We start from the raw sequence: 184551 nt of genomic DNA, 5'->3' as shown, positions 1-184551 counted from the left end.
AACACCGTTTGAGTGGGGTGGCAAGCGAGCGGCACGACGACAACGAGCGCGATCTAAACGACCTAAGCATCGATTAGGAGGGTCTGGGGCTGTAACCCAGTCCTTGGTGGCCTGAAATGCTCCACCTGAAATGGCAATACTCACGCCAGATGACCCACTAGGCAGTGAATTTTTGAGAGGCCATACTCCGCGCGGCCTCTCAAAAATTCACTGCCCCAACCAGCACGCGCCCCATCCTATGCAGCATCAATAGTTCCGCTGCGGATTAACCAGCCTTCAAACCCATCACTTGCCGATAATGAGACTCCATACTGGCCCGGTAAGCGGATGGGCCCGTTTCCCACTGACTCTGTTGCCAAAGCTCCTGACGCAGTTGAGCCATATCAACCGTCGTAACCTGACCGTCTTCTACTACGGGTTTGCCCTGTACCCACACCCGCTCCACCGCTTGAGTCGGACGCCCCAACACCAGGAGGCCAATCGGGTCAGTGCGGGGAAGCAGCGAGAGGCGAGTCAAATCATAGAGCACCAAATCTGCCTTTTTCCCCACTTCCAGCGTTCCTAGCTGGTCAGCCAACCCCAGACCTATCGCCCCTCCCAGGGATGCCATTTGAATAGCCTCGCGAGGGCTGATCCAGTGCCGATAGTCGAACTCGGTAATAGTGTGCAGCGTTGAGCCGATTTTGATGACCTCTAGCATATCCTGAGCATCGTTGCTGGCTGAGCCATCGCAGCCGAAGCTAACATTGGCTCCCGCCTGCCGCAGCTTTAACACAGGAGCAATTCCACTACCCAGGCGCAGGTTACTGAGGGGGTTATGAACCGCAGTGGACTGAGTTGCGGCCATTAACGCGATGTCGTCATCGGTGAGCCAGACGCAGTGAGCCAGAGATGTACGCGGCCCCAGGAAGCCGAGGTGTTTCAAGTGCTCTACAGCTGAGTACCCATACTTCTCCTGGGCTAGCATTTGTTGGGCTTTGGTTTCAAGCAGGTGAGTATGACGGCAGAGTTGGTGGCGATCGCTCAATTCCACACAGTTCTCGATCAACGCATCCGAACAGAGTTGCAAGCCCGTTGGCGCGACCATGATATGAATCCCTTCTTCAGGCCGGTGGAACTGCTCAACGAGCTGCTCCATTAAGGCCACAATTGATTCTGTCGTTCGGTGATAGGGAGCGATAGTACGAGGAATTCCGCCAGACGGGACACTGGCCGGCAGATCGGAGTCTTGAATCAGCGGCCCTACAAAGGCTCGCATACCCACTTCACGGTAGGCCCGCACAGCTGCTGCCACCGATTCCACTTCTTGCCCCGGCGGAATCGCAAGGTGATCGACGACTGTTGTGCCTCCCGATAGGAGGGTTTCCACCGCTGTGCCTAAGGCACTCAGGTAAATATGTTCTGGGGTTATTCCGGCACAGGCGTCATAAAGTTCTGCTAACCACAATTCCAGCGGTAGGGGAGCGATTAGCCCCCGTTGCCACATCTCCGAAGAATGGGTATGGGCATTGATAAAGCCAGGTAACAGAAGCTTTTGGGAACCGTCTACCAGGGTTCCAAGCGGGGGGAGGTGGGGAGCGATCGCAACAATTGAGTCCCCCTCAATCTGCACATCGACTGTTTGATACCCATCGCTATCCGGAACCAGCACCTGCTGAATTGTCGTACTCACAGAATAATTCCTACCGGTTTGTAAAGCTTCTGTAACGTTGGATTGTACTCCTGTGGACTGTCCTCCATACTCAACTCGACTATGAATTGACTGTGGATCGTTTTAGGAGACGTTTGTGCTGCAATACATTACCCTTCCGGATAGCGTACTGCCTACGGTTGCGCCCTACTGTCATGCTGTCAGGGCTGGTGACCTGCTATTCGTAACCGGACAACTGGCAGAAGATCCTGCTACAGGTCAGGTCGTCCGGGGGCCCATTGATGAGCAAACAACTCGTGTGATGGAGAATCTCAAGTTGGTGTTAGAACACAGTGGCAGCAGCTTCAACCAAATTGTAATGGCGCGGATTTTTGTCACCGACTTCCGTTTTTTTGACACGGTTAATGCCATCTATCGCTCCTATTTCGACCCAGGGCGTCTGCCCGGTCGCACGACGGTTGGGGTCACAGCTCTGGCTGGATTTGGGGATGTGGAAATTGACTTGATCGCCTACTGCGGTGATGAATCGGGTGTGAGTAACCCATAAATCGATCCGCTTCCTGGCTTTGTGATAAAGCCGGGAAGCGATCCACTTGCCGGATCACCCGTGCTTTTGCATACGGAATTCAAGCCCGCTTTGACTTAATAGTACCCGTGTTGCTGTGTTGTATGACTACTGATATGAATGCTCCCTTACGGACGCTGGGCGTGCCTCCTACAGCCTGGTATGTCGATGCCAAAACTGCTGATTTAACACGACCCGGTTTGGAGCCGCACATTGTCACCCTGGCGACCGATACCAAAACGTTACGGCTTGACCTGGCCAAAGCGGCTGTGGTCGTCATTGACATGCAAAACGATTTTTGCCATCCCGATGGTTGGTTATCGCACATCGGAGTCGATGTCAGCCCTGCTCGCAACCCCATCGGGCCATTGCAGGCATTGTTGCCAGTGATGCGATCGCTCCAGGTTCCCATCATCTGGGTCAACTGGGGAAACCGCCCCGACCTGATGAACCTCAGCGCGGCCACTCGTCACGTTTATAACCCCACCGGGGATGGGGTCGGCTTGGGAGACCCGCTACCGAAAAACCAGGCTCCGGTTTTACAAAAAGACAGCTGGGCCGCGGCTGTAGTTGATGAGTTAGAGCAGAAACCTGAAGATGTTCGGGTCGATAAATACCGGATGAGCGGTTTCTGGGATACTCCGCTCGACAGCATTCTCAAAACTTTAGGCCGCACCACTTTATTCTTTACTGGGGTAAATGTCGACCAGTGTGTGATGGCCACTCTGCAGGATGCTAATTTTCTAGGCTACGATTGCATTCTTATCTCCGATTGCACGGCTACGACCTCCCCAAGCTTTTGCTGGGACGCCACCATCTACAACGTGAATCAGTGCTTCGGATTCGTCACACGCTCTTCCCTGATTTTTGATGCGGTGAAAGGCTAGATTCCCTTCATCCCTCTGCTCGGTCTACAGATTCGGTACCACCTACTACTTCACCGGGAGGACTCCTATCATGAGCGCGACCGAAAGCCTACACCAGGAAAGCTGTGTTATCCCAATTATTAAAACGCCGCAAGACTATCAGGCATTCCGCATCAGCCCCCAAGATACGAATCGGTTGGCGATCGTCTTTGATCCCACCTCTGCGAATATGTCACTCACCTACTGTGTCGAAATTTTCGACGTGGGTGGCAAAACACCCCCCAACCGCCATCAATGGGCAGTAGAAATGTTCTTTGTGCTCAAGGGCGAAGGCGTTGCTCGCTGCGATGGCCGCGTCGTCAACATCCGGGCGGGAGACAGCATCCTGGTCCCCCCTACTGGAATTCACGAGATCGAGAACACAGGCTCTGATCGGCTCTACGCACTGTGCATCATGGTGCCCAACGAAGATTTTGCCGAACTGATCCGTAGCGGCATTCCCGTTGAATTGGATGAGGGGGATCTGGCTGTGTTGCGGCGAGTGGATAGTTTGGGGTAATAGAGCAAGGAGGAATTAGAAGGCAATTTTTGCCTTCTAATTCCTCCTTGCTGTCTTCGTTGCTCTGCCCTATGCCCAAACAAACCCTCTCGATGGAGACGCGCGATCGCACTCGTCTCGATGCCGATGTGTATTACCCCGATGTGCCGGGGGAGTACCCGGTGTTGTTGATGCGACAGCCCTATGGGCGGGCGATCGCCTCCACTGTCGTCTACGCCCATCCCTCCTGGTACGCAGCTCAGGGCTATATTGTGGTGATTCAAGATGTGCGGGGGCGGGGAAGCTCAGCAGGCGAGTTTCGGCTGTTTGCCGATGAGGTTGCAGATGGGTACGATGCGGTGCAATGGGCAGCCCACTTACCAGGCAGCACAGGCGAAGTTGGCATGTATGGGTTTTCCTACCAGGGTATGACCCAACTGTATGCGGCTGCGTCTAAGCCTCCCGCTCTGAAAACCATTTGTCCGGCTATGGTGGCTTATGACCTGTATGCCGATTGGGCTTATGAAGGAGGTGCGTTTTGCTATCAACTCAACCTGGGCTGGGCCATTCAGCTAGCTGCTGAAACGGCTCGTCGGGCTGGAGATGCCGACACTTACAAAACTCTCTATGCAGCCGCCCGCAATCCTGACTTGCGTGATCCCGTGTGCCCACGCTCCGAGTTGCTGGAGCGCTTAGAGCCGCATTCTTTTTACCACGACTGGTTACATAACCCAGACCCCCAGGCCGAGTATTGGAAAACCCTATCCCCCACATACATCCTGAAGGATGTAGATTTGCCGATGCTGCACATCGGTGGCTGGTTCGATACCTATTTGAGGGGAACGATGAGGCTATATCGGGCGATCGACTCCCGCAGTCAGTATCCTCAACACCTCTGGGTGGGGCCATGGGCGCATTTACCTTGGGGCCGTCGAGCCGGAGTTATGGATTATGGCCCCGAAGCCAGTTCCCCGATTGATGAGCTGCAAATTCGCTGGTTCGATCATTTCCTGAAGGGGAAAAATACTGGGATTGGAAATGCAAATCCCGTTTGTTTCTTTGATTTGGGAAGTTATCAGTGGCGTAATTTTTCAGCTTATCCCGAGGGAAGCATTCAGGAATTTTGGTTGGGGAGCGATGGGTTAGCAGCCATGGGCGATCGCCACGGCATATTGATTCCCACCAACACAGCCCAGGAGATACCTGCGGCGATCGATACTCTGGTGCATGATCCCTGGCGACCAGTTCCCGTGTTGGGAGGTCATGCTACAGTACCGGCGGGAGTGGGCGATCGGGCCTCCTTAGACACTCGTACGGATGTGCTCACTTACACCACTCCATGCCTCGAAGCTCCGCTGACTCTGGCTGGCGATCTGTCTGTTGAACTGATGTGCGCCACTGATGCCTCGAGTTTCGACCTGTGCGCGGTACTCTCTGAGGTCAAGCCCGACGGCCGAGTTTTGGCCTTTTCCCAGGGATACATCCGAATAGAAACTGCTACCCCTCACGCCATCATCCCTATCCAGATTTCTCTGCAATCAACTTGCATGAGCCTTCCAGTCGGTAGTGCTCTGCGCCTGAGCGTGAGTGCGGCCTGCTCCCCTGCCTATGCGGTTAACCCAGGAACGGGCACCCCGCCTGCGGACAGTTCCCTGATGCAAGCTCAGGTTATTACCATTCAACTGCACACAGGGCAGGGAGCAGTCTCGAAGGTGAATTTAAGCTCGTAAATAGCCCGACAGGATCAGGGCTTACGCATTTGTGCTGTGGGTGGGGTGCTTCGCACCCCACCCACAGCACAAATGCGCTACGGATAGCGGGCTTGCGTAAGTCCTGAGGATATTAGAGTATTGCACAAACACTTTTACAGTAAAAAATTCAACGTACTTTAGGAGATTTCCAGATAAGAACTTCCCCATTATTTGGAAAAAAGGCGCGGCTTCGCCGCGCCTTTTTTCCAAATAATGGGGATATTGTTTCTCAGAAATCTCCTTAGCTGGAATAGTTTGGTTGAGAAGAGAGAAGCAGCATCAATTCATCCAGCAAGGGTACTTGCCCCTTAACAATCCGACGGCGGGCCTCATCCAGGTCGAACCAGGCAGCCCGATCCACCTCAGGAAAAGTTTGCAATTTTCCTGAATGAGGAGGATATTCAATAGTGAAGGTATTGCTGTGCAGTTGAGATGGATCCCAATTTCCTTCAAACGCCCAGGCTTTGACCCGTTTACCACTGGCCTGTTTTACTTCGGTTAATTCTAAAAACTGACCTGTAGCGACAAATCCGGTCTCCTCGCGAAATTCCCGTTGAGCCGCATCAAAGGGAGTCTCATCATCCAGGTACTCGCCTTTGGGAATGGACCAGGCAGCCAGTTCTTTTTTGACCCAAAAAGGACCACCGTGATGAACCAACAGAACCTGTATGTCTCCCTCGTACCAGCGGTACATCAGTAATCCTGCACTTTTTCTTACCATGTACTGCCTGATGTAGCGATCGCCCTTGACAAATCTGTCCTCTATTGAATCAGGTTTTATCCCGATTTGTCTCTACAGCTTGCTCTTCATCCTCATATACTCGCACCTTGCACCTCTCTTACACCAAAATCAGGTCATGTTCTGACATGTAGATGAGATGTGTGAAAGAGGCGCTTCATACCCCTTTCACACATCTCATCTACTATTTGACCTCCTATTGGGTGAACGAGCTGATTAGGCTCACATTCACTGGAACTGCGAGGAGAGCCTGAAACTAACTTAAGGCTCGCCTCAGTTATAGACGTGTGGGTGGTGGTTGTGAGAGGGGTGCTAAGCACTTCTCTCACAACCACCACCCACACACTTGAGACGAGACTTGAGTACGAGGGCTCGTCGGGTGCATCCCAGTTTTGTTAATGTGGCGGGCGAAGCCCGCCACATTAACAAAACTGGGTTTTCAATCTGCAAAAGTGGGATGTACCCGTCTCGTCTCCCAGTTTGTTGAACCGCTATAGGACGCTGACGTTTGTCTCAGTATCTTGTGCCTGATACATTTTGCGCCTGCGAGGGATAATTTGTTCAGGGTTCACTTCGACACACGCTTCGGACAGAGGCAGAACCCGTACGGTATTTTTGGCAAAAACGTTTACCTGGTAGACCTTCTGGTTGGTCATATCGAGAGCAGTGAGCCAGCCACTGCGGGGATGGTAAACCCCCGTATCAATGCCAAGCCAGCCATGTCCTTTCGCGATCGCCCCGGGTGGCACGTCGGGCAGCGTAAACGTAATCGTGTGCCCCGTAATAATCACTTTGTCTTTGAAATAAGGCTGTTTCATACTGTGAAATTCATCCCGAATCCAGCAGTATTCATGGGGGGTTTGCTTCTCAATCGGGATATCGGGATGTACACCGGCATGAGCCAGCCAAATGTCACCCAAATCCATATGAGTCGGCAAAGAACGCATCCACTCCAGGTGTTCTAATAGAAGCTGGTTGGCTTTGTCGTAGCTCATAACAGTGGTTTGGCCACCACTGTAGAGCCAGGCTTGCAGGGCAGAGTGGTCGATGGCGTCACCCGGAAAAGCTTCAATCAGCATTTGCTCGTGGTTACCCAGCAAGCAAGGAAACCCATTGCTGTAAACAAAGTTAACCACCGCCGCACTCTCTGGGCCGCGATCAATCAGATCGCCCAGGAAGTAGAGCTGGTCATCGGGAGAAAGGGCGATCGAATCTAGCAGGGCCATCAAGCCACTATGGTGCCCATGCACATCTCCGATAAAAATGCGACGACTTCCGATCACGACGATTCCTCGAACTCAGGTAACAGATTGCGATTCAAGAACATGCCGAACTCTTCGAAGTCTGTAAGGCGGTAATCCTAAGACACGCCGGCAGCCACAATGAAGAAGTAACGAAAGCCCTGATAGGCGGCGGCCAACGAAATCAAAAATAAGAGGCACGACCGGGTAGAGTGACAAGATCCGGCATAAGATTAACTGTTTTTATTATGCCCTTTGATCCCCTAGCGAAGATGCATAGTTTATATGAAAGGCTCCTCAAGAAACCGTAAAGTTTGACATGAGCTAGCATTTATTTTTTTGTAGAATTACCACAATATTGCCCCTATGTTAAGTCCCACCAGGGAAGCAAGAGATCGACGGGGATACCTCCTGCGTCCTGCGTTCCCAGTGGCACTTCAGCTGAGCAGTCAGAATAAACTCATCACCAGGCAGCCTGTACGCAAAGGAGAGAGGCGGGACGACGTCCCGCCTCTCTCCTTTGCGTACAGGCTACTTGAAGCAATCGGGTTATTCCGAGCCCAAAACCTATTGATTTAAAGCCCGTAAGAATCCTTTCAAATTGGAGAAAAATCCACGGCGCGGAGCTACTACAGCGGCCTCTGGAGGAGCCTGACCACTGGCCTTCAGGAAAATGGCCTCGATTTGCTCCCCATTAGGCCGTTGGGCTTGCTCTGCAACCAGTTTGTAATCACCATCCTGCTCCATCCAAACCTGCCAAAGGCCAGGGTAGCAGCGGTATACAGCACCTCCTTGAAGGGGGCGCAGATGATAGCAAGATTCTAGAGTGTTGAGGAAGCGATCGCGCAATTGCCGCCCCGCATAACCAATTCCTAAGGTAGCAACATCCTCTAATTTGGGGTTCAGAAACACGACAGGCCGCTCTCCTGCCTGATTGCAGAGTGCTTCCACCTGGTTAACCTCCACCGAGGATGGCTCAATAAACAAAAAGAGCTGCTCTTCCGGTTGAATCTCCGCCTTTAACTCGCCAATGCCCCGGATTGGGAAAGGCTTCTCACCCCAATCTCTCCGGGCCAGAGCCGCCGACCCTGGATCGCTGAAAAACACTCGAAACGCTGGCCCCAGGGATTCAAACTCCTGTACAAACTGCTCTGCCAGAAGCATAATCTTGAGTTCTGAAAACGCCAATTCTACCTGGAGCCGAGTCAAGCCATCATCCAGAGCCGCCTGGGTAGCTTTACGGGCCTGGGCGATCGCGTCATCGAGGGATTGAGGAAGGGTAGACATGGTGGGATCTCCGTAGGGAAAGGGAAGAGGGAAAAACAGCCAAGCATCATTTGAGCTCCTCATTAGATGGAACCGTTTCACGATTCCATCCAGTGAAATATGAAAGAAACAGGTGTGTTTCTTGAAAGGAGACAAAGCCTCCTCAACCGATGCTTGACCGGCCACTACGCTGTCGGATCGACATAATTCTGAATTGTTTCGGGCTTCAAGGGCTTCAGCAGGCGGTTCGCCCGGTTCGTGAAATTGGGTGCCCCTTTAACCACGAGAATATATTTGCCTTCATTCAGGCGCTTGCGGATAGGCAAAGACTCATTATCGTCATTGTTGCCAAACAATAAGCCCGTCCCGCCGCCGATAAAGAAACTACCCATGGCTCCGGCAACGGCCCCAAGCAATGCACCAATCAGGTGATTGCCGATCATACCGGCCCAGGGAAACAGGATGAATTGGGTAGACGCATTGAAAGCAAAGCCTCCAATAAATCCAAAGGGCACCAGCCAGAAGCTCATGAATTTTGCTTGTTTACGGGCAGTTTCTTGAGGATCTAAAAAGCCAAATTCATCCGCAGACTTGTAGCCGTTGCCCAAGATACTGACACCGTCCATGGGAAATTGGTCAGCTTCAAGGGCTGAATATGCCGCTTCGGCCTGCGTGCGGTCGGGCAACACAGCAATCAGATAGTTCATAGGGTCTCTTCGATTCCGGGGCAACCTGCCATTGGCGTTTTCCATTATCCGTGAAAGCGTCTCCCACCGACTTATGGCTTCGCCAGTTGAGTTTCGGTTCAGGTCGTTTTTGAGGACCACACTAGTAGGCTACGGCCTAAGTCCGTAACCTATTTTTCTGTGGGGGTGCTTCGCACCCCCACAGAAAAATAGGTTATATATTTACGCCTCAGCGTACTAGTGCTCTGTCAAAAGGGTGCATCCCACTTTTGTAACCTGAGTTCGGGTTAAGGGCGTTTTCAAGTGCCGCGCGTTGCGCGGCACTTGAAAACGCCCATTTTGGCGTGCGCTTCGCGCACGCCAAAATGAGCACTTCAGCTTATCCCGAACTGAGGTTTTGTAAGTGAAGCGGGCGAAGCCCGCTTCACTTACAAAAGTGGGTTTCCAAATTGCAAAAGTGGAATGCACCCCCTCAAAAACTCCTCAAATCTCATGTTCAAGTGTGGGGTAACCCCATACTTGAACATTGACAGACCACTAGATAGGAAATTGCTTAAACCGGAAACAACCAGACCCAGACAGGCAAGGTGATCAGGAGCGCAACAGAGCCCAAAGCCAGGGCAGTAACCGTTGTCTCCCGATCCAGTTCAAAGTTTTCCGCCAGAACGAGAGTTGAAAAAGCTGGGGGCATAGCTGCCTGGAGAACCATTACTAATCGTGGTGCACCATCGAACCCCAGCAGAGACAACAGTATCCCCATGGTCAAGGGCAACAGCAAGAGCTTGATCCCCAGGCTTACAGAAACCAGTCGGACATGATTCCAGGTGGCTAACTGGCTAAGGCGCATGCCAATGAGAAGCAGGGCTAAGACAACGCTACTCCAGGCGATCGCCTGGAGTATGGAGACGAGAGCGGAGGGAAGGGTGAGCGATCGCAACGCCATCCCTACAAAACAGCTCCAGAGGGTTGGATTGATGACGATGGCCTGTACGGCTTGCGCCAAGGTACGGTGTGCTTGCCCTAGCCGAGAGGCCAACAATACCCCTATGCCATAGGCTCCAACTACAATCGTGGCCATGTCATAAAAAATCGCCCACCCAAAATAAGGAGCGCCTACCAAAGCCAGAATGACGGGATAGCCCAGGTAACCAGTATTGCCCAGCGTGGCTACCAGCAATAGACTGGCCTGGGTTTTGGGTTGCTGAAGTCGTTGCAACGGAGGTGATAAAGACCCACGATGTATTTGCCACTGAATCCATGACCACATCAGCGGCAAGCCTGTTGAAATACCTCCCCAGGCCACCAGAGACGCCAGCCATACCGGTCCCGACAAATCTGCCTGGTATAAAAAGCCAATGACGCTAAGGGGCACCCCGCACCAGAACAAATACTTGCCCAGCAGATACGGAATTTGAAGGGGCAGCAAACGCCCACACATCCACCCAAGGCCAACCCATCCTACCAGTGGCATGTAGAGGTGTAGCAGAGACATTCCCAGGGAGTTGACCATAGGGTGAAGTTTAGTACCTGCTCAGCTTCATCAGGGCGGAGGGAAAACTTGGGGTAAAGCTTGACAATTTTCTTTTGCCACTAAACGGAAGATTTTGTGCAGAGCAAATTTTACCTGCCACACACAATCACTAATCCTGCAGAAATTAGGAGAAGGTTATAGTCGGAGTCGGCCAGGCACAGTTTACAATCGCATGTAGATTGTTGCCGAGAAATTATAGAAGCTCGGCTATTTTGTGGGTTTTGACATAGGATCTTGGGTGCCTGATACCGTTGCATGGATATGTTTCACGCCTGTGGTTGGTTATTGTGGATGGGAGGCGGAACATCCTATCTAGAACAACCAGCCACAAGTTAAGAACAGAACCCATGGTATGAGTGGCGAACCAGATACATGGCAGAGAGGAATTGCGTGTGGTAAACCAAGCCGGACTCCCCGAAGAACAGACCCCGCCAGGAATACCTCTGGATGACATTCCGATGGCTCAGAGAGATGGGTTGTCTGTTGCGTCATCTCCAGAAGCCGCTTCTAGCTGGGCTATCTTCCCGACTCGCCGGAGCTGGAAATTTTTAGGCGGGGTTGCGATCGGCATGGCCATTGCCCTGGGGCTAGCGTCATTGCTAGCCTGGCGCTCTGGGCAACCAGCCACCTCAGTAGCGACCCCTTCACCCAGTCCCGTTGTAGCGGCTGACCTGACACCACCGCCCATGACAGATGGTCTGTTGGGTCACCTGCCCTACGCCGAGGCCCCCGCTAACAGTCTCAAAGCCATCACTCAGGATGGTGAAGTTAAGCTGCGTACTGCCGCTGCTGATCGCTTTACCGCCATGATTCAGGCCGCTCGGGCAGAGCGGGTGATTCTGGTGCCTCTTTCGGGGTTTCGCTCTCTGGACGATCAAACTGAAATATTCTTTGAACGCAAAGCGGAAATGGGTCAGCGCCCTGTGGAGCGAGCTTCCGTGAGTGCTCCGCCTGGATATAGCGAACACCACACGGGCTATGCCATAGATATTGGGGATGGAACGCGCTCTGAAACTAATCTGGAGCTGACCTTTGAATCGACTCCAGCATTCCGTTGGCTCGAAGCCAACGCGGCCCGTTACAGTTTTGAGTTATCGTTTCCCCGCGATAACTCTCAGGGGGTTAGTTATGAACCCTGGCATTGGCGTTTTGTAGGCGATCGCAACAGCCTCGAAACCTTCTACAAAGCTCACCAAATTCGCCCATCTGCCCCTGCGCCCCAACCGTCGCCTGCCGCACCATGAATCAACTCTCCTTCAATCTGATTGCCATTGGGGTGTTTGTCGTGGTGATGACAAGCTTACTGGGGCCATTGATTCATCTGTCTCCCGTCGTTCCGGCAGTCACCGTTGCCGGCATCATGGGCCTGGCGGCCCTCGACACCCTGGGCTGGCAAAACCGGGGTAGCACCCTGCTATTGGACTGGATCGCCCAGTTTTCGGCAGAGCATCGCGATCGCATCCTCCACCACGAAGCTGGCCACCTGCTGGTCGCCCAAAAAGTGGGTATTCCCGTCACAGGCTATACCCTTACGGCCTGGGAAGCCTTCCGGTTAGGGCAACCAGGCAACGGCGGCGTCCAATTCGACACAACGGAACTGGATGCAGAACTGAACCAAGGCAAGCTTTCCAGCACCTTAATCGATCGCTACTGCATTGTTTGGATGGCGGGAATCGCCGCGGAAACTCTCACCTACGGCAGTGCTGAGGGAGGAGCAGGCGATCGCGAACAAATCCAACTTCTCTTCAATGTGTTGAAGCGGCCAGCCAGCGAAGCCACTCAGAAGGAGCGATGGGCCATCCTACAAGCCAAAACGCTCTTACAGGAGGCGCAGGATGTGTATGAACCCTTGGTGGAGGCGATGCGATCGCGCCAACCTGTGAGTATCTGTCAGCAATTGGTGAGCGAGAAGAATTAACCCGATAAAAGAAGAGGACGGTGTTTCCTACCGTCCTCTTCTTTTATGGAGTTTTGAATTGGAAGGCCGTTTTTTCGTGAGCAAAACTCGCAAAAAACGACTTTATAAAGCGGGCTCTAGATGAAAGAATCCAGATCCAGAGCTTTAGAACCACCCTTTTCTAATTGCTTCAGAACTTGACCCAGTTGATACCACACCAGCACACCAATAAATAGGGTCATGGGTACCGCCATCGCATAGGCAATCGTGCTATTAAAGCCAAAGATTTGCATTCCCGCTGACAGGAAAAAACAAATACCCCCGCAAATACCAAAAAACGGCGTGAACAGTTGTAGCCCCTGAAGGTTTGCCAGGGTACGGGTGGATCTGTTCTTCGACCAATCATGTACTGCTTGCTTCAGGGTTGCTTCAAACGCCACACCCGATGTTATGCCCGCAAACAACCCGGCTAGAAGGAGAAAGTAAGGAGGGGAATAGTAGTAATACACGGTGCTGCCTCAGTGGAATGGATGGGGTCACAGTTACAGATCTTCACCATTCTCTCCTGAGATGTACCACGGCGCTAGGCTTAGCAGAAATCCTGTGGGCACAAAGGCCCATAACCCACCTGGCTCATCGGTTGCAAGGCTGATGTTATAAAGCCCTCTATTTGGTGTACAAAACTTCTTTAACTGAGTTGTACGACAGCTTGATCCTCCATCAAGGTTTCCCCTGTGAACAAATCCTCGACCGTGAGGCGGAGAAAGCGATCGCCATCCACAACAAACTGTACTTTGATGCGATCGCTTCCCGGTTTACCCGGAGGGTTTAGTTGGGCAATGCTACGAGCTTCGGGGGTGTCGTTCAGGGGCTTGACGACAGGAGTGCCCCCATCAAGCGTGCGGGTGACCAGGCGATCGCCCTCAAAATACACCTCTGTCGCCGTCGCTTCACGTCCCAATTCCCCCAGCACTAACTCGATGCTGGGCTGGTTCTCTAGAGAAGCACCCAGATACAACTCCACAGGCTTTTCCATCGGGTAGGGTTGGCCTTCGTTGATGATGGGGTGCCAACTGTGGCGGTTGTTGCGACGATCCCAGTAGCGGATGCCGTAGCTGTGGTAGAGGAAATCTTTTACTTCCGCACCTTGATGCAGTTGGAGGGCACCCTGAGCGATCGCCTCAAAGGGCCGCTCTGCTCGAATTTTTTCAGTCGGAAAATGCTGCTTGATCCATTCCTGCACAGCAGGAATTTGGGATGTCCCACCAACCATCAGCACAGCATCAATGTCTTCCGGTTCAAGCCCTTGCTGTCGCCCCTGACGCAGCACATTTGCGAGCGTCGTGTCGAGTCGTTGGAAGAAGCCCCTTTCCTGGAGTAGGGTTTGGAAGCGATCGCGCCCCATCTGCAATTCGTACGTCTCCAGAGTCTCGTCATTGAAGTAAGCTTCTGTCGCCGCCGTCTGCTCTGAAAGCGCAATCTTCAATCGTTCTGCCAACCGCAAGGTCAATGGCGAGACAGGCACGCCCTGTTCCTTCGCAAAATAATCGAGCAGCCAGTTGTCGATGTCGGCTCCTCCCAAATTCTGCCCGGCTTTGCCCAATACTCGCGCGGTTTTCAGCTTCTGCCCCGACTCTTGCAGCGTCTTCTGGCCCCATTTCAACAAAAAACCCATCGGCTTCACCCCCGACGGGCTCTTCTCTAATTGCACAAGAGACAAATCCAGGGTGCCGCCACCAAAATCGACAACCAGCAATGTACTGCCTGCTTCCAGACCATAACCCAGTGCTGCGGCCGTAGGTTCGTCTAGCATGCGCACCTGCTCGACCTGGAGCGTTTCGCACACCTGAGCCAACCACAGGCGATAGGCCTCGAAGCTATCCACGGGCACAGTGATCACCAGAGAATCCAGTCCTTCCCGTTGTTGAATGTCGCGGATAATCCGTTCCAGAAACCACTGGCCTGCCAGCTCAAAGGTAACGGTACGCCCATCCAGCTCAGGCAGAAAACCGCGAATGTCGGTGCCAATGCCCCGCTTGAAGTTACGGAAAAAGCGGGGGTCGGTGCTGAGATCAAGGCCGCGATCGCGCACCTGTTGGCCTGCCAGCACTTGCACAGAAGCGGCATCTTCCACATAGAGCAGGCTCGGCACCAGGGGTGGATTCGCCGCTAATTTCAACGAGAGGTCATTAAGAGAAAGAGTTTCAGCGGTTTGAGTAGCAGCATTCCACCGACAGATGACGGTGTTGCTTGTGCCAAAATCGATCGCGTACATGAAGGCAACCCGACAGAGGACACCACAAAACGGTCAATCGCCAAAATCGAGAATTCTCGATTGCTGATTGTGAACCTAGATTCAGTAAAGCAGATGAGCGCAGCGTTTCACATCTGCCACTGCTCCTATAAGACTTAAGACTGAGACCTGCAGGTTGAGGCCTGAGATTGGGCGCACTACATGAGGTTGGTTGTTGTGAGCTGAGCACTGAACACTTTACTCACAACAACCAACCTCGCATTTAAAGCGCTGTGCGGGTTAACTCAGTACGGTGGCGTGGGGCACGAAGTGCTCCACACCACCGTTTCTGTACTTAACGCACTTGCACATTGCTATAAAGTACGACCTATGCGGCAAAAGAAATTTATGAGAATTTGTTGCAGTGTTTTTTAAGGAAGGTTTTGGGGATGTTTTATCATCTCCGAGAAAACATGGTTCTTTATCGAAAAGAGTTGGAGGAAACCGTGGAAATACGAGTTTAAATCTAATTCATTGCGATCGCCTACAAACCTTACCTAACAAAGCTTTCCAAGCATCTTCTTTTCATTCTTAAAATGGATTCAAAAGCAACATGCAACACATTGTTTCATACGGCTCATTTATGATGAAAACTAGCCCACTTGGGTGAGCCTGTAAGGTGATCGTTTTTGTCATAAAAGTAGGTACCATAGAAGTAAATCAAGAAGGAAATAGATTCTTCTCTCTGATCTAGAAAGCTCACAAAAACATCCAGCAAATGACGCTACAGAATCATTTTCAATATCTGGAATGGGCTTCTCTCCATCAGAGTTAGAAAGAATCTTAGGAGGTTTGAATATGAAAGGAAGACTCGTTGGGAAGGCAATCAATCAAGCATGGCATCGGTTCACTGAGACTCTCACACTCGACACCGAACCCCATGTTTGGAAAACCATAGATCATGGCCATTCGCGTTGGCACACCTATGACCCCAACACCGGAAGAAGCTCGGATTTTGCCTCTGAAGGTGAAGTGCGGGTTTGGTTAGAAGAACGCTATTACAGCCACTAATATGCTGACCACTGGCTCATACTCTGTAGCTATGAGCCAATCATGTGGATGCTAGTTAATGTCTGAAATTGTGATGAATAAGGATAGCAAGGGTGATAGTTATTCACCCTGACTAAACTTTCAAAACTGGCAAAAAAAGGGCAAACCTTCGGGTTTGTCCTTTTTTATATCTAACCCATTGGCATCGTGTGAAATGAGTAGAAACTGAATCATAACTCCCGACCCACATCATGCTATGGATCAATGAGTGCCTTATATAGGCCTAAATGCCAAATCTCCAACACTTGAAAAATTAAGCACAGCACAATGGGCCAATCTCTCATTCAGGTTGATGCATTTACGTTCTGGAGTTGACGAAGACCCCGTAACGGGCTCAGCTCACTGCACTCTGGCTCCTTTTTGGGGCGATCGCCTGCACAAAAATCACTTTTTGGCCTATCAAGCTTCTCCTCGGGGCGGCGAAATTCGGGTGACCTGGGAGGGCGATCGTGTTCTCTTGGCAGGGCAGGCGGTGACCGTCATGCGCGCTGAATTAGCCGTGTAAGAAGAATAGGACTTACGCATTCCTGTTGTGCGGTGTGCTTCGCACACCATACAACAGCCACACGTTGGAAGTCAGACTTTTGCCCCCCAGTAAGCGCGCCAACCGCCCCACTCGGTAATCTCAAGCTGGCCTTCACAGAGGTAAGGTTCCCCCAATACCCCCAGCACCTCCTGTCCATCTGACAGACGCACCCGGCCAATGCTAAGACCGGGGGGTTCTTGCTGCAAAATTTGCACCAGTCCAGCCGGGGGAACAGCCCACACCTCCAGGGCGATCGCAGCCCCTCCCTCAGAAACGCGAAGCATAGCGGGATGGCGATCGCCAATCGACCATAGCCGGTAGCAGGCATCGGTTGTTGCGTCCCGTAAAAAAGTTGCTCCTACCGCCAGCATATTCTTGTTGAGTTCTAACCCCCGCATCAACGTACCGTTGACCGCCAGTTCCAGGGTATCGGGTCGCATCTTCACGCCTCCAGACATAACGTTCATCTTCGCTATCGTCCCACCAAACCAAAGTCAGGCTTAATTTTAAGACTTAACGAAAACAGGACTTATGCAAGTCCGCTATCCGTAGTGCAGTTGTGTTGTGGGTGAGGTGCTTCGCACCCCACCCACAACACAACTGCGTAAGCCCTGGAAAAATAAGGTTGCTGGCGTCACGCAAATTTTGTAACGACCAATACTACTTGGAAACCCCCTGCTGAGTAGGTTAATCCCAAAGCTTCGAACGATGTCTCCCGTTTTCTATTCATTCTCTTTGCGGAGTCACCACCGTGAGTAGTCCCAGAATTTTGGGGTTATCCCATCGCTACGGAGGGCGATCAGCAGAATTTAAGCCGTGCTGAGAGGGGGGTGGCGCGCTCAACCTATCCTCTCAGCCTTCATGATTTGGTTTGAATTTTTGGTTTGGATTTTATTTATGCTGAATCGGCAAAATTGGCGACGGCCATTAGAGTCTATTGTTCTCTCTGGAGGGGCGATTCTGGTGGGTCTGCTCTTGTTTGGTGTGTTCTGTGCTTTGGTAGGGGCAAACCCGATCGCGGTGTTTGGATCTATCTGGAAAGCAGCCTTTGGGAAATGGAGCACCTTCCAAAACACCCTGATTCGAGCAGCTCCGCTGATGCTGTCGTCCCTGTGTACAGCGCTACCCGCTCGTCTGGGTTTAGTCATCATTGGCAACGAAGGAGCACTGGTGATGGGTGGCCTGGGTGCCATCTTTGCCGGGTTGTTTCTCTCCTATGGCAGTATCATTCCCAGCACCGAGCAGTTGGCAGCTCCCCTGGGGATTGCCCCCCTCTGGGTTCATATTGGCATGGCTCTGGCCGGGCTTCTCGTAGGTGGCATCTGGATCATGGTTGCGGGGGCTTTGCGTCACTACCGAGCGGTCAACGAAACCATCAGTAGTTTGCTGTTGAACTATATTGCGATCGCCCTCCTCAACCACTTAGTGGGCGATCCCATCAAGGATCCCAGCTCCCTCAACAAACCTTCCAGTTTCCCCCTTCCCGAAGTCAACATGTTAGGGAATATCCCCGACACGCGAGTTCACTGGGGCCTCGTGTATGGTTTGGTGGCCTGCGTCATCGCCTATATCCTGATTCAGCGCACCACCTTTGGCTTTGCCGCTCGGGTTGCCGGGGGAAACATTCGTGCGGCTCGCATTGCCGGGTTACCCGTCGGTAAGTTGACCCTAATGATCACCTTCCTGGCTGGTTCCTGTGCGGGCTTAGCTGGAATGGTGGAAGTAGCCGCAGTGCAGGGAGCGGCAAACGAATCTCTGAATGTTGGCTACGGCTACGGTGGTATTCTGGTCGCGTTTGCCGCTCGCCATAATCCTCTCGCCGCAATCTTCATTTCGTTACTGGTCGGCGGCATTCTCGCCAGCGGCGGCATCTTGCAGCGTGCGCACAACCTCCCCGATGCCACAGTCCTGATCTTTGAAGGTCTGGTCTTCCTTTGCGTGCTGTACAGCGACTCTCTCTACGGTCGATTTGGCATTTTCAAAGACAAGCCCGTTACGGTTGAGCCGCCCGCTCCCCCCAGCAGCCCAGGGCAGGAACCTGTGGTTGTGTCTTAACCCATTCCTGTTGTCGGTGCAAAGCACCGACAACAGGAATTTCTTGTGAACATTCTTAGCTCTGGAGTAACTATGACAGCCGAAGCAACCGAAGCCCTGGGTTGGTGGGGGGTTCCCCTGGCCATCATTGCGGGGACCATGCGGGGGGGTACCCCATTCTTGTTTGTCAGCCTGGGGGAATGCCTCACGGAGAAAAGCGGCAAGATCAACCTGGGGCTGGAAGGCACACTCTTAACAGGAGCAATGGCGGCCTACGGCGTTTCCTACCTTACGGGTTCCCCCTGGCTGGGTGTACTGGCGGCAGGGATTGCCGGCTGTTTCCTGGGCGCAATCCACGGATGGCTGTCTCAGCAACCTCGGGTGAATGATGTGGCCGTAGGCATTGCCATGATTATTGTCGGAAGCGGTATTGCCTTTTTCTTTGGAAAACCCTTTATTCAGCCTTCGGCTCCACAATTGCCCACGATTAATCTGGCTGCGGGAAGTGTGCCTCCTGCATTGGAAGCGGCCTTGCAGATCAGCCCACTGTTTTTGTTGGGGTTGGCGATCGCCCCCCTGATGCAGTGGTTCTTCCGCTCCACCCGCTGGGGTCTGTTTATCCGCGCGGTGGGCGACAGCCCCGAAGCAGCCCGTGCCATGGGCGTTTCCATCTTTAAGGTTCGTATGCTCAGCGTCGTCGCTGGCAGCTTCCTGGCTGGAATTGGTGGGGCGTCGCTTTCCCTCTATTACCCCGGTCTTTGGACGGAACGCATCTCTAGCGGTCAGGGTTTGATGGCAGTAGCCCTCGTCATCTTTGCTCGCTGGAACCCCATCGCCTGCCTCTGGGCATCGTTGCTCTTTGGTGGTGCGCAAGCCCTGGGACCAGCGCTGCAATCGGTCGGTATTCGTGAAGGGTATTACCTATTCAACGCCGCACCTTACATCTTGACGCTGGTGATCATGGTGTTTACCTGTTCACCGCAGCGATCGCTCATTGGGGCTCCCGGAGCCTTAGGCAAGGACAATTAGCCACTCTACCCCGATCTGCGGATTCTTCAGAAACTTGCAGATCTTCGCCTTCTCAGCAAAAAGTCATCCAGGAGCCAAACACTGTGGGCCGTTACGTCGAAGCCAACCCCTATCCCTATCCCTACAACGGCGATCTGCGTCCCGATAACACGGCGCTGATCATCATCGACATGCAAACCGACTTTTGTGGTGTTGGGGGTTATGTCGACACGATGGGCTATGACTTATCTCTTACCCGTGCCCCCATTGAGCCAATTAAGGCACTTTTAGCAGTGATGCGGAATTTGGGATACTTCATCATTCACACGCGGGAAGGGCATCGGCCTGATCTGGCGGATTTGCCGGAGAACAAGCGGTGGCGATCGCAACGCATCGGTGCAGGCATCGGCGATCCTGGCCCTTGCGGCAAGATTCTGGTACGCGGTGAACCCGGTTGGGAAATCATCCCCGATTTGGCTCCCCTTCCGGGCGAAGTGATCATCGACAAACCCGGCAAAGGCTCCTTCTACGCCACAGATTTAGACTTAATCCTTAAACGTCAAAGTATTCAAAACATCATCCTCACCGGCATCACCACCGATGTGTGCGTCCATACAACGATGCGCGATGCCAACGATCGCGGCTACGAATGCCTGATCCTCTCTGACTGCACCGGAGCCACTGACTACGGCAACCACGAAGCCGCTCTCAAAATGGTCACCATGCAAGGCGGCGTCTTCGGGGCTGTCTCTGACTCCCACGCCCTTATCACCGCCCTCAAAAGCTAACGCCTGGCTCACTCATCCACCCCCTCACCCATCCACGCTCTATGACACCCTCAACCCTGACCCAAAGCACCTCCACCCACGCGGTCCCACCCGATATTCAGGTGGTCAACATGAGCAAGCACTTTGGCCGTCTGATTGCCCTTGATCGAGTCTCCTTGCACTTGAAACCCGGCACATTCCACGCCCTTCTAGGGGAAAACGGAGCGGGAAAAAGCACGTTAGTCAAGTGCTTGATGGGATTCTATACCCCGACCTTTGGCGAAGTGCAGATTGACGGTACCGCGGTCCCCATTCACAGCCCCCGCGATGCTCACCACTATGGCATCGGGATGGTGTACCAGCACTTCACCTCCGTACCCGCCATGACAGTGGCGGAGAATTTAGTTCTGTCTCGCTTCGACAGCCCGTTTCTGGTGAACTGGAAAGCTGAAATGGTCGGCCTTCAGGCCTTTATGGAGTCCTCACCGTTTCGGATTCCGCTGGATGTGCCGATTGCCCAGTTAGCCGCCGGACAGAAGCAAAAGCTAGAAATTCTCAAACAGCTTTATCTCCAAAGCAAAGTTCTGATTCTGGATGAGCCGACCTCTGTATTGACGCCCGGGGAGGCCGACGAAATTCTGGGCCTGCTGCGAGAGCAAGTTACGGCCGGGAATTTGAGCGTCCTCATCATTTCCCACAAATTCCGCGAGGTCATGGCGTTTGCGGACGAAATTACGGTGCTACGGAAAGGCAAGTTTGCCGGTAGCGGCCGGGTGAAAGACCTGACCGTGGCCGATATGGCCGAAATGATGATGGGGGAGAAGAAAGACCCAACGCCCGTCAATAAAACCAATGGGGTGGAGCAGGTTCCTGTCCTAGAAGTCCATGACCTGCGAGCCAATAAAGACAATGGCATCGAAGCTGTAGCAGGCATCAACCTGGCCGTTCACTCTGGCGAAATTGTTGGGATTGCCGGGGTATCGGGTAATGGCCAGCGCGAACTGGTGGAAGTGCTGGCTGGTCAGCGGGAAGCCACCGCAGGCTACATCAAGGTGAACAGTGAGCCCTACAGTGCTACCCGTGCCGAAATGAAGAAGCACCGAGTGTTCGCCCTTCCAGAAGAGCCCCTGCGAAATGCTTGCGTTCCCCACATGAGCGTGGCTGAAAACATGGCCCTCCGGACCTTCGATCATCCGCCCCAATCCAGGAAAGGCTGGCTGATTTTGGGAGCCATTCGGGAGATGGCTGTGGGGCTAATTCAGCAGTTCTCGGTAAAAACTCCCTCGCCCGATACCCCGGTGGGTGACTTGTCAGGAGGAAATGTACAGCGGGCCGTTCTGGCACGGGAATTATCCGCCGATCACATCCGTCTGTTGATTGCTGCCAATCCCTGTTTTGGGCTTGATTTCAATGCGGTGGATTTCATTCACACTCAAATTCTCGAAGCCCGTAATCGGGGTGTAGCGGTGCTGCTGGTGAGCGAGGATTTAGACGAACTGCTGAAGTTGAGCGATCGCATCATCGTCATTAGCGGCGGTGAGTTCGTCTATGAGAGTGCGATCGCCGATGCCAGCTACACCGAAATCGGCCACAAAATGGCTGGGCACTAGTAGGCTGCGGCCTAAGTTCGCAACCTATGTTTTTGTGTAGGGTGCGAAGCACCCTACACAAAAACATAGGTGATGGATTTCCGCCTCAGCGTACTAGTTTATTTTTCGTGCACTCAACGCATAAGCAATAAACCGTTTAGTCAGCGAAAGCACGCATCCATGCCTATCCCCGACTCCGACAAGCTACTGATTTTTATGCTGGCCTCCCTCAGCCTGGCGGTATTACCTGGACCTGTGGTGATGTACATCATTGCCCGCAGTATCAGCCAGGGGAGGAGGGCTGGGGTAGTGTCAGCGATGGGAGCGGCAGTCGGAAGCCTAGCTCATGTTGCGGCAGCAGCCCTGGGAATATCCGCACTGATGGTTTCCTCAGCACTGGCGTTTCAGGCCGTGAAATACCTGGGGGCCATCTACCTGATTTATCTCGGCATTCGCAAGCTGTTAGATAAAACCTCCGATCATCAAGCCCTCACTCTCACCTCCGAATCCCTGCGACGAATCTTTCTGCAAGCCCTACTAGTCAATGTTTTTAATCCCAAATTAGCGCTGTTTTTCCTGGCATTTCTGCCGCAATTTGTAGAACTGGAGAAGGGTGGAGCGATCGCCCAGGTGCTCATCCTCGGTTGCATTTTTATCCTGATCGCTAGCATGAGCGACACCCTCTATGGCTTAGTTGCTGGCAGCATTGGCAGTTACCTTAAGGGCAACCAAAAGTTTTGGAGGTTGCAACGTTACTTTGCCGGGGGCACCTTCATCAGCCTGGGTTTGGTAACTGCTGGCATGGATGTGCATCCCGAGTAAGTTTGGGCCTTTGATTTTCGGTGCATGTCGTGCACAGAACGTTCAAGCCTTGTTATCTGAGCAAGCTTGCGTTGACGGTTGTGCGCTGCAAACGTGAAACATCAGCGCTCGTGATCCATCTTCCCTGGAGACTTCTGCCATGAATTACGTTGATGCCAAGCCCTATGCCTACCCCTTACCCGAAAACCTGAATCAATTGGCTCTGGTCATTATCGATATGCAGCGCGACTTTATGGAGCCCGGTGGCTTTGGCGATGCCCTGGGGAATGACGTGCTGCGGTTACAGGCGATCGTCCCCACCCTCAAAGATTTGCTAAGCACCTTTCGACAACTCCAGTTGCCCGTCGTGCATACTCTGGAATGCCATGCCCCTGACCTCTCCGACTGCCCGCCCTCCAAGCAGGAGCGGGGCAAAGGGAGCCTCAAAATTGGTGATGAAGGCCCGATGGGGCGGATCTTAGTGAAAGGGGAACCGGGAAATGGCATCATCCCCGAATTAGAGCCCATTGCAGGCGAAATCGTGATTTATAAGCCCGGTAAAGGAGCCTTCTACAACACACCGTTATCAGAGCTTTTGCAGGAAAAAGGCATTACCCATCTACTATTAACAGGTGTGACCACAGAGGTCTGTGTGCAGACCACTATGCGCGAAGCCAACGATCGCGGTTACGAATGCTTGATGGTAGAAGACTGCACCGAAAGCTACTTCCCCGAGTTCAAGCAAGCCACCCTGGAGATGGTTACGGCTCAGGGGGGTATTGTGGGATGGACAGCTCCAGCCGCAGCGATCAAAGCCGCGTTGGTTTAGAGCCCCTGGGCTGATGCTGAAATCCTGAATTGGGATTTTAATTTTGAGGTGTCGAGTATCCGGTACCTGAATCGGAATGTGAGGCTCCATGTTGAAATCCTGGATGGTGATTGGGGTAATCACCTTTGGGTTGGCGATCGCTCTCGGTAGCCTGGTTTCCCCAAGAGGCACCCAATGGTTTCGTCGCCTGCGTCGTCCCGACTGGCTCACCTTTGAATGGGCCATTCCTTTGATTTGGACGACGATCTTTACCTGCGGGGCCATTTCTGCCAGTCAGGTGTGGGACACAGAGCCTGGCTCCTCTCGCACTTGGGGCTTGATGGCACTGTATTTGGTTCTGGAACTCGTAACCCTGGCCTATACCCCTGTCATGCTCTGGTTACGGCGATTGCGTGTGGGGGTCTGGATTGGAGCTACAGGGTTTGTGGTGGCGATCGTCCTCACTCTCATCGTCCTTCCCATTGCCAGTTCTGCCGCCTATCTCCTCGTGCCCTACCTGCTCTGGAGCCCTATTGGCACCTACGTCACCTGGGACATGATGCGCCTCAATCCGGGTGATGGCTAACCCAAATTACAGGACGGCTGCCATCTGAAGGCAATTTGTTTTTTCAGAAGTCGCGCTCCGTACGGCTTCTAAACGCCCTGCTTCTGAGCGCGTAGTGCTATGGACCTAAAACAAGGTCTACTATGAAAATGCAGTACTTGAGATAGATGCGTCATGAATCGTCGAGAGTTTTTGGGTTGGATTGGTGTCGGAACCCTTGCTAGCTCGCTGCCTGTGGCGATCGTTGCCTGCACCCCTAGCGGAAAGTCTGACATCTCTGGCCCCCTGACCGTAGGAACCCTGGGAGATCTCGATCAAAAAGGTCAACTTGTCACAGGTGAAGGAGCGGGCAAAGTTTTAGTCATTCGTGACCCAGCCAAATCGGATCAGTTGCTAGCCGTCAACCCCATCTGTACTCACAAAGGCTGTGATGTTGAATGGAAAGCTGACCAAACCGCCTTTGTCTGCCCCTGCCACGGTGCAAAATTTGGTGCTGATGGAACCGTTCAGGCAGGCCCTGCACGAGAATCACTCCCAACCTTTACCGTCAAGGTTGATGGTAGCAACATTGTCGTAGAAGGCTAAGCACTCTGCATTCTGGAATTAAGAGGGTTAGAGCTGCCTCATCCCTCTTAAATTAGGCATTTGTATGGTGTGCAGAGCACACCATACAAATGCCTAAGTCCTGATAGCTATATGCGGTTTAATCTGAGCGTGGGTCAGGTGCATTTTTGAGTGCTGCGCAGCACTCAAAAATGCACCTGACCCAATTGAGGTTAGCTTGCTAAATTCTGATTAGGACTGAGCGTAAGCGACGGTGGAATCCGAATTTTGCTGTCAAAATAATCAGCAGAGTGAGTATTGGAGAAAGCACCATGCGAATGCTACACACCATGCTGCGGGTTGGCAATTTAGACGAATCCCTCAAGTTCTACTGCGATGTACTGGGCATGAAGCTGCTGCGGAAAAAGGATTACCCTGGTGGCGAATTTACCCTGGCGTTTGTGGGGTACGGTGACGAGTCCGACCATACTGTGCTGGAGCTGACCTACAACTGGGGCGTAGAAAAGTACGACCTGGGTAGTGGCTATGGTCATATTGCTTTGGGCGTAGACGATATTTATGGGGCCTGTGAGGCCATTCGGGCGCAGGGCGGCAAGGTCACCCGCGAGCCCGGTCCCATGAAGCATGGCACCACTGTCATTGCCTTTGTCGAAGATCCTGACGGCTACAAAGTGGAGTTAATTCAACTGGGAACCCAGGGTTCGGAGGCTACCAAAGAGGCCGCTGCCACAGTGTAGTGTTCGGTCGTACCAAAGTGTAGAAATCACCCGGCACTTTGGTACTTCTACAAACCATTCCTGGTAGATGGCACAGAAGACCTCAGCCGTTGGTTTTGGAGATTAATTGCCCCTACAAAAACCAGAGGGTTCAAATATCAACTTTTAAGACAACCGACAAAACTGGTATCAGGGGTAACCGATTCATCCCTGGCCTTTGCCCATAGTGATTACGTTAAGCCCCAGCTATCCGTAACCAGACTGTGCAGATTCAGGACTACGACCCCGGAGATTTCTACGACGAGCTGTTTCTCGGAGCCAGGAAGCCTCGCCCCGAGGCAGCGACCCTCTACGACAAACTGTGTGAGCTATCCGTCGAAGAATTATGCCAGCGACAGCAAATTGCGCAACAAGCACTGTTTAAGCTTGGCGCAACGTTCAACGTTTATAGCGACAATGAGGGCACTGAGCGAATTTTGCCCTTTGATATTATTCCCCGCATTGTCTCTGCTTCAGATTGGGCCTGGTTAGATCGGGGTTTAAAGCAGCGCATCCATGCTCTCAACCTGTTTCTGTCGGATATTTACGGTGAGCAGAAAATCATTAAAGATGGGGTGATTCCTGAGGATGTGATCACCTCCTCAAAGGGATTTCTGAAAGCCTGCATGGGGTTGCAGCCGCCCAAGGGGATTTGGTGCCATGTAACCGGGACGGATCTGGTGCGCGATCGCGACGGCCAATGGTACGTGCTGGAAGACAATCTCCGCTGTCCCTCCGGTATTTCCTACGTGTTAGAAAACCGCCGGGTCATGAAGACTACCTTTCCCATTGTCTTCAACCGGATGGCAATCCTACCCGTGGATGATTACCCCGGCCGGCTTCTAGATACACTTCTAAACCTGGCTCCCGAAGCGATTCCACGGCCCGTTGTGGCGGTCTTGACCCCCGGAATTTACAACTCGGCTTATTTTGAGCATTCCTTCTTAGCCCAACAAATGGGGGTTGAGCTGGTAGAAGGAAGTGATTTAGTCGTCTCTGATGGCTATCTCAACATGCGCACCACGAAAGGGCTTAAGCAGGTGGACGTGCTCTATCGCCGCATGGATGACGACTTTCTCGACCCGCTCGCCTTCCGCCCCGACTCTCTGCTTGGTATTCCTGGAATTATGGATGTTTACCGCAAGGGACGGGTTGCCCTGGCAAATGCACCGGGCACCGGAGTAGCGGATGACAAGGTGATTTACGCCTACGTGCCGCAGATGATTCGCTATTATCTGGGCGAGGATGCCATCATCCCCAATGTGCCGACTTACCTCTGCTGGCAACCCAAGGATCAGGGGCATGTGCTGGATAACCTGGATACATTGGTGGTCAAGGCCGCGAATGAGTCGGGCGGCTATGGGATGTTAATTGGCCCCCATGCCACCCCTGAGCAGCGTGAAGAGTTTGCCCAAAAGATTCAGGCTAATCCACGGAACTATATTGCACAGCCAACACTGACCTTGTCGCGAGTGCCCGCCTTAATGGGCGATCGCTTCGAAGGCTGCCACGTCGACCTGCGCCCCTATATCCTCTACGGCGAAGACATCTACATTAGCCCTGGGGGCTTCACCCGTGTTGCATTACGCAAGGGTTCCCTCGTGGTGAACTCTTCGCAAGGCGGTGGCGGAAAAGACACCTGGGTTCTGGCCGATCCCGTGACCTGAAACCTGTGCTGAACGGAATTGCTAACCCAAATTAATCGCCTTCAGGCATCCCCCAATTACTCTTCCCATTACCCATTTCCCTCTTTATGCTCAGCCGCGTTGCCGATTCCATCTACTGGCTCACCCGGTATGTCGAACGGGCCGAAAACATTGCCCGTTTTGTGGATGTGAACCTAAACCTGCTGCTAGATACACCCTTGGGGCTGGCTCAGCAATGGGAGCCGCTGATCTTCACCACTGGAGATCTCGATCTGTTTCGGGAACGCTACGGTGATACCACAGCCGAGAGTGTCATTCACTTTCTCACCTTCGACACCCAGTATCCCAACTCCATCATTTCCTGCCTGCGGGCTGCTCGGGAAAATGCTCGTACGGTGCGTGAAGCCATCTCCTCTGAGATGTGGGAACAGGTGAATGACTTTTACTTTATGGTGCAAGATGCCGCCAAGTCTCCCCTACGAGAGTTCTCCAGCTTCTTTGCAGAGGTAAAAATGGCGAGCCATTTGTTCGCAGGCATTATGGATGGCACCATGGCCCATAACGAAGGCTGGCAATTCGGGCAAATGGGACGAATGCTCGAGCGCGCTGACAAAACAGCTCGAATTTTAGATGTGAAATATTTCATCCTGCTCCCTTCGGTCAAGGATGTGGGTAGTTCTCTGGATGAACTTCAGTGGATTGCACTGCTGAAATCTACCTCTGGCTATGAGATGTATCGTAAGTGTCAGCAGCGCATTTCACCGGAAGGAATTGTCAGTTTTCTGGTTTTGGATCGTGAGTTTCCCCGCTCCATTCAGTTTTGCTTGCTCCATGCAGAGCGATCGCTCCACCGCATTACAGGCGGCACACCTGGCACCTGGCATAACTCCGCTGAGAGAGCTCTGGGCAAGCTGCGGTCGGAACTGGATTTCATCACCGTGGAAGAAATCATCAAGCAGGGCTTGCATGAATTTCTTGATCAGCTTGAAATTAGCCTTAATAACGTCGGCAATCAGGTCTACGACACCTTTATCGCTCTGCATCCTGCTTCATAGCGTGCGATCGTCGCCCCTACCGTAAGGCCAGAGTTGCACGATAGGGGCGCTGCTATCCGTCAGCCATATCTCCACCTACCTCCCCATGCCTTGTGCGCTATTTTGTTTCCCACACGACCCTCTATCAATACGATCGCCCGGTTAGCCTTTCACCCCACGTTATCCGCCTGCGCCCTCGAGCTGACCTGACCCAAACCCTGGTCAATTTCACCCTCGACATCTCTCCTGCTCCTATTCAGATCATCGAAAACGTTGATCTGGACGGCAACGATATTCTGATTGCCCACTTTGACTCCAATCCCTTAATGACCCTGCAAATTGCCACATCCTTTGAGATAGAGACCCATCGGAGTAACCCCTTCGCCTATCTGCTCGAACCCTGGGTCAATCGTTTGCCGTTGGATTACCCCACCACTCTACAGGCCCAACTTCACCCCTATCTCACATCCGCCGCCGCTAACTTCCCGGCTCTAGACCCAGTGGCTGTTGAGCTAGCAGGTACCATTTGGGAGAAAACAGACGGCAACCCAGTGATGTTCCTGTGGGAGCTGAACCAGCAGATTTTTAACACGTGCCAGCACATTGTGCGAGAACAGGGCGACCCCTTTCCACCTGGCCTGACCTGGAAAACAAAAACCGCTTCTTGTCGGGATATGACGGTGCTCTTCATCGAAGCGTGCCGAGCCATGGGTTTAGCAGCCCGCTTTGTCAGCGGCTACCATGAAGGCGATCCGGACTGGAAGCAGCGTCACCTCCACGCCTGGGCTGAGGTCTATCTGCCAGGGGCAGGATGGCGGGGATATGACCCAACTCAGGGGTTGGCCGTGGGCGATCGCCATATTGCCTTAGTCGCCGCGCCCAATTCCCGTACAACAGTCCCCATCTCCGGTAGCCTCAAAAGCGGTATTGGGGTCACTACCGAGATGCAATACGCCCTCACCATCAAAGCTTTGATGTAGAGCATTTGATTGTGATAATGCGGAGTACGCCCTCCTAAGTAACGGGGCGGTTATCCCTGCTGGTTCCTCCGTATTAGCTCCCAAGTGGCTATGGGGACAGGTGTTAGACTAATGGGGATTGTTTAACGATCGAGGTGGATGCGTTGAAGCTGGATTCACTGGCAGGGCGGCCTTGGCTTCCCGTCTGGTATCTAGAAATGAAATTGCAGCGCAGACGGCTCTCCGACCCTGCCCTCTCCTGGGCCGATCGGTGCGAAGGGCCCAGTCCAGGCTGATCGACCTGTAACCGAGGTTTGTGAAGGCTGCCGGTTCAGACAGTCATGCCGAGTCCCTTCTAGCGCAAACTGGGTCGATCGCAGATATAACTTGCACCACTCGATGGCAGTGTTGGAACGAGTTCCGAATTAAACGCAATAGGTGTGTTAATCCTGTCACGTGCAGGATTGGATTCAGAGATGGTTTGAAACGTTGATAGTTCGTGTGTTCCGCACGAAACGTGTTCCCGTTGCGAGACGTTTAATCTTCTCTAACCATGAGCTGTAACAGGATGCAGCCCAAATGCTGATGTTTTGAGGGCAAGCGCTCCCTGGCTCAGTGTTGAATAGCTAAATTTTCCTATGCCTCGGAGGCTCTGAGCCTATTGCTGGAGATCCACACTGCGATCGCATGGGAATTTTGTCATTTTTAGCCATTTCACAACAAAGGAATCCATCATGTCGAATCGTCTTAGCCGCAAAATTGCTCCTGCTCCAGTCTCTGCGAACGTAGGGGTTGTCGAGTTGATTGATCAGTATTTCACCGCCTATAACTCGGCGCGCCTGCGGGAAATTTGCCATCTGCTCACCCGCGACGTGTTCCAAGAGGGCGTTACCGTTGGCCTCAGTCTCTCCGGTGCCTTGACCCCGGCTGGCTTTGGCGTGTCGGTGCTGGCTCCCTTAATGCGGAACGGCTTTATTGATTGGATCATCAGCACAGGGGCTAACCTTTACCACGATCTCCATTACGGCCTGGGTTTTGACCTCTACGCCAGCAATCCTTTTGTGGATGATGTCAAACTGCGTCAGGAAAACCGTATCCGGATTTATGACATCGTGTTTGGTTACGATGTGCTGTTGGAAACGGACGCTTTTATTCGTGAACTGCTACGCGCCGAGCCCTTCCAAAAGCGCATGGGTACGGCCGAATTTCACTACCTACTGGGTAAGTACATCAACGCTATCGAGAAGCAGTTGGGGGTCACACATTCGTGTTTGCTGTCTACAGCCTATGAGTGTGGCGTACCCATCTATACCTCCTCACCGGGAGACAGTTCTATCGGTATGAATGTGGCGGCCCTAGCTCTGGAAGGCTCCAAACTCGTACTGGATCCCTCGCTGGATGTGAATGAGACGGCGGCGATCGCCTACGGTGCCCGCAACACTGGCAACTCTGACCAGGAAGGCAAGAGTGCTGCCATCATTCTTGGCGGTGGTAGCCCGAAAAACTTCCTGCTACAAACTCAACCCCAAATCCACGAGGTACTGGGCTTAGAAGAACGGGGACACGACTTCTTTGTGCAAATTACTGATGCTCGTCCCGATACAGGCGGGCTGTCAGGAGCAACCCCCAGTGAAGCCGTAAGCTGGGGCAAAGTAGATCCCGATGAGTTACCCAACACCATCGTCTGCTATACCGACAGCACCATTGCCCTACCGTTGATTGGTGCTTACACCGTCAATCAGTGTGAGCCCCGCCCGTTAAAGCGTTTGTACGATCGCCGAGAAGAACTGCTGAATACCCTCCGTACAGACTATTTGGCGGCGCTGGAAAAAGGCGGCGAGCACAAGCCCCGCATCCAACCTGTCACGCCCGAGGGTCAGCCCACAATTGCGACTTACCCCTGTGGCACGCCGATTAAGCGTTAATTCCATACCAAAGTGCTTGGTAAGTTAGAAAGCCATCTTGCAACTTAGGCTTTCTACTAAGGAGATTTCTGAGAAACAATATCCCCATTATTTGAAAAAAAGGCGCGGCGAAGCCGCGCCTTTTTTTCAAATAATGGGGAAGTTCTTATCTGGAAATCTCCTAAGCTAACCTTAGTTCGGGTTAAGGGCTTTTTCGAGTGCCGCGCGTCGTGCGGCACTCGAAAAAGCTCATTGTTGCGTGCGCTTCGCGCACGCAACAATGAGCTTTTGGGCTTATCCCGAATTGAGGTTAGCTAATGGCCTGTCCAGATTTTGATAATGTCCCGACTGTTCCAGGTTTGAAACACAATCAGGTATCTAAGGAGCAGCTGTTTCTGCTTCTACTAGAATTCGCCAGGGAATGCTGGGATCAGTCGCGAGATACTCGGCCACGGCTCGTGCCCCATTTCGATTCAGGTGGCTGGGATCTTGGAAGTAGCGAGGTTGAGTATCCCACTGACGGCTCAAATCTCGATAGACAAAGCCGCCCTGAGTCGCCAACTGTTGCATGTGCTGACGAAATTGTTGCTCGCGCGTCAGGCGAAAGTTGTCAAAATGATCTCGGTGGAGGGGCAGGCTGACAAAGACCAGAGGGATCCGCTGACGGCTGAGATAGCGAGCGAGTGCCAGAGTTGCGTCTGTTTGTACCCCTGCCAATTGGAAGGGTGAATAGTTGTTGTCGTACTGTCCTGCCACCCGAGGGAAGCGCTGAAAATAAGTAGCCGGATTATACTCATCTGGGACAGCGTTAAAACCTTTGTCCGTTAACTCCAGAACAGTCGGTTGAGACAGAGTGGCAGTGAGCGTTCGGGTGACCGGAAAATCCTTCCCTTGAAGCAAGCCGGGTAATACGCAGGGCAAAGGCAAAGCAGCTTCACTGGTCATCGCCATGGGAGCCGTCTCAACACAGCGATTATCCTGATTCTCATGAACTGCCACGGGGGGTAGCACGGGGATAGGGCGATCGCCTGCCATCACCTGTCGGTAACCAGGAGACGTTGCAATCCCGTTAAAGGTTAGATCTTCTCGGGCACTGTTAAAGGCGCGGGAGCCGTCGGCCCAAATTATCAGGCGGGGTAACTGCTCAGGGGCCAGCAACTGGCGCACCATAAAATCGACAGCCTGAGCCGTGGCACCATTGATGCTGAAATTGTACACATCAACGTGCGTGAGCCCCTGTGCCACCAGCGCTTGTTGTAAAACAGCTGGATCTACACCCTGCAATGCCCGTGAACTGCCAACAACCAGCACATCTGGCGGCCCATTGGAGAGCACATAATTGCCATAGAGATAAAGCTGCTGGTCTAACAACTCACTATTAAATGTAGGAAAGTCGGGCAAAAAAACACCGGGGCCAGCGGGCAGAATTTGAGTTTCAGCCGTGGCTACCTGGCCGTAATGTCCAGCGCTCAAGTTCATCAGCATGTTGGGCAGTAGGGCAATGGCGATCGCCCCCGGCAAGAGCGACCCCAAATACCAGGGATTGAGATGAGCCGCCTGTTTTGCCTGTTTGTGGGGGGCTGACTTGCTGCGCTTCTTTCTTGTCCAACCCTGCATCATCTGTCAACGTCCATTTAGCTGGCTGTACCGTTAATAGGATATAGCAAGGGTCTGAGATCAAATCCGCCATGTTTTGAGACCAATTAGAACTTCCAGAGGCCCACCATATTTAGAGCATCTATTACTGCGTAGTGCGCTTTGCACACCACGCCATAATAAATGCGTCAGTCTGAACGAATATTGAATACCAGCAGTTCTCATTATGACCTTCAAAGCCAAGATTGCGCGCCCGTCGGGCGCGCAATCTTGGCTTTGAAGGCCGAACGCTTGCCTTCGGCAAGCGGTTTTCGGGCCTAATTCCATACTGAGAATTGCTGATTGAATACATGTGGCATTAGCATAAAGGCCCCGCATCCGTAAAACGAAGCAGAGCCTATAAACAGCCCTTTACTGTTAAAACAAAATGGCAGGTCAGCCCCAAGGCGTCAGGCTAAACGATACCCGGCTCGTCATCCTTAGGCCCAACGGCCATTTGAACAACAAAGGTTGTGGTATCGCCGCCTGTCTGATGGTAGCGATCGGCCCATTGCCGCAGCACCTCATCCAGTTCTTCTAAGGCCTGATCGACCCGCTCTGGTGGAATGTCTAACGTTTCTAACATTCGTACCACTTGAGGTTGGCGATCAGCCCAGTCCTTCATCAAGCGGAAGTAGCGGGCTGTATCTTCCACCATGATGTAGGTGCGTTCTTCATCATCCTGGGGAGAATAAGACGCACGGGTGAGCGCATAGAACGGCATTCCCCATGGCGAATCGATTCGCATGATGGTGCCGGAGTAAAGCAAGCGCCGCTTAATGTGTTCCGCCAGCGCCTCACTCATGGGCAAACGCCGCTCCTCAGGCAGGTCCTCCTGAGAACGTGCATGCAGAAACTCAATAATGTCCATTAACTGGAAGGACGTGATGAGCTGCGCATCGGGAATAATTGGCGGCAACTTCGATTCCAGTTGACGTTTTTCATCCGAGGTCAGACTCGTCCCTGCAATCCGCGATCGCCCCGGTTGCCAGGGATATTGCTGTGTCCAAATATAAGGCAACTGAATGAGATAACCCGGTTCTTGAGAACCCAGCATCTTCAGCAGTTTGCCCTCGGTCAGTGCCTGCCGCACCTCTTCTACAATAACCTTCACCCGCTTTGGCTCAATATGATGCAGGTGGCCTGTCATTCGCAGGTTTTGCTCCTGCTCCAGATAGGTCATGTAGATGGCGCACTTGGCAGCAGTCGCAGCAGCATCTAGAAAAGCTCCATGGCGATGGCCGCTGGTTCGCATCGCGCTAAACGCCAGATAGAGCATGATCTGATCCATTGCACTGGGACCAAGCCGCTTGATCAGATCCAAATCTCTGGTCATTTCAACAAACTCAATCTACGTCGAAGTGTGCAAAACCGTCAGAACTCTGCCATTAGCACCCAAATAGGCAGGTAGCATGAAAATAATGCTAGTTTAGACTATTTTGGAAGCTTCACAACCATTTCTCAGGTATCAGCTCAAGTCTCTGGGTTTGATAGAAGCGGCTGAGGGCTAGATTGACGAATTGTTCTTAGAATGCCCTCTTTACTTGGAAAAACATCGAGCCAGGGGAAAAACCTGTGCATCTAAAGGGGTTGGAAACTGCGCTGCTTCCTCTCCATCAGGCTTCAAACGAAACGCATCCGATATCCGTCAAGTTCGCAATTTACTTAAGCGCTGCAGTTGGGCAGTTCACACCGTCCGCTGCCCCGATGGAAGAATTGCACATGCAACGGGATGGTTGTGGAATGCTGCTTTTCATAGGTCGGATAGGATGGTACACTTGCGCTGGGGCTAGTCATAGCAGGAGCAATCTGGCCAGTAAAAGGCAGCAGAGAAGCTGTCGCAAGCGTAAGAATTGAGATAAGCATGGAAGGGAATCCGTGTTGGGTTTTCTATTCCCTGTTACATGCGTTATGAAATCGAATCAGGACGTTACGTTTAATTTATTGAGATATTCCACTCGAATCCAATTACCATAGAGGTTTGCTTTTCCGTAGACGGTGATGAGCTGCTCGTCTTGTAGCTGACGCAGTTGTTGCTCAACGTCAGGAAACAGAGTCACCAAAGCTGGAGGCTCCGTATTTTTGCCGAGAAGATTGCCTCGTAAACGGTAGCTTTCCTCTGAATGACGCGAAAAATGACCTGTCATTTTCCATGCTTCTGGTGGAGCGGTAGCAGATTCTATTGAGCAGGCTGCGATTCCATTCGTTGGGTATTTTTCTGGATAGTTGAGAAAAAGTTCTTGCTGCGATCGCCACTCCTCATGCCCCAATGTGGGATGCAGGAGGGGAATCACTGCCGCCGGAGCGGTGGGCTCTGCCAGGAGAGCCCGCTGCAACAAAGATACAGGGAGATCGCGGGGCTGGCACTGTTGCTCAATACAAAGAGCGGCTGCCATACCAGCTGCCTGACCAATCCCTAACACTAGCGGTTGTAAACGGGTTGCCCCATTCGCCATGTGGGAAACCGAAATGTTTTTATCGCAGACTAATAACCCATTAAGTGTCAGCGGAACCAGGCTGCGGTAGGGAATGGCAAAGGGTGTCCCCGTCCAGCGACCACCCCAGCGCATTGATTTGGGGTGGAAGGGAATAGCATGGTTCGGGTAGTGGTGGTCATTGGGGTAGTTACCGACGGCGATCGCCTCAACGATTCCCTCAGGAGTCAGCGGCAGCGGGGCAACATTTCCTCCAGAAATCGGCAGAATATCTTGCTCCCGTACCGTCGTTAGCCCAACCAGTCGTCGGCTTTCCCGGAAGTAGGGATGGAGAGCAAAGGCACCACCGCCAGGAGTTCCAGGGATTTGTGGAAATGTATCGGATGCCAGGCCATAGCGATCGCCCAAATTTTGCTGAATGAAGCGAGCAAATTGCTGGCTGTACTGCTGAGCATCCTGAAAAAATTCTTGCCGAGCAGAGGCAGAGGTGACGAGACGATCGCAACCCTCGCCGTAGTCATTGCCTTTCTGGGGCCAGTTGATCATGAAGCGATCGCCTGGCAAACGGCCATAATTCAAAAATGTCTCAGCCCCATATCCATCCCAGGCTCCCTGAAAATCATCCATGACGTCTCCCGGTAAACCAGGGAGAATGTCAGGAGCTCCATGGGAGCCAAAATCCCGTAAAACCACAACCCATGTAGGAGCTTGCACCGGATAGCGAACCATCCAATCTTCTAGCACTGGAGGAGCACTGGGCTCACCCAACTCTGACTGCAACTCCCAGCCCCAGCGGTAAGGTATCTCTGCCAGGGCAAGCAGATCCCCTAACTCGGTGCCATCCAAAATGATGTCGGCTTCAATGAAGTAGTCTTCAAAACGAACAGCGGAAAGGCGATCGCCCGTCCGCTGTACGTCAAGAGGCACCTGCCCCTGAATCCAATGTAAGTTGGGCAGTGCTACTACCCAATTGGCAAAGATTGCGGCTCCAAGACGCGGCTCATAGGTAAAGAAGCTAACCCAGCCATTGTCTAAACCACCTGGCTGTCGCCGTTCTAATTCCTGGACAAAGGTTCCCCAAATGCCGGTCTGCAAAGCTTGTAGCTCATTGCCATCCGGAGCACTCACCCCTGCTGATGTCAGCATCCCCCCTAGCCAGGAAAACTCACTGACTAGAATTGTTTGTGCGCCTCGGCGGGCGGCTTGGAGAGCAGCTGCTGTACCCCCCGTGCCGCCGCCGACAACCAGTACCTCTGTCTTGAGCCGTTCCATGGAAAGACGTTATTCTTCGTCTTCCAGCATATCCTCGTCGTCGCCATCATCAGCGCTTGCCCCGACTGACATGGCCGAAACGACCGCGCCCATCGCCAGCTTCTCACGCACCTTGTTGGCAACTTCTTCTGCCACTTCAGGTTTCTCTTTCATGTACTTGATGGCGTTATCACGACCCTGGCTGATGTTTTCGCCGTTATAGCTATACCAGGCACCTTTACGCACCAGTACGCCCGTCTCTTCAGCCAGGTCTACGATACAACCGAGGGTGGAAATACCTTCCCCAAAGATCACATCAAACTCGGCAATCCGGAAGGGAGGAGCCACTTTGTTCTTGGCAACTTTGACCTTTGCCCGAATTCCGAACTCTTCGTTGCCCTTTTTGAGGGTTTGAATCCGGCGGATATCCAGACGAACGGAGGCGTAGAACTTGAGGGCATTACCACCCGTTGTGGTTTCAGGGTTACCGTAGGTCACCCCAATTTTTAGACGGAGCTGGTTCAGGAAGATAACGCTACAGCCAGTCTTACCGATGTTGCCGGTAATTTTCCGAAGGGCCTGGCTCATCAGACGGGCCTGCAGACCCACGTGAGAGTCGCCCATTTCCCCTTCGATTTCAGCGCGGGGAACCAGTGCAGCGACGGAGTCTACAACCACAATGTCTACTGCGGTCGATCGCACCAGTTGATCCACAATCTCCAGCGCGGCTTCCCCTGTATCAGGTTGGGAAACGAGAAGATTGGCGATATCAACTCCCAGAGCTGCAGCGTAGGCGGGGTCGAGGGCATGCTCTGCGTCTACGAAAGCAGCAATACCACCAGTCTTTTGGACTTCGGCGATCGCATGCAATGCCAGGGTTGTCTTACCCGAACTCTCTGGGCCATAAATCTCAATTACTCGCCCCTTCGGCAACCCACCGCCCAGGGCAAGATCTAACGTAAGAGCACCCGTAGGCACAGTTTCCACCTTCATTCGGGTGGCATCGCCCAGGCGCATGATAGTGCCTTTGCCAAAATTACGCTCAATCTGGTTCATGACCATATTGAGCGCCTTTTCCTTTTCCGAAGTTGCGTCAGTCGCTTTTGCCATGGGTGCCTCAAAACAGGACTAGTGCGGTGAGATGCGGACAGGGTGCAGCCAAAATTAAGGGAAGTCTGGAGGGCAATCAGGCAAGCCTGCTGCTGTGTTTTATCACTCTATAGAAATCCCACCAGAATACAAGGTAACTTTTTCGGACGTTGCTGGCTCTCTCTGAAGATATTGGCGGTTGCCCAACTGTTTGACTAGCTTACAGAACTCCATTATAAAATACAACTGTACTATTCGACCAACTTCAGATCATTCTTCTTGAGTTCTCGCAGAATTTTAGATTTTACGCCCGGTTTCTGGCCTTGAAGATGAAGTAGATTTGGTATCTCGGAAGATGGGGAAGCCAGCAATACTAAAATTCTGATTGGTACATCTTTAGGTTTTATTCACACTCCTCCCTTTAATGTTTCAGGATTCTTCTGATCTGCTCACCGTGGATTCTGTGCTGTCGGTCGCTGGGCTGACGGCCTATCTGCAAATGCTTCTAGAAGAAGATCCGCACTTGCAGCAGGTGTGGGTTACGGGTGAGGTGTCGAGCACGAATGCTCATCGGAGCGGACTTTTCTTTACCCTGCAAGATCCGGACAGCGGCGCATCTATCAATTGTGTCGTTTGGAAAAGTGGGCTCGATCGCCTGGTTTGCCGACCTGAGCCAGGAACCAGCCTGGTTGTGTTAGGACGAATTGCCCTTTATCCTCAGCGGGGCTCGTATCAACTCACCGTATGGCAGGCACTCCCAGCTGGGGAGGGGTTGCGAGCACTGCGCTATCGGCAATTGCGCAGTCGGCTGGAGGCAGAAGGATTATTTGATGTGGAGCGGAAGCGATCGCTTCCCCCACACCCCCATACGTTAGCTGTTGTCACGTCGCCTCAGGCGGCTGCCTGGGGTGATATTCAACGTACACTAAACCATCGTTATCCCGGTTTGACCGTACTGCTGTCTCCTGCCATTGTGCAGGGAGAGCAAGCTCCAGCGTCGATTGTGCGAGCCATTCAGCGAGTCGAGCAGGACGGGCGAGCCCAGGTGCTTATCTTGTCGCGCGGCGGGGGTGCCGTTGAGGATCTGGCCTGCTTTAATGACGAGCGAGTGGTACGTGCGGTGGCAGAATGTTCTATTCCAGTCGTGGCAGGAATTGGGCACCAGCGGGATGAATCGCTGGCCGATCTGGCAGCTGACGTGTGCGCCCATACTCCTACAGCCGCCGCAGAGTTGACCGTTCCCCGTTGGATTGATGTGTATGAAGCCCATCAGGAAAGAATTGTGGCGCTGCAACAAGCGACAGAGCAATATTTTGACTATCAGGCTGACCGGTTGGATGGGTTGCGCGATCGCCTGGAACGGCTACGTCTGGATCATCGGCTGCATCAGCAACAACAGACGCTAGCGTGGTTACGCCAGCGTCTGCTCCATAGCACTCGCCATCTGTTGCATCAGGAAGTACAACGTTGTCAGCTGTTGCGGCAAACTTTGCAAACCCTTGATCCTGCAGCCGTTTTGCAGCGCGGGTATGCGGTGGTGCGCCAGGAGAATAGAGCGATCGTGCGATCGGTTCAAGATGTGGCAGTGGATGAAGTTTTGGAGATTCAACTGGGGGATGGTACGGTTCGGGTTCAGGCGATCGAAAAGTTGCCAGGCTCTGTTTGATGGGGATGAAAGCTTGAATGTGATGATGGTTTGCGGATAGGTTTTGCCGGAAGAGTTTAGTATCGGGGGATGGGATTAGACGGGGCTGGAGGAGCGCTCGGCTCAGTGTTGAACCCCAAGAGGTCTGTGGTTTTGCGCTCAATTGCAATGTTGATTCGGATGGAAAGAACTTATGGCAAGGCGTTCTAAATCTTCAGAAACAGCAACCGATCTGAATTGGCGATATGAGGCATCTATCAGTGAGGTAGAGCGAATTATTCAGGCGATCGAAGGTGGCGATCTGGATTTGGCCGAGGTGTTTGAGCAATTTGCCACAGCAGTCCAGCACTTGAACCAATGCGAAACCTTTTTGGGCCAACAGCAGCAGCAAATGGCGGTACTGATTGAGACGTTGCAGGACGGAGCGGAGGATTTCTGAGGTGATTCACACCTAAATCCAAAGTTCGTCGCCGCTTCTGAGTGACAAACTTTGAGTTCGGGTGGGATGGACATTTCCCCAGGTCTGGCGTCAGAATAAGGGCTGCCCTTCGCAGCACAACGGGAGTTCTACTGTGCCCTCCGAAGTTGTTGAAATCCTCTCGGCTGATGAAGTTCGCCGTACTGTGACCCGATTGGCGTCGCAAATTATTGAACGGGCTGGGGATAACCTATCCCAGGTCACTTTGATGGGGATTTTTACCCGGGGCGTTCCCCTGGCAGAAGTGCTGGCGCGACAGATTGAAGCGTTGGAAGGGGTGAGCCTTCCCGTAGGGCATCTGGATATTACCTTTTACCGGGATGACCTGGATCAGATTGATGTACGAACGCCAGAGAAGACGGAGATTTTATTCGATTTGTCTGGCAAAACTGTCGTGCTGGTCGACGATGTGATCTACAAAGGGCGTACCATTCGGGCTGCGCTGAATGCTGTGAATGACTACGGGCGACCCGCAACCATCTGGCTGGCAGTGTTGGTGGATCGAGGGCATCGGGAAGTGCCCATTCACCCAGATTTTGTCGGCAAGAAGCTGCCGACGGCCCGGGACGAAATCGTCAAAGTGTTTTTGCAAGAGACTGATGGGCGGGACGGGGTTGAATTGCTAACGCGCTCCTGATTTGCTCGCCTTCGATTAATCATTCGTTGTTGAGGAAGGGTTATAGAGCGCTTCCTCTAAATTAATGGAGACTGTCATGAATCCTTCGGACGCGGATGTTCCGCTACCTCAAGCGATCGCCCAATCGTCTGCTGTCGATACTCTCCTCAATGCATTCACGCATTTTGGCGTGGAATTAGGCCTGGAGCGGATTGAACGCTTACTGACCGCCCTTGGAAATCCTCAACGTCGGGTTCCAGTGATCCATGTAGCGGGAAGCAATGGAAAAGGCTCCGTATGCGCATATCTATCAGCTGTGTTGACCCATGCAGGCTATCGGGTAGGCCGTTATACGTCACCGCATCTGGTGGATTGGACAGAGCGCATTTGCTTAAACGAGCGGGCGATCGCTCCCGAAACCCTGACCACTCTTTTAGAACAGGTGATCGCGGCAATTGATCCAGCCCATTCTTCCCCAACCCAATTCGAGATCATTACGGCTGCGGCCTGGCTCTACTTCGCCCAAGAGCAGGTGGATGTAGCGGTGATGGAAGTGGGCCTGGGAGGGCGTCTGGATGCAACTAACGTGTGCGATCGCCCCCTGGTCAGCGTTATCACCTCCCTCAGCCGAGAACACTGGCAACGCCTGGGGCCAACCCTGGCAGATATTACCCGTGAAAAGGCCGGCATCCTGAAGGCAGGCTGCCCGGCAGTTATTGCCCCTCAACCCGAGGAGGCGATGGCGGTGTTAAGGTCGCGCTCAGCAGAGTTGGCCTGTTCAGTCACGTGGGTGGAGCCTTCTATCGCGATCGGTGAAGGATGGGCACTTTGGAACGGTGCCGGGGATGCTAGCCCGGAGGGATTACCAGGGTTAAAGTATCAAGTGCCGCTGGGAGGTGGGCACCAATTGATCAATTCGGCGGTGGCGATCGCCGCTCTCCGGCTCCTACAGAAACAGGGCTGGGCATTGGATGACCTGCACATTTTAGAAGGGCTGGCGAAAACTCGCTGGCCCGGACGGATGCAGTGGATACAGTGGAGCGCTGATGGTTCCTTGAAGAATCAGCGTCCGTTGCTCATAGATGGTGCGCATAATCCGGCAGGAGCCGAGATGTTGCGGCGGTATGTGGATGGAGCGGCCCTTTCGCGCCCCCTATCCTGGGTCATGGGGATGATTGCCAACAAGGATCATGGGGATGTGTTTCGGGCATTGTTGCGGGAAAACGATTCTTGTTCTGAAACGATGGGCGATCGCCTACATCTTGTTCCCGTTCCCGATCACATTACGGCTGATGTTGGGGAACTGACGGCGCTGGCTAAACAAATTTGCCCAGACGTAGACTGCACCGCCCATCCGGATGTATTTTCGGGTCTGGAAGCTGCCTATGCTAACAACCCAGATGGGACGGTTATCTTGTGTGGCTCGTTGTACTTGATTGGGGATTTTTTCAAGCGCGCAGGTATTCATTAGACGTCCTACGTAAACCGTTGCGTGGCGAAGCCACGCAACGGTTTACGCCCTGAAAAATCGATTCATGCCGGAAGCCTTGTCAAAACAGGCCCTAGGGAGGCGGTGCCCATTGCCCCTGGTTGACTAACCGCACATCGGTGCCCGTCAGGTTGGTATGGAATGTCCAGAGAGGCTCCCCCCAATCCGTACTATTCGTCTGGGGTCCTAAAAACTGCACCGCCCAGCCGGGGCGAATATCTGTGCCACAACTAATGGCATCCTCTGCCGTATTCAAGCAGCGGTCGAATAACCGTGCATCAACCCAATGCAAGTGAAGGGAGGAAGCAGACACCCCAGTTTGCTGAGCAGCCGCAGCGAGAATGCGTTGTTGCACCGCTTCCGGAATGCTTTGCTGCCCATCGGGTTGCACTGCCCAGCTTTGCGGGTCGGTTCCCTGAAGGATGTAGTAAACCAGGCGAAATGGATTTTGCGCTGTACCCCCTGCCACTACCATGCGCCAACCTGAACGGGTTATGTTTGGGCAAATCCCTCGAAACGGCCGGGTTGGACCAGAACCTCCCTGGCATTCATTCCAGGTGACAGGTTCAATAGAGTCAACCCCAAAGTCTAATTCTCCAGTAGTTTCGGAATTAGAGTCAGAGACAAGTTCTGTTGTCGTCAGCCGTTCCCAGGCATCTCGCACAACTGCATTGGCAAGGGGAACGGGCAAAGTACCCAGGGCGGCGCGATCGCCCTCACCAAAATAGGCAAACGCATCCTCAACATCAATCGGTTGGCCCAGGGTGGAAATGGGAATAATCCGTTCGCCCCTATTTCCAGCTACCAACACCCGCCAGGCCAAAGCTAGAGGCGGAGAGGGACAAAATCCTTCATCAGGGCATGCGGTAGCAGGGAGTAAGGAGACTTCCTGCACAGCGGAGACTTGCACTTGGGACAGTGGAATTTGGAGCGCTGTAGCGAGTTGCGATCGCTCCGAATCCGTCAAACTAGCCGCCGCATTCATCACTGCCCACCGTTGCCGATCGGCGTAGTAAACCCGTGTGATGCGTTGTTGAATACTGGGAAATTCTCCACTGACCTCAACCCGCCATCCCTCATGCGACTGCGGTTCACAGGGGCCATAGGAGAAGCGCCCCTGGGGTAAGTCGGGCAGGCAATCCTTCCAGGCCACGCGTGCAGAACGGACGATGCGAATATTGGCGAGACGGTTCTGATAATCACGCTGAAAGCTCCGTCGAACCGAGTTCGCAACAGGGCGGGGAAGCGATCGTCGTCGGGGGCGTGTCGTTGTAGTCCCCTCTACCTCCTGAGGCGGCTCCACCGGTTGTTGCGCTTGAGTAGAAATGTTTTCATAGAGCTGTTCTAGCTGCTGCACGAGAGGATTAGAAACATCAATTTGCGTGTTACAACCCCGCAATTCCTCAACAAGCCCATGGACATGTAGAGTATAAATGGCCTCTCGTCCATCCACAGCCACCTGGCAAAGCGGATAAACAGCCCCATTTACGGGTGTTCCGGCGTTGCGAATCGCCCTTATATCGGACTGAGCTATGCGTTCCCGCAGAGATTCTAGTTCGGCTTCGGTCAGATGGCCCGTCACGGGAGTCGTCTGGTGGGTGGTGTAGCGGTAGGTGCCATCCACAAAAATTACGACCTCTGAGAAGCAGCCCGGTTGGATGCATCGCCCCCCTTCCCGACGAATAGAGACCAGCGTTGCGGGAGCATCGCTGCTGGCCAAGGCAGGAGAGGGCGTAATCGACAGACCCAGGAAAGACTCGATCAGGTGGGCACTCTTAGTAGAGGCGATCGGCTGTACCGTTCCAATGGAAATTGCCACCCATATCCCTAATACTCCATAAATCAGTCGTCGAAGCCGCATGGCCGTGCATCCTTCTAGAAAATAGCGAACCTACTGCTAAGGTACTCACTGACGATAGATCAGCGATAGGAGTTTCATTTTTTGCAACCCCTTTAACCCCCTTAGTTCTATGCAATTGAAAAGTAGATTTTTCATGCTTGAACAGCATGAAAAATCTACTTTTTCTACCCCTTATCAAATAGCTTCCAATATGGATTATGAGAGACATTTGCATCTGCCATAATCCCCACAAGCTACCTGATACTATCAGGACATTATTGAATTTAGTTCAAGGGCCCATGTCAGCAGCAATTATCATTATGAGCTTCAAATCAAACAGGACTTACGCAAGCCCGCTATCTGTAGTGCATTTGTGTTGTGAGTGGGGTGCTTCGCACCCCACTCACAACACAAATGCGTAAGTCCTATCAAAATGAGAAGCTAATCAAGATAGTTAATGTAAAAGAGGGTTTGAAATGTTTATTATGGTCTTTCAAGAGATAAGTATTTCAAACACCTCTTTAAGTTGTTTGGGCTTTTTTGCGAACTTTTGAGGCCGTTGATTGTGACGACTGAATTGGCTGTTGAATAGGCAGGGAAACGACAAATCGAGTTCCTTCCCCAATAACAGAATGGCACTCAATCCTACCGTGGTGTTTGGTCTCGATGATGTCTTTGGTAATCGAAAGCCCTAATCCGGTGCCGACCCCTACAGGCTTAGATGTATAGAAGGCATCAAAGATCCGAGATAGCCGCTCAGTGGGTATACCACAGCCATTGTCAGATATCGTTACCTGTATCTCCTCCAGGCTGGAACGGGTTAAATGAATACGAACCGTTGGTGCCCAGGCAGACAGCGCGGTGCCTCCTCTTTCCGTCTCAACGGGCTGTTTTTCCTCCAGAGCATCTAGAGCGTTCACCATGAGGTTCATAAAGACCTGGTACAGGAGCCCGCTATAACCCTGCACCAGAGGCACCTCGTCATATTGGCGCTCAATTGTAATTCCCCGCTTGATACGATTGTTCAGGATTAGCAGTGTACTATCCAGACACTCGGGCAAATTTACTGGATGGGTTCCTTCCTCATCCATCCGGGAAAAGTTTTTGAGGCTCAAGACGATCTGTCGAGTGCGATCGGCCCCAATTTGCATGGAAGTGAGGAGTTTGGGTAAATCCTGAGACAAGAATTCCAAATCAATAGCCTCGGCCAATTCCACCACCTTAGGATCCGGATTAGGAACTGTAGCTTCATAGGTCTTCACCAGCTTCATCAAATCGTTGATGTACTCACTGGCATGAATCAAATTCCCATACATAAAATTGACCGGGTTGTTAATTTCATGGGCAACCCCGGCCAGCATACGGCCCAAACTGGACATCTTCTCGGCTTGCAACAACTGCTCCTGCTGAAGACGTCGCTGCTCTTCGGCAGCAGCCTTTTGATCTTTCAGTAAGTCTTTGACCCGCTGAATTAATTTATTCAGAGAATGCGCTAAAACACCCACTTCGTCCGTAGCGGTAACGGGTGCTCGCAAATCAAAGTCAGCGTCTTCAGTAACCCGACGGGCCACGTTAGTTACGGCACGGAGAGGACTGGCGATCGCCCGGCTCGTATAGGTGGCAAAAAAGATTGCCAGTAACCCCGACAATGCCATGCTGACAAACAAAATTTGCTGCCGCAGTTGCTCAGCCCGTAATACATCCTCCTCAGCCTGTTGTTCCAGACGCTGGGTAATCGTGACCAACTCATTCAATTGAGACGAGAACTCATCTAAACGTTGCGCCGATGAGCTTTGGGTGAAAGCGTCTAGTTCTGCCTCAATCGTTGCCGACGTGGCCTCGGAGGAGGGAGAGAACCGTTGGTTCATCAACTCATTGAGGTGATTCAGGTAGTCAGATGCGATGGGAAGCTTTGTAATCAAATACTCAGCGACTTCCGCTCCCCGCCCCCAAAACTCTGGATTTTTTTGGATATCCTCCATGGTTTTGCGAAAATCTGCCAGAAGAATTTCGGCCCGATCCAGCCGCATATTCGCCATGGAATATTGAAAGGGGAGTTCTTGAGGATCCTGCACCAATCGCATGAGCCGCTGCTCATTGGTACGAACCTCTAGCAAAGCAATTTGGAGATCGTCGATGAGTTTTTCTGCTTGATGAAAGGTCTCTCGGTGTTCAGTGGCTCGATGCTGAATTTGATTTCCGACAATAGAACCAAGGACGGTTCCTAACGTAGCAATGCCCAGGGCGATCGCATAGCCAATCCCAATTTTGGTTCCGATATTGAGGCGACTAATGAGGGGACGAGATTGGGCGATCGCTGTTTTGAGAGAGCTAATACTGGTTGCAGGCTCTCCAGCCTTTGGAGTCGATGGGTTAGACATAATCGCAGGACGTCAGGAAGAAAGTGTGGATAAACCCAACAACAACCCAGAATTTAGTGAGGTTATAGCTTTATAAATTGCTACAACCCATAACATACCCAGGCAACAACCGAAAGTATCGATAACTCTTTACACCCCAATCACTTCATTTTCAGCGATCTTTCACGTTCTTGCCGTAGGAGTAGGCGCCCAAGTGCTCTGTCACTTCTTGAAGGATAAGCAGCCCACGACTTCACGCACAAAAACACTTAGTTTTGTCGGGCCCTGTGGCAAAGTCATGTAGCACGACGAGATGGCTCAGACTCCGTGTATTGAACAACCTGTACTTCTTTTTGTGAGAGTGATAGCTTAGCCGCCACTCTCACAAAAAGAAGTACAGGTTAGTTTATGGATGCCCTTTCAAACTCCAGCGATCGCAGCAGCTCAGATCTGATGTGACTGTTGATCCCCTCAGTCTGGTAAACTTTTAGACTGAACCGATGTCTGTGGAATGACGCAAAATCAGCCGTTTTGGGAGGGTATCTCAGGTGGAAGCAACACTGGGTTTAGAAATCATTGAAGTCGTTGAGCAGGCTGCGATTGCCTCAGCCCGTTGGATGGGTAAGGGCGACAAAAACACCGCAGACCAGGTCGCCGTGGAAGCCATGCGGAAGCGCATGAACCAGATTCACATGCGGGGTCGCATCGTAATCGGGGAAGGGGAGCGCGATGAAGCCCCCATGCTCTACATCGGTGAAGAAGTGGGTATTTGCACCCGCGAAGATGCTAAAGATTACTGCAACCCCGATGAGTTACTGGAAATCGACATCGCCGTAGACCCTTGCGAAGGCACCAACCTTTGCGCTTACGGTCAACCCGGTTCGATGGCCGTACTGGCAATTTCTGAGAAGGGTGGTTTGTTCAACGCTCCCGACTTTTACATGAACAAGCTGGCAGCTCCCCCTGCCGCTAAGGGTAAAGTCGACATTCGCAAGAGCGCCACTGAAAACCTGAAGATTTTGTCCGAGTGCCTAGACCGCTCCATTGATGAGCTAGTTGTAGTGGTAATGAAGCGCGATCGCCATGACGAGCTGATCAAAGAAATTCGGGAAGCGGGTGCTCGTGTTCGTCTGATCACCGACGGTGACGTATCTGCGGCCATCTCCTGCGGCTTCGCTGGTACCAACATCCATGCTCTGATGGGTATCGGTGCGGCTCCCGAGGGCGTCATTTCTGCAGCAGCTATGCGCTGTCTCGGTGGCCACTTCCAGGGTCAATTGGTGAGCGACCCAGCTGTTGTGAAAACTAAGGAATGGGCGAACAAAACCAAAGAAGAAAACGTCGCCCGTCTGAAGGAAATGAACATCACCGATCCTGACAAGGTTTACGAGTGCGAAGAACTCGCCTCCGGCCAAACGGTGCTGTTTGCGGCTTGCGGTATCACCTCTGGCACCCTGATGGAAGGAGTTCGCTTCTTCCACGGTGGCTCTCGGACCCAGAGCCTGGTTATTTCCAGCCAGTCTAAGACCGCTCGGTTCGTTGACACCATTCACCTGAATGAAGCTCCCAAGTACATTCAGCTGAAGTAAACGTTCCTGAGATGTGTGCGGCACTTTTCGCCGCGCATCCTTCAAAGAGGGAGTGGGGCCTATGCATCCCACTCCCTCTTTCTATAGCAATGTGCAAGTGCGTTAAGTGCAGAAACGGTGGTGTAGGGCACTTCGTGCCCTACACCACCGTACTTAATCAACGTGCACAGCGCTATATAGCTGAGCGTATGATTCATACAGCAATCGCTTGCCCTTGCTTTAAAGCATCAGCCCGATGCTTTAATAGTGTGGTCTTCGGCAGTGGCCCACGCAGATGATCCCAGGGGAGAACTTGATCAAGTACCCAGGACTCGTGGACATAGTACTCAAGGGGCGGTAATTGCCCTCGCATTTCCTTGAACGCTCGGCGATAACTGCCCAGGGTATCCCCGTAGTGGCGCACCTTCTCCAGAAGAGGTGCTAGACGGCGATCGCCCCGCGAAATCAAAGCCTGGATCACGGACCAGTTGTAACTCTCCGGTCGAAAATCAACTCCGATGGGGCGCAGATGCTTTTGCAGATACTTCAGCCGTTTCTCGGCCTCTGGATTCACCCCAAACCATTGAAATGGAGTGTGGGCTTTGGGCACGAAAGTACTACATCCCAATGAGAGACGTAGACCTGGTGCCGCTTTTTTGAGATCCTGCATCATCTGCACAGTAGCCTCCATGTCCTCTGGCGTTTCATCGGGAATTCCAGCCATACCATAGAGCTTCATAGCACTTAGCCCGCCAGCCTTTGCCTGTACCGCTGCCTCAATGACCTCCGCTGTGGTGAGCTTTTTATTGATCACTCGACGGAGGCGATCGCTCCCACTCTCGACAGCGATCGTGATGGAACGGGTATCATGCTTCACCAGAGTACGAGCCAGCTTTTCCGTCACCGTGTTGGTTCGCACAGAGGCAATGCTAAGGCGAACATCGTCATATTTCGGTTGATCTAAATAATTCAACAGGGTTTCAAATTCAGGGTGTTGCGTCACCGAAGCCCCAAGCAATCCTAAGCGACGAGTCACCGTCAAACCTTTTTCAATCGCTGGAATGAGAGATTGCTCAAGACTGGCTGTGCGAAAAGGAAGGGTCAGGTAACTGGCTAAACAAAAGCGGCACATCTCTGGGCAACTGCGCACCACTTCCACCATGAAAATGTTTTCCCAGGCCGCATGTTCTGTCACCACGGTAGAAGCCGACAGCACATTCCCCCGATAGGTTTGCTTCTCGACTTGAGTGGGGATGCTGGCATCAATAGGCTCGATGATGGCGATCGCCCCGTCCGGCACATCGTAGCTCACGTGATACAAGCTCGGTACATAAATTCCAGGCACTTGAGCCAGATGCCGCAGTTTTTCTATCCGGGATGCCCCCCGAACCGCCTGGTAGGCCGTTATCAATTCTGGCAGCAGTAACTCGCCATCTCCCAGCAACACAATGTCAAAGAAATCAGCGAAGGGCTCGGGGTTGGCCGTTAGTACGGGTCCACCGCCGAAAATAAGGGGATGAGAATCCTGGCGATCGCTCGCACGTAATGGAATTTCAAAGCGCTCCAGCAGGCCCAGAATATTGACATAGTCAAGCTCCCACGACACTGAAAAACCAAAAAGCTCAGGATGAGCCGGTAATGGCTCTGATTGGTCAGTGAACAATCGGCTAACATTCAGAGCCGGATGGCTGGCCAGAGTTGCCCAAACCACCTGATATCCCAGGCTAGTGATGCCGACACTGTACTCATTTGGGAACGCAAAAATAACCGGAATTGCGTTCGCAGCCGGGATGACAGGTTGAAATAACAATCGTTCAGCAGAAAACACAGAACTCACAAAAGTACCAGCAGGGGATGGAGATTCTTCTTCAGGCTACCACTGCGACTTGATTGTTGGGTTCTGCCCCTCTTGTGCACGAAGGGAGTGTACGTATAATTGCGGGAGAAAACTGGGCTATCTACAGCTCTTCTTCTCAAGATTGGAAACTTGATTTTTGAGCAGCATTCTTCCGTACATTTTCCCTCAATTATCCCTATTAAATTAAGAGATTCCGTGAAATTCGGTAGGCATCCAAAACTGCTATGGGTTAGACCCCTCATTATTTTATCCGCATAAGGAGTATTGTAGAGATAGGTTGCTACTTCACCTAGATCGGGATTAAAGAGGACAGGTTAACAGGTATATGCCTTGCTGTATAGAGGTTTGAGACCGAGAAAGGGTGAACAATATTAGCCCTAAATTACCGTGGATGCGATGAGCTCCTCAGTGGGTTACCAGCAACCGGGTAATGGCTACATCAGCACAAACGAAAGCAATTCAAGGTATGGCCTGAAGACATTACGAGATTTCTCGGATGATCTTCTCTGTACTTTATGAATTTACAAAAGACGATTTCAGAACATATACCGTATGAATTCACTGAATCTTTATGTAAACCTAAAGGAGTTAAAAAAGCTCGTTACCGTTATTCCATACTTCATCCCTTGGGTTTGACCTGAATCACCATTCTCTGAACTATTGGAAGGGAGGGTAGTCCAACAAAGGTGGATCACAAATTATTTCTAAGAAAATACTTTCAAAGTTTGGTACTGATTGTCCCTAGTTTCCCCGCTCAAAGCAGCGTTGGTTCATTTATCCTCTACTGATGTGAAATTTTAGAGTTCGTAGTAAATACTATCGGACAGCTATTACTAAACAGCTCATTTGAAGTAGGTACGATGCTGGGTGGTCGAAGCCAGCCCAGACGGAAAGGTTCCATCCATATCTCAGAAACCGCACAACCGTTATTCAACTCTTCATCTCAGCTATGGGGAGTGAGGTGAATCAATGAAAGAAGCCCACGAACTAAACCACGGAACCTTTGTTCCTGCACTCGAGCGGATGCGGGAGCCCTACGTGGAAACGCAGCAGCAAACCTCCACCGTTGCAGAGCCAGCCCTGGATGAGTTGCTCGAAAAGGCAATTGAGCAATACCAAATTCGTGATCTGGAGTCCTCTCTCTATAACTTTCAGCAGGTGCTGAGAGGATATCGGCAGCACCACGACCTGCAAGGGGAAGGCATGGCGTTAAGCGGTATGGGGCTGACGTTCTATGCCATGGGTCAGTATGCCGAAGCGATCGCCCACTCCTATCAAGCTTTAGCGATCGCCCGCCAGGTGATGGATCGGCGCACGGAGCGCCAAGCACTGGGCAACCTGGGCAATGCTTATCGCCACCTGAACGACTATCCCAAAGCCATTGAATATAAAGTTCAGAGCCTCAACGTCGCACGCGAAATTTGTGACCTGCGGGGTGAAATGGCCGCTTTGAATAACCTGGGTATGGCTTACAAGGCCATGGGAGACCATGCGGCTGCCATTCAATATTACGAGCAGAGTTTGCGGTTAGCTCAGGGATTAAAAGACGTCCAGGTTGAAAGCCAGATTTGGCGTAACCTGGGCAATGCCTACCACTCGCAAGCTAACTACAACAAAACCATTGAGTGCTATGAAGAATTGATGAAGCTAGCCCAGAGCATTAGCGATCGCCAGATGGAGGGCCAGGTACTCAAGAATCTGGCCAGCGCATGCTATAGCCTGGGCAACTACGAAAAAGCGGTGACCTACCACCGCAAGCGCATGGAAATTGCCCGCGCTCTCAATGACTATCGCAACGAAGAACAAGCCCTGGAAAGCCTGGGGGTGATTTACGATTCGATGGGTAACTATACCCTGGCGCTGGAATGCTACGAACAACGCCTGGCTGTAGCCCGCTTGATGGATGATGACCGATTGGAGGAGCAGGCGATCGCCAGCCTCAAATCACTTTGCTATCTCATCGGCGACTACGCCCGTGCCAGCCGTTATTAAATGCAAGCCCACCACAAATGCGTACAGTGCTTTTCAAGCGCTTAAAATTTGGTTGTTTTTGTGAGAGCCGCGCGGAGTGCGGCTCTCACAAAAACAACCGTGGTTGATTCAAGCACAAAGCGCTGTAAGTCCTGTAGCTTGGATGCCGTATTGGGCGTCGTGTGCCTCGCCTGCACCCAATACCCAAGCATCAGAGTCAGAGATCGTAGGTTTGCATCAGTGTTTGGTACACAAGCCTAAGCAACAAGGGCTTCTGGCTCTAACCAGCGACTTAAAAAGCCGTCTAACCATCGCTCTACCTCAGCACCGTAAAGGGTATGGGCTTGGAATTGAGCATCCCGAGACTGGGCTTCAGGACGCTGTAAATGGTCAGGTGGAGCCGCTGTTGTCCAACGATCGATCAGAGTTTGGGTGATTTCTGGGTGAAATTGAAGCCCAACGGCCATATCACCATAGCGAAATGCCTGGTTGGGGAAATCCTGATTACCCAGAGCCAGTAGGGTAGCCCCTCGGGGCAAATCAAACCCTTCGCGATGCCATTGAAAGACATGGCGTAGATTACCCAAATCACTCTGGCCTGCTGGGGTTGGAGCGATCGTGTTGTAACCGATTTCCATACGCCCTTCTGGGTGGGGTGCCACTTCAGCCCCCAACACTCGAGCAAGCAGTTGAGCACCCAGGCATATTCCTAAATAGGGTTTGCCTGCTTCAAGTAGGGTGGCGATCCAATCTAATTCTGTGCGAATGAAGGGTAGAGCCGTGTCATCGTTGGCACTCATGGGGCCACCAAACACGATCGCCGCGTCATAAGGATCAAAAGACGTAGGTAAATCATGGCCAATTGCCGGGCATCGCACGTCCAGATGGTACCCAGCCCGGTGGAGCAACTCGCCGACCAGGCCAGGACTGGAGGTTTCTTGATGTACCACCACTAAAACGCACCGAGCACAAGAGGAGTTTTGAGGGATTCCACCTAGCTTTGGGGAGGGAATATAGGGACTAGCCATCAGCAATTTATCGGAGGAGATCAGACAGGCCTGTGAACTATTTTAGGGTTACCGAGTACAGGCAAGTTGTACCGTTCGTGACGGTTAGTCTAGCGTATGAACGGGCCTGCCGCAGATATCACTCACAATCAGGGTTCTACGCAATGACGACGATGTCAGAACAGTTGACTTACACGTTGGTACAAAATTGCCTTAAGGAAGCAGTCTACGCAAGCCTGCGACGAGATCAGCAGCAACGCAGCCAGTATTTAAGCCTGGTAGCGGCTCGTCTACGGGAATTGCGCCAGGAGCATCGGATGGTCTTCCTGGGAAATCAGAGCAATGATCAGCGATCGCGCTATTTTGCCACTCGCGGACTCGCCCCCCTCTTTCAAAGCATCTCCCAGTACGCTCGCATCTCGCACCAGGTTCACTAATATCTGAGCCGGAGCGTAGAGAAGTGTCGCTACAATTCACGCTCCAAAAAATCGATTCATACAGGAAGTCTACTGATTCCTAAAGAGGGGTGGGAGCTGTATACCTACCCATCTCTCCAGGGAAACAGAAAACCTTTAATTTGTTTTTCAGAAGACACCAATCTCAAGATAGTCGCGGCAACCTGATTATTTAAGGATAATAGCCTCACCCTAGGTTAGCAGGCTGTTTCATCCCTCTTTAAAGTTCCTCATAATAGGTTGCTTTTGACTATGGAGTATACCTTTGACTTTGTGGGAATTACCCCAGTCCTCTCCTTTTTTAACCATCAACTCAATACCAGTACCCCTAAGAAGCGGCAAGGTGCAGCTTATTTAGCAAGCGATCGCTGTACCCTGGATGCCTTTCTAGAATCCATCGAAACCGTTCCACAAGAGCGGGGATGGAATTTGGATCGCGTGGTAGATAGCGTTATTGCTTTCTGGCTCCGCAATGGTGAGCAAGTACAACACTGGAAACGTCGCTTAGAAGATGCAGGTTCCGAAAACCTTCTGGTAGCAAGAGTTGCTGACTTCAGTGCCCTTAAAGCCGAGTTTGAGTCTCTGCTGGGCGAAAGTTGAAGCCCGGTAGGCAACAGGCAGAATTCTCCTAGCTGCTCCTTCTGCATCATGTCTAGCTTTTGCCACCCTGTATACAGTGGCAAAAGCGGGTTGCGGACTCTTACCAGCCCTCAGTGTTAAAAATCAACCTATGTTTAGAGGTGAGGATGCCAAGCACTCGCATCTCTAAACGTAGGCCGACTATCTAGTAAGCTGCGGCCTAAGTTCGCGACCTATGTTTTTGTGTGGGGTGCTTCGCACCTCACACAAAAACATAAGTGATGGATTTCCGCCTCAGCGTACTAGTGGGCCATTTGGCATGAACCTTACTATTGGCGAGCATTGTCCGCAACGCGTATAGGGTGAGCATTGTGCCCGCTCAGTTTCCCGGTAGGCAAGATGCGCACCCCATACGACTCAACCAAATTTGGTATTAGAGCACTTTTGCCACTGTCCCAGCGATTGCTTCCGTGAAGAGATGCCGAAGTGTACAATCAGGCTTTATTTGTAGGGATGTGGCCTGTGAAAGCGCTGCATCCGATTTCTTTTGGGGAGTGGGTTCAATGGGTACGAGCATAGTTACGGGGGCCGCTGGTTTCATTGGATCGCATCTGGTCGAAGCCCTGTTGGAGCAAGGGGAGCGAGTGATCGGGATTGACCATTTCAACGATTACTACGACCCTGCTCTGAAGCGAAAAAATATTATGGCAGCGGAAGCCCATCCTGACTTTCAACTCATCGAAGCCAGCATGGAACTCCTGAATTGGTCTGTTTTGCTGGAGGACGTTGATGTTGTCTACCACCAGGCCGCTCAAGCGGGAGTACGAGCCAGTTGGGGCGAAGGCTTCCGACTTTACACCGAGCGCAATGTGAATGCGACTCAAATTCTCCTGGAAGCAGCAAAAGAGGCTCCAAACCTGAAGCGCATTGTGTTTGCATCGTCGTCCTCTGTATACGGTGATGCTGAAACCCTTCCCACTCGTGAAGATCTGTGCCCTCGCCCGGTTTCTCCCTACGGCATTACGAAACTAGCCGCCGAGCATCTCTGCCGTCTATATGCCCATAACTTTGGGGTACCGGTGGTGTCCCTCCGCTACTTCACGGTCTATGGCCCTCGCCAACGCTCCGACATGGCTTTTCATCTGTTTATGAAAGCCATTCTCGAAAACCGTCCTATTCGGATTTATGGCGATGGTCAGCAAACACGGGACTATACCTTTGTCAAAGATGCGATCGCCGCTAATCTAGCCGCAGCCAGTTCTCCTGATGTTGCAGGAGAAGTTTTCAACATTGGGGGTGGCAGCCGAGTTGCTTTGATGGATGTCATTGACACCCTGGAGCAAATTACCGGTATTCCAATTCAGCGGGAGCATATTGAGCAGGCTCGGGGGGACGCGCGCCACACCGCCGCCGATACGTCAAAAGCAGCCCGCATGTTAGAATACAAGCCCCAAGTAACACTGGCAGAAGGGCTGGCCCAGGAATGGCAATGGATTCAAGCGTTGTATCGGTAAAGCTCACGTTGTAGTGAAGTAACGCTATCAATCCAAAGGCACCCCTTTATAGCGCTTTGCGCGTTACTTCAGTACGGTGGTGTAGGTCGCTAAGCGACCTACACCACCGTACTGAAGTAACGCAGTTGCACACTGCTCTATACAAGTCTGGTTCAAGAAGTATCCTATGCAGTAGTGCGCTGCACTACTGCATAGGATACTTCTTGAACCAGAGATCGTATTTGTCAGGCAAAGCCGAGAGTATTGAGCTTGGTTCGATGCTCTCGGTTGGTTAGGTGGGCGAACAATAAAGTTGGGATTGTGCCTCACCAAGCTATCGGTTTGATACCCAGTTTGTCGCAGGGTGAACATTCCATATAATCCTTTCCAACCGAGTGAGGTACGAGAGATGGATGTAGAACTTCGCCCACATCCATCTCTCGTACCTCACTCGGTCGGGAAATACTATAGATGTTCTTATAGGAACTAATTAGCTGTCAGATTTCTATCTTCAAATGCTGATATAGAAAAGTGTCTTAGAGGTGGTTTAGTTCTTAACTGGTTGTTAACCCCAGTTTTTAGAGACGCTACTGTTAGAGCTTTGCACCTAAATTTTTTGTTAAAAACGCTATATGGCTCATGCCTATATTGAACCCCTATAGAAATTGATAAATAACCTGAATTATTTTTAGGTAAATTGGCGCGATGTTTATTAACAGAATACTGCCATTTTTTAATGGATCAGCTATGATGTCAGCGAATGAAAAGTTCGGTTTGCGTTAAAGCAGTATAACCATATACATTTCTGCCAGTTCATTCCGAGCTGTTTCTTGTATCGAGGTTTGGAGAGCGCCGTGACTATTTACGTTGGAAACCTGTCTTTTCAGGCAACTGAGGAGGACCTGCGCGAAGTTTTCTCTGAATATGGAGAAGTCGTTCGAGTCAGCCTTCCGACCGATCGCGAGACGGGAAAAAAGCGTGGCTTTGCCTTCGTTGAAATGAAGGAAGATGCTAACGAAGATCAAGCGATCGAAGAATTAGATGGTGCTCAGTGGCTAGGGCGTGAAATTAAGGTCAATAAGGCTAAGCCACGTGAATTGAACAATCGTCCTGTGCGAAAGGTTGAAAACCTCTCGTAGAATTTAGGGCGATCGCCAACCTCCCATAAATGCCATCGTCAAAATCGACGATGGTCGCTGTACAGCGCCATTGTCCTCCGGCGGAGCGTTGTGCAAAGGGTAGGCTGCGCGATAATCTGAGCAGGTCCTGGTGTGGATAGCTGATTTCCGCATCCCATCCAGTTATTGGACTGGAACGGGATCTTAAGTGGCTCCAGGTTACCTGTTCGTGTTTATTCCATGCCATGTCGCGTTCACGGCTGCTGCAAATTATTGTAGGTTTACTCGTCATGCTGGGGCTTCTGCTCTGGCTGATTAGTACTCTGGCAAGCCTTCATGCGGGTCTGGCAGGGCTTTCACCTGTCCTGGCGGATCTGGCACTATGGGTTATTCTGGGCCTGATTGCCATTTTGCTGGCAGCTCTCGGCTATTATGCGTACCTGTTTTTTCGGCCCCAACGCCCTCGGGAACGGCCTCAAGTGCCTGAGGTAAAAGCCGAGGCAGCGGCAGAAAACCTGCGGGCTGTGCGGCAGCAAGTCGATCAAATTCAAGACGAAGTAGCCCGTCAGGCTTTTGAGGAGCGCAGTCGCGAAATTGAAGCCTACTTGGCTCGTGGGGAAATTCGGGTCGTGGTATTTGGCACGGGTTCCGCAGGTAAAACCTCCCTGGTCAATGCCATTTTGGGGCAGATGGTCGGGCAGGTCGGTGCGGCCATGGGAACAACTACTCAACCCCAAACCTACAAATTTCGCTTGCCTCACGTGGAACGCGAAATTTGGCTGACCGATACACCTGGCATCCTGGAAGCAGGAGTGGCAGGTACCGGGCGAGAGGTACAGGCTCGGGAGATGGCTTCCAACGCAGATCTGCTGTTGTTTGTGATCGATAACGACCTGCGGAAGTCGGAGTACGATCCCCTACGATCGCTCGCCGTTATGGGAAAACGCTCCATCCTGGTATTTAACAAAACAGACCTGTTTACGACCGAGGAACTGGAGGCCATTCGGCTGCACTTGCAACAACGGGTGCAGGGATTCATTGCTCCGGTGGACGTCATTGCTGTGGCTGCCAACCCGCCAGAGGTGCGGTTGGAGAGCGGCGATCGCTTCCAATCCGCTCCCGAAATTCTCCCCCTCTTGCGCCGCATGGCCGCCATCCTGCGGGACGAAGGGGAAGATTTGATTGCCGACAACATCTTGCTACAGTCACAGCGGCTAGGTGAAGAGGCGCGACAAATTTTGGACGCCCAGCGGCGGCGACAGGCTGAAGCCATTGTCGATCGCTACCAATGGATTGGAGCTGGGGTAGTTTCGGTGATGCCCCTGCCCATGGTGGATTTACTCGCCGCCGCCGCAGTCAATGCCCAGATGGTCGTGGAAATTGGCGAGGTGTACGGCTGCCAGATGAATTTGGAGCGCGGCAAAGAACTGGCCGTCTCACTGGCTCGCACGCTGGTAAGCCTGGGAGTTGTTCGAGGGGCGATGGAATTGCTATCCCTTGCCCTTCAGACAAATGTAGCGACATTCCTCGTAGGCCGTGCCATTCAAGGGGCCACGGCCGCCTACTTGATTCGCATTGCAGGCAAGAGCTTTATTGAATATTTCCGGCGGGATCAGGACTGGGGCGATGGCGGGATGAGCGAGGTGGTCGAACAGCAGTTTCAGCTAAACCGCCGAGATGAGTTTATTAAACTGTTTGTTCAGGAAGCGATCGCTCACGTCGTTACTCCCATTCGCGATCGTCTGGACAATAAGCAATAGGGGCAAAGCATAAATCTTACCCGTATCAAAACTCCTCACACCTATTTCACCTGAGCCGGGTTCAGTTTTTTGGAGGGGCGCAAAGCACGCCCCTCCAAAAAATTGAATGAGGTTATTGCTGTTAGGACTTACGCCAGTCCATATTTAACGCATTCTTGTTATGTGTGGTGTGCAAAGCACACCACACATAACAAGAATGCGTCAGCCCTGTCTGCAATAAGTCCTCTAACGCAGCAACTCTCGGCTTTAAAGCCCGAAAACCGCTCGCGTTAGGCGAGCGGTTTTCGGGCCGGATTCCAAAATGAGAGTTACTAGCTCTAACGCAGACTGGTGGAAGAACCGGAAGAACTACGGCTCAAGACAAAGTCCTCCTCTAGCCGCAAATCCAGGTCCGTGTCGGGTTCGATGACGTAAACATCGACCTCTTCGTTACGCCGAATCAGAACTTCTCCTAAGACCCCAACACCAGCTCCTGCCAGCACCTCTAAAAAATCGATGCTGCCAAAAATTTCGGACAATACAGCCGCAGCCGCAGCCCCAATAGCGGCACCGCGCAAAATATCGGGGTTGGTGCGACGGTCAATAGTTTGAGTTTCGGTAATGGCATCGGAGTACGCGACCAGGGGAATGGCGCGATCGGTGCCATCAGGCACCACCTCTGAGGCCACAAAGTATGTGCCTTCGTCCTCGTTGTCCTCATCCACTGGGCGCAATTCCCCACGGATAATACTGCCTTCGCGCAGTACGACAGTCCCCCGAGAAGAGCGCAGATCCTCTGCCAGCGTTAGCTCTAACTCTACCGTTTCTCCAGGCGCCACAATGACACGCTCAGCAGCATCATAGCGAACCGGGATCTCAGTCCCCGCAGGCAATCCAACCTGGCGACTGGGATTTTGAAATAGCTGAGCAACTTGATACGATTCGCGGGCCGCAGCGGGTAGACTGGCCACCAGGGGCAGTGAAGCGGAAGCGGAAACCCCAAGGGCCATAAACAGAGCAGCGGTCGGCTGCCAGATGCGTGTCGTCTGCATAATCCTGCTCTCAATGCATAGATCAGGAGACGTGGGGCGATCGCATAGGTTCCCCGGCGATCGCCCCTTTGGCTCTGAGAGCAGTTAGTTACAGCCCAGGTGCGGGTTGGGTAGTGTCAGAAGATGCCGTCCGAGACTGGAGTTCTTCGACCAGCCCTTGAGGAATCAGCACTCGGTTGATTGCGTGGATCACTCCATTGCTAGCGGGAACATCCGCCGTTACGACGCTGGCATCATTCACAATCACCTGATTGGGTTCAACCCGAACCGCCAGGCCACCATTCAACGTTTCAACCCCACCGGTTGTCAGCTCATCCGAGGTGACTGCCCCGGGCACAACGTGATAGGACAGAACTTGCGTGAGCAAATCCTGGTTTTCGGGTAACAACAATGCATTCAGAATATTGGGAGGCAATGCAGCAAAGGCTTCATCGGTAGGAGCAAACACAGTAAAAGGCCCGCTGCCTTCTAACGACTCTGCTAAACCTGCGGCTTGAATCGCAGAAACCAGGGTTTTAAACGAACCATTGGTACCTGCAACCTCGATCAGGTTACCCGGCTCCTGCGACACAGGGGGAGTTTGGGCTCCGGGGGTTTGCTCAGATGCAGGCTGTTGAACAGTGCCGGGTTGAACCCCACTTGGAGTTTGGCCACTACTGGGCTGCTGAACAGTACCCGGCTGTTGAACGGTACCCGGCTGCTGAACAGTACCCGGCTGAATCACACTCGGAGTTTGGCCAGTACTGGGTTGCTGAATGGCACCCGGTTGTTGAACAGTGCCAAGTTGATCAACACTTGGCTGCTGGACAGTATTGGGCTGATCAACGGTACCCCGTTGCTGAACGGTGCTGGGTTGATCAACGCTTGGCTGCTGAATTACATCAGGCTGCTGTACAGTACCCGGTTGGGTTGTAGTGGGTTGCTGTATAGTACCCGGCTGCTCGATTGCACTTGGTTGTTCGACAGTACCAGGTGCTTGAATGGGCATGGAATCCTGAGTAATGGGAGTAGATTCCGTAGATTGGGCAGACGAGGGAGCGGGAGTTGCAACGGCCGAGACTGTTGCCAGACCGAAACCACATAAACCCGCTAGAGCAAGCTGTTTGAGGGTTAAACGTTGGTGGGCCATAGTACCTCCGTAATTCTGTAAAGGTTCGTAATGCACCTGTAAAGGTTCGTGAAGTACATCACGCCCTTATGGTAAGCAGAATTACTTTTTTGTGAAGAGGATAAACCTGAATATCCCCTTAGCGGAGGAGTTTCGCCTCTGCCTCTGGAGCGAAAAAATTCTCGGCCTTGAGAATTTGGGCCAGGCAAATGTCTGTTTCTAGAAGACAAGCATGACCGCTGTGAGGTAGGACAACTTTGTGGGCATTCGGCAGGCGATCGATCAGACGATTCGCTTCATCAACAGAGGGGAGGAGGCGATCGCGAGCCGCTGCAATAACCAGGGTCCGTTGCCGTAATCGGTGCAGAGGCAACGCATCCAAATCAAAATCGGTCACGAGCGAGAGCCGCCAGGCAGCACTGGCTTGAGTGACCGAGTGCATAGCATCATAAAGTGCCTGACGATTTTCTGGAGATACCCGGTCAATGGAAATTAACCAGGGCACCAAACCATAACCTGACAGGTTAAACAAGGGGGGCGGAATTAAGCGAGCCAGATCCGAGCCATAACGCATCCAAAACTGGCGGCTAAAGGATGATGCTGGATTGACCAAAATCAAATAGTCAAAACTATCCGGCACATAGCGCGCCAATTTGAGAGCCAGACACCCGCCAAAAGACTCACCACACAGGTAAACCGGACGGCCAGGATTGGCTTCCTTCTCCTGCTTGATAAGTCGGGCCGTTTGCAGGGCCAGCCCTTCCCAACTCGACACATCATCGGGCGGAATGGATAGACACCGAACATCAAAATCTGCTTGTAGTCCCAACTGGTTCCGGTAGAGCTTCCCAGTCCCATCCATCCCAGGTAAAAAAACAAACAGTGGGACGTCCGAACGAGGAGGTGTCAGTTGCAGAAATCGAGAGGAAGTCAGCGCAGTCATTCAGGATACGGAGAAATGGGTTAGCGGAAGTAACGGCTCTTGCGTAATAGGTCGGCTATTTCATCGTTACATGCCCGGGTCAGTTCTTTAGCAAGACGCCCAGCCTGTTTACCGTTGTATTGCTGATGTTGTTCTTCAGAAATCCAAATGGGATTGCCAATGAAAACCTGTACTTTTTGGTACAGCACGAGGGGATGCCAACCTGGCTGCTGAAACATCGGTTCCGATGGGTCAAACCATTGGAAGAGTTGCAATGGGGCCATCGGATTCTGGCTTTCCTGGGAGGGGGAGATCGCAATGGGTAGCACCGCCAGATCCGACACTTCAGCCCGCAGGGCCAGGTGGGCAAACCCCCGATGAAATTCGTTGAAGGAATCTCGCGGAGGAACCTGAATCATGGGTTTAGCTCCTTCAGGAAAGATACCCACGGCTTGTTGCGATCGCAACAGATCCTCGGCTCGTTGAAAGAAACTTTTCTGCTGCCCGGGCTCATCCAGGGGTACGCAGCCCAGCGCCGTTACAATCTCGCGCAAACCGGGTACCTGGCTCATGTAGTGATGACAGGCAAATCGCACAGGCCGCCCCAGTGCTTTCATAAGCAAAGGCGCATCCATAATGCTGCGATGATTGCTGACCACTAACACGCGCTTGGTGCGGGGCAACCGTTCCCGGTGATACACCGATACCTCAACGCCCGAGGCAGAGAGAATCCAGTTTGAACAGGAAAGCGGATCAATGGGAATGGATAGCAGGGGAGACAGCAACATAGAGGAATGACCACCAGTCATAACACGTCCAGAGCACCCCAAGAGGGATCGTTTTGATCAAACCACATTCAACCAGGGGTTATGGTGCATCCAAAGTATAAAAGGCTCCAAATAGCAAGGAAGATTTACAGAGCGTTAAATGTCCTACCTGGCATTAGTTTTAGGACTGACGCATTTTTATAGTGGGCGAAGCTCACCATAAAAATACGCCAGTCCTAACTTTGTTAGATGCCTGCACACCTAACATCAATGCTCTACACTTGCTCCGTTGCGGCAGCAATTTGGGCGACCTCGTCGGAAGATAGAGACCACCCTAGAGCCCCTGCATTCTGCTCAGCCTGGGCGATCGTTTTAGCTCCCGGAATGGGAATCACATTCCCTTGAGCAATGAGCCAGTTCAGAGAGACTTGGGCAGGGGTTTTGCCACGCTGATCAGCAATTTGCTTCAGGGTATCGATGAGCGGAGCCAACTTACGTAAACCATCCGGACTAAAGCGAGGATCAAGACGACGGGCACCCATCGGTGGAGTGTAGGTTTCGGCTGTGTATTTGCCGGTGAGCAAACCCTGGGCCAGGGGGCTGTAAGCCAGAATGGTGATTTGGCGATCGCGCGCCGCCTGCATCACCCCATTGCGCTCAATCTGCCGCGCCAGCAGCGAGTATTGCATCTGATTGACGGCCAAAGGCACTCCTCGTTTCGCAAGCGCGTCATGCGCCCGTTGCATTTGTTCCGATGAATAATTGCTCACCCCGATGGATTGGATGCGCCCTTGCTTAACCTCATCCGCCAGAGCATCCATCAAGGTCTGTTGCCCCATAAAAAAGTCAAAGGGCCAGTGGACCTGATACAACGCCACGCTCGCCACCTGTAACCGCTTCAAACTAGCGGTCAGGGCGTCCGCCACAGCACCTCCCACAAACCGCCAAGGCAGCGGGAAATACTTGGTCGCAATTTGTACAGGTTGATCCGTTTCCTGCATGAATTGCCCCAGTAACCGCTCTGATTCACCCAGACCATAAATTTCGGCGGTATCGAAAAAAGTTACTCCAGCGGCGATCGCTCCCCGAAAAGCCTGCCTCAGGCTCTCGGTGTCGTAATCCTTGCCGTAACTCCAGAAAAACTTGTCACCCCAGGCCCAGGTTCCAATTCCCAGAGCCGGAACGGTGGGGCCACCCGTTAGCGTGATAGTCTGCACAGAGCTTCGTAATATTGCTTTACGTTTTTCAGTGTAGCGGGAAGAGCCGAGATAGGTATCTATCCATTTGTTCAGTCCGGATGGAGTGTGCAGGACAGACGCGATACGAACGAACTAAGCCTATGAAACTCATCAATAAATGAAGAGCCTTCGAGCAGCACGCGTAACGGCAACATAGAGTAACTGATTGCGCTCGCGGATATTCTGGTTGATCAATGCGTTGGGCACATCGACAAAGACATTTTGAAACGTAGAGCCCTGAGATTTGTGGATGGTCAGGCAGTAGGCATAATTTAAGTCCGCAAAAAGGCCTTTCAGGTCCCAAAATTCGCCCCAACGTTTTTCCTGAGCATAGAGGCCGAGAAGCCGCTGAAACTCGCCCAGGCTACTTTCATGGAGGGTATTGACGGTGCGGCGTTTACCTTCATCTGTCAGCACCTGGAGCACCCAGACCTGCCAGGGGCCATGCTGGGCAGTGGTGACCTCCAGCACTTCACATTCGCTAGAAGTTTGCAGAATGACGCTCTCACCCCACAAATAGGGGGTGTTGGCAACCAGACGTTCGCCCTCTACAAAGCGAGGGGTTCCTGCACCGTAGATCGCACGCCGAATTTGCTGATTGAGGTAATCAACGCGGCGGTTGGTGTAAGCCAGAGCACGAACATGATCCGGATCGGCTTTGCACGCATCGCTTTGAAAAGCACGGATCATCAACTTTTCCCAGGCGTAGCGTTGGCAAACGATGACACCCTCGGTGCGATCGCCATTCACATCCGTCTCAAACTGGGGCAAATCCCGTTGCAGCAGGTTATTACGGATAGATTCAGCCAGCAGGGCGATCGCACCTCCATACCGCACGACCTCCGTTAGATCAACCCGCTCATGAATCTCATTGAAGACCGGAGATTCGGGCTCCCCAATAGGAGGCAACTGGGCGATATCTCCGACAAAGAGTAATTGAGTTTTACTGAGAAGATCCATCACGGCCAGGTTTAGCAGTTGCCACAGTTCGGCGTTGATCATCGAGGCTTCGTCCACTACCACCAGTTGGTAGGACTCGATCAGGTTCTCGCTGTCTCGATCTGGCTGAAAGACCTGCTTGCCGGTAGTTTGGTCAATGTCAGGCCGCAAACCCAACAACTTGCAACAGGTCATGCAGTCGATGCTGAGTTCCCAAGACTCGGCCATGTTCTGCAACACTTTGGTCGCTTTGTTACTGAAGGCCGTGAAAACAATGCGGCGGCGATCGCCCTGCTTCCGCATCTTTTTGATGAGGGCTTGCAGCAGCGTAGTTTTGCCCGTCCCTGCATAACCCGTCAGCAAAAACAGCTTTTCTCGGCTCTGAACGAACCCCTCCATTGCCTTCAACGCCTTTTTCTGCTGCCGATTCAAGCGAATACCGGGCAGCACATCAGCCGTGGAACGAGTTGCAGAAACCTGGGTCTTAGAATCCACGGGATAGATCGAAGGGGTGAAAGAACGAGCCAATAGATCAGCACGAAAGCACTTAGAACATTTGTCCTACTTCGGCAGGGTACGTGTCAACTGGTCGGCTTCAATTTTTGGCCAGAGAACAGGCAAACTATGACGGCGATAGTGGCGGAGAATGCGGAATCCAGCGACACCTCCATCTGTGAGGAAAAAAGCGATCGCCGGAGCCACCACGGGAACCCAGCCACCATGGGTAAACAGCACAAACCCACCGCCAACAATCACCAGGAGCCAGAGGCCTGTATTACCCGCTAACAGCAAGGGGTTGCGAACAAACCAACCCAGCACGCCACCGACCACGGCCCAACCCACGATCCAGAGCCCCTCTGCCCAGTCCGGGAAATACCAGAATAGAGGCTGCTCCCCCAAAGCCGCACTGAGCAATTGGCTCGTCATCTGAGCGTGGACAACCACCCCGGCCATCTGGTGTTCTTCCTGCTCCCCCGCGCTGTAGGGCGTGTAGAACAAATCTTTAGCACTAGGGGCGGTAGTACCGATGAGTACAATCTTGCCCTGTACCCAATCGGGTTGAACTTTGCCATCCAAGACATCCGTCAGCCTCACCATACGAGCCGGGCTGCCAGCCTGACGATAGCGCAGCAAAATTTGATAACCGCGATCGTCTAAATTCTGATAACCCCCGGAGGTGGAGTTCAAGGGCGTTAACTGAGCTTGCCCCAGTTTAATTTGATAAGGATCTTCTGAGCTAAGCGGCTGTGGCTCAATGCCTTGGGCCGCTAGGTATTTCAGAGCCAATCGGGTAGCAAACGAAAAATAGTTTTGATCAGCCGTTGAGGCAAAAAGTAGGTTACGTCGAATGACCTTGTCAGCATCGATGGGAAAGTCGTTGAACCCGACCTGCTCAGGTGGAGTTTGAGGGGGCGGTGGAATTTGATCCGCTTCGGTATCGCCCAGTTTGGTAATAGCAATGACGTTATTCGCCTTCAGCTGTTTTAATAGCTCAGCCTGACCCGGTTCTTGAGGGAGATCCCGCAACAAATCTAACCCGATGACTTGGGGCTTTGAAGCCTGGAGCGTCTTAATGGTATTGGCTAGAGTCTGATCAGATGGCGTTGCCCGTTTCAGGGCCCGTAGATCTTCCTCGGTAATTTCGACAACCAATAGGCGTGGATCAGGCTCGGGCGTGGGTTGGAACCGGGTCATTTGATCAAATACGCCGACTTCTAACGGCTCCATCCAACCCAGTTGGCGCATACCCAGTAGCAGACCACTGACCGAAACGGCCGCGATCGCGATCGCCTTAGCCCCGGCCACAACCATCTGCCGCCAACTTTCAGGCGGCAATGGCATGGTGTAGTCGCGACCCCGCAAAGACTCTGGCAGCAGCAGATCTCGGGGCACTTCCGTCAGATTCGTAGGCAATTCAGCCAGTTTATCCAGCGCATTCAGAACATCATCCACATTGGGATAACGCTGGGTGTGGTCATAGCGCACCATGCGATCGAGGACAAACTCGAAACTAGGGCTGATGAGGGCCTTATCTTTCCATTGAATTTCTAATGTATCGGGGTCATCAGGCAGTTGGGATGGGGAAAGCCCAGTCACGGCCTGTACCGCTGTCATGCCCAGGGCGTAAATATCACTGGAGAACCGGGGCCGCCCCATCAACTGTTCGCTGGGAGTATAGCCCTGGGTACCAATACCCACGGTAAAGCTGGTCATCCCGCCCATACTGGTAGACAGTTGCGTGCCGATTTCCTTAACAGCACCAAAATCAATGAGGACAATTTTGCCGTCATGCTCCCGCCGAATCAGGTTGCCCGGTTTGATATCTCGGTGGATGACCTGGTGCTGATGGACGAATTGCAGAACCTCTAGCACGTCACGGAGGAGAGCGATCGCCCCATTTTCTGGCAGCCGGTGCTGTCGCGACAGCTCACTCGCTAGAGAGTGCCCTGCAATATATTCCTGCACCAGGTAAAACTCTTCATTCTCTTCGAAGAAATCATAGAGTTCGGGAATCTGATCATGTTTGCCCAGGCGCTTGAGGGTCTGAGCCTCTGTATGGAACAGCCGCCGGGCTACGTCCAGAAATTGATTATCGTGAAGGGCAGGTTGAAATTGTTTGACAACACAACGTCGGGATTCCTGAGTGTCTTCGGCCAAATAGGTCTGCCCGAAGCCTCCGGCCCCCAGAATAGTAATAATTTTGTAGCGCCCGGCCAGCAGAGTTCCCAGCATGGCTACTCAATCGTGCGTGCTGTAATGATTCTGACACACAACTTTAGACAGAGCTTTAGTTGTTTATAGAAGAAAATTTTCATGAAAGAAAACAGGTAGACGTACGGCTTCTTGTATCGATTCCCCGATGGTTTGTGTCGTCGTCTGCACCCTTGTTGCTGAAAGCAATGACGCTTTCATCCGAAGCGCCAACTACCATCCTAATTTTCAGCTATATAAACTTAAATTAAGGACGGAGGCTCCTTGGAGGAGTCTACCCGCTTTCGCATCAATTCTGCCTTCTTTTTGAGGGATTGGAAAAAGTCGCTTTCTGTAATTTCGGCCACCTGGCGATCGCGCTTGGCCTGGTCAATCTCAATGCGCAATTCCTGAAGCTTCTCCTGCAGCTCAGCCTCCCGCTTGCGAGCCGCTTCCATTTCTTGCTGGAGAAAAAGAGCACTTTCCAGTGCAGGAGCAGCTTGAAGGGCGATCGCCGTCAACAGTTTTAGCTCCTCTGCTCGATAGTTACCCAGCTCATCATTGTAAATACTGATCAGGCCAATCACTTTTTCTTGAGCCTGCATGGGCGCACAGAGCAGGGCACGGATACCCGTCTCTTTTGCCTCAAAGCGGGGATCAGCCAGTACATCATTCACAATTTCAGGCTTTTTAGAAGCAGCAACGTAACCCGTAATTCCTTGACCGGGTTTTAGCACAGGCTCCACAACGTCTGATTGACCCGAAACGGAGATCAGCTTCAGGGTCTGGGTTTTGGCATCTAGTAGGAACAGGGCTGCACTGCTACCCCGGATCAGACGATGCGCTTCTGCCAGAGCCAGCTTCACCACTTCGTCTACTTCACGGCAACTGGTGAGTTTCTCAGCAATGCTATAGAGCAGGTTGATTTCTCGGTACTTCTCCAGGGCTTCAGTGGCAAGCGATCGCCGCTCCACGGCTTGGATCGCCAAGGCCGTCAGCAGTTGAGCCACCTGCTTCGCAGCAGGAGACCCGCTGACCCACCCCAACACCTCATCCTGCACCTCAACGGGAAACCGCTCCCCCTCGGACTCTCGAGCTCCACTCAGCCAGTTACCCTCCTGGTCATAAATCCCGATCGGTGCATCAGCTAATTGCAATACCGGATTTAACAGAGCCGAGAGGTCCCTTTGAATCAGTCGCTTGAGCGTAATTTTTGCCATAGTGCTCAATTCTTATCAGGTGAGACCCAGTACGGCCTGAGACTTCTCCAAAATTTCATCAGGGTCAAAGGGCTTGGTCATATAGACATTGGCTCCTACGACATCACCTTTCTGACGGTCAATTTCCTGCCCTTTCGCCGTCAGCATGACAATGTAAATATTTTGAAGCTCTGCATCATTTTTGACAGCTTTGCACACATCGTATCCATTCATTTTGGGCATCATCACATCTAAAAAGACCAGTTCGGGCCGTTCTTCTTGAATAATGGCCAGAGCTTCTTCTCCATTGGATGCCGTTAATAATTCGATACCTTCATCTTCCAATTCCTCTAGAGTTTGCTCCAGGAGAAGGCGAATATGAGGTTCGTCATCAACAATCAAAATCTTTTGAGCCATAGAAATCCTTTACTCAGTAGCAGAAATCGAAACGGATGCGTCCTGTTGATCGGCCAGGAGAAAAAAGCAAACATCCTCCAAGCCTTCCTCAAAACGCAGGGTCTTAAATACCTCCTGGCGGTTGGCATAGCTGGCATTAGCTAACACCATGTCAGGTTTCATCGCCCGAGCTCGTTCTGTAAATTCGGGCAGACTGTAAGTTTCAGTGACATCGAAGCTGCGCGTTCGCATCAGGTCAGCTAGCCGCTTTACCGTTGCCGCATCGTCATCGATGATCAGTACCGTTTTGCGAGTTGCGGCCCGGGTTATTAACTGACCGACTGCATCTAGCACCGCTTCACTGTCGATTGGCTTGGTGAAGTAGCGATCCACCCCAATTCGAAAACCCTGTTCCTGGTCCTCCGCAATAGACACAATGATGATGGGGATATCCATCGTTTTGGTATCCCTCTTAATCAGGCTAGCCATGTCCAAGCCGTTCAGTTCCGGCATGAGTACATCTGTGATGATCAGATCAGGAGAGACTTGCTTGATCTGGGCGATCGCCTCCACTCCATTCGTAGCCTCCGTCACCAGATAGCCCTGGGCCTCCAACTCCTGCCGCAGCAGCCTACGGATATTGGCGTCATCATCCACCACCAGAACATGCTTCTGGTCTGGGGAAATGGGAGCAGGGGTCACGATACCAACGTGTTGGGTCACCCGCTTTAGCAAGGCATCCATATCCATCGGATGGGATGGCTCCTCGACGGAAACCGAAATCGGCAAGGTAAAGGAGAAGGTGCTACCGTGGCCCAATTCGCTTTCTACCCAGATGGTGCCCCCGTGGTGTTCCACAATTTGTTTACAAATGGGTAGCCCCAACCCGGTGCCCTTTGGCTTATCCGTCAGGGTATCGCCCACCTGCTTGAACTTCTCGAAGACCTTGGGGTGGTCATCCTCCGCAATGCCGATGCCGTTATCGACAATGCTGACGGTCACGAACTGCTGATCAGCACGGGTTCGGCAGATAACGGAACCCTCATCCGTAAACTTGACGGCGTTGGAGAGCAAGTTGATCACGACCTGGAGGAGGCGATCGCGATCGCCCTCCACCACTGGCAAATCAGGCTCCAGATCCTGCTCCAGGGTCAATTGCTTCTGCTCAAACAAAGAGGATGTCGCAGTCACGGCCCGAGCAATCAGCTCATTCACCTGCATCGGCTGCATGTTCCAATCCACCCGGCCCGCTTCCATTTTGGCGATATCAAGCAGGTCGTTAATTAGGTTGGTGAGCCGTTCCCCTTCGGACACGATGATGTCGATATTTTCGTTAACCTGGCGTACTGTGCGTTGCACCTTTTTATCATCAGTTTGCACCAGGGGTAAGACACTCTCCTGAAGCTTTTTCTTGATAACTTTGGCAAAGCCGAGTACCGAGGTCAACGGTGTACGCAACTCGTGGGACACCGTGGAAATAAAGTCGGTCTTCATCTGATCGACTTCTTTTTCCTTTGTAATGTCCTGCAGCAGAATCACGGTGCCAATATAGTCTGCCCCAGCCTCATCGGTTGAAGGATCGCCATCGTCGGCTGCATCCTTCAAAATCGCCGTTGCAGATGCTTTCGCAACTCGCCCGTCTGCAAGAGGCACTTCCACCGTTAAAACATGATTGTGTTGACTATGAGATTTGGCAATGAGCTGAGTTAACGCTGGGCTCAAAACCTTCTCTGGGTTCTGAATTTGCATATCAGCCGCTTTCAAATCAAACATTTTGAGCAGGGCTGAGTTGTACTCGGTAATCTTCCCGTCTACGTCGGTTACTAACAAGCCATCGGCCATGTTGTTAATGACCGAGGCTAAATAAGCCAACGTGTCTTGCAGATCAGCCGTAGCAGCCGTGACGCGGGCTTCCAAGTTGCGATTGGCATCAGACAATTGCTCGTTGGAGTGCTTCAGGTATTCCGTCATCTTGTTGAACGCCTGAGACAGAATCCCAATTTCATCCCCTGTCAACACGGGAACACGAATATCCAGGTTACCATCGGCAATTTTGATGGCAGAATCGGCGATCGCCAACACCGGCTGCGTAATCCGCCGGGAGAGCAAGTAAACCCCGACCAGCAGCAAACCTGACAAGCTCAGCCCAATTTGTAGAATTTCACGAGCCAATCGACGGGCCGGGAGGAAGGCTTCCTGCTGCTCAATCTCAACGACGATCGCCAGATTCGCCTTTGCTAACCAGCGATAGACCCCCAACACTGGGGTGTTTTCATAGTTTTGCGTAATCCCGGCTAAGCCCTGAGCATTTTTGGTGTCAACAATGGTCTTCACCCCGGGGCTGTCAACGGTTTCGTTATCCTGGGCTGAAGCATTGGGAGACGGTGTCTGACTCGCATCTGTCTGCTCGTTCTGATCAACCTGTTTCTCACTGCGTGAAATAAAGACGTTATTGGTTCCTGACTTGCCCACTAGATAGGTTTCTGCCGTTCGCCCTAACCCGGTATTTTCCCGAATTAGCGTGTCAATAGCATCCAGATCCAAATCAATGGTGATGGCCCCCATAGGAACATTGTTCAAATCCCGCAGGTTTGTCCCAAAGGTAATGGCCGATTCTCCAGACTTCAAATAGAAGTTCGGAACCGTCAGAGCAGCACTTTCCCGAGTGAAATATGTAGTGGGTTCGCCCAGGGGCCGATAGCGCCCCACAATGGATTGATCCTGGGATGTCGTAAAAATTACGAAGCCACCGTTGGAGGTGATCACCACATTCCGCAGGCTAGGTTTAATGCTTCTCAGGTTTTTGAAATAGTCGTCCAGCTGTTGGTAGGCTTGCTTGTATCGCGGATCTGTCGGGGGCGTTGTCAACAGAACAGCAACGCGAGAACGTACCTCCGGAAGCTGGCTGATCAGCAGAGTATCTTTGCGCTGACTATCGATCCATTCGTTGAGCTGGAGTTCTTTCAGCGAAGCGGCCACCAACAAGCGATCGACAACGGTCTGTTGCAGAGAGTCGCGGGCACGGATATAGGTAGCGATCGCCACGACACTCATGGTGGCAATCGACAGCAACGAGAAGTACCCCACCAACTGAACCAGTAGACTCGCTTTCCAAAATTTCATCGGAACTCCGCAAAAATCTGTTTAGCTTGTTCAATCACATCGTCGATGGCTTGCTCGGCTGACATCCCGTTAATCACCTTCAAAACCGCGCTCGCAAGAACCTTTTGACTGAGCATCTGACTAAATGCTGGGGTGTAGACCTGGTACCCTGGTTCCACACCTTGCTTCAACAGTGCCAGCCCGGCCGCCAAGTGCGGGTCATTTTGTGCCCAGAACGGATCTTGCAGAAGTTGGGGCATCACCGGAAAGAAACGCCCCTTCTGATTGCTGAGCCAGGAATTCACCACTTCAGGGCGAGTCAGATACTCTAGAAACTTTGCAGCCGCTTCAGGATGGGCTGCTTCCTTGAAGGCAACGACTTGTTTAATCCCCACGGTGGAACGATGGGGGCTACCATCCGGATTGCGGGGCCATTTTGCCAGGGTGCGAACCTCGTTGAGATAGCGATCGTTCGATACCTTGTTGTACTGGTTCACACTTTGCTTCTGCGTCAGGGGTACCGACAGTGTCCCGTTGGCTGTCAAAACCGATCGCCCCTCCAAAAAATTGATGTTATTACCGGCATCTGTCCAGGTATTCGCATCAGAAGGCACATATTTGTCGCGGTATAAATCAACAAACTGTGTAAGAGCCTGCACAGCCCTACCCCTCTGCTCAGGTTCACCCAGGCGAAGCTTTCCAGTTTTGTCTACCATCTCAACCCCGTAGGCGTTGAGAAATTCAAGAAAGATTTGGTTCGTATCTTGCCCTTTATCAGACATGCATAGGGCCAGGGCAAAAATGTCCTGTTTGCCCTGCTTGCGCATCCGATCCTGCGCTTCCTTCCAGAAGTTCCAGAAGCCGTTCCAATCTGAGGGAATGTTCTCCTCTCGCAGGTTCACCGACTCAAGGAGGCTCTTCCAATAGTGGATATTGGTTGCTTGCTGAGCCAGGGGAATGGCGTAATAGTGGGGCTCGTTTGTAACGTGGTTGGGATAAAAACTCGCCTCCAGGGCGGCCTCTGTGTAGTTGGCTTTGATGGGTTCAATAATTTTCGAGACATCTGCCAGTTGATCTTCCCAAGCTTGCAGAGGAATCAGATCGGTGTCCCCTGCCACGATAAAGAGGACATCAGGCGGGTTCCCTGCATCGACTGCTTTGTTCGTTTCTTGAATAATGTCCCGCTGGGAAAAGAGAGTGAGATCGGCTTTCAGCCCCGACTCCTTTTCCCAATCGGCCACCAGGGAAACAACAGCCGCATTCTCTTCGGGTAAGAAGCCCTGCGTCCAAACGATACGGATGTCAGTAGCCGTGTCTTCGACAGCAGCCTTATCCGCATTGACGGAATAGGCGATCGGTTCCAGGGAGGTCGAAGCCGAGCAGGTCACCAGCCCCAGCGAAAGGCATAGTAATGCGAGAAACCTGACATGCTGCCGTTTAACCCACTTCAACCATTGCATAACGAGTACCTGCACAAAAATGAGAAGCGATTTCAGAGCCTACGCCGCCGTGTCTGGTAGAGCGCTGCCCAAGGGCTCTGGCTAGCGCAGAGATATCTCCTAGGTCACCGAGCCGAATAGCCATATCCACAGGGGTAGAAGCAGCAGTAAAACAAAAAAGCCGCACACGACATTCGTCACAGCCAGTTCTCGATCGAGGCCGTAGTTTTCTGCAAAGACAACAGTTGCGAACGCAGGGGGCATTCCCATTTGAAGCACCAGGGCCAGCCGCTGGTCAAAGTTGATACCAAAAAACATCAGTCCAGTACCGACAACCAGCGGAATGAGGATCATCTTAATTCCTAAACAGGGAACCGCCTGTTTAATCTTGTTGAGAGATTTAAGCTGGCTGATTTGCATGCCAATCAGCACGAGAGCCAGGTTCACCGAGGTCCAGGCCATGCCTCGAAGCCCATCCTGAACCATGTGAGGCAATATCAGCAGCTTCCATTCCGCCAGCAACCGTAAAAGTAAGCCGGCTCCCATCCCCCACAAAGCCGGATTCTTCAAAACTTTTTGTAACAGTTCTACTTTTTTCAATCGATGAGCCGTTCCATATTTGGCCGCGATCGCCACTCCCAACACGTACGTCCCAAAAAATGAGCCCAACAGGTCATAGAACAGTGCCCAGGCAAAATACTTTTCGCCCACTAGATTTAGCACCACCGGGAAGCCCATATAGCCCGTGTTGCCAATCATCATGGCCAGGAAAAAACTCCCCTGAACGGGAGAGGACCATTGGCTAACCAAAGGCTGATCAGTCGTCTGCTCGCCCCCCAAACCTATCGCCAGGGATTTCAATCGCTCGTCCCCCAGCCCCAGTTCAATCCAGAGCCAGGCGAACATTGCCCCCGAGAGCATGGCAACCCATGCCGTTGCAGGCCCTACCAGGATCAAACCGCTCAAATCTGTGCGGTACAAGAATGAAATCACACTGATGGGAATCCCCACCCGCAGTAGGAGCTGCCCCAACCGTACCGGCACCCGCTTTGGCAAAAGTCGACCCAAAACCCAGCCCACCAGAATCCAGCCAATCAGAGGGGCATAAAGTTTACTCAGGGTCTGAACAAGGTCTGGCATAGACGGGGTTACAGGGCGAGGTTACGAATGGTTGAACTGGAGGTCGGATCTTGAAGGAGCGACTTCAGAGGTTGCATACAGCAAGCGACTGTTGGAACCGAGCAGTGAAGTGAAGACCTATGAGTTGAGGAGAATTACAGGACTAGCGGTTCTAACTCCTGAAGACTCTGAACACAGGCATCAGGGGTGGCGATCGCAGCGTGCACTGCGGCTCGGCTAAGATCAGAAATCCAAACACTGGCAACCCGGGCACGATTGGCCATCAAAACATCAGAGCTAAGACTATCGCCCACCACCAAACAGTCCTCAGGCTTGACCTGTAACCGCTGGGCGATCAGCTCAAACATGATGGTGTTAGGCTTGCCGACCTCAAAATCTGCCGTTCGCTCAGAGCTAGCCTCGATCGCCCCAACCATGGCTCCGCACCCTGGCATTGGCACTCCATTACGCCCTGGATAAGACGCATCTCGATTGCAAATGATGAAGGGAATGGAGCGCTTGAGAGCAATGAGTGCTTGGGCGATAACCGAGTAGTGAAAGTTGGGATCCAGTCCTACTAATAGTGCCCCGCAGGTATCTGGTTGAGAACAAGCCAAACCTTGATTGAGCAGTTCTTGCCGTAGAGCATCCGTCCCCACAACAAACACCCCTTTACCCGAATCAAGATGGTGTTCTCGGATAAAAATTGCAGCCGCCTGACCTGCGGTAATTAAATCACTTTCGTGACAGGAAACTCCCAATCTACATAATTTTTCGACAACCTTTGAGGCCGCAGAAGCCGAATTATTTGTTAAGAAAGCTATCTTTTTACCAGCCCTTCGAAAGTGGGCGATCGCTTCAGGAGCTCCGGCGATCACATCCTCGCCCCTATACACCACCCCATCCAAATCTAAAACCAGGCAGGGTAAAGAACGAAAATCCATAAGACAGACAATATGTAGACAGTTGTTCGACTCGAAGAACAGGAGCTAATCATTAGCGGGTATTACATCAAACGCTTTTCTAGCATTTGAATTCTAAATAAATCTTCCTGAGCCATGATGTTGTAGTAATTTGCTTTATTTTTAAGCCAGAGCAACTCAAACGCTACAGCTTTCTGAATGGCTACTTCAGCATTCTCGATAGCTTCAGGTTTAAAAACGACTTTTCGGGTTTCAAATTTGTCAATTAAATTTTCCTGGTGCAAAGCTTTAATAAAAGAACGGCTTTGAGTCGATATTGCACCACCTAAAGCTGTTTTCAATCCTTGCTTCTTAATTGCCCGGAATGTTTTCTGGCAAACTTCTAAAATTTCATCCCCATCGGCATAGGCACGGGAATAGCCCATAGAACCCGTGAAATCAACCCGTCCAAAAGTCACTCCAGAAAGCAGGTGAAGATTAGGCAAACTTAGAAATTCATCAAGATTTTGGTAGGCTGTAATCGTTTCCAGATTGAACGCGAACTCCATATCCTCCAACACATCAGGAGGAACAAAACTCTCAATGACTCCAAGGAATTTAGAAAGGGCATAGCTACTCTCAACCATGGGTGCCACAATGCCTTTCACCCCAACAGTCAGCCCATGATGAATATCGGTAATAGCCTCCACTCCACCAATTTTAAGGATAATGGGCAAACCTGCTGTAGCAGTTACATCCCGAAGGCGTAGCAATTCCTCTAATCGAGTTCCTTCTGCTTCAAATTCAGCTTTGATTTCGAAAACCCCAAAGTACTCTTTTAATTCTTGCAAACTACTAACAATTTGCCTTTCTAACTTATTCATAAATTGAACTTTGCCCTCTAAGGGCAGTTACGACAATTTTCAGAAGAAGTAACCACGCCATCATGGAATACCAAACCCCAAGGAAACTCCAAACTCAAATATTCATTCTTGAAGGTATCTTTGAAGGTTTGATGAAAATGAAATGTCTTGAGTTATAAAGGAACGAATTATCTGAATAAAATCTCTTGTGTGTTTGTCACGTTTAATACACTCTCAAAGAGATTACTATTTACTCAAATTTAATTACGAACTCTGGCTATCTGTCAAACCCTTGAATGAGTTATAGGTCTTTAAGAAATTGTTGGAAAAGTTGACTTTTTAAAAGTAAGACTCATCAAAAATCAATTTTTCAAACACTTCATAGCCATTTTTCCAGAAAATTCTTTACAGGGACGTTAGGTAAATCAATAAAGTGATCGTTTAGGGTGTTTTTTTGAGAAAATGCTGGCACAGGGTTTCAAATAAACTCACAAGTTCCGAGCATTTTTGAGGACGTTTTAGTCAAACTTAATGGCAGCTTAAAGCTTTTATGATCGACGGTAAAACTGGTCTTTTAGGTGTTATTGGCTATCCGGTCAAACACTCCTTGTCACCTACGATGCACAATGCGGCGATCGCTCACTTAAATGTCAACTACGTCTACCTCCCCCTGCCTGTGCATCCTGATGCGCTGGAGGCAGCGATCGCCGGTTTTAAGGCAATCGGGCTTGAGGGCTTTAACGTTACCATTCCCCACAAGCAGGCGATTCTCCCATACCTGATGGATGTCTCTGACCTGGCGCGGGCCGTCGGTGCCGTCAACACGGTCTATCGCACCGACCAGGGATGGATGGGAACCAACACCGATGTAGAAGGATTTTTAGCGCCTTTGCGATCGCAAGCATCAACCCTGGCTGGGAGCACAGCGCTGGTACTGGGAAATGGGGGTGCAGCGCGGGCTGTCGTCGCCGGATGCACTCAATTGGGTGTGGGAACCATCCAGGTGGTAGGACGCGATCCTCAGAAACTCGAACAGTTTCAGGCAAGTTGGGCTGACTCGCCCCTGGCTAAGGGTCTGGAGGTTCACCCCTGGGAGGATATGTCAAAACTGCTACCTCAAGCGCGGTTGATCGTGAATACCACTCCCATTGGCATGCACACCGATGCAACAGCATCCCCCCTGTCTTTGCAAGACTGGGAGCTGATGCCAGGGGGGGCGATCGCCTATGACCTAATTTATATTCCCCGCCCCACTCGCTTCTTGCAGGATGCTGCTGCCCATGGGCTAACCACCATTGATGGGACTGAAATGCTGGTTAATCAGGGAGCCGCCGCCCTCGAACTGTGGCTTGGGCAAGCTGCCCCTGTGGATGTCATGCGGCATGCTTTGTTGAGTGCCCTGGCATAGCATTAATTCTTGAAGTGGGCAGGTTAGCCTGTCCACTTCAAGAGTGTTTAGCTTCACATTTCGTTGGCTGCTCGTCAGCACATCTCTAATTTGCATTGGTAGAATGCGATCAGCTGTTTTCGAGGGTAGCAGGTCAACCGAGTTTGACAATCGAAACGATTCACGGCAATCCCCAAGGGCTCAAGCCCAGCCAAATCAAGCAAATTCAGAAGCTTTACCATCAGCGCTTACCGGGCGATCGCTTCACAACGGCAGAGTTTGCCCAACGGATAGCGGCCATCAGTAGCGACATTGAGCAACCCCTCTGCGTCTACATCAATCGACGTGGGCAGGTAATTCGGGTGGGAGTTGGAACCTTACGCCAAACTCAGATTCCCCCTCTAGAATTGCCACGCTACGGGGCCGAGCGACTTTCTGGCATTCGCTGTATTGCCACCCAGATGGATACAGAGGCTCCCAGCAGTGGAACTCTGACCGCCATGGCCCTACAACGGCTGGATGCCTTAGTCTCTCTCGTCGTTTCAAAGGAAGGTTTTGAGCGACGGGGGGGCGGTGCGACGGGGTACGTACAATCGGTTTATCTGGCTCACCTGGTGCCGCACCCTGAGGCCACCTGGACGGTGCTCCCTCCGTTCAACTTGGAGGATCTGGCCCAGGAAGATTTTCTCGACCTGGTGGAAGGGTTAGAGGAGGAATTTCGGCGGCAGTATGTAGCCCGCCAAATTCATCCCAGCCAGGATCGCGTGGTGCTGGTGGGGTTGATCGGCGATCGCCAATCCTCTACTGAATTTCACAACACATTAATGGAACTGGGTCGACTGGTGGAAACCGCCGGGGGCGAGGTGTTACAAACCTTGCACCAGAAGCGATCGCACCCCCACCCCCAAACTGTCGTCGGTGAAGGAAAGGTCGAAGAAATCGCTCTGACAGCCCAAACCCTGGGGGCAACTCTGGTTGTCTTTGATCGAGACCTCTCCCCAGCTCAGGTGCGCAACCTGGAGTCCCGGATTGGTGTGCGTGTAGTCGATCGCACCGAGGTCATTTTAGATATTTTTGCTCAGCGGGCCCAGACGGGAGCCGGGAAGCTTCAGGTGGAGCTGGCCCAGCTGGAATATATGATGCCACGTTTGACAGGACGAGGACGGGCCATGTCTCGACTGGGGGGCGGTATTGGTACCCGAGGCCCAGGAGAAACAAAACTGGAAACCGAACGGCGAGCCATCCAAAAGCGGATTGCCCGGTTGCAGCAGGAAGTCAATCACCTGCAAGCCCACCGCTCGCGGTTGCGGCAACGCCGACAACATCGAGAAGTACCCTCCGTGGCTCTCGTGGGGTATACCAACGCAGGGAAATCCACGCTTCTGAATGCCCTCACCAATGCTGAGGTTTACACGGCTGACCAGCTCTTTGCCACCCTGGATCCAACCAGCCGTCGATTGGTCATCACCGAAGCAGACACCCATGAGTCGATGGCGATCGTCGTCACTGACACGGTAGGGTTCATTCACGAACTCCCTGCGTCGTTGATGGATGCTTTCCGCGCCACCCTGGAAGAGGTAACCGAGGCAGATGGCCTGCTGCATGTGGTGGATCTGTCGCATCCAGCCTGGCAGAGCCAAATTCGCTCTGTCATGCAGATTCTCTCGGAGATGCCCATCACGCCGGGGCCTGCTCTACTGGCCTTTAATAAGATCGATCAGGTGGATAGTGAGACGTTGGCGATCGCCCAGGAGGAGTTCCCCCATGCGGTGTTTATCTCAGCGGGCGATCGCCTGGGACTGGAGACTCTGCGCCAACGGCTGGCCCAGTTAATCCATTACGTCCAGGTGTAACGGCTGATTTGGGGCTTTAGATAACCCTAAAACCACCTCTCGAATAAACTTCTGGCGTGAATTGTTGCGCGGCTTCGCCACGCAACAATTCACGCCCTTAAAAACCGATCCATGCAGGAGATTCAATGACGTGCTGTTTCCAGAACAGGGGTGGGAATTCTAGTACCTAGCCCCCTCACTTCTATCGCACAGATCGTGGATCGCGAAATCGAAACTTTACAAACCCGAAGATTTCAGCAAAATCTATCCCGTGTTGATGGATCTGAAGCGGCTAACCGCTAAACATAGGGATGAGGGAAAAATTGCTTCTTGAATAAAAATTCAAAGTGATGCCTTCAAACTTCCCCAGCTTAATCATCGAGGATTTTTTCCATGGCACAAAGCAAACCGACCATTCTCGTTACCGGGGGCGCAGGCTATATCGGCTCCCATGCCGTATTGGCCTTGCAGGAAGCAGGTTACGAGGTCGTGGTGCTCGATAACCTGGTGTACGGCCATCGGGAGTTGGTAGAGGACGTTTTGAAGGTGGAACTGGTTGTGGGGGACACAAGCGATCGCGCCCTCCTGGAGCAACTCTTTGCCAGCCGTGACATTGCCGCTGTGATGCACTTCGCAGCCTATGCCTATGTGGGCGAATCGGTTACCGACCCAGCCAAGTACTACCGCAACAACGTTGTAGGTACCCTGGTGCTGCTGGAGGCGATGGAAGCAGCAGGCATTCAAAACTTTGTCTTCTCGTCTACCTGTGCCAGCTATGGGATACCGACCGCCGTACCGATTCCCGAAGATCACCCTCAGGCCCCCATCAACCCTTACGGCATGAGCAAGCTGATGGTTGAGAAAATTTTGGCAGACTTTGGAGTGGCGTATGGCATGAAGTCTGTCATCTTCCGCTACTTCAATGCAGCGGGAGCTGACCCCAACGGTCGCTTGGGTGAGGACCACAACCCTGAGACTCACCTGATTCCGCTCGTTCTACAAACGGCCTTGGGAACGCGTGATTCTATCAAGGTATTTGGTTCCGATTACGCCACCCCCGATGGCACCTGTATTCGCGATTACATTCATGTCTCAGATTTGGCGGATGCCCATGTACTGGGGCTGAATTATTTGCTTAATGGAGGGGACAGTACAGTGTTTAATCTGGGTAATGGCAATGGATTCTCGGTACTGGAAGTGATTGACGCGGCCAAGCAGATTAGCGGTCGAGAGATTGCGGTCGAGATGTGCGATCGCCGCCCTGGAGATCCCCCGGCCCTCGTAGGTAGCAGTGAGAAAGCACGCTCGGTGCTGGGCTGGCAACCTCGTTACGCCGATCTTCCCTCTATCCTGACTCATGCCTGGAACTGGCACCAGAAGCGACACGGAGACGCATGAAGTATTTTTTTCTGTCTGATGGTTGGACAATAGGCCGTGTGTGGGAGTTTGGGGGCCTCTGGAATGAGGTGGCCTGGCGACGTAAGCCAGACATTACCCGACTTGCCATTGCCATGGAGGAAAAGGGCGAGAAGCTCTGGTTATACCGGGTGGAGGAGGCCGTCATCATGGTCGAAGTGAAACCTCAGCCCAACACCGTTGAGGCTCCAGCCGCCATTGGACAGGTAGTACTGAAGCGTTTGATCACAGCAGACCAGGCCATTGACCTGCTATGCAGCTCCGGTGGAATTGCCGAGTCACTACTCTCAGCGTCCACAGCCCTTTAATATCCAATCCCATGAAGAAGTAGCGCGGCGCGCTACTTCTTCATGAAGCTTTTACTGCCCGGAAGGGTTATTTTGCATGTGTAAAACACACCAAAAATAACTTCTAAAGCAGGCTCTAGCCTTGAGTCCAGACCCGAACTGTATTGTCAGAGCCACCACTTACCAGAACTTTACCGTCATTGCTGAGGGCGATCGCATTCACACTATCTGTGTGTCCCATGAGGGTGTCGATTACCTTGCCGGTATTCACATCCCAAATCTTGATAGTGCTGTCACTACTGCCACTGTAGAGCGTCTTACCATCAGGGGCAAACGCAAGCGCATTCACATCGCGGGTGTGGTCTGCAAAATTTTGTACCAGACTCCCGGTGCTGAGATTCCACAGTTTCACCGTCTTATCGCGGCTAGCACTGGCCAGAAACTGAGCATCAGGGCTATAGGCCAAGGCATTAATCGCCTGAATATGACCCGACAGCAATCGCTGCTGCTCAACGGTTTGCAAACTCCAGAGCCGGACTTTGTTGTCTAACCCTCCGCTGGCAAACGAGCGACCGTCAGGGCTGGTGGCAATAGTCTTGATCATGCTTAACACCCCCGGCAGAATCCGCAGGGGTGCTCCATTGGCCAACTGCCAGAGCCGAATCGTGCGATCCTCACCGCCACTAATCAGCAGCTTGCCATCCGGGCTAATGGCGACAGCATTGACATCACGGGCATGACCGGTGCAGGTGCGTTGTAACGCCCCCGTCGGCAAATACCACACTTTAACGGTGCAATCATCACTGCCACTCACCAGAGTTTTACCGTCGGGGCTGATCGCAACCGTATTCACATCTCGGGTATGCCCCGTCAGATTAAAAATTAGCTCCCCTTTCAGGGGGTTCCAGACCTTTACACTATCATCCAGGCTACTGGAGGCTACCAGCGACGCTGAGCCTGCCATGGCTACACTGGTCACCCAGGAGGAGTGATCGACCAGGGTATGCAGGCAGCGCCATCCAGACGCCTGTACCACCGTAGCCCACATATTTGGAGGCCGGGAGGTCGGCGGTGCTGACGCGGGGGAGCGGGAGGGACGAGCGGCCGGAGGTGCCGAGGGCGATCGCATCGCGGGAGGTGGGGGTGCCATCCGAGGAGCGGGACGCTGCGTTTGCTGGGTACGAGTCCGAGACAAATCGGGTGGTCGAAATTTGGGAATGCCGGATGGAGCTCCGGGAGCGGAGGGAATGAAATAATCGGCGTTCAGGTCCCGCATTACTTCATCGGATGACTGGTAACGTTCGCTGACCAGATCTTTCAGCATCGAATCCATAATGTGGGCAAACTGGTCACTGACCGTCGTGCCCCGATCCATCAAATACTCGCGCCAGATCCAGCGACCCTCCAAGGGGTCGTACAGATTGTCTGGACGGTTTTCAGTCATCAAATGCAGGCAGGTCGCCCCCAGGCTGTAAAGGTCGCTAGCAGGATATGCCCGCCCACCGCGAAACTGCTCAATGGGAGCATAACCTTCCGTCCCAATCCGAGTGCCCGTCTCTGCCGGAGAACTTTCGCCAATCTGCTTAGCAACACCAAAGTCAATCAATACCAGACGGTCATCTGACTTACGTCGAAGGATGTTGGAAGGGGTAATGTCTCGGTGGATCACCTGGTGCCCGTGAATAAACCGTAGCACGGGTAGCAAATCGGCCAGAACATCGCGGATTTGGCGCTCGTTGAAAGCACCATTCTGGCGCATCTCCTGAAGCAGGCTCTGCCCTTCAATAAACTGCTGCACCAGGTAGAGGTAGTTGTCCTGCTCGAAATAGGCCAACAACCGGGGAATCTGAGGATGCTCCCCCAGTTCATCCAGACGAACCGCTTCCTGGTTGAACAAGCGAACGGCCTTTTCTAAAGATTTGGTGCCCTGCACCTGAGGCGAAAACTGCTTAACCACGCACTGAGTTCCCAGGCGGTCTTCATCGAGCGCCAGGTAAGTACGGCCAAAGCCCCCCTGTCCGATCGGCTGTACAGGACGGTACCGCCCCCGCAGCAATGGTGTCAGAGGTGAGGCACAGTTCTCACAGACCGTCGCTCCGTCAGGGTTCTGTGGCTTCTTACACTTTGGGTTAAGACAACAGATCATGGTGGTAGCGCACTCGGGCTGTTTTTCCTATTTTCCCCTTTGAGTGGGCGATCGCAACGCCCGGATCGGTGATCCGACAAAAATGGAGTGGCGCGGGGAAGATGCAGCCTCCAGTGCCGACATTACACAAATTGGCAAAATCCCGTTTGGGCGTGTTGAGTAAGCCGTTTTAAGGTTGACGCAACCTGTCAATAAATAGGACACCAAACAGGGGTTAGACCACTCATGTTACCTTAGGTTCCCGCTGTAGTGTTAGCAATCCGACGGTTTTCCTGAAGGCAGGAAAGTGGGGGTGACAGGGGAGGCTAGAAGGTACATTTGGGTGCATCCCAGTTTTGTTAATGTGGCGAGCGAGGCCTGCCACATTAACAAAACTGGGTTTTCAATCTGCAAAAGTGGGATGTACCCGTACATTTTTTAGCTTAGGCCTGAGTTCTAAGCAGTACCCTCCGGCCTCTACCGTTGCTCCGACTCTTGCGCGAACGGCCCCGGTGCCGTGTCCATCGCCAGGAGAGCTGAGCCAAACGCCGCTTCTCGCTGAGTTGAGGCGAGGACGGGAACGCCGAGTTGGCGCGATCGCATCTTGACCCACACAGCATTCTGGGCACCACCCCCAGCGGTGTAAACGCGGCGGGTGGGGGTTGCACCGAGAGCCGCCAAGCGCTCATAGCCCAAAGCTTCGATACGACTGATTCCAGCCAGTAGGCCGTGTAGAAATTGCACGGGATCGGTGGGACGGGGTTCTAGCTGAGGTGGTAGGTCAGGATCGTTGATCGGGAAGCGCTCTCCAGCTTTGAGGAGGGGATAGTAGGTGAGTGAAGTTGGAACATCCAAATTGATGTGCTGGCTGTAGGTTTGTAGTTCAACATCGCTAAAAAATTGTCTCAGCACTGCGCCTCCCGTGTTGGAGGCACCGCCTACTAGCCATAGATCTCCCAAACGATGGCTATAAATGCCTGAGGCTGACTCATCAATGCGGGTGGTGCTGAGCAGTTTTAACACGAGCGTAGAGCCCAGAGAGGTTACAGCATCACCCGGGATATGAGCTCCGCTCGCAAGAAACGCAGCAATGCTGTCTGTTGTACCCGCGCATACCTGACAGGTTGAGGGGATACCAAGACGGGCCGCAACGGCAGGAGTTATAGGGGCGATCGCCGTCCCCGGTGCAACAACTTCCGGCACCTGGAACGGAAGCGGAAGCGCTGTGAACCAGTCTGGGTAACACAACTCACCCACGTCGTAACCCAGCTTGAGGGCGTTGTGATAGTCGCTAATTCCCAAAGTGCCGTGCAGGAGAAAGGCTAGCCAGTCGGCCTGATGGAGAAAGTAAAGGGGATGCGTAGGGGTAGCTTGGGGGAGCCAGTGCTGCTCCCACCAAAATAGTTTGGCAAGGCTGGAGGTAGCACTGAGAACGGTATGTTCAGGTGGCGCGATCGCCCGTAATCGCGCCACCTGATCGCGACCGCGATCGTCGTTATAAAGCAATGGCTCGGTCAGGGGAGCGCCCTCAGAGTCACACAACAGGACAGTGCTGGAGGTGCCGTTAAGGGCGATCGCCTGTAATCCCTGCCGGATGTCAGAAGGCAGGGCCAGAATCAGGCCATCCAAAGCGGATTGCCAAATTGCTGGCTGTTGCACCGTAAAGGATTGCTGGTGCTGGGCAACAATGTGCTGTTGCGCGTTGATGGCGACAGCCCGTGCTCCAGACGTTCCAAAGTCGATTCCCAACCAGTAGGGTTCTGGCATTGGCCTTGAGATAATTACAAAAATTACTTAACCAGAACTTACGCAAGTCCTTTTAAATACACTATTTCCCAATTGGGTGAGGTACGAGAAATGAATGTGGAACTTCTTCCATTTCTCGTACCTCATCCGATTGGCTAGAGTTAAGAATCGCCACAGAACCTCTCTGAGAGTGGACAAACCGTTCTGCCAAAAGGCGAATACCTCTGCATGATGTAATCCTTAAAATTTATTTTTGGTGGGCTATAGAACTCTCCATTGCAGCTAAATCTGTTTAAGATTGCGGATGGATTATTGGTTTTTAGGCACGATGCCGCTGTAAGGACAGCCAGCGCTACAAGGAGGACACCAACATGACCGACCAGAACCGGAGTTTAACAAAAGGAAGCAACGCTAATAGTCTAGTTTCCGTTTGGATTGCAGGTGCATTGATTTTAGGTTCGATCGCCGGGTTGATTTTTTGGGCTTTGCAAGCCGCTTATACCTTCGGCTAATCAACCCGTCGGATCGAACGATTCAAAACAGGTTTGGCCTTCCCCATTGGAGTAACGCGATCGCGTTACTCTTTTTTTGCCGTTGTTGTACCCCTGAGTAACCTCAGTTCAGGTTAAATATAAACCCCAAGTGCTGTGCCGCCCGCTTGACGGGCGATACAGCATTTGGAGAAAGCAAACTTACAAGTCTCACACTACATTTGCACTACATCGCGTATGTTGTAGCGGCCTTGGAGTGGGCAGCCTGTGCACATCCCAGGCTTAAGCATTCATTAATATTTCTGCAACTACCCCTTGTGGAGGGAATAATTATGACATCATTCCAAAACATCGTTGGGTATCTCAGGCGCTACCGCACGGCTGCTTTTTCAGCATTGCTTGTAGTAGAACCCTTGAACTGCTCGATCGGGTGACTCCTTAAGGAGATTTCCACATAAGAACTTCCCCATTATTTGGAGAAAAGGCGCGGCTTCGCCGCGCCTTTTCTCCAAATAATGGGGAAATTGTTTCTCAGAAATCTCCTAACCTGGGTTAGCCATGATGATGACAATCAAACAATGGATGAGGAAGCACTGTTTTTTTCTTGCCCTGTTAGTATCTACGTTTCTTGTTCTAATCGCTTGTCTACCTCAGGAGCCAGCAACACAACCGCCTGAGCTCAGGAGCGATCGCCCCCGCGTTCTCATCACCACCGACATCAACATTGGGCAGGGAGATCCCGACGATCGCCAATCCATGGCTCACCTACTGATGTATGCCGATGAGGTGAACATTCGAGGCATTATTCCCCATCGCTTTTTGGCGGGGGGTGTGAAGGCAACGATGCTAGCGATCGACGCCTACGAGCAGGATTACAACGACACCAACACCCGGTACAAGTCCCTGGGCTATCCTGCACCCGATGCTCTGCGTGCAACCGTCGCCCGTCACCCACGTGCCGCCCGTCGTCTGCTGATTCGAGAAGCGCAACAGGCTACAGCAGACGATCCGCTGTATGTCCTGGTTTGGGGCAATATGCGAACGCTGCGAGATGCATTATTGAAAAAGCCAGCGATCGCCGACCGCCTGCGGGTACTTTCCATCGGCACCCATCTCAGGAGCCCCTGGGATAATGCCTGCCATGAGCAAAACTGGAATGGCTCCGGCCGGGAGGAAATTTACAGCGACCCGCGATTCAATCACCTGTGGTGGATCGAGAACGATTGGACGTTTGAGGGTATGTTTCAGGGCGATGCCCCCCAGGAGTTATTGGAGCAGCTGAAGGGCTACGGAGCATTAGGCCGCAACATCTGGGACGTCGTGCAGCCATTTGAATGGGCTCGTTATTTTCGGGCTGGAGATACCCCCTCCCTGCTCTATGTTCTCGACCCCAACCATTCTCGGGATAAGCCAACACAAGGGAGTTGGGCTGGCCAGTTCTACCAACCCTTCCCAGAAACGCGCCCCAACTACTACACCGACATACATGGTGGGAACGCGTGGGATTACCAGGACCCCTGTCGAACCTGGACTCTTGCTCAGACCGTTTACAAGGCTCGCGTTCAGACCCTGCTGGATCGCCGTCCCATGATGTATGAGGCGTTGATCACAAAACTCAATCGTTTATACAACCAGACGTCTGCGGATGAAAGGTTTTCACCTGGAGCGGAAGCCTTTCATCCGTAGCTCTAGGCTTGCTGGCGGAGCACAGCAAGAATGGTGTCAATGAGCTGGTTGGGCATGATAGGTTTTGCCACGTGAACTTGGAACCCAGCTTCCTGAGTTTGTTGACGATCTTGCTCACCCGCAAAGGCCGTGAGGGCGATCGCAGGAATTTTCCCTCCCGTTTCGGGCGATCGCGACCGGATCTGGCGAATCAACATGTAGCCGTCCATGTCAGGCATGCCGATATCACTGATGAGCAAATCAAAGGATTGCTGATCGAGCAAGGCGAGTCCTTCTTGGGCGGACGGGGCAGCCGTTGCTACGGCTCCACTCTGCTCCAGCAAGAATGCCAGAAAATCGCGAGTGTCGTTGTTGTCTTCGACCACCAAAATCCGCAGCCCCTGTAAACCTGTGGAAGCGCTCAGCGGTTGAGGAGGCTCATCTGGCTCTGCCTCGGTCTGCTGCAACCGAGGCAGTAGCACCGTGAAGGTTGCCCCCTGTTCTTCTCCAGGGCTATCCGCGGTTACGCTACCCCCATGCATTTCGGTAATGTAGCGAACGATCGCCAGACCCAGACCCAACCCTCCAAATTGACGGGTCGTGGTGCTGTCTTGCTGCCGGAAATGCTCAAAAATGTGAGGCAGAAAGTCTGGACTGATGCCTTTGCCCGTATCGTGAATTTGCACCTGCACCTGTGTGTCGGTTTGGGCCAGTTGGATGGTGACATGGCCCCCGTTCGGGCTGAACTTGATGGCATTAGAGAGCAGGTTCCAAATGACCTGCTGAAGACGGCTGGCATCCCCCAATACCATCATCTTGGTATCAATGGGTTTCATTTCAATGGAAATGGATTTGGCATTCGCAGCCAACTGCACCGTTTCAATGGCCGCGTTAACAATGCTGACCATATCGATGGGAATCTCAGTCAACGCCAATTTGCCCCGCAAAATGCGCGACACATCTAGCAAATCATCCACCAACTGCACTTGCAGCCGCACGTTTCGCTCGATCGCCTGCAAAGCTTGGCTCAGCGTTTCCTCACTCACCTTCCGGGTTTGCAACAAGCTTGCCCAGCCCAAGATCGGATTAAGGGGCGATCGCAATTCATGGGAGAGGATCGCCAAAAACTCATCTTTAATTCGGTTAGCCCGCTCGGCCTCGGCACGGGCTAACCTTTCCCGTTCTAAAATTTGCTCCCGCTCGCGCTCAGCCTGCTTGCGAGCTGTCACGTCCGTAATCATCGCCAGCGCCCCAATAAACTCTCTTCTATCGTTCATCAGAAGGTTGGTTGAAATCATCGTCCAGATGTAAGAGCCGCCCTTACACCGAAAGCGGAAGTCTTGCTGCTCCTTAATTCCCTGCTCCTGTTCCTGAAAGTTTGCGGTGGCGATCGCGATCGCCTCATCGTCCATAAACTCGTACATCTTGCGGCCCAGCATCTCGTTTGGGGTGTATCCCAAAAGATGAGCCATCTTTTGATTCACAAATGTCGTACGAGCATTAGCATCGACCATCCAGATGCCTTCATCGGCTGTTTCGACAATTTGGCGATAACGTTCTTCACTCGCCCGTAAGGCCTGTTCAGCCTGCCGCCGCTCAGTGATGTCACGACAAATAGACTGCACTGTCAACTGCCCATCCAGCGTGAAAACAGTCGCACTGACCTCGCAAGGAATCATGTGACCATCCCGATGGCGGTGCACAGACTCGAACATCATTCGCCTATTTTCCAGCAGGGTTTTCAGACTGTAAGCCAAATCGACAAAAGCAGAAACGATAATGTCGCTCACAGCCATAGAGAGTAGTTCTTCGCGGCTGTACCCCAATTTCTTACAGGCTTGATCGTTCACCTCAATGAGCCGACCCGGACGGCCATCGGGTGACAGATGGTACACCAGGCCCCAGTCTTCCATACCATTGAATAGCGTACTGAACCGCTGTTCTCGCTCCCGCAGAATACGCTCGGTACGCTTGTGCTCACTCATGTCAGTGAAGGTGCCAATTACGCCTCGCACCTGCCCCTGCTCATTCCACAAAGGCACCGATCGCCCCCACAGCGTGCGTACACGGCCATCAGCAAACACTACATCAAACTCGTCCTGAGTCTCCTCTCCCAAACGGCCGGCCCGCTGCATCGGCAGATCGGTGAGGGCCAGGGGTTGGCCGTCCTTTTCAAAGTGAAAGGGGAATGGGTAGATACCATTCGCTGGGGTGGCGGTAACCGTGCTACCCGGAGGACAATCTAGAAGTTGATGCGCCGCAGGGTTGGCCGTGACGTGGTGACACTCAGGGTCGTGAGCAATCCATACCCCTGCCGGGACGGCTTCCATAAAGGCTTCGAGTTCCTGGGCGCGGGCACGGGCGATCGCCTCACTCTCGCGCAGAGCCGCCTGGGTTTCCTTCAGGGTATGAATATCTGTAGCAGTTCCCAACCATTGCACCGTCTGTCCTTGCTCATTCTTAACCGGCACAATCCGGGCCAGATGCCAGCGATAAGTTCCATCAAACCGTTTGAGCCGACATTCCACTTCATAGGCTCGACCCGCTTGAATCGCTTGAGAACGAATCTGATAGATTGACTCAAAATCGTCGGGGTGAATCACTGAACGCCACAAACCTTCCCCCAACTGTAGTGCTTGCCCGGTGTACTCCAACCATTGCTGGTTGTAAAACACGATGTTACCTACGGCATCGTTCACCCATAGCAGTTGAGGAACAACGTTGGCCAGCATGCGGTAGCGGCTTTCACTCCGGCGCAAAGCTTCTTCCACCCATTGCTGGTCGCTCTCACTGCAAGAAGGGCGATCGCCCTTCCCAGGACTCGCTGGCCATTCACCTGTTTGTAGCTGGGGCCCCCGTTGCAGATGAAGGTGAAGCCGCGTCAGCAATTCCTGCTGGGAGCAGGGCACGGTTAAATAATCATCGGCCTCTGGCAGAGGTGTATCGCTCCAATCCGAGTGGTGGGATTGTGATAACAACAGGATGAGCGGTATCGATTTGAGTTGAGGAGTTTCCCGAAGAAGCAGCTGTATTTTGATGTCACGGTCAGCCAGGATAATGCGGGGAGGATAGGTTTGGGCGATCGCCACAGCCCTTGCCTCATCATCAGCAATGACTACGTCAAAATAAGGCTCTAATCGTTGCTGTAGAGCCCGTCGCTGCCCTTCATCCTGATTGATGAGCAATATTCGAGAGGGAGGTGACATTGAACTGTCTAGATCGCCAAAATCTTCTACACTGGCCATGCTGTATTGTTTGAATGCGGGCCCAGTCCCAATCTAAGCCTCTCGTCAAATTCTGTTTTCCCTCAGCTTCGGAAAAGCCAACCGCTTAGCAACGATGGTCGTAAATCCCATTGTCTTGAGGACACTATCAAATAGCTTCTATCCTAGGGCGCAATTCTCTACCCTTAGACGTATAGCAAAGTGCTACTTCTTGAAGGGTATCTTTAGTGTAAACATTTACATACTGCTTGTATAAATCTGTATGTTCCAGGTAGATGGTCTTACGTTTAGTTAGTATCTGTTTTAGAGATTATTTTTCGTGCGCGAAACACACGAAAAATAATCTCTAAAACAGATACTGGATCGAGCTACTTACACTTTGGGCTGCGTGTTTGGGTTAGCAGTTGTCAGCACAATAATGTTCTCTGGCTCAACGGTTTGGAGAGATGGATTGGAATTAGGAGCCTTCCAGTTGTTCAGAATATCGTGAATAACGACTTCCTTAATCCATACTTGAGCAACCACAACAATCGGCAGAGCTAGAAATAATCCTAAGAACCCAAAGAAACTTGCAAAGATTAGCTGGGATACCAGAGTCACCGCAGGTAATAGAGACACCTGTTTTTCCATTACCAGAGGTGTCAGGATGTTGGTTTCAACTTGCTGAATCACAATATAGAGAACAATCACCGCCCCAACTTTCCAGGGAGCATCCAGCAAGCCCAAAATAGCAGGTGGAACGACACTTAAAGTTGGTCCTAAATTGGGAATAAAGGTCAACAAGCCGGCCAGAATTGCATTACCAAACACGAGGGGGATATTCAGGATCCATAATCCAATACCACTCATGATAGTAATCACTGTCATATTGAATAAAATGCCTGTTACCCATCCCCCCAAAGCCTTTTCACATTGCTGTAGAATCTCACCTACTCGCCGCCGATAGAAAGATGGAAACAGTAATGTGAAACCTTCACGATAGGGCCGTGGCTGGGCTAAAAGCATAATAATTAAAACCAGCACCAGCAGGGTCCGCAACAAAATACCCAGGGAGTTTGAAAACAGGCTCAAGAAATTATTAAAAACCCGTGGAGTATAAGCTTGTAGCTGTCGTACCAAACCATCTAAACTTCCGAAATCTTCGGTTAACCCTAGAGGAATCCAACGCTGCACTACCTCTGCCCACTGCTCCAAACGTTCTAAACCTGGGGGAATTAGATCTGCTAATTGCTCAAGCTGGTTAATAAAGGGCGGTAAAACGAGGGCAAATAAACCAATCACCAGCGCCAGTAGACCAACAATTGAAAGGGCGATCGCTGGCCCCCGTTTTACATTGAACCGTTGTAGAAGTCGTACCAACCGATTAATGGCCGTGGCAAAGACAACTGCCGCAAAAACCAGAAGCAAAATCTCCCGAATCTTCCAAAGAACGATTAAGGAAGCAACAATAACAACTAAGCCAATTCCACTACCTAAACGCAAGGTAAGACTCCCCTCTTCAAGCGGAATGAATGCCAGATGGTTTTCTATAAAGCAATTCGTCCACTATGGAAAAGGAAGAAAGGAGTTCAATCTTGTAGAAAGGACGGACTCTCAAGCTCCTTTTTCATAGGGTGCGGACGATCGCTTAAAAGCTATGTTTTTGATTCAGAAATCTTGCATGTAGCCTAAAGGCCACACACGTTTTCTCTGTTGTTAGTAATAACTGAACATTGCGAGATACTGTTATTAGCGTAGAAAGAAAGCCTGCACTTCCCATCCACCCTACGCCTTAAATTGCAGAACAACTTGGACGAATTAGTATCCGCTTCTACAGCGACAGAATTAAGACCTTCGGCTATAGGAAAATAGCAGACATCGAGTTTTAATTTCTAATGTTGAGCATGCTTAGCGTGCTCAACATTAGAAATTGAAGTTGCTTTTGCAAGGCTCCTAACTTGATTTACGCCGTTTCGAAGCGCGTGTTGTTGACTTAGCCGCCGTAACCGCTTCTGGCACTTCCCCTCGGGTTTGAGCCGCCTGCGTCAGGAGAGATTCTGCAAAGGCGATCGCCTCCTGATCTGTTCCTCCCACAAGGGCTGCAATCTCCTGTTTACGCTCCGCAGAATCCAATGGAGTGACCCGGACAACGGTACGAACCTCCTCGGTTTTACCATTGTGACCATTGCCATTGCTATCGCCCTTTTTGGCCGTCTTGCTGCCGTTCTGTTGCACGGTACCTGTGGGCAGATCAATGACATGTTTACCAACCCGGAAATGGGCGGTTGCCATCGCTGCAATGAGCGGTTGGTGAGTTACACAGAGCACCTGATGACGTTGGCCGAGCTGATGTAGCTTTTCAGCAATCGCCTGGGCCACCCGTCCCGATACCCCTGTGTCGATTTCATCGAACACCATCGTACCGATAGGGTCTACCTGGGAGAAGCAAGCCTTAAGGGCCAGCAGAAAACGGCTCATTTCCCCACCCGAAGCGATTTCTGAGAGAGGTTGCAGGGGCTCACCAGGGTTGGGGCTAAACAGGAAGGTGATGCGATCGGCACCGCTGGCACTGGGTGTCATGGGAGCCACATTGACCTGGAACTGGACTTTGTCCATCGCCAGGGGTTTGAGCTCCTCCACCAGTTGCGCTTGTAGTTTGTGGGCAGCAGCCTTACGCAAGTCCGTCAGGGCAGCGCAAAGACTGACGAGGGTTGCGAGGCGCTCTTCCACCTGTTTTTCCAGGGTTTCTAGAGATTGTCCACCATCGGTCAGGCTTTCCAGGTCTGCCTGAAGCTGGTTGTGGAGTGCGATCGCATCCGCCAGCGTCGGACCATACTTCTTACAAATCTGTCGCAGTTGCAGGATTCGCTGCTCCACCTCCTCCAGCCGTTCAGGGTCTGTTTCCAGATCCTCACCGTAGGAGTTGATCTGCCGTCCAGCCTCTTCCACCTGAGCCATCGCCTCAATCACCATATCCAGAATGGGCTGGATCTGGGAATCGTAGCGCAGCATGTCTGTCAGGGTATTCTCAGCCCGCCCCAGTAAGTCAGCACAGGCTTCGCCACCGCTATCGTTCTGATAGAGCGCCTGGTAAACCTCATAGCTCTGCTGCTTCAAATCGACGGCATGGGCCAATCGTTGCCGTTCTTGCTCCAGGTCAGTCAGCTCGTCGGGGTCACCCAAGTTAGCCGCGGCCAAATCCCGCGCTTGATATTCAAATAAATCGAGTTGCTGGAGGCGCTGCTGTTCTATTTGGCGGCGCTTTTCTAGCGCTGTGGCCGCTTGCTGATAAGCAGCGTGGGCAGCAGCAACCTTCTCGCGCTGTTCCACCAGAGCAGGCCCACCAAAGCCATCCAACCAGGCTCGTTGCAGACCGGGTTGACCTAGCTGCACTGTTTGACCCTGAGCCGTGATTTCTACCAGGCGATCGCGCAACTCTTCCAACTGCTGCTTATTGACGACCACCCCATTGACTCGAGAGCGGCTCCGCTGGCCGCCTTTCCCTGCTGTCATTTCACGGCTACAGATCAGGTGCCCCTCCGAGGAAGGTTCAATTGCTTGTGCTTTTAGCCAATTTTTCAGCGTCTCATCCAACCGGAAGGTCGCCTCAATGGACGCTCGTTCTGCCCCCGAACGAATTGCTCGGCTCCCGACTTTGCCGCCCAAGACCGCATCCAGGGCATCCAAAATAATCGATTTTCCCGCCCCGGTCTCTCCCGTCAGCACATTCAAGCCGTCGCCAAAACTCAGCGACAGCCGATCAATCAGTGCAAAATCTTCAATTTGAAGCGAAATTAGCATAAATGAAAGATTGACCTACGAAAGCGCTCACAGCCATTCGTTAACACCATCCTTTATCAGTCTAAGTCCTCCTTCGTAGAGGGTGTTTGTCTTGTCGGATTTTTAACCCTCGACCTGCGAAGACCAGACAATAGCCCCACCTTCGGACGGCAAGTGCATAAATGCAAGGCATTTCACATCCCTGACCTATGCTTGATCCTGAATACATCCCTACATCACACGATTTTCTAGGTTAACCACAGGAGGAACTGGACTAATACAATGGATATTTTTCGAACGAATAGAGAGTTTGCCTTAGTATGATAGAACAAGTGTATTAAATTTGGATGCATGCGATCGCATATTAAAGACGATATTCTCTTTGTGCATCACGAAGACCTTCCTGAGTACAAGAAACAGGGATCGGTGGTGCGAAATACTTACTTCTGGGCACTCAAGGCGATCGCCGCTCACGCCCCCTATGAACGGGACTGGGAATTTGACCCTGAGGTCTGGGTTGCCCTTCAGCGAATGTTACTTTCCTTTGCAGAATCCGGCTACCTGGGGCTGCGGGAAACCCTATTGGAATTCCCAGTCGATTCTGAAATTCCTGAACCCTTAAGAATTGTCGCCACCTGGGAATGAATTTGTCGAGCTACCGCCGATTGTAGGGACGTAATATGTTGCATCCCTACAATCGGCGGTAGACGTAGCACAGCTTAGGAGGTTTCTGCATAAGAATTTACCCAGAATGTTGGTGCTTTGCCCGCGAAGCGGGCAAAGCACCAACATTCTGGGGGTAATTTCATTACTGGAAATCTCCTTACTCCTGCGCGAGGACGACCCAGGGAGACAGGATGGGATCTGACTCGTAGGTGCGAATTTGGCCGATACCGAGGAGGCGATCGCCCTCACCATACACTCGAAATGCCTGCTCACCGGGAGCCTCTGTACCTTCCCAAAGCAGTCGTTGACCCATGCACCAACGACGGGCCTCTGGATCAGCCAGTTGAATCACCGGCAGATATTGCAGGGCAACCTCAGGTGAAATGGGTTGAAAGGCATTCTGCTGCAGTTGTTCTTCTAAATCCGTTAGAGACAAGCTGCTGTCGAGGTCAAACCCACTGCTACTGGTACGGATGAGTTTTGCGAGGGTCGCTCCAGTGTGAACGGCCTGACCGAGGTCACGGGCGATCGCGCGGATGTAGGTGCCGGGACCGCAGGCGATCGCCACCTCTAATTCCGGAAACTCCCCTGAATGCCAGGCCAGCACCTCAATGGAGTGCACCTCAACCGTGCGCACGGGAACTTCTACCACTTCTCCCTTACGAGCTTTGTCATAGAGGCGCTGCCCCCCCACTTGAATCGCACTGTATTGTGGCGGTATCTGTTGAATAGAACCCAGAAATTGGTGCAGCTTTCCCTGAATCGCTTCGAGGGTTAAATCGGGGCAGGGATTCGATTGGAGCACCTCACCATCCAGGTCATCGGTAGCCGTTTGAACACCAAAACGAATCACGGCCCGATAGGCTTTATCGGAGGGCAAAAACTGCAATAGCCGGGTTGCCCGTCCCATCGCAATAGGCAGAACCCCCGTAGCTGCCGGGTCAAGAGTACCTGCATGGCCTACTCGTTTCTGGCGAAGCAGTCGCCGCACCCGCGCAACACAATCATGGGACGTAAACCTCAAGGGCTTGTCCAGGTTAAGAAATCCGTCCACTATCTCAATTTCACTGACATTAGCAATCTCCATCCTATCGGGGAAGCGGCTCCTGGAGAGTCCGTTCCACCGTTTATGAGGGCGATCGCTACCAGAAAGACGGGCTATACCCAGTTCTATAGCCTTATACAAAACAGTTTATTTTTTGAACAGCTACGCTTCGCATAGCTGTTCAAAAAATAAACTTCCTGCTTCCAAGCGTGTAGCGCTATAAACAACGGTACTTTGCACCACCTCACTCCTTACCTAACGAAAATAGTTACAGTAGTAGCATTAGTCTATCTGCAAAGATTTTTTCAATAGATTTGTTCTATAAACTTCGCAGTCGGTGATGTAATGACACCCCAAAGGAGATCAATGACTATACGCCGCGCTTTTCTGCTGATGGCTTTTAGCCTTACCTTGACGGGACTAACCGCTTGTTCTCCAGCCCAGGCTCCAGAACAGCAAGCCACAACACCAAGCACCACATCAGCTTCTACGACTGCACCATCCACTAGCTCAGGCGCTGATCCGGCGATCGCATCCGCCACCCCAGCAGGAGATCTAACCATCCTCTTCAGCAAAATTTGGCGCGTCAGCAGTGCGCCTTCAGACCCGGCACCTGGCAGCATTAATGTCTTCCTGCCAAACGGTACCCTCCTTCAAACCTCTTGCGTCGAAACCTACGCTATCAGCGGTTGGACAGCGGATCGGGAGGTACCCAATCGTCTACAGGTAACCGAGGGTGGCCAACCTGTCTACAACGCCGAAATTCTAGAACTGTCGAATACAACCTTACGGCTACGTCTGAACCTCATTCCATCCAATGAAACTCAGGAAATAACCTACACAGCCGTTGAAGACGAATTTACCTGTCCTGACCTACCCCGATAGGCATTTCAGGGCTTACGTATTTGTGTTGTGTGCTTCGCACACAACACACAACACAAATGCTCTAAATATGGCGGACTTGCGTAAGTCCTGATTTCTTACCGCCTTACAGAAAGCGCCTGGAGCTTTTATCTCCAGGCGCTTTGTCATATTTAAATTCAATACGGGAAGTACGAGTACAACGGACTGCGCGCTTCCTATATTCGGCAAACGGCTCCGATTAAAGCTGGTCTAACTGAGTTTTGAGTTTCTCCAACTCATCGTCTACATCACTGGTAGAAGTAGAGTTACCTGCAGGAGCCGAGGCCGCCGGGAGAGAACCCTGGGCTTCAGAACTGCCACCCAACAGTTGAGCTTTCATGGCGGCCAGCTCGTCATCGACATCGCTACCCGACTCTAATTGAGCAAACTGCGCTTCCAAGGTAGAACCCGCCAGTTCCGCTGCGGCCTGAGAGCGGGCTTCCATCTGCAACACCTTGTCCTCCATCCGCTCGAAGGCTCCCATAGCAGTGCTGGTGCCCATGCGCCCCATGGTGCTCTGGAGTTGCTCGTTGGCTTTTGCCGCACTGGCGCGAGCTTTGAGCATATCCTTTTTGGTCTTGGCCTCAGAAATTTTGCCTTCCAGAGCGATCAGGTTGCGCTTTAAGGTGTCTACCGTAGCACTCTGCTGATCCAGCTGAGTTTTCAGAGACGTTGCCATCTCCGTTTGAGTTTTCCGTCGGGTCAAGGCTTCCCGCGCCAGATTCTCATCGCCTTTCTGGAGGGCCAGTTGGGCGCGCTGCTGCCAGTTATTCGATTCCGTTTGCGCCTGATTGTACTGCTGCTGCATGCGCTTCTGGCTGGCGATCGCACTCGCCACCGCCTGTCGCAGTTGCACCAGGTCTTCCTGCATATCAATCAGGGCCTGTTCCAGAATTTTTTCCGGGTCCTCAGCGGCGCTCACCGCTGCATTCAGGTTGGAGCGGACCACTCGGCTGACACGGTCAAACAATCCCATGATTCTCTCTTCCCATATGTAGTGAATAGGGGTGCGACTGCCTGTGCGGGGAGCCGCCAGATTCTATTGTGGCTGACGAACCCACAACTCATCCAGTCCATTAAGGTGCGGATGTCTTGGCTTTCTATGGACTATTTTAGGGGGTGATTTAAGGGACTAGGGGCGATCGCAGTCAACGTTTAAGGTTTGGCCCTGCAGAACTCTCCACAAGTGAGCACAGAACCTATCCCTAACCGCTGTCGGAACGACCGGAGCTCTAAACCCACTTAATCATCAAAAAAGGCGGCGGGCTAAGCCCACCGCCTTTTTAAGAGCGACGTTCTGAATTACAGCTGAGGTATAAACTGTTCCTTCTCGGGAACATTGGCATACTCAGCTACAATCTGACGAAACTCGTCACCGTCAATGGTTTCCTTCTCGATCAGCAGATCCACAACTCGGTCGATCAGGGCACGGTTCTCGCGCATCAAGCGGCACGCATCGTCATAGCAATGCTCAACGATCGTCCGTACCTGAGCATCAATCCGAGAGGCAATCTCTTCAGAGTACTCGGAACGCGTTGTCCAGTCACGGCCCAGGAAGACCTCACCGCTCTGGCTTTCCAAAGACATGGGACCCAAATCAGACATCCCAAATCGGGTTACCATCTGACGCGCCATGCCTGTAACCTGTTGCAGGTCGTTACCGGCTCCAGTGGTTACTTCGGCATCACCAAAGATCACTTGCTCTGCCGCACGGCCACCCAGGGCACCCGTAATCCGAGCCAGGATTTGAGCGCGCGAGATCAAGCTTTGATCTTCGGAAGGCATAAACCAGGTTAAGCCCTGAGCCTGCCCCCGAGGAATCAGGGTTACTTTCTGAACGGGGTCGTGGTGCTTCAGCAGCGTACCCACCAAAGCGTGTCCAATCTCGTGATAGGCAATCAAGCGCTTGCTCTTACCATCCACCAGAGGTGTGCCTTCCATACCGGCAACAACGCGGTCGATGGAGTCGTTGATTTCTGCCATGCCCGTTTCGTCTTTGCGACGACGAGCGGTCAGAATAGCCGCCTCATTCAGCAGGTTCGCCAGGTCAGCACCGGAGAAACCGGGAGTGCGGCGGGCGATCGACTCTAAAGAAACATCAGAGGACAGCTTCTTATTCCGAGCGTGCACTTGCAGCACTGCCAGACGGCCCTTAACATCGGGTGGATCCACCAGTACTTGACGGTCGAAACGACCGGGACGCAGCAGCGCCGAATCCAAAACGTCAGCCCGGTTGGTCGCCGCAATGATAATGATCCCGGTATTACCCTCGAAACCATCCATCTCGGTGAGCAACTGGTTCAGGGTTTGCTCCCGCTCGTCGTTACCGCCACCGATACCAGCACCCCGCTGACGACCTACGGCGTCAATTTCATCGATAAAGATGATACAGGGAGCGTTCTCTTTAGCCTTGCGGAACAGGTCGCGAACGCGGGACGCACCCACCCCGACGAACATTTCCACAAACTCAGAACCCGAGATGCTGAAGAAGGGAACCCCCGCTTCACCAGCGATCGCCTTCGCCAACAAGGTCTTACCCGTTCCCGGAGGGCCAACCAGCAGCACACCTTTGGGAATCTTGGCACCCACAGCGGTGAACTTCTCAGGCTTCTTCAGGAAGGTCACAACTTCTTGCAGTTCTTCCTTCGCTTCTTCAATACCCGCGACGTCATCGAACATAACCCCCGTCTTCGCCTCCATTTGGAAGCGGGCACGGGACTTACCAAAGTTCATCGCCTGGCCAGGGCCACCCGGCATGTTATTAGAGCGACGGAACAATAGGAACAGGCCCCCAATCAGCATCAGCGGGAACAGCAGGTTGCCCAACCAACCCCAAACCGCTGCATCATTACGGGGAGTGTGAATGTCAAAGCTAATGCCTTCGTTACGGAATCTGGAGATCAGCTCTGGTGCGTTGCCGGGCAGGTCAACCCGTAGACGCTGAACCCGGTTGTCGAGGTCGGGATCAACGGCCTCAACAATGGCCGTCCGCCCACTATCAAACAGATCCACTGTCGTGACCCGACCGGCATCCAAATACTCCAGAAAACGCCCATAGGTCATCCGGGTACTGGCGGTGTTATTCCCGGTCGCCATAGGTGCGCTCGAAAAGGCTCCTTGCCAAAAGAAGAAGCCGATGACCAGAACTGGCAACAGCCAGAGTAGGATTACTCTCCAGGAAATTTTCATATTGCGGTGTCGCCCTTTGATACATCTGAGCCTAGAAGCCTGAAACGGTTGCATATGTTGCGATCGCCCAGGACACTAGCCAGTAAACTTAGATTTTCTTTCCGATCTTTTTTTCCAAGCCTGTGGAAGAACTCCTGAGCAGGCTTACCTAGAGGAACTCAAATTTCTGAGAAACGTTCTTAACTAAATTTAACCTAATTTTGTAAAGGCAGACAACCCGGGAAGTGAGGCCCGATTATCATGGCTCCACTTCAAAAGGAGCCATACCCTTCTGTTAAATCCTTATAGCAAATCTAGTGAAAGACCTGGGGCTAGCTAGAGAGAGATAGCGCTATAAAGGTAAACGGTTGATTTTTGAAAAGCTCCCTTCGTGCGGCTTTTCAAAAATTAACCGTTCTAGTTAGGACTGACACATTTATAGGGCGTGGGGTATGCTTTGCACACCCCACGCCCTATAAATGTGTCAGTCCTGAATCAGGCTAGGGTGCAGTTACAGGAGGAGCAACCGGAACCGTGCGGTTGGCGATGGGATTGCTTTCCGAAATCTGGATGACATAGGGATAGTATCGGTTGACCCGATGGGAACCCACCCAAATCTCATAGGTTCCCGGCAACCACTCGCCAGACATACCAGGATTAAAGTCGAGACTGTAATTATCGTTACACCAGGTGCCTCCTGGCCCTCGCACCACTAGGGTCGTATCCGCCGTGCTCTGCACCTGCAAACTCAGATAGGAAAAGCGGCTCGTCAACTGCATTGTGTGATCGGGCTGCTCATCCACAAATCCTAAACATGCCCCAGTGTCTGTCTCTGATTGGCGTGCCAGTTGCGTAGCCGACACTGGCCCACCACTAATCCCTCGGATGGTCGCGTTAGCAAAGTTTGGACTCAGGCTGACGTTCTCAAAAATGCTACTACCACCCGTAACAACAATTTGCTGAGCCTGGGCAGGCAGAGGAAGAAACAGGGCCAACGCCAGTGGGGTAAACCAGAGAGACTTGGGCATGGATAAAGGGAAGTTAAGTTGTGGGGTTAAGACACCCGGTGTTTTTGAAAACACTGGGTGTCTGGTCTGTGGAGGAGACTAGCCTGCGATCGCCACTGCTTTCTCAAGCCGAACACGATCCTGTTGCTTGGCATGAAGGAGGAGCCAGGACTGCACCAGATCAGGTCCTTGAAGAGCACCTGTGAGAGCCGCCCGGAGAGACTTCATCACCAGGCCTTTCTTAAAGCCATGCTCTTTGACCACCTGCTGCACGATCGCCTGGGCATCGGCCTCCGTCTCTAACGGCGCAGACTCCGACACCGCCAGCACGGCCTTCAGCGCATCGCCAACACCCGCCTGTTGGAGGTGCTGCGTGGCATCCTCGTTAAAGGCCAAATCGGTTTGAAACAGATATTGGGTCATAGGCACCGCTTCATCCAGACGAGCCAGACTGGGGGCGATGACAGCTGTCATCCGTTCCAGCCAGGGGCGATCGCCTACCGCATCAATGCTATGGCCTGCCTCCTGCCAGTAGGGAACTAGCAGATCCGTCAGCTGCTCAACGGGCATAGCATGAAGGTACTGGCTGTTGATCCAGTTCAGCTTGTCCCAATCGAACTTGGCTCCCGCTTTGTTCACCCGCTCAAAGCCGAATTTTTCAGCGGCTTCAGGAAGGGCGAAGAGTTCAGTCATAGGCTCTGGGGGCGACCAACCCAGAAGGGTCATGTAATTGGCGATCGCCTCGGCTGTATAGCCCATGCGTTGGAAATCGGAAATGGACGTGACGCCATCTCGTTTCGACAGCTTGGCCCCCTGCTGATTCAAGATCAGTGGCGTGTGGCCAAAATGGGGCACCGTTGCGCCAAGCGCTTCATACAGCAGAATTTGCTTGGGTGTATTACCAATGTGGTCCTCACCCCGAATGACGTGGGAGATGTTCATATCGATGTCATCGACCACCACTACAAAGTTGTAGAGAGGTTGGCCAACTTCACCGGGGTCAGCGGCGCGGGCAATCACCATGTCTCCTCCCAGATCCCGTCCTTTCCAGGAGACGTTGCCACGCACCAGGTCGTTCCAGGTAATCTCGCGATTGTCATCAATTTTGAAGCGAATCACCGCCTGTCGGCCCTCGGCCTGGTAAGCCGCCTCCTGTTCGGGCGTCAGATTGCGGTGGCGGTTGTTGTAGCGTGGTGCTTCATTACGGGCCTTCTGGGCTTCCCGCATGGCATCCAATTCTTCAGGGGTATCGTAGGCCCGATAGGCTAATCCTTTATCCAGCAAGGTTTGGATCTGCTGACGGTAAAGATCCATCCGTTCTGTTTGATAGAAGGGGCCTTCATCCCAGGTCAAACCCAACCACTTCAGGCCATCGAGGATATTTTCGGTATATTCGGGGCGCGATCGCTCCTGGTCGGTATCCTCAATCCGCAAGATAAATGTGCCGCCCTGGTGGCGAGCAAACAGCCAGTTAAACACAGCAGTACGAGCCGTGCCAATGTGCAACAGGCCCGTCGGACTGGGTGCAATACGAACGCGAACCGACATAAATAAAAATTAATTGAGAGTGCAGCCGCACATCTACCTGCGGAAATTCTCCCGGCAGATCTGCACTCCCCATTGTAAGGGCAAGGGAGCAGGGGGGCGGAGGGGCATGGGAGCAGAGGACAGGGGGCAAGGTAACACTTTTTTGATGAACCAGATGCAAGCAATGACTCCCCTGCTCCCTGACTCTCCCACTTCTTTACCTTGCTCTAACCCCCGATGCTCTGGCTTAACAACCGCGCTGACTCAACGGGACAACGCACCACAACGTTGTGATCATCCACTAAGCGGAGATAGCGCAAGCCGATGTCTTGAACTCGATAGACCTTGCCATCAAACTCGACAGAATCGCCCAGGCTGATGGTAGGAGCATCAGGCATGAAGATGGATTCGGTACGCATTTGGCGCTCAATCAGGTTTTCAACGATCGCCAATTCTTCCTCCAGTTCCTTAAGGCGATCGCGACGATGGATGCGTTCAACCCAGTCGCGGTGGCGGGAGCTACCGGCAACGCCTAACTCCCGCTCGCGTACGGGCAGAGTGGTGTGGGTCAATCGCCAGCATTTGTGATTCAGAAAGTCAGCTTCAATCCGAACATTGGGGGGAGCGATCGGCCCCGAAGAAGCGATAGCGTCAATTTGAGCGCGCAAACGTTGCTGCTCGGCCTGTAAATGGGGACTCATCATAAGGAGAAAAGAGCGACAGTAAAGTACTACAAACTCAACAGCTCTAGCCTGAGATATTCTCTCAGTCCGGTTATTTGCTCAATCGTTATCGAGGCTCCTTATGGGCAACCATACCAATCACAAGACCCTTTCGATAGACTTTTTTAAACCAATGAAACATTCCTCAAGGCTGAGCAAGGGAGACGTTAGTCTCTAGAAAGTTATTTAGATATAGAAAAAGGGCGCAGCATGGCATTAAACACATCAGAGCCGCTCAAAACCCTGGCAGTAGATATTGGCGGCAGCGGCATTAAGGTAATGGTGCTGGATGAAAAGGGCGAACCAATGACGGCACGCGATCGTCTGGATACTCCCGTTCTCCCAACTCCCGAAGCCGTTCTTGACATTATTCTGACCCTGGCAACGGACAAAACCTTCGACCGGGTATCGGTGGGGTTTCCAGGTGTGATTCGAGTTGGTGTCACCGAAACTGCCGCGAATCTTCATCCCAGTTGGATTGGGTTTAATCTTCAGGGTGCGCTCCAGGAAAAGTTAGGAAAGCCGGTGCGCGTTGCAAATGACGCAGATTTGCAGGGGCTGGGTGTAGTGGCAGGCCAGGGGCTAGAACTGGTGATCACCTTGGGGACGGGTTTTGGCTCCGCCCTCTTCATCCAGGGAATTTTAGTACCCAATTTGGAATTGGGGCACCATCCTTTCCGCAAAGGCGAAACCTACGAGCAACAGCTCGGCCGAGCCGCTCTGGAGACGGCGGGAAAGAAAAAGTGGCAGGAGCGCTTGAATAAGGCGATCGCCCAACTTGCCCACACCTTCAACTATGACTATCTATATATTGGAGGCGGCAACGCGAAGGAAATCAAAATGGAGTTACCCCCTCGGGTCAAAATCGTGCCCAATATTGCTGGGCTCTTGGGTGGAATTGCACTGTGGCGAGGTGAAGTATAAAAAGAAACGTCCATCCTGAGACGAAGTAATTTCCGAAGCGGCTAGAGTCGGGCTGCTTGTTGAGGATCGTTGCTACAGACGAAGAGTCTCAAAGCATCGATCTAAGCATTCCTGGCACTGCGGTTGTCGCGCCCCAGTCCAGATTATTTCTTCAGGAGGGTTATGGGACTCCGCTCACCGTTGCTCCGATTGGTTTCGAAAGTAAGGGCGATCGTCTCCGCTATCCCCCTAAACATTCCGCTCATTGGGATCCTGGTTCTTTCGCTAGCGGGGTTCCTGAGTCGTTGGAACTTCGTCTTCGATCTGGTCACGCATTTTCGTGTGCAATACCTGCTTGTTTCTGGGTTGCTGTTTGCCCTTTTTCTCGGGCGGCATCCACGCTGGGGATGGAAGCTCAGTCTGTTTTGTCTGGTCCTAAATCTCAGCCAGGTCGTGCCCTGGTACTTCCCCGTCCCCGTAGCCCACGCTGCCACAGATGGCTCTGCTCTGCGGGTGATGATTAGCAACGTTCAGGCAAAAAACCGTAATTATCAAGCGCTAACCGAGCTGATTCGCAAGGAACAGCCTGATTTACTAATTCTTCTGGAAACCAATCCAGCCTGGTTACAAACTATGGATTCGGTTGCCAGCTTGCTGCCCTATGGATTGAACCAGCGCAACACCCATCCCACGGATGTCGCGATTTACAGCCGCTTTCCTCTCACAGAGGTATCTCTAGGTACCGCATCAGGGGCATCCAAAACCCTCAAATCCGTCCAGGAGGATGTGTTGGTCGCCCAATTTGAGCGCAATGGGGTACTGGGAGTGGCGATCGCCATCCACCCGCCGCCACCCCTCTATTGGAATCTTTTCGCCCGCCGCAATCAAGTGTTGCAGCAGGTATCCCAATACATCCAACACATTCAACAGGAAAAAGCTCCTGGGGCTGATCACATTATTTTGGGAGGCGACTTCAACATTACGATGTGGTCTGCCTTCTACCGTGAATTAATCGCCCACACGGGTCTCAAGAATAGCCGCGATGGGTTTGGCATTCTCCCAACCTGGCCTGCCTTCGCTCCACCATTGTTCATCCCCATCGACCACTGCCTGACCAGCCCCAACATCTCCGTTGTAGATGTCCATACAGGGCCTCGAATCGGGTCTGATCATCTGCCAATTGTGACGGATTTAGCTTATCCCTGAAGTTTTTGTTGCGTGTATTGATGCATGCAACAAAAACTTCAGGAAATCACTCCCTCAACTCCATGACTAAAACCCGCACCCTGCCCTGGATTTCAACCATTATTTTTGCTGCATTATTTGTCGTCATCCTGGTGATGGCCTACACCGGCAATTTGCCAGCCGAGCTTCAAGCCATCCCCAACTATGACAAACCGGGGCACATCATTCTGTATTCAGTAGCAGCCTATCTGGGTCATCGCATCTTGCAAAAACGTCGTATCCGTTTTCTAAGGATGTTAATACCCTTGTGGATTTTGATCTTCGGCACCTTCACTGTGGTGGAAGAAGTCATACAAGGTTTCTCTCCAAACCGCAGCCTCGACGCCCTGGATTTAGTTTGTAGTGGACTGGGAATTGCCCTCGGATATTGGCTCGCCGAGCGAGAAGATTAATCCTGTCATTGTTTGAAGCGTGAATCATGGCCTAGCTTCACCAGGCCATGATTCACGCAGAAAGCCCCATACAGGTCAACGTAGCACCGTTACCTTTTCTTCCAATTCCCGGCGCAGGCGATAGAGAACGGTATCACGATCGACTTGATCCAGAATGTTGTGCAAGACCGTATTCACGCCCTCCGGCCCCCAGGTGCAGCCCTGTTCCAGATAAACCTGGGCAGCTTTACCAACACGGTAGGAACCATAGCCGGCCAGGGTAGCTTGGGCGATCGCCGCACTCCCATAGGCCATTACTCCACTCACGCCATCAAAAAACGACACCGCCGCAGAAGCGCTTTTGCCAACACCCAAAAGCAATCCGCTTCCTACTTCCCCAGCCAGGACACCCCCCGCACTCCACAAAATGCTGTTGAGCAGTTTCCCGGCTTCATGGCGGGTCATAGGCAGCCCATACAGTCGAGCCAAAGCGCGAATCATCACGAGATCGGTGGCAAAGCCACCAAGGATGTCGACGACGGCGATCGGGTTGAGGCCAATGGCGATCGCCTTCCACTGGGCAAATTTCCAGATCAATTCCTCGGCTGCTTCCTGGTTGAGGCGCAAAGCTTTGCGGGCGATTGATTGCTCTGACTCTCGGGCCTGCCGCAGGGCATTGAGGGCCAGTAGCGACTTACCTTCCTGGTTGAGGATTGCCAGGAGCTTTTGCTTCAATTCTGTAATGTTGGGCGGTGGAGCCTCCCACTCATACGTGACGCGGCCATCTTCCCACTCCACGCGCACCTGCATCTGGGCAGGCTCTGCGGCAACTCGCACAATATCTTCAGGGCGAAGCCTGGGACGATTGACATCTCCGCTCGCATCAAATAAGTCTTGTAGCCTCTGATAAATAGCTTGCCGATCCTGATCAGGATACAGATCCGTCTTGTTGAACACGACGATCAACGGCTTATGAGCAGCCTGAAGTTCTGTCAGAGCACGGTACTCCGTCCGAGTCATATCGCCAGCAATGACGAACAAAATTAAATCCGCATCATGGGCCACTTCCAGAGCCATTGCTGCACGAGATTGCCCACCCACTTCATCTAACCCTGGGGTGTCAATTAGTTCGACAGTGACCGGTTCACTCAATTCCAGCGACCAGTAGATCGAGCGAGGAAACTGGGTCACCCCGTGGAGTGGGCCTGTGGGTACTAAACGCTGACCAACCAATGCGTTAACTACCGCTGATTTGCCTCGGCTAACCAGGCCAAAAACGGCAATTCTTACCAGATTGGAGTTCAACTTATCGAGGGCGTAGGAAACCTGGTTCAGATCTGCTTTCATGGCGGCCTGCAACTCCACCGAGCCCTGGCGACGAGGTTGACGCATCGCCGTAGAGTAGCGCTGGAGCAACTGCTTCAGACTCGCCTTAGCTCGTTGATAGTGAATATCTTGCAACCCCAGGGGGATCAATCCCATGTTCGTTGCGGGAGAAGACGGCTCGGGGGACTCGATCGGTGCAGCCAAGGTTAGTGATCCTCAAACGCCATTTTAATTTTCGCGTACCCACCTCAATTTTCACTATGGGGTTTACCGGAGGAAGAGGGTGGCGATCGCCCTATTCGGCATCCTCAAAACTTATAGCGCTGCGCGCTTAGAGACCGGGAGTTGACTTTTGAAAAGCCGTGTCTCGCCTGGCTTTTCAAAAGTCAACGGTTCATGCCCTCAAACAACAATTGGTACTACACAGCATAAAAAAAGGGCATGCCCACATGCCCCAAGTTCCCTAAGAGGAACATTGAAATGTTATCTTCTCGTACGGTATCCGTACGAGAAGGTAATCATTCATTACTGCGGCCGTTGCACACAGGTCATCATTCGCAGAGTTGCCGCTGCTGCATAGTTACGGAGGGCTGAGTCGTTGGGGGCAAAAGATGTACCCCGCTCGTTCAGCGGTGACGCAACGCCACAGAAGGCTGACATTTCAGAAATCTGACTAGCAGCCCAGTGGTTCGCGGTATCGCCGAAGTTGATGGGCTGTTGTGTGGGCGTCAGGACTGCCGAAGACCCACGCAGGGTTCGAGCATAGCCTGCTGCACGGCGCAACACCGAAATCAACTCTGCACGAGTCACAGGGCGATCAGGACGGAAGCTACCATCCTCATAGCCGCTGATCAGGTTGTTGTCACGGGCAAACTGAATCTTAGCCGCACTCCAACGGTCAGAACGCACGTCACTGTAGGGATTACGGGTTGCTCGGGTGGGCACTTGCAGGTTCGTATTAGGAACTCGCACCAGAGCATCGAGCACCATTGAGACCATTTGTTCTCGAGTCAGAGTTCCCTGTGGCCGGAAGGTGTTGTCTTCAAAGCCAGCGATGAAGCCTGTTTGTACAGCCTGTTGAATCTCCGTCGCATAAATATCCCCAGAAATGTCACTGAACCGGACAGGGCCAGGGCTAGGCGAGGGCGATGGGCTGGGAGAAGGCGATGGGCTGGGAGAAGGCGATGGGCTAGGTGAGGGACTCGGCGATGGGCTGGGGTTGGTTACCACACCACCGGGTGGAAGCGTCCCCTCATAGGTCAGATAGACGTGCCCCAAGGCCTGGTCGTTAAAGGTACGGCGGGTAAAGCGCCAGCCAGAGTTGAAATTGAGTTTGGCAAAGTCATTGGTGAGGCCATTGGAACGGGCAATCTCCAACCGCGGCACGCCGCTTTGACGAGGAATCGCTGTCAGTACCAAATCATTCTCACGGGGCAACACACGCAACGTGTAGGCCAGACCCATATCTTCACCGTTGATCCGAATGGAGTAGCCATTGCGATCGGTGCTTCGGCGGCAAATGCCCGTAAAGTCAAAGTTGAGCAGGAGTGGGTTCACAATGACCGGCCCAGCACCACTTTCGCTCCAGCAGGCACGGGAGTCGGTAACCTGTTCAACGACGACCAATTGGCGATCGCTCGTTCCACGGGATGAAAAGGCAATAAAGCGGTTTTGATCCACTTCCTGTTGACCGAAAGACGTGGCGGAAGCAGACGTCTGAATCATGGAGTGGGCGATGGGAAGGGCACCCAGTGCAACGGCGGCCAGGGTAGTTAAGCTACGAAAAATGCGTTTCATAACAACGAGGGGTTCTCTTCTAGCAGGATAGATGACTGCCCTATCGGGCGCTTCTGCCCCTTTAAGGCATTATTGCCTCTTTAGGGCACACGGTAGAGTGTTCACTGACACTTCGCAAAACACTCTGGACAGATTTCTTGCCAGGGTATTTAAGTGACTGCCAAGCTTCATCATCCCCATTTGTTGATATCAACAAAACTACAATAGCGTGGCATCAGGAGTGATGAAGAATTTATTCCCAGGCAAGAGGGATCAGTCAGAATCTAATACGAAGTCTCAGAACCGACGGTATTGGACAGAGCGAACCAAATCGAAAAGTTGGGCAATAAATACTTCGAGTGTGGGGAAATTATGACACCCGAATTTTAGCTAATAGATGATGTGAATTGATTTCATTAATCAGATTCACGTCCTGGATGCAAGCATTACCTGATTGGAGTGAATGGATAATTGACTTGACGAAATGATGGCTTTTTTTGTGCCGCGATCGCTCACATATTTTCCATCAAGCTTCATCTACAAAACGTATCTTTGGGGTTATGTTATTAGGCTACACAGCTTAATAGAGGTAATCCGGGAAGTTTGGTGCAAGATAATTAGCTCTCTATCTTGAAGCGTTAATGTCGAGACTGGTCGTCGAATTAGCAGCAATTTATGCGGATCAAACAAGCAGCAACTCCTTGACAAAATCAAGTGAGGACAGTTCTGAAACTGTACATACACAGCCATGTAATAGCAGGCTCTAAGGGGTAAGTAGATGAGTTAAAAACAGCTTTTAATTGTGCCAATTAGGAAATTGGTTATCGTTTTTGCGATTCACGATTAAATTACCTCAGGAAGCCTTTCGAGAAGCCATTGAAAAGGCTTACTTTCCACACTTTCAATACGGAAATCAACCTTTTCAATAGCTAATAAAGGTTATACACAAAACAACCTGAAATTCTTTTTGTGAGGTAGCAGTGCAGCCATCGCTCCTACAAAAAGAACCACAGGTTATAGAACAACACGCTCACTATTTTCCTCAAGCCCTGGATTCTGCGTACGCGCCGCGCCGTAAAATCCCAGCAATTCTTAGTATGGAATTAAGCCCGAAAACTGCTTGCCGAAGGCAAGCGGTTTTCGGGCTTCAAAGCCAAGATTGCGCGCCCGACGGGCGCGCAATCTTGGCTTTGAAGCTCATAATGATAACTGCTGGTAAAATCCAGGGCTTGAGAAAAATGGCGAAGGTATGGATAGAATATGCGGCTCTCAGGGTTATGAACCGTTGAATAGCTGGTAGATCTGGCGACAAAATGTCTTTAATTTTTCTTTGACAGATTCCTTCGGTTGTACGTTACCCAGAAATTGCCAATCATCAATTGTAGACAGTCGCCACTTCTCACCTTCATAGCTAAACCCGACCGCTTCTACACCAATGACCTGCCGAGTTTCTGTAGTCGGATCCTCAAATAGGCGAATTTGTACCAATATGGAACGGCTTTGAAAGGTAGGACTCCAACCGGGAAAATGAAAGCCGATATCAATAGAGTCAGGATCCACGAGCTTGCGAGTATCAGGATCATTAGCCCAGGGCTTCAAGTCAGCCCGCGCATCGGGGAAGAGCGTTTTGAATAGGTTAACCACCGCTGCAATTTTGGTAGTGGTTTCTAAGCCTTTCGCTTGTTCTGCTGCATTCACACCGATCACTCCAGCCACTTTGGGTCATCATCTACCAGGTATCGGACTTAAAGGGTGATGCCTGACACGTTATGAAAGATTTCTTCCTGTTTCACAGTGTAAAGGACTTTGCTGGAAGGCGACATCTACTTAACTTCAATTCGGGCTTGGCCCAAGTGCCCATTTTGGTGTGCACTCCACGCAACTAAAAAGGGCTTTTTCAAGGGGCGCGCAAGGCGTGTCCCTCGAAAAAGCCCTTAACCATACGGCCATGTAAGGATAAGGTGAATGGGCGTAGATGATTTCCCTTCAAAAAACTCCAGATTTCTGCACCTTTACACGTCCATGCAGAAATCTGGAGTTTGGCTCAACAAACGTTCCTACACTTTGTCAGGGTTTTAGCGCCATCAAAACAGGGGAAAAGCTTGAGAGAACTGTTCCCTCCCCACGATAGAGGAAGCAGCTATGACTAGAGGCTGGTCAACCAACCCACAACGCCATGACCCGTTGTGGCTTCAAGAATCAGGGCAGACACAAAACCAATCATCGCCAGACGACCATTGATCTTTTCTGCATGGGCATTGAAGCCAAACTGCTGGGTTTCATCCACATACATCTTGGGCTCTACGGCGAAATTGTTCATCAGCCCACGCTCTTCAGTCGTATAACCCTTGCTAGTCATAGAAATTTCCTTCTCATGTATTTATGTAAATAACTATAACATACATGTTAAGTTTTATTTCAATTCTGATAGAAGCTTTCTCCTTATTCAGAGGAAGTGATTCACCGTCATAAAACAAACCTAGTTTTAACCTCAGTTCGGAATAAGCTAAAGTGCTCATTTTGGCGTGCGCTTTGCGCACGCCAAAATGAGTGTTTTCGAATGCCGCGCGTTGCGCGGCACTCGAAAACACCCTTAACCCGAACTCAGGTTAGTTTTAAGCCTCTGCAGTGAGCAGATTGCAGCAGTATCTTTGGCACACAGACAGGTTCGTTCAACAAGGCACCCGAAAAATCTTGCAGGCTACTTTATGGGAAGGTAAAACCCTAGAACCCCGGTATTTGACCAAACACCGGGGCTCTAGAAACCAACATCTCCCTCTATTAACTTCTGTTAACTTTTCTCACCAAACTCGGGGATGGCAGGCCGGACGCATCAGCAGCTCCTGTCGGACCTGGTGCCATACCTCAGCAAACCAGCGACGGGCTTCTAGAGTCGAATGTCCTCGATAACGGCAGAGCATTCCTTGCCTCAGACGGGTTACACCCACCTGAGCTAGAGGCACAGGCTGGGGAATGGTCGAACCTGGGAGCAGAGTTTCGGTTGAGGCGCGGCCCTGCCAGAACTGACGGGCCACATCTATTAAGCCCGGCGATAGATCCTGGCCTACAACAGAGAAGCTCCCTACTACCGGGCAGCCTGCCAAACCATGCAGGCTGTCCAACATAGCAGAACCACCCTGAAGCCACTGAGGATCAACCCAAAGAGGACGGCCCTCTTGCCATACCTCTGTACGCGATCGCCATTCCCCACTGGCAAACCGTTCTCCGCGAGCTGTACGCCCGAAACGTGTGATTTCCCACCCTATCCATAGAGCTCCTTCCGCCAGATCAATCCGGTTATGCTGGCGGGAGATCGCTCCATTAAACACAATGGTTTCCTGGGGTAACCATTCTAAACAGGCTCCCGCTGCCACATGGATCCGAGTTGATAGCTGCGACTCCAGACCAGCACTGCGGTAAATTTTTCCGGCGGTAGCTGTGGTCAGTAGCGCATGGGTGTTGGGCTGGAGGTGAATTGTGGAGGAGAGGCGATCGCCTCCCACAATGCCCCCCGCTGTATGCAGAGTCACCACATGACACACGTTCCCTTCTGGGTAGAAGGGGCGTTGAACTTTGAAGGGAGCCTGCACAGAACAGCGGGCCAGGAGCGTGCGTTCTGCTGATGGGGAAAACATCAGCTCCAGATTTCCCTGCCAACTCGAGGTTGGGGCAGAAGCAATAGGATCAAGGTGGGTCGTCAAGGGGAGTAGCCGCGATGCGCAAACTAATACAGCGTTGACATGAGTTTACGCCGATAGGCCATCGTTAAGGCATGGTCATCTCCCAATAACGCGAAAATCGTCAGCATGGTCTTGCGTGCTGCATCCTGACGGTATTTGCGATCGCGTGCCACCAGTTCTAGCCAACTTTGCAACGCTGCTTCGTAATCTTCTGCCAGGGTAAGCTGCACAGCCTTTAGATAGTGCGTATCCAGGTCGCTGGCAGGAGTGAGGGTCTCACTGTCTTGGTGAAGTTGAATGAGCGATCGCAAGGCTTCTACCTTTTGCCCAAATTCGCGATCGTGGGGTGAGACTTCTGCCAGGGCCTTCTGGGCTTCGTCAAACTTTTGGCGACTAATGAGAAACTGAGCCGCTTCCATTGCTAGCCCTTTGTCCTCGGGATATTGCTCAGCCAGGTTGACAAAAAGCTTTTCTACTTCTTCCCACTCACCCGCTGCTTTGGCAACCTGAATCGCCTCTAAACCCGTTTCTCGGGCAGATGTTAAATTCAGATCCACCAGAAACTGACGGAGTTGTGGCTCAGGCAACACGCCCACAAAGCCGTTTTGCATCTGCCCATTTTGCACCACTCGCACATCAGGCACCCCTTCCACCGCAAATGCGTTGGCCAGATCAGGGTTCTCATCAATATCAACTTTCGCGAGTACAAAGTCATACTCCTGCACCAGTTTTTCCAGCATGGGCTTCAGCAACTTGCAGGGGCCACACCACTGGGCATAGAAGTCAACCAGTACAGGTTTTTCAAAGGACTTTTGCAGGACTTCCGCTTCAAAGGTTGCATGATTAACAACAACAGACGTTCCCATGGCACAGTGACTCCATAACGAATGAAATGGATTAGCGGAAATTGGCAAGCGAGACAACATTTCTCGCGGGTTAGCATCCGGAACCTGTAACGCAGGATGCCCGCTAACTTTAGTGTAACGTCAGTTCCGAGGAAGCTTTTGCGGATAGTTCGCATTCGCAAATAGCTTATTTGACCTCAGTTCGAGATGGGTCTAAAAGCCCATTTTGGTGTGTGTAGAGCGCACGCCAAAACGGGCTTTTTCGAGGGACGCAAGAAGCCGCCTCTTGAAAAAGCCCTTAACCGTGGTATGCGAAGCACACGACACACAACAATACGCATCCGTCTTGATGTCATTAAAAAAGCAGGGAACGGTATTCCCTGCTTTATGAGGGGCTAGGGGCGATCGCCCAAATCCCCAGTTGGGTAATTGCTAACCGAACGGCGCAACTGAGCCAGAGATTGGTTGTAACCCAAAATGGCCTCCACCAGGTTAAATTCGGCCTGGGTTAGCTCAGTTTGGGCTCGCAGCACATCACTCTGAGTCCCAACTCCAGCCTGAAAGCGGAGGCGAGCCAACCGCAAAGATTCTGTCGCCCGCTCAACGTTGAGCCGAGCAGTGGCAATGTTGGTTTGATTGGCCTGTAGGTTAAAGTAAGCCTGCTCTACCTGAAACCGGACTGTACTGCGAGCATCAGCAAAGTTTGACTCGGCAATCTGAATGCCAATCTCTTGCTGACGGGCCTGGGCCGTGCCTGCACCCGCATCAAACAAGCGCCAATTGAGCTGCAAACCCAATGTCCAGTCGTCTTCTACTCCCGTTTCATCATTGCTTAAAGCATCTTGCACCTGATACTGAGCAAATGCTGAAACCTGAGGACCGTACTGAGCATTGGCGGCCTGCCGCTGATTTTCACTGAAATCGCGTTGTACAAGCTGTTGCTCAAGCTCAGCGCGGTTGCGGAAAGCCTGGACAATACTCTCCTCCAGGGTCAAGGGCCAGTCGCCATTCACCTCAACGGGGTCGGCAGCCGCCAGGTTAACAGTCTGGGAAATATTCAGCCGCTGAGCCAGTTGGCGTCGAGCAACCTGCTGGTCGCTGAGAGATTGAACGAGTTCTTGCTGTCGGTTGGCAACATCCACTTCCGCCTGCAGTACATCAAATCGAGTACCGACCCCAGCTCGCTCTAGAGCCTGAGCGTCCCGCAGGTTTTGCAGGGCCTGGTTCAGAGCGTCGCGGCGAATTCTCAATTGCTCATCAGCCCGTTGTAAGTCAAAGTAGTCTTGACTCACCTCAAACCGCAGTTGCTCAGTTTGGGCTTCTAACTGGAGTTCCTGAACCCGTAAGTTGTTCTCAGCCGCATCAATTTGGGCACTGCGAAGCCCTGAGGTAAAAATGTCGTAATCAACACGGATGTTACCGCCGAAGATAACATCAACTTCATCGCCAACGGTTTCCGTTTCCCCTGTAAAAACGTTCGTCGTGACTTCTTGTTGTTGCCCTTCTGAAGCCGTCAAACTGCTATTTAAGCTGACATTAGGAAAGAGGGCTGCCCGTTGTTCTTCTAACTCAGCTCGACGCTGGTTCAATTGCAACCGAACGGTTTCTAGCTCAGGGTTGTTGCGCTCAGCCAGGGCGACCGCTTGCTGCAAGGTAAGAGGCTGAATTCCCTCCAGCTCCACCTCTTCAGGGCGAGTCGGAAAATACAGAGGGTTGGGGTTGGGCTCCAGGTAGTCGGGAAACTCCACTTCCTCGCCGAGAGGATACTGCTCAAGATTCTCTACGAAGGATTCCACTTCAGGCAGAAAGTCTGTTGAGGTAGACGGCCGATCAGAGGTAGGGAGTGGGACATCAGTTACCCCAGTCGTGGGAGTCGTGGGTTGTGGAACGTCAGTCACTCCTGTTGTGGGAGTTGTAGGCTGTGGAACATCAGTTACCCCAGTCGTGGGAGTTATGGGCTGTTGCTGACTAACTTCAACAGGATTTTGGGTTTCTGGGGGAGCGATCGCTTCGGTAATCGGGATCGGCATCACGGCATCCTCGGTTGCTGGAGAGGGTGCATTCGCAAAAACATTTTCTAGAGCCGAAAAGGTTTTGTCTGTTGCAACCGCAGTATCCGTCTCAGATGCCTCACCAACAGCCGGGGCTTCGGGAGGCGCACCCTGCGCCGATTCGTCTGTTCGCTCTCCACCCGCTACAACGGCAGTATCAACCTCATCCATAGCAGGTTCTGCCGCAGGTTCGATATCCCTTGCACTGAGGGTATCGGCTTCATTGTCAGCAGCCTCATCCATTTGCGAATCCGATGCTGCTTCAGCTGGTGCAATGGAGGTATCAGATGAAGACGCTTCAGCCACAGAAGGGCTTTCGGCAACCTCATCCATTGCAGATTCTGTCGCATCCTGACGAGTTGATGTCTCCTCAGGAAACAGCAAAGCTCGAATTTGGGTCACAGATTCTTCAGAACCGGGTATTGGGGTAGAAACCAGATTAGTCAAATGTGAGTAAGGAGAAGGCTCACCAGTTTCTTGCGTCTGCACCGGAGTTGTCACGGTAGCAGCGATCGCATTGCCAGGTTCAAACTTAGAGTCGAGGGGAGTTGCACTGGCGACCGTGGGGCTCAAGCTCAGAAGCAAGCCAATTCCAACGGTAGCAAAAGCATCGGAAGCTTCCATAAGCACGGGCAGACGGGGGTAATGGTCAGGAAATGCTAAAAGTCGGGAACAACCTCATGCAGAATAGCCGGTAACGGTAACCGGGTAAATGCCCCAGGTGGATGATTCCATCCGAAGAGTGATGCATCTAGAAAGCTATGCTAAATCTGAAGTTGCGATGCTGAGCCAGCCTTTCAGGTTGGCTTGCTGAATTGGCGTGGGTTGCTCCACGGGAACAATGTGATAATTCATTGGCCGGGGCGGAGCCAGATGCAAAACGCCTACCCGCAATACATCCTGATGGAAAAAAGTCACTTCGACCGTATCACCCGGTTGGTAATCTTGCAAGCGATCGCTCAATTGTTCCGCCGTCACTCGCAACCCGTCCAGCGCTAACAATTCATCCCCAGCATCAAGCCCGGCACGCTGGGCAGGAGAGCCGTACTCGACAAACTTAATCACGTCCCGGCCATGCTCTGAGCGCACCTGCATCCCTGTAAATGGCGCGGCGTGAGAGACATCATCCGGCTTCAAGCGCAACCCGAAAGGCTCCAGATAGGTATCAAAAGGCAGTTCTTCCGTGGTATGCAGGTAACGCTGAAAGAAATCGTTTAAGTCAGCCCCTGCTACCCCAGCGATGATGGCCTCCAGTTGCTCCGGCAGGAAGCCAATCTCGTCCTGACCGAATTGGTGCCACATCTGGCGGAGTACATCATCGAGCGATCGCGCATTTCCGTGCCGGGCCCGAATCAGAAGATCCAGCAGCAACGACACCATCTCCCCTTTCAAGTAATAGGAGATCTGAGAGTTGTCGCTGTTGGCATCCCGCCGATACAACTTGATCCAAGCATCAAAGCTAGATTCCCCTAAGGGCTGCACCCGCCGCCCTGGAGTGGTCAAAAATCGCGTGATCTCCCGGCTCATTTCCCGTAGAAAATGGCGCGCATCATAAATTCCTGCACGAAGCGGAATCAGGAGGTCGTAGTAACTGGTCGTCCCTTCACTGAACCAAAGGGAGGGGGTGTAGCACTCGCCGTCGTAGTTAAAGACTTCCAGGGCTTTGGGACGAATTCGCTTCACATTCCACAGGTGGAAAAACTCGTGGGCGACCAGTTGCATAAAGCGGCTGTATTTCTCAGCAGAGCGGAAGACAAAACGCGAGTAATTGAGGGTGCAACTGTCCTTATGCTCCAGGCCGCCATACCCCTGATTGGAAAGGTGAAGCAGGAATAGGTACTGGGAGTAGGGTAACCCACCAAACAGTTCCGCCTCTGTTTCCACAACCTTGCGCGTGTCCCGCAACAAGGCTTCAGAATCTAAATTGTTCTGTCCCCAAACGACAAACTGGTGAGGTTTTCCCAGTACATCAAAGCTGTAGGTCGTATGCTCCCCAATTTCAACCGGACAGTCAACCAATGTGTCGAAGTCGGGAGCCTCGAAGGTATTGGGTTGACCTGGAACGGGCGGCAGTGTTGTCGCAATCTTCCAGGTGGCGTGGGGCGGCACCAGGGTCAACCGCAACGGCGTCTTCTCATGATTGGGAATGTAGAAGAAAGTAGCCGCGCCATTGAAGTATCCGTGCGTGCCATCTAAATGATTCGTGCGAACGGTTAACTCATTGGCAAAGAGCCGGTAAGAAATTGTAATTTCGTCCGTCCCATTGGTATCAATGCGCCAGTGGTTTTTGCTGACCTTCGACCAGGGCAAGGGCTTCTGCTGGGCCGTAGCCGCAAAATCTTGCACATGGCGGGCGTACTCGCGCACTAAGTACGACCCCGGCGTCCAAACCGGCATCTTCAAGTCGAGAACAGGCGATCGCCATCCCCGCACTTCTAACGTAATTTCAAACAGATGGGATTCAGGCTGCGACATTGCGACCCGATAGTGCAGGCCTACGGAGGAATGTCGGGCAGTGAGTGGAGCGGTCTCAATGGCTTCAGTCATCAGGCAGTCGCAAACGTCAGCAATCACGCGCAGAGTCGCACAGTGCCCGAATTATAGCGAACTTCATAAAAGAAGGCAGAAGGGAAGAGATTCTACATTCTCTTCCCTTCTGCCTTCTGCCTCTTGTTTTCTGTCTTAACTAAATTCGGCCAGCCAGGTGCGAAAGCTGGCGCATATTCGCAATATCAATGATCTGATTGCCAGGGTCAATATGAATCCAACCCTTGCTATCCAGCTTTTCCATAATTTTGGTCGCTTCATCAATGGAAATGTCGGCAATATCAGCCAAATCACGCATGGGAATGTTGAAGATCTGCAACCCCTGGCTGGTGCGCTGCCCGTAGGTTTCAGCAACGGCAACCAAAATGTTAGCAAGCTTGATAGCTGGCGGTTGATGACGAAGTTGAAAGCGGAAATTGGTCATCCGAAGCCGCCGTACCATCAATTGCAACATGCGGTGATGCAATTGTGAGTCTTTGAAGAGAGTCTGAATGAAGCGCTGGGCAGAAATACTAAGCAGTTTTACGGAAGAGAGAGCGACCACATCCGTTGAACGGGGAGACTCATCCAGGATGGCCATTTCACCAAAGAAGTCACCTTTACCAAGGATTGCTAGGGTAACAAAATCTTCACCAACATGGCGACGCACCTTCACCCAACCTGATTGGATGAAGTACACAGCATTGCCCCAGGCATCTTCCATCAAAACGGCTCGATCTGCAGGGTACTCGTGCTCAACCGCAATGGACATCAGCCATTCGAGGGTCTCAGGGCTGGCGGAGTGGAATAACGGAAAAATCTCACTAAAAGCTATGGTCTGCATGAAAGGTAATGCTGAATAAACACAAACAGACGAGTCAAGAGGCTTGCGTCAAAACCGGGCACAACAAAACCTATTCCTTACGGGCAAAGGCTTACAGAGGCGAACCCTGGCGTTCCCGATACCACAAGTGAGACAAAATCGGAGGTACATTGGCAGATAGCCCACCCTATCTATCGTACCCACCGCTCCAGCAAAGATTCAAATAATAAGAAATCTGAACCGCACAGAGCGGAACCATACTCATTCTTACCTTATTAGAACCTGTTTCGGCTGAAACGATTCCAGAAATTATAGCCGGAGAAACATAAACGGCCCGGGCAGTGTTCTAGACATACATTATGAATGGGGTGTAGTGAAAGGGGCACAAAGTACGCTTTTTACTACATCCCATTCTCTTATTTGATTCTAAGATTCTGACGCATGAAGAACGGTCTGGGCTGCTTTTTGCAGGGGCGATCGCCATCGTTCCACAGCTTCTGGACTGCCGACCAGGATAGTCTGTTGATGGGTCAGGGTTTCGGAATCTACAGCATCAGGAGTGAACCGCAACGGTTCCCCGTTCAGGTCGCAGCATACCAACCCGGCAGCGTGAGCCAATGCAATAGGGCCCGTGGTATCCCACAGTTTGACCCGTCGGTTGAGGTAGACATAAAGTGCCGCTCGTCCCAGGATCACCTCCATGACCTTCAGACCAAAGCTTCCAAGGGTATTGAATTGAGCCTCGGGAATGTGCTGGGTAATGGCCTCCCCATAGCGCCGTAAATCTTTAGTACCAATCAAAATGGGGCAGTGGTCCTGCCATTCGGGGAACTGTGGCTGAATGGGCGTTGCAGGAGCATCGCCTTGAGCCTGGTAAAGACCAAGCCCGACTCCACCAAAATAGAGTTGTTGAAATACAGGAGCATAAACCCAACCCGCGATCGCTCGCGCCTGCTCCAGCAATCCCACCATCAACGCGTAGTGGGGCTCTCCTTTAATAAAGTCTTCTGTGCCATCCAGGGGGTCGATCAACCACAAGCGGGATGGAGCATCCGGGGCCAGAAATAGGGAACGAGATGAAGCATTTTCTTCAGAAATCAGCCCGTCTGAGGGAAAGAGTGTCCGTAATTCCTGAACCAGTTCTACATCCAGAGCGTGATCGACATCGGTGACGTAGTCTTGCACACCTTTCTCGTAGACCTGAAAATCCTTAGCCGCCATATCGACGGCTAATTGCCCACAGCGCTGCAACAGGAAGCGCATCCGATCCAATTGCGCCGAAGAAAACGAAGTCATGGTGGGAAGTTGGAAGGAATGGGCGATCGCTCTCCACTATCCCATAAATTCTGAATTCAAATGTGGCCAGTTAAATCCCCCTAGAGTTGATTTTGTGTGCAGTTCATGCACAAGTCCACATTGCTAACTAACGCAACAAAGGGTGCGTCCTACTCTTGCAAGTTTGGAAACCCACGTTTGTAGGTGAAGCGGGCGAAGCCCGTTTCACCTACAAACGTGGGACGCACCTCGCAACAAAGGCCCCAAAAACCTGGCTTCACTGACTCAAATACACCTGAGTCAGCAAGATCAAATGCTCCTTTTAGATGTTTCGACAAACGGAAAACGTGCAGTAAGTTTGGGAGTGTTCTATCGGGTTTGGAGAAACGTATGGGATTCTTCAATCTGTTTTGGGTGTTTCTCATCATTTCGTCGGTGGTGCCCATCTTGCAGCGGCGATCGCTTGAATTTCGCCGCATCTCTGCCATTCGAGCTTTCGAACAGGCACGGGGCAGTCGAGCCATTCTGATGATTCACCGCCAGGAATCCATGAGTTTCTTAGGGTTTCCAGTGTCACGGTTCATCACCATTGAAGATTCGGAGCAGGTGTTGCGAGCCATTCGCCTAACGCCCGACACGACCCCCATTGACCTCATTCTGCACACCCCAGGTGGGCTCGTGTTAGCCACCGAGCAGATCGCGCATGCCCTGATTCGCCATCCCGCTAAAGTCACGGTCTTCGTGCCACACTACGCCATGAGCGGCGGTACAATGCTCGCTCTGGCAGCCGATGAAATTGTGATGGATGAGAATGCTGTTCTTGGGCCTGTCGATCCACAACTTGGAAATATGCCAGCTGCAAGTGTCATTAAAGTTGTTGAGGAGAAACCAATTAGTGAGATTGATGACCAAACTCTGGTAATGGCCGATGTGTCGCGAAAGGCGCTGGCTCAGGTGCAAGCGTTTGTGCGATCGCTCCTTCGCGATGAGCTTCCCGAAACTAAAATCAAGCCGGAGAATATCGATCGGATCGTCGAGGCTTTCACAACGGGACGCGTCACTCACGACTATCCCTTCATGGTGGAGGAGGCTAAGGAACTGGGGCTACCCATCACGACGGGTCTTCCCCGAGCCATTTATGAACTGATGGATTTTTACCCACAGCCAATGACAGGTCGTCCCTCCGTACAGTACATTCCGATGCCCTATGAGCCTCGGCCAGCGTTACCAGTCGCTGACAAGTAGTACAAAAGGTGGGCAAGGCCCACCTTCTTTTTTGGGTCGTGTTTCAAATCCGTAGATGGGATGTGGTGGGGTACGAAGTGCCTCACCACATCCCATCCACAGGTCTAGAAAATTACCTTTTTTTGCGGTTTTATGCGATCGCTCCCGGCTCCCCTCGGCTTACAATCAACCGCACCATTGAGAGCCCAAGAATTAGCAAGAAGAGAGCTAAGCCAACCGTACAGGCATAGTTGATCTCCAAATCTTGAAACGCCTGCTCGTAAACGTAGTACACAATCGTTTTCGAGCTGTTGCGAGGCCCCCCCTGAGTCATCACATAAATCTCTTCGAAGACCTTAGTGGCCGAAATAGATGAAATGACAGCCACCAGGAACAAGTAGGGCCGCATCAAGGGAATGGTAATATCCCAATGCTTTTGCCAGCCCACCGAACCGTCAATGGAAGCCGCTTCGTACAAGTCTGCTGGAATGGACTGCAACCCGGCCAGGTAAATCACCATGTAGTAACCCAACCCTTTCCACACCGTTACAGCCATCACGCTAAACAGGGCCATGCTAGGGCTAGTCAACCAGGGAATGCCGTCTTTCGACAGGTGGAACGCCTTGAGGAACTGGTTGAGCAGCCCATTTTCGGTATAAAGCCATTTCCAGGCAATGCCTGCCACAACCATCGAGATCACCACTGGGGTATAGTACGCCGCGCGGAACCAGTGCATCCCTGGCAGCACCCGGTTGACCAAAATTGCCAGCAGCAGCGGGAAGATTACCAGTAGCGGAACCACACAAACGAGGTAAAGCAGGGTGTTTCCCAGGACTTCCCAGAACACTTTGTCACGCAGCAAGCGCTGCATATTCTCCAGGCCCACCCACTCCGGAGGCTGTGTCACATCAAACTGGTACTGGGTGAAGCTCAGCAAAAATGCTTGCACCGCCGGGAAAAACACGGTCAGCCCCAAAATCAATAGGGCTGGAGCCAGAAATAAATAAGGAGTCAGGCGCGGCCCCCAAACGCTCCAGAATGAGGGGCGCTCAGCGCTGTCCCAACGGGAATCACCTTGATGCATAGAAGTGGACACTCAACCCGCAATGGTTTCAGTCTACAGTGCTGTGCGCGATCGTTAAGAACGATGGTGCGGCTCACATCGCCTTCTAAACCGCCAATCAAACACCTACCCTGCCTACCCCCACATTAGACTTCCTGTGTGAATCGTTGCGCGGCTTCACCGCGCAACGATTCACACCCTCAGGAACTGATTCATGCAGGAGGTCTATTACCGGATCGGCAGCATTCTTACAGGGATATGGGCTGGAAATTTCTTCGATAGAGCCCTTGCTTTATAGCAAATTTATAGTACACTTGCACCATAAGTTCAGATGTACTACTTTAGCTATATTTCTATGGACAGTCGCCACCCGCTTTCTCCCAGGTCTCCGCTGCTCGTTTCTCGCCGTTCTCCTGCACCCTCTTGGATGCGGGTGAAAACACTGCTGTCGCCGCCTCGGGGCGATCGCGCCATTCTTCTGGAGGCTTTACTGTGGGTTGCTGGGGCGGCCGTTCTACGTATGGTGGCTGATTTTGTTTTGACAGCGATGCCCATCCTTTGGGTGCCTGTCGCATTAATTTTGGCCCTCCCATCTGTACTAGCTATCAGCCTGGCAACGTGGGCTCCCCCCTTAAGCCTGGTGTTGGGATATCGCTTAACGCTGACCGCAATGGGTCTACTTCTTGGAGGAAAACTATGAGTATTATTCTTGGTGCTGCCTGGTTATTAATCGTTCTGTCCTGCCTGATGCTGGCTGGGGAGGGCCGTCATGATGAAGCCTCGTAAGCCTGCTCGTCGCTCCTCCAATTTCCAGTATTTTCTTGTAGGCGGCTCAATGCTAGTAATGATGAGTATGCTGGCCGATATGCGAGATACCTGGAAGCCCAAACAGGTTAGCAATAACTGTGCCGAGATCGTGCAACCGAGCTCTATACTGGGTCGGGATGAGTTAGCCAAACTTTTGGCTATTCCTGAGCGCGATCGCAAAGAAGCTGTCCAAGCCGTTGTGAGCGAGCCCTACTGCCGCCTACCCAAGGTTGAAATTCGTGAGGGAGTTGCTGCAGAACGGGAGGTTTATCCTCTGGCCTTCGATCCACAAACGTGGTTCGTGGTGCTTTATGAGGGGGATGAGTACGCAGGCTATTCCTTCCTGTTCCAACGTAACGGTCCCTAATTCTTCATCCGTCGTTTTGCTATCAGTCTAGGGTGTGTTTTGAACCCAAGTGGAAGGGTTGTTTTTACGTGTGCTCCGCACATGAAAAAACAATCTCTAAAACAGACCTTAGGAATTGCAGTAGAGGTATCCCTCAAAAGGCGCTGCAACAAGTAGAACTGGCTCGTACGCTCTATACAATGCTGCCGTCAACAGCCCATCAGTGGGGTGTTGGCAAGCTCTCCGTGCCCTTATTGCCAAAATTCTAGCTTGACCATGTCGAATTCCTACGTCCTTGCCCCCTACACGGTCGCCCTACTATCGGCCGGTTTCCTTTGCCTTAGCCCGGTTGCCCAGGCCGCTGAATCGGATATTGCTTTATCCTTTGACCCCGCTCCTGTTGCGGAAGTTCCCAATGAGAGTCTTTCCTTTGAACCCACTTCCACTGCTTCAACAGCGGATGCTGAGCCAGACAAACCCGATCCCAATCTACCACTGACCATTCCAAGCCATGCCATGGAAGCTCCCGTGGGCAAAGGAGGGGATCTGGCAGAATTGCCACCACCACCTGAGCCTATAGCAACCGGGATCGCGATCGCGTCAGAAGCAGCACCTCCCGATCCAGTTGAAGCCCCGGTAGCCCCAACACCCACACCGGCCCCAGCTCTGACCCAACCCGAAGCCGTTGTCGCACAAGTGCCTCAGCCTGATTCAGGAGCCAATGGGCTCTCCTTTGCCATTCCTGATTTACCGCCCCTACCCGACATTGTTCAGAACCTGGCCCAAGCGATACATTCCAAGGCCAATGCTCCTTTCCCCAATGATGCTCAGATTCCAGAAGCTCTGGCTCCCCTGTTTACAGGCGGCCCTGATTCGCTGGTGGCGATCGCCGTTGGAAGTGCAGAAGGCACTCGCACCCCTACCGGAGAAACAACTCCTGCTTATAAAGGACACAAAGATCCGGGTAACGGGGTTTGGAATTTAGGTTCCTTCTCCTACCAACATGGGGCAGCAACCCCTCAAGAGGCTAATGCCCGACAACTGGTACGGCTACAAAAACAAGCGATGACGCTGTTTCAGGATGCAGCACAACGAGGTATGGCTTTATCTCTGGAGGAGCAATTAAACGCCATCGATCTGGCTAATCAATCTCCGGCTGCCGCTTTAAGTCGAGGCGGATACCTGGATCGCCTTCAAGAAGCTCGTCAAATGGGGCTTACAGGAACAGAAGCCATAAGTTGGGCACGCACTCGAGCTTATCTCGACCCGGATACCCGCCAATGGAATGCACCCGGTTTGGGTAATACAGTAGGAAGCATTACCGCTGATCAGGAGCGCCGGATGGGAATGATCGCCCGAGCTTTGGAAGCATGGTCCGCAAACACTCCCCAAATAAGCGCTAGTAAAGTTGAGGCAGTGGCTGATAATCTCTTTGCAATTGATCTTCACTAACGCAGATCTTGCACCAAACCCCGGAAGGGATATTTTCCATACACTTTTCGCACGGGAAATATGCCTTTCGGGGTTTGGTTTTAGGAAGAAGATGTAAGCTAACTTGCATCACAGGATTACGCGAACTGCAAAGGAAAGGTTAGATAGTTATCAACATCTAAAAGGAAAATTTGCTTTCCTTTTATAACTAAAAATACATAGACCGAACGATCGCTTTCACCTTACCTCTTTGTTAAAAAAAACACACTGCCATTTGATTTTTTTCGGTTTTTACGGGAAACTTTATGAAGGATTGACAAAGAAGCCTGAGGGTAAAGTTAATTTTGATACGTGCCACGCTTCGAAATCCTATTATTCTTAGGCTTGAGTAGGGAGTTTTGCCTTCCGTTCTAAAGGCTTCGTTTTTCTGTGTTGTTGTGTGTCCCAGTTAAGGTTGCTGTATTGCTAGTACAACGCCAGTCCTCAGGACGTAAGCTGAGTGCTGCAAGTGATTCGGATGGTTCGTCGCTAGAAAGAGTCGCTTAGGATTTTAGGGTTTTCTAGCTAACCTTAAAGTCCAAAATGCTCTATTTCATTGTGTTAAGCACCACAGACCTTTATGGAATTTCAAAATTCGGTAGCCTCGGTAGGGATACAACCATACCGAACTTGTCCAGCTACCTCTGCTGTGGCCAGTGGCGCATCTACCCTATTTGAGACCATTCCTCCCGAAAGAATGGGATTGAATGGCGAGTACGACTACCACGGTTTAACCAAACGGGTATGCCACGCCTTCTGCCAACGCTTTGGGGAAGCCAGTCTCACCCCCTGGGCGATCGCCCAACGGGGAGGTATCGTTACCATTCGAGGGCGCATTACCAGTGCCTACTTGCTTTATCAATTTATTGACTTAGCTTTAAGAACAGAAGGTACTGTGGGTGTCGAGATCAACGGCAACACAATTTTTTCCCATATCGATTTGCATCGTATGGTTCCTCCCCCACCAAGCCTAGCCAGTTGAAATGGCTATCGGTAATTGGTGAACTGAAGGGCCGCCGGCCAATCTTCCTGCTTCAAGCGCTGAATAACTTCCTGCAACTCGTCTTTCGACTTTGCCGCCACGCGTACAGCGTCTCCTTGAATTGACGCCTGCACCTTCTTAAACTCATCTCGGATGAGTTTGGAAATCTGCTTGGCCAGTTCCGTAGTAATTCCCTTTTGCAAGCGAATCTCCTGGCGTACGCGGCTACCACTGGCCGCTTCTACCTTACCAAAGTCAAAGATTTTGAGGGATAGATTGCGCTTCGCGGCTTTCGTTTGCAGGATCGTATGAACTGCTTGCAGAGTCATATTGCCGTCGGTCACCACCGTGATGGTGTCCTCAGACAGTTCGAGGCTGGTCTTGGTATCTTTCAGGTCGTAACGGCTCTGGATTTCACGCTGCGCCTGGTCCAGAGCGTTAACCAACTCCTGGCGATCAAAATCGCTAACGATGTCGAATGAATAGGTAGAAGCCATAGAGCGAACAAACAATGTCGATGACTAAGGTGAATAAGCAAACCGTAACCGATTCAAACGGTAATCTGCGATCGCCCCTCAAAACACCTTCAGGAAGCTAGAGATCATAAGGGTAGCTGAGCTTAGAGAACCAATTCCAAACATCAGCGATCGCAACAATGGCACATTCAAGATGTAGAAAATGGAATATAACAGCCGCGCGCTGAGATGGGCAATGACAGCACCCATCACCCACCCCCCTGTGATCCCCGTTACATAGGCCAGCAAACAGGCAGCCGCAAATAGAGTAAAGGCTTCGAAGGAATTTTGGTGGGCCCAAGTTGCCCGTTGGGCATAAGCAGGTAACTTATCGACAACCGCCCGGGGAGTCGCCAACGCCTGCATCCCTAACTGCAGCCGCCCATAGGCCACTAACCCAAACGGTACATACACCAGAAACGCCGCAACGACGACGCCACCAACTAATACCGCTTGAACCGATAAGCTTTGCATTACGAATTCTCAGCAATAGAACGACTCGATGAGCAAAGCGGGTTGAACCCGAACTTAATCGAAGTAGAAGAGGGTCACGATTTTACGCTGATCCTCAGCATCCCCACAGGTTTTCAGTAGGGTATGGCTATCGTGGAAGGCAAAGCAAATGAGTTGCTGGCAGCGTGAAACAATCTCCTGGTTACAGATGGCGCTCGCCTCTGCCAGTGACATGTGGTCATTGTCAGGATTTTCCACTAGATGAATCACCTGCTCCAGTTGTTCACGAGATTCCCGAGGTTGCCGCTCTAGGCTTTGGGGCAGAATCACCGTCAGCAGGTTCGGATCAGCCCGCATAGCCCCGCGAATGGCAGCAGCATTGGTTCCCGTAGCCCCTGAGGTCAACAAGCGGTTACGCCCCAGTACAAGGGCGTAGCTCATCTCCTCAATGAGGATCTGGTGGGTAATGGGCACATGGCGGGAGCCCAGAAGTGCAATGCGTTTTGAACCCGTTTGTTGAATGGCCGCAAGCTCTTGCAGGAAATCATCAACCCGGGGTAGATCAACCGACTGGCTCAAAGATACACTCAACAGGCGAAACGACCCAGATATTTTAGCAGGTGTCAGCGACTCAGCGTATCCGTTGCTATTTAACCTGAGTTCGGGTTAAGGACGTTTTCGAGTGCCGCGCGTTGCGCGGCACTCGAAAACGCTCATTTTGAATTGAAGCCTGAAAATAGCCCGCCAAAGACGGACTATTTTCAGGCTTCGGCAAAATTAGGGTGCATTTTAGAATTTGCTGAAATGATTGCTATTTCGTACACTTCACGTACAAAATAACAACTTTTAGAACAGACCCTACCAGAGCCGGTTCTTAACCTAACTTTGCTTCCGGAGAAACATGAAGGTTTCTTCGATGGGATTGGGCCCATCTTGCACTTTTGGTGGGGGAGGCTGAATGTTGGTGGTAGCCTCTTCCTCTGCAACTCCTAGAGGATGGGCGGGTGTTTGCGAAAGTTGCGGCATGTCGCGGGCATTGGGCACCTCAGAGGAAAGTTGAGGTGGCGAATGCATGAAGTCACAGATGAAGAAGGAAAAGGAAACACTACCGAGCCGGATGCGATCGCCATCCTTCAAGGACGTGCAGCGGCGGATTGGTTCCCCATTGATATAGGTGCCATTGCTGCTGCCCAAATCTACCAGGTAGAACTGTTTGTTGGCATAGCGAATAGCAGCATGGCGACGGGAAAGCCGCTTATCTTGAATCGGCAAATTGACCCGTCGAGAGTCGCGGCCAATAATCCATAAATTTTGAGACTGAGTCAAAGCTTGGGTTTCTCCACCCAAAACATTTGTCACTAAATAAACCTGCTGGCGTAGCACCAACCCCTGGATGTAAGGTAACGTCACCCTGGCCAAGGCTTTACTACCACTGTTTTCCAAGCTAAGAATTTCGTCTAACAGCCCCCGGTTTTGCTCATACAGCTTGAGGAACACCTGGTACAAGCCTAAACGCTGCTGAATTTCGGGGTTTTCAGTTGTACTTTGCTCCCGTGAGGAAAAAGCAGACATGGAGTGGGGATCTAGCATGGTGGACTGGCGGGTGAGATGGGGGATTGGCAAGACGCAACCAACGGCAAAAACTCAGAAGGCGGAAGGTCGAGGAGCGTTGCAACCATCCTTATTCCTTGTATTTCCAGAGTAGGCGCTTCTTAAAGTTCGTATAACCGGGTGATCACGGGAAGGAAACGGTTCCCTTGGGAAAACCATGAAATATGGCCCCATTCCTCCTGATATCTACGGAAACCAGTGTCCCCTTTGCTAACATGCCTACTTAAACCATGCGGATATTACGGCCTGGATAGGCTATATGCCTTTCAAAATCAAATTTAGGGTTAGGGTTGCCTGAGAAATTTTAGTAACTCACGGTTAACAATCTGTGGTGTTTCCTGCTGAATCCAGTGCCCACATTCGGGAACGAGCTGAACCTGAAATGGCGCATCTACTAATTGCCGCACACGATCCAGAAAACGAGGGTTGAGGAGGGTGTCATCCTCACCCCAGAGCACTAGAGTGGGGGATTGTACCGGACGGGGCGATCGCTCCCACTGGTTCAGTAGAACCTGAGGAGTCAGTAAATGCCGATAGTAGTTTAGAGCAGCGCTGAGAACTCCAGGCTTTTCGAGGGCAGCCTGGTAAATTTCGGCATCCTGCCTCGTAAACGCGCCTTTGCGGACGGCCTGCCCCTGAAACGTACTGCGGACGAAGTTACTCAGATTCTGACGAATTAACCAGTCGGGTAGCCCTGGCACCTGAGCAGCCAACATATACCAACTCCGACGCAGTTGATCCAGATTGCTCGTCAGCTCCTGCAATAACTGTTGTGGATGAGGAGCATTAAGAATTGCTAAACGGTTCAAATATTGGGGGAAATGGTGGGCAAAGTGCCAGGCAATAGAGCCACCCCAATCATGACCAATAATATGAGCTTTGCTGTATCCTAATCCTTCAATCAGGCCACGAATGTCAGCACCCAAGGTATCCAGGTCATAGCCTGAAGTTGGCTTATCAGAATCATTAAACCCACGCAGATCGGGCACCACCACTTTGAAGTGGCGAGCCAGAGCTGGGATTTGGTGCCGCCAAGAGTACCAAAATTCGGGAAACCCGTGGAGGAGAACAACTAGATCTCCCTCGCCCTGGGTAACGCAGTGGAGACGGATACGATTGGTTTCAATAAAGCAGTGTTGCCAGCCAGCCAGGGTGATTGCAGTCATAGGGATAGGGATACCTGCTGGCAGTTGAAAAAGCCAGGCACGCGTGTAAATAGAAGGTAAGAAGATTTGGAAAAGGAAGATTAGGTCTTGCCAGCTTTTCCGAATAGAAGACTGTGCTAGAAGGCTCGCTCAAGCGCTTTCATTTCTAAAATGAAAGTGCGAGGAGATTTTCTGAAGCTGTAAAGCAGTCTCTAGGATAAGCTTGTATTATACGATACAAGTCTTACTACAACTATCCTAACGCCTGCTGTTAACGATCTGTGTCCGTATTTTCTAGGAAGCTTTCATAGGGTCACTTCGGAATATCCGTAGACCTTCTTTAAAGCACGCACCGGAGACTAAATAATTTGGCAAGGGCAGGTAGCAGGAGCAAAAAGAATGGCAGACAAACGGCGTATTGTGTCTCTGTTACCCAGTGCAACCGAGATTGTGGCATTTTTGGGATTGACGGGGGAATTAGTGGGGCGATCGCACGAATGCGACTACCCTCTTGAAGTCCAGCACTTACCCATCTGCACCGAACCCAAGCTCGACCCCTCTGGAAGTAGTGCGGCTATTCATGCTCAGGTTACCGACGTTTTGCAGGCGGCCCTCAGTGTTTATCGGGTATACGACGACCTGCTGCTACAGCTTCAACCGACCCATATCGTGACCCAGGCACAATGCGACGTATGCGCCGTCAGCCTGCGAGATGTAGAGGAGGCCATAAGCCGATTAGCTGACATTCAGCCGCAGATCATCTCCCTGCAGCCCATGGTACTGACGGATATATGGTCTGATATTCAAAGAGTTGCAGAGGCATTGGGCGTTGAGGCTCCCCTGGAACGTTTGCAGCAGCGGCTTGCTGACTGCCAGACTCGCGCCGAGACCCTCACATCCAGACCAACGGTTGTATGTATCGAATGGATTGAACCGTTGATGGCAGCGGGTAACTGGGTGCCAGAGTTGGTAGCGATCGCCGGAGGTCAGTCCTGCTTTGGCACCGTAGGCAAACATTCTCCCTGGCTCTCCTGGGAAGCTTTGCAGCAAGCCGATCCAGACGTTCTGGTTATTATGCCCTGTGGTTTTGATTTAGAGCGGACTCGTCAGGAAGCTCAGACCCTAACACAGCATCCTTACTGGGCCTCTTTAAAGGCGGTGCAAACTGGACAGGTCTTTTTGACAGATGGCAATCAATACTTTAATCGGCCTGGCCCACGTTTAGTGGATTCGCTAGAGATTCTGGCTGAGATTTTTCACCCTGATGAGTTTGGCGATCGATACCGAGGGCACGGATGGCAACCTCTTTAGAAGAACAAGTAGAGGATGATCAAACATTAGGCCCAAAAGACCGTATCGCCCCCTTCGCGAGCGATACGGTCTTTTGGGCCTGATATCTTAACTAACGCGACAAAGGCTATATGAGGCCATATCACAGATTTCATATCACTGTTCGTTAGCAGAGGTTTCCAGCATATTGATAGATGGAAAGCTGTAGCTAAATTTCCAACTCTATTTTTTTATAGACATTAGGTTAGATAAAGTACCCAATCCGTACAGGTATAGTCATGACTGCTACTACGCTCCGCCCAGTTGACTGGGATGCTTTTTCCGCCGCACTGGAGGGCATCGAAATCATTCGTGACGCCGCACAAGTGGCGAAGCTGTCGAAAGACTATTACACCTACAGCCCAATTTTGGTGGAACAGTTGCAGGACAAGGTAGGAGAGGTGGTCGTGAAACCCACCTCGGAGGCTGAGGTTCTGCGAGTTGCTCAAGTTTGTGTGCAGCAGCGCATTCCCTTAACGGTACGGGGGGCTGGGACAGGCAACTATGGGCAATGCATCCCTTTGCAAGGTGGTGTAATTCTTGATCTGAGCAAGATGCAAGCGGTGAAGTGGATTAGGCCAGGTATTGCCTGTGTGGAAGCTGGGGTCAAGCTAGCAGCACTGGATAAGCAGACACGGGAAACCGGGTGGGAATTGCGAATGGTGCCTTCCACCTATCGAACAGCGACGGTGGGCGGTTTTATTGGTGGGGGTAGTGGGGGCATTGGTTCTATTAGCTATGGTCAGTTGCGCGATCGCGGTAATTTGCTAGCCGTGCGGGTTGTCACGATGGAAGATGAACCTCGGGTGATCGAGCTGCGGGGCGACGACGTGCAAAAGGTGAACCATGCCTACGGCACCAACGGTATCATCACAGAGCTCGAAGTCCCTCTGGGGCCTGCTTATCCCTGGGCTGAGTTGATTGTGGCGTTTGATGATTTTATGACAGCGGCCCGGTTTGGTCAGGTGTTAGGGGAAGCCGACGGACTGATTAAAAAACTGATCTGCATCTGTGCAGACCCAGTTCCCGGCTACTTTGCAGCCTTGAAGAGCGCCATTCCATCGGGCTCGCATGTTGCCCTTGTGATGATTGCGGAACCCTGCTTGGAGCCGTTTGGCGAGCTAGTGAAGGAAATGGGTGGCCAAATTTGCTATCACAAATCAGCTCAGGAAGCTGGGAAAGGCACGATGCTCCTGGAGTTTACCTGGAACCACACAACGCTCCATGCCCGGAGCGTTGATCCGACATTAACCTACTTGCAAACGCTCTTTCCCTATGATCCTAACTTGGCCCTACTGGAGGAGATGTACCATCACTTCGGTGATGAAGCGATGATGCACCTGGAGTTCATTCGGGTACACGGACGAGTAGTTCCGGCAGCGCTACAAATTGTGCGATATAGTACCGCCGAGCGTCTGTGCGAGATCATCCACTACCACGAGGAGAAGGGCGCATTTATTGCCAATCCGCATACCTACATCCTGGAGGATGGTGGACGGAAGACCGTGGATCCGGTGCAATTGGCCTTTAAGGAAGCAATGGATCCTTATGGTCTGTTAAATCCTGGAAAGATGAAAGCGTGGGAATTGCGCGATCGCTCTTAATCCCAAATCCCATGGAGAACCTGATGTACAAAAAAATGGGTAGGCATAGCCTACCCATAGGTCCTTGTCCAGGCCGCTTGAGATAGAGAGCGTTATTTGGCTGCAGGGAAAATACTCTCAACTACGAGAACCGGCTTCTCGATAAATTCGTCATCAATTTTCTGTTTCAAACCGCTGTCCCAATCGAGGTCATAATCCTGTTCAAACTCGTTTGGAATATAAGGCCGAAGAACACCCGTAATCACAATATCTTCCTTCTCGGCTAAGGCTGCATCTGGGGTTGAACCAATAACCAGAACTTCCTCGCCAGCAAACAGGTCGTTATCCTGAAGAGTAAAGGTACTCGGTGTGAGTTGGTCAGCGACGGTTCCCTCGACGGAGATGGTTTGACCGTAATAGGATTCCGGATTTTTGCTAATCTCCTCGGGTTCAGGAGCAAAGGCGATCGATTGGGCGATGACTACAGAGCTGTCTTCGTACTGCTGGTAAGTTTGAGGGTCCAGATTCAAGCCATATTCCTTCTGGAGGTCAGCGGTGGCTAGACGGCGAACCTGCCCTATCACCTGGAGATTCTTGGTGAATTGGTTGCCATCAGGAACCAGAAACGGAGTTCCTGTCGCATTAATAACAAGCACATCTTTACCATCAAACAGGCGATCGCCCGCCATGGAAAATGCAATATCTCCAACAGATTCTCGCATTTCACCACGGATAGAGAGCGTTTCACCCATGTACTTCTCGATATTGCCTGTCAGTTCGCCTGTCCGTACACTTTGATCACCTGTAGTGCTAATTGGATGCTCTACGGCAGGGTTGGGAGATGTGGATTCAGGCTCTTCAACACTCGTTTGAGTGTTGGTTTGGCAAGCCGTTAGGAGCCCGGCCGATAGAATGAGGGCGATCGCTCCTTTTCCAAAGCCTTTGCTGATATCGCCAATCAATTTCATCACGATTCCCTCCTAACCTTGCTTACCCAACAGCTTAGTTTTTGCAGAGAATCAACACCTCTTTCTAGGGGACAGAACTTTACTACAACTGTTTATAGATTTTAAAATTCACTTCAATTCTTTAGTTCAATGAGTGCCTATTTGCAACAAAAGGCTCAATCTCAGCAATTCTCCAGTATGGGCTTCAAAGCCAAGAGTTCACGCCCTACGGGCGTGAACTCTTGGCTTTGAAGCCCGAAAACCGCGCGCCAAAGGCGCGCGGTTTTCGGACCTGATTTCAAAATGAGAATTGCTGGCTCAATCTTTATATTCGTACTAGAGGTATAGACAAGCAGGAAGGCATACAAATTTTGAATTTTATGTTTGATTGAGTAACTCACTTCTATCAAAAATGAAATATAAACACTGCCAGTTTTAAAACCCCTTCTTTGTTCCTTCTAGGGGGATAGTTTTACAACGGACTTGACATGACTCCTAGCCTATTGAAAACTTCAAAGTTGCACTTTTGACTCGTCAGTTCCAGAAGGGTTACATCATAAGGAAGTCATAGGACAGTTCACAAGGATGCCTACTGGATGAACCATCTCAACCCGCGATCTTCTAGCGTGAAACAATACGTCGAACAGGCGTGGGTGTGATGTGAGGAAGGGACATTGATCGCACTGTTTAAGAAAAACATGTCAACAGAACGAAGCATTCAGTTTAGCTTGTTGCTGTTGGCTGGTTGTTTAACAACCATGACCGGAGGTATCGTCGCGCCAGTCTTTCCAGAAATGGTGCAGGAGTTAGGTTTAAATCCTCGTTGGGCCGGCACCCTCCTGAGTATTCACGCCCTAACCAGTGCTTTGATGACACCCATCATGGGCCTACTTGCCGATCGGATTGGCAAGATGAAGGTCATGATTCCGAGCCTTATACTCTATAGCTTCTTTGGTATTTCGACGGCATTTCTCACAAGTTTTCCCCTGTTGCTGGCATCTCGTGCCCTACTGGGCGCAGCCAGCGGGGGTATTGCCGCTGCCACCATTGGTATTCTCAGCAGCATGTATGAGGGGGAATCCCGCTCCCGGGTGCTGGGGTTTGCCACCAGCGCCATGACCACATCCGCCATCTTGTTTCCGCTTTTGGGGGGATGGGTCGGCAAAACCCACTGGCAATATTCCTTCTATTTATATGGAGCGGGTGTTATTCTACTCAGCTTTATGCTGGTTGTCTTTAATGGCATTTCCTCCAAGGTCTCTGGAATGATGCCTTCGGGGGGAACCTCTGAACTACGCACTGTTCTGAAGCAACCTCAAATCTGGCGTATTTATGGATTGATCGGCGTCGCTGCCACAGTGGTCTATACCGTGGTCATCTATACGCCTCTCTACCTCAAAGCTGCCATTGGCGCAGGGCCTGAACTGAACGGCTTTGTGTTAGCAATCCGGGCAGTGGGAGCTGCCATCGTTGCAGCCGTGGGAGCTGCCTGGGTGGCTAAGCGACTAGGAGAAAACCGGGCGATCGCCCTAGGCTTTAGCCTCATGGCCACCACCATCTTCACCATCCCGCTCCTGACTCACCTATCCCTCATCGTGCCGGCTGCCATCCTTTTTGGCATTGGGTTTGGCATCATCACCCCCAACCTCTACAACGTTCTCGCGGGTCACACACCCCCTGAGCTACGGGCCAGCGTTCTGGGGATCGGAACAGGGTTCAATTCCCTGGGGCAATTCATCTGCCCCTGGCTTTTGGGACCCGTGTGGAAGTATGCCGGATTGCACTCTGTCTTTTTTGCGGCCACTGCATTGGCAGTACTCGCTAGTTTTATCAGCCTGACACACCCAAAAACGAGTTAACGCAGACTGGGCCCACTAATTCTGGTACGTTTTTGGGGCGTGAAACCGTAATTTTCATGCCCCAAAAACGTACCCATAAGCCATCTTCAGAACCGCTATGATGGCGTTGGAAGCAAATTTTTTCGGAGGATAGACCTACGTACACGCGCCCCCTCGCCCGGTTAGTCGAACAATTTCAACGGCTACCCGGCATTGGCCCCAAAACTGCTCAGCGGCTTGCCCTCCACATCCTGAAGCGGCCAGAATCTGATGTGCGTGAGTTGGCCCAGGCTTTGCTGGAAGCCAAACAGCAAGTTGGCTATTGCAGTGTTTGCTATCACCTCTCCGCCGAGGAGGTGTGCGATATCTGCCGTGCCCCCAGCCGCGATTCCGCTACTATTTGTGTCGTTGCTGACTCGCGAGATGTGATTGCTATTGAAAAAACGCGGGAATACCAGGGCAAATACCATGTTTTAGGCGGGCTCATCTCTCCAATGGAGGGAATCGGCCCCGACCAGCTTCACATTACCCCGTTGATCCGGCGGGTGAATCAGCAGGATGTGAAAGAAGTAATTATGGCTATCAGCCCAAGTGTTGAAGGGGAAACTACAACCCTCTACATTGGCAAACTTCTGCAACCCTTCACTCGGGTAACGCGCATTGCCTTTGGCCTACCTATGGGCGGGGATCTGGAATATGCCGACGAAGTTACTCTGGCACGCGCGCTGGAAGGGCGACGAGATTTGGAGGTGTAATGAGGGGGCACTTTGTGCCCCCTCATTACACCTCCTGTTATAGGCGCTTCACCCAAAACCTGAAATAAATATCGCCCTGGTAGAGGGGCAGAAGCCATCCACCAGGGCGATCGCAAAGAATTGGATTATTTCATCCGCTGCTTGATGAAGGTCAGGATTTGGCCCATCTGCTTCTTCATCATGTCAATCTCGGCCTGCATTTTTTCGATCTTCTTATTGAGGAGTTCGACTTCAGCAGACCCAGCAGCACCATCAGCTGCTGGAGCGGCAGCAACAATCGGTTGCGGCCACTTCTTAAACTTCACCATCGCCGCTTTGATCGCTTCCACCAATTGCTTCTGCTCAAAGGGCTTCTCGATAAACTCAAAATACTCGAACGGCTCAGGAATCTTTTCCGTGACCTCTTCTTTACGACCAGACATCAGCACGAGGGGGGCTCGCAACTCTGGCTTCGCCTCGATCTCCTGAAACACCTCCCAGCCGCTCATACGTGGAAGGAGGAAGTCCAGCATGATCAGGTTAGGTCGTTCTTGATAAATCGTATTAACGCCTTCTACCCCGTCCTTTGCTTCTAATACTTCAAAATTACCTTTGGGTAGCATGTCCCGCACCATGTTGCGGATCACCCTGCTGTCATCAATAACCAAAATCTTATGAGTTGCCACGGCGAACTCCTCGGGTAACGGTTGAAGGAAATGGCAAAAGGCTTTAGCTCTCTCAGATTAACGCTGTTCGGTTCTAAACGTAAATCTAAACCGTGCCTGAGCCTACAGATGATACCGATGACTGGCTCTGCATTACAGTCTATGCCACTCCTGATGAACTTTTGCCTGTCGATAGTAGACCCCCCTGAGCGATCGCCCCTGGGAACCCGTCTTACTCCTGGGATAGCATCTAGTGTAGCTGCGAGTCTGGAATTTGGTTCGGCGAAGTGGGATATAGATTACACCTGACGGAAAAACAGAGCCTTTATGCCTGGATCCTTCGCCTAGAGTGCCCAACTTTCACAAAAAATTTACGTAGGTGAAGTAACTTCAGATTTCCTTTAGGACCAGCGAATAAAGTACCAAGCACCCCCATTGATTCTCGCCGCTTAGTACTAGGGGCATGCCCGGTTGAGGGTTGATGCGGCGTGCGAAATACACCACATCAACCCTCAATATTCCTTTAATGAAGCTTTAAAGCTGGTTGAAAGGGTCATTTTTTTTGTGAGAAGCGCCATAACCGAGAGCCCACTTCTGCTAGTTCGCGACAGACATGGATCCTAGGTTATGTAACTAAAAATTAAGGGAGCCCTGCATCGCAGAACTCCCTTAATTTACTTGGTAAGTGCTATGCACCTACAGATGCGGATGGCGAGACTCGAACTCGCAAGGCAAAGCCACACGCCCCTCAAACGTGCGCGTATACCAATTCCGCCACATCCGCTCAGAGGACTCAAGACATCAATGTCTGATGTATTTAAGCATTTACAAGCATAAACTATATTAGCCATCTCTACACAAGAGTTTTTCGATTTCAACGACATTTTTTTAAATTCCTTAGAAAAGCGCCTTTACGTGAGGGGGTTTTTGGGAGGATAGTCGTGAGGAGGGGCATTACTGTATGTCGATCGTAGAGACCACCCATTCCCCCAGGCTTTTATGACCCGTTTACCTGTGTCAGAACATGCGGTTTTGGCCGAAATTGAGCCTCAAATGCGCCGCTTGTTACCCGCTGACCTTTATGCACGGGTGTGGTTTGATCCGGAGCCAGACCGTCTGATGCAGGTGTTCCAGCATTTGCGTACCCTACAGCGAGCTTTGCAGGATTACGTCCCCCGGCAAGTCGCTGAACAGCCACCCCCATCTGGAAAAGTACGCTACGAATGGCGACAGGGTACTCTCCTATTTACGGATCTGGCGGGTTTTACGCCTTTGATGGAGGCCAATGCCGCTTCCGGACGCAAAGGGGCAATGGCGCTCCTGGAGGTTCTCAATCGCTACTTCTCCGAAATGATCGAAATCATTGGCAAGTCAGGGGGGGACCTGCTGGAGTTTACCGGGGACGCGATGCTGGTCCAGTTTCTGGAAGATGTCCAGGGAGACGACACCGCCCAGGCCGTACGGACAGGGCTACGAATGCAGCGGGCGATGCGAAATTTTCGAAGTATTGAAACTCCGCAGGGACGATTTTCGTTAGCCATGCGTGTCGGAATTCATGCCGGTATGTATCTCGCTGCGGATCTAGGCACCCCACATCGTATGGCCCATGTGCTACTGGGGCAGACGGTACAACGGGCAAAACTGGCTGAGAGCAGTGGCAAGGTAGGACGGGTCTGTGTGACCCAGGAGGCGGGCGATCGCCTCCGCGCGGACGACCAATTTGATATGGAACCCTGCCAGAATGAACGCCAGCCAAGCTGCCATTACCTGATTCAGGACGACCTGACCACAGGTTTCCTGGGGGATTATGACATCAGCCTGAACCGGCGGCGGTTGACCAGCCCTCTCCTTCTCGATCGCAGTACGGAGGGCCTATTGAACGAAATTCAGGACGCACTGCGTCGAGTCCAACTCCTCGCATGCTACCTACCCTCCGAAATTCTCACCCAACTTGTAGAGGGCGCTGCCGAGCGGCGAATTCCACCGAATTTTCCAGAACCAACTGTCGTGTTCATTAACCTGATGGGCTATCCCGAAGCAGCGGATATTGCCCATCCTGATGAAGTACCAGCGCTGACAGAAAGCTTTTCAAGGACCTTTTCACTCATTGATGCGGCGGTAAAGGCGCGGGGTGGCACTTTACAAAAAGTTACTTATCACGCCGTTGGCTCTGATATTTTGATCTACTTTGGTGCATTTAGTAGCCATCCAGAGGATGCCTTACGGGCGGCTGGCCTAGCTCTGGCTGTGCAGGAAATTGTGCAACAGCTACCACCTCCTATTGCCGGAGGTGTTCCAGTCTCTTTAGGGCTGCGTGTTGGCATCTGCTCAGGGGCAGTTTTCTCGGCGGAAATTGGAGAACCTCGGGGTCGACGAGAGTTTAATATTCTGGGCGATCCCGTCAATACGGCAGCTCGACTGATGGCTCGAGCGCAGGTCGGCGATATTCTCCTGACGGAGCGCGTGTATCAAGCGATCGCCCCCCATTTTTACTGTGAACCCCTGGGAGCGCAGGTGCTGAAGGGAAAGGCACAACCTCAGATGCTCTATGCCTTGAAGAGGCAGGTGGAGCGATAGTAGGGAGGACAGAGGGCAAAAGCGATAGAAGGTTGAAGAAAAAGGCTGAAGGCCGACAAGCGAGGCTGAAGTTTAAAATTGAGTACTCCGTTCTTACCCTCTACCATCCTCTACTCCCTTGCTTCTTCTGCCCCTTGCCTTAATCCTTTTATGAACAAGTCCGGTTTCTTCATGCTTTGGATGGTGATGGGAGCGCTGGTCGGCTCAGTGTTCGCGATCGCCTATTCAGTACGCCAGGCAACTCGATTGCCCGATTGGTATGTGGCTCAAACGATAGAGTCTTCTAACTCAGCAATAACGTCGGCATCAGAAGCTCAATCAGATGCAGAGGTGGTCTTGAGTTCCGCTCAGGTAGAGCAGTTGTTGCAGGAGGCGATCGCTTCCCATGTCGTGCCATCCGAGTGGCAGGAGCCTGCTGCCAACTTGAGCGCAACCGTGAAGAATGGGCGGTTAGAGACGGGTACAGTGGTCAACCTGGCAGAGTTGCCATTGGATAAGTTGAGCGATCGCGATCGGCTACGCGTGGAGCAGTTGCTCTCGATGGTGCCGGGGTTGGATGAGCAACAGTTATTCATTGGGCTGGAGAGTAGCCCTCAGATTCGAAATGGGCGTCTGGAGCTAGAAGGCAATACCAGTGTCCGAGTAGGACGCCTGCAGCTACCGCTGGACGTGGTAGCGCAACAGTTTGGGGTGTCAGTCGATGACCTGGAGACGCAGCTGATGGAGTTGCTTCAGCAGCAGGGCATTTCACTGGAGCAAATTCGCATTGAGGGCGATCGCATTTACCTTGCACCGCAATAACATGACGTGATCAGAAGCAGGCCGTTGGAAAACCTTACAGAGCAAAGCCTTTCAACGACCTGCTTCTGATCGCATAGCGCTATGCACGTTGATGAAGTGCGGTGGGGCACGAAGCGCCCCACCCCACCGTTGCTGTACTTAACGCATTTGCACATTGCTATAGACGCTGACAACACCCTGCTAGAGATTGAGAATCCCTCTTAAATCTCGCGGTAGACTCTAGGTGAAAATCCTGAGAGGTCTGCCCCCATGCCCAACCGTCTGGCTGACGCCCACAGCCTTTATTTGCGGAAGCATGCCCATAATCCCATCGATTGGTGGCCCTGGAGTGACGAGGCGATCGCCCGAGCTCGCCAGGACAATAAACCAATTTTCCTCTCTATTGGGTATTCCAGTTGCCATTGGTGCACGGTGATGGAGGGCGAGGCATTTTCGGATGGGGCGATCGCCGACTACATGAATGCAAACTTCCTGCCCATCAAGGTTGACCGGGAGGAGCGCCCGGACCTGGACAGTATTTATATGCAGGCGTTGCAAATGATGGTGGGCCAGGGGGGATGGCCACTCAATATTTTTCTAGCTCCCGACGATCTGCTGCCCTTCTACGGTGGCACTTATTTTCCTGCACAGCCTCGCTATGGACGGCCAGGATTTTTGCAGATTCTTCAGGCCATTCGGCAGTTCTACGACACGCAAAAAGACAAGATGCAATCTGTCCGGGACGAGATCTACGGACGGCTGAATCAGATGGCCCAGTTCCGGGACGAAACAGAACTCACGCCCGACTTGCTACGGCAGGGATTAGAGTATAGCGCGGCTATATTAGCGGCTTCCCGTACAGGGCCAAGCTTTCCCATGATTCCCCATGCAGAGGCGGCGCTGCATGGAGCGCGCTTTCAGTTCCCCGATGCGAAAGTAGCGGCGCGGGAGATCTGCCAGCAGCGCGGGCTGGATCTGGCGCTGGGAGGCATCTATGACCATGTAGCTGGGGGGTTTCATCGCTACACCGTAGACCCCAACTGGACCGTGCCCCACTTCGAGAAGATGCTCTACGACAATGGGCAAGTAGTGGAGTTTTTGGCAAACCTGTGGAGTGCCGGAATGGAGGAGCCCGCCTTTGAGCGGGCGATCGCCGGTACCGTTCAGTGGCTCCAGCGGGAAATGACGGCCCCTGAGGGCTATTTCTATGCCGCACAGGATGCTGATAGTTTTGTCAGCCCAGACGAGGCCGAACCGGAGGAGGGAGCATTTTATGTATGGGACTACTCCGACTTACAAACCCTGCTGAGTGAAGAGGAGCTGACCGAACTTCAGGAACAGTTTACGGTCACAGAAAAAGGCAACTTTGAGGGACACAATGTTCTGCAACGGAAGCACCCGGGCCCTCTGAGTGCAAACCTAGAACAAGCCTTACAGAAGCTGTTCCGGGTTCGCTATGGCGATGAACCTGCCAACGTCGTTACCTTCCCCCCAGCTCGCAATAACGAGGAAGCCAAGACCTATCCCTGGCAGGGTCGTATTCCTGCAGTCACCGATCCCAAAATGATCGTCGCCTGGAACAGCTTGATGATCTCTGGCCTAGCCCGTGCTGCGGTGGTGTTCAAAAATTCTCAATACTTAACTTTGGCCGATCGCGCCGCCAATTTTATCGTGACTCAACAACAGGTGGAGGGCCGGCTGCATCGTCTGAACTACGAAGGAACTGTCAGCACGATCGCCCGCTCCGAAGACTATGCCCTGCTGATTAAAGCCTTGCTCGACCTGCACCAGGCTCACCAGTGGGATTTCTCCACCCGAGCTGTAGCCGACCCCGTGGATGTGGTTTCCTCGTTCAGCATCAAGCCCGATTTCCAGAGTTCGGCTTACTGGCTCAGCCATGCCCTCGCTCTCCAACGAGAGTTTGACGCCCATCTATGGAGTTCCAATCTGGGAGGCTACTTCAATACGGATGACAATGCTGACTTGGTAGTGCGGGAACGGAGCTTTGATGACAATGCGACTCCCTCCGCGAATGGAGTGGCGATTGCCAACCTCATCCGTCTCTTCCTCATTACGGAAGACCTGCCTTACTTGGACCGGGCAGAGCAGGCCCTTCGCTCCTTCAGCGGCATCATGGAGCAGTCTCCCGCCAGTTGCCCCGGTCTGTTCATCGCCCTGGACTGGTACCAAACGCAAACCCTCGTCCGCACCCAGCCCCAATATCTAGCAGCGATCGCTCCCCGTTATCTTCCTTCAGCGATCCTTCGGCTCCAGCTCGACCTACCCAAAGGAGATGCAGCCTTAGTCTGCCAGGGCCTGAGCTGTCGAGGCCCGGCTCATAGCCTGGAAGAACTACAGTCTCAGCTCGATCGTAGCCTTACACGTCCATTCAGCTAGCGTGCAGAACGAATGAGCACCCACCGTCTACTCGAAGCCCGAGAAGTAGCCCATTCGGATAAATTCAAATCTTTTTTAGTAAATCATTTGTCAAAACGCTCGATGTTCGCTACTATGAATAAGTGCGAGACGAAAGCACAGAGCGACGCGGGATAGAGCAGCCTGGTAGCTCGTCGGGCTCATAACCCGAAGGTCAGTGGTTCAAATCCACTTCCCGCCACCAAGTTAAAAAGCCCTACCAATTTCAGGTGGGGCTTTTTTAATTCCACCTAAAGGCTAGAAGCAGAGGGAGGGTGCAATGCACCCTCCCTCTGCTTCTAGCCTTTAAGGTATGCCAGTCTCTGTAGCACTGGTAGAAAATTCGGGAAATTCCAGTACAGGGGTTCGGTCGAGGGGATCTCCGGAGGGGGCTACCCCGATACAATAAGAAGAGGTATCACGTCATGAGGTTAGGGACATGGGCCAGGGGATCCGGCAGCCGATTTTGATTGGAGGTTTGGCACTAACAGCAGGAACTTGGGTGCTGAACTGGATACACCCGGGGGCTGCACATATGGGCGAAAGTATGATGTGGGGGGCGATCGCCCTCGGCAGCGGTATGTGGTGGTTACAGCGACCCCGTGCCAGCAAACTTGATTTATCCCCAGCTCCCGTCATTTTGGATCGTGCCACTGTAGAAAAATCTCTCGCGACAGCAGACCATTGGCTTACCCGGCTAAAGGCGGAAGTCGAAACTCCTGGAACAACTTCCAATGTTTTACCAGGTTTGCAGGAGCGGTTGACAGCCTTACAAACTGAACTGGAACGGCAGAATCTGCGGGTTGCGATCGCTGGTTCGCGCGCTTCAGGCAAAACGACCCTGCTCAATTACCTTCAGCAGCAAGGCATTCCCCAACCCACCGAAACCCCTCGGCCCATTGAGCTTTTTGACCTGGCTACAGATGCCGTCAGTTCAGAGTTAGTATCGGCAGATTTAGTGCTGTTTCTGATTACAGGTGACCTGACTGATTCTGACTTGGCTCTGTTGAAGCAGCTCCAACAGCAGCACTATCGCGTGGTGTTGGCCTTCAACAAGCAAGACCAGTACTTACCGGATGAGCGACCGCTCATCTTGCAGCAAATTCGGGAGCGGGCGCTGGGTGTCGTATCTGTGCAAGATGTAGTGGCGATCGCTGCTGCCCCCGCACCCTTCAAAGTACGCCAGCATCAGGCAAACGGCACTATCTCTGAACGTTTAGAGCAACCTCAACCGGAGTTAGCATCCCTGCTAGAGCGGTTAGAAGCCATTGTGACGGTAGATGCGCCACGATTGGTGCTGGCAACCACCGATCGCCAGGCCCGACACCTGAAAGACGAGATCAAAGCCGAAGTGAACCGGATTCGTCGCGATCGCGCCCTTCCTGTCATTGAGCAAGCTCAGTGGATTGCCGCTACCGCCGCCTTCGCCAGCCCCGTTCCCAGCCTGGATCTGTTAGCCACGGCTTCGATTAACGCCCAACTCGTGATGGATTTGGGGTCGATGTATCAGCAGAAGGTGAGCCTGGAGCAAGCCAAGAATGCAGCCAGCACTCTAGCAGAAGCCATGGTGAAGCTAGGCCTGGTAGAGTTGACGAGCCAGGCCATTACTCCCCTTCTCAAGAGCCACGCGCTTACCTTTGTGGCTGGAGGGGCGTTACAGGGCGTTAGCGCTGCCTATCTGACCCGTATGGCTGGCTTGAGCTTGATTGAGTACTTCCAGGAGCAGGAAGCCCTGGAGGCAACCTCGGGCGGTTTGCAGCTCGATAGGCTGGCCCAGAAACTTAGTTGGGTGTTCCAGGAGAATCAGCGCTCAGCTTTCGCCCAGACGCTTGTAAACCAAGCTCTACAACGGCTTAAGCCTCAAGCTAATACAACGTTAGCCTCAGCAGAAGCCAGTGCTTAAATAAACAAAGCAAAAAGGGTGGGAGCTGAGCTTCCACCCTTTTTGGTGACTTACTTCTGAGTTTGAGTTAAGGGCATTTTGGAATGCGCTTCGCACACTTCAAAATGGATGTCAGCTTATCCCGAACTGAGGTTACTTACGACTGAGACCCTTCAAGGAAGCGAATTTCGACGCGATCGCCTGGAGTAATCCCAACTTCTTGAGCCCGGCCACCCCGCAGCTCGATTACGCTATCGACGGCGGTGCTGGGGCCATAGGTGGGGCAGGGTTCATCTTCACAGGGGGGAGCTGTCACCACGGCCTGTACTGTCCCGTTGCGTAAAAACACCATATCCAGAGGAATTAAGCAGTTCTTCATCCAGAACTGCACAACGCGCTGGTACCTGAAGGGGAATAACATCCCGCGATTATCTTCCAGGGACGGGCGATACATTAAGCCCATAGCTTGTTCTGAAGGGGTCCGAGCGACCTCTAGCTGGAACTGCTCACTCCCCAACTCAACCTCAGCGGTAATTGGAAGCATCTGGCCCTCAGACGTACTTGAATCGGCAGTCGCCGCATTACACCCCAGAGCCACCAGGCACAGACCAATAATGGTCCAGCTCAGGAATCGCTGCCGCAGGGTTTGGCGTTTTTGTCTCATACCACTTTTTCCCATAATTTTTTAACCTGCACACCTGGTTCTGTAAGTTCTCATTCCGAAGGCTTTAGCAGCTTATAGAAGCAAGCTCTCTGTACCCTCAAGCTTCTCGCAACACATAGCCGACGCTACGCACGGTCTGAATGAGGCGCTTCTCTCCTTCATCCTCAATCTTGAGGCGAAGATACCGCACATACACCTCAATGACATTCGACTCGCCCATAAAGTCGTAGCCCCAAACATTCTCCAGGATCTGCTCCCGCGTCAGAACCTCTCGAGGGTGTTCCATTAAGTATTTCAGTAGCTCGAATTCTTTCATCGTCAGGTCGATTGGCCGTTCTCCCCGCTGAGCCCGCCGGCTGGACAGGTCAAGGGTGAGATCAGCAAATCGGAGCTGCTCACTGGGAGATGTCTCGGGCTGCAGGTAAAACCGTACCAGCTTGACAAATTCATCGCTGCGGTAAGGCTTGAGAAAATAATCGTCAGCCCCAGCCTCCAGGCAGGCAGTACGGTCTTCCACCGTATCTCGGGCCATCAGCAGCAAAACTGGCATCCGGATGCCCTGGGAGCGCAAGCGGTGGCAGAGAGTCAGCCCTGAGTCCTCAGATAAAGCGCGATCGATGACAATCAGGGCAGGCTGGAGAGCCTGGGCTTGCTTGAGACCACTTTCGGCATCGTGGGCGATCGCAGCCTGATACCCCAAGTCCTGCAAATCCGTTGCAACGTGCTGAGCCAGGCTACGGTCTGTCTCAACGACTAGAACACAGAGGTTAGTTTCGCTAGCAGATGCATTCATAAACTACAGCACAGGGGACACGTCTGTTTTATCACAGAGCCCCTAGCACCTTGGGGCGTTAGTTGCCTACGATCTAACAAGTGAGCGCTGATTGCCCACCTCGTCAAATGGTAGGCAACTGACGCCCGATTCAACCAGTTACTTTCCAGGGACGGCGGCCCCCTCAGGGAAGTTCCACAGAAGTTGGCTTAGCCACGTGGGGCAACCCCCATCCCAGTTTTTCGCGCAGAACATGGAAAAATTCTGGAGGTCTCATTCGGATAAAGCGGGCTGTGTAGGGCGATCGCTGCACCCGTACCCGATCCTCTGGCAGTACGTAACATCCGGCATTCCCATCCACCACCATCACCAATCGATTTGGGTTGGCTGGAAAGATGGTTACCTGTTCGCGATCGTCAAACACCAGAGCTCGTGAAGCCAGGGAATGGGGACAAATCGGCACCAATTGCAACACGGGAACCCCTGGAGTTATAACCGGCCCTCCCGCTGATAGGGCATAAGCTGTAGAGCCCGTTGGCGTAGCAATAATCACCCCATCCGCAGCAATATCGACTGGCGCGTGTTTACCAATTTCGACCTCAAAGTGGCACATGCTAGTCAACGGCTCACGGTGGATCACCATTTCGTTGAGGCAGAGCGCCTCCCAGCAGGCGATGTCATCTCGCACCACCTCTACTGTGAGCATGGCCCGTTCTTCAACGCCGTAATCTTGATTGAGCAATTGCTCCACTGCCTGAGGCAATTGATTCAAGTAAGCTTCCGTGAGAAAGCCCATATGCCCTGTGTTGATTGCCATTAAGGGAATACCACAGGGGGCCACCTGCCGACAGGCCGCTAACACCGTTCCATCGCCCCCTAGAACAATGGCAAAGACCATGTCTTCATCAAAGCCTTCGGGCACCAGGCTAGTGATCGGGGTATGGCACATGGGGCGGTTAGGCTTCGAATAGCCCAAAATCCCGCCGACCCCTGTCGCCATTTGAACATCCCAGCCATTAGCCACGAGCTTGTCTCGCAACTCTTCGGCAGTGCGACAGGCTACGGGCTTAATGTCGTTGTAAATAATGCCAGCTTTGGGCACACGCAGCGTCCAATAACAAATCTCGTCTGAATTGAGCTATTTGCTGTCATCCAGCATGATAGCCTGAGGATGACTGAGCAAATATTGAGCTCTGCATCCGGCCTACGGCCTAAAGCAGGAACTCTGAAGGATGGAGACAAATCCGAATCTAAGATATGGATGCGCTTGCCTGCCAATTCCTCTTTACTAGATTAGAGCTTCCCCGGATCTCTTGCAAAAACTCCAGGTTTACAATCCCTGAATTGTGACTGCAGCCGGCCAAAAGCAGACATATAGCAATTTCAACACTGTGCTATAAGTTTCGCTGTGCTCAAATTGGCCCTCAAACGTTGCAATGTGTATGAAGAATTTGTTACAACAAGGGCGTTACGAAAAGTAACATTCTGGTCTATTCCCCACTATGTTTAGCCTGTTTACCTCTCCCAAACCCGGCGCTGGAACTGACTTTGGGGAACAGCTCCTGAACAAAGTTGCCACCCAATCTATTCGGCATCTTTTTTCGGCTAGCGAAGCTGTCGACGTACAGATTCGATGTAATCCCCCAAGTAAATTGCTTCAGGGCAGTATCGATGCCTTTCAAATGTCTGGGCGCAATCTTGTCATTCGCCGGGAGTTTGAAGTGGCAGAAATGTCCTTTATAGCGGACGCTGTTGCCATTGATCCTGGCTCGATCCTGTCGGGGCATGTACGCCTGAAGAACCCAACCCAGGCCGTAGCTCAAGTCGTCTTGACTGAAGATGGCATCAACCGGGCATTCAAGGCAGAATTGGTGCAAAAACGCCTGGTGAATTTGCAGTCCGAGGCCCTGACTAATCTATCGGGAGGGGAACCGATTACCTTCCGGGATGTCCAGGTCAACCTGCTGCCTGACAATCAACTCAAAATTAGTGCTTTAACTGATCTGCCGAACCGCAGTGATGTACCTATTCGGATGAAGGCAACCTTAGAGGTAGAACGACGACGGCGTATTCAATTCCAGAACCCGACCTTTGAATCAGAAGACGTGCCAGAAGACGTACGGGGGCTTTCTCAAGTGTTAACGATGGCCTTTGCTAACGTGCTGAACGAGATGGTGGATTTGGATCGGTTTGACCTAGACGGGGTCAGCATGCGGCTCAACCGCCTGGAAACTTCTGGCAAAAAACTTATCTTCAGCGGTTATGCTCAGATAGAACACTTTCCTGGTACTTGATACGGGTACCTGAGCCAACTGCGATGCCTTTGCGTGACCTGTTCATAGCGGGTGGGGTCGTGATGATTCCCCTGGTGGGATTCTCCATCCTCGCCCTGGCTTTAGTTATGGAACGGTTAGTGTTTTGGTTTCAGATTATGAAGACCCAGGATCAGGTGATACAAGAAACCCTGTCCTTGTATAAGCGTAGCTCCCGGGCTGCTTTTCAAAAGCTGGAACAGAACGCTCAGTTACCCATGGCCCGGATTTTTCTAGCTGCGCTGGAGTTGGATCACCCCACTCCTGAAGAGTTTCGGCTGGCATTAGAGAGTGCAGCCCAGGCAGAGATTCCACTCTTAAAACGCTTTAACACTGTATTTGACACAGTCATCAGTGTTGCGCCGTTACTGGGGTTGCTCGGTACCGTTTTGGGGCTGATTCATTCTTTTGCATCCCTGCGCCTTGGCGAAGCCTCCAGCACTCAGACAACGAATGTGACCGCGGGCATTAGTGAAGCGTTGGTTTCGACAGCATCAGGGTTGGTGGTAGCGATCGCCACGCTTCTCTTTGCCAATATGTTTCGTGGCCTGTATCAACGGCAAATTGCCCTGATCCAGGAGTATGGAGGTCAGATCGAGCTACTCTACCGCCGCCGTTACGAGAAAGGAGGAGCCCCCTATGCGCCTACCCAGTGAACCGGAGCCACCCTCTCAGATCAACATCGTGCCCATGATCGATGTGATCTTTGCGATCCTCACATTTTTTATCATGTCATCGCTCTATCTAACCCGTTCTGCCGGGCTTCCTGTAAATTTGCCTGGGGCGGCTACTTCCGAGGAGCAAAATCAGACCCAACTGGTTGTCAGCATCACGTCTGACGGAGGTTTAGCGCTGGATCAAGAACCGATGGATCTCAGCACCCTGGCAGGCCGTGTGCAGCAAGCGATCGCCAATAACCCCACTCCACCCATTGTTGTCATCAACGCCGATAAAGCGGTCAGTCATGGTGCCGTAGTAGGCGTCATGGATCAGTTGCGCCAAATTCCTGGGGTGCGCTTGGCGATCGCCACTCAACGCCAGTAATACAGCCTTACGCATACACGCGTCGGCTTCCACTCAGCACACCCAAACAGGCACGGTTGAATAGCAAAATCGCGTCGCCAAACGACGCGATTTTGCTATTCAACTTGGAGTTTAGTTAAGGCCGTTTTCAAGTGCTATGCGTTGTGCAGCACTCAACATGGCAATCCAGCGTATTCCGAACTGAGATTAGTCAAGAATTGGGATGATTGCTCTTATGGCATGGGCATAGGCATGGGCATGGGCATAGGTGTGGGATTCGACCGCATATACTCAAGTTGCTCCCGCAAGCCTTGGGCTGCCATCGTATCTCCTGCTCGCTCGTATAGCTCAGCTGCACGGGTATAGTCTGCAACGACACCCTGAATATTGCCCTGGCTGTAGTAAGCGTCACCGCGATCTAGATAGACGATCGGCTGGTTCGGGTCTTGACCAATCGCGTCGGTAAAGGAGGCAATCGCCTGATCCATCTGCCCATTACGGAGTTGCTCAAACCCACGGGCGTAAGCCTGGTCATAGGCTGTCGCCGGACGTACCACAATTCGATAGGCTCCACCTTGACCAGAGAAGGAGCGGGCCAAAACCGTATAGGTACCTGTTGTTGGCAGCGTTGCCACAATGGTGGAGTTAAGGCTACGCGCGTAGTCATCGTTCATCGTGACGTCTTGCCCATTGGGGCCACGCAGCACGAGCAGAGTATCAAACACATCGCTATTCATCGCGATTGTCACCGTCTGTCCAGCAGTCCCGGAGAAGGTATATTCGTCCTCCATGGGTTGCAGGTTGCCCTGCTCCTCAAATAGCGTCTGCTGAGCCCGGGCGGCAGGAGCGATTGAAACGAGGGAGATGCCTCCGAGGGCGATCGCTGTTGCCAGCATGCACCCAAGCTTCCAAGAACCATTCTTCCAACTTGTCATTGCTATATCCTTACATGAAGAGTTAAAACCGACTGAGCCGGGTATGGAGCTAGTGCTTCGCCCAAATCTCCTGACGCTGCACTCAATTCTCCCATGCAAGGAGGATTTGTCTCAGGACGCCGACAGGGGCAATACAAGCTGAGATACCGGCCCGGTTATTATGACTTCATGACACCCTAGCGGTTTTCCAGACGAAAGTTTGTAAGCCTTCAAATGTTTTAAGGCTTCTCGTTGCTCAGCTATGGCCCTGGTTTCATTGCCGATAGCGAGATTCATGCCAGATCACCCAACACCATAAATTTGAGCCAGCAATTCTCAGTATGGGCATCAAAGCCAAGAGTTCACGCCCTACGGGCGTGAACTCTTGGCTTTGATGCCCGAGAACCGCGCGCCTTTGGCGCGCGGTTCTCGGGACTGATTTCAAAATGAGAATTGCTGAATTTGAGCTGTTAGCCTTCCTAAAGACTCTATCCTCTGGTAGCCTAGTTCGGTTTACTAAGATCTGGTCTGGTGATGGAGTTGTTACTGAAGGTTAAGAAGCTGAACGAAAACGCCCGGTTGCCCCAATATGCACATGATGGGGATGCAGGGATGGATTTGTTTGCGGCAGCAGAAAAAATTATCGGGCCAGGTGAAAGTGCTCTCATTCCTACTGGGATCAGCATTCAGCTACCACCGCATACAGAAGCACAAGTTAGACCTCGGAGCGGTTTAGCCCTCAAGCATCAGATTACAGTGCTAAACACACCAGGAACCATTGATGAGGGCTATCGGGGCGAAGTTGGAATCATTCTAATTAACCACGGGAAAATTCCTTTTCACGTGACCGTTGGGATGAAGGTGGCCCAAATGGTAGTTAAGCCCGTCTTTCAGGTAGCCGTTGAAGAAGTAGAAGATTTAGCTTCAACCACAAGAGGCGAGGGAGGATTTGGTTCTACTGGAGTATAGACATCCTCTTAAATCACAACTCAATCAAAGATGGTTTGAATAATCCGAATCAGCATCATAACTATCAACGTATTTATATCACGTCGGGTTAAATGCTAATGATAGAAAGTGGTGCAGCACAAAGCGCTGCACCACTTTCTATCATTAGCATTTAACCTTACTTGTTATTAGGACATTCAGTCATTCATCTTGAGAAGCTCTTCAAAAAGATATTAAAGGGGTTGATTTTCTGTCTCTTCGGCCCAGAAAATCAACCCCTTTAAACAGGTTTCCAGAATGCTGGCTTCCATACGGATGCGGCTGTCCATATAGTGGTTTAATGATTGCGTCCACTCAAACAGATGCTTCAGCAAAGCCTGTTGATACGATGCAATTGCCTCCACAGAATTCTGCCGCCCACCAAAGGCCATCTTGGGATGAGTATTTCTTGATGCTAGCAAAACTGGCATCTACCCGATCAACCTGCCTTGCTTTTCCAGTGGGAGCAGTAATCGTCAAAAATAAACAAGTTTTAGCAACGGGTTATAATGGCCCACCTTCCGGTTCGGGACACTGCATAACGCAGGGCTACTGTTATGAGGGATTAAGCAGTTGCGATGCTAGCAAAGACATGCCCTCTCGTGCTGTTCATGCTGAAGCCAATGCAATTGCCCAAGCAGCTAAGCATGGCATCTCAACCGATGGAGCTAGCATTTATGTGACTCTGGAGCCCTGTTTGTACTGCCTTAAATTAATTATTTCGGCGGGAATTCGTGAGGTCTTTTATGAGACACCATTTATGTCTGAAAAGAGTGCCACTGTGCGAGATTCTTTTATCGTTGAAGGCTTAATTCAAGTCAATAAAATTCAGTTATCCCAGGCAATTGCAGAAAAGTCAGCGATGTCTCTTCTCAAAACAACTTCTGTTGTGGATTTAAGTACAAGGAATTTGTTTCAACTTTAGAAGTTATTTGAAACGTTTTTGAAAGGATTGATTTTCTATACCTTAAGGATGCAGAAAATCAACCTTTTCAGGCGGGTGTTTGGAGATTAACCGAAAAGGTGTAGCTATCTAACTGCTTGGCCGGGGAAGTAAACCGAAGACAGCGATCGCACACAAGTCTGCTTTGCCTGAATTTGGCTCGAAGGGAGCCCTGTACCCTCAGAAGCAGGCTGCACCAATTCAAAATCCATGCTTGTGAAGCAGACGAGTGGAAAGGGCAGAACCAAAGGCCATATATGGTGTGCTTCTTCTCTAAGATAGACGATAGCTCACAGTCCTGGCGCTACCAGCCCTTCTTAGAGTGTTACCTCTGGGTGCCCTTCAGGCGCGTAAAATCAACACCCTTGAAAAAGTATGTCTGGTAAGCCACGACACATCGACTCGCAATTGGGGAACTTAGTCTTAAGATTGAAGCTACAAGAAAACATGCACTATCGATACGCCATTACATAGGAGACGGCAACGCCGGATTTCCCTTAGTTCCGATCACAAGTTTTCAGAGGCAGACAAGACAGGAAATGGGATTCGAGGAAGACTGCCTGCAAGCACTCCGGGGTTGCTGTCGCGACGACGCAGCATTCGAACAGTTATGCGGTCTTCTGTCAACGATGGACCAGGATACCTTCCAGCGGGCCACCTACTACAAGGCCATGCTAGATGCCAGCCCCGACCTGATGTTCCGCATCAGTGCCGAAGGTCAATATCTTGATTTCAAGGCCAACGGTGTTCGATCAATTCCCCAGGATGTCGTCCTCGGCAAGTATTTGACCGACCTACTGCCGCCGGATGTCGCCGAGCTATGCCAAAGCGTCATTCAAAAAGCCTTAACGAGTGGCAAGTTACAAACCTGCGAATATCAGTTAACGGAGCCCACCGGCCAGCGCTATTACGAAGCGCGGGTTGCAGTCAGCGGTCCTCAGGAAGTGCTGTGGGTTGTGCAAGATGTCACCGATCGCCAGCAGGTTGCAGAGGAATTACGAGCCAGCGAGGAACGCCTACAGAGCTTTTTTGATGCCACCTTCGAAGCTGTCGTTATCCACAACTATCAGAGGATCCTGGATGTAAACCCAGCAGCCGAGGATCTATTTGGCTACACCTACGACGAAATGATTGGCATGTCAGTGCTCGACCTGGCAGACATGGAGTCTAAGGGGTCGATCGCCCAACGCTGGCGCTCCCTCAATAGCCCGACCCAACCCTACGATTACGAAAGCATTGGCATCCGCAAAGATGGCACGCAATTTATAGCAGAGGTGTCGGTTAAGGCCATTTATTACCGGGGAACTCTGGCGCGGGTAGCGAGCATCCGCGACGTCACGGTTCAGCGTCGGTCTGAACAGGTGGTTCGGGAGAGCGAATCCCGTAACCGGGCTTTATTACAGGCTGTGCCTGACCTAATTTTCCGCATCCGGCGAGATGGTACGTACCTGGATTGCAAGGCAGGGGAAAACAGCACTCTGATGGTGCCTGCCGAAAATCTCATCGGGAAATCGGTCTATGACGTTCTCCCTCCCAAAGTGGCAGAGGAACGGATGCAGTACGTCCACCGAGCTTTAGAAACGGGTAAGATTCAGAATTTTGAATACCAACTCAAATTGGCTATGATTCAGCCCTATGCCGGGCTTGATCAGCTCTATCGACAGATGGTAAGCCAGCCTGATGGTTCTCCCATTGATCCCAATCACTTACGGGATTATGAGGCCCGCGTTGTTGTCAGTGGTGAAGACGAGGTGATTGCTATTGTGCGGGATATTAGCGATCGCAAACGCTCCGAAGACGCCCTCCGTCAATCTGAAGAAAAGTTTTCCAAAACCTTTAAGTCCAGCCCCAACCCCATGACCATCGCCACTTTGGGAGATGGCCGCTTGATGGATGTAAACGATGGCTTCCTGGAAACTTTTGGCTATAACCGCGAGGATCTGCTCGGCCATTCAGTTTATGAAATCAATTTTTGGGTAAACCCAGCCCAGCGGGACGAGATGGTGCAAATCCTTCAAACCAAGGGGGAAGTACGGAACCTGGAATACCAATTCCACACCCGCACTGGGGAAATTCGAGATGTGCTGTTCTCGGCTGAAATTATTCAAATTAGTGGTCAAGCTTGCCTGATTGATGTGATGACCGACATCACGGAGCGCAAGCGAACTGAACAAAAACTACTGGAGGCCGCAGAGCGCGATCGCCTCCTGGGCCAAATCGCTCTCCGCATTCGAGAATCCCTCGATTTGCAACAAATCCTTAACACCACCGTAACCGAGGTGCGCCAATACCTAAAGGCGGATCGAGTCTGCATCGGACACGGGGGCGACAATGAAGACACCGGAGTGATTATCGCTGAGGCCGTAGTACCCCAGTGGTCATCTTTGATGGGTTCTTTGCTCACTGACCCAGAGCATTTACGGGAATTAAAAGAGTTATTTTCCAATGGCCAGGTGCGCGTACTGACAGATACGCAGCAGATGACAGGGTATCCGGCGATCGCCGCACACTACGCCCGCTTCCAGGTACGAGCGGCGCTCTCCGTGCCTATCATGCTTGAAAATAGCTTCTTTGGCCTACTGGTAGTGCATCAATGCTCTGGCCCCCGCCACTGGCAGCCCTCTGAAGTTGAGCTGATGCAAAAGCTCGCGGTGCAGGTCAGCATTGCCGTCCAACAGGCCAAGCTCTACGAGAAGGTGCGTGACCTCAACCGAGATCTGGAACGCAAAGTGCAGGAACGCACCGCTGAGTTACAGCAAAAAATGGAGGAGCTACAGGAACTCAACGAGCTCAAAGACGAATTCCTCAACGCCTTCTCCCATGATCTGCGTACTCCAGTGATGGGGATCTCCCTGGTGATCAACAACCTGTTGAATCAACCGGGTGACACCATTCCCGTCTCCCGCATGATTCTGGAGCGGATGGTGCAGAGTAACCAGCACCAACTCCAACTGATCAAATCCTTCCTGGAAGCCCACTCCGCTGAGACACGCGGCGTTCATCTTAACCCCGAATTGGTACAACTGGGGCTGTTGGTTCAGGTGATTGTGGAAGACCTGGAACCCCTGGTGCAGAAGAACAAGGCCACGTTAGTGAACGAAGTTCCCCCCGACCTCCCCCTGGTGAATGCCGACCCGGTGCAACTGCGACGCGTGTTCGAAAACCTTGTTACTAATGCCCTCAACCACAATCCCCCGGGCATTCACATCCGCATTGGCGCGACCGTAGAGGAAGACTGGATTCGCTTCACGATTGAGGATAACGGGGTGGGGATGAGTCAAGAGACGCGCGATCGCCTCTTCCAACGCTACTCCCGTGGCCCCAAATCGCGCCACTCTACAGGCATCGGCTTGGGTCTCTACCTCTGCCGCCAGATTGTTACGGCCCATGGTGGACAGATCGGGGTCATCAGTGAACCCAACCAGGGAGCTACTTTCTGGCTAACGATTCCGTTGGCGATCCCTACTGGGGCTAACTTACTCCCCGAAGAATAGGCAAGCAGCCCAGCTCAAGAACATAGTTTGTGGCTCTTAGCCGACTTATGGCTTGGTAGACAGCAACCTTACGCGCTTCCTAAGCTTAGCGACCTCTTAAAGAAGCCGCTGAGCTCATAAATTAACCTGAGTTCGGGTTAAGGGCGTTTTCGAGTGCCGCGCGTTGCGCGGCACTCGAAAACGCTCATTTTGGCGTGCGCTTTGCGCACGCCAAAATGAGCACTTCAGCTTATCCCGAACTGAGGTTAAATTACAGACTATCCTCATCCAGGCGATCGCCCCGAATTGACATATCCAACAACTGCATGGGGTGCAGCACAGGAATCACCTGCCCCTGTTTCTCCAAGTGCTTAGTAATTTGCACAAAGCAGCCAATGTTGGCGGAGGCAATCACCATCGCTCCTGTATTCAGCAGATTTGTTGCCTTTTGTCGCCCCAACTCCTCAGCCACATCGGGTTGCAGGATGTTGTAGACTCCTGCACTGCCGCAGCACAGAGCCGCGTCAATGGGCTCCCGCAGTTGCACACCGGGGATCTTCCGCAGCAATTGGCGAGGCTGCAGGCTAATTTTTTGACCATGGATCATGTGGCAGGCATCCTGATAGGCCAGCTTCAGAGGTTCATCCTGCAATGGCGAGAGGGGAGCCGTCAGCCCTACGTCATACAGGAACTCCTGCACATCCTTCACCTTGGCAGAAAAGGCCGCAGCCCGTTCACCATACACCGGGTCATCCTTCAACAAATGGCCGTAGTCCTTCGTCGTATGCCCACAGCCCGATGCATTAATCACTAGGGCATCGATCCCGGTTCCTTCAAAGGAGTCGATCAGTTGGCGGGCCAGAGCGCGGGCCTGTTCCTCCTCACCCTGGTGATGGGGCAGCGCACCACAACATCCCTGGGATTTGGGAATGACCACCTCACAGCCATTCGCCGTCAGCACGCGCACCGTCGCATCATTCACCTCTGGATTGAACAGCCGCTGCACGCATCCCAGCAGCAACCCTACCCGATAGCGTTTCTCACCCTGAGCCGGAATCACCTCGGGCAATTTGTCCTCAAATGCCTGGGGGGAAAGGGGAGGCAGCAATCCTTCCATGGCGGCCAGTTGAGGCGAAATTTGCTTCAGCCAGCCGAGCGATCGCAACTTTTCCTGCAATCCCGTTCGCTGATACAGCCCCACCGGGCGCATCAGTAACCGCAGCCGATTGGGATAGGGGAACAGCGAGAAGATGAGTTTGCGGATCAGCTTTTGGGGCAGCGATCGCTCATAATTCCGGTTAATCTGTGGGCGCGTCGCCTCAATCAGGCGATCATACTGGACTCCAGATGGACAGGTCGTGACACAGGCATAACAGCCCAAGCAGGTATCAAAATGCTCCACCGCAGGCTTTTCTAGCGGAGCCTCCCCCTGGTTAATGGCATCCATCAGGTAAATGCGTCCCCGAGGTGAGTCCATTTCCTTGCCCAGAACCCGATAGCTAGGGCAGGTGGAAAGACAAAAACCGCAGTGGACACAGGAACTAATCAGCTTAGGGTCAGGCGGTGGGCTTTGAGTATCAAACCCGTCTGGGTTTGGCTGAACCGGAAGATTTTCTAGCGAAGGGACATCGGAGGTCGGCATAGGAAAGGGGTGGGACGACAGAAGGGACTGAACGTGAAATTGGTTAAATGGGCTTACTTCAGCCGATATTTTTAGCAGATTGGATGCTGAAAAAGCTGAATCAAGGCGGTAGGGGCGGATTTAGCAAGACGATCGCACCCTGGCTGTTCTCCTGGCAAAACCCGCCCTTCTCAGATTTGTAATGGCCAATCGAGATACAAAAGCTCAACAGCCATCTACAAAGCGACCAGCACTAAGAATCGCCCGAGGATCAAAGCGCTGCTTTATGCCTTTCATCAACGGCAGGCTTCCCGGAGCCATTCCCCAGACATCCACCTGCTGTTTGAGCGAGGTGGGCGCTTCCAGTACCGAGAGAAAACCTCCATGGGTTTCGCAGAGTTGACGGATTTCTTGAAGGGTTGCCGGGGTCATCTCGGCTGCCTGCACCATCCCCAACCCACTCCCTGCATGAATCGTTCCTAAACCGAGGGAAGCCAGGCTGGACAATTTTTCCAGCACCGTTACCCCGTCACTAGGCCGTACTCCTATTTTGCAAGTAACAGCAGGAGAATGGGCGGGCTGATCCCAACAGGCTCGCAATTGTTTCCATAGGTCAGCTTCGGGCTGGTCTGTGAGGCGATCGCCCGTCACCCCTACCTGTTGGGCCATGTCCAGCACCTCGACCATCTGCTGCTCTACGCTGACCGCAATACTCTGAAACCTTACCAGTAAGCCCATTCCCTGACCCAGGTTAAGGGCCGTAACGGTGGAGGCTGCCAGCACTTCCATCGCAGTAGGACTGAGAGATGACAGGAGAATGGCCTGGGTGAGCTGGGCGATCGCCTCTGCGTTCCCAACCAAAATCACCGTCCCAGAGGCCTCCGGAATGGGATAAAGACGTAGAGTTAGCTGGCTGAGAATACCCAGAGACCCGTAAGACCCGGTCATCAGCTTCATCAGGTCATATCCCGCCACATTCTTGACTACCCGGCCGCCTGCCTTCGCCACCTGGCCGTCCGATCGCACCAGGCTCAGTCCAATCAGCAAATCTCGAATGCCACCGTACCGATGACGCAAAGCCCCTGCATCCGCCGTGGCGACAATGCCCCCTAAGGTAGCGACCTCAGGATAGGCAGGGTCAATACTGAAAAATTGATTGGTCTGAGCCAGTGTCTCCTGCAACGTTTGAAAGGAAATGCCAGCTTCCACCGTCACTGTCATATCCCCTACGGCGTGATCGAGCACTCGATTTAACCGCTCGGTGGAGACAATTACTTGAATACCGTCGGCCAACCCTCCCCACTTCAGTTTGGAGCCGTTGCCGATCGGGAGTAACCGCACCTGATCTCGACTGGCCCAGGTTACGATTTCGGCTAAAGCCTCCTGGGACTCCGGATACACCACCGCTTCGGGCTGGCAGTCAGGGCGTAGCGCTTCTGTAAACGTTTGTTGCAGAGGTTCTGACAGCTGTTCCCAGGGAACCAATGCTGCCGTACCGACAAGAGAACTCAGTTGGGAGGCGATCGCACCCATCACATCGTATGTCCCATACAAATGACCGAACTTGGGCCCTCGGCCTTAGGCCCAGCCAACACCAGATAAAATCCGAGAGTACAAGCCCTATCTATTCTCACACCTTGTCAGGACTTCAGCATTTGTAGCGTTGCAGAATCCGCCATACTTTATGCTTGGGAAGTTGATTTTCTCAGCACGCGAGTTTGCTTTATAAGGTTATTTTTTCTCGCACTTCATGCACCAAAAAATAACCTTATAAAACAGCTCCTGGGCCTCGCCAGCGGATAGTTTGCTTGTATGGGGGTACTTCGCTCCTGTTTCAAGCAGCCCAACTTGCATTCCGGTTTCTCAAAACGGGTTAAGACTGGCACAATGGTTGATTCAGGGATTTGATAGATATGTTCTATCTGCCTAACTGCTCCCTACCGCATCGCTTCCGGCGATAATTCTCTATCCTCTTCTCCAGCAATGGAAAACTTCATCGTTTCGCTGGTCATTTTTACCACCATCTTCAGCATTTTTGCCCTGGGTCTCAATTTGCAATGGGGCTTCACAGGGCTAATTAACTTTGGCCATGTGGCCTTCATGACGATTGGTGCCTACACCACGGTCTTGCTCAGCATGGCAGGAGTGCCCCTGATCCTGGCAGTTGTGCTGGGGGCGATCGCCGCCTCTCTCCTCGGTCTGCTCATTGGTTTTTCTACCCTGCGCCTGCGCGAAGACTATCTCGCCATCGTCACCATCGGCGTCTCGGAGGTCATCCGTCTGATTGCCGTCAATGAAGACTGGCTCACGAAAGGCACCTTTGGGATCCAACGTTTCCCGCTGCCCCTGGCCACCCTCAACCTCAGCCTACCCTTGCGAATTGTCATGATGGCCATTCTCACAGTCGTTGTGGGACTGGCGTACTGGCAGGTGTTCAAATGGTTACAGCAGGTCCGGAAGCACGTCCCCTTCCAGGAGTTGTGGAACGGTGGCCGTGTTGCCCTGGGTTATGTGCTGTCCCTTGTCCTGCTGCTATTTGGCATCGGGGTCATTGCTCGCTATCTCAATCAATCGGATGCCGTAGCGCCCTGGCTGTTAGGGGTGCTGTTGCTCAGCTCGCTAGCCGGAACTGTATGGCTCTATGTGACGCTCGGAGAACGAGCGGCCAAGCGTGTGGCCGGATGGTCAGCCGGGTTAGGCGTTGTGATGGCCCTTATTGGTAGCGTGATTGGGATATGGGTCTTTGGATACGGCCTGACAGCTCTGTACCACTACCAGGACAACCCCAGCAAGAATGGATTGATGCTGCTATGTGTAGTGCTGCTGGCCCTGGTGTACTGGGGGTTGGAACGGTTAGTGCGATCGCCCTGGGGACGGGTGATCAAAGCCATTCGCGAAGACGAAGAAGTAGCCCGAGCCCTTGGCAAAAATGTCTTCGGCTATAAACTGCAATCCTTGATGCTGGGAGGATTTTTGGCAGGCTTGGCCGGAGCGCTCTATAGCTGGCAACTAACTACCGTTTATCCCGATAATTTCCGGCCGTTGGTGACGTTCAACGCCTGGACTATGGTGGTATTGGGGGGTGCCGGAAGCAATTTAGGTACGGTGCTGGGAGCTACGATCTTCTGGGCCTATGACACCATTACTCGCTTTGTCTTGAAGGATATTATTCCTCTCGAAGACGCCCGTTTGGGAGCATTCCGCGTCATGGTCATTGGCTTCATTCTGATTGTTCTGATGATGTGGCGGCCTCAAGGCATGCTGGGCAAAAAGGAGGAATTGACCCTTGGTCGATAGGTTTACCGAGACAGGGGCAAATGCCCCATTACCTTCACAGGCCATTACCGCCCCACCCCTGTTAAATGCGCAGGAACTATCCAAAAGCTTTGGTGGAGTACGAGCGGTAGATCGAGTGAACCTCGCTGTACAGCCAGGCAGCATTACCGGGCTGATTGGTCCCAATGGAGCCGGAAAGACGACACTCTTCAACCTGCTCGCCAATTCCCTACGCCCCGATTCTGGTGCTGTGATTTTTGACGGAGCACCCGTTCACACCCTGCCATCCTATGAGGTAGCACGACAGGGGCTCGTGCGAACGTTCCAGGTCGCCCGAGTGCTCTCGCGACTGTCAGTGCTCGACAATATGCTGCTAGCCACACAAAAACAAACGGGCGAAATTCTGTGGAATGTATGGTTACGCCCCGGTCAAATTGCCCAGGAGGAGAAGCAACAGCGCGATCGCGCCTGGGAACTACTCGAATCCGTGGGTTTGGCCGCGAAAGCGCACGACTATGCTGGCTCTCTTTCTGGCGGCCAGCGCAAGCTGCTGGAACTGGCTCGCGCACTCATGACGCGCCCCAAGCTCATCCTGCTCGATGAGCCCGCCGCCGGGGTTAACCCCACGCTGATTAACCAGATCTCTGATCATATTCGCGCCTGGAATCAGCAAGGCATGACCTTCCTGATCATCGAACACAATATGGATATGATTATGAGCCTTTGCGATCGCATCTGGGTGATGGCAGAAGGCCGCAATTTAGCTCACGGGACGCCTACAGACATTCAACGCAATAGCCAAGTGTTAGAGGCGTATTTAGGGCAGTGAGAGACAAGGGGTGCAAGCGATACTCGCGCACCCCTCGCCTGAAAAAATCTTCCCTACTTTGGTGCTCTCCCTCAGAATTCGGGAATGTTGACATTAGACTTTGTGTTCCAGGGATGACAACTCCTGCGCGCGATTGCCTATGAAATACGAGGTGGGCAGGAAAGCGGATTCGTGATTAAGATAACTTTATGACTTTCGGCAGTAATCCACAGGAACTCTGGCACCTTCTATGGGTTTCCTTTGGTTTTTTGTCGTCATTTGTATGGTCATCTGACGAAAAGGGGTAGTAAGTCAACAAGTTAGTCCAACTACCACATTGGGATAACGAAATAAGTCCCGGCTTTTGTGTGTTCAGATCTCAGTGTTTCATTCACAACACATTATGTAAGTTGACAGCCAGGAGACTGAGTTTTCTCACGTTCTCTGAGCCTGTGCCGCTGGAGTAATACCTATGGGGATGGCAGACCCAAACCTTGGCCGCATCTTAAATAACCGATATCAACTGGTGGAGCTGCTAGGTCAGGGTTCCATGGGGCGGGTTTATTCAGCTCGGGATACGCTCCTTGGAGGCGTGCCTGTAGCCGTAAAGTTCCTTTCCCAAACCATGTTGAACCAGAAGATGCGCGATCGCTTTGAGCGAGAAGCTACAACCTGCGCGCTTCTCGGCCAACGCAGCATCCACATTATTCGCGTCTCCGACTACGGCATTGATGAAGATGGTATTCCGTTCTATGTCATGGAGTACCTGAAAGGCCGCAGCCTGAGCGAAATTATTATGCAGCAGCCCCTGCGGTTGCCCCGGTTCCTTAGCATTAGCCGACAAATTTGCCTGGGGTTACAAACGGCTCACCAGGGTATCCCAATTGATGGCAAGCTCTGTCCTATCGTGCACCGTGACATTAAACCCAGCAACATTCTAGTTACACAGGATGACAGCTTAGGGGAACTCACGAAAGTATTGGACTTTGGTATCGCTAAAACTCTGCAGGCGGATTCCAATCAGACCAATTGCTTTATGGGCACCCTGGCCTATTCCTCCCCGGAGCAGATGGAAGGCCAGGAGCTAGATAGCCGCTCTGACATCTACAGCATGGGCGTGATGATGTATCAGATGTTGACGGGCAGGATGCCTATCAACGCCGATACACACACCTTTGGTAGCTGGTATCGGGCACACCATCAACACCCCCCCCGTGCCTTTACAGAGGCAAATTCCAACGCTCGGGTACCGAAGGCGCTGGAAAACCTGATCATGAGCTGCCTGGCGAAAAAACCGAGCGATCGCCCTCAAAATGCAGTCGAAATCATTCACGCCCTCGAACCTCTGGAACAACGGTTTGGGAGTGGTCGTGAGATCGGCAAGCGGATTGAAGCCGTTTTATCCAAGGTACCCATTGCCGAAAAACCATCCTCTTCCAAGGTGCTATCACCTGATGAGGTTTGCCGGCTGACGTCTTGGCCGAAGGATAAGCCTTTAGGGGACATCACATTCCCTCAGCCCATCCCCACCAGCGAGGAACCCTTGCCCGCTCTATGGGTCATGTTTCCCCAGGACGAAATCGATCGCCGTCGTGTCTGTACCCGCTATAACCAGTTTCTATTTGCTCCTCAGCCTCATCCAACGCTGTTGTGGCTGACCGTTCTCTACACACCTCAGCATGGCCCTCGTTGGCTCCCCAGTTACTTAGACCTCAAAAGCAACTTTGGTCAAAAAATGGCTCGCCTCCTGGGGGATGCTGGCAACTATCGGATTCTTTTTTTTGCAAAAGAAGCACCGCAGAATTGTGCAAATGTGCTTACGTCTACCATCGACTCAGCCCAGTGCCAATTGCTTAATAATTGGGTCACGATGGCTCAGATGGCTCCTCAAACCCACACCTTTACTCCCGCCAAGCTGCAACTGAAGCAAGCCCTAGAGGACTTAAAACCCAAGATTCTGATGAAATTAGAATCCCTTTACGACAGCCACTCCCCCGATCTTTCGGGTTGACGGCATCGTACAGTCGCGACAGAAGTCGCAGAGACTCTGCTGGCTCTGCAAGCCGTCAAAAGCAATTCCAATCCAAGCTTCACCGGATGGGGAAGTAAATGATGGGATGCCAGCTTTTCCGTAGGAGTTCTCCCGTCAAGCTAGGAACTGACAGCTCAATCAGCTTGCCCACATTCCGGGAACCGCTGACGATCGCTGTTATATCGCGCTCGACTGCTAAATCCAAAATTTCAGTCACAGCATTACCGAGACACACTTCGGTTTCTACCCTTAAGCCAGGGTCCAGGCTCGTCTTTACCGACGCCAAGACCTTTTCAGCATTGTTAATGGCATTTTTCCGCAAATCGGCGTTACGGCTCACTTCATCAACAATCCAGGCTAATAGGCAGCATTCTAAAGCTGTTTGTTTACCCGATGTTTTCTCGCGAATCCGTTGCAGGGTGTACTGTGCAGACTCGCTATTGTCGTAAGGTAGCAGGAAGTAGCGGAATAGATGGCGACAGCGTAGGTCCAGTTCCTCCTCGGTGTAAGTTGAGATGAGCTGTGGGCGCAGAATCATGCAAGGTATTGCTACGCGCTGACACAGGTTAATAGTCGTGCTGCCAAAGAGTTTTTCGTTGAGTAGACTACGGCCTGCCGTACCTAAGATCAGGAGTTCTGGATTGTGGGTACGAATCGCATTCAGAATGTGTTCGGGAGGATTACCTGAACGAACATCAACCTTCACCTCCAGACCCGAGGGGATGTTCTGCAGAGCCGGGGAGAGGCGATCGCGCGCCTGCTTCTCCTTCTCCTCGTTGGGGCGAGGCACAGCACCATCAGCTAGAGGAGCCGTATGTAGAAAGACAATTTTTTTCAGACCACTAGCCGCCAAACTTGGCACAAAGCGCACAAAACGATGCAGGCCATCGGTGAAATCAGTGCAAATCAAAGCGCTCTGAAACATAGGAGGCTGTCACCCAGAATGGTTACATGTTCCCAACCCTATCACCCCAATGGGCTTGGTGTTCCATCCTTCTGGACAGTTTTTATAAAAAGCAGCTTTTGCGCACAGTTTCCCTGTTCAGAATATGCAGCATCCTATACAAGGTCTGTACGAGGTTCTGTTACCCGCCTGAAAATCCGATGAAACGCATTGCAAAACAAGCCTTGCGCTGTGCGCATAGTTCGCAATAGCAAAACATGTTTCGTTGGGGTCTACGATACCCACACCGAAAGCCTATTCATCGTCTTAAAACCTGATAAAAGGCATTGCATTAAAGCGACGGAAGTCCGTTTGGCCTGCAATGACAAATAGTGAGTAATGATTGGCAGCGAATCTTATACCCTGGCGGGAAACACTTGAAAAGAAAGCACAGAGAGATTCAACTTAACAAGAGAGCACGATCAGCAAACAAATGAGAAATGCCTGATCGGAATTGAAGCCTTAGAGTTGGAATCGAGTGACGCCCCAGCATCCCCTGCTTATTTCCCGATGGAACCGAGCAAGAGAGGGAGGTCGCCGCTGCGACACCTTCATTACAGATTGGGGCTAGAATCAATTCCCCATTGATGCTTTAGGAAGTGGCGATACATGGTTTCCCGCATCATCATTTGTTCATAGAGCTTAATCAGGAAATCCTGAGCCTGTTCGTGGCTCATGCGTGCAACCTGAGTTTCGAAGGAACGCAGGCTGAACTGCTGTTCTAGAGTCAATTGAATGGTGTCGTCCATAGTAGTTCTCCTTGTGGAATCAGGGGGTGGTAGTCAAACCCATTAGAGTCACCGGGGTTGGAGAGAATGACAGACCGCCATGCTGCCTACCGGGGTAGCCTCTTGATGAGATTGCTTTTAGGATGCCCATTTCTGTCATCCAATCTCACCCAGATGTTAAAAACTCTAACAATGATTTGACAAAGTTACCATCACCCGAATTGGGTACTTGATCAGGATGCTAAGGGTATATCAAGTTAAAAACTGTAAAACCGTTCGCCTCGAACATTCACCCAGCCCATCAGCTGGGATCAAATAGGTATAAAAGCTTATTCCTGCCCCATTCCATCAAGGATTCAAGCGGCATTGAGGGATTATCTTGATCGTTAGAAAAGTTTACAAATACTTTGAAGACTTGAAGAATTGAATTGGCTTTGATGGGTGATCGCCGCTCACCGCCCATCGTGGGGTCTATGGCTGAGGGTAGGTATAAGCGTAAATGGCTTCTCAGCAGGTGTGTAATATAAATTTGAGATAGGACGAAGTATAAAAATTAAGCTCTTCTCCACACTAAAACTTCCTTGAGTGGGGAAGTTGGAAGCAATGCCTTCACGATGGCCCTTAGCGGGCTAGTGAGGGCTATATCCTCACTAGCCCGCTAAGGGCCATGGGAGAGCTACAGCACGTTATTTGGCTAAAGTGGCTAACTACCCCTAAAACTAGGTGGAATGTGGTGTAGAGGGCGTTACGTGACCTCTACACCACACTTTATAGGATGAGTTTGAACAACCCCTTACTCAGCTTGCAAGGCTGTCATTTCTTCAGAAGCACTGACAGACTCAATAGTGATCACCACAACCGTGATGTTGTCTCGCCCGCCCTTATCCTTAGCGGCGTTAACCAGAGCGCTAACCAGCTTCTCGCAGGAGCGGATGGACTTAAGGTGAAATGCAATGAGGTGGTCAGAGAGTTCTTCGGTGAGGCCATCGCTGCATAGGAGAAGGCGATCGCTCGGTCTGGCCTCCACCATGGCGACATCGACATGACGCAGGTCTTCCCGCCCCAAACACTTCGACAGAATATGCCGCCAGGGATGGACACGGGCCTGGTCTGAGGAAAGCTCGCCCATCTTCATGGCGCGGGCGACCCAGGTGTGATCCTCGGTGATCTGATCCAGTTGGGCACCTCGCAGCCGATAAAGGCGGGAATCGCCCACATGGGCGCACCAGGTCTGCCCTTGCCGAAAGATAACCACCACAGCAGTCGTTCCCATATCCGACCGTTCAGGATGGCGGGATTGGTCACTGAGAATGGCTCGGTTAGCCCGCATGAATGCCATCTCCAACAGGCGACGCGAATCATCGGGCGAGAACCATTTTTCATCCAGATGTTGCTGAATGGCTTCCGTCGCAATTCGGCTGGCTTCCTGGCCGCCGGCATGGCCTCCCATGCCATCTGCCACGATGAAAAATCGACCCGATGGGTCTATGTAAAAAGCGTCCTGATTAACGGTACGGAGGAGTCCCGGATCAGTGAGACCCGAGAAAAGGCACTTCATAGGGCAGTTCGTCTCGGACAAGGATACATAATAGTCACAACGGTAAGCGTAATCGCAGCAACAGGATTTTATTCAATTTAATGCAAATCTTTAAAGCATTGGTCTTTAAAGCATACGATCAAGCCGATCTATCCGTTGCAGCAGTCGGATAAAGGCAAACGCAGCGATCGCCCCCGGCACTATCGCGATACCCGCCAACCAGGCAAATCCGTTTACCAACAACACTACCGCCGATATAGTAAAGGTGCCCATCAGGAGGACGTAATTCGTCCCCATGTTGACATTGCTTACCCGACGGAGAATGCGATCGGTCTCCTGAGAGCGCACTCGCACTCGCAGATCACCCCGCTCCAGCTTCTCAATAGTGTCTTCAATGCGCCGAGGCAAACTTAGGGCCGAGCTACTAACCTGGGCGGCATGTCGGCCGAGTTCTTCCAGTAACCCACCATCCGAATGGCTGCCATTGGTCATAATTTGCATCGCAAAAGGCTTTGCGACCTCCATAAAGTTAAATTCTGGGTCAAGTCCTTTGCCAACGCCTTCCAGGGTTGAGAAAGCCCGCATCACAAAGGTGAAGGTAGCCGGGAAGCGGAAGGGCTGGTCGTAGGCAATGTCGTACAGGTCGTCGCTAATCTGAGCGACAGACTGCGCCTCAAAAGGCTTATCCATGAAGTGGTCGAGCATGTATTGAATGGAGCGACGCACTGGCCCCATATCCTCGACTTCTGCCAAAGCTCCTAATTCCACCAGCGAGGTTACTACCTGATCAGCATTTTTCTGAGCAATACCAAAGAAGGTGTTGAGCAGACGCTCTCGCGTCACGGCCTGCACCCGCCCCATCATGCCAAAGTCGTAAAAGATGAGCGCACCATCTGGACTTACAGCAATGTTACCGGGGTGAGGATCAGCATGGAAGAAGCCGTCATTGAGCAATTGCTGGAGGTAAGCTCGTGCTCCCAACTGAGCCAGAGTCTTGCGGTCTAACCCAGCCGCTTCAATAGCATCGTAGTGACTAATTTTGATGCCAGGCATGTACTCCAGGGTCAGCACTCGGGGCGAACTGTAGCGCCAGTAAACCCGAGGCACCTTCACCCACGATTCATTACGGAAATTGCGCCGGAAGGTATCTGCGTTGCGCCCTTCATTGAGATACTCAATTTCTTCCCAAAGGATGCGACAACATTCGCCATAGATACCCATCCAATCGCGTCCTCGGCCCCAGTCTGGATGGTTCTGGAAGTAGCGGGCAATCCCCTTGAGGATCTCCAGGTCAATTTCAAATAGCTTCCGCAGACCAGGACGTTGGACTTTTACGACAACTTCTTCACCCGAATGCAATTGCGCCCGGTGAACCTGACCCAGACTTGCGGCGGCTAGCGGGATCGGGTCGAAGCTGCGGTAGAGCTCCGGGATTGTTTTGTTTAAGTCTTGCTGAATGATTTGCTCCGCTTGCTCATAGGCAAAGGCCGGAACCTTATCTTGCAGCTTCGACAGCTCCTCAACATACTCAGCAGGAAACAGGTCAGCCCGAGTGGAGAAGAGTTGACCCAGTTTGATGAAGGTCGGCCCCAAATCAAGGAATGTTTCCCGAATCCAGATAGCCATTCGACGGCGGCGACGGGCTTTTGCCTCATCCGTCATACCACCCGAATAAGTCCAGGCTTTGCCGTAGGACCATTGAGCCGCTAGAAGCTTGAGCGCAAATGACCAGATGTCAACAAAACGCCGCTTCTTGGAGTAGCGTTCCCGGCTCCATCGGTAAGACTTGCCTTTACCACCAGCGTACATACGCGTAGCCTTGGTAGGGTCGAGATAAGAGGGATCAGACGTCGCCTCTAGCACAACCGCATCCAAAACCGGCGCTTCCGCTTGAGGGTCAGTCAGCGGCAGGTCTTCACCGGAATCAGGGTGGCTGCTGGAATTATGGGGATCAGATAGGGCAGACACGCAGTTCTTTGCTCAGCACTACTCAACAACAAACAAGGAGATGAAACGAACGTCAACTACAATCCGGAGGATGTAAATGAGAACGAGTAACTTGATTCGCCCTATGGTCATAAAATGACCGTGATTTCCAGTTTAAAGGGTGCGGTTACGGTAGCGCTGCAACTCAGTGCGTAACTCGGCAATCTCAGCCCGAAGTTCATCGATCATGGTCTGCAAATCGGATGAGGCTCCACCGGAAGAAGTAGATGTTGCAGTAGAGGCAGGTCGTCCTTGCATAGCAGCTTCTTCATCTTGCCGGGCTTTTTCAAGCACCTGCTCTGTAAACTGCCGCAGCCGCTCCCGTTGTTCTGCATCAAATTTGCCCAGATCGCTGAGGACATCGCTCAGTGTAGATTCAGCCTGCTGGGCGATAGATTCTGCCAGGGCACGACCAATAAAAAATGCATGAACGAGAGGGTTGTCCATAAAAATAACAAAGAGTTTATGTGATGGCATCAGCCCAAATTATAGCTTGCCTCCCAAAGGCATAGGGCTCAGACTTCGTATGAGTCGATCGCAAATTCTCCTCTACCTTGTCCTGGGCGAATGGGTGCCCGCCTTGCTTGAATGAAGCTATACCTCATCCCGAAGTCTGAACCCTATGCCAGCTTTTTTTGTTCGCTTTCAAACCTGGCTTGAGTACCGTTGGGTTGCACCCGCCTACAGTGGATGGGTCATGCTAAGTCTGGCAATTTTCTTCTTTGTGGCCGCAACCAATACCATGGCTGGCTGGCTCTATGCGATTAGCGGAGTCATGCTGGCCCTGCTGACTGTTGGAGTGACCCAGCCGGGGCGATCGCTGCGATCGCTCCACATCACCCGCATTCCCAACGACCCCATCAGTGTCGGCGATACCCTCACCCTAGAATTGGAAATTCACAATCCCCGCCCCCGTCCCCAACTTTTGCTTCAGGTGCAGGATTTGCGGCCTCGAGGGTTGGGAGGAACCCATGAAGCCGCCATTGAACGCATCCCGGCTCGGGGAGCTTACCACTGGCGACAATCTCACGTCGCGCAGCAGCGTGGTCTGTATCACTGGCAGGGAGTGGTGTTGCGGACGGCGGCTCCCCTGGGATTGTTCTGGAGCCGACGACAGGAACAGGTTCGGGCTTCTGTAGTGGTGTACCCAACCGTACTACCGCTGAGCCGTTGCCCCCTTGTAGATGAGTTGGGCCGCGAAGCCAGCGCGACGGTTCAAAGCCCTATTCAGGCTCAGGGAGCATCAGAGGGTGTTACCCGCACGTTACGGCCTTACCGTTGGGGTGACTCAACCCGGCTCATTCACTGGCGCACCAGTGCGCGTTATGGAGAGCTTCGGGTGCGGGAACTGGAGCTATTTACGGGTGGACAAGAAGTGGTCTTGGGGCTGGATAGTGCGATCGCCTGGGATGCTGAAGCCTTTGAGCAAGCAGTCATTGCGGCGGCTTCCCTCTACTTCTATGGGTTGCGACAGAAGTTGCCGGTTAGCATCTGGACAGCCGAGAGTGGAGTCGTGCGAGGCGATCGCCCCGTATTAGAAACTTTAGCCGCTGTAATGCCAGGGCAAAATCCTCGTAGCCCTTTGCTTCCGGGAGTGCCAATTATCTGGATGACGCAGAAAAGCGATCGCCTCAGCAATCTCCCAACGGGTAGCCGCTGGTTACTTTGGCCCCAGAACGGCCAGACTGCGTTACCTAACCAGACAGCCCATGGGCGAATTATTGTGCCGGATGAACCTTTAACAACCCAATTACAAGCTTCTTTAAACTAAGGAGATTTCCAGTAATGAAATTACCCCCAGAATGTTGGTGCTTTGCCCGCTTCGCGGGCAAAGCACCAACATTCTGGGTAAATTCTTATGCAGAAACCTCCTAAAGGCAAGGACCTTTTCAAGGCGTGTCTAGCGTCTCCCTCGAAAAGGCCCTTAACCTGCACTGAGGTTATTTGAGGTCTTAAAAAAAAGCCAGACCTGATGGCCTGGAATGGATTAGTAGATAAATTTTAAATTTGGAAGTTATGCGATCGCTTCAGCCCAATGGGGGCATGACTGAAACTCCTTTCGCCTGAAGTACGGACTGGGGGACGGCAAGGCCAAACCCCTTACGAAATCCCTTTGCGCTTTAAGGATGCAATCATTTGTCGCTTAACTGCCACAGCCCACTGCTCAAACTCAGGCCCCTCATTGGGGGTCTGCATAGGAGACTGTGAAGAGGATTGCGCAGACTTTTCAGATTGACGATTCATAGAGCCATTTCCCACCTGAGAGCAACGAAGTAAAACGTCACAAAAAGCAATTAAATGTAGCAAAAGATACAAATTGCTTAATCTAATTATAGCCTTTTAGCTTTGAGTTTCCATGCGGTTTACATAAGATTTTTACAGTTTTAACTAATTCTAATCAGGTGTTTTTTTGAGATTTTTCCGAGAGATTTCAGCCTTAAGACAGTAGCGACTTCAAGCACTTTAAATCTGATCAAAACCTAAATTTATTGAGTAGGATTTATGCAGATTTGATGCAGTTAGTACGTTCTTATCAGGTGTAGTGTGTTGCACCCATCAAACCCAATAAAAATGCGGCAGTCCTATTAAGAAAAGAAGGGGGATCGATTGTTCAGCAATCGATCCCCCTCCTGGTGCTATGTCTAGAAGATTAGATTCCTGAACCGTTCAAGAACTCTTCAATGACGCGATCGCGCAAACGGCAAGACTCAGCTTCGGCTACTTTAGAAGCCTCTATCAACTCAGGTTGAGGATCATCCGAAACAGCAAGTGCCAACGCAGGTACACCAGCGCGAACGTCCTGTAGAGACGTTACTTGATTTTCTAGAGCCTCAATCCGATCGACTAGCATTCGAATGACTTGGGCCTCAGAGTCAGGTAAACTTCCATGCTCCAAAGGGTTCACACGGACACCAGAACGATACACGATGCGACCAGGCACGCCGACAACGGTGCAATCCGAGGGGACATCCCGCAGCACCACGGAACCAGCCCCAATCCGAACGTTATCGCCTACGGTGATATTGCCGAGCACCTTTGCCCCAGCACCGACGACAACGTTTTCTCCTAAGGTTGGGTGGCGTTTGCCACTTTGCTTACCCGTACCACCCAGGGTCACCCCCTGGTAGATCAGGGCGTAATCTCCGACGATCGCCGTTTCCCCAATAACGACCCCCATACCGTGATCAATGAAAACGCCCCGGCCGATGGTGGCACCAGGGTGGATTTCAATTCCGGTTAGAAATCGGGCTAGATGGGAAATCAGGCGTGGAATAAAGGGTAGGTGAAGCCGATTAAGAAAGTGGGCGAAGCGATAGAGCACCAGCGCTTGTAGCCCTGGATAGCAGACCAAAACTTCTAACCAGTTGCGGGCCGCAGGGTCACGATCAAAAATGATGCGAAAATCTTCAACCAGGGTTTTGAGCACGGGCTTATCCCTCGGGTCGGTGCAAGGACTCGAAATAAATTCATTTTTCATCTTACCGCCCACTGTGAATTCTCTGGATAACCCGACTGGGCGATGGTCATCGTCTCGAACCTGGATCTTGTTGTGTATGCTGCGCAAAGCACACCCTATACAACAAAAATGCCTTGAACTCTCGATGTAACTCGACAAAGCGGTAAGCCAAAGCCCTATTTAGGAAATGTGTGTAGCTCATTACTGCACACATTTCCTAAATAGTGTGAAGCAGAAGTATTGGGTTCTAAAACTATTTTTTCTCAAACGCTGATCATTTCTCTATAGATAAGGCCACAAACCTAGTTAAAACCTTAAATGTTGTCAAAGCTCGATCAGACTGTGTGACTCGGCACTATTGATACCATAGCTATCCGACACAATGCTGGAAGTATGAACACTACTACGTTTTCCCCTATCTGAATCTATAGATAAAGCCTGCTTTGGATAGGGATATGACGTTACCGAAGCTGTGCCAAAATGTAGACGGTTTTGTTGAATCAAATTAAGAAAATTGAAGTGGGCACCCTAACCCGACTTCATCGAAGTTGCAACAAGTAGAAACCCGCTATGGATTCCCTGTACCAATTAGCCTGGCTCATTCCCACCCTGCCACTAGCGGGTGCTATGGTGCTGGGTTTAGGACTTATCTCCTACGGAAAATTCACCTCAAAGTTGCGATCGCTCAGTTCCACGTTCATCGTCTCGTTGACGGGAACAGCGATGGTGCTCTCCTTTGCTCTCCTATGGAGCCAGATTCAAGGGCACCCAACCTTTACTCAATACATTGACTGGGCCTCCGCCGGAGACTTTCACCTGGCAATGGGTTATACCGTCGATCACCTGACCTCCCTCATGCTGGTGATCGTAACCACGGTAGCCTTCCTGGTGATGATCTACACTGACGGCTACATGGCCCATGACCCCGGCTATGTTCGGTTTTACGCATATCTCAGCCTATTCAGTTCCTCCATGCTGGGCCTGGTAGTTAGCCCTAACCTGGTTCAGGTTTATGTGTTTTGGGAACTAGTGGGGATGTGTTCCTACCTGCTGATCGGGTTCTGGTATGACCGTAAGGCCGCTGCCGATGCCTGCCAAAAAGCCTTTGTGACCAACCGAGTTGGTGACTTTGGTCTATTGCTCGGTATGCTGGCCCTCTATTGGGCAACGGGCAGCTTCGAGTTCAACGTGATTGGCGAACGCTTCGAAGAACTTGTCAGTAGCGGAGCCCTTAGTGCTGGATTAGCAGGCTTCTTTGCCATCCTGGTATTCCTAGGGCCAGTGGCGAAGTCGGCGCAGTTCCCCCTCCATGTGTGGCTGCCCGATGCGATGGAAGGTCCTACCCCCATCTCCGCCCTGATCCACGCCGCGACGATGGTGGCTGCTGGGGTCTTCCTGATCGCCCGTATGTTCCCCATGTTTGAAGCGCTTCCTGATGCCATGAATATTGTGGCTTGGACAGGCGCTTTCACAGCATTCCTGGGAGCAAGCATTGCTATCACGCAAAACGATATTAAGAAGGGCTTGGCCTACTCCACCATGTCTCAGCTGGGCTACATGGTCATGGCGATGGGAGCTGGTGCCTATGGGGCTGGTCTGTTCCACCTGATGACCCACGCCTACTTTAAGGCGATGCTGTTCCTGGGTTCCGGTTCCGTGATTCACGGGATGGAGGGGGTCGTCGGCCACGACGCTACCTACGCTCAAGACATGCGACTGATGGGCGGCTTGCGGAAGTATATGCCCATCACGGCCATTACCTTCCTGATTGGTACCCTCGCCATCAGTGGGATTCCTCCCTTCGCCGGTTTCTGGTCGAAGGACGAGATCCTCGGCGCTACTTTCCATGTCAACCCGGGTCTGTGGGCAGTCGGTTATCTGACCGCTGGTGTTACCGCGTTCTATATGTTCCGGATGTACCTCATGACCTTTGAGGGGCCATTTCGGGGTAAGGATGGCGATGTCAAGCGGATGCTGAAGGCTGAGAAGCTGCAGCGTATGGGCCTGGCCTTTGGTCCCGGCGCTATGAACCCTCAAGAGCTGACGGCTGAGTACCCCTCAGAAGAAGCCGATCATCACGATGAGCATCACAGTGATTCACCCCACGAGTCGCCCATCACGATGACCCTGCCACTCGTAATCCTGGCGATTCCCTCCATCCTGATCGGTTTCGTTGGAACACCATTCGGTAACTACTTTGAAGCCTTCATTCACCCACCTGGTGAGGTGGTGGAAGCGGTGACCTCCTTTGGGATACCCGAAGATTTCGAGTGGGGCGAGTTCCTGACGATGGGTGGAAGCTCAGTGGGTATTGCCTTAATTGGGATTAGCCTGGCGGTGCTGATGTACTCGCGCCATGTGATCGATCCGGGGGCGATCGCCCAAAAGATCCCCGCTCTCTACCGTCTCTCCCTTAACAAGTGGTACATCGACGATATTTACGAAGTGCTGTTTGTCCAGGGGAGCCGTCGTCTGGCCAAGCAAGTGCTGGAAGTAGACGTACGGATCGTGGATGGGGTAGTAAACCTGACGGGCTTCGTTACCCTGGTGACCGGGGAAGCACTGAAGTACCTGGAAAATGGCCGAGTTCAATTCTATGCCCTAATTGTGTTTGGGGCTGTTTTGGGCCTGGTACTGGTTTCAGGAGTGACCTGATGTAAATCCATCAGGGCTATGGGGAGATGGTTGCTCTTTGTAGGGCACGTATCATTGCGCCATCTCCCTTTTCCCTCGGGCTTAGCGGCTTGTCCGCAACTTCGATAAAGCCTTAATAGAAATCCTCTTGATACGAGAAGCCCAATGAATATTGATACATTTCCCTTCTTAACAACCGTTATTCTGCTGCCCGTTGTGGCATCGCTGATTGTCCCCTTCATTCCCGACAAGGATGGCAAAACCGTCCGCTGGTTCGCTCTGATCATCGGTTTGGTAGACTTTGCCATTCTGGTTTACGGCTTTTTCAACCGCTACAACCCGTCTATTTCGGGGATGCAGATGGTGGAAAGCTACACGTGGCTGCCCGAGATTGATTTGAGATGGTCGGTAGCGGCTGATGGCTTGTCCATGCCACTGATCCTGCTAACCTCCTTCATCAGCACGCTGGCAATCCTGGCATCCTGGCCCGTCACTCTGAAGCCGAAGCTGTTCTACTTCCTGATGCTGGCGATGTACGGTGGTCAGATTGCGGTGTTCGCAGTTCAGGATATGCTGCTGTTCTTCCTGGTATGGGAGTTAGAGCTGATCCCCGTTTACCTGTTACTCTCCATCTGGGGCGGGAAGAAGCGCCTGTATGCGGCAACCAAGTTTATTCTCTATACCGCTGGTGGCTCCCTGTTCATTCTGGTCGCAGCCCTGGCGATGGCCTTCTATGGCGATACCGTCTCCTTCGACATGCAGACCTTGATGGCGAAGGACTATCCACTGAAGTTTCAACTTCTGGTCTACGCAGGTTTCCTGGTCGCCTATGGCGTCAAGTTACCGATTTTTCCGCTTCACACCTGGTTGCCTGATGCCCACGGTGAAGCTACGGCCCCGGTACACATGTTGCTGGCTGGAATTCTGTTGAAGATGGGCGGCTATGCCCTGATTCGCATGAACGTGCAGATGTTACCCGATGCCCATGTGTACTTCGCGCCCATCCTCGTAATTCTGGGGGTCGTCAACATCATTTATGCCGCCCTCACCTCCTTCGCTCAGCGCAACCTGAAGCGGAAGATTGCTTACTCATCTATCTCCCACATGGGCTTTGTGCTGATCGGGATTGCCTCCTTCACGGATTTGGGTCTGAGCGGTGCGATGCTGCAAATGGTGTCTCACGGTTTGATTGGAGCCAGTCTATTCTTCCTGGTGGGGGCAACCTACGATCGCACTCACACCCTAATCCTGGATGAAATGGGTGGTGTTGGCCGCAAGATGCCGCGCATCTTTGCCATGTTTACCACCTGTTCGCTGGCATCCCTGGCGCTACCCGGCATGAGCGGCTTCATTGCTGAACTGATGGTTTTTGTAGGTTTTGCGTCCAGCCCAGCCTACGATACGACCTTCAAGGTCATCATGATTATCCTGGCGGCGGTTGGAGTGATTCTGACTCCCATCTATCTGCTGTCGATGCTGCGGGAAATCTTCTACGGCCCTGAAAACAAGGAATTGGTAGAGCATGAAGTGCTGATCGATGCCGAACCCCGCGAAGTGTTCATCATCGCGTCGCTACTGATTCCCATCATCGGAATTGGCTTTTATCCCAAGCTACTGACCCAACTTTACGATTCCACCGCAACGCAGATTACAGTCATGTTGCAGGAAACCTTTGCAAGTACTCCGGGTCGAGAGCTTGCAGATACTACCAAGCCTGCTGAAATCTCCAGTGCAGAGCCTATGAGGGCTCCGGTTTTAGGCCAGTCCTAATTCCTGACCCAGTTCTGAAAAAACTCCGGCAATCCTTATCGGATTTGCCGGAGTTTTCTTTAACCTCAATTTGGGATAAGCTGAACCACCTATTTTTGCGTGCGCGACGCGCATGCAAAAATGAAAGATTACCATCACAGGCACAAATGGCCTGCCCAACCCACCCCTACGTTCTGTGCAGCCTCATATTAGTTGACTATCCGTTTTACGGAAGGCTTAAAACGAAATCGTACAGGGTGTGGGCCAGTTGGAGTTTGCTACTAAGGGGAACAACCTGTTGGCGACCGCTAGCATCCAGCAGAACGGCTTGATTGCGATCGCTCCCAAATCCCCCCTCTCCTAGATCGACAGGGTTAGCAGCGATCGCATCCAACTTCTTGCGCTTCAACTTATCCAGAGCCGGCGGCACGATATCACCCGTCTGAGCGGCGAATCCGATCAATCTTTGGTGGGGTAAACGGTGAGCTCCCAAGTCTGCGGCAATATCGGGCACAGGAGCCAGTGGCAAAGCTTCCGGGATTTCAGCTTTCGGTAGTTTGTGGACAGAGTAAGTAGCTGGTTTCATATCCGCGACGGCAGCGGCTAGCACAATCCAGTCGGCATCCGGTTGATGCTCCAGCATGGCACAGTGCATTTCGGCAGCGCTAGAGGTGGCAATCCGCCGTGCCCCTTGAACAGGTTGCAACAAGCTCGGCTCCATGGGGCTATGGACGAGGGTGACACGGGCTCCCCGGTGCAATGCAGCCTGAGCTAAAGCAACACCCATCTTGCCGGTGGAAGGGTTGCCGATGAAGCGTACGGGATCGAGGTGTTCTCGGGTGCCTCCCGTGTTGATGAGCAGATGCTTTCCAGTGAGATCGCGATCGCCCCTCGTATACAGCAACGACTCCAATGCTGATAGAAGCTCAGCGGGTTCAGCCATACGACCTGAACCGACGCGATCGCACGCCAAAATTCCCTCGCCCGGATTTAAGGAGTGGTAGCGGCGATCCTCCTGCACTAACGTCCAGTTACGCTGCACCGAATGTTGCTGCCACATATCCGTGTTCATGGCGGGGGCTAACAGCACGGGGCAGGTAGAAGCCAACACTACGTTAGTCAGCAGGTTATCGGCCAAGCCATAGGCCAGCTTGCCCAGAGTGTTGGCAGTAAGGGGGGCGATCGCCATGACCTCAGCCCATTCCCCCAGTTCAATGTGTAAAGGGCGATGGTGGATGGGCCGCCAGAAATCGGCATCGGTATAGGCCGGATGTCGGGCCAAGGTTGCCATTGTCAGGGGTGTGATAAACTGCTGCGCGCCTTCCGTCAGCACCACGCGCACTTCAGCCCCAGCTTTCGCGAGTGTTGAAACCACTTCGCAGACTTTATACGCTGCAATACCTCCCCCAACGCCGATCAGAATCCGTCGACCCTGCACCCCCTCGACCATACCTAGACTCCTTCGGGATAATCCTGAAACACTTCTACCGTGCCGTCTTTTGTAAAGGTGACGACAGAGAAGGGGTCGCTCGGTTCACCATCGTCGGATTCCATACCTGGAGAACCCATCGGCATACCGGGCACGGCAATTCCAGCGACCGCAGGCCGTTCAGCTAGCAGGCGTTGTAGATCCGCTACGGGAACATGGCCCTCGACCAGGTAGCCATCGACCACAGCCGTATGGCAAGAGGATGCGGCTTCGGGAACACCCAACTCCTCCTTCTTGGCGTCCATGTCATCAACAAAATGATCGTCAATCTCAAATCCGGCGGCTTGCACCTGCTCCATCCACTTCCCGCAGCAGCTACAGTTTTCGCTGCGATAGATCGTCATCGGGTGAGTTGCTGCGCCAGAAGTTGCCTCAGCCAGGGCAATAGGGGTGTTGAAACCGAAGAGGAGGGCGATCGCCCACAGTCCCATGACCCACTTAATCCACACTGATCTCGCCATCAGAACACCGATCCCTCAAGGCTATGATTCAACTTCTCCAGCTTAGCTAAATCCGCAAGCAGACACCCGGTGTTTCTTAGAAACACCGGGTGTCTTGTATCTCACAATTGGAGGAGGTTAGTTGGGTTGGGCGATCGCCAACTTTTGCTTTTCTGGCTCGATGGGAGCGGAGAGCGCTTCCTCTAGCGGCGCACGACCCAAACGATTTTCAAGAATGCGCATCACTTCGCGGCCAAAATCATTGGGGTTGCTGCGCCAGGCTTCCAAACAGACCTCCCCGAAGAACGCCCCCAAGGGTTCGGGATTCCACAGGAGCTTTTTCGCCGTCCAGGGCATCAGGCTCATGGGGTCGTAGTCGGGCTTCAGGATTTCCTTTTGAAGCGCATACTCCTCGAGGTGCGTGTGAGGTTGCAGGCCGATGAAGAAGATAGCAGGTTCCACTTTGTCTGCCCCAAAGATGGCCTCAAGTTCTCGGTGATAGGCGATCGTTTGACGGATGGTGTCAAACGTTTCATCAATCACATTAAAGGAGTAGTTGACGGACACCAAGTCATTGAACCCAGCCGTCTTCAAATCGCGGCAATTCTGCAACACGGTACGCAGGTTGTACCCCATGCGCATTTTTCGCACCAGCTCTTGTGAGCCGCTAGTAATGCCGATTTCGAAGTAATTCATGCCAGTTTGGACCATCAGGTCGCACAGGCGTGGGTTCAGGTTATCAGCACGAATATAAGCGGCCCAGTGAATGTCGGTCATACCGGCATCCACAATTTTTTTCAGCAATTCCTCCACATCATCCATAAAGCGACGGGCAGGAATAAATTGGGCATCCGTAAACCAAAAGTTGCGAACGCCGCGATTGTAAAGTTGGCGCATCTCAGCCACCACTTCATCGGCAGGATTAATCCGTACCTGCTTGCCTTCCACAACGGTGTACACGCAGTAGCAGCAATTGTGGGGACAGCCCCGCTTCGTTTGTACACCAACGTAGAAATCGAGATCTTGCAGGTAATAGTTAAATTCTGGCCAGATGCTATCGATGTAGTCGTAGTTGCAGGCGGTCTTTTCTAAGGGAGTGGGGCTTTCGTGAATGAGGCGATCGCGCGGCTCTGCTTCTCCCACCACATAACAGCGCTGGTCCGAGAAATCTTCACCCCGCAGCAATTTTTCCAACAGCAGCTCACCCTCGCCTACCGACACTACTGTTCCCGGCGGCAGCGACGAACCCAACTGCTTGTAAAACACACTGACTGCACCGCCGCCCACTACCGTAGTTACCTCTTTCTGATAACGACGAGCACGACGAATTCCTTGCTTAATCAAATCTGCATTACGCCACAGCTCCCCGTAGTAGGCCGTCATGACCCGCATCCCGCGAAACGCACCCCGTAACTTCACCAGGGGATTACGGGCATAAAACACCTCAAAGGCGTTTTGCAGAGGATTTCCACCTCGGCCCCCTACCGGAGCATAAATTTGGATATCTCGCCACGAGAATACTAGGTGGGTAGGCTTAAACTCATCAATACAAAGGTCTAAGGCCTTCTTAAAATCGAGTGGGGGTACCGTCCCAAAGTCAAAGATTCGCTGCACCGCATCCGGAAACATCTTATGGACGTGGTCAGCCAGATAGACGACCCCAATGGGGAAAATAGGGTTACAGGGAAGCCGGACGTAGAGGATGCGATTCATCGCGAAAGATTATGACGGTTCTGAGGGCGGTTAATATATCTTCACCATAACACCGTCTGCCAGAGCCGGGAATTCTGAACAAGCTGATTCCCTATTTCCTCAACCTATACTTTTTAGAGAAGCAACAGCCCCCGTTTTAATCGAGTTTCTACAAAGCATTAGTTCGGACAGTTTTTCTGAAACCATTGATTTTGCGTGCGCTTCGCGCACGCAAAATCAATGGTTTCAGAAAAACTGTCCAGAGTATTGACAAAGGATAGAGACGATCAGCACATCTCTCAAAAGGCTTGATCTATATTGCTCCCAGCGGTAGAGCCTGTCATGATCCCAAACCCTTCTTTTGATACTGAGAGATGGTAGTCGAGTTTACAACGTTCAATATAGGGGGGTGTTAGCGTTGATCTGTCATTTTTAAACGAAATTCACTCCTCAGCTATGGCGCAAATTTTTGATCCCATTCCATCAGATAACGCAAGCTGCATCCTATGCTGCTACGTTAACGCCACCAGCAAAATCCAAATTGCCCGTGTCACAAATGTAGCGAATTGGTATTTTGAACGGGTGGTTTTTCCGGGACAGCGACTAATTTTTGAAGCCCTTCCGGAAGCATTGCTGGAAATCCACACTGGCATGATGGCGAGTGCAATTTTATCAGATACAATCCCCTGCGAACGGCTGCGTATTGAAGCTGAATTAGATGCAGCCTTAGCCGTTGAGGGGGAGGCTGGGGGGCACCCGGAGTCTAGCTTTCAGCGGGAGTCCTTAACCGCAGGTATTGCTGAATAGTTCTTTCTGCAACGCGAGCAAAGGTAACCTATATCTTATATTTCTGTTGCATTTCAGATACTGTTTTTAGTACCGCTTTTAGTAATTTTCTCCCTTCGTTCATTCATCTCAAACAGCAATTTCGATACGGCTACGGCATAGCATACGATTAAGGAAAAACGTCACGTTTTAAGGGCTACCTTAGTAACGAACGTCACCCACAAGATTAACCCCAGGCTTTCCTTGAGAAGAACGGTTTATCTGTTTTTTCTTAAAATGCCTGGGGTTTATTGCATTCCGGCATAATAGAAGCAAGTTTTCCCAGGGAATCAATTCTGTGGATCTTCCTTCTTTCTTGTGGTTGTGGCGTATCGCGGCCTGGTCGATGGGGCTATCGCTGTTGTTCTACGGATTGCTAGCCTTTTCCGGCATCAGGATGCGCTCTTACCGGCAAAGGATTCGTTCTTATGATGCATGGCTGAGGCCATTTCATATTCTCTCTGGAATCGTGTTATTGGCTCTGGTGCTGGGGTTGCTGGCGATCGGAATTGTTGGCACATTAGGGGAGTATGGAACCTTGGGGCACTCGGCTCATCTACCCATCGGTTTGCTGGTCGTGGGGTTGACGTTGCTTTCGGCCTGGAGCGCGACTCGCATTGGTTTAGGGGAACCGGGCGCGCGATCGCTCCACATCACCATTAACCTCACCCTTCTGCTCGGTTTCCTCTTCGTACTTGCCACCGGCTGGAGCGTCGTTCAAAAATATCTTCCCGAATAGCAGCATGACGAAGGCGTTGGCATAAAAAACAGTTGAGTACGGTATGTGAAACACACTCCATTCAACTTCATGGAAGGTTTCACTTACAGTAAAGGGCAGAGCGATTTTCCTGGGACGGTAACACAAACCCCGTTATGACTACCCCTTCAACCCCATCTCCAAACATCCCGACCTTTCCTCTGACCTTCCGTCTATCTCCCCTTGTTCGCATTACCTTATTGCTGCTGTACCTGGCGCTAACGGTACCCTTGCCATTTCTGGCGAGTGTCACACAGGCTCCTGTACCGCCTACCCTGTTAACCATTGGTTTAGGGCTTGGGTTTGTTGCGCTGTATGCCACCCTAAGTGAGCGGGTCGTGCTAGGTGCAGACGCTATTCAGGTGGTCTATCCAGTTTGGGTACCACGCTTTTGGCGAAAAGGGTGGGTGTTGCCCTGGCAGGATATTAAAGCCTTGAAACCCAAAACAACGGGGCAGGGCGGGCTTATCTATTACTTTGTGACCCATGCTGGGGAAGCACGCTTGCTGCCCATGCGCGTTGCCGGGTTTGCACGACTGGTGGAAGCGGTGCAAGCCAAAACGGGCATTGACACGCGAGATGTGCGGCCCCTTGCCCAACCGTGGATGTATCTTATTCTGCTCGGGTTCACACTGCTGCTGTTGTTAATTGATGCCTGGACAATCTGGACTGCATTCCACCTGGGAGGGCTAGCCGTTTGAACGGGGCTACGATACAGCTTGAGGGAGTGAGTCTTCAGACATCCATTGGACATCAAACCATCCTGCATGATATTTCGCTAACGGTGGAAGGGGGCGATCGCCTCGCCATCGTTGGCCCTTCGGGAGCCGGAAAAACACACCTGCTCCGGCTGTTTAACCGCCTCAGCGAACCGACTACAGGCCATATCTTCTATAACGGGCGGGATATTCGTCGCATTCCCGTGATTGATCTGCGCCGTCGCGTAGCCCTGGTGTTGCAGGAATCACGATTGCTTGGCATGACCGTTGCTGATGCGCTACGGTATCCGCTTCAATTGCAGCGGATGCCATCTTTAGAAATCAAACAACGCCTCGATACCTGGGTTGAACGAATGCGTTTGCCAGGAGAATGGTTGGAATCGACGGAAAAAGAACTGTCTGTCGGGCAACGGCAGTGGGTGGCGATCGCCCGTGCCCTGATCCAGCACCCCGATGTTCTCTTATTGGATGAACCCACCTCTGCTCTAGATCTGGGCCGAGGAGAAGCTTTAATGAATCTCTTGCAGAACCTGAGCCATGAAGGTCTAACGATCCTGCTGGTCACCCATCAGCTAGAACTGGCAGCCCAGGGTAGTAATCGAGTGTTGTACCTGAAACAGGGACACGTAGCCTGGCAAAGCCCGACCCATCAAGTGGATTGGGTCGCACTGCGACAAGATCTGGTAGCTACCGAGCAGCAACAGGCCGATGAATGGGGCGAATAATTGCCCGTACCAATGAGCACCAGAGTGTCCCCAAATATTACACAATGAAACAGGACATTACGTGGGAGAAAAGTCATGCAAGGGTTTGAGGGGCTATGGCCTGCGATCGCACAGCGGGTGCGCGAACTAGGCCGGAGGCTAGTGTGCGGCGTTGCCGTACCCATGGGAGTCGCCCTGCTGCTCATCTTCGGCTTGGCATCCCCCGCTAGCGCCGGCCTGACGGATGACCACTACGACGGAAACATCTTTCCTCTGTATGGCGGGAATGGCTACCTGGTACCGCCTCGCGTTACCCTGGCACAATCCTTAGGTCGGGGCACTCCGGCAGTAGTCGTGTTTTACATGGATGACAGTAGTGACAGCAAACAATTTACTACCGTTGTCAGTACGATTGATGCGTTTTACGGTCGGAATCTCAACATCATTCCTATCTCGGTTGATGCGATTCCTGTGAAGGATAAGTACGAAAAGAATGAGGTTGGTTATTACTACAAGGGGTACGTTCCCCAAACCGTCATTTTTGACCAGGAGGGTAAAGTCGTCTTTGACGAAACAGGCGTTGTGCCCTACGAAAATATTGACGACGCCCTACGAGTTGTTTTTGACCTATTACCTCGATCTGAATCTGTTCAACTAAGACGTCGCGTTGTAAACGAGCTGAACACTGAATTGGTGCCTCAATAATATCGTTTCATTAAAAATCTGATATCTACAAAGAAGGGAGTTACATCATGTGTAACCCCCTTCTTTGTAGATATCAGATTTTTATAACTATTTATAACAGAGCAAATTTGAACGAACAGAATAAGTTTTTAGAAATGACAGAATCATTGAGCTTTGTATCCAGGGTAATTCTATAGTTCCAACTCCGAAGAGGAACAAGTATCCCATCTAATCGAATCAAGAATCAAAACCCAGAATGGGCTTGTTGCAAGATATAAAGTACATTCGAGGTTCAACTTTGGGGCTGTGTACCCAAGACTCGTATTATCTCGTATCTGAAGAGAAAATGTTCTTTTAAATCATTGGAGGAAACGATTTTTCTAACACAGGAAAAAGCTAGGAAACTATACATTTCGTCTTTGCTCAGTTCTGGCTTTCGACAGAGATGCGATTGTGAGGAATCTATTTAACTAAAAGTAAGCCTACAAATAGCTATTCGTATAGCTTTTTGAACTGAATGTAAGTGAAGAGGAGATAACATCCTATGGGTACTGATCAACGGGGATTTGCTTCCATGGACCCTGAGAAGCAAAAGGAAATTGCCAGCAAAGGCGGTAAAGTTGCTCACGAAAAAGGAACTGCCCACGAGTTTACTTCCGAGGAAGCTCGGGAGGCAGGTCGCAAGGGTGGTGAAAAAGTCAGCCAAAACCGTGAGCACATGTCTCGAATTGGCCGCAAGGGCGGTGAAAACAGCCACGGTGGTGGTGATAAGAAAAAGAAGAGCTAGCGCGCTCTGAGAAAACCCCTGTGAATATCCTCACAATTGGGGGCGATCGCGCGATTAAATCTAACTCGATTTAAGCAACTGATTGCCCCCCTTTATTTAACTTGTTTATCGATAAACTCATAGCCATTTCTAAGAGGAGAAGGCGGGTGTGAAGCACCGGCCTTCTCCTCTTAGAAATAGTTGTAGCTATAGCCTTCATACTTCACGTATTGGCGGTTAAGGGACATCAACCCATTCTCCACTGAGAAGCTCAAAGGCTCGATCGTATTCATCTTTGGGTAAGGCAATGGGAAAAGGATAGGAACGAAAATAGGCTAGGGCGGTATTTCCTTTACCTGCTGTGAGGCTGGTACGTGTTGCCTCCCAAACTGATTGTTCCAAACGTGTTTGGGCCTGCTGCCTAGCATTCTCAGGTAATTGCCAGATGGCAGCCTGACACGCCATCAAGGCCCGGCTGATGAGTTGGGTGCAAACCCGTTCTTTCCGTTCTCGCAGGCAGATACCAACGGGAGAGTCGTAAACGATTAAGCGGCCAGAGCTGGCCCACAATTCAAAGACAATGACAGGACAGTCTTCATAGGAGTAAGCCTGGGCAAGGCAAGGCAACGCCGTTGCTAAGTATTCATCAACGGCTTCCGAGTACCTATCCCACCCAACATCCGTTGTGGCGCTGTGTCTGGATTCATCGTGATTCCATTCCATAGAACGTCTTCACAAGCAGATCTGTAGGTGGCTACAAATTGGTGCCGCACCATTCCGTAAAACAGTGTAAACATCATTCTCATAACTCAGGATCTCACAGGTTTTGATGATGGGGGTTGCGGCACAATCCATGGTCATCGCCAGAGCATTAGACCTTCTGCATGAATAGACCTCCTGTGTGAATCGCTGCGCGGCGAAGCCGCGCAGCGATTCACACAGGAGGTCTATTCAACTTAGGAGGTTTCTGCATAAGAATTTACCCAGAATGTTGGTGCTTTGCCCGCTTCGCGGGCAAAGCACCAACATTCTGGGGGTAATTTCATTACTGGAAATCTCCTT

Annotated in this window: 155 protein-coding genes and 2 tRNA genes; 78 read left to right on the top strand and 79 right to left on the bottom strand. The window is 52.0% G+C overall.

Annotated features, from left to right (window positions below; translation table 11 throughout):
• Positions 1-265: 265 nt before the first annotated feature.
• Positions 266-1672 (bottom strand): amidohydrolase family protein, encoded by a 1407-nt coding sequence (locus H6F91_RS11040; protein WP_190775065.1) that lies wholly within the window; start codon positions 1670-1672, stop codon positions 266-268.
• Positions 1673-1787: 115 nt separating this feature from the next.
• Here H6F91_RS11040 and H6F91_RS11035 point away from each other — a divergent pair, with 115 nt between their 5' ends.
• The 4 genes from H6F91_RS11035 (at position 1788) to H6F91_RS11020 (ending at position 5350) form a co-directional block, all read left to right on the top strand.
• Complete coding sequence (locus H6F91_RS11035; protein ID WP_190775064.1) at positions 1788-2198, top strand: Rid family hydrolase; 411 nt, start codon at positions 1788-1790, stop codon at positions 2196-2198.
• Between the two features lie 134 nt (positions 2199-2332).
• Positions 2333-3103, top strand: a complete 771-nt coding sequence (locus H6F91_RS11030) for a cysteine hydrolase family protein (protein ID WP_190775091.1) — start codon at positions 2333-2335, stop codon at positions 3101-3103.
• Between the two features lie 70 nt (positions 3104-3173).
• Positions 3174-3641, top strand: a complete 468-nt coding sequence (locus H6F91_RS11025) for a cupin domain-containing protein (protein WP_190775063.1) — start codon at positions 3174-3176, stop codon at positions 3639-3641.
• Between the two features lie 71 nt (positions 3642-3712).
• Positions 3713-5350: a CocE/NonD family hydrolase gene (locus tag H6F91_RS11020; protein ID WP_206754924.1), complete on the top strand. Its 1638-nt coding sequence runs from the start codon at positions 3713-3715 to the stop codon at positions 5348-5350.
• Positions 5351-5612: 262 nt separating this feature from the next.
• Here the strand turns inward: H6F91_RS11020 and H6F91_RS11015 are convergent, their stop codons facing one another.
• The 5 genes from H6F91_RS11015 to H6F91_RS10995 form a co-directional block, all read right to left on the bottom strand.
• Positions 5613-6092 carry an NUDIX domain-containing protein gene (locus H6F91_RS11015; protein WP_190769804.1) on the bottom strand — a complete coding sequence of 160 codons (480 nt, stop codon included), beginning with the start codon at positions 6090-6092 and terminating at the stop codon, positions 5613-5615.
• 509 nt (positions 6093-6601) lie between these two features.
• Positions 6602-7399, bottom strand: coding sequence for a metallophosphoesterase family protein (locus H6F91_RS11010; protein ID WP_347280029.1), 798 nt, complete (start codon positions 7397-7399; stop codon positions 6602-6604).
• A gap of 519 nt (positions 7400-7918) precedes the next feature.
• Positions 7919-8638: a DUF1995 family protein gene (locus H6F91_RS11005; protein WP_190769805.1), complete on the bottom strand. Its 720-nt coding sequence runs from the start codon at positions 8636-8638 to the stop codon at positions 7919-7921.
• 164 nt (positions 8639-8802) lie between these two features.
• Positions 8803-9324, bottom strand: coding sequence for a hypothetical protein (locus H6F91_RS11000; RefSeq protein WP_190769806.1), 522 nt, complete (start codon positions 9322-9324; stop codon positions 8803-8805).
• 532 nt (positions 9325-9856) lie between these two features.
• A complete protein-coding gene (locus H6F91_RS10995) occupies positions 9857-10813 on the bottom strand; it encodes an AEC family transporter (protein ID WP_199307745.1) in 957 nt (318 codons plus the stop codon).
• Positions 10814-11226: 413 nt separating this feature from the next.
• On the opposite strand from H6F91_RS10995, the gene H6F91_RS10990 reads away from it, so the two are divergent.
• Both H6F91_RS10990 and H6F91_RS10985 read left to right on the top strand, forming a co-directional pair.
• Positions 11227-12078, top strand: a complete 852-nt coding sequence (locus H6F91_RS10990; protein ID WP_347280028.1) for a M15 family metallopeptidase — start codon at positions 11227-11229, stop codon at positions 12076-12078.
• On the top strand, positions 12075-12752 hold the full coding sequence (locus H6F91_RS10985) for an ATP-dependent Zn protease (protein WP_190775106.1): 678 nt from the start codon (positions 12075-12077) through the stop codon (positions 12750-12752). The genes H6F91_RS10990 and H6F91_RS10985 overlap by 4 nt, the downstream gene beginning before the upstream one ends.
• 116 nt (positions 12753-12868) lie before the next feature.
• Here H6F91_RS10985 and H6F91_RS10980 read toward each other — a convergent pair whose 3' ends face one another.
• Both H6F91_RS10980 and H6F91_RS10975 read right to left on the bottom strand, forming a co-directional pair.
• Positions 12869-13240 (bottom strand): hypothetical protein, encoded by a 372-nt coding sequence (locus H6F91_RS10980; protein WP_190775107.1) that lies wholly within the window; start codon positions 13238-13240, stop codon positions 12869-12871.
• A 179-nt stretch (positions 13241-13419) separates the two neighbouring features.
• The gene (locus H6F91_RS10975; RefSeq protein ID WP_190775108.1) at positions 13420-15006 is read right to left on the bottom strand and encodes an Hsp70 family protein; all 1587 of its coding nucleotides are present in this window, start codon (positions 15004-15006) and stop codon (positions 13420-13422) included.
• 816 nt (positions 15007-15822) lie between these two features.
• On the opposite strand from H6F91_RS10975, the gene H6F91_RS10970 reads away from it, so the two are divergent.
• Together H6F91_RS10970 and H6F91_RS10965 are read left to right on the top strand one after the other, a co-directional pair.
• Complete coding sequence (locus H6F91_RS10970; RefSeq protein ID WP_190775109.1) at positions 15823-16035, top strand: hypothetical protein; 213 nt, start codon at positions 15823-15825, stop codon at positions 16033-16035.
• A 331-nt stretch (positions 16036-16366) separates the two neighbouring features.
• Positions 16367-16579 carry a PhzF family phenazine biosynthesis protein gene (locus H6F91_RS10965; protein WP_190775110.1) on the top strand — a complete coding sequence of 71 codons (213 nt, stop codon included), beginning with the start codon at positions 16367-16369 and terminating at the stop codon, positions 16577-16579.
• A gap of 71 nt (positions 16580-16650) precedes the next feature.
• On the opposite strand, the gene H6F91_RS10960 is transcribed toward H6F91_RS10965, so the two are convergent.
• Positions 16651-17040 (bottom strand): glutamyl-tRNA amidotransferase, encoded by a 390-nt coding sequence (locus H6F91_RS10960; RefSeq protein ID WP_190775111.1) that lies wholly within the window; start codon positions 17038-17040, stop codon positions 16651-16653.
• Positions 17041-17497: 457 nt separating this feature from the next.
• Here H6F91_RS10960 and H6F91_RS10955 point away from each other — a divergent pair, with 457 nt between their 5' ends.
• The 13 genes from H6F91_RS10955 to speY all read left to right on the top strand — a co-directional run bounded on the left by H6F91_RS10955 (position 17498) and on the right by speY (position 31055).
• Positions 17498-18655 carry an ABC transporter permease gene (locus tag H6F91_RS10955; RefSeq protein ID WP_190775112.1) on the top strand — a complete coding sequence of 386 codons (1158 nt, stop codon included), beginning with the start codon at positions 17498-17500 and terminating at the stop codon, positions 18653-18655.
• Between the two features lie 72 nt (positions 18656-18727).
• A complete protein-coding gene (locus tag H6F91_RS10950) occupies positions 18728-19663 on the top strand; it encodes an ABC transporter permease (protein ID WP_190775113.1) in 936 nt (311 codons plus the stop codon).
• Between the two features lie 83 nt (positions 19664-19746).
• The gene (locus H6F91_RS10945) at positions 19747-20430 is read left to right on the top strand and encodes an isochorismatase family protein (protein WP_190775114.1); all 684 of its coding nucleotides are present in this window, start codon (positions 19747-19749) and stop codon (positions 20428-20430) included.
• Positions 20431-20471: 41 nt separating this feature from the next.
• On the top strand, positions 20472-22019 hold the full coding sequence (locus tag H6F91_RS10940; RefSeq protein WP_190775115.1) for an ABC transporter ATP-binding protein: 1548 nt from the start codon (positions 20472-20474) through the stop codon (positions 22017-22019).
• Positions 22020-22178: 159 nt separating this feature from the next.
• The gene (locus H6F91_RS10935; protein WP_190775116.1) at positions 22179-22820 is read left to right on the top strand and encodes a LysE family translocator; all 642 of its coding nucleotides are present in this window, start codon (positions 22179-22181) and stop codon (positions 22818-22820) included.
• Positions 22821-22959: 139 nt separating this feature from the next.
• Positions 22960-23628, top strand: coding sequence for an isochorismatase family cysteine hydrolase (locus H6F91_RS10930; RefSeq protein ID WP_190775117.1), 669 nt, complete (start codon positions 22960-22962; stop codon positions 23626-23628).
• Between the two features lie 88 nt (positions 23629-23716).
• A complete protein-coding gene (locus H6F91_RS10925; RefSeq protein WP_190775118.1) occupies positions 23717-24193 on the top strand; it encodes a TspO/MBR family protein in 477 nt (158 codons plus the stop codon).
• A gap of 153 nt (positions 24194-24346) precedes the next feature.
• Positions 24347-24757, top strand: a complete 411-nt coding sequence (locus tag H6F91_RS10920) for a ubiquinol-cytochrome c reductase iron-sulfur subunit (protein WP_190775119.1) — start codon at positions 24347-24349, stop codon at positions 24755-24757.
• A gap of 290 nt (positions 24758-25047) precedes the next feature.
• On the top strand, positions 25048-25473 hold the full coding sequence (gene gloA, locus H6F91_RS10915; protein ID WP_190775120.1) for a lactoylglutathione lyase: 426 nt from the start codon (positions 25048-25050) through the stop codon (positions 25471-25473).
• 242 nt (positions 25474-25715) lie between these two features.
• The gene (locus tag H6F91_RS10910) at positions 25716-27158 is read left to right on the top strand and encodes a circularly permuted type 2 ATP-grasp protein (protein WP_190775121.1); all 1443 of its coding nucleotides are present in this window, start codon (positions 25716-25718) and stop codon (positions 27156-27158) included.
• 86 nt (positions 27159-27244) lie between these two features.
• Positions 27245-28192: an alpha-E domain-containing protein gene (locus H6F91_RS10905; RefSeq protein ID WP_190775122.1), complete on the top strand. Its 948-nt coding sequence runs from the start codon at positions 27245-27247 to the stop codon at positions 28190-28192.
• 92 nt (positions 28193-28284) lie between these two features.
• Entirely contained in the window at positions 28285-29151 is an 867-nt protein-coding gene (locus H6F91_RS28550; RefSeq protein ID WP_190775123.1) for a transglutaminase family protein, read from the top strand.
• A gap of 713 nt (positions 29152-29864) precedes the next feature.
• Positions 29865-31055 carry a deoxyhypusine synthase gene (speY, locus tag H6F91_RS10895; RefSeq protein WP_190775124.1) on the top strand — a complete coding sequence of 397 codons (1191 nt, stop codon included), beginning with the start codon at positions 29865-29867 and terminating at the stop codon, positions 31053-31055.
• A gap of 357 nt (positions 31056-31412) precedes the next feature.
• Here the strand turns inward: speY and H6F91_RS10890 are convergent, their stop codons facing one another.
• The 4 genes from H6F91_RS10890 to recA all read right to left on the bottom strand — a co-directional run bounded on the left by H6F91_RS10890 (position 31413) and on the right by recA (position 37465).
• Positions 31413-32654, bottom strand: a complete 1242-nt coding sequence (locus H6F91_RS10890) for a hypothetical protein (RefSeq protein ID WP_206754923.1) — start codon at positions 32652-32654, stop codon at positions 31413-31415.
• 430 nt (positions 32655-33084) lie between these two features.
• Positions 33085-34005 (bottom strand): heterocyst differentiation master regulator HetR, encoded by a 921-nt coding sequence (gene hetR / locus H6F91_RS10880; RefSeq protein WP_190775127.1) that lies wholly within the window; start codon positions 34003-34005, stop codon positions 33085-33087.
• Positions 34006-34591: 586 nt separating this feature from the next.
• On the bottom strand, positions 34592-36376 hold the full coding sequence (locus H6F91_RS10870; protein WP_190775129.1) for an FAD-dependent oxidoreductase: 1785 nt from the start codon (positions 36374-36376) through the stop codon (positions 34592-34594).
• Between the two features lie 9 nt (positions 36377-36385).
• Positions 36386-37465 carry a recombinase RecA gene (recA, locus tag H6F91_RS10865; protein WP_190775130.1) on the bottom strand — a complete coding sequence of 360 codons (1080 nt, stop codon included), beginning with the start codon at positions 37463-37465 and terminating at the stop codon, positions 36386-36388.
• A 403-nt stretch (positions 37466-37868) separates the two neighbouring features.
• Between recA and xseA the strand changes: the two genes are divergently transcribed.
• From xseA to H6F91_RS10845, 4 genes are all read left to right on the top strand, one after another.
• The gene (xseA, locus tag H6F91_RS10860; protein WP_190775131.1) at positions 37869-39110 is read left to right on the top strand and encodes an exodeoxyribonuclease VII large subunit; all 1242 of its coding nucleotides are present in this window, start codon (positions 37869-37871) and stop codon (positions 39108-39110) included.
• 172 nt (positions 39111-39282) lie between these two features.
• Positions 39283-39528 carry an exodeoxyribonuclease VII small subunit gene (gene xseB, locus H6F91_RS10855; RefSeq protein WP_190775132.1) on the top strand — a complete coding sequence of 82 codons (246 nt, stop codon included), beginning with the start codon at positions 39283-39285 and terminating at the stop codon, positions 39526-39528.
• 133 nt (positions 39529-39661) lie between these two features.
• Positions 39662-40204, top strand: coding sequence for a bifunctional pyr operon transcriptional regulator/uracil phosphoribosyltransferase PyrR (gene pyrR, locus H6F91_RS10850; RefSeq protein WP_190775133.1), 543 nt, complete (start codon positions 39662-39664; stop codon positions 40202-40204).
• 76 nt (positions 40205-40280) lie between these two features.
• Entirely contained in the window at positions 40281-41654 is a 1374-nt protein-coding gene (locus tag H6F91_RS10845) for a folylpolyglutamate synthase/dihydrofolate synthase family protein (protein WP_190775134.1), read from the top strand.
• A 91-nt stretch (positions 41655-41745) separates the two neighbouring features.
• On the opposite strand, the gene H6F91_RS10840 is transcribed toward H6F91_RS10845, so the two are convergent.
• Both H6F91_RS10840 and H6F91_RS10835 read right to left on the bottom strand, forming a co-directional pair.
• On the bottom strand, positions 41746-43533 hold the full coding sequence (locus tag H6F91_RS10840) for a hypothetical protein (protein ID WP_190775135.1): 1788 nt from the start codon (positions 43531-43533) through the stop codon (positions 41746-41748).
• A 500-nt stretch (positions 43534-44033) separates the two neighbouring features.
• The gene (locus H6F91_RS10835; RefSeq protein ID WP_190775136.1) at positions 44034-45893 is read right to left on the bottom strand and encodes an ATP-binding protein; all 1860 of its coding nucleotides are present in this window, start codon (positions 45891-45893) and stop codon (positions 44034-44036) included.
• 527 nt (positions 45894-46420) lie between these two features.
• On the opposite strand from H6F91_RS10835, the gene glpX reads away from it, so the two are divergent.
• Entirely contained in the window at positions 46421-47461 is a 1041-nt protein-coding gene (glpX, locus tag H6F91_RS10830; RefSeq protein WP_190775137.1) for a class II fructose-bisphosphatase, read from the top strand.
• 193 nt (positions 47462-47654) lie between these two features.
• On the opposite strand, the gene H6F91_RS10825 is transcribed toward glpX, so the two are convergent.
• Entirely contained in the window at positions 47655-49277 is a 1623-nt protein-coding gene (locus tag H6F91_RS10825; RefSeq protein WP_190775138.1) for a radical SAM protein, read from the bottom strand.
• A 990-nt stretch (positions 49278-50267) separates the two neighbouring features.
• Between H6F91_RS10825 and H6F91_RS10820 the strand changes: the two genes are divergently transcribed.
• Complete coding sequence (locus H6F91_RS10820) at positions 50268-51290, top strand: tetratricopeptide repeat protein (protein ID WP_190775139.1); 1023 nt, start codon at positions 50268-50270, stop codon at positions 51288-51290.
• Positions 51291-51526: 236 nt separating this feature from the next.
• On the opposite strand, the gene H6F91_RS10815 is transcribed toward H6F91_RS10820, so the two are convergent.
• Entirely contained in the window at positions 51527-52297 is a 771-nt protein-coding gene (locus tag H6F91_RS10815) for a glutamine amidotransferase (protein WP_190775140.1), read from the bottom strand.
• A gap of 143 nt (positions 52298-52440) precedes the next feature.
• Here H6F91_RS10815 and H6F91_RS10810 point away from each other — a divergent pair, with 143 nt between their 5' ends.
• The 5 genes from H6F91_RS10810 (at position 52441) to H6F91_RS10790 (ending at position 57681) form a co-directional block, all read left to right on the top strand.
• Positions 52441-52713, top strand: a complete 273-nt coding sequence (locus H6F91_RS10810; RefSeq protein WP_190789316.1) for a hypothetical protein — start codon at positions 52441-52443, stop codon at positions 52711-52713.
• 270 nt (positions 52714-52983) lie between these two features.
• A complete protein-coding gene (locus H6F91_RS10805; protein ID WP_190775142.1) occupies positions 52984-53331 on the top strand; it encodes a hypothetical protein in 348 nt (115 codons plus the stop codon).
• A 542-nt stretch (positions 53332-53873) separates the two neighbouring features.
• Entirely contained in the window at positions 53874-54824 is a 951-nt protein-coding gene (locus H6F91_RS10800; RefSeq protein WP_190775143.1) for an NAD-dependent epimerase/dehydratase family protein, read from the top strand.
• 833 nt (positions 54825-55657) lie between these two features.
• Complete coding sequence (locus H6F91_RS10795) at positions 55658-55942, top strand: RNA-binding protein (RefSeq protein WP_190775144.1); 285 nt, start codon at positions 55658-55660, stop codon at positions 55940-55942.
• A gap of 224 nt (positions 55943-56166) precedes the next feature.
• Positions 56167-57681 (top strand): GTP-binding protein, encoded by a 1515-nt coding sequence (locus H6F91_RS10790; protein ID WP_190775145.1) that lies wholly within the window; start codon positions 56167-56169, stop codon positions 57679-57681.
• Between the two features lie 317 nt (positions 57682-57998).
• On the opposite strand, the gene H6F91_RS10785 is transcribed toward H6F91_RS10790, so the two are convergent.
• The 14 genes from H6F91_RS10785 to H6F91_RS10720 all read right to left on the bottom strand — a co-directional run bounded on the left by H6F91_RS10785 (position 57999) and on the right by H6F91_RS10720 (position 75418).
• The gene (locus tag H6F91_RS10785) at positions 57999-58712 is read right to left on the bottom strand and encodes a hypothetical protein (RefSeq protein WP_190775146.1); all 714 of its coding nucleotides are present in this window, start codon (positions 58710-58712) and stop codon (positions 57999-58001) included.
• An 88-nt stretch (positions 58713-58800) separates the two neighbouring features.
• A complete protein-coding gene (locus H6F91_RS10780; RefSeq protein WP_199307744.1) occupies positions 58801-59841 on the bottom strand; it encodes a fasciclin domain-containing protein in 1041 nt (346 codons plus the stop codon).
• A gap of 118 nt (positions 59842-59959) precedes the next feature.
• Positions 59960-60763, bottom strand: coding sequence for an alpha/beta hydrolase (locus H6F91_RS10775; protein ID WP_190775147.1), 804 nt, complete (start codon positions 60761-60763; stop codon positions 59960-59962).
• A 20-nt stretch (positions 60764-60783) separates the two neighbouring features.
• Positions 60784-61551, bottom strand: coding sequence for a lysophospholipid acyltransferase family protein (locus H6F91_RS10770; RefSeq protein ID WP_242035729.1), 768 nt, complete (start codon positions 61549-61551; stop codon positions 60784-60786).
• A gap of 233 nt (positions 61552-61784) precedes the next feature.
• On the bottom strand, positions 61785-62726 hold the full coding sequence (locus H6F91_RS10765) for an aldo/keto reductase (protein ID WP_190775149.1): 942 nt from the start codon (positions 62724-62726) through the stop codon (positions 61785-61787).
• 132 nt (positions 62727-62858) lie between these two features.
• Positions 62859-64181, bottom strand: a complete 1323-nt coding sequence (locus H6F91_RS10760) for an AAA family ATPase (RefSeq protein ID WP_347280027.1) — start codon at positions 64179-64181, stop codon at positions 62859-62861.
• A 66-nt stretch (positions 64182-64247) separates the two neighbouring features.
• The gene (locus tag H6F91_RS10755) at positions 64248-66419 is read right to left on the bottom strand and encodes a CHASE2 domain-containing protein (RefSeq protein WP_190775150.1); all 2172 of its coding nucleotides are present in this window, start codon (positions 66417-66419) and stop codon (positions 64248-64250) included.
• A 221-nt stretch (positions 66420-66640) separates the two neighbouring features.
• Complete coding sequence (locus H6F91_RS10750; protein ID WP_190775151.1) at positions 66641-67597, bottom strand: GAF domain-containing protein; 957 nt, start codon at positions 67595-67597, stop codon at positions 66641-66643.
• Positions 67598-67612: 15 nt separating this feature from the next.
• Positions 67613-67993, bottom strand: coding sequence for a response regulator (locus H6F91_RS10745; RefSeq protein WP_190775152.1), 381 nt, complete (start codon positions 67991-67993; stop codon positions 67613-67615).
• 9 nt (positions 67994-68002) lie between these two features.
• Positions 68003-71095 (bottom strand): ATP-binding protein, encoded by a 3093-nt coding sequence (locus H6F91_RS10740; RefSeq protein ID WP_190775153.1) that lies wholly within the window; start codon positions 71093-71095, stop codon positions 68003-68005.
• Positions 71092-72534: an ABC transporter substrate-binding protein gene (locus H6F91_RS10735; protein ID WP_190775154.1), complete on the bottom strand. Its 1443-nt coding sequence runs from the start codon at positions 72532-72534 to the stop codon at positions 71092-71094. Before H6F91_RS10735 ends, H6F91_RS10740 begins: the two co-directional genes overlap by 4 nt.
• A 99-nt stretch (positions 72535-72633) precedes the next feature.
• Positions 72634-73653, bottom strand: a complete 1020-nt coding sequence (locus tag H6F91_RS10730) for an AEC family transporter (protein ID WP_190775155.1) — start codon at positions 73651-73653, stop codon at positions 72634-72636.
• Positions 73654-73787: 134 nt separating this feature from the next.
• Positions 73788-74576: an HAD-IIA family hydrolase gene (locus H6F91_RS10725; protein WP_190775156.1), complete on the bottom strand. Its 789-nt coding sequence runs from the start codon at positions 74574-74576 to the stop codon at positions 73788-73790.
• Positions 74577-74638: 62 nt separating this feature from the next.
• The gene (locus tag H6F91_RS10720) at positions 74639-75418 is read right to left on the bottom strand and encodes an aldolase/citrate lyase family protein (RefSeq protein WP_190775157.1); all 780 of its coding nucleotides are present in this window, start codon (positions 75416-75418) and stop codon (positions 74639-74641) included.
• 529 nt (positions 75419-75947) lie between these two features.
• Between H6F91_RS10720 and H6F91_RS10715 the strand changes: the two genes are divergently transcribed.
• From H6F91_RS10715 to H6F91_RS10700, 4 genes are all read left to right on the top strand, one after another.
• On the top strand, positions 75948-76805 hold the full coding sequence (locus H6F91_RS10715; RefSeq protein ID WP_190775158.1) for a shikimate dehydrogenase: 858 nt from the start codon (positions 75948-75950) through the stop codon (positions 76803-76805).
• A gap of 143 nt (positions 76806-76948) precedes the next feature.
• A complete protein-coding gene (hflX, locus tag H6F91_RS10710; protein ID WP_199307743.1) occupies positions 76949-78637 on the top strand; it encodes a GTPase HflX in 1689 nt (562 codons plus the stop codon).
• Positions 78638-79009: 372 nt separating this feature from the next.
• Positions 79010-80014 (top strand): UDP-glucose 4-epimerase GalE, encoded by a 1005-nt coding sequence (galE, locus tag H6F91_RS10705; RefSeq protein ID WP_190789315.1) that lies wholly within the window; start codon positions 79010-79012, stop codon positions 80012-80014.
• The gene (locus H6F91_RS10700; RefSeq protein WP_190775160.1) at positions 80011-80340 is read left to right on the top strand and encodes a hypothetical protein; all 330 of its coding nucleotides are present in this window, start codon (positions 80011-80013) and stop codon (positions 80338-80340) included. Before galE ends, H6F91_RS10700 begins: the two co-directional genes overlap by 4 nt.
• Positions 80341-80455: 115 nt before the next feature.
• Here H6F91_RS10700 and H6F91_RS10695 read toward each other — a convergent pair whose 3' ends face one another.
• Positions 80456-82465 carry a serine/threonine-protein kinase gene (locus H6F91_RS10695; RefSeq protein ID WP_190775161.1) on the bottom strand — a complete coding sequence of 670 codons (2010 nt, stop codon included), beginning with the start codon at positions 82463-82465 and terminating at the stop codon, positions 80456-80458.
• Positions 82466-82921: 456 nt separating this feature from the next.
• Entirely contained in the window at positions 82922-84211 is a 1290-nt protein-coding gene (locus H6F91_RS10690) for an FGGY-family carbohydrate kinase (protein ID WP_190775162.1), read from the bottom strand.
• 350 nt (positions 84212-84561) lie between these two features.
• Here H6F91_RS10690 and H6F91_RS10685 point away from each other — a divergent pair, with 350 nt between their 5' ends.
• Positions 84562-84702 carry a hypothetical protein gene (locus H6F91_RS10685; protein WP_190775163.1) on the top strand — a complete coding sequence of 47 codons (141 nt, stop codon included), beginning with the start codon at positions 84562-84564 and terminating at the stop codon, positions 84700-84702.
• Between the two features lie 537 nt (positions 84703-85239).
• A complete protein-coding gene (locus tag H6F91_RS10680; protein ID WP_190775164.1) occupies positions 85240-86367 on the top strand; it encodes a nucleoside hydrolase-like domain-containing protein in 1128 nt (375 codons plus the stop codon).
• Between the two features lie 2 nt (positions 86368-86369).
• Here the strand turns inward: H6F91_RS10680 and H6F91_RS10675 are convergent, their stop codons facing one another.
• The 3 genes from H6F91_RS10675 to recN form a co-directional block, all read right to left on the bottom strand.
• Positions 86370-89591 (bottom strand): PAS domain S-box protein, encoded by a 3222-nt coding sequence (locus tag H6F91_RS10675; protein ID WP_206754922.1) that lies wholly within the window; start codon positions 89589-89591, stop codon positions 86370-86372.
• A 351-nt stretch (positions 89592-89942) separates the two neighbouring features.
• Positions 89943-91052 (bottom strand): AI-2E family transporter, encoded by a 1110-nt coding sequence (locus H6F91_RS10670; RefSeq protein WP_190775166.1) that lies wholly within the window; start codon positions 91050-91052, stop codon positions 89943-89945.
• A 450-nt stretch (positions 91053-91502) separates the two neighbouring features.
• The gene (recN, locus tag H6F91_RS10665; RefSeq protein ID WP_190775167.1) at positions 91503-93350 is read right to left on the bottom strand and encodes a DNA repair protein RecN; all 1848 of its coding nucleotides are present in this window, start codon (positions 93348-93350) and stop codon (positions 91503-91505) included.
• A gap of 330 nt (positions 93351-93680) precedes the next feature.
• Between recN and H6F91_RS10660 the strand changes: the two genes are divergently transcribed.
• Positions 93681-93974, top strand: coding sequence for a hypothetical protein (locus H6F91_RS10660; RefSeq protein ID WP_190775168.1), 294 nt, complete (start codon positions 93681-93683; stop codon positions 93972-93974).
• Between the two features lie 178 nt (positions 93975-94152).
• Here H6F91_RS10660 and truB read toward each other — a convergent pair whose 3' ends face one another.
• The gene (truB, locus tag H6F91_RS10655; protein ID WP_190775240.1) at positions 94153-95049 is read right to left on the bottom strand and encodes a tRNA pseudouridine(55) synthase TruB; all 897 of its coding nucleotides are present in this window, start codon (positions 95047-95049) and stop codon (positions 94153-94155) included.
• A gap of 357 nt (positions 95050-95406) precedes the next feature.
• Here truB and H6F91_RS10650 point away from each other — a divergent pair, with 357 nt between their 5' ends.
• Positions 95407-95925, top strand: coding sequence for a hypothetical protein (locus H6F91_RS10650; protein WP_190775169.1), 519 nt, complete (start codon positions 95407-95409; stop codon positions 95923-95925).
• Positions 95926-96142: 217 nt separating this feature from the next.
• Here the strand turns inward: H6F91_RS10650 and H6F91_RS10645 are convergent, their stop codons facing one another.
• The 5 genes from H6F91_RS10645 to H6F91_RS10625 all read right to left on the bottom strand — a co-directional run bounded on the left by H6F91_RS10645 (position 96143) and on the right by H6F91_RS10625 (position 102349).
• Entirely contained in the window at positions 96143-96919 is a 777-nt protein-coding gene (locus H6F91_RS10645) for a PspA/IM30 family protein (RefSeq protein ID WP_190775170.1), read from the bottom strand.
• Positions 96920-97245: 326 nt separating this feature from the next.
• On the bottom strand, positions 97246-99132 hold the full coding sequence (gene ftsH2, locus H6F91_RS10640; protein WP_190775171.1) for an ATP-dependent zinc metalloprotease FtsH2: 1887 nt from the start codon (positions 99130-99132) through the stop codon (positions 97246-97248).
• Positions 99133-99611: 479 nt separating this feature from the next.
• Positions 99612-100139 carry a hypothetical protein gene (locus H6F91_RS10635; RefSeq protein ID WP_199307742.1) on the bottom strand — a complete coding sequence of 176 codons (528 nt, stop codon included), beginning with the start codon at positions 100137-100139 and terminating at the stop codon, positions 99612-99614.
• Positions 100140-100217: 78 nt separating this feature from the next.
• Entirely contained in the window at positions 100218-101666 is a 1449-nt protein-coding gene (gene gltX, locus H6F91_RS10630) for a glutamate--tRNA ligase (RefSeq protein WP_190775172.1), read from the bottom strand.
• A 206-nt stretch (positions 101667-101872) separates the two neighbouring features.
• A complete protein-coding gene (locus H6F91_RS10625; RefSeq protein ID WP_190775173.1) occupies positions 101873-102349 on the bottom strand; it encodes a hypothetical protein in 477 nt (158 codons plus the stop codon).
• Positions 102350-102577: 228 nt separating this feature from the next.
• On the opposite strand from H6F91_RS10625, the gene H6F91_RS10620 reads away from it, so the two are divergent.
• The 3 genes from H6F91_RS10620 to H6F91_RS10610 all read left to right on the top strand — a co-directional run bounded on the left by H6F91_RS10620 (position 102578) and on the right by H6F91_RS10610 (position 104907).
• Positions 102578-103291 carry an ROK family protein gene (locus H6F91_RS10620; protein ID WP_190775174.1) on the top strand — a complete coding sequence of 238 codons (714 nt, stop codon included), beginning with the start codon at positions 102578-102580 and terminating at the stop codon, positions 103289-103291.
• 162 nt (positions 103292-103453) lie between these two features.
• Positions 103454-104476 carry an endonuclease/exonuclease/phosphatase family protein gene (locus tag H6F91_RS10615; RefSeq protein WP_190775175.1) on the top strand — a complete coding sequence of 341 codons (1023 nt, stop codon included), beginning with the start codon at positions 103454-103456 and terminating at the stop codon, positions 104474-104476.
• A gap of 62 nt (positions 104477-104538) precedes the next feature.
• The gene (locus tag H6F91_RS10610; RefSeq protein WP_242035727.1) at positions 104539-104907 is read left to right on the top strand and encodes a VanZ family protein; all 369 of its coding nucleotides are present in this window, start codon (positions 104539-104541) and stop codon (positions 104905-104907) included.
• Positions 104908-104982: 75 nt separating this feature from the next.
• On the opposite strand, the gene H6F91_RS10605 is transcribed toward H6F91_RS10610, so the two are convergent.
• The 10 genes from H6F91_RS10605 to H6F91_RS10560 all read right to left on the bottom strand — a co-directional run bounded on the left by H6F91_RS10605 (position 104983) and on the right by H6F91_RS10560 (position 119209).
• On the bottom strand, positions 104983-106368 hold the full coding sequence (locus tag H6F91_RS10605; protein WP_190775242.1) for a GTP-binding protein: 1386 nt from the start codon (positions 106366-106368) through the stop codon (positions 104983-104985).
• A 369-nt stretch (positions 106369-106737) separates the two neighbouring features.
• On the bottom strand, positions 106738-108009 hold the full coding sequence (locus H6F91_RS10600) for a DUF3747 domain-containing protein (RefSeq protein WP_190775177.1): 1272 nt from the start codon (positions 108007-108009) through the stop codon (positions 106738-106740).
• Positions 108010-109263: 1254 nt separating this feature from the next.
• A complete protein-coding gene (locus tag H6F91_RS10595; protein WP_190789314.1) occupies positions 109264-109686 on the bottom strand; it encodes a hypothetical protein in 423 nt (140 codons plus the stop codon).
• Between the two features lie 448 nt (positions 109687-110134).
• On the bottom strand, positions 110135-110347 hold the full coding sequence (locus tag H6F91_RS10590) for a chlorophyll a/b-binding protein (RefSeq protein WP_190775179.1): 213 nt from the start codon (positions 110345-110347) through the stop codon (positions 110135-110137).
• Positions 110348-110789: 442 nt separating this feature from the next.
• A complete protein-coding gene (locus tag H6F91_RS10585) occupies positions 110790-111623 on the bottom strand; it encodes an urease accessory protein UreD (RefSeq protein ID WP_190775180.1) in 834 nt (277 codons plus the stop codon).
• An 89-nt stretch (positions 111624-111712) separates the two neighbouring features.
• Positions 111713-112534 (bottom strand): tetratricopeptide repeat protein, encoded by an 822-nt coding sequence (locus H6F91_RS10580; protein WP_190775181.1) that lies wholly within the window; start codon positions 112532-112534, stop codon positions 111713-111715.
• Between the two features lie 374 nt (positions 112535-112908).
• A complete protein-coding gene (locus tag H6F91_RS10575; RefSeq protein ID WP_190775182.1) occupies positions 112909-115188 on the bottom strand; it encodes a TolC family protein in 2280 nt (759 codons plus the stop codon).
• Positions 115189-115323: 135 nt separating this feature from the next.
• Positions 115324-117111: a M61 family metallopeptidase gene (locus H6F91_RS10570; protein WP_190775183.1), complete on the bottom strand. Its 1788-nt coding sequence runs from the start codon at positions 117109-117111 to the stop codon at positions 115324-115326.
• A gap of 139 nt (positions 117112-117250) precedes the next feature.
• The gene (locus tag H6F91_RS10565; RefSeq protein WP_190775184.1) at positions 117251-117934 is read right to left on the bottom strand and encodes a Crp/Fnr family transcriptional regulator; all 684 of its coding nucleotides are present in this window, start codon (positions 117932-117934) and stop codon (positions 117251-117253) included.
• A gap of 405 nt (positions 117935-118339) precedes the next feature.
• Positions 118340-119209, bottom strand: coding sequence for an inositol monophosphatase family protein (locus H6F91_RS10560; RefSeq protein ID WP_190775185.1), 870 nt, complete (start codon positions 119207-119209; stop codon positions 118340-118342).
• A 369-nt stretch (positions 119210-119578) separates the two neighbouring features.
• On the opposite strand from H6F91_RS10560, the gene H6F91_RS10555 reads away from it, so the two are divergent.
• On the top strand, positions 119579-120433 hold the full coding sequence (locus tag H6F91_RS10555) for a hypothetical protein (protein WP_190775186.1): 855 nt from the start codon (positions 119579-119581) through the stop codon (positions 120431-120433).
• A 130-nt stretch (positions 120434-120563) separates the two neighbouring features.
• Here the strand turns inward: H6F91_RS10555 and H6F91_RS10550 are convergent, their stop codons facing one another.
• Positions 120564-121496: a sugar ABC transporter permease gene (locus tag H6F91_RS10550; protein WP_190775187.1), complete on the bottom strand. Its 933-nt coding sequence runs from the start codon at positions 121494-121496 to the stop codon at positions 120564-120566.
• Between the two features lie 334 nt (positions 121497-121830).
• Here H6F91_RS10550 and H6F91_RS10545 point away from each other — a divergent pair, with 334 nt between their 5' ends.
• The 4 genes from H6F91_RS10545 to H6F91_RS10530 all read left to right on the top strand — a co-directional run bounded on the left by H6F91_RS10545 (position 121831) and on the right by H6F91_RS10530 (position 125080).
• Positions 121831-122175, top strand: a complete 345-nt coding sequence (locus tag H6F91_RS10545; RefSeq protein WP_190775188.1) for a hypothetical protein — start codon at positions 121831-121833, stop codon at positions 122173-122175.
• A gap of 69 nt (positions 122176-122244) precedes the next feature.
• A complete protein-coding gene (locus H6F91_RS10540) occupies positions 122245-122649 on the top strand; it encodes a hypothetical protein (protein ID WP_190775189.1) in 405 nt (134 codons plus the stop codon).
• 255 nt (positions 122650-122904) lie between these two features.
• Positions 122905-124080, top strand: coding sequence for a hypothetical protein (locus H6F91_RS10535; RefSeq protein WP_190775190.1), 1176 nt, complete (start codon positions 122905-122907; stop codon positions 124078-124080).
• Between the two features lie 598 nt (positions 124081-124678).
• Entirely contained in the window at positions 124679-125080 is a 402-nt protein-coding gene (locus H6F91_RS10530) for a phospholipid-binding protein (protein ID WP_190775191.1), read from the top strand.
• Between the two features lie 5 nt (positions 125081-125085).
• Here H6F91_RS10530 and H6F91_RS10525 read toward each other — a convergent pair whose 3' ends face one another.
• The 4 genes from H6F91_RS10525 to H6F91_RS10510 form a co-directional block, all read right to left on the bottom strand.
• The gene (locus H6F91_RS10525) at positions 125086-125577 is read right to left on the bottom strand and encodes a YajQ family cyclic di-GMP-binding protein (protein WP_190775192.1); all 492 of its coding nucleotides are present in this window, start codon (positions 125575-125577) and stop codon (positions 125086-125088) included.
• Between the two features lie 78 nt (positions 125578-125655).
• The gene (locus H6F91_RS10520) at positions 125656-126069 is read right to left on the bottom strand and encodes an MAPEG family protein (protein WP_190775193.1); all 414 of its coding nucleotides are present in this window, start codon (positions 126067-126069) and stop codon (positions 125656-125658) included.
• Between the two features lie 54 nt (positions 126070-126123).
• Positions 126124-126627 (bottom strand): DNA recombination-mediator protein A, encoded by a 504-nt coding sequence (locus H6F91_RS10515; RefSeq protein WP_190775194.1) that lies wholly within the window; start codon positions 126625-126627, stop codon positions 126124-126126.
• Positions 126628-126927: 300 nt separating this feature from the next.
• Positions 126928-127620 carry an FHA domain-containing protein gene (locus H6F91_RS10510; RefSeq protein WP_206754921.1) on the bottom strand — a complete coding sequence of 231 codons (693 nt, stop codon included), beginning with the start codon at positions 127618-127620 and terminating at the stop codon, positions 126928-126930.
• Between H6F91_RS10510 and H6F91_RS28265 the strand changes: the two genes are divergently transcribed.
• On the top strand, positions 127619-127753 hold the full coding sequence (locus tag H6F91_RS28265; protein WP_277874377.1) for a hypothetical protein: 135 nt from the start codon (positions 127619-127621) through the stop codon (positions 127751-127753). The two genes, H6F91_RS10510 and H6F91_RS28265, sit on opposite strands and share 2 nt — an antisense overlap.
• Positions 127754-127943: 190 nt before the next feature.
• Here H6F91_RS28265 and H6F91_RS10505 read toward each other — a convergent pair whose 3' ends face one another.
• Positions 127944-128825: an alpha/beta hydrolase gene (locus H6F91_RS10505; protein ID WP_190775196.1), complete on the bottom strand. Its 882-nt coding sequence runs from the start codon at positions 128823-128825 to the stop codon at positions 127944-127946.
• Positions 128826-129203: 378 nt separating this feature from the next.
• Between H6F91_RS10505 and H6F91_RS10500 the strand changes: the two genes are divergently transcribed.
• Together H6F91_RS10500 and H6F91_RS10495 are read left to right on the top strand one after the other, a co-directional pair.
• On the top strand, positions 129204-130115 hold the full coding sequence (locus tag H6F91_RS10500) for a cobalamin-binding protein (protein ID WP_190775197.1): 912 nt from the start codon (positions 129204-129206) through the stop codon (positions 130113-130115).
• Between the two features lie 257 nt (positions 130116-130372).
• Complete coding sequence (locus H6F91_RS10495; RefSeq protein WP_190775198.1) at positions 130373-131737, top strand: FAD-binding oxidoreductase; 1365 nt, start codon at positions 130373-130375, stop codon at positions 131735-131737.
• Positions 131738-131829: 92 nt separating this feature from the next.
• Here the strand turns inward: H6F91_RS10495 and H6F91_RS10490 are convergent, their stop codons facing one another.
• On the bottom strand, positions 131830-132687 hold the full coding sequence (locus tag H6F91_RS10490) for a hypothetical protein (protein WP_206754920.1): 858 nt from the start codon (positions 132685-132687) through the stop codon (positions 131830-131832).
• A gap of 674 nt (positions 132688-133361) precedes the next feature.
• Between H6F91_RS10490 and H6F91_RS10485 the strand changes: the two genes are divergently transcribed.
• On the top strand, positions 133362-134522 hold the full coding sequence (locus H6F91_RS10485; protein ID WP_190775200.1) for an MFS transporter: 1161 nt from the start codon (positions 133362-133364) through the stop codon (positions 134520-134522).
• Positions 134523-134638: 116 nt separating this feature from the next.
• A complete protein-coding gene (recR, locus tag H6F91_RS10480) occupies positions 134639-135256 on the top strand; it encodes a recombination mediator RecR (RefSeq protein ID WP_190775243.1) in 618 nt (205 codons plus the stop codon).
• 125 nt (positions 135257-135381) lie between these two features.
• On the opposite strand, the gene H6F91_RS10475 is transcribed toward recR, so the two are convergent.
• Positions 135382-135921: a response regulator gene (locus H6F91_RS10475; protein WP_190775201.1), complete on the bottom strand. Its 540-nt coding sequence runs from the start codon at positions 135919-135921 to the stop codon at positions 135382-135384.
• 117 nt (positions 135922-136038) lie between these two features.
• On the opposite strand from H6F91_RS10475, the gene H6F91_RS10470 reads away from it, so the two are divergent.
• Positions 136039-136209, top strand: a complete 171-nt coding sequence (locus tag H6F91_RS10470; RefSeq protein ID WP_190789312.1) for a hypothetical protein — start codon at positions 136039-136041, stop codon at positions 136207-136209.
• Between the two features lie 394 nt (positions 136210-136603).
• On the opposite strand, the gene H6F91_RS10465 is transcribed toward H6F91_RS10470, so the two are convergent.
• A tRNA-Leu gene (locus tag H6F91_RS10465) sits at positions 136604-136684 on the bottom strand.
• Between the two features lie 215 nt (positions 136685-136899).
• On the opposite strand from H6F91_RS10465, the gene H6F91_RS10460 reads away from it, so the two are divergent.
• From H6F91_RS10460 to H6F91_RS10440, 5 genes are all read left to right on the top strand, one after another.
• Positions 136900-138477 (top strand): adenylate/guanylate cyclase domain-containing protein, encoded by a 1578-nt coding sequence (locus H6F91_RS10460; protein ID WP_190775203.1) that lies wholly within the window; start codon positions 136900-136902, stop codon positions 138475-138477.
• Positions 138478-138555: 78 nt separating this feature from the next.
• Positions 138556-139278, top strand: coding sequence for a hypothetical protein (locus H6F91_RS10455; RefSeq protein ID WP_206754919.1), 723 nt, complete (start codon positions 138556-138558; stop codon positions 139276-139278).
• Positions 139279-139527: 249 nt separating this feature from the next.
• Complete coding sequence (locus H6F91_RS10450; RefSeq protein WP_190775205.1) at positions 139528-141654, top strand: thioredoxin domain-containing protein; 2127 nt, start codon at positions 139528-139530, stop codon at positions 141652-141654.
• A 146-nt stretch (positions 141655-141800) separates the two neighbouring features.
• Positions 141801-141877, top strand: a tRNA-Met gene (locus H6F91_RS10445).
• 234 nt (positions 141878-142111) lie between these two features.
• Positions 142112-143575 carry a DUF697 domain-containing protein gene (locus H6F91_RS10440; protein WP_190775206.1) on the top strand — a complete coding sequence of 488 codons (1464 nt, stop codon included), beginning with the start codon at positions 142112-142114 and terminating at the stop codon, positions 143573-143575.
• 136 nt (positions 143576-143711) lie between these two features.
• On the opposite strand, the gene H6F91_RS10435 is transcribed toward H6F91_RS10440, so the two are convergent.
• The 3 genes from H6F91_RS10435 to H6F91_RS10425 form a co-directional block, all read right to left on the bottom strand.
• Positions 143712-144218, bottom strand: a complete 507-nt coding sequence (locus tag H6F91_RS10435; protein WP_190775207.1) for a DUF192 domain-containing protein — start codon at positions 144216-144218, stop codon at positions 143712-143714.
• 97 nt (positions 144219-144315) lie between these two features.
• Positions 144316-145011, bottom strand: a complete 696-nt coding sequence (gene nblR, locus H6F91_RS10430) for a response regulator transcription factor NblR (protein WP_190775208.1) — start codon at positions 145009-145011, stop codon at positions 144316-144318.
• Positions 145012-145174: 163 nt separating this feature from the next.
• Positions 145175-146092 carry an NAD(+) kinase gene (locus tag H6F91_RS10425; protein ID WP_190775209.1) on the bottom strand — a complete coding sequence of 306 codons (918 nt, stop codon included), beginning with the start codon at positions 146090-146092 and terminating at the stop codon, positions 145175-145177.
• 400 nt (positions 146093-146492) lie between these two features.
• Here H6F91_RS10425 and H6F91_RS10420 point away from each other — a divergent pair, with 400 nt between their 5' ends.
• From H6F91_RS10420 to H6F91_RS10410, 3 genes are read left to right on the top strand one after another with little or no spacing between them, the layout of a single operon-like run.
• On the top strand, positions 146493-147284 hold the full coding sequence (locus H6F91_RS10420; RefSeq protein ID WP_190775210.1) for a DUF2993 domain-containing protein: 792 nt from the start codon (positions 146493-146495) through the stop codon (positions 147282-147284).
• Positions 147285-147307: 23 nt separating this feature from the next.
• Positions 147308-147958: a MotA/TolQ/ExbB proton channel family protein gene (locus H6F91_RS10415; RefSeq protein ID WP_190775211.1), complete on the top strand. Its 651-nt coding sequence runs from the start codon at positions 147308-147310 to the stop codon at positions 147956-147958.
• The gene (locus H6F91_RS10410) at positions 147942-148346 is read left to right on the top strand and encodes a biopolymer transporter ExbD (protein WP_190775212.1); all 405 of its coding nucleotides are present in this window, start codon (positions 147942-147944) and stop codon (positions 148344-148346) included. Before H6F91_RS10415 ends, H6F91_RS10410 begins: the two co-directional genes overlap by 17 nt.
• A 212-nt stretch (positions 148347-148558) precedes the next feature.
• Here the strand turns inward: H6F91_RS10410 and H6F91_RS10405 are convergent, their stop codons facing one another.
• Positions 148559-149260: a pre-peptidase C-terminal domain-containing protein gene (locus tag H6F91_RS10405; RefSeq protein WP_190775213.1), complete on the bottom strand. Its 702-nt coding sequence runs from the start codon at positions 149258-149260 to the stop codon at positions 148559-148561.
• A 513-nt stretch (positions 149261-149773) separates the two neighbouring features.
• Between H6F91_RS10405 and dut the strand changes: the two genes are divergently transcribed.
• The gene (dut, locus tag H6F91_RS10400) at positions 149774-150208 is read left to right on the top strand and encodes a dUTP diphosphatase (protein WP_190775244.1); all 435 of its coding nucleotides are present in this window, start codon (positions 149774-149776) and stop codon (positions 150206-150208) included.
• A 212-nt stretch (positions 150209-150420) separates the two neighbouring features.
• Here dut and H6F91_RS10395 read toward each other — a convergent pair whose 3' ends face one another.
• Positions 150421-150648: a hypothetical protein gene (locus H6F91_RS10395; RefSeq protein ID WP_190775250.1), complete on the bottom strand. Its 228-nt coding sequence runs from the start codon at positions 150646-150648 to the stop codon at positions 150421-150423.
• Here H6F91_RS10395 and H6F91_RS10390 point away from each other — a divergent pair.
• Both H6F91_RS10390 and H6F91_RS10385 read left to right on the top strand, forming a co-directional pair.
• Positions 150576-151151: a dCMP deaminase family protein gene (locus H6F91_RS10390; protein ID WP_190775245.1), complete on the top strand. Its 576-nt coding sequence runs from the start codon at positions 150576-150578 to the stop codon at positions 151149-151151. The genes H6F91_RS10395 and H6F91_RS10390 overlap by 73 nt on opposite strands.
• 557 nt (positions 151152-151708) lie before the next feature.
• On the top strand, positions 151709-154663 hold the full coding sequence (locus H6F91_RS10385; protein ID WP_190775214.1) for a PAS domain S-box protein: 2955 nt from the start codon (positions 151709-151711) through the stop codon (positions 154661-154663).
• Positions 154664-154913: 250 nt separating this feature from the next.
• On the opposite strand, the gene glcF is transcribed toward H6F91_RS10385, so the two are convergent.
• On the bottom strand, positions 154914-156284 hold the full coding sequence (gene glcF, locus H6F91_RS10380) for a glycolate oxidase subunit GlcF (protein ID WP_190775215.1): 1371 nt from the start codon (positions 156282-156284) through the stop codon (positions 154914-154916).
• A 47-nt stretch (positions 156285-156331) separates the two neighbouring features.
• On the opposite strand from glcF, the gene H6F91_RS28260 reads away from it, so the two are divergent.
• Positions 156332-156466: a hypothetical protein gene (locus H6F91_RS28260; protein WP_277874376.1), complete on the top strand. Its 135-nt coding sequence runs from the start codon at positions 156332-156334 to the stop codon at positions 156464-156466.
• A 22-nt stretch (positions 156467-156488) separates the two neighbouring features.
• Here the strand turns inward: H6F91_RS28260 and H6F91_RS10375 are convergent, their stop codons facing one another.
• Complete coding sequence (locus H6F91_RS10375) at positions 156489-157817, bottom strand: FAD-binding oxidoreductase (protein ID WP_242035724.1); 1329 nt, start codon at positions 157815-157817, stop codon at positions 156489-156491.
• Positions 157818-158246: 429 nt separating this feature from the next.
• On the opposite strand from H6F91_RS10375, the gene H6F91_RS10370 reads away from it, so the two are divergent.
• The 3 genes from H6F91_RS10370 to H6F91_RS10360 all read left to right on the top strand — a co-directional run bounded on the left by H6F91_RS10370 (position 158247) and on the right by H6F91_RS10360 (position 162358).
• Positions 158247-159560 carry a branched-chain amino acid ABC transporter permease gene (locus tag H6F91_RS10370; protein WP_190775216.1) on the top strand — a complete coding sequence of 438 codons (1314 nt, stop codon included), beginning with the start codon at positions 158247-158249 and terminating at the stop codon, positions 159558-159560.
• Between the two features lie 43 nt (positions 159561-159603).
• Positions 159604-160368, top strand: a complete 765-nt coding sequence (locus H6F91_RS10365; RefSeq protein ID WP_190775247.1) for an ATP-binding cassette domain-containing protein — start codon at positions 159604-159606, stop codon at positions 160366-160368.
• 457 nt (positions 160369-160825) lie between these two features.
• Positions 160826-162358, top strand: coding sequence for a serine/threonine-protein kinase (locus H6F91_RS10360; protein WP_190775217.1), 1533 nt, complete (start codon positions 160826-160828; stop codon positions 162356-162358).
• A gap of 79 nt (positions 162359-162437) precedes the next feature.
• On the opposite strand, the gene H6F91_RS10355 is transcribed toward H6F91_RS10360, so the two are convergent.
• From H6F91_RS10355 to H6F91_RS10335, 5 genes are all read right to left on the bottom strand, one after another.
• The gene (locus H6F91_RS10355) at positions 162438-163304 is read right to left on the bottom strand and encodes a universal stress protein (protein WP_190775218.1); all 867 of its coding nucleotides are present in this window, start codon (positions 163302-163304) and stop codon (positions 162438-162440) included.
• A 572-nt stretch (positions 163305-163876) separates the two neighbouring features.
• Positions 163877-164071 (bottom strand): NblA/ycf18 family protein, encoded by a 195-nt coding sequence (locus tag H6F91_RS10350; protein WP_190775219.1) that lies wholly within the window; start codon positions 164069-164071, stop codon positions 163877-163879.
• A gap of 772 nt (positions 164072-164843) precedes the next feature.
• A complete protein-coding gene (locus H6F91_RS10345) occupies positions 164844-165608 on the bottom strand; it encodes a protein phosphatase 2C domain-containing protein (RefSeq protein WP_190775220.1) in 765 nt (254 codons plus the stop codon).
• Positions 165609-165713: 105 nt separating this feature from the next.
• Positions 165714-167396 (bottom strand): AarF/ABC1/UbiB kinase family protein, encoded by a 1683-nt coding sequence (locus H6F91_RS10340; protein ID WP_190775248.1) that lies wholly within the window; start codon positions 167394-167396, stop codon positions 165714-165716.
• 291 nt (positions 167397-167687) lie between these two features.
• Positions 167688-168020: a DUF6825 family protein gene (locus H6F91_RS10335; RefSeq protein WP_190775221.1), complete on the bottom strand. Its 333-nt coding sequence runs from the start codon at positions 168018-168020 to the stop codon at positions 167688-167690.
• Positions 168021-168195: 175 nt separating this feature from the next.
• Here H6F91_RS10335 and H6F91_RS10330 point away from each other — a divergent pair, with 175 nt between their 5' ends.
• Positions 168196-169344, top strand: coding sequence for a DUF58 domain-containing protein (locus tag H6F91_RS10330; protein ID WP_190775222.1), 1149 nt, complete (start codon positions 168196-168198; stop codon positions 169342-169344).
• Positions 169345-169673: 329 nt separating this feature from the next.
• Here H6F91_RS10330 and H6F91_RS10325 read toward each other — a convergent pair whose 3' ends face one another.
• Positions 169674-169817 carry a hypothetical protein gene (locus H6F91_RS10325; protein WP_190775223.1) on the bottom strand — a complete coding sequence of 48 codons (144 nt, stop codon included), beginning with the start codon at positions 169815-169817 and terminating at the stop codon, positions 169674-169676.
• A gap of 406 nt (positions 169818-170223) precedes the next feature.
• Positions 170224-171000 (bottom strand): serine O-acetyltransferase, encoded by a 777-nt coding sequence (gene cysE / locus H6F91_RS10320; RefSeq protein WP_190775224.1) that lies wholly within the window; start codon positions 170998-171000, stop codon positions 170224-170226.
• Positions 171001-171600: 600 nt separating this feature from the next.
• Between cysE and H6F91_RS10315 the strand changes: the two genes are divergently transcribed.
• Both H6F91_RS10315 and H6F91_RS10310 read left to right on the top strand, forming a co-directional pair.
• Positions 171601-173685 (top strand): NAD(P)H-quinone oxidoreductase subunit 5, encoded by a 2085-nt coding sequence (locus tag H6F91_RS10315; protein ID WP_190789311.1) that lies wholly within the window; start codon positions 171601-171603, stop codon positions 173683-173685.
• A gap of 144 nt (positions 173686-173829) precedes the next feature.
• Positions 173830-175434 carry an NAD(P)H-quinone oxidoreductase subunit 4 gene (locus H6F91_RS10310; RefSeq protein ID WP_199307739.1) on the top strand — a complete coding sequence of 535 codons (1605 nt, stop codon included), beginning with the start codon at positions 173830-173832 and terminating at the stop codon, positions 175432-175434.
• 205 nt (positions 175435-175639) lie between these two features.
• Here H6F91_RS10310 and coaBC read toward each other — a convergent pair whose 3' ends face one another.
• The 3 genes from coaBC to H6F91_RS10295 form a co-directional block, all read right to left on the bottom strand.
• Positions 175640-176863 (bottom strand): bifunctional phosphopantothenoylcysteine decarboxylase/phosphopantothenate--cysteine ligase CoaBC, encoded by a 1224-nt coding sequence (gene coaBC, locus H6F91_RS10305; RefSeq protein ID WP_190775226.1) that lies wholly within the window; start codon positions 176861-176863, stop codon positions 175640-175642.
• Positions 176864-176865: 2 nt separating this feature from the next.
• Positions 176866-177363, bottom strand: coding sequence for a DUF411 domain-containing protein (locus H6F91_RS10300; RefSeq protein ID WP_190775227.1), 498 nt, complete (start codon positions 177361-177363; stop codon positions 176866-176868).
• 117 nt (positions 177364-177480) lie between these two features.
• Complete coding sequence (locus tag H6F91_RS10295; protein WP_190775228.1) at positions 177481-179055, bottom strand: photosystem II high light acclimation radical SAM protein; 1575 nt, start codon at positions 179053-179055, stop codon at positions 177481-177483.
• A 435-nt stretch (positions 179056-179490) separates the two neighbouring features.
• Between H6F91_RS10295 and H6F91_RS10290 the strand changes: the two genes are divergently transcribed.
• The 6 genes from H6F91_RS10290 to H6F91_RS10265 all read left to right on the top strand — a co-directional run bounded on the left by H6F91_RS10290 (position 179491) and on the right by H6F91_RS10265 (position 183510).
• Positions 179491-179841: a DUF1830 domain-containing protein gene (locus tag H6F91_RS10290; protein WP_190775229.1), complete on the top strand. Its 351-nt coding sequence runs from the start codon at positions 179491-179493 to the stop codon at positions 179839-179841.
• 316 nt (positions 179842-180157) lie between these two features.
• Positions 180158-180598 (top strand): DUF4079 family protein, encoded by a 441-nt coding sequence (locus H6F91_RS10285; RefSeq protein WP_190775230.1) that lies wholly within the window; start codon positions 180158-180160, stop codon positions 180596-180598.
• A 134-nt stretch (positions 180599-180732) separates the two neighbouring features.
• Positions 180733-181317 (top strand): hypothetical protein, encoded by a 585-nt coding sequence (locus H6F91_RS10280; RefSeq protein WP_190775231.1) that lies wholly within the window; start codon positions 180733-180735, stop codon positions 181315-181317.
• A gap of 26 nt (positions 181318-181343) precedes the next feature.
• Positions 181344-182060 (top strand): ATP-binding cassette domain-containing protein, encoded by a 717-nt coding sequence (locus H6F91_RS10275; protein WP_347280026.1) that lies wholly within the window; start codon positions 181344-181346, stop codon positions 182058-182060.
• A 162-nt stretch (positions 182061-182222) separates the two neighbouring features.
• Positions 182223-182744 carry a thylakoid membrane photosystem I accumulation factor gene (locus H6F91_RS10270; RefSeq protein ID WP_199307747.1) on the top strand — a complete coding sequence of 174 codons (522 nt, stop codon included), beginning with the start codon at positions 182223-182225 and terminating at the stop codon, positions 182742-182744.
• Between the two features lie 523 nt (positions 182745-183267).
• Positions 183268-183510 carry a KGG domain-containing protein gene (locus H6F91_RS10265; protein ID WP_190775234.1) on the top strand — a complete coding sequence of 81 codons (243 nt, stop codon included), beginning with the start codon at positions 183268-183270 and terminating at the stop codon, positions 183508-183510.
• Between the two features lie 216 nt (positions 183511-183726).
• Here the strand turns inward: H6F91_RS10265 and H6F91_RS10260 are convergent, their stop codons facing one another.
• On the bottom strand, positions 183727-184212 hold the full coding sequence (locus H6F91_RS10260; protein ID WP_190775235.1) for a hypothetical protein: 486 nt from the start codon (positions 184210-184212) through the stop codon (positions 183727-183729).
• Positions 184213-184551 lie beyond the last annotated feature (339 nt).

This window comes from Leptolyngbya sp. FACHB-8 (assembly GCF_014695575.1).
Taxonomy (GTDB): domain Bacteria; phylum Cyanobacteriota; class Cyanobacteriia; order Elainellales; family Elainellaceae; genus Vacuolonema.
The sequence above is the reverse complement of the archived record's forward strand: the minus strand, read 5'-3'. Positions and strand labels throughout refer to the sequence as shown.

Coding starts and splice junctions, on each gene's coding strand:
- H6F91_RS10770 (WP_242035729.1), bottom strand. CDS start 61,551: ATGACTGGTGGTCATTCCTCTATGTTGCTGTCTCCCCTGCTATCCATT.
- H6F91_RS11025 (WP_190775063.1), top strand. CDS start 3,174: ATGAGCGCGACCGAAAGCCTACACCAGGAAAGCTGTGTTATCCCAATT.
- coaBC (WP_190775226.1), bottom strand. CDS start 176,863: ATGGTCGAGGGGGTGCAGGGTCGACGGATTCTGATCGGCGTTGGGGGA.
- H6F91_RS10570 (WP_190775183.1), bottom strand. CDS start 117,111: ATGACTGAAGCCATTGAGACCGCTCCACTCACTGCCCGACATTCCTCC.
- H6F91_RS10870 (WP_190775129.1), bottom strand. CDS start 36,376: ATGGAACGGCTCAAGACAGAGGTACTGGTTGTCGGCGGCGGCACGGGG.
- H6F91_RS10905 (WP_190775122.1), top strand. CDS start 27,245: ATGCTCAGCCGCGTTGCCGATTCCATCTACTGGCTCACCCGGTATGTC.
- recN (WP_190775167.1), bottom strand. CDS start 93,350: ATGCTAATTTCGCTTCAAATTGAAGATTTTGCACTGATTGATCGGCTG.
- H6F91_RS10645 (WP_190775170.1), bottom strand. CDS start 96,919: ATGGGATTGTTTGACCGTGTCAGCCGAGTGGTCCGCTCCAACCTGAAT.
- H6F91_RS10975 (WP_190775108.1), bottom strand. CDS start 15,006: ATGTACGCGATCGATTTTGGCACAAGCAACACCGTCATCTGTCGGTGG.
- H6F91_RS10700 (WP_190775160.1), top strand. CDS start 80,011: ATGAAGTATTTTTTTCTGTCTGATGGTTGGACAATAGGCCGTGTGTGG.
- H6F91_RS10730 (WP_190775155.1), bottom strand. CDS start 73,653: ATGCCAGACCTTGTTCAGACCCTGAGTAAACTTTATGCCCCTCTGATT.
- H6F91_RS10560 (WP_190775185.1), bottom strand. CDS start 119,209: ATGACTTCGTTTTCTTCGGCGCAATTGGATCGGATGCGCTTCCTGTTG.
- H6F91_RS10800 (WP_190775143.1), top strand. CDS start 53,874: ATGGGTACGAGCATAGTTACGGGGGCCGCTGGTTTCATTGGATCGCAT.
- H6F91_RS10415 (WP_190775211.1), top strand. CDS start 147,308: ATGCCTTTGCGTGACCTGTTCATAGCGGGTGGGGTCGTGATGATTCCC.
- H6F91_RS10385 (WP_190775214.1), top strand. CDS start 151,709: ATGGGATTCGAGGAAGACTGCCTGCAAGCACTCCGGGGTTGCTGTCGC.
- H6F91_RS10535 (WP_190775190.1), top strand. CDS start 122,905: ATGTCGAATTCCTACGTCCTTGCCCCCTACACGGTCGCCCTACTATCG.
- xseA (WP_190775131.1), top strand. CDS start 37,869: ATGTTTCAGGATTCTTCTGATCTGCTCACCGTGGATTCTGTGCTGTCG.
- H6F91_RS11015 (WP_190769804.1), bottom strand. CDS start 6,092: ATGGTAAGAAAAAGTGCAGGATTACTGATGTACCGCTGGTACGAGGGA.
- H6F91_RS10345 (WP_190775220.1), bottom strand. CDS start 165,608: ATGAAGTGCCTTTTCTCGGGTCTCACTGATCCGGGACTCCTCCGTACC.
- H6F91_RS28260 (WP_277874376.1), top strand. CDS start 156,332: ATGGGCTTACTTCAGCCGATATTTTTAGCAGATTGGATGCTGAAAAAG.
- H6F91_RS10685 (WP_190775163.1), top strand. CDS start 84,562: ATGACCGACCAGAACCGGAGTTTAACAAAAGGAAGCAACGCTAATAGT.
- H6F91_RS11005 (WP_190769805.1), bottom strand. CDS start 8,638: ATGTCTACCCTTCCTCAATCCCTCGATGACGCGATCGCCCAGGCCCGT.
- H6F91_RS10335 (WP_190775221.1), bottom strand. CDS start 168,020: ATGGACAACCCTCTCGTTCATGCATTTTTTATTGGTCGTGCCCTGGCA.
- H6F91_RS11000 (WP_190769806.1), bottom strand. CDS start 9,324: ATGAACTATCTGATTGCTGTGTTGCCCGACCGCACGCAGGCCGAAGCG.
- H6F91_RS10755 (WP_190775150.1), bottom strand. CDS start 66,419: ATGCTGGGAACTCTGCTGGCCGGGCGCTACAAAATTATTACTATTCTG.
- H6F91_RS10315 (WP_190789311.1), top strand. CDS start 171,601: ATGGATTCCCTGTACCAATTAGCCTGGCTCATTCCCACCCTGCCACTA.
- xseB (WP_190775132.1), top strand. CDS start 39,283: ATGGCAAGGCGTTCTAAATCTTCAGAAACAGCAACCGATCTGAATTGG.
- H6F91_RS10925 (WP_190775118.1), top strand. CDS start 23,717: ATGTTGAAATCCTGGATGGTGATTGGGGTAATCACCTTTGGGTTGGCG.
- H6F91_RS10525 (WP_190775192.1), bottom strand. CDS start 125,577: ATGGCTTCTACCTATTCATTCGACATCGTTAGCGATTTTGATCGCCAG.
- dut (WP_190775244.1), top strand. CDS start 149,774: ATGGAGTTGTTACTGAAGGTTAAGAAGCTGAACGAAAACGCCCGGTTG.
- H6F91_RS28265 (WP_277874377.1), top strand. CDS start 127,619: ATGGAGTGGGGATCTAGCATGGTGGACTGGCGGGTGAGATGGGGGATT.
- H6F91_RS10530 (WP_190775191.1), top strand. CDS start 124,679: ATGGAATTTCAAAATTCGGTAGCCTCGGTAGGGATACAACCATACCGA.
- H6F91_RS10690 (WP_190775162.1), bottom strand. CDS start 84,211: ATGCCAGAACCCTACTGGTTGGGAATCGACTTTGGAACGTCTGGAGCA.
- H6F91_RS10295 (WP_190775228.1), bottom strand. CDS start 179,055: ATGAATCGCATCCTCTACGTCCGGCTTCCCTGTAACCCTATTTTCCCC.
- glcF (WP_190775215.1), bottom strand. CDS start 156,284: ATGCCGACCTCCGATGTCCCTTCGCTAGAAAATCTTCCGGTTCAGCCA.
- H6F91_RS10950 (WP_190775113.1), top strand. CDS start 18,728: ATGACAGCCGAAGCAACCGAAGCCCTGGGTTGGTGGGGGGTTCCCCTG.
- hetR (WP_190775127.1), bottom strand. CDS start 34,005: ATGACCAGAGATTTGGATCTGATCAAGCGGCTTGGTCCCAGTGCAATG.
- H6F91_RS10960 (WP_190775111.1), bottom strand. CDS start 17,040: ATGCGACCCGATACCCTGGAACTGGCGGTCAACGGTACGTTGATGCGG.
- H6F91_RS10600 (WP_190775177.1), bottom strand. CDS start 108,009: ATGAAACGCATTTTTCGTAGCTTAACTACCCTGGCCGCCGTTGCACTG.
- H6F91_RS10550 (WP_190775187.1), bottom strand. CDS start 121,496: ATGCATCAAGGTGATTCCCGTTGGGACAGCGCTGAGCGCCCCTCATTC.
- H6F91_RS10520 (WP_190775193.1), bottom strand. CDS start 126,069: ATGCAAAGCTTATCGGTTCAAGCGGTATTAGTTGGTGGCGTCGTCGTT.
- H6F91_RS10815 (WP_190775140.1), bottom strand. CDS start 52,297: ATGGCTAGTCCCTATATTCCCTCCCCAAAGCTAGGTGGAATCCCTCAA.
- H6F91_RS10845 (WP_190775134.1), top strand. CDS start 40,281: ATGAATCCTTCGGACGCGGATGTTCCGCTACCTCAAGCGATCGCCCAA.
- gloA (WP_190775120.1), top strand. CDS start 25,048: ATGCGAATGCTACACACCATGCTGCGGGTTGGCAATTTAGACGAATCC.
- H6F91_RS10485 (WP_190775200.1), top strand. CDS start 133,362: ATGTCAACAGAACGAAGCATTCAGTTTAGCTTGTTGCTGTTGGCTGGT.
- H6F91_RS10390 (WP_190775245.1), top strand. CDS start 150,576: ATGCAATTGCCTCCACAGAATTCTGCCGCCCACCAAAGGCCATCTTGG.
- H6F91_RS10620 (WP_190775174.1), top strand. CDS start 102,578: ATGGCATTAAACACATCAGAGCCGCTCAAAACCCTGGCAGTAGATATT.
- H6F91_RS10580 (WP_190775181.1), bottom strand. CDS start 112,534: ATGGGAACGTCTGTTGTTGTTAATCATGCAACCTTTGAAGCGGAAGTC.
- H6F91_RS10780 (WP_199307744.1), bottom strand. CDS start 59,841: ATGGCCCACCAACGTTTAACCCTCAAACAGCTTGCTCTAGCGGGTTTA.
- H6F91_RS10890 (WP_206754923.1), bottom strand. CDS start 32,654: ATGATGCAGGGTTGGACAAGAAAGAAGCGCAGCAAGTCAGCCCCCCAC.
- H6F91_RS10680 (WP_190775164.1), top strand. CDS start 85,240: ATGATGATGACAATCAAACAATGGATGAGGAAGCACTGTTTTTTTCTT.
- H6F91_RS10350 (WP_190775219.1), bottom strand. CDS start 164,071: ATGGACGACACCATTCAATTGACTCTAGAACAGCAGTTCAGCCTGCGT.
- nblR (WP_190775208.1), bottom strand. CDS start 145,011: ATGAATGCATCTGCTAGCGAAACTAACCTCTGTGTTCTAGTCGTTGAG.
- recA (WP_190775130.1), bottom strand. CDS start 37,465: ATGGCAAAAGCGACTGACGCAACTTCGGAAAAGGAAAAGGCGCTCAAT.
- H6F91_RS10420 (WP_190775210.1), top strand. CDS start 146,493: ATGTTTAGCCTGTTTACCTCTCCCAAACCCGGCGCTGGAACTGACTTT.
- H6F91_RS10735 (WP_190775154.1), bottom strand. CDS start 72,534: ATGCAATGGTTGAAGTGGGTTAAACGGCAGCATGTCAGGTTTCTCGCA.
- H6F91_RS10725 (WP_190775156.1), bottom strand. CDS start 74,576: ATGGATTTTCGTTCTTTACCCTGCCTGGTTTTAGATTTGGATGGGGTG.
- H6F91_RS10775 (WP_190775147.1), bottom strand. CDS start 60,763: ATGACTGCGCTGACTTCCTCTCGATTTCTGCAACTGACACCTCCTCGT.
- H6F91_RS10935 (WP_190775116.1), top strand. CDS start 22,179: ATGCCTATCCCCGACTCCGACAAGCTACTGATTTTTATGCTGGCCTCC.
- H6F91_RS10745 (WP_190775152.1), bottom strand. CDS start 67,993: ATGGCTCAAAAGATTTTGATTGTTGATGACGAACCTCATATTCGCCTT.
- galE (WP_190789315.1), top strand. CDS start 79,010: ATGGCACAAAGCAAACCGACCATTCTCGTTACCGGGGGCGCAGGCTAT.
- H6F91_RS10995 (WP_199307745.1), bottom strand. CDS start 10,813: ATGGTCAACTCCCTGGGAATGTCTCTGCTACACCTCTACATGCCACTG.
- H6F91_RS10675 (WP_206754922.1), bottom strand. CDS start 89,591: ATGGCCAGTGTAGAAGATTTTGGCGATCTAGACAGTTCAATGTCACCT.
- H6F91_RS10405 (WP_190775213.1), bottom strand. CDS start 149,260: ATGACAAGTTGGAAGAATGGTTCTTGGAAGCTTGGGTGCATGCTGGCA.
- H6F91_RS10650 (WP_190775169.1), top strand. CDS start 95,407: ATGACTATACGCCGCGCTTTTCTGCTGATGGCTTTTAGCCTTACCTTG.
- H6F91_RS10505 (WP_190775196.1), bottom strand. CDS start 128,825: ATGACTGCAATCACCCTGGCTGGCTGGCAACACTGCTTTATTGAAACC.
- H6F91_RS10540 (WP_190775189.1), top strand. CDS start 122,245: ATGATGAAGCCTCGTAAGCCTGCTCGTCGCTCCTCCAATTTCCAGTAT.
- H6F91_RS10290 (WP_190775229.1), top strand. CDS start 179,491: ATGGCGCAAATTTTTGATCCCATTCCATCAGATAACGCAAGCTGCATC.
- H6F91_RS10615 (WP_190775175.1), top strand. CDS start 103,454: ATGGGACTCCGCTCACCGTTGCTCCGATTGGTTTCGAAAGTAAGGGCG.
- H6F91_RS10970 (WP_190775109.1), top strand. CDS start 15,823: ATGAAAGGAAGACTCGTTGGGAAGGCAATCAATCAAGCATGGCATCGG.
- H6F91_RS10510 (WP_206754921.1), bottom strand. CDS start 127,620: ATGTCTGCTTTTTCCTCACGGGAGCAAAGTACAACTGAAAACCCCGAA.
- H6F91_RS10695 (WP_190775161.1), bottom strand. CDS start 82,465: ATGATCTGTTGTCTTAACCCAAAGTGTAAGAAGCCACAGAACCCTGAC.
- H6F91_RS10325 (WP_190775223.1), bottom strand. CDS start 169,817: ATGAATCGTCAATCTGAAAAGTCTGCGCAATCCTCTTCACAGTCTCCT.
- H6F91_RS10740 (WP_190775153.1), bottom strand. CDS start 71,095: ATGAAATTTTGGAAAGCGAGTCTACTGGTTCAGTTGGTGGGGTACTTC.
- speY (WP_190775124.1), top strand. CDS start 29,865: ATGTCGAATCGTCTTAGCCGCAAAATTGCTCCTGCTCCAGTCTCTGCG.
- gltX (WP_190775172.1), bottom strand. CDS start 101,666: ATGTCGGTTCGCGTTCGTATTGCACCCAGTCCGACGGGCCTGTTGCAC.
- H6F91_RS10985 (WP_190775106.1), top strand. CDS start 12,075: ATGAATCAACTCTCCTTCAATCTGATTGCCATTGGGGTGTTTGTCGTG.
- H6F91_RS10635 (WP_199307742.1), bottom strand. CDS start 100,139: ATGCCCAAGTCTCTCTGGTTTACCCCACTGGCGTTGGCCCTGTTTCTT.
- H6F91_RS10785 (WP_190775146.1), bottom strand. CDS start 58,712: ATGCAGACGACACGCATCTGGCAGCCGACCGCTGCTCTGTTTATGGCC.
- H6F91_RS10625 (WP_190775173.1), bottom strand. CDS start 102,349: ATGATGAGTCCCCATTTACAGGCCGAGCAGCAACGTTTGCGCGCTCAA.
- H6F91_RS10720 (WP_190775157.1), bottom strand. CDS start 75,418: ATGAATAAGTTAGAAAGGCAAATTGTTAGTAGTTTGCAAGAATTAAAA.
- H6F91_RS10940 (WP_190775115.1), top strand. CDS start 20,472: ATGACACCCTCAACCCTGACCCAAAGCACCTCCACCCACGCGGTCCCA.
- H6F91_RS10590 (WP_190775179.1), bottom strand. CDS start 110,347: ATGACTAGCAAGGGTTATACGACTGAAGAGCGTGGGCTGATGAACAAT.
- H6F91_RS10495 (WP_190775198.1), top strand. CDS start 130,373: ATGACTGCTACTACGCTCCGCCCAGTTGACTGGGATGCTTTTTCCGCC.
- H6F91_RS10500 (WP_190775197.1), top strand. CDS start 129,204: ATGGCAGACAAACGGCGTATTGTGTCTCTGTTACCCAGTGCAACCGAG.
- H6F91_RS10460 (WP_190775203.1), top strand. CDS start 136,900: ATGACCCGTTTACCTGTGTCAGAACATGCGGTTTTGGCCGAAATTGAG.
- H6F91_RS10930 (WP_190775117.1), top strand. CDS start 22,960: ATGAATTACGTTGATGCCAAGCCCTATGCCTACCCCTTACCCGAAAAC.
- H6F91_RS10610 (WP_242035727.1), top strand. CDS start 104,539: ATGACTAAAACCCGCACCCTGCCCTGGATTTCAACCATTATTTTTGCT.
- H6F91_RS10340 (WP_190775248.1), bottom strand. CDS start 167,396: ATGTACGCTGGTGGTAAAGGCAAGTCTTACCGATGGAGCCGGGAACGC.
- H6F91_RS10435 (WP_190775207.1), bottom strand. CDS start 144,218: ATGAGACAAAAACGCCAAACCCTGCGGCAGCGATTCCTGAGCTGGACC.
- H6F91_RS10715 (WP_190775158.1), top strand. CDS start 75,948: ATGATCGACGGTAAAACTGGTCTTTTAGGTGTTATTGGCTATCCGGTC.
- H6F91_RS10360 (WP_190775217.1), top strand. CDS start 160,826: ATGGCAGACCCAAACCTTGGCCGCATCTTAAATAACCGATATCAACTG.
- H6F91_RS10555 (WP_190775186.1), top strand. CDS start 119,579: ATGGGATTCTTCAATCTGTTTTGGGTGTTTCTCATCATTTCGTCGGTG.
- ftsH2 (WP_190775171.1), bottom strand. CDS start 99,132: ATGAAAATTTCCTGGAGAGTAATCCTACTCTGGCTGTTGCCAGTTCTG.
- H6F91_RS10545 (WP_190775188.1), top strand. CDS start 121,831: ATGGACAGTCGCCACCCGCTTTCTCCCAGGTCTCCGCTGCTCGTTTCT.
- H6F91_RS10820 (WP_190775139.1), top strand. CDS start 50,268: ATGAAAGAAGCCCACGAACTAAACCACGGAACCTTTGTTCCTGCACTC.
- H6F91_RS10280 (WP_190775231.1), top strand. CDS start 180,733: ATGACTACCCCTTCAACCCCATCTCCAAACATCCCGACCTTTCCTCTG.
- H6F91_RS10355 (WP_190775218.1), bottom strand. CDS start 163,304: ATGTTTCAGAGCGCTTTGATTTGCACTGATTTCACCGATGGCCTGCAT.
- H6F91_RS11030 (WP_190775091.1), top strand. CDS start 2,333: ATGAATGCTCCCTTACGGACGCTGGGCGTGCCTCCTACAGCCTGGTAT.
- H6F91_RS10585 (WP_190775180.1), bottom strand. CDS start 111,623: ATGTTTTCCCCATCAGCAGAACGCACGCTCCTGGCCCGCTGTTCTGTG.
- H6F91_RS10805 (WP_190775142.1), top strand. CDS start 52,984: ATGGAGTATACCTTTGACTTTGTGGGAATTACCCCAGTCCTCTCCTTT.
- H6F91_RS10575 (WP_190775182.1), bottom strand. CDS start 115,188: ATGGAAGCTTCCGATGCTTTTGCTACCGTTGGAATTGGCTTGCTTCTG.
- H6F91_RS10470 (WP_190789312.1), top strand. CDS start 136,039: ATGACTGGCTCTGCATTACAGTCTATGCCACTCCTGATGAACTTTTGC.
- H6F91_RS10750 (WP_190775151.1), bottom strand. CDS start 67,597: ATGGCAAAAATTACGCTCAAGCGACTGATTCAAAGGGACCTCTCGGCT.
- H6F91_RS10835 (WP_190775136.1), bottom strand. CDS start 45,893: ATGTCTAACCCATCGACTCCAAAGGCTGGAGAGCCTGCAACCAGTATT.
- H6F91_RS10810 (WP_190789316.1), top strand. CDS start 52,441: ATGACGACGATGTCAGAACAGTTGACTTACACGTTGGTACAAAATTGC.
- H6F91_RS10605 (WP_190775242.1), bottom strand. CDS start 106,368: ATGGGATTGATCCCCCTGGGGTTGCAAGATATTCACTATCAACGAGCT.
- H6F91_RS10565 (WP_190775184.1), bottom strand. CDS start 117,934: ATGCAGACCATAGCTTTTAGTGAGATTTTTCCGTTATTCCACTCCGCC.
- H6F91_RS10330 (WP_190775222.1), top strand. CDS start 168,196: ATGCCAGCTTTTTTTGTTCGCTTTCAAACCTGGCTTGAGTACCGTTGG.
- H6F91_RS10300 (WP_190775227.1), bottom strand. CDS start 177,363: ATGGCGAGATCAGTGTGGATTAAGTGGGTCATGGGACTGTGGGCGATC.
- H6F91_RS10270 (WP_199307747.1), top strand. CDS start 182,223: ATGGGAGTCGCCCTGCTGCTCATCTTCGGCTTGGCATCCCCCGCTAGC.
- H6F91_RS10265 (WP_190775234.1), top strand. CDS start 183,268: ATGGGTACTGATCAACGGGGATTTGCTTCCATGGACCCTGAGAAGCAA.
- H6F91_RS10965 (WP_190775110.1), top strand. CDS start 16,367: ATGCATTTACGTTCTGGAGTTGACGAAGACCCCGTAACGGGCTCAGCT.
- H6F91_RS11020 (WP_206754924.1), top strand. CDS start 3,713: ATGCCCAAACAAACCCTCTCGATGGAGACGCGCGATCGCACTCGTCTC.
- H6F91_RS10660 (WP_190775168.1), top strand. CDS start 93,681: ATGCGATCGCATATTAAAGACGATATTCTCTTTGTGCATCACGAAGAC.
- H6F91_RS10310 (WP_199307739.1), top strand. CDS start 173,830: ATGAATATTGATACATTTCCCTTCTTAACAACCGTTATTCTGCTGCCC.
- H6F91_RS10410 (WP_190775212.1), top strand. CDS start 147,942: ATGCGCCTACCCAGTGAACCGGAGCCACCCTCTCAGATCAACATCGTG.
- H6F91_RS10370 (WP_190775216.1), top strand. CDS start 158,247: ATGGAAAACTTCATCGTTTCGCTGGTCATTTTTACCACCATCTTCAGC.
- H6F91_RS10955 (WP_190775112.1), top strand. CDS start 17,498: ATGCTGAATCGGCAAAATTGGCGACGGCCATTAGAGTCTATTGTTCTC.
- H6F91_RS10260 (WP_190775235.1), bottom strand. CDS start 184,212: ATGGAATGGAATCACGATGAATCCAGACACAGCGCCACAACGGATGTT.
- H6F91_RS10840 (WP_190775135.1), bottom strand. CDS start 43,533: ATGCGGCTTCGACGACTGATTTATGGAGTATTAGGGATATGGGTGGCA.
- H6F91_RS10920 (WP_190775119.1), top strand. CDS start 24,347: ATGAATCGTCGAGAGTTTTTGGGTTGGATTGGTGTCGGAACCCTTGCT.
- H6F91_RS10450 (WP_190775205.1), top strand. CDS start 139,528: ATGCCCAACCGTCTGGCTGACGCCCACAGCCTTTATTTGCGGAAGCAT.
- H6F91_RS10790 (WP_190775145.1), top strand. CDS start 56,167: ATGTCGCGTTCACGGCTGCTGCAAATTATTGTAGGTTTACTCGTCATG.
- H6F91_RS10440 (WP_190775206.1), top strand. CDS start 142,112: ATGGGCCAGGGGATCCGGCAGCCGATTTTGATTGGAGGTTTGGCACTA.